224 protein-coding genes and 3 tRNA genes (1 of these 227 only partly in view) are annotated in these 223,977 nt (G+C 63.4%); 91 read left to right on the plus strand and 136 right to left on the minus strand.

The window, feature by feature from the left end; translation table 11 throughout:
- The first annotated feature begins 783 nt into the window (after window positions 1-783).
- Window positions 784-2,754 (plus strand): M23 family metallopeptidase, encoded by a 1,971-nt coding sequence (locus LB568_RS13690; RefSeq protein ID WP_224730409.1) that lies wholly within the window; start codon window positions 784-786, stop codon window positions 2,752-2,754.
- 11 nt (window positions 2,755-2,765) lie between these two features.
- Here LB568_RS13690 and LB568_RS13695 read toward each other — a convergent pair whose 3' ends face one another.
- A complete protein-coding gene (locus LB568_RS13695; protein ID WP_224730410.1) occupies window positions 2,766-4,343 on the minus strand; it encodes an MFS transporter in 1,578 nt (525 codons plus the stop codon).
- A gap of 154 nt (window positions 4,344-4,497) precedes the next feature.
- Here LB568_RS13695 and LB568_RS13700 point away from each other — a divergent pair, with 154 nt between their 5' ends.
- Window positions 4,498-5,130, plus strand: a complete 633-nt coding sequence (locus tag LB568_RS13700) for a TMEM175 family protein (protein WP_224730411.1) — start codon at window positions 4,498-4,500, stop codon at window positions 5,128-5,130.
- Here the strand turns inward: LB568_RS13700 and LB568_RS13705 are convergent.
- The 8 genes from LB568_RS13705 to LB568_RS13740 form a co-directional block, all read right to left on the minus strand.
- The gene (locus LB568_RS13705) at window positions 5,104-6,621 is read right to left on the minus strand and encodes a L,D-transpeptidase family protein (RefSeq protein ID WP_013892876.1); all 1,518 of its coding nucleotides are present in this window, start codon (window positions 6,619-6,621) and stop codon (window positions 5,104-5,106) included. The two genes, LB568_RS13700 and LB568_RS13705, sit on opposite strands and share 27 nt — an antisense overlap.
- Before the next feature lie 207 nt (window positions 6,622-6,828).
- On the minus strand, window positions 6,829-7,194 hold the full coding sequence (locus tag LB568_RS13710) for an MmcQ/YjbR family DNA-binding protein (RefSeq protein WP_013892875.1): 366 nt from the start codon (window positions 7,192-7,194) through the stop codon (window positions 6,829-6,831).
- Between the two features lie 69 nt (window positions 7,195-7,263).
- Entirely contained in the window at window positions 7,264-9,870 is a 2,607-nt protein-coding gene (gene clpB / locus LB568_RS13715; RefSeq protein WP_013892874.1) for an ATP-dependent chaperone ClpB, read from the minus strand.
- Window positions 9,871-10,090: 220 nt separating this feature from the next.
- Window positions 10,091-11,044: a DUF4167 domain-containing protein gene (locus LB568_RS13720; protein ID WP_013892873.1), complete on the minus strand. Its 954-nt coding sequence runs from the start codon at window positions 11,042-11,044 to the stop codon at window positions 10,091-10,093.
- A 302-nt stretch (window positions 11,045-11,346) separates the two neighbouring features.
- Entirely contained in the window at window positions 11,347-12,225 is an 879-nt protein-coding gene (gene prmC, locus LB568_RS13725; protein ID WP_013892872.1) for a peptide chain release factor N(5)-glutamine methyltransferase, read from the minus strand.
- Complete coding sequence (gene prfA / locus LB568_RS13730) at window positions 12,218-13,297, minus strand: peptide chain release factor 1 (RefSeq protein ID WP_013892871.1); 1,080 nt, start codon at window positions 13,295-13,297, stop codon at window positions 12,218-12,220. Before prfA ends, prmC begins: the two co-directional genes overlap by 8 nt.
- A gap of 10 nt (window positions 13,298-13,307) precedes the next feature.
- Window positions 13,308-15,578, minus strand: coding sequence for a phosphoenolpyruvate--protein phosphotransferase (gene ptsP / locus LB568_RS13735; protein ID WP_013892870.1), 2,271 nt, complete (start codon window positions 15,576-15,578; stop codon window positions 13,308-13,310).
- A gap of 81 nt (window positions 15,579-15,659) precedes the next feature.
- Window positions 15,660-16,913 (minus strand): aspartate kinase, encoded by a 1,254-nt coding sequence (locus tag LB568_RS13740; protein ID WP_013892869.1) that lies wholly within the window; start codon window positions 16,911-16,913, stop codon window positions 15,660-15,662.
- Between the two features lie 259 nt (window positions 16,914-17,172).
- Between LB568_RS13740 and LB568_RS13745 the strand changes: the two genes are divergently transcribed.
- A complete protein-coding gene (locus LB568_RS13745; RefSeq protein ID WP_013892868.1) occupies window positions 17,173-19,011 on the plus strand; it encodes a CHASE3 domain-containing protein in 1,839 nt (612 codons plus the stop codon).
- A 26-nt stretch (window positions 19,012-19,037) separates the two neighbouring features.
- Here the strand turns inward: LB568_RS13745 and LB568_RS13750 are convergent, their stop codons facing one another.
- A complete protein-coding gene (locus LB568_RS13750) occupies window positions 19,038-19,607 on the minus strand; it encodes a putative glycolipid-binding domain-containing protein (protein ID WP_013892867.1) in 570 nt (189 codons plus the stop codon).
- A gap of 289 nt (window positions 19,608-19,896) precedes the next feature.
- On the opposite strand from LB568_RS13750, the gene ubiG reads away from it, so the two are divergent.
- A complete protein-coding gene (ubiG, locus tag LB568_RS13755; protein ID WP_013892866.1) occupies window positions 19,897-20,646 on the plus strand; it encodes a bifunctional 2-polyprenyl-6-hydroxyphenol methylase/3-demethylubiquinol 3-O-methyltransferase UbiG in 750 nt (249 codons plus the stop codon).
- A gap of 79 nt (window positions 20,647-20,725) precedes the next feature.
- Here ubiG and LB568_RS13760 read toward each other — a convergent pair whose 3' ends face one another.
- Window positions 20,726-21,616 (minus strand): DMT family transporter, encoded by an 891-nt coding sequence (locus LB568_RS13760; protein WP_224730413.1) that lies wholly within the window; start codon window positions 21,614-21,616, stop codon window positions 20,726-20,728.
- Window positions 21,617-21,712: 96 nt separating this feature from the next.
- On the opposite strand from LB568_RS13760, the gene LB568_RS13765 reads away from it, so the two are divergent.
- A complete protein-coding gene (locus LB568_RS13765; protein ID WP_013892864.1) occupies window positions 21,713-22,198 on the plus strand; it encodes a MarR family winged helix-turn-helix transcriptional regulator in 486 nt (161 codons plus the stop codon).
- A 4-nt stretch (window positions 22,199-22,202) separates the two neighbouring features.
- Here LB568_RS13765 and LB568_RS13770 read toward each other — a convergent pair whose 3' ends face one another.
- Genes LB568_RS13770 through LB568_RS13785 form a run of 4 tightly spaced genes read right to left on the minus strand, consistent with a single transcriptional unit; the run spans window position 22,203 to window position 24,617 of the window.
- Complete coding sequence (locus tag LB568_RS13770; RefSeq protein ID WP_013892863.1) at window positions 22,203-22,628, minus strand: DUF1178 family protein; 426 nt, start codon at window positions 22,626-22,628, stop codon at window positions 22,203-22,205.
- Entirely contained in the window at window positions 22,625-23,491 is an 867-nt protein-coding gene (locus tag LB568_RS13775) for a carbon-nitrogen hydrolase family protein (protein WP_224730414.1), read from the minus strand. Before LB568_RS13775 ends, LB568_RS13770 begins: the two co-directional genes overlap by 4 nt.
- A 10-nt stretch (window positions 23,492-23,501) precedes the next feature.
- A complete protein-coding gene (gene grxC, locus LB568_RS13780; RefSeq protein ID WP_013892861.1) occupies window positions 23,502-23,771 on the minus strand; it encodes a glutaredoxin 3 in 270 nt (89 codons plus the stop codon).
- A gap of 45 nt (window positions 23,772-23,816) precedes the next feature.
- Complete coding sequence (locus tag LB568_RS13785; protein WP_224730415.1) at window positions 23,817-24,617, minus strand: ComF family protein; 801 nt, start codon at window positions 24,615-24,617, stop codon at window positions 23,817-23,819.
- A 65-nt stretch (window positions 24,618-24,682) separates the two neighbouring features.
- On the opposite strand from LB568_RS13785, the gene LB568_RS13790 reads away from it, so the two are divergent.
- A complete protein-coding gene (locus LB568_RS13790) occupies window positions 24,683-25,555 on the plus strand; it encodes a methyltransferase domain-containing protein (protein ID WP_224730416.1) in 873 nt (290 codons plus the stop codon).
- 54 nt (window positions 25,556-25,609) lie between these two features.
- On the opposite strand, the gene LB568_RS13795 is transcribed toward LB568_RS13790, so the two are convergent.
- From LB568_RS13795 to argJ, 5 genes are all read right to left on the minus strand, one after another.
- Complete coding sequence (locus LB568_RS13795) at window positions 25,610-25,789, minus strand: Flp family type IVb pilin (protein ID WP_013892858.1); 180 nt, start codon at window positions 25,787-25,789, stop codon at window positions 25,610-25,612.
- Between the two features lie 110 nt (window positions 25,790-25,899).
- Window positions 25,900-26,217 (minus strand): hypothetical protein, encoded by a 318-nt coding sequence (locus tag LB568_RS13800; RefSeq protein WP_224730417.1) that lies wholly within the window; start codon window positions 26,215-26,217, stop codon window positions 25,900-25,902.
- Between the two features lie 153 nt (window positions 26,218-26,370).
- Window positions 26,371-26,793, minus strand: coding sequence for a (deoxy)nucleoside triphosphate pyrophosphohydrolase (locus tag LB568_RS13805; RefSeq protein ID WP_013892856.1), 423 nt, complete (start codon window positions 26,791-26,793; stop codon window positions 26,371-26,373).
- A gap of 28 nt (window positions 26,794-26,821) precedes the next feature.
- A complete protein-coding gene (locus LB568_RS13810; protein WP_031250572.1) occupies window positions 26,822-27,574 on the minus strand; it encodes a GNAT family N-acetyltransferase in 753 nt (250 codons plus the stop codon).
- A gap of 29 nt (window positions 27,575-27,603) precedes the next feature.
- Window positions 27,604-28,845 carry a bifunctional glutamate N-acetyltransferase/amino-acid acetyltransferase ArgJ gene (argJ, locus tag LB568_RS13815; protein WP_224730418.1) on the minus strand — a complete coding sequence of 414 codons (1,242 nt, stop codon included), beginning with the start codon at window positions 28,843-28,845 and terminating at the stop codon, window positions 27,604-27,606.
- Window positions 28,846-29,013: 168 nt separating this feature from the next.
- On the opposite strand from argJ, the gene LB568_RS13820 reads away from it, so the two are divergent.
- Window positions 29,014-30,243 (plus strand): caspase family protein, encoded by a 1,230-nt coding sequence (locus LB568_RS13820; protein WP_224730419.1) that lies wholly within the window; start codon window positions 29,014-29,016, stop codon window positions 30,241-30,243.
- Between the two features lie 113 nt (window positions 30,244-30,356).
- A complete protein-coding gene (locus LB568_RS13825; protein WP_224730420.1) occupies window positions 30,357-30,956 on the plus strand; it encodes a TetR/AcrR family transcriptional regulator in 600 nt (199 codons plus the stop codon).
- 65 nt (window positions 30,957-31,021) lie between these two features.
- On the opposite strand, the gene LB568_RS13830 is transcribed toward LB568_RS13825, so the two are convergent.
- On the minus strand, window positions 31,022-31,951 hold the full coding sequence (locus LB568_RS13830; protein WP_224730421.1) for a peptidylprolyl isomerase: 930 nt from the start codon (window positions 31,949-31,951) through the stop codon (window positions 31,022-31,024).
- A 262-nt stretch (window positions 31,952-32,213) separates the two neighbouring features.
- Between LB568_RS13830 and secA the strand changes: the two genes are divergently transcribed.
- The 3 genes from secA to LB568_RS13845 all read left to right on the plus strand — a co-directional run bounded on the left by secA (window position 32,214) and on the right by LB568_RS13845 (window position 37,926).
- Entirely contained in the window at window positions 32,214-34,946 is a 2,733-nt protein-coding gene (gene secA / locus LB568_RS13835; RefSeq protein ID WP_224730422.1) for a preprotein translocase subunit SecA, read from the plus strand.
- Window positions 34,947-35,245: 299 nt separating this feature from the next.
- Entirely contained in the window at window positions 35,246-36,646 is a 1,401-nt protein-coding gene (locus LB568_RS13840; protein ID WP_224730423.1) for a lipopolysaccharide biosynthesis protein, read from the plus strand.
- The gene (locus LB568_RS13845; RefSeq protein ID WP_224730424.1) at window positions 36,646-37,926 is read left to right on the plus strand and encodes a GNAT family N-acetyltransferase; all 1,281 of its coding nucleotides are present in this window, start codon (window positions 36,646-36,648) and stop codon (window positions 37,924-37,926) included. The genes LB568_RS13840 and LB568_RS13845 overlap by 1 nt, the downstream gene beginning before the upstream one ends.
- 97 nt (window positions 37,927-38,023) lie before the next feature.
- Here LB568_RS13845 and LB568_RS13850 read toward each other — a convergent pair.
- Window positions 38,024-38,108, minus strand: a tRNA-Leu gene (locus LB568_RS13850).
- A 268-nt stretch (window positions 38,109-38,376) separates the two neighbouring features.
- Here LB568_RS13850 and LB568_RS13855 point away from each other — a divergent pair.
- On the plus strand, window positions 38,377-38,961 hold the full coding sequence (locus tag LB568_RS13855) for a YqaA family protein (protein WP_013892847.1): 585 nt from the start codon (window positions 38,377-38,379) through the stop codon (window positions 38,959-38,961).
- Window positions 38,962-39,048: 87 nt separating this feature from the next.
- Window positions 39,049-39,567 carry a disulfide bond formation protein B gene (locus tag LB568_RS13860; protein WP_224730425.1) on the plus strand — a complete coding sequence of 173 codons (519 nt, stop codon included), beginning with the start codon at window positions 39,049-39,051 and terminating at the stop codon, window positions 39,565-39,567.
- Between the two features lie 357 nt (window positions 39,568-39,924).
- On the opposite strand, the gene ppx is transcribed toward LB568_RS13860, so the two are convergent.
- Both ppx and LB568_RS13870 read right to left on the minus strand, forming a co-directional pair.
- Entirely contained in the window at window positions 39,925-41,460 is a 1,536-nt protein-coding gene (ppx, locus tag LB568_RS13865) for an exopolyphosphatase (RefSeq protein WP_013896201.1), read from the minus strand.
- Window positions 41,460-43,661, minus strand: coding sequence for an RNA degradosome polyphosphate kinase (locus LB568_RS13870; RefSeq protein ID WP_023766425.1), 2,202 nt, complete (start codon window positions 43,659-43,661; stop codon window positions 41,460-41,462). The genes ppx and LB568_RS13870 overlap by 1 nt, the downstream gene beginning before the upstream one ends.
- A 144-nt stretch (window positions 43,662-43,805) precedes the next feature.
- On the opposite strand from LB568_RS13870, the gene LB568_RS13875 reads away from it, so the two are divergent.
- Window positions 43,806-44,051: a zinc-finger domain-containing protein gene (locus tag LB568_RS13875; RefSeq protein ID WP_013896203.1), complete on the plus strand. Its 246-nt coding sequence runs from the start codon at window positions 43,806-43,808 to the stop codon at window positions 44,049-44,051.
- A gap of 19 nt (window positions 44,052-44,070) precedes the next feature.
- On the plus strand, window positions 44,071-45,309 hold the full coding sequence (locus tag LB568_RS13880) for an FAD-dependent monooxygenase (protein WP_140571695.1): 1,239 nt from the start codon (window positions 44,071-44,073) through the stop codon (window positions 45,307-45,309).
- A gap of 240 nt (window positions 45,310-45,549) precedes the next feature.
- Here LB568_RS13880 and LB568_RS13885 read toward each other — a convergent pair whose 3' ends face one another.
- From LB568_RS13885 to LB568_RS13915, 7 genes are all read right to left on the minus strand, one after another.
- Entirely contained in the window at window positions 45,550-46,215 is a 666-nt protein-coding gene (locus tag LB568_RS13885; RefSeq protein WP_140571697.1) for a TIGR02117 family protein, read from the minus strand.
- Between the two features lie 112 nt (window positions 46,216-46,327).
- The gene (locus LB568_RS13890) at window positions 46,328-47,077 is read right to left on the minus strand and encodes an amino acid ABC transporter ATP-binding protein (RefSeq protein ID WP_031240865.1); all 750 of its coding nucleotides are present in this window, start codon (window positions 47,075-47,077) and stop codon (window positions 46,328-46,330) included.
- Between the two features lie 78 nt (window positions 47,078-47,155).
- Window positions 47,156-48,313, minus strand: coding sequence for an amino acid ABC transporter permease (locus LB568_RS13895; protein WP_013896206.1), 1,158 nt, complete (start codon window positions 48,311-48,313; stop codon window positions 47,156-47,158).
- Window positions 48,314-48,317: 4 nt separating this feature from the next.
- The gene (locus LB568_RS13900) at window positions 48,318-49,505 is read right to left on the minus strand and encodes an amino acid ABC transporter permease (protein ID WP_224730426.1); all 1,188 of its coding nucleotides are present in this window, start codon (window positions 49,503-49,505) and stop codon (window positions 48,318-48,320) included.
- A gap of 63 nt (window positions 49,506-49,568) precedes the next feature.
- Window positions 49,569-50,597 carry an amino acid ABC transporter substrate-binding protein gene (locus tag LB568_RS13905; RefSeq protein ID WP_023766421.1) on the minus strand — a complete coding sequence of 343 codons (1,029 nt, stop codon included), beginning with the start codon at window positions 50,595-50,597 and terminating at the stop codon, window positions 49,569-49,571.
- 433 nt (window positions 50,598-51,030) lie between these two features.
- Window positions 51,031-51,930: a DUF2182 domain-containing protein gene (locus LB568_RS13910; RefSeq protein WP_224730427.1), complete on the minus strand. Its 900-nt coding sequence runs from the start codon at window positions 51,928-51,930 to the stop codon at window positions 51,031-51,033.
- A 7-nt stretch (window positions 51,931-51,937) separates the two neighbouring features.
- Window positions 51,938-52,573, minus strand: a complete 636-nt coding sequence (locus tag LB568_RS13915) for a DUF1326 domain-containing protein (RefSeq protein ID WP_224730428.1) — start codon at window positions 52,571-52,573, stop codon at window positions 51,938-51,940.
- A 298-nt stretch (window positions 52,574-52,871) separates the two neighbouring features.
- On the opposite strand from LB568_RS13915, the gene LB568_RS13920 reads away from it, so the two are divergent.
- The 6 genes from LB568_RS13920 to LB568_RS13945 all read left to right on the plus strand — a co-directional run bounded on the left by LB568_RS13920 (window position 52,872) and on the right by LB568_RS13945 (window position 57,978).
- Window positions 52,872-54,050: a cystathionine beta-lyase gene (locus LB568_RS13920; RefSeq protein WP_224730429.1), complete on the plus strand. Its 1,179-nt coding sequence runs from the start codon at window positions 52,872-52,874 to the stop codon at window positions 54,048-54,050.
- A gap of 243 nt (window positions 54,051-54,293) precedes the next feature.
- Complete coding sequence (locus LB568_RS13925) at window positions 54,294-55,373, plus strand: HPP family protein (protein WP_224730430.1); 1,080 nt, start codon at window positions 54,294-54,296, stop codon at window positions 55,371-55,373.
- 105 nt (window positions 55,374-55,478) lie between these two features.
- Entirely contained in the window at window positions 55,479-56,162 is a 684-nt protein-coding gene (locus LB568_RS13930) for an RNA polymerase sigma factor (protein ID WP_224730431.1), read from the plus strand.
- Between the two features lie 106 nt (window positions 56,163-56,268).
- The gene (locus tag LB568_RS13935) at window positions 56,269-56,793 is read left to right on the plus strand and encodes a DUF4142 domain-containing protein (RefSeq protein ID WP_013896214.1); all 525 of its coding nucleotides are present in this window, start codon (window positions 56,269-56,271) and stop codon (window positions 56,791-56,793) included.
- Window positions 56,790-57,113, plus strand: a complete 324-nt coding sequence (locus tag LB568_RS13940) for a cupredoxin family copper-binding protein (RefSeq protein ID WP_013896215.1) — start codon at window positions 56,790-56,792, stop codon at window positions 57,111-57,113. Before LB568_RS13935 ends, LB568_RS13940 begins: the two co-directional genes overlap by 4 nt.
- Before the next feature lie 307 nt (window positions 57,114-57,420).
- Window positions 57,421-57,978 (plus strand): hypothetical protein, encoded by a 558-nt coding sequence (locus tag LB568_RS13945; RefSeq protein WP_224730432.1) that lies wholly within the window; start codon window positions 57,421-57,423, stop codon window positions 57,976-57,978.
- Here the strand turns inward: LB568_RS13945 and LB568_RS13950 are convergent.
- The 8 genes from LB568_RS13950 to LB568_RS13985 form a co-directional block, all read right to left on the minus strand.
- Window positions 57,916-58,785: a tetratricopeptide repeat protein gene (locus LB568_RS13950; protein ID WP_224730433.1), complete on the minus strand. Its 870-nt coding sequence runs from the start codon at window positions 58,783-58,785 to the stop codon at window positions 57,916-57,918. The genes LB568_RS13945 and LB568_RS13950 overlap by 63 nt on opposite strands.
- Window positions 58,786-58,802: 17 nt before the next feature.
- Window positions 58,803-60,029, minus strand: coding sequence for an anion transporter (locus LB568_RS13955; RefSeq protein WP_224730434.1), 1,227 nt, complete (start codon window positions 60,027-60,029; stop codon window positions 58,803-58,805).
- A gap of 69 nt (window positions 60,030-60,098) precedes the next feature.
- Window positions 60,099-61,061 (minus strand): glycosyltransferase family 4 protein, encoded by a 963-nt coding sequence (locus LB568_RS13960; RefSeq protein ID WP_224730435.1) that lies wholly within the window; start codon window positions 61,059-61,061, stop codon window positions 60,099-60,101.
- A 100-nt stretch (window positions 61,062-61,161) separates the two neighbouring features.
- Window positions 61,162-61,944, minus strand: a complete 783-nt coding sequence (locus LB568_RS13965; protein WP_224730436.1) for a GGDEF domain-containing protein — start codon at window positions 61,942-61,944, stop codon at window positions 61,162-61,164.
- Between the two features lie 183 nt (window positions 61,945-62,127).
- Complete coding sequence (locus tag LB568_RS13970; RefSeq protein ID WP_013896221.1) at window positions 62,128-62,349, minus strand: hypothetical protein; 222 nt, start codon at window positions 62,347-62,349, stop codon at window positions 62,128-62,130.
- Window positions 62,350-63,188: 839 nt separating this feature from the next.
- Window positions 63,189-63,599 carry a cbb3-type cytochrome c oxidase subunit I gene (locus tag LB568_RS13975; RefSeq protein ID WP_224730437.1) on the minus strand — a complete coding sequence of 137 codons (411 nt, stop codon included), beginning with the start codon at window positions 63,597-63,599 and terminating at the stop codon, window positions 63,189-63,191.
- Window positions 63,600-63,767: 168 nt separating this feature from the next.
- Window positions 63,768-63,844 (minus strand) — tRNA-Arg (locus LB568_RS13980).
- A gap of 56 nt (window positions 63,845-63,900) precedes the next feature.
- Window positions 63,901-64,206, minus strand: coding sequence for an ETC complex I subunit (locus LB568_RS13985; protein WP_013896224.1), 306 nt, complete (start codon window positions 64,204-64,206; stop codon window positions 63,901-63,903).
- 141 nt (window positions 64,207-64,347) lie between these two features.
- Between LB568_RS13985 and LB568_RS13990 the strand changes: the two genes are divergently transcribed.
- Window positions 64,348-64,424: transfer RNA gene (locus LB568_RS13990), tRNA-Pro, on the plus strand.
- A 338-nt stretch (window positions 64,425-64,762) separates the two neighbouring features.
- Here the strand turns inward: LB568_RS13990 and hdaA are convergent.
- The 3 genes from hdaA to LB568_RS14005 are packed head-to-tail and all read right to left on the minus strand — an operon-like array spanning window position 64,763 to window position 67,206.
- Window positions 64,763-65,467: a DnaA regulatory inactivator HdaA gene (gene hdaA, locus LB568_RS13995; RefSeq protein ID WP_224730438.1), complete on the minus strand. Its 705-nt coding sequence runs from the start codon at window positions 65,465-65,467 to the stop codon at window positions 64,763-64,765.
- Window position 65,468: 1 nt separating this feature from the next.
- Entirely contained in the window at window positions 65,469-66,677 is a 1,209-nt protein-coding gene (locus LB568_RS14000; protein WP_224730439.1) for an AI-2E family transporter, read from the minus strand.
- A complete protein-coding gene (locus LB568_RS14005) occupies window positions 66,649-67,206 on the minus strand; it encodes a CDP-alcohol phosphatidyltransferase family protein (RefSeq protein WP_224730440.1) in 558 nt (185 codons plus the stop codon). Before LB568_RS14005 ends, LB568_RS14000 begins: the two co-directional genes overlap by 29 nt.
- A 205-nt stretch (window positions 67,207-67,411) precedes the next feature.
- Between LB568_RS14005 and purM the strand changes: the two genes are divergently transcribed.
- The 6 genes from purM (at window position 67,412) to LB568_RS14035 (ending at window position 70,708) form a co-directional block, all read left to right on the plus strand.
- Window positions 67,412-68,506 carry a phosphoribosylformylglycinamidine cyclo-ligase gene (gene purM / locus LB568_RS14010; protein ID WP_140571729.1) on the plus strand — a complete coding sequence of 365 codons (1,095 nt, stop codon included), beginning with the start codon at window positions 67,412-67,414 and terminating at the stop codon, window positions 68,504-68,506.
- Window positions 68,503-69,216: a phosphoribosylglycinamide formyltransferase gene (purN, locus tag LB568_RS14015; RefSeq protein WP_140780072.1), complete on the plus strand. Its 714-nt coding sequence runs from the start codon at window positions 68,503-68,505 to the stop codon at window positions 69,214-69,216. The genes purM and purN overlap by 4 nt, the downstream gene beginning before the upstream one ends.
- Before the next feature lie 54 nt (window positions 69,217-69,270).
- Window positions 69,271-69,546 (plus strand): type II toxin-antitoxin system ParD family antitoxin, encoded by a 276-nt coding sequence (locus LB568_RS14020; RefSeq protein WP_013896230.1) that lies wholly within the window; start codon window positions 69,271-69,273, stop codon window positions 69,544-69,546.
- Between the two features lie 4 nt (window positions 69,547-69,550).
- Window positions 69,551-69,844 carry a type II toxin-antitoxin system RelE/ParE family toxin gene (locus tag LB568_RS14025; RefSeq protein WP_140571733.1) on the plus strand — a complete coding sequence of 98 codons (294 nt, stop codon included), beginning with the start codon at window positions 69,551-69,553 and terminating at the stop codon, window positions 69,842-69,844.
- A gap of 10 nt (window positions 69,845-69,854) precedes the next feature.
- Window positions 69,855-70,079, plus strand: coding sequence for a hypothetical protein (locus tag LB568_RS14030; RefSeq protein WP_224730441.1), 225 nt, complete (start codon window positions 69,855-69,857; stop codon window positions 70,077-70,079).
- 116 nt (window positions 70,080-70,195) lie between these two features.
- On the plus strand, window positions 70,196-70,708 hold the full coding sequence (locus LB568_RS14035) for a SixA phosphatase family protein (RefSeq protein WP_013896232.1): 513 nt from the start codon (window positions 70,196-70,198) through the stop codon (window positions 70,706-70,708).
- A gap of 54 nt (window positions 70,709-70,762) precedes the next feature.
- Here LB568_RS14035 and LB568_RS14040 read toward each other — a convergent pair whose 3' ends face one another.
- The 3 genes from LB568_RS14040 to LB568_RS14050 form a co-directional block, all read right to left on the minus strand.
- Window positions 70,763-71,002: a DUF680 domain-containing protein gene (locus LB568_RS14040; protein ID WP_140780073.1), complete on the minus strand. Its 240-nt coding sequence runs from the start codon at window positions 71,000-71,002 to the stop codon at window positions 70,763-70,765.
- Between the two features lie 326 nt (window positions 71,003-71,328).
- Window positions 71,329-71,556 carry a DUF680 domain-containing protein gene (locus LB568_RS14045; RefSeq protein WP_013896234.1) on the minus strand — a complete coding sequence of 76 codons (228 nt, stop codon included), beginning with the start codon at window positions 71,554-71,556 and terminating at the stop codon, window positions 71,329-71,331.
- A 51-nt stretch (window positions 71,557-71,607) separates the two neighbouring features.
- On the minus strand, window positions 71,608-71,814 hold the full coding sequence (locus LB568_RS14050; RefSeq protein WP_013896235.1) for a DUF680 domain-containing protein: 207 nt from the start codon (window positions 71,812-71,814) through the stop codon (window positions 71,608-71,610).
- Between the two features lie 499 nt (window positions 71,815-72,313).
- Between LB568_RS14050 and LB568_RS14055 the strand changes: the two genes are divergently transcribed.
- Complete coding sequence (locus LB568_RS14055; RefSeq protein WP_140780074.1) at window positions 72,314-72,991, plus strand: response regulator; 678 nt, start codon at window positions 72,314-72,316, stop codon at window positions 72,989-72,991.
- A gap of 13 nt (window positions 72,992-73,004) precedes the next feature.
- On the plus strand, window positions 73,005-74,357 hold the full coding sequence (locus tag LB568_RS14060; RefSeq protein WP_140780075.1) for a sensor histidine kinase: 1,353 nt from the start codon (window positions 73,005-73,007) through the stop codon (window positions 74,355-74,357).
- Between the two features lie 28 nt (window positions 74,358-74,385).
- Here LB568_RS14060 and LB568_RS14065 read toward each other — a convergent pair whose 3' ends face one another.
- The 10 genes from LB568_RS14065 to LB568_RS14110 all read right to left on the minus strand — a co-directional run bounded on the left by LB568_RS14065 (window position 74,386) and on the right by LB568_RS14110 (window position 85,071).
- Window positions 74,386-75,264 (minus strand): ABC transporter permease, encoded by an 879-nt coding sequence (locus LB568_RS14065; protein ID WP_013532454.1) that lies wholly within the window; start codon window positions 75,262-75,264, stop codon window positions 74,386-74,388.
- Window positions 75,265-75,277: 13 nt separating this feature from the next.
- Window positions 75,278-76,132, minus strand: a complete 855-nt coding sequence (locus LB568_RS14070; protein WP_013896238.1) for an ABC transporter ATP-binding protein — start codon at window positions 76,130-76,132, stop codon at window positions 75,278-75,280.
- Between the two features lie 142 nt (window positions 76,133-76,274).
- On the minus strand, window positions 76,275-77,261 hold the full coding sequence (locus LB568_RS14075; protein ID WP_263497019.1) for an ABC transporter substrate-binding protein: 987 nt from the start codon (window positions 77,259-77,261) through the stop codon (window positions 76,275-76,277).
- Between the two features lie 203 nt (window positions 77,262-77,464).
- A complete protein-coding gene (gene dapB / locus LB568_RS14080; protein ID WP_224730443.1) occupies window positions 77,465-78,244 on the minus strand; it encodes a 4-hydroxy-tetrahydrodipicolinate reductase in 780 nt (259 codons plus the stop codon).
- A gap of 8 nt (window positions 78,245-78,252) precedes the next feature.
- Window positions 78,253-80,346 (minus strand): ATP-dependent helicase, encoded by a 2,094-nt coding sequence (locus LB568_RS14085; protein ID WP_224730444.1) that lies wholly within the window; start codon window positions 80,344-80,346, stop codon window positions 78,253-78,255.
- Between the two features lie 131 nt (window positions 80,347-80,477).
- Window positions 80,478-80,651, minus strand: a complete 174-nt coding sequence (locus LB568_RS14090) for a hypothetical protein (protein ID WP_224730445.1) — start codon at window positions 80,649-80,651, stop codon at window positions 80,478-80,480.
- Between the two features lie 312 nt (window positions 80,652-80,963).
- Complete coding sequence (locus LB568_RS14095; protein WP_224730446.1) at window positions 80,964-81,137, minus strand: hypothetical protein; 174 nt, start codon at window positions 81,135-81,137, stop codon at window positions 80,964-80,966.
- A gap of 313 nt (window positions 81,138-81,450) precedes the next feature.
- Complete coding sequence (locus LB568_RS14100) at window positions 81,451-82,611, minus strand: M20 aminoacylase family protein (protein ID WP_224730447.1); 1,161 nt, start codon at window positions 82,609-82,611, stop codon at window positions 81,451-81,453.
- On the minus strand, window positions 82,604-83,848 hold the full coding sequence (locus LB568_RS14105) for a Zn-dependent hydrolase (RefSeq protein WP_224730448.1): 1,245 nt from the start codon (window positions 83,846-83,848) through the stop codon (window positions 82,604-82,606). The genes LB568_RS14100 and LB568_RS14105 overlap by 8 nt, the downstream gene beginning before the upstream one ends.
- Window positions 83,845-85,071, minus strand: a complete 1,227-nt coding sequence (locus LB568_RS14110; RefSeq protein WP_224730449.1) for a diaminopropionate ammonia-lyase — start codon at window positions 85,069-85,071, stop codon at window positions 83,845-83,847. Before LB568_RS14110 ends, LB568_RS14105 begins: the two co-directional genes overlap by 4 nt.
- 103 nt (window positions 85,072-85,174) lie before the next feature.
- Here LB568_RS14110 and LB568_RS14115 point away from each other — a divergent pair, with 103 nt between their 5' ends.
- Both LB568_RS14115 and LB568_RS14120 read left to right on the plus strand, forming a co-directional pair.
- Entirely contained in the window at window positions 85,175-85,648 is a 474-nt protein-coding gene (locus LB568_RS14115) for an Lrp/AsnC family transcriptional regulator (RefSeq protein WP_224685081.1), read from the plus strand.
- Between the two features lie 80 nt (window positions 85,649-85,728).
- Window positions 85,729-86,871 carry a flavin-containing monooxygenase gene (locus LB568_RS14120; RefSeq protein ID WP_224730450.1) on the plus strand — a complete coding sequence of 381 codons (1,143 nt, stop codon included), beginning with the start codon at window positions 85,729-85,731 and terminating at the stop codon, window positions 86,869-86,871.
- Window positions 86,872-86,904: 33 nt separating this feature from the next.
- Here the strand turns inward: LB568_RS14120 and LB568_RS14125 are convergent, their stop codons facing one another.
- From LB568_RS14125 to LB568_RS14150, 6 genes are all read right to left on the minus strand, one after another.
- Entirely contained in the window at window positions 86,905-89,013 is a 2,109-nt protein-coding gene (locus tag LB568_RS14125; RefSeq protein ID WP_224730451.1) for a molybdopterin-dependent oxidoreductase, read from the minus strand.
- Between the two features lie 83 nt (window positions 89,014-89,096).
- Entirely contained in the window at window positions 89,097-90,974 is a 1,878-nt protein-coding gene (locus LB568_RS14130; RefSeq protein WP_224730452.1) for an ABC-F family ATP-binding cassette domain-containing protein, read from the minus strand.
- A gap of 139 nt (window positions 90,975-91,113) precedes the next feature.
- Window positions 91,114-91,566 (minus strand): MucR family transcriptional regulator, encoded by a 453-nt coding sequence (locus LB568_RS14135; protein WP_013896252.1) that lies wholly within the window; start codon window positions 91,564-91,566, stop codon window positions 91,114-91,116.
- A gap of 160 nt (window positions 91,567-91,726) precedes the next feature.
- Window positions 91,727-91,930 carry a hypothetical protein gene (locus tag LB568_RS14140; RefSeq protein ID WP_013896253.1) on the minus strand — a complete coding sequence of 68 codons (204 nt, stop codon included), beginning with the start codon at window positions 91,928-91,930 and terminating at the stop codon, window positions 91,727-91,729.
- A complete protein-coding gene (locus tag LB568_RS14145) occupies window positions 91,923-92,849 on the minus strand; it encodes a DMT family transporter (protein ID WP_224730453.1) in 927 nt (308 codons plus the stop codon). Before LB568_RS14145 ends, LB568_RS14140 begins: the two co-directional genes overlap by 8 nt.
- 45 nt (window positions 92,850-92,894) lie before the next feature.
- On the minus strand, window positions 92,895-93,728 hold the full coding sequence (locus LB568_RS14150) for a hypothetical protein (RefSeq protein ID WP_013896255.1): 834 nt from the start codon (window positions 93,726-93,728) through the stop codon (window positions 92,895-92,897).
- A 110-nt stretch (window positions 93,729-93,838) separates the two neighbouring features.
- Between LB568_RS14150 and LB568_RS14155 the strand changes: the two genes are divergently transcribed.
- Window positions 93,839-94,798, plus strand: coding sequence for a LysR substrate-binding domain-containing protein (locus LB568_RS14155; protein WP_224730454.1), 960 nt, complete (start codon window positions 93,839-93,841; stop codon window positions 94,796-94,798).
- Between the two features lie 225 nt (window positions 94,799-95,023).
- Here LB568_RS14155 and LB568_RS14160 read toward each other — a convergent pair whose 3' ends face one another.
- A complete protein-coding gene (locus LB568_RS14160; RefSeq protein WP_224730455.1) occupies window positions 95,024-95,536 on the minus strand; it encodes a DinB family protein in 513 nt (170 codons plus the stop codon).
- Window positions 95,537-95,603: 67 nt separating this feature from the next.
- Here LB568_RS14160 and LB568_RS14165 point away from each other — a divergent pair, with 67 nt between their 5' ends.
- A complete protein-coding gene (locus LB568_RS14165; RefSeq protein ID WP_224730456.1) occupies window positions 95,604-96,296 on the plus strand; it encodes a glutathione S-transferase family protein in 693 nt (230 codons plus the stop codon).
- Between the two features lie 79 nt (window positions 96,297-96,375).
- On the opposite strand, the gene LB568_RS14170 is transcribed toward LB568_RS14165, so the two are convergent.
- Entirely contained in the window at window positions 96,376-96,633 is a 258-nt protein-coding gene (locus tag LB568_RS14170) for a DUF2934 domain-containing protein (RefSeq protein WP_224730457.1), read from the minus strand.
- A gap of 389 nt (window positions 96,634-97,022) precedes the next feature.
- On the opposite strand from LB568_RS14170, the gene ndk reads away from it, so the two are divergent.
- The gene (ndk, locus tag LB568_RS14175; protein WP_008875017.1) at window positions 97,023-97,445 is read left to right on the plus strand and encodes a nucleoside-diphosphate kinase; all 423 of its coding nucleotides are present in this window, start codon (window positions 97,023-97,025) and stop codon (window positions 97,443-97,445) included.
- 197 nt (window positions 97,446-97,642) lie between these two features.
- Here ndk and LB568_RS14180 read toward each other — a convergent pair whose 3' ends face one another.
- From LB568_RS14180 to LB568_RS14205, 6 genes are all read right to left on the minus strand, one after another.
- Window positions 97,643-98,407 (minus strand): YbaY family lipoprotein, encoded by a 765-nt coding sequence (locus LB568_RS14180; protein ID WP_224730458.1) that lies wholly within the window; start codon window positions 98,405-98,407, stop codon window positions 97,643-97,645.
- 72 nt (window positions 98,408-98,479) lie between these two features.
- The gene (locus LB568_RS14185) at window positions 98,480-98,956 is read right to left on the minus strand and encodes a molybdenum cofactor biosynthesis protein MoaE (RefSeq protein ID WP_013896261.1); all 477 of its coding nucleotides are present in this window, start codon (window positions 98,954-98,956) and stop codon (window positions 98,480-98,482) included.
- A gap of 3 nt (window positions 98,957-98,959) precedes the next feature.
- Window positions 98,960-99,211 (minus strand): molybdopterin converting factor subunit 1, encoded by a 252-nt coding sequence (gene moaD, locus LB568_RS14190; RefSeq protein ID WP_013896262.1) that lies wholly within the window; start codon window positions 99,209-99,211, stop codon window positions 98,960-98,962.
- A 1-nt stretch (window position 99,212) separates the two neighbouring features.
- Window positions 99,213-99,809, minus strand: coding sequence for a CDP-diacylglycerol--glycerol-3-phosphate 3-phosphatidyltransferase (gene pgsA / locus LB568_RS14195; RefSeq protein WP_013896263.1), 597 nt, complete (start codon window positions 99,807-99,809; stop codon window positions 99,213-99,215).
- Between the two features lie 96 nt (window positions 99,810-99,905).
- A complete protein-coding gene (uvrC, locus tag LB568_RS14200) occupies window positions 99,906-101,960 on the minus strand; it encodes an excinuclease ABC subunit UvrC (RefSeq protein ID WP_224730459.1) in 2,055 nt (684 codons plus the stop codon).
- On the minus strand, window positions 101,957-102,718 hold the full coding sequence (locus LB568_RS14205; protein WP_140571791.1) for an SDR family oxidoreductase: 762 nt from the start codon (window positions 102,716-102,718) through the stop codon (window positions 101,957-101,959). The genes uvrC and LB568_RS14205 overlap by 4 nt, the downstream gene beginning before the upstream one ends.
- 412 nt (window positions 102,719-103,130) lie before the next feature.
- Between LB568_RS14205 and LB568_RS14210 the strand changes: the two genes are divergently transcribed.
- From LB568_RS14210 to LB568_RS14235, 6 genes are all read left to right on the plus strand, one after another.
- On the plus strand, window positions 103,131-103,787 hold the full coding sequence (locus LB568_RS14210; protein ID WP_140571793.1) for an outer membrane protein: 657 nt from the start codon (window positions 103,131-103,133) through the stop codon (window positions 103,785-103,787).
- Window positions 103,788-104,048: 261 nt separating this feature from the next.
- The gene (locus LB568_RS14215; protein WP_224730460.1) at window positions 104,049-104,981 is read left to right on the plus strand and encodes a sugar ABC transporter substrate-binding protein; all 933 of its coding nucleotides are present in this window, start codon (window positions 104,049-104,051) and stop codon (window positions 104,979-104,981) included.
- A gap of 54 nt (window positions 104,982-105,035) precedes the next feature.
- Window positions 105,036-106,097: an ABC transporter permease gene (locus LB568_RS14220; protein WP_224730461.1), complete on the plus strand. Its 1,062-nt coding sequence runs from the start codon at window positions 105,036-105,038 to the stop codon at window positions 106,095-106,097.
- A gap of 2 nt (window positions 106,098-106,099) precedes the next feature.
- The gene (locus LB568_RS14225; protein WP_224730462.1) at window positions 106,100-106,888 is read left to right on the plus strand and encodes an ATP-binding cassette domain-containing protein; all 789 of its coding nucleotides are present in this window, start codon (window positions 106,100-106,102) and stop codon (window positions 106,886-106,888) included.
- Complete coding sequence (locus LB568_RS14230) at window positions 106,885-107,844, plus strand: cyclase family protein (RefSeq protein ID WP_224730463.1); 960 nt, start codon at window positions 106,885-106,887, stop codon at window positions 107,842-107,844. Before LB568_RS14225 ends, LB568_RS14230 begins: the two co-directional genes overlap by 4 nt.
- A 16-nt stretch (window positions 107,845-107,860) precedes the next feature.
- On the plus strand, window positions 107,861-109,369 hold the full coding sequence (locus tag LB568_RS14235) for an amidase (RefSeq protein WP_224730464.1): 1,509 nt from the start codon (window positions 107,861-107,863) through the stop codon (window positions 109,367-109,369).
- Between the two features lie 19 nt (window positions 109,370-109,388).
- Here LB568_RS14235 and LB568_RS14240 read toward each other — a convergent pair whose 3' ends face one another.
- The 3 genes from LB568_RS14240 to LB568_RS14250 all read right to left on the minus strand — a co-directional run bounded on the left by LB568_RS14240 (window position 109,389) and on the right by LB568_RS14250 (window position 112,302).
- On the minus strand, window positions 109,389-110,657 hold the full coding sequence (locus LB568_RS14240) for an ROK family protein (protein ID WP_224730465.1): 1,269 nt from the start codon (window positions 110,655-110,657) through the stop codon (window positions 109,389-109,391).
- A 170-nt stretch (window positions 110,658-110,827) separates the two neighbouring features.
- Entirely contained in the window at window positions 110,828-111,424 is a 597-nt protein-coding gene (locus tag LB568_RS14245; RefSeq protein WP_224730466.1) for a glutathione S-transferase, read from the minus strand.
- 419 nt (window positions 111,425-111,843) lie between these two features.
- The gene (locus tag LB568_RS14250; RefSeq protein WP_013896268.1) at window positions 111,844-112,302 is read right to left on the minus strand and encodes a hypothetical protein; all 459 of its coding nucleotides are present in this window, start codon (window positions 112,300-112,302) and stop codon (window positions 111,844-111,846) included.
- A gap of 589 nt (window positions 112,303-112,891) precedes the next feature.
- On the opposite strand from LB568_RS14250, the gene LB568_RS14255 reads away from it, so the two are divergent.
- Entirely contained in the window at window positions 112,892-113,230 is a 339-nt protein-coding gene (locus LB568_RS14255) for a transcriptional regulator (protein WP_224730467.1), read from the plus strand.
- A 79-nt stretch (window positions 113,231-113,309) separates the two neighbouring features.
- Here the strand turns inward: LB568_RS14255 and LB568_RS14260 are convergent, their stop codons facing one another.
- The 6 genes from LB568_RS14260 to LB568_RS14285 form a co-directional block, all read right to left on the minus strand.
- Entirely contained in the window at window positions 113,310-114,146 is an 837-nt protein-coding gene (locus LB568_RS14260; RefSeq protein ID WP_224730468.1) for a DMT family transporter, read from the minus strand.
- Window positions 114,143-114,724 carry a TetR/AcrR family transcriptional regulator gene (locus LB568_RS14265; RefSeq protein WP_013896273.1) on the minus strand — a complete coding sequence of 194 codons (582 nt, stop codon included), beginning with the start codon at window positions 114,722-114,724 and terminating at the stop codon, window positions 114,143-114,145. Before LB568_RS14265 ends, LB568_RS14260 begins: the two co-directional genes overlap by 4 nt.
- A 137-nt stretch (window positions 114,725-114,861) precedes the next feature.
- A complete protein-coding gene (locus LB568_RS14270; RefSeq protein WP_013896274.1) occupies window positions 114,862-115,317 on the minus strand; it encodes a hypothetical protein in 456 nt (151 codons plus the stop codon).
- 97 nt (window positions 115,318-115,414) lie between these two features.
- Entirely contained in the window at window positions 115,415-116,263 is an 849-nt protein-coding gene (locus LB568_RS14275; RefSeq protein WP_224730469.1) for a 23S rRNA (adenine(2030)-N(6))-methyltransferase RlmJ, read from the minus strand.
- Window positions 116,260-116,871, minus strand: coding sequence for a hypothetical protein (locus LB568_RS14280; protein ID WP_224730470.1), 612 nt, complete (start codon window positions 116,869-116,871; stop codon window positions 116,260-116,262). The genes LB568_RS14275 and LB568_RS14280 overlap by 4 nt, the downstream gene beginning before the upstream one ends.
- Window positions 116,872-117,567: a TetR/AcrR family transcriptional regulator gene (locus tag LB568_RS14285; protein ID WP_224730471.1), complete on the minus strand. Its 696-nt coding sequence runs from the start codon at window positions 117,565-117,567 to the stop codon at window positions 116,872-116,874. It abuts the gene before it with no gap.
- A gap of 86 nt (window positions 117,568-117,653) precedes the next feature.
- Between LB568_RS14285 and LB568_RS14290 the strand changes: the two genes are divergently transcribed.
- From LB568_RS14290 to galE, 3 genes are all read left to right on the plus strand, one after another.
- A complete protein-coding gene (locus LB568_RS14290; RefSeq protein WP_140571807.1) occupies window positions 117,654-118,124 on the plus strand; it encodes a carboxymuconolactone decarboxylase family protein in 471 nt (156 codons plus the stop codon).
- A gap of 833 nt (window positions 118,125-118,957) precedes the next feature.
- Window positions 118,958-119,995 (plus strand): UDP-glucuronic acid decarboxylase family protein, encoded by a 1,038-nt coding sequence (locus LB568_RS14295; RefSeq protein ID WP_224730472.1) that lies wholly within the window; start codon window positions 118,958-118,960, stop codon window positions 119,993-119,995.
- A complete protein-coding gene (gene galE, locus LB568_RS14300; protein WP_224730473.1) occupies window positions 119,992-121,020 on the plus strand; it encodes a UDP-glucose 4-epimerase GalE in 1,029 nt (342 codons plus the stop codon). The genes LB568_RS14295 and galE overlap by 4 nt, the downstream gene beginning before the upstream one ends.
- Before the next feature lies 1 nt (window position 121,021).
- On the opposite strand, the gene LB568_RS14305 is transcribed toward galE, so the two are convergent.
- From LB568_RS14305 to LB568_RS14320, 4 genes are all read right to left on the minus strand, one after another.
- Window positions 121,022-121,435 carry a hypothetical protein gene (locus LB568_RS14305; RefSeq protein WP_224730474.1) on the minus strand — a complete coding sequence of 138 codons (414 nt, stop codon included), beginning with the start codon at window positions 121,433-121,435 and terminating at the stop codon, window positions 121,022-121,024.
- Between the two features lie 287 nt (window positions 121,436-121,722).
- Window positions 121,723-122,322 (minus strand): DUF995 domain-containing protein, encoded by a 600-nt coding sequence (locus LB568_RS14310; RefSeq protein ID WP_140571813.1) that lies wholly within the window; start codon window positions 122,320-122,322, stop codon window positions 121,723-121,725.
- Window positions 122,323-122,719: 397 nt separating this feature from the next.
- Window positions 122,720-123,040 (minus strand): hypothetical protein, encoded by a 321-nt coding sequence (locus LB568_RS14315; protein ID WP_224730475.1) that lies wholly within the window; start codon window positions 123,038-123,040, stop codon window positions 122,720-122,722.
- 385 nt (window positions 123,041-123,425) lie between these two features.
- Window positions 123,426-125,306 carry a glycosyltransferase family 2 protein gene (locus LB568_RS14320; protein ID WP_224730476.1) on the minus strand — a complete coding sequence of 627 codons (1,881 nt, stop codon included), beginning with the start codon at window positions 125,304-125,306 and terminating at the stop codon, window positions 123,426-123,428.
- Window positions 125,307-125,925: 619 nt separating this feature from the next.
- Between LB568_RS14320 and LB568_RS14325 the strand changes: the two genes are divergently transcribed.
- The gene (locus LB568_RS14325) at window positions 125,926-126,849 is read left to right on the plus strand and encodes a glycoside hydrolase family 26 protein (protein ID WP_412033908.1); all 924 of its coding nucleotides are present in this window, start codon (window positions 125,926-125,928) and stop codon (window positions 126,847-126,849) included.
- A gap of 70 nt (window positions 126,850-126,919) precedes the next feature.
- Entirely contained in the window at window positions 126,920-127,438 is a 519-nt protein-coding gene (locus LB568_RS14330) for a DUF995 domain-containing protein (protein ID WP_224730477.1), read from the plus strand.
- Between the two features lie 28 nt (window positions 127,439-127,466).
- Here the strand turns inward: LB568_RS14330 and LB568_RS14335 are convergent, their stop codons facing one another.
- Both LB568_RS14335 and LB568_RS14340 read right to left on the minus strand, forming a co-directional pair.
- Window positions 127,467-127,916: a DNA polymerase III subunit chi gene (locus tag LB568_RS14335; RefSeq protein ID WP_224730478.1), complete on the minus strand. Its 450-nt coding sequence runs from the start codon at window positions 127,914-127,916 to the stop codon at window positions 127,467-127,469.
- Between the two features lie 9 nt (window positions 127,917-127,925).
- Complete coding sequence (locus tag LB568_RS14340; protein WP_224730479.1) at window positions 127,926-129,437, minus strand: leucyl aminopeptidase; 1,512 nt, start codon at window positions 129,435-129,437, stop codon at window positions 127,926-127,928.
- Window positions 129,438-129,801: 364 nt separating this feature from the next.
- On the opposite strand from LB568_RS14340, the gene lptF reads away from it, so the two are divergent.
- From lptF to LB568_RS14375, 7 genes are all read left to right on the plus strand, one after another.
- Complete coding sequence (gene lptF / locus LB568_RS14345) at window positions 129,802-131,004, plus strand: LPS export ABC transporter permease LptF (RefSeq protein ID WP_224730480.1); 1,203 nt, start codon at window positions 129,802-129,804, stop codon at window positions 131,002-131,004.
- Complete coding sequence (gene lptG, locus LB568_RS14350) at window positions 131,001-132,086, plus strand: LPS export ABC transporter permease LptG (RefSeq protein ID WP_031250372.1); 1,086 nt, start codon at window positions 131,001-131,003, stop codon at window positions 132,084-132,086. The genes lptF and lptG overlap by 4 nt, the downstream gene beginning before the upstream one ends.
- Window positions 132,086-134,524 (plus strand): LPS-assembly protein LptD, encoded by a 2,439-nt coding sequence (locus LB568_RS14355; protein WP_181176719.1) that lies wholly within the window; start codon window positions 132,086-132,088, stop codon window positions 134,522-134,524. Before lptG ends, LB568_RS14355 begins: the two co-directional genes overlap by 1 nt.
- Window positions 134,525-134,613: 89 nt before the next feature.
- Window positions 134,614-135,546: a SurA N-terminal domain-containing protein gene (locus LB568_RS14360; protein ID WP_224730481.1), complete on the plus strand. Its 933-nt coding sequence runs from the start codon at window positions 134,614-134,616 to the stop codon at window positions 135,544-135,546.
- A 31-nt stretch (window positions 135,547-135,577) separates the two neighbouring features.
- Window positions 135,578-136,606: a 4-hydroxythreonine-4-phosphate dehydrogenase PdxA gene (gene pdxA / locus LB568_RS14365; protein ID WP_224730527.1), complete on the plus strand. Its 1,029-nt coding sequence runs from the start codon at window positions 135,578-135,580 to the stop codon at window positions 136,604-136,606.
- 25 nt (window positions 136,607-136,631) lie between these two features.
- Window positions 136,632-137,456, plus strand: coding sequence for a 16S rRNA (adenine(1518)-N(6)/adenine(1519)-N(6))-dimethyltransferase RsmA (gene rsmA, locus LB568_RS14370; protein ID WP_224730482.1), 825 nt, complete (start codon window positions 136,632-136,634; stop codon window positions 137,454-137,456).
- A 168-nt stretch (window positions 137,457-137,624) separates the two neighbouring features.
- Window positions 137,625-137,918 (plus strand): DUF1330 domain-containing protein, encoded by a 294-nt coding sequence (locus LB568_RS14375; RefSeq protein ID WP_140571835.1) that lies wholly within the window; start codon window positions 137,625-137,627, stop codon window positions 137,916-137,918.
- A gap of 6 nt (window positions 137,919-137,924) precedes the next feature.
- Here LB568_RS14375 and gmk read toward each other — a convergent pair whose 3' ends face one another.
- The 9 genes from gmk to fabD all read right to left on the minus strand — a co-directional run bounded on the left by gmk (window position 137,925) and on the right by fabD (window position 144,976).
- On the minus strand, window positions 137,925-138,581 hold the full coding sequence (gene gmk, locus LB568_RS14380) for a guanylate kinase (protein WP_049802478.1): 657 nt from the start codon (window positions 138,579-138,581) through the stop codon (window positions 137,925-137,927).
- Between the two features lie 21 nt (window positions 138,582-138,602).
- Window positions 138,603-139,493: a YicC/YloC family endoribonuclease gene (locus LB568_RS14385; RefSeq protein WP_224730483.1), complete on the minus strand. Its 891-nt coding sequence runs from the start codon at window positions 139,491-139,493 to the stop codon at window positions 138,603-138,605.
- 148 nt (window positions 139,494-139,641) lie between these two features.
- Window positions 139,642-140,886: an endolytic transglycosylase MltG gene (gene mltG / locus LB568_RS14390; protein WP_140571839.1), complete on the minus strand. Its 1,245-nt coding sequence runs from the start codon at window positions 140,884-140,886 to the stop codon at window positions 139,642-139,644.
- Between the two features lie 102 nt (window positions 140,887-140,988).
- Entirely contained in the window at window positions 140,989-142,251 is a 1,263-nt protein-coding gene (fabF, locus tag LB568_RS14395; RefSeq protein WP_013896299.1) for a beta-ketoacyl-ACP synthase II, read from the minus strand.
- Between the two features lie 34 nt (window positions 142,252-142,285).
- Entirely contained in the window at window positions 142,286-142,522 is a 237-nt protein-coding gene (locus tag LB568_RS14400) for an acyl carrier protein (protein WP_006203723.1), read from the minus strand.
- A 211-nt stretch (window positions 142,523-142,733) separates the two neighbouring features.
- Window positions 142,734-143,471 (minus strand): 3-oxoacyl-[acyl-carrier-protein] reductase, encoded by a 738-nt coding sequence (gene fabG, locus LB568_RS14405; protein ID WP_023779657.1) that lies wholly within the window; start codon window positions 143,469-143,471, stop codon window positions 142,734-142,736.
- Window positions 143,472-143,502: 31 nt separating this feature from the next.
- The gene (locus LB568_RS14410) at window positions 143,503-143,769 is read right to left on the minus strand and encodes a type II toxin-antitoxin system RelE family toxin (RefSeq protein ID WP_013896301.1); all 267 of its coding nucleotides are present in this window, start codon (window positions 143,767-143,769) and stop codon (window positions 143,503-143,505) included.
- Complete coding sequence (locus LB568_RS14415) at window positions 143,753-143,974, minus strand: ribbon-helix-helix protein, CopG family (RefSeq protein WP_013896302.1); 222 nt, start codon at window positions 143,972-143,974, stop codon at window positions 143,753-143,755. The genes LB568_RS14410 and LB568_RS14415 overlap by 17 nt, the downstream gene beginning before the upstream one ends.
- Window positions 143,975-144,037: 63 nt before the next feature.
- The gene (gene fabD, locus LB568_RS14420) at window positions 144,038-144,976 is read right to left on the minus strand and encodes an ACP S-malonyltransferase (RefSeq protein ID WP_224730484.1); all 939 of its coding nucleotides are present in this window, start codon (window positions 144,974-144,976) and stop codon (window positions 144,038-144,040) included.
- Window positions 144,977-145,229: 253 nt separating this feature from the next.
- On the opposite strand from fabD, the gene LB568_RS14425 reads away from it, so the two are divergent.
- The 14 genes from LB568_RS14425 to LB568_RS14490 all read left to right on the plus strand — a co-directional run bounded on the left by LB568_RS14425 (window position 145,230) and on the right by LB568_RS14490 (window position 159,799).
- Window positions 145,230-147,182: an LTA synthase family protein gene (locus tag LB568_RS14425; RefSeq protein WP_013896304.1), complete on the plus strand. Its 1,953-nt coding sequence runs from the start codon at window positions 145,230-145,232 to the stop codon at window positions 147,180-147,182.
- A gap of 487 nt (window positions 147,183-147,669) precedes the next feature.
- A complete protein-coding gene (gene rpsF / locus LB568_RS14430; protein ID WP_013896305.1) occupies window positions 147,670-148,161 on the plus strand; it encodes a 30S ribosomal protein S6 in 492 nt (163 codons plus the stop codon).
- A complete protein-coding gene (rpsR, locus tag LB568_RS14435) occupies window positions 148,161-148,409 on the plus strand; it encodes a 30S ribosomal protein S18 (protein WP_006203718.1) in 249 nt (82 codons plus the stop codon). Before rpsF ends, rpsR begins: the two co-directional genes overlap by 1 nt.
- Before the next feature lie 263 nt (window positions 148,410-148,672).
- Window positions 148,673-149,257: a 50S ribosomal protein L9 gene (gene rplI / locus LB568_RS14440; protein ID WP_013896306.1), complete on the plus strand. Its 585-nt coding sequence runs from the start codon at window positions 148,673-148,675 to the stop codon at window positions 149,255-149,257.
- A 263-nt stretch (window positions 149,258-149,520) separates the two neighbouring features.
- Window positions 149,521-150,813, plus strand: a complete 1,293-nt coding sequence (locus LB568_RS14445) for an SAM-dependent methyltransferase (RefSeq protein ID WP_013896307.1) — start codon at window positions 149,521-149,523, stop codon at window positions 150,811-150,813.
- Between the two features lie 93 nt (window positions 150,814-150,906).
- The gene (locus tag LB568_RS14450; protein ID WP_013896308.1) at window positions 150,907-151,230 is read left to right on the plus strand and encodes a YnfA family protein; all 324 of its coding nucleotides are present in this window, start codon (window positions 150,907-150,909) and stop codon (window positions 151,228-151,230) included.
- Window positions 151,231-151,232: 2 nt separating this feature from the next.
- The gene (locus LB568_RS14455) at window positions 151,233-152,210 is read left to right on the plus strand and encodes a small ribosomal subunit Rsm22 family protein (protein ID WP_224730485.1); all 978 of its coding nucleotides are present in this window, start codon (window positions 151,233-151,235) and stop codon (window positions 152,208-152,210) included.
- 221 nt (window positions 152,211-152,431) lie between these two features.
- On the plus strand, window positions 152,432-153,922 hold the full coding sequence (locus LB568_RS14460) for a replicative DNA helicase (RefSeq protein ID WP_013896310.1): 1,491 nt from the start codon (window positions 152,432-152,434) through the stop codon (window positions 153,920-153,922).
- Between the two features lie 239 nt (window positions 153,923-154,161).
- The gene (radA, locus tag LB568_RS14465; protein WP_224730486.1) at window positions 154,162-155,565 is read left to right on the plus strand and encodes a DNA repair protein RadA; all 1,404 of its coding nucleotides are present in this window, start codon (window positions 154,162-154,164) and stop codon (window positions 155,563-155,565) included.
- A gap of 47 nt (window positions 155,566-155,612) precedes the next feature.
- Window positions 155,613-156,275 (plus strand): CvpA family protein, encoded by a 663-nt coding sequence (locus tag LB568_RS14470; RefSeq protein WP_140571847.1) that lies wholly within the window; start codon window positions 155,613-155,615, stop codon window positions 156,273-156,275.
- A gap of 104 nt (window positions 156,276-156,379) precedes the next feature.
- The gene (purF, locus tag LB568_RS14475; protein ID WP_023779649.1) at window positions 156,380-157,849 is read left to right on the plus strand and encodes an amidophosphoribosyltransferase; all 1,470 of its coding nucleotides are present in this window, start codon (window positions 156,380-156,382) and stop codon (window positions 157,847-157,849) included.
- A gap of 62 nt (window positions 157,850-157,911) precedes the next feature.
- On the plus strand, window positions 157,912-158,652 hold the full coding sequence (locus tag LB568_RS14480) for an SDR family NAD(P)-dependent oxidoreductase (protein ID WP_224730487.1): 741 nt from the start codon (window positions 157,912-157,914) through the stop codon (window positions 158,650-158,652).
- A 123-nt stretch (window positions 158,653-158,775) separates the two neighbouring features.
- Window positions 158,776-159,414 carry a hypothetical protein gene (locus LB568_RS14485; RefSeq protein WP_224730488.1) on the plus strand — a complete coding sequence of 213 codons (639 nt, stop codon included), beginning with the start codon at window positions 158,776-158,778 and terminating at the stop codon, window positions 159,412-159,414.
- Between the two features lie 166 nt (window positions 159,415-159,580).
- Window positions 159,581-159,799 (plus strand): hypothetical protein, encoded by a 219-nt coding sequence (locus tag LB568_RS14490; RefSeq protein ID WP_013896316.1) that lies wholly within the window; start codon window positions 159,581-159,583, stop codon window positions 159,797-159,799.
- 158 nt (window positions 159,800-159,957) lie between these two features.
- On the opposite strand, the gene LB568_RS14495 is transcribed toward LB568_RS14490, so the two are convergent.
- A complete protein-coding gene (locus LB568_RS14495; RefSeq protein WP_013896317.1) occupies window positions 159,958-160,464 on the minus strand; it encodes an OsmC family protein in 507 nt (168 codons plus the stop codon).
- 174 nt (window positions 160,465-160,638) lie between these two features.
- Here LB568_RS14495 and LB568_RS14500 point away from each other — a divergent pair, with 174 nt between their 5' ends.
- From LB568_RS14500 to LB568_RS14510, 3 genes are all read left to right on the plus strand, one after another.
- Window positions 160,639-162,147, plus strand: a complete 1,509-nt coding sequence (locus tag LB568_RS14500; RefSeq protein ID WP_224730489.1) for a S10 family peptidase — start codon at window positions 160,639-160,641, stop codon at window positions 162,145-162,147.
- 150 nt (window positions 162,148-162,297) lie between these two features.
- A complete protein-coding gene (locus LB568_RS14505) occupies window positions 162,298-163,185 on the plus strand; it encodes a DMT family transporter (protein ID WP_013896319.1) in 888 nt (295 codons plus the stop codon).
- Window positions 163,186-163,239: 54 nt separating this feature from the next.
- Window positions 163,240-164,148 (plus strand): DMT family transporter, encoded by a 909-nt coding sequence (locus tag LB568_RS14510; protein ID WP_013896320.1) that lies wholly within the window; start codon window positions 163,240-163,242, stop codon window positions 164,146-164,148.
- A 201-nt stretch (window positions 164,149-164,349) separates the two neighbouring features.
- Here LB568_RS14510 and LB568_RS14515 read toward each other — a convergent pair whose 3' ends face one another.
- Window positions 164,350-165,213 (minus strand): LysR substrate-binding domain-containing protein, encoded by an 864-nt coding sequence (locus LB568_RS14515; RefSeq protein ID WP_013896321.1) that lies wholly within the window; start codon window positions 165,211-165,213, stop codon window positions 164,350-164,352.
- Between the two features lie 112 nt (window positions 165,214-165,325).
- On the opposite strand from LB568_RS14515, the gene LB568_RS14520 reads away from it, so the two are divergent.
- The 4 genes from LB568_RS14520 to LB568_RS14535 all read left to right on the plus strand — a co-directional run bounded on the left by LB568_RS14520 (window position 165,326) and on the right by LB568_RS14535 (window position 169,771).
- Complete coding sequence (locus LB568_RS14520) at window positions 165,326-165,733, plus strand: tautomerase family protein (RefSeq protein ID WP_013896322.1); 408 nt, start codon at window positions 165,326-165,328, stop codon at window positions 165,731-165,733.
- Between the two features lie 138 nt (window positions 165,734-165,871).
- A complete protein-coding gene (locus LB568_RS14525; protein WP_013896323.1) occupies window positions 165,872-168,094 on the plus strand; it encodes an AMP-binding protein in 2,223 nt (740 codons plus the stop codon).
- A 176-nt stretch (window positions 168,095-168,270) separates the two neighbouring features.
- The gene (locus tag LB568_RS14530; protein WP_013896324.1) at window positions 168,271-169,068 is read left to right on the plus strand and encodes an SDR family oxidoreductase; all 798 of its coding nucleotides are present in this window, start codon (window positions 168,271-168,273) and stop codon (window positions 169,066-169,068) included.
- A gap of 109 nt (window positions 169,069-169,177) precedes the next feature.
- Window positions 169,178-169,771: a TetR/AcrR family transcriptional regulator gene (locus LB568_RS14535; RefSeq protein ID WP_013896325.1), complete on the plus strand. Its 594-nt coding sequence runs from the start codon at window positions 169,178-169,180 to the stop codon at window positions 169,769-169,771.
- Here LB568_RS14535 and LB568_RS14540 read toward each other — a convergent pair.
- The 3 genes from LB568_RS14540 to LB568_RS14550 form a co-directional block, all read right to left on the minus strand.
- Window positions 169,768-170,586 carry a CDP-alcohol phosphatidyltransferase family protein gene (locus LB568_RS14540; protein ID WP_013896326.1) on the minus strand — a complete coding sequence of 273 codons (819 nt, stop codon included), beginning with the start codon at window positions 170,584-170,586 and terminating at the stop codon, window positions 169,768-169,770. The genes LB568_RS14535 and LB568_RS14540 overlap by 4 nt on opposite strands.
- Before the next feature lie 3 nt (window positions 170,587-170,589).
- Window positions 170,590-171,288 (minus strand): phosphatidylserine decarboxylase, encoded by a 699-nt coding sequence (locus tag LB568_RS14545; RefSeq protein WP_013896327.1) that lies wholly within the window; start codon window positions 171,286-171,288, stop codon window positions 170,590-170,592.
- 287 nt (window positions 171,289-171,575) lie between these two features.
- Window positions 171,576-172,841 carry a DUF4375 domain-containing protein gene (locus LB568_RS14550; RefSeq protein WP_013896328.1) on the minus strand — a complete coding sequence of 422 codons (1,266 nt, stop codon included), beginning with the start codon at window positions 172,839-172,841 and terminating at the stop codon, window positions 171,576-171,578.
- A 178-nt stretch (window positions 172,842-173,019) separates the two neighbouring features.
- Between LB568_RS14550 and LB568_RS14555 the strand changes: the two genes are divergently transcribed.
- Complete coding sequence (locus tag LB568_RS14555) at window positions 173,020-173,886, plus strand: SMP-30/gluconolactonase/LRE family protein (RefSeq protein WP_013896329.1); 867 nt, start codon at window positions 173,020-173,022, stop codon at window positions 173,884-173,886.
- On the opposite strand, the gene LB568_RS14560 is transcribed toward LB568_RS14555, so the two are convergent.
- The 4 genes from LB568_RS14560 to LB568_RS14575 form a co-directional block, all read right to left on the minus strand.
- On the minus strand, window positions 173,883-174,230 hold the full coding sequence (locus tag LB568_RS14560) for a hypothetical protein (RefSeq protein ID WP_013896330.1): 348 nt from the start codon (window positions 174,228-174,230) through the stop codon (window positions 173,883-173,885). The two genes, LB568_RS14555 and LB568_RS14560, sit on opposite strands and share 4 nt — an antisense overlap.
- Window positions 174,231-174,482: 252 nt before the next feature.
- Window positions 174,483-176,366 (minus strand): ABCB family ABC transporter ATP-binding protein/permease, encoded by a 1,884-nt coding sequence (locus tag LB568_RS14565; RefSeq protein ID WP_013896331.1) that lies wholly within the window; start codon window positions 176,364-176,366, stop codon window positions 174,483-174,485.
- A gap of 25 nt (window positions 176,367-176,391) precedes the next feature.
- Window positions 176,392-176,739: an ArsR/SmtB family transcription factor gene (locus LB568_RS14570; RefSeq protein WP_013896332.1), complete on the minus strand. Its 348-nt coding sequence runs from the start codon at window positions 176,737-176,739 to the stop codon at window positions 176,392-176,394.
- A 67-nt stretch (window positions 176,740-176,806) separates the two neighbouring features.
- Complete coding sequence (locus LB568_RS14575) at window positions 176,807-177,739, minus strand: LysR family transcriptional regulator (RefSeq protein WP_013896333.1); 933 nt, start codon at window positions 177,737-177,739, stop codon at window positions 176,807-176,809.
- A gap of 93 nt (window positions 177,740-177,832) precedes the next feature.
- Between LB568_RS14575 and LB568_RS14580 the strand changes: the two genes are divergently transcribed.
- Window positions 177,833-178,630 (plus strand): NAD(P)H-dependent oxidoreductase, encoded by a 798-nt coding sequence (locus LB568_RS14580; RefSeq protein WP_224730490.1) that lies wholly within the window; start codon window positions 177,833-177,835, stop codon window positions 178,628-178,630.
- 13 nt (window positions 178,631-178,643) lie between these two features.
- Here LB568_RS14580 and LB568_RS14585 read toward each other — a convergent pair whose 3' ends face one another.
- Window positions 178,644-180,107 (minus strand): LysM peptidoglycan-binding domain-containing protein, encoded by a 1,464-nt coding sequence (locus LB568_RS14585; protein WP_224730491.1) that lies wholly within the window; start codon window positions 180,105-180,107, stop codon window positions 178,644-178,646.
- 158 nt (window positions 180,108-180,265) lie between these two features.
- On the opposite strand from LB568_RS14585, the gene LB568_RS14590 reads away from it, so the two are divergent.
- On the plus strand, window positions 180,266-180,877 hold the full coding sequence (locus LB568_RS14590) for a TIGR00730 family Rossman fold protein (protein WP_224730492.1): 612 nt from the start codon (window positions 180,266-180,268) through the stop codon (window positions 180,875-180,877).
- Window positions 180,878-180,982: 105 nt separating this feature from the next.
- Here LB568_RS14590 and LB568_RS14595 read toward each other — a convergent pair whose 3' ends face one another.
- On the minus strand, window positions 180,983-181,879 hold the full coding sequence (locus LB568_RS14595) for a LysR substrate-binding domain-containing protein (RefSeq protein ID WP_224730493.1): 897 nt from the start codon (window positions 181,877-181,879) through the stop codon (window positions 180,983-180,985).
- A gap of 112 nt (window positions 181,880-181,991) precedes the next feature.
- Between LB568_RS14595 and LB568_RS14600 the strand changes: the two genes are divergently transcribed.
- Window positions 181,992-182,282 (plus strand): muconolactone Delta-isomerase family protein, encoded by a 291-nt coding sequence (locus LB568_RS14600; RefSeq protein ID WP_224730494.1) that lies wholly within the window; start codon window positions 181,992-181,994, stop codon window positions 182,280-182,282.
- Between the two features lie 181 nt (window positions 182,283-182,463).
- Window positions 182,464-183,459 carry a transporter gene (locus tag LB568_RS14605; RefSeq protein WP_224730495.1) on the plus strand — a complete coding sequence of 332 codons (996 nt, stop codon included), beginning with the start codon at window positions 182,464-182,466 and terminating at the stop codon, window positions 183,457-183,459.
- A gap of 15 nt (window positions 183,460-183,474) precedes the next feature.
- On the opposite strand, the gene LB568_RS14610 is transcribed toward LB568_RS14605, so the two are convergent.
- The 9 genes from LB568_RS14610 to cysS form a co-directional block, all read right to left on the minus strand.
- Entirely contained in the window at window positions 183,475-184,161 is a 687-nt protein-coding gene (locus tag LB568_RS14610; protein WP_224730496.1) for a glutathione S-transferase family protein, read from the minus strand.
- 9 nt (window positions 184,162-184,170) lie between these two features.
- Window positions 184,171-185,088, minus strand: coding sequence for an EamA family transporter RarD (gene rarD, locus LB568_RS14615; RefSeq protein WP_224730497.1), 918 nt, complete (start codon window positions 185,086-185,088; stop codon window positions 184,171-184,173).
- Between the two features lie 83 nt (window positions 185,089-185,171).
- Complete coding sequence (gene cimA / locus LB568_RS14620; protein WP_224730498.1) at window positions 185,172-186,788, minus strand: citramalate synthase; 1,617 nt, start codon at window positions 186,786-186,788, stop codon at window positions 185,172-185,174.
- Window positions 186,789-186,985: 197 nt separating this feature from the next.
- Window positions 186,986-187,939, minus strand: a complete 954-nt coding sequence (gene pip, locus LB568_RS14625; protein WP_224730499.1) for a prolyl aminopeptidase — start codon at window positions 187,937-187,939, stop codon at window positions 186,986-186,988.
- Complete coding sequence (locus tag LB568_RS14630; protein WP_013896344.1) at window positions 187,936-188,412, minus strand: GFA family protein; 477 nt, start codon at window positions 188,410-188,412, stop codon at window positions 187,936-187,938. The genes pip and LB568_RS14630 overlap by 4 nt, the downstream gene beginning before the upstream one ends.
- Complete coding sequence (locus LB568_RS14635; RefSeq protein ID WP_140576355.1) at window positions 188,409-188,900, minus strand: GFA family protein; 492 nt, start codon at window positions 188,898-188,900, stop codon at window positions 188,409-188,411. The genes LB568_RS14630 and LB568_RS14635 overlap by 4 nt, the downstream gene beginning before the upstream one ends.
- A 6-nt stretch (window positions 188,901-188,906) precedes the next feature.
- On the minus strand, window positions 188,907-189,293 hold the full coding sequence (locus tag LB568_RS14640; protein ID WP_224730500.1) for a VOC family protein: 387 nt from the start codon (window positions 189,291-189,293) through the stop codon (window positions 188,907-188,909).
- Window positions 189,290-189,697, minus strand: coding sequence for an endonuclease domain-containing protein (locus LB568_RS14645; RefSeq protein ID WP_140576353.1), 408 nt, complete (start codon window positions 189,695-189,697; stop codon window positions 189,290-189,292). The genes LB568_RS14640 and LB568_RS14645 overlap by 4 nt, the downstream gene beginning before the upstream one ends.
- 121 nt (window positions 189,698-189,818) lie before the next feature.
- A complete protein-coding gene (gene cysS, locus LB568_RS14650) occupies window positions 189,819-191,267 on the minus strand; it encodes a cysteine--tRNA ligase (protein WP_140576352.1) in 1,449 nt (482 codons plus the stop codon).
- 416 nt (window positions 191,268-191,683) lie between these two features.
- Here cysS and LB568_RS14655 point away from each other — a divergent pair, with 416 nt between their 5' ends.
- Complete coding sequence (locus LB568_RS14655; protein ID WP_013896350.1) at window positions 191,684-191,839, plus strand: hypothetical protein; 156 nt, start codon at window positions 191,684-191,686, stop codon at window positions 191,837-191,839.
- A gap of 79 nt (window positions 191,840-191,918) precedes the next feature.
- On the opposite strand, the gene LB568_RS14660 is transcribed toward LB568_RS14655, so the two are convergent.
- Complete coding sequence (locus LB568_RS14660) at window positions 191,919-192,680, minus strand: SOS response-associated peptidase (RefSeq protein ID WP_140576350.1); 762 nt, start codon at window positions 192,678-192,680, stop codon at window positions 191,919-191,921.
- A 124-nt stretch (window positions 192,681-192,804) separates the two neighbouring features.
- On the opposite strand from LB568_RS14660, the gene LB568_RS14665 reads away from it, so the two are divergent.
- The 4 genes from LB568_RS14665 to LB568_RS14680 all read left to right on the plus strand — a co-directional run bounded on the left by LB568_RS14665 (window position 192,805) and on the right by LB568_RS14680 (window position 195,202).
- Window positions 192,805-193,239, plus strand: coding sequence for an NUDIX hydrolase (locus tag LB568_RS14665; RefSeq protein ID WP_140576348.1), 435 nt, complete (start codon window positions 192,805-192,807; stop codon window positions 193,237-193,239).
- Window positions 193,240-193,301: 62 nt separating this feature from the next.
- Window positions 193,302-193,679 carry a TIGR02301 family protein gene (locus LB568_RS14670; RefSeq protein ID WP_140576347.1) on the plus strand — a complete coding sequence of 126 codons (378 nt, stop codon included), beginning with the start codon at window positions 193,302-193,304 and terminating at the stop codon, window positions 193,677-193,679.
- Between the two features lie 409 nt (window positions 193,680-194,088).
- Window positions 194,089-194,346 carry a hypothetical protein gene (locus tag LB568_RS14675; protein ID WP_008874920.1) on the plus strand — a complete coding sequence of 86 codons (258 nt, stop codon included), beginning with the start codon at window positions 194,089-194,091 and terminating at the stop codon, window positions 194,344-194,346.
- Between the two features lie 70 nt (window positions 194,347-194,416).
- Complete coding sequence (locus LB568_RS14680) at window positions 194,417-195,202, plus strand: hypothetical protein (protein ID WP_181176890.1); 786 nt, start codon at window positions 194,417-194,419, stop codon at window positions 195,200-195,202.
- An 86-nt stretch (window positions 195,203-195,288) separates the two neighbouring features.
- On the opposite strand, the gene LB568_RS14685 is transcribed toward LB568_RS14680, so the two are convergent.
- The gene (locus tag LB568_RS14685; RefSeq protein ID WP_181176889.1) at window positions 195,289-196,620 is read right to left on the minus strand and encodes a dihydroorotase; all 1,332 of its coding nucleotides are present in this window, start codon (window positions 196,618-196,620) and stop codon (window positions 195,289-195,291) included.
- A gap of 75 nt (window positions 196,621-196,695) precedes the next feature.
- Here LB568_RS14685 and LB568_RS14690 point away from each other — a divergent pair, with 75 nt between their 5' ends.
- The 3 genes from LB568_RS14690 (at window position 196,696) to LB568_RS14700 (ending at window position 200,398) form a co-directional block, all read left to right on the plus strand.
- Window positions 196,696-197,556, plus strand: coding sequence for a YgfZ/GcvT domain-containing protein (locus tag LB568_RS14690; protein WP_224730501.1), 861 nt, complete (start codon window positions 196,696-196,698; stop codon window positions 197,554-197,556).
- Window positions 197,556-198,191, plus strand: coding sequence for a YfbR-like 5'-deoxynucleotidase (locus tag LB568_RS14695; protein ID WP_224730502.1), 636 nt, complete (start codon window positions 197,556-197,558; stop codon window positions 198,189-198,191). The genes LB568_RS14690 and LB568_RS14695 overlap by 1 nt, the downstream gene beginning before the upstream one ends.
- A 65-nt stretch (window positions 198,192-198,256) precedes the next feature.
- Complete coding sequence (locus LB568_RS14700; protein ID WP_224730503.1) at window positions 198,257-200,398, plus strand: putative bifunctional diguanylate cyclase/phosphodiesterase; 2,142 nt, start codon at window positions 198,257-198,259, stop codon at window positions 200,396-200,398.
- Window positions 200,399-200,408: 10 nt separating this feature from the next.
- On the opposite strand, the gene LB568_RS14705 is transcribed toward LB568_RS14700, so the two are convergent.
- On the minus strand, window positions 200,409-201,299 hold the full coding sequence (locus LB568_RS14705; RefSeq protein ID WP_140576342.1) for a fatty acid desaturase family protein: 891 nt from the start codon (window positions 201,297-201,299) through the stop codon (window positions 200,409-200,411).
- Between the two features lie 112 nt (window positions 201,300-201,411).
- Here LB568_RS14705 and LB568_RS14710 point away from each other — a divergent pair, with 112 nt between their 5' ends.
- Window positions 201,412-202,329 (plus strand): LysR substrate-binding domain-containing protein, encoded by a 918-nt coding sequence (locus LB568_RS14710; RefSeq protein ID WP_224730504.1) that lies wholly within the window; start codon window positions 201,412-201,414, stop codon window positions 202,327-202,329.
- A gap of 20 nt (window positions 202,330-202,349) precedes the next feature.
- Here the strand turns inward: LB568_RS14710 and LB568_RS14715 are convergent, their stop codons facing one another.
- The 11 genes from LB568_RS14715 to LB568_RS14765 form a co-directional block, all read right to left on the minus strand.
- Complete coding sequence (locus LB568_RS14715) at window positions 202,350-202,622, minus strand: DUF3303 domain-containing protein (protein WP_224730505.1); 273 nt, start codon at window positions 202,620-202,622, stop codon at window positions 202,350-202,352.
- Window positions 202,623-202,640: 18 nt separating this feature from the next.
- Complete coding sequence (locus LB568_RS14720) at window positions 202,641-204,104, minus strand: RimK family alpha-L-glutamate ligase (RefSeq protein ID WP_013896362.1); 1,464 nt, start codon at window positions 204,102-204,104, stop codon at window positions 202,641-202,643.
- Window positions 204,104-205,201, minus strand: coding sequence for a GNAT family N-acetyltransferase/peptidase C39 family protein (locus tag LB568_RS14725; protein WP_224730529.1), 1,098 nt, complete (start codon window positions 205,199-205,201; stop codon window positions 204,104-204,106). The genes LB568_RS14720 and LB568_RS14725 overlap by 1 nt, the downstream gene beginning before the upstream one ends.
- A 205-nt stretch (window positions 205,202-205,406) precedes the next feature.
- Window positions 205,407-206,198: an anti-sigma factor family protein gene (locus LB568_RS14730; protein WP_224730506.1), complete on the minus strand. Its 792-nt coding sequence runs from the start codon at window positions 206,196-206,198 to the stop codon at window positions 205,407-205,409.
- Window positions 206,195-206,713 carry an RNA polymerase sigma factor gene (locus LB568_RS14735; RefSeq protein ID WP_013896365.1) on the minus strand — a complete coding sequence of 173 codons (519 nt, stop codon included), beginning with the start codon at window positions 206,711-206,713 and terminating at the stop codon, window positions 206,195-206,197. The genes LB568_RS14730 and LB568_RS14735 overlap by 4 nt, the downstream gene beginning before the upstream one ends.
- Window positions 206,714-206,874: 161 nt before the next feature.
- A complete protein-coding gene (locus LB568_RS14740; protein ID WP_224730507.1) occupies window positions 206,875-207,291 on the minus strand; it encodes a type II toxin-antitoxin system VapC family toxin in 417 nt (138 codons plus the stop codon).
- Window positions 207,291-207,533 (minus strand): type II toxin-antitoxin system VapB family antitoxin, encoded by a 243-nt coding sequence (locus LB568_RS14745; RefSeq protein ID WP_224730508.1) that lies wholly within the window; start codon window positions 207,531-207,533, stop codon window positions 207,291-207,293. The genes LB568_RS14740 and LB568_RS14745 overlap by 1 nt, the downstream gene beginning before the upstream one ends.
- A 47-nt stretch (window positions 207,534-207,580) precedes the next feature.
- Window positions 207,581-210,331 (minus strand): DUF2339 domain-containing protein, encoded by a 2,751-nt coding sequence (locus LB568_RS14750; protein WP_224730509.1) that lies wholly within the window; start codon window positions 210,329-210,331, stop codon window positions 207,581-207,583.
- A 94-nt stretch (window positions 210,332-210,425) separates the two neighbouring features.
- Window positions 210,426-210,944, minus strand: a complete 519-nt coding sequence (locus LB568_RS14755) for a PaaI family thioesterase (protein ID WP_013896369.1) — start codon at window positions 210,942-210,944, stop codon at window positions 210,426-210,428.
- Window positions 210,941-211,717: a DNA repair protein RecO gene (gene recO / locus LB568_RS14760; RefSeq protein WP_224730510.1), complete on the minus strand. Its 777-nt coding sequence runs from the start codon at window positions 211,715-211,717 to the stop codon at window positions 210,941-210,943. Before recO ends, LB568_RS14755 begins: the two co-directional genes overlap by 4 nt.
- A 131-nt stretch (window positions 211,718-211,848) precedes the next feature.
- Entirely contained in the window at window positions 211,849-212,991 is a 1,143-nt protein-coding gene (locus LB568_RS14765) for a porin (protein ID WP_013896371.1), read from the minus strand.
- Window positions 212,992-213,735: 744 nt separating this feature from the next.
- Here LB568_RS14765 and LB568_RS14770 point away from each other — a divergent pair.
- Both LB568_RS14770 and LB568_RS14775 read left to right on the plus strand, forming a co-directional pair.
- Complete coding sequence (locus LB568_RS14770) at window positions 213,736-214,539, plus strand: CPBP family intramembrane glutamic endopeptidase (RefSeq protein ID WP_013896372.1); 804 nt, start codon at window positions 213,736-213,738, stop codon at window positions 214,537-214,539.
- 127 nt (window positions 214,540-214,666) lie between these two features.
- The gene (locus LB568_RS14775) at window positions 214,667-216,172 is read left to right on the plus strand and encodes a winged helix-turn-helix domain-containing tetratricopeptide repeat protein (RefSeq protein WP_224730511.1); all 1,506 of its coding nucleotides are present in this window, start codon (window positions 214,667-214,669) and stop codon (window positions 216,170-216,172) included.
- Between the two features lie 74 nt (window positions 216,173-216,246).
- Here LB568_RS14775 and era read toward each other — a convergent pair whose 3' ends face one another.
- The 9 genes from era to rpoZ all read right to left on the minus strand — a co-directional run.
- Complete coding sequence (gene era, locus LB568_RS14780) at window positions 216,247-217,179, minus strand: GTPase Era (RefSeq protein WP_140576328.1); 933 nt, start codon at window positions 217,177-217,179, stop codon at window positions 216,247-216,249.
- Window positions 217,164-217,877, minus strand: a complete 714-nt coding sequence (gene rnc / locus LB568_RS14785; protein ID WP_140576327.1) for a ribonuclease III — start codon at window positions 217,875-217,877, stop codon at window positions 217,164-217,166. The genes era and rnc overlap by 16 nt, the downstream gene beginning before the upstream one ends.
- A 2-nt stretch (window positions 217,878-217,879) precedes the next feature.
- The gene (gene lepB / locus LB568_RS14790; RefSeq protein ID WP_140576325.1) at window positions 217,880-218,629 is read right to left on the minus strand and encodes a signal peptidase I; all 750 of its coding nucleotides are present in this window, start codon (window positions 218,627-218,629) and stop codon (window positions 217,880-217,882) included.
- A gap of 78 nt (window positions 218,630-218,707) precedes the next feature.
- Window positions 218,708-219,121, minus strand: a complete 414-nt coding sequence (gene acpS / locus LB568_RS14795) for a holo-ACP synthase (protein ID WP_224730512.1) — start codon at window positions 219,119-219,121, stop codon at window positions 218,708-218,710.
- On the minus strand, window positions 219,118-219,717 hold the full coding sequence (locus LB568_RS14800; protein WP_013896378.1) for a DUF2062 domain-containing protein: 600 nt from the start codon (window positions 219,715-219,717) through the stop codon (window positions 219,118-219,120). The genes acpS and LB568_RS14800 overlap by 4 nt, the downstream gene beginning before the upstream one ends.
- Window positions 219,718-219,981: 264 nt before the next feature.
- Complete coding sequence (locus LB568_RS14805) at window positions 219,982-220,362, minus strand: VOC family protein (protein WP_412033909.1); 381 nt, start codon at window positions 220,360-220,362, stop codon at window positions 219,982-219,984.
- Between the two features lie 127 nt (window positions 220,363-220,489).
- Window positions 220,490-221,068, minus strand: a complete 579-nt coding sequence (pyrE, locus tag LB568_RS14810) for an orotate phosphoribosyltransferase (RefSeq protein WP_224730514.1) — start codon at window positions 221,066-221,068, stop codon at window positions 220,490-220,492.
- Between the two features lie 147 nt (window positions 221,069-221,215).
- Window positions 221,216-223,444, minus strand: coding sequence for a RelA/SpoT family protein (locus tag LB568_RS14815; protein ID WP_013896381.1), 2,229 nt, complete (start codon window positions 223,442-223,444; stop codon window positions 221,216-221,218).
- Between the two features lie 133 nt (window positions 223,445-223,577).
- Window positions 223,578-223,977 carry the 3' portion of a DNA-directed RNA polymerase subunit omega gene (gene rpoZ / locus LB568_RS14820; RefSeq protein ID WP_013896382.1) on the minus strand. It continues 2 nt past the right edge of the window, so only the last 400 of its 402 coding nucleotides appear in the window; only part of the start codon is in view: it crosses the right edge, with 1 base visible at window position 223,977; its stop codon occupies window positions 223,578-223,580.

A 223,977-nucleotide genomic window follows, 5' to 3' on the forward strand; every position in this document is an offset into this window, starting at 1 on the left:
ACTTTGATTTGGCTTTATTTGGTCACGCATGAATCGACGAGAACATTCACACCTAGATACTTGCGTATCTTGGTAGATTCTATTCTCACGAAACGTGATCCGCCAAAGTCTCGTTCGAACCAATTACCCCTGGCGGAGTAAGAGGTTCAGCAGGACTCTGCCGCCCACGTTTCTCTTTCTTCATTATTCAATTTTCAAAGAACAGACACCACTTCACGCAGTGTCGTGACCCGCTTCGCTTTTGGCTCCGGGGCCGTCCGAGTGTCGCTTACGCGGCTCTCTTGAATTTCGCAAAGGGCAGGCTTAGAAGCAAACTTCTTCGTCGCCAGCGGCGAGCCGCCCTCGTTGGTGAGGCGTATATAGTCGCCACCCAATCAAACTGTCAACACACCATTCGAAAGTTTTTGAACTTTTTGCGACAGAAATTTCGGGCGCGCTTTGTGGATAGCCGGCTGCCCCAAGGGAACTGGGGACAACACAAGGAGGCGGCCACGAAGGAGCCCTATTGCCGCCGCATTGGCGTTCGACACCAGGGGCCAACAAAGAGGCCATGGCACAGCCGTGCACAGGCCCCTTTCAAGAGCCTCGCAATCGAGCGGGCGATGAGCCTTATAGAGAAGGCGCGCCGTCCTCTTTGCGGAGCGCTCCATAAGAGAGAAGTGCGCGTGGGGAATTCGACCGGGGCCTGAGGCTTCGTTGACTTAACCTGCCATGACAGGCAAATGTCATGGCCACAACAAAAGCGACAAGCCGTTCCGCCCGGGGAAGAAGCAGCCTTTCTGGATGCCAGACACGGAAGATGTCATAGCCGAACTCGGCAATGAGCCGCCGCTTATCGCGGACGGTCGCAGCGGCCCGCCCGATCGGCGCGAGGTTTCTGCGCGCTGGCTGTCGGGAACATTCCTGACCGGCGTGACCTCGAGCGTGTTGATGGGGGTGGCGCTGTTCGCCGCCCTTGACGGACGCCAGCAACTGGCGACGCCACCCGAGATCGCCGAGCTGATCGGCCTGGCCAGCAATGGTGATTCCGGCGAGGTGGCCAAGACGACCAGGCTGGTGGCGCCCCGTCAGATCGCCAAGGCCAAGGACCGCCGCCGCATGGAAGTGTCGATGGTCACCAAGGTCGGCGACCGCGATGTCATCCACACCATGCCGTTCGTGCAGATCAAGATGGCGCTCGCCGCCGGTCACACCACCAGCCGGGCCTACCCGCCCTTCGACCCGATGCAGGTGTTCGGCGATGACGGCGACGATACATCGGCGCAGCCGGCGACGGCGTCAGCCGCAGCCGGCCAGATCTATGGCGCCAAGGTCGAAAGCGAGATGAGCCTGAAAACCGTCGATTTCCCGATCGAGACGGCTTCCTTCGACGAAAAGAGCGACCTGTCCGCCGATGAGGTGGAAAAGGTGGTGCGCGAAGCCGGCACCGACCTCAGCGACGGCGCCGTGCAAGTCGCTTCACTCCACTATGTCGACCCGCAGCGATTCGGCGAAGCCTTTGCCGAAAGCATGGCCGGTTCCTATGACGTGAAGATCGTGCCGGAAAACGTCTCGGTGGCGCCGCGCGCCAATGTCGACGACCAGGCGCCGGCTTTCGCCGAGGAAATCATCCCCTTCACCAAGGATACCGATCTTACCGAGGCCTTCGCCGATTCGGGCTATACCGGCGAAGACGCCACCGGCATGGCCGAAGCAATCGCCAAGCTCTTGAACGCCCCGGCACTCAAGGCGGGAACGGTGCTGCGTGTCGGTCTCGAGGTTCGTGGCGATGCCGCCAAGGTCGTGCGCACCAGCGTCTACGACAAGACCACGCATATCGTCACCATCGCGCTCGACGACCGCGGCCAGTATGTGCCTGCGCAGGAGCCGGATCCGAATCCCGAATTGTTGACTGCGTTCGACGATTCGTCGGCGCCAGTGGTGGTGCGTGGCAATCTGCCCAATGTCTATGACGGCATCTACCGCACCGCTTATTCCTACGGCATGTCAAAGAAGATGACCCAGCGGCTGATCAAGCTGCTGGCGTCTGGCGTCGACTTCCAGTCGCGACTCAATCCGTCGGATCGCCTCGAAGTGCTGTTCTCGCAGCCAGACGGGGACGACCAGACTTCCGACGATTCGGAGCTCCTCTATGTCTCGGCGACATTTGGCGGCACGACGCGCAACTTCTATCGCTTCCAGATGCAAGACGGCAGCACCGATTATTTCGACCAGGATGGATCGAGCGCCGAGCAGTTTCTGCTGCGCAACCCACTGCCCAACGGCAGGTTCACCTCCGGCTTTGGTGCACGCAAGCATCCTATTCTGGGCTATGTCCGCATGCACACAGGCACCGATTGGGCAGCTCCCATCGGATCGCCGATCATTGCCGCCGGCAACGGCGTGGTCGAGAAAGCGGGCTGGGCCGGTGGCTATGGCAAGCAGATCATCCTGCGCCATGCCAACGGGTACGAAACCTCTTATAATCACCAGAGCGCCTTCGCCAAAGGCATCGCGCCTGGCGTTCGTGTCCGGCAAGGCCAGGTCATCGGCTACCTCGGTCAGACCGGCCTCTCCACCGGTCCACACCTCCACTACGAACTGATCGTCAATGGCACCAAGGTTGATTCGATGCGCGTCCGACTGCCGGTCGGCAAGGTGCTGAAAGGCGACGATCTCGTCGCCTTCAAACGCGAGCGCGAGCGCATCGACGATCTCCTGAAGCAGGAAGACGGCAATTCGCTGAAGGTCGCCAGCGCCAAGATCGAGGGCTGAGCCTTCGCGTTTCAGTCCTGCCGGGTTTTGGCTTGCGGCGACGTTTTGGCTTGCCGCGACCCGGGCAATGGCTCACCGGAAATGGTCATCCAGGCAATCACTGCCGAAAGCAGGCATAGCAGCGCCGTCACCAAGGAGACGGCGGCAAACGCCGCATCGCTGGCCGCGAGCCTTGCCGCATCGAGTGCCGGCGCAAGTCCTGGCGGCGCCGGTTCGCCGAAGCCAGGCACGCCGGGCGCTGCACTCCCGTCCAGCGCGTTGGCGTAGACCCAGGCGGCCAGCGACCCCATCGCCGCCACGGCGATCAGGCCGCCGATGCGCGAGACGGCATTGTTGATGCCGGAGGCGGCGCCCGTATCCTTGTCTTCCACCGCTGTCATGATCGCGGTCGACAAAGGTGAGACGACCAGCGCCATGCCAAGCCCCATCAGCGCCATCAGCGGAAATATTCCCGCCCAGAATTGATGGAAGCCGGCATGGGCGAGCAAGGCAAGCCCGGCGAAGGCGACCGCCACGATCAGGCTGCCGCTGGCGATCGGGAAACGCGGTCCGATCCGGTCCGACAATTGGCCGACCGGTCCCGACAGAAGCGCGATCGATGCCGACAGCGGCAGGAAGATGAAGCCGACTTCGGCCGTGCTCAACCGCCAGCCGGCGATCAGCAACATGGGTAGGTAGAAAAGATTGGCCGACAGCGCGAAATAGAGGAAGAAGGTCGCCACATTGGCGCCGGCGAAAGCGCCGATGCGAAACAGGCTGAGGTCGATCATCGGCTCGCGCTGCCGCTGCTCGAACAGGATGAAGACGACCAGCAGCACGGCACCGGCGGCAATGCTAGGCCCAGCCATATGGCCCTCGCCGCTGGAGCTCATCGATGTCAGTCCATAAGCGAGCGCGCCGAAGGCCAATGTCGCGAGCGCGCCGCCACCAAGATCGAGGCTGCGCTTCTCCGTCGGTGCATCGGCCGGGATCTTGACGAGCAGCAGATAGATCGAGATCAGGCCGAGCGGCAGGTTGACGGCGAAGATCGCCCGCCAGATGCCGTCGCCGAAAGCAGAAAGCACCAGGCCGCCGAGCACGGGACCAAGCGCGGTGGTCAAGGCCGAGGCCGCCGCCCAGATGCCGATCGCTCGGCCGCGCTCCTTTTTCGGGTAGGCCTTGGCGATGATGGCGAGGCTGCCGGGCACCATGATCGCGGCACCGATGCCCTGGAGGGCGCGAAACGCGATTAGCACGACAGCGTTCGGCGCCAGCGCACAGGCGAGCGATGTGGCGACGAAAAGCGCAATGCCGGCCACGAAGGCGCGGCGCAGCCCGAACCGATCGCCGGCGGCACCCCCGGCAAGGATCAGCGCCGACAGCGTCAGCGCATAGGCATTGGAAATCCACTGCGCCTCGGCGAGGCTGGCGCCGAGATCGACGCGGATCGCCGGCATGGCGATGGCCAGGATCGAGCCATCGATGAATCCGAGCGCCGAAGCAAGGATCGCTGCGATCAACACGTACCGCCGCTGCGATTGCGGACAGAAGGTTCCGTTGGTGACCGGGCTGGTCAGCGGGACGGCGGCTGCTTTGCTTGGTGAATGCATGGAACCCTGCTTAGACCGCCATTGTGTTTGCAACAACCGGCCAGCACCTTGCTGTCCTTGAAACCAGCCAGTTGGCCAGGATGACGCCCTATCCGGATGCAAACGGCCGCAGTCATGCTAGGTTCCGGCGCGAGCAACAGGCGGGGAGAAATCGATGAAGCGCCCACTTGAGGCATCGGCGGAGGGACGTGGCCGCATCGTCGGCATCACCGACGGCGTGTTCGCCATCGCGCTGACCCTGATCGTGCTCGAGATCAGGGTGCCGGCGCATGAGGCTGTTCATTCCGAGCACGATCTGCTTGCCGCCATCGTGGCACTGGCGCCACGCTTTCTGACCTACGCCCTGAGTTTCCTGACGCTGACCATCTTCTGGTTCGGCCAGCAGGCGCAACATGGGCTGATCGCCAAATCCGACCGGCGGCTCGCCACGCTGAACCTCTGCTTTCTCGCCTTCATCGCCCTGCTGCCGTTCTCGACCGACCTTCTGGCCGACTTCCTCGAATTCAGGACCGCGGTTCTTGTCTATTGGCTCAATCTGCTGATGCTCGGCGTCACGCTGTTCGCCAGCTGGCGCTACGCCGAGAAGAACGGTTTTGTGGCCGAAGATGTCGACGCGCAAACGAAACGCACGGTCTATCTGCGCATCGTCAAGGCACAGATTCTATGGGCGATCGGCGCCGCACTTTGCCTGGTCACCCCACTGCTCAGCGTCGGCTTCATTCTGGTGGTGCAGCTGATCTATGCCGCCGCGCTGCGCGGCTCATTGCTGCGCAAAGTCATCGGCTGAAGGTCCGCCGACGAACTCCACGGTGACGCCTGGCGACACCAGCTTGGCGAGCTCGCGCGCGTCCCAGTTGGTCAGGCGCACGCAGCCATGGCTTTCGGTCTTGCCTATCTTCGACGGCTCCGGCGTGCCATGGATACCGTAGGTCGGCTTGTCCAGCGCGATCCACACCGAACCAACCGGACCGTTGGGCCCAGGCGGGATGGTCAGGATCTTGTCGTTCTGGCCCTGCTTGAAATTGATGTTGGGGTTGTAGGTGTAGTTCGGGTCTAGCGCGATGCGCGACACCGTGTGGATGCCGGTGGGCGACGGCGTGTCGGCCGAGCCGATGGTCGCGGGATAGGCTGCGACCAGCTTGCCGCCCGCATCGTAGGCGTAGACTTCCTTCTTGCCCTTGTCGGCGACAATGCGGGCAACCGGCGTCGAGACCAGCTTGCCGAAATTGGCAACCTTGATGATCGTCCCGGGGCGATTGAAGTCGAGACCCTTGTTGATCGACTTCAGATAGTTCTCGTCCATGTGGAAACGCTCCGCCAGCGCTTCGGGCACCGACGTGTAGCCCATGCGGTCGAGCTGCGCCTTCTGGCTGTAGTCTTCCGGGATCGAGGCGACGTAGGGGCCGGCCGCATCCTCTGGCGTGATCGTGTAGTTGGCAAAGGCGTCGCCGCCCGATTGCGCAAGAGCGGCCTGGATGCCGACCGCATCGGTCGACTTCAAATTGCTGCCGCTGATCTCGTTGTATGCGGCGAGCGCCTTGTCGACGTTCGAGCCGAAGCGCCCGTCGATGACGCCAGGCGAAGCACCGCCGCGGTCGAGCAGCACCTGCAGGGCGGCGACATCCTGGCGCGCTCCCAGCGACAGCGATGGGTCGACCGCTGTGTTGCCGTCAGCCTTCGGCGGCAGCGCCGCCTGATCGGCGGGCGCGTCCTGATCCTCGGGCGCTGCCGGCTGGAGAGGATCTATCGAGGCTTCATCGAGCGGCTGGCGCTTGATGGTATGCGGCTTTGCCGGCTGCGGCGCGTCGGGGTAATTGTTGTCGTAGCTGCCGTCGTCCTGTGGCGCCGGCGGATAGGTTTCCACCGAATTGCCGCCGTCATATTCGTCCGCCGGCGGCGGGATGACCCGGCCTTCCTCTTCCAACTGCCTGCGGCGAAAGCGTGCCATGTCTTCCGGATCGTCGAGATAGTAGCGGTCATCGTCCGCCGGGCCGCGGCCCAGCTCGCGCAGCCGCATCTCGCGGCGCAGCGCGCGCCGGTCGAGCCGTGTCTGCGGTGGCTGGATGGCGATGACCTTGCCGGTATCGGCATCGACGATGACGCGATTGCCCCTGGCGTCGTAGTAGATATCGAGATTGCCGTCCTGCGCGACAAGGATGCCGCCTGGATCGGCGGCACGGGCAACCCTTGGTGCATCGTCCTGCGTCGGCGCGGCAAACGCGCCGGAAGACACAAGCCCGGCGGCGAGCGCCGAAAGGGCAAAGATCGTGCGGAACATGGTGGCCAAACTCTCCGGTCCGTAAATTGCCGCCGCCCGGCATTATTCTTTTAGAATGCCACATCGTGCCTTCCGAAAATCGAAACGATTTTCGGGGCCGATGCGGTAAGCGAACCCCTTCGCCAGCAAACCAGTTAACCCACCGTATGATTCCAACATGAACCGGGCATGAAGATGGCGGTTTTTCGGCCTCTCGCTGGATATTAGCTAGCTTGCGCCAAGCCCCAGTTGCTTGCGCGCCTGCTTCGTCAGCTTCAGGGCGACCAGACGATGGCTCTCGCGCAGATAGTCCTTCAGCGCTGCATCATCCACGCTCTGGCTTGTCTGACGCTGGATCCATTTCATGCCGCGCGATGCGAGATAGGGCGCGGGCCGACAGCCAGGCTGTTCCTTGAGCACGTCATAGGCAATGTCGGAGCATTTGAAGGTGACGAAGAGTTGCTTTCCTTCGTCCCAGCCGCCGATTGCGAAGACCTTGGTCCCGACCTTCCAGACATGGGCGCCGCCCCACTGGACGACATGGTTTGTCGCCGGCAGCGAGGCGCAGAAGCTGTTGTAGTCGTCCAGCGTCATCCGGGCCTCGCTGTTTGTAGGATGCCTATAAGAAAATGCCGCGCATCCGACCGGATGCGCGGCATTGGATCAGGCCGCCGCCTCGGCCGCGACAATCGTCGGTTTCGAGCGGAAATTCAACCGGTCGGATCCCGCCGTCACCTTGACGGTCGAACCGTCGAGAATCTCGCCGAGCAGGATCTTCTCCGCCAACGGATCCTGCAGGTCCTTCTGCATCACCCGCTTCAACGGCCGCGCACCATAGGCCGGATCGTAACCCTTGGCCGCCAGCCATTCGATTGCCTCGTGATCCAGCGCCAGCGTGATCTTGCGATCGACAAGCAGGCTCTCCAGCCGCTTGAGCTGGATTTCGACGATGCGATCCATGTCTTTGCGGCGCAACCGGTGGAACAGGATCACCTCGTCGACGCGATTGAGGAACTCCGGCCGGAACGATGCCCTGACGACGCCCATCACCTCGTCGCGTACCGCGTCGACATCCTGGTCCTCGCCGAGATTGACGAGATATTCGGCGCCGAGGTTCGACGTCATGATGATCAGCGTGTTGCGGAAATCGACGGTACGACCCTGGCCATCGGTCAGGCGGCCGTCATCGAGAACCTGCAGCAAGACGTTGAAGACATCCGGATGCGCCTTCTCGATCTCGTCGAACAGCACGACCTGATAGGGCCGGCGCCGCACGGCTTCGGTCAGCGCACCGCCCTCCTCATAGCCGACATAGCCGGGAGGCGCGCCGATCAGCCGGGCGACCGAGTGCTTTTCCATGAACTCCGACATGTCGATGCGCACCATGGCGCTGTCGTCGTCGAACAGGAAGCTGGCGAGCGCCTTGGTCAGTTCGGTCTTGCCGACACCCGTCGGCCCGAGGAAGATGAATGAGCCGATCGGCCGGTTCGGATCCTGCAGGCCGGCACGGGCCCGACGCACGGCTTTCGAAACAGCCTGCACCGCCTCGCCCTGGCCGACAACACGCTTGCCGATCTCGTCTTCCATGCGCAACAGCTTGTCGCGCTCGCCCTGCAGCATCTTGTCGACCGGAATGCCGGTCCAGCGCGAGACGATGTGAGCAACGTGATCGGGGTTGACCACCTCTTCGACCATCCCCGCCTTGCCGTCCTGGGCTTCGGCCTCCTTCAGCTTCTTTTCCAGCTCCGGGATCTTGCCATAGGCAAGCTCGCCGGCGCGCTGGAATTCACCCTTGCGCTGGGCAATGGCCAGATCGTTGCGCGCCTCGTCGAGCTGCTTCTTCAGGTCGGCGGCGAGGCCAAGCTTCTGCTTCTCGGCCTGCCACTTGGCGGTGATCTCGGTCGATTCCTCCTCGAGGCCGACCAGCTCCTTTTCCAGGCGGGCGAGCCGGTCTTTCGAGGCATCGTCCGTCTCGACCTTCAGTGCCTCGCGCTCGATCTTGAGCTGCATGATGCGGCGATCGATTTCGTCCAGCGCCTCGGGCTTCGAATCGACCTGCATCCTGAGCCGCGACGCGGCTTCATCGACAAGGTCGATCGCCTTGTCGGGCAGGAAACGGTCGGCGATATAGCGGTTGGACAGCGTCGCCGCCGCCACCAGCGCCGAGTCCGAGATGCGCACCTTGTGGTGCTGCTCGTACTTCTCCTTCAGGCCGCGCAGGATCGAGACGGTGTCCTCCACCGTCGGCTCGTCGACGAAGACCGGCTGGAAGCGGCGGGCAAGGGCCGGATCCTTCTCGACATGCTTGCGGTATTCATCGAGCGTGGTCGCGCCGACGCAGTGCAGTTCGCCGCGCGCCAGCGCCGGCTTCAGAAGGTTCGACGCATCCATGGCGCCGTCCGCCTTGCCGGCGCCGACCAGCGTGTGCATCTCGTCGATGAACAGGATGATGCTGCCGTTGGCCGAGGTGACTTCTGAAAGCACGGCCTTCAGCCGCTCCTCGAACTCGCCGCGATACTTGGCGCCGGCAATCAGCGCGCCCATGTCGAGCGCCATCAGCTGCTTGTCCTTCAGCGATTCCGGCACGTCGCCATTGACGATGCGCAGCGCCAGGCCTTCGGCGATCGCGGTCTTGCCGACGCCCGGCTCGCCGATCAGCACCGGGTTGTTCTTGGTGCGGCGCGACAGCACCTGGATGGTGCGGCGGATCTCGTCGTCACGACCAATCACGGGGTCCAGCTTGCCGGCGCGGGCATCCGCCGTCAGGTCGCGCGCGTATTTCTTCAGCGCGTCATAGCCCTGTTCGGCACTCGCCGAATCGGCGGTGCGGCCCTTGCGGACATCGTTGATGACCTGGTTCAGCGCCTGCGCGGTGACGCCGGCCTTGGCCAGGATGTCGGCGGTCTTGGCCGATTTCTCCATGGTGAGCGCCTGCAGCAGCCGCTCGACGGTGACGAAGCTGTCACCGGCCTTCTTGGCCAGTTCCTCGGCGGTCGAGAACACCTTGGCCAGAGGCTGCGCCAGATAGAGCTGGCCGTTGCCGCCTTCCACCTTGGGCATCGCCTCGAGCGCCGTCTCGACGCCGAGCTTGACGTCGCGGACATTGCCGCCGGCGCGCTCGATCAGCGACGCGGCCAGGCCTTCGTCGTCGTCGACGAGGACTTTCAGGATATGTTCGGGGGTGAATTGCTGGTGATTGCGTGAGAGCGCCATGGTCTGCGCGGACTGGATGAAGCCGCGCACGCGCTCGGAATATTTCTCAAGGTTCATATCTGTCTCCTTCCGTCACCGGCCCGCTTTGCGGCACCGGATCAGATTACGGTGACGGACCCGCCCATTCGAGCCGGATCCAGTTCAGCCGAGATATGGTGCATAGGCTATGCCGTCTCAAGACGCCTTGATATCGGTCAATGCATAATATTCCACGTCAGCCCAAACGAAAACGGCGGAGATTTCTCTCCGCCGTTCAACGTCTTGAAATACTGTCCGATCAGTTGTCGATGTCGGTGGTGGCCGGCTCGGCATTGCCGCTGTCGGCGGGGGCCGTGGTCATCTCACCCGTATCGGCGTTGCCGCCACCGGCGTCGACCTGGTCGGCATTGGCGCGAGGACGGCGCGGACGCCGCGGGCGGCGGGCGGCACCGCTCTCGGCGGCTGCCTCGTTGAGTTCGGCCTGGGCCGCCAGACCGGCGGGCGAAAAATTCTCGAATGACGGAGCCGGCTCGGCTGCGGCAACGCTCTCGGCCGGCGACGTGGCTTCTTCCGCCTGGACCGGGGCCTCGTTGCGCTGCTGCTGGCCGCCTTGCTCTGCGGAAGCATAATCGCGCTGGCCGTTCTGGCCATAGCCGCCAGTGGGGCGGCGATCACGGTGGCGTCCGCCATTGTCGCGGCCGCCATTGTTGCGCCCGCTATTATCACGGCCGCCATCACGATTATCGCGGCCGCTTTCCCGGTTCAGCGCCACCTCGGCTGGCATGCCTTCGATCACCGGCTGCGGCCCGGCGCCATGGTTGATCACCGGAACTTGCGGTTCGGAACCAACGTTGCCGCCGTTTCCTGCCCCATTGCCGGACCCGGCATTGTCGAACTCGTCGCGATCCTCGTCGCCGTCATCATCGAAATCGTCGCGATTCTGCTGGACGTTCTGGATCGGCATCTGCGCCTGGGCGGCGGCAATGATGCGATTGTAATGTTCTGCGTGCTGGAGATAGTTCTCCGCCATGACTCGGTCGCCGGAGCTTTGCGCGTCACGTGCCAGGGTGGCGTATTTTTCGGCGATCTGCTGAGCCGATCCACGAATCTTTACGTCCGGACCGTTGCTCTCGTAATTGCGCGTCAGGGGATTCGGCCCCTTGCGGTTGTTGTTGTTGTTATTGTTATTGCCGCCGCCGCCGCCATTGTTGTTGCGACCGCGCATGCGCCTGTTCTGCTGTTGTGGCCTCATTCGACTCTCTTCATTTTGAAATTTTTGAAAACTCGTAACGAACGGTGGCGCTCATGCAGCCAGCCGTTCGGTTTCTTCACCGGCGTTCGCCCGCATCAATTGCGTTGGCGCCACGTGCCATCCTGTTCCGGTTACATCACTTGCCGGACGATTCCCGCACGAAGCTTGGGCGTCGTTTGCGCAAGAAGGCAGCTATTTCCAAGGAAACCGAATCGCTAAGAGCACTGCCTGCTTCGTCTCATCCGGTTAAGCCGACCCTAGCCGCATTCCCCGGCATTGCCAAGCGCTTTTTTCGCACTGCGTCAAGGCTTTCCCCGTTGAAAGACAAGAACCCTGTCGTTTCCACCAAGGTCGCGGAAAGCACCGACCAGTCCATAACCCGCAGACCTGAATATATCCGTAACTTCGTCCTGCTGCGTGCGGCCGATCTCGACCGCAACCCTGCCTTCGGCTTCCAGAAACCTTGCCGCCTCGGCGGCGATGATCCTGTAGGGGTTCAGCCCATCCACGCCGCCATCGAGGGCTAGGCGCGGGTCGAAATCGCGGACTTCGTCCTGCAGATTTCCAATGTCTTGGGAAGGTATATAGGGAGGGTTTGCGGCAATTACATGGTATCGGCCTGAAACTTTTTCGAACCAGTCCGACTGCAGCGCCGTGAACCGGCCGCCGAGCCCGAGTTGCCCGGCATTGCCGGTCGCCGTCGCCAGCGCACCGGGGGCGATATCGACGCCGGTGGCGGTCGCGGCCGGCTCGGCGCTGAGCAACGCCAGGGCGATGGCGCCCGTCCCTGTGCCGAGATCGAGGATGCGGCATGCGCCCTCGCGCGCCGCGATTGCCTTGACGAAGGGCAAGATCGCCTCGACCAGCGTTTCGGTGTCCGGCCGCGGCTCCAGCGTTTCCGGCGACAGCGACAGCCGCAAACCGTAGAATTCCCGATAGCCGAGGATGCGATGCACCGGTTCGCCGCCGGCCCGTCGTCTCAAGGCGGCGTCGATCGTCTCGATGGCGCGCCCGTGAACCTTGAACTCCGGATCGGCAATCGCTTGGGTGCGCGTGGTACCGGAAAAGTGTTCGACGATCAGCCTGGCATCGAGCGTCGGATCATCGACAGCTGCGGCCACGAGCCGAGCCCGCGCTTCCCGCAACAGCGGCCCCAGCGCCTCTGGCAGGCTGTCAGCCATCAAGGCCGATATCGGCGAGCAGCTTCGACTGGTGATCGGCGATCAGCGCGTCGATGACTTCGTCGAGCTCGCCCATCATCACCCGGTCGAGCTTGTAGAGCGTCAGGTTGATGCGATGGTCGGTGACGCGGCCCTGCGGGAAATTGTAGGTGCGGATGCGCTCCGAACGGTCGCCGGAGCCGACCTGCGACTTGCGTGCCTCCGAGCGTTCCTCGTCCGCCTTGCTGCGCTCCATGTCGTAGAGCCGGGCGCGCAGGATCTGCATGGCCTTCGCCCGATTCTGATGCTGCGACTTTTCCGCCTGCACCACCATGATGCCGGTCGGCAAATGGGTGATGCGGACCGCCGAATCGGTGGTGTTGACGTGCTGGCCGCCGGAGCCCGAGGCCCGCATCGTGTCGATGCGGATATCTTCGGCGCGGATGTCGATATCGACCTCTTCGGCTTCCGGCAGCACGGCGACGGTGGCGGCGGACGTGTGGATGCGGCCGCTGGCCTCGGTCGCCGGCACGCGCTGCACGCGATGCACGCCGGATTCGAATTTCAAATGGGCAAAGACGCCCCTGCCGGAAATGGTGGCGATGATTTCCTTGAAGCCGCCGGCATCGCCGTCGCTGGCCGACACCGTCTCGAAACGCCAGCCATGTTCGGCGGCATAGCGCTCGTACATGCGAAACAGGTCGCCGGCGAAAAGGGCGGCCTCATCGCCGCCGGTGCCGGCACGGATTTCGAGGATGGCGTTCTTGTCGTCGGCGGCGTCCCTGGGCAGCAGCAGGAGCTGGATATCCTTCTGCAGCGCCTCGATGCGCTCCTCGACACCGGGCAGATCCGCCTCGGCCAGCGCCCGCATCTCGGCATCGGTGCCCTTGTCGGCGAGCATCGCCTCAAGATCGGCCTGCTCATGCTCGGCCGAGCGCAGCGCCCGAACCTTGGCCACCATCTCCTGCAGCTCTGCATATTCCGATGCCATCTTCACATAGGCATCCGGCGCCGGCCCAGCCGACATCTGCGCTTCGAGCATCTCGAAACGCTTGACGACTTGATCCATACGATCGCGTGGCAGGTTGACCATGATGAGGCTGCTACAATGGGATCGAGCGGTCGTCGGCAAAGGCCTGCAGCAGCGCCCGCATGGGCAACCCCTGCGCCGGCGCCATCAGATTGTCGTCGAAGAACGCCTTCAATTCCTCCAGCGGCAGCTCCGTCAGCATCGCCTTGACCGGGCCGATCGAGGCCGGCGACATCGAGATCGAACGGAAACCGAGGCCGATCAGCGCCATTGCTGAAATGGGTTTTCCGGCGAGTTCGCCGCACAGCGTCACTGGCGTGTGATTGCGTATACCGGCATCGGCGATCTGCTTGAGCACGCGCAGGAACGGCGCCGACAGCGTGTCGAAGCGGTTGGCCAGCTGCGTGTTGCCGCGGTCGACCGCCATGACGAACTGGAACAGGTCATTCGACCCGACCGATACGAAGTCGACGGCCTTCATCAATTCGTCGAGCTGGAACAGCAGCGAGGGCACTTCCAGCATGGCGCCAAGCTTGAGGCTGGTCGGCAGATGATGAGCGAAGCGCGACAGATGCCGCACCTCGCGGTCGATGATCTCGCGCGCCTGGGCGATCTCGCCGAGCTCGGTCACCATCGGCAGCATCAGCTTGAGCTCGCGCCCGCCGCTGGCCTTCAGCAGGGCGCGGATCTGGGTGCGCAACAGTCCGGGACGGTCGAGCGTCAGGCGGATCGCTCGCCAGCCGAGCGCTGGGTTCTCTTCCTGGATGGCGCCCTTGAAGTAGGGCAGCACCTTGTCGCCGCCGATATCGATGGTGCGGAAGGTGACCGGCTTGCCGCGTGCCGCCTCGAGCACGTCGCGGTAAAGTTTCTCCTGGGCCTCGGCACGGGGAAAGGTCGAGGCGACCATGAACTGCAATTCGGTGCGGAACAGGCCGATGCCGGCCGCGCCGGCCTCGGCCAGTTGCGGCAGGTCGACCGCCAGCCCGGCATTCATCAAGAGATCGACCTGGACGCCGTCCTTGGTCGTCGACGGCTTCTTGCGCAGCTCGCGATAGACCTCTTGCCGGCGCGCCCTGAAACGCACCTTTTCGGCATAGGCGGCTTCGAGATCGGACTGCGGCCGCAGATGGATCGCGCCTTCCTCGCCGTCGACGATGATGGCATCGCCGTTTTCCGCCATGGAGACGGCGCCCTTCATCTGGCCGGCGACCGGAATGCCCATGGCGCGCGCGACGATGACGACATGACTGGTGGCCGCGCCATCCTCGAGCACCAGCCCGCGCAATTTGTCGCGGGGATAGTCGAGCAGCTCGGCCGCGCCCATCGAACGGGCGACGATGATGGCATCCTTCGGCAGCGAGGCGGCGACATCCTCCGGCCCACGCCCCATAAGCTGGCGCAGCAGCCGGTTGGCGAGATCGTCGAAATCGCTCATCCGCTCGCGCAGATAGGGATCGGTCATGTGCAGCATGCGCGCACGCATGTCGCTCTGCACCTTTTCGACCGCCGCCTCGGCCGTCAGGCCGTTGCGGATCGCCTCTTCCAGCCGGCGCACCCAGCCGCGGTCATTGGCGAACATGCGGTAGGCTTCCAGCACCTGGCGATGCTCGCCCTCGAAGGCGACGTCGCGGCGTTCCAGCATGTCGTCGATCGACAGCCGCAGCGACCCGAGCGAGGCTTCGAGCCGCCGGACCTCCTCCTCGCTGTCTTCGTTGAACAGATTGGTGACGACGATCCGCGGCTCGTGCAGCACGACGTGGCCAAGTCCGACGCCATCGTTGAACGACAGGCCGGTGAAGCTGACCGGGCGGCGCAAATCGAGTTCGAGGCCAGGCCGGGTCAGCCGCGCCAGATCGCCGGTGGCGATCATCTCGGCGATGACCATCGCGGTGGTTTCCAGCGCCTCGACCTCGTCGTCGCGGTAGTGGCGCATGGTCTTGTTCTGGACGACCAGGACACCCAGCGTGCGCCCTGCCCGCAGCACCGGCACGCCGAGGAAGGAATTGTAGATCTCCTCGCCGGTCTCCGGCAGGTAGGCGAAGGCCGGGTGTTCCTGTGCGTTGGACAGGTTGAGCGGCCGCGCGCTCGCCGCGATCGTGCCGACCAGGCCTTGTCCCAGCCTGAGCTGCGCCAGGTGGACGGCGTTCGGGTTCAGGCCTTCGGTGGCGTAGAGTTCGAGCACCGAATCGGCGCGCAGCACATAAAGCGAGCACACTTCGGCGACCATGTTGGAGGCGATGTCGCGCACGATCCGGTCAAGCCGCTCCTGCGGCTCCAGCGGCTCCTGCATGAGCTCGCGGAGCCGTTTGAGCAAAACGCGCGGGCCACTGGCCTGATCACGCATCGCGGCTTGTTCTCCAATGGGCTTCTTGCCGGCGCAGTTTCCGCCGCGGCCGGCACTCACGCAACAACTGATTCAGTCTTGCTACTGCTTATCGAGACCGTAGACGGAATGCAAAGTACGAACCGCGAGTTCAGTGTATGGACCGTCGATCAGTATCGAAATCTTGATCTCGGAGGTCGTGATCGCGCGGATATTGATCGAACGGTCGGCCAGCGCCTTGAACGCGGTGGCGGCGACGCCGGCATGGCTTCTCATGCCGATGCCGATGACCGAAACTTTCGACATGCCGGCTTCAGACTGCACGACGTCGTAGCCGACCTCGGCTTTCAGCCGGTCGAGCACGGCAAGCGCCTTGTCGAGGTCGCCCGACGGCACGGTAAAGGTCATGTCGGTGAACTTGCCGTCCTCGGAGATGTTCTGGACGATCATGTCGACATTGATGTTGGCCTCGGCCAGCGGCCCGAAGATGCCGGCGGCGACGCCTGGCCGGTCGCCGACGCGGCGCAGCGAAATCTGGGCCTCGTCCTTGGCGTAGGCAATTCCGGTGACGACCTGCTGTTCCACGATCTCTTCCTCGTCGCAAATGAGCGTTCCCGGAGGATTGAGCAAATCCCCCATTCCGGGCGCATCGGGATCGTCGAAGGACGACCGCACGAAGGTACGCACCCTGTGCACCATGGCAAGCTCGACCGAACGCACCTGCAGAACCTTGGCGCCGAGCGAAGCCATTTCAAGCATTTCCTCGAACGAAATCTTGGCCAGCCGCCGCGCCTTCGGCTCGATGCGCGGATCGGTGGTGTAAACCCCGTCGACGTCGGTGTAGATGTCGCAGCGGTCGGCCTTGACCGCTGCAGCGATGGCCACCGCACTGGTGTCGGAGCCGCCACGGCCGAGCGTGGCGATGCGATTGTCGGGCCCAATGCCCTGGAATCCGGCGATCACCGCCACCTGGCCTTCGCCGAAGCGCTTGACCAGGAAGGCCCCGTCGATGTCGAGGATACGCGCCGCGCCATGCGCATTGTCGGTCTTGATCGGGATCTGCCAGCCCTGCCAGGAGCGCGCATGCACGCCCATGTTCTGCAAGGTGATCGCCAGCAGGCCCGCAGTGACCTGCTCACCCGAGGCGACGACCGCGTCATATTCGCGTGCGTCATGCATCGGCGAGGCTTCGCGCGTCCACTGCACCAATTCATTGGTCTTGCCGGCCATCGCCGAGACCACGACAGCCACCTCATGGCCGGCATCGACCTCGCGTTTGACGTGACGCGCCACATTGCGGATACGGGCGATGTCGGCGACGGAGGTTCCGCCGAATTTCATCACGATACGCGCCATGGAAGCGAAATGCCTTTGACTGAAGCCGGCCTGGGAGCCGAAAGCGGGAGAAAGCGCCCGGCTGACGCTGGCCGCTGAATGCGCGGCCTCCTTAACCAAATGATGACGGTTTCGCAAGACTGGCGACAGGCTGGCGGCCGATCGCAGCGTTCAAGAAGGCGGCATATTGCCTTCCAAGCTTGCGCCGCTTACCAAATATTGCCCACGAGAAATTCCTTTTGGTTCGGCAAAATAGATGATTGCCCGTCTTCGGCGTGCCATGCGATGGCAGTCGGTACCACTCGTCACCGGCTTCGCTGTATTGGCGATGATCGTCGGCACCCGTGCCGTGCTCGTCGAAAACCAACGAGCCAATCGCGCCGCCGCTCGCGAGACAATCGAGTATCAGGAATTGCTGTCGGGGTTGCTTTCGATGGCGCAGGACGCCGAGAGCGGCCAGCGCGGCTATCTCTTGACCGGTGAGAAATCCTATCTCGAACCTTACCGGAAGGCCGTCGATGCCATTCCGGGACAGCTCTCCCGCATCGACGCCATGACGGCTTCGGACGACCAAATCGTCCAGCAGATCAATCATATCAAGGACGCGCTTTCGCAAAAGCAGGCTGAACAGGCCCGGACGATTGCCCTCTATGACAAGGGCGATGCCGCCGCAGCGCTGCAACTGGTCCGCAGCGGCCAGGGCAAGGCCGCCATGGACGAAATCCGCGCCAGCATGGATACGATCCGCCGCATCAGCGCCGCCGATATCGCCGCACGCGACGAACACACGGACCGGGTTGAAGCCTGGCTGCGCATCGGCTCGCTGGCGGCCCTGCTGGCGATCTTCGTGCTCGGCGTCTACACCATCCGTGAATCCCGCCGCCGCTTCCGCGACGTTGTGGTCGGCCAGGAAGAGCTGATGCGCAAGAACATCGAACTCGGCAACGAAATCCAGACACGTGAAAAAGCCGAGTCCCAGATACGCCAGATGCAGAAGATGGAGGCGGTCGGCCAACTGACAGGCGGTATCGCTCACGATTTCAACAACATGCTTGCGGTGATCATCAGCGCCATGAACCTTGCCCAGCGCAAGCTGAAGCGCGGCGAGCACGACTTGGAAAAGCTCATCGAGGCCGCGACCGACGCGGCCAGCCGCGCCGCCAAGCTGACCTCGCGGCTGCTTGCCTTCTCGCGCCAGCAGCCGCTGGCGCCTCAAATTGTCGACGCCAACAGGCTGGTGACCGGCATGTCGGACCTTCTGCGTCGTGCTCTGGGTGAAGGCATCGTCATCGAAACGGTGCTGGCGGGCGGCCTGTGGAAAACCCATGCGGATCCAAGCCAGATCGAGAACGCGATCCTCAACCTGGCCGTCAATGCCCGTGACGCGATGAGCGAAGACGGCAAGCTGACCATCGAGACCGCCAACAGCCATCTCGACGACGGCTACGCCGCCACCCATGCCGACGTGATCCCCGGCCAGTATGTGATGATCGCCGTCAGCGATACCGGCGAGGGCATGTCGGCGGATGTGATGGCGAGGGCATTCGAGCCTTTTTTCACGACCAAGCCGGTCAACAAGGGCACGGGACTTGGGCTGAGCCAGGTGTTCGGCTTCGTCAAGCAATCGGGGGGCCACGTCAAGATCTACTCCGAACGGGACCAGGGCACGACGGTCAGGATCTACCTGCCGCGCTTTTTCGGACCGGAGGAGCCGGCAATACCGGCCGAGCGCGGCGACAGCACCGCCAAGGTCACCGAGACGATCCTCGTGGTCGAGGATGATGCCCAAGTGCGGGCGGCCACGACGGACGCCATGCGCGAACTCGGCTATGAGGTCATCGACGTTGGAAGCGGTCAGGAGGCGCTTGAGAAGCTGGCCGCCACACCTGGCATTGCCCTTCTCTTCACCGACATCGTCATGCCGGTGATGAACGGCCGCAAGCTCGCTGAGGAGGCGGTGGCGCGCCAACCCGGCCTGAAAGTCATCTTCACCACTGGTTTCACCAGGAATGCCGTCGTCCACAACGGCGTGCTCGACCATGACGTGAACTTCTTGGCCAAGCCGTTCACCATCGAGCAACTGGCCGCGAAGCTGCGCGAGGTGCTGGACACGAAATAATGCAGGTTGGCCGCCAGAACTCCGCCTCAGTCCGAGACAGCCACGCCTGTCCATAAGCCGGGATAGTCGACGACGAAGCCAAGCGGCGAAACATCGAGGACCTCCTCGTAACCGAACATCGGCGCCGCGTAGGCATAGCGGGTCTCGTCAAGGCGACGGTAGCTCTGTTCGAGGCGTACCAGTTCCAGCGCAGGGAAGGTCAGGTAGGCAGCCGGAGCGGGCGTCGCCTCGCCGATGCCGAGAGCGAACCGGCGGATCGCCACCAGGTTCGACGCCGGCGTGAAACCGAGATCGATATCGACGAGGCCGGTAGCAGCGTGCTGCGGTTCGCCGTTCAGCATCCACCGACCGTCGGAATCGCGTTCGATCTCATAGTGCAGGCTCCGCACGCCGAGAACGCCCTCGACCCGTGCTGAACGCGTGCGCCAGCTGGCATCGCAAATCGCCTCATAGGCAAGGCAGCATGGCGTGCCGTCCTGGACGAAAATGGCCTGTCCCTTGAGACGGAACCCGTCGTCGGTGCGCGAAAGCAGGCAAGCGTCGTGTCCTTCCACATCCAGCCGGCGCCAAAGGATCGAAGCCATCTTCCGTGTCATCGTCGTCTCCTCTATTCAAAGCCTATCCTCTCTTCGCCCGCCAGGCCGATTGCGTTTCGCCCCAATGCCCGGCAGGTGACATGTCCTGACAAGGCGGGTCCCGACAGGGCGGGTTGCTCTGCCAGTGGAGGAAAAATGCTGCCTTGACATTCGCGGCCTCACGCCCGACTTCCTAACGCATGACCCCGAAATCGAGATCGATTTCGGGGTCATGCGCAGATTCAAAGTGCTACAGCGTCCTTTGCGCGTCCAGGGACGTGCGGCGCTGCAGTGCCGAGGAGACCAACCGATGCCCGAGCCCCGACGATCGACGATCGATGCCGGAGAGGTGGAACGTTTTTCCGCCCTTGCCGCGGAGTGGTGGAACCCGAACGGCAAGTTTCGTCCGTTGCACAAATTCAATCCGGTCCGGCTTTCCTACATCCGCGACCAGATAGCGGTGCGCTTCGGCCGTGACCCGCGCGCGGCGCGGCCTTTCGAAGGCCTGCGCATCCTCGATATCGGCTGCGGCGGCGGCCTCCTGTGCGAGCCGATGGCCCGGCTTGGCGCCGAGGTGGTGGGCGCCGACGCTTCGGCGACCAACATCGAAGTGGCGAAGCTGCACGCGGCCGAGGCCAATGTGAGCGTCGACTATCGCGCCACGACCGCCGAGGACCTTGCCGACGCCGGCGAGACATTCGACGTCATCCTCAACATGGAAGTGGTCGAGCATGTCGCCGACATCGACCTGTTCGTCGCCAAATGCGGGCAGATGGTCCGCCCCGGCGGCATCATGTTCGTGGCCACCATCAACCGCACGCTGAAGGCGCTGGGTCTCGCCATCATCGGCGCCGAATATGTTCTGCGCTGGCTGCCGCGCGGCACCCACCAGTTCGGCAAGCTGGTGCGCCCGGAAGAGCTGGAAAAGGCACTCGGCGGCGCCGGCCTGACCGTCATCGATCGCACCGGCGTCACCTACAATCCGCTTGCCGATCGCTGGTCACGGTCGAAGGACATGGACGTCAACTACATGGTGCTGGCCGAAAAAGGATCGGTCTGACCAACCACACTCCCTGGAGAAATGACCGACATCCAAGGCCGGAGCCCGGCGGCGGAGGCGCCGACTAGATCCAGAATCGCTACGCCTTCTGGCCCTGCGCCCTGGTGGTGATGACGACGCCAATGGTGATGATGACCGCACCGGCCCAGGTCAGCAGCCGATAGTGCTCGCCAAGAAAAATCGTGCCCGCAAACAGCCCGACGGCGGCCGCCACATAGCCGATCTGGCTGAGATAGACCGGGCCGCCGACCGCCTGCAGCCGGAAGAAGAAGGCGAACATCGCCGACGCCGACGCAACCTGCCCGACGACGACCAGCGGCACGCCGCCAAGCGGCGCGAAAGCCCCGACGCCGAACAACGCAAGTATGCCGGCGAGCAGCAGCGTCGCCGCTGCCAGATGGCTGCCGACGGCCAGTTCGATCGGTCCGGTATCCTGCGGCCAGTCGACGGTGCGGTAGATGTTGCCGGCGGCAAGGCTGACCGGGATCAGCAGGCCCATCACCACCCAGAACAGATCGGCAGGCTGGCCGGCCTCGCCGCGTGTCACCGCCACCATGACGGCACCGACGAAGCCGACGGCGATGCCGATGATGCCGAGAAGGTTGGGGCGCCGGACGCGCAGCAGGATCGAAAACACCAGCGTGATGACGGGCGACAGCGTGAACATGATGCCGGTGTAGCCGGCCCCCAGATGCGGTATGGCCGAGAACATCAAGAGATTGGGGACGGCGTAGGATACCGCCGCGGTGACGAAGAAATAGCGCAGTTTGTGGGGGGTGAGCCGAATGCGCTGGCCGCGTGCCAAGAGCGCGCACAGCAGCAGGATGCCGGCGCCGAACGAGATGACGAAGGCCCAGACCATGGCCAGCACCCCGGCTGTTGTGGCAAGCTTGCCGAAAGGCAGCGTCAGGCCGAGCAAGCCACCGGTGACGATGAGCAGGCCGAGCGCCGAATCCCAGAGAAATTTCATTTGATCGAGCCCTGTCGTGCGGCCCTTGGCCGGCATTGAATCTTGAGGTAAGATAATGCAAAGATTCTTAACGTCAAGATATATAGTGGTGAGACAGTGGACAGGGCAGCGCGAGCGATCGAGCAGTGGAAGCGGGAGCGGCCGGACCTGGATGTCTCGCCGATGGGCGTGCTCGGACGGCTGAACGAGGCATCGTCCCTGATTGCCCGCGATCGCCTCGCGCCGCTGTTTGCCCGTTACGGTTTACAGTCCGGGGAGTTCGATGTGCTGGCGACGCTGCGCCGCTCCGGATCACCCTACGCGCTGACGCCGACCGCGCTCTACGAAGCGACGATGGTGACGTCGGGCGCCATGACCAACCGGCTCGACCGTCTGGAAACATCCGGATTGATCTCGCGCGGACCGCACCCCAACGACCGGCGCGGCATTGTGGTGCGGTTGACCGAAAAGGGCCTTGCGCTCATCGACGAGGCTGTTACCGCGCACGTCGGCAACGAACACGAGATCCTCGCGGGCCTGACGCAGGCCGAACGGGAAACGCTCTCGCGCCTGCTTGGGAAATTGATCGGCAGTATAGGCTAACCGCTCAGTTGCGGTCGTCCGGGAACACCGGGATCGGCATGAAGTCGACGCCGTCCTCGGCGAGGCTCTTGGCCTCGTCCAGCGTCGCCTCGCCATAGATGCCCCGCGCATCGGTTTCGCCGAAGTGGATTTTTCGGGCTTCCTCGGCGAACTTGTCGCCGACATAGTCGGCATTCTCGCGCACCTTCTCGGCCATCGCCTTCAACTGCGCCAGAGCCTGCTTCTGCGCCTCGCCCATGGCGAGCGCTATGGTTTCCTGCTTGCGGGCCGTGGAAACGGCGGGCGCCATCAAGGCCTTCTGCACCTTGTGCGAGCCGCAGCTCGGGCAATCGACAAAGCCGCGCTTCTTCTGGGTGTCGAAATCGTCATTGCTGCGAAACCAGCCCTCGAACTCGTGCTCGTTCTCGCAGATCAGGGAAAAGCGGATCAAGAGGCAGCACCCCTGAGAAGCGGCGCCTCCGCTGAACCGGCATTGACGGCGAAATCCCGCGCATTTTTCAGGTTGGGGATCTTCTTGCGCGCGGCGAGCGACTGCGCCGGGTCGATCTCGGCGACGATCACACCGGGCTCGTCATGCGCGGCCTCGGCGATGATGCGGCCCCACGGATCGACGATCAGCGAATGCCCAAAAGTCTCGCGGCCATCCTCATGCAGGCCGCCTTGCGCGGCGGCAACGACATAGGCGCCATTCTCGATGGCGCGGGCTCTCAGCAGCACATGCCAGTGCGCCTCGCCCGTCTGGCGGGTGAAGGCGGCGGGTACGGTCAAAACATCCGCGCCGGCCATGGCTTCGGCGCGGAACAGTTGCGGGAAACGCAGATCATAGCAGACCGCGAAGCCAAGCCTGGCGCCCGCGATCTCGGTCACGACGGCCTCGGTGCCCGGTTCGTAGGCGGCGGATTCGCGCCAGCTCTCGCCATTGTCGAGATCGACGTCGAACATGTGGATCTTGTCGTAGGTGGCGAGCGTGGCGCCGTCGGGTCCGAACAGCAGCGCCCGGTTGGCGAGCTTGCCGTCGGCACGCAGGATCGCGGTCGAGCCTATATGCAGGAAGACGCCGAGTTCGCGCGCCAGCCTGCGCGCGGTCGCGACAACGATGTCCTTGTCGTCGGAGGTGAAGGAAGCGGCGCGCGCTTGCTTGTCGCGGATCAGCGCTCCGGTCATTTCCGGTGTCTGGATGTAGGTCGCGCCTTGCGCCGCCGCCTCGCGCACCAGTCGTTCGACATCGACCGCATTGCGCTCGGGGCTCTCGCCTGAACGCATCTGGATCGCAGCAGCCTTGAAAACACCCATCGTCACACCCTCAAATCGTCGCGCCGTTGGCGAGCAGCCTGTCCAGCCGGCCTTCGGCCTCCAGTTCATGGAGGTCGTCGCAGCCGCCGACATGCGTATCGCCGATGAAAATCTGCGGAAAGGTCGTGCGACCATGAGCACGCGAAATCATCTCCTGCCGCAGTTCCGGCGAAAACGAGGCATCGTGCTCGGTATAGGCGACACCCTTGCGCTCCAGCAGCCGCTTGGCTGCCGTGCAGTAGCCGCACATCATGCGCGTATAGATCGTAACATCGGCCATGACGAATTCCGTAGTCTCTTCCAAGCTCATACGTCCATTGCCGACTTATATAGTCGCGGACTCGTCCGCCCGAAAGTCCCCCGGCAATACACGGGCAAACGTCAACACGTCGACTGCGGCAGCACCTCCCTTTTTCAGCGCCTTGGTGGCGGAACGCACGGTGGCGCCGGTGGTGTAGACATCGTCGACCAGAAGCACCCTGCGGCCGGCAATCTCGATCTCGGCTTCCGCCGGCACCCGGAAAGCGGCGCGCACATTGTCCTCGCGTTCCTGCCGCTCCAGCCCGACCTGCTGCCGGGTGAGCTTGACACGCCGCATCGCCGAAGGTGCGAAAGACAGGCCGCTGAGCTCGCAAACCCCGCGCGCCAGTTCCGCCGACTGGTTGAACCGCCGCCTGAAGAAACGCCGCCAATGCAGCGGCACCGGCACCACCACATCGGCCTCGGCGATGAGATCGGCGCCGGCGCGCACCATCCAGCGCGCCATCCATGGCGCGAGGTCGGTGCGATCCTGATATTTCAGCCCCTGCACCATCTGGCGGGCAACGCCGGAATAGGCAACGGCCGCCCGCGCCCGGTCGAAGGGCGGCGGATCGGCGATCGCCTCGGCCGACAGAAAGCCCTCGCCCATGTGGTGCGTGAACGGCGTGCCCATCACCGGACACCAGGGCCGTTCCAGAAGCCGCAGCTTCGGCCAGCAGGCGCCGCACAGCACGCCGGGCTGCGAGACATGCCGGCGGCAGCCGGCGCAAACCGGCGGAAACAGGATGCGCGCCGGCCAGCCGAGGGCCGATCGGGCCAGGCTTCCGATCTCGATGGACTTGATCTTGGACCTCGGATCGGCCACGTGGTTGGTTCTCCGTACCGGCTATACCAGGTATATCAGGGCGCGGACAAACAAGGATCCGCCCGTTGCAGCCGATAATGGATACCTCTCTGTGGCTGGCGCACAAGCGGCGCGCGCTTGACGCTCCGGTTGACGGTGCCGATTTCCTCATGAACCGCACCGCCGAGGATCTTGCCGACCGGCTGGGTGCCGTCGAACGCAGGTTCGGCAAGGCCGCGGTGCTGTTTTGCCAGACGCCAGCCGCGGCCAACGTCCTGGCCGCGAGCGGCAAGGTGACGGAGATCGTCCGCGTCGAGACGGACGCGGCTTTCCTGGACGGTGCCGCAGGCATGATCGCACCGCTGGAAACCGTGCCGTTCGAGCCGGAAAGCCTCGATCTGGCGGTGTCGCTTCTGTCGCTGCAGGCGATGAACGACATTCCAGGCATGCTGATCCAGATCCGCCGCGCGCTGCGGCCGGACGGGCTTTTCCTCGGCGCCTTCGCGGGCGCCGGGACGCTCGGCGAATTGCGCGAAAGCCTGCTTGCAGCCGAGACCGAGCTTTACGGCGGCGCCAGCCCGCGCGTCATCCCGTTCACCGACGTGCGCGATGCTGGCGCGCTTTTGCAGCGGGCCGGTCTCGCCCTGCCGGTCGCCGATGTCGAAACCGTGACGGTGCGCTATGCCAACCTGTTTACGCTGATGGCCGACCTGCGCGCCATGGGCGAAACCAGCGCGCTTGCCGACCGGAGCCGGCGGCCGGGTTCACGCAAGCTGTTCGCGCGTGCCGCGGAAATCTATGCCGAGCGGTTTTCCGACCCTGATGGCCGGATAAGGGCGAGCTTCTCGATCGTCTGGATGTCCGGCTGGGCGCCCGATGCGTCGCAGCAAAAACCGCTGAAGCCTGGTTCGGCAAAGGTCTCGCTGAAGACTGTGCTGGAGGGGCCTGAAAAGCATTGAGCTGTACGCGGACAAGCCAGGATCAATGCGCGCCAAGGTCAATGCGCGCCAAGATCAATGCGCGAAAGCGTTGGCAAGCCTGCTGCCGTTGTCGCTGAACAGCCAGGTGATCGAGTTGAAGACTTGGCTGATGCCGCCAATGATGGTCAGCGACAGCACGCAGACAATCAAGGCGTATTCGACGGCAGTGGCGCCGGTCTCATCCGTCAGAAAACGCAGCAGCACTGTTTTCATCGCCTCGATCCCCGTTGCCGGAACCCTACCGCCGATCTGTTAAGAAAGGTTAACGGCAAAGGCTTAACGGGCGGTGAAATCACCGCCCTCTGGAAAATCTCTTAACCATATCAGCAGTCGCCGCTGCTCCTGCCGTCGGACTGGATGATGCAGACTGAACCTGGCTGAGCCTGCAGCACGCTGCGACGCACCGTATAGATGCTGCGATGACTGACCGAACCCGTGGCCGCCATGTCGAGACCACCGGAAAAATCGTCACGAACCGATTGCGAGCGCGTCCGGCTGTCGAGGAAAGGTGTCGCGATCAGCGCCAGTGCCACCGCGGCCGAGCCGAACAGCAGGGTGATGCGCAGCACCCCCATGCCGGCGTCGGCGACACGAAAGCTGCGGTCGGGCCGGATCGAGTCCCAATCCCTGTCTAGGCTCATGCTGTCGCTCCCCAGCGAATCGGCGGCACGGCCGCGACAACACGGCCATGCATCAATTTTTCATGATGAGATAAATCTTCCATTAACGCTGGCTGATACGACCCGATACCGTGGATCCGGCTCGGCCACCGGCGGCAGGTGGTTTTGCCCCGCTCACAGGAGATCGATGAGGAACGGGATCAGCGGAGCATCGGCCGGAGGCATCGGATAGTCGCGCATCTGCTTGGGCCGCACCCATTTCAGCGCCTGCCCTTCCCTGGGCTGGGCAATGCCGCGGAAACGGCGGCAGATGAACAGCGGCATCAGAAGATGGAAGTCGTCATAGGAATGGCTGGCGAAGGTGAGTGGTGCCAGACATGGGATCTCGGTCTCGATGCCGATCTCCTCCTGCAGTTCGCGGATGAGGCATTGTTCCGGCGTCTCGCCGGGCTCGACCTTGCCGCCGGGGAATTCCCACAGGCCGGCAAGCTGCTTGCCTGGCGGTCGCTGCGCCAGCAGCACGCGGCCGTCGGCATCGACCAGCGCGCAGGCCGCGACCAGCAGCAGGCGCTTGCCCGTACTTGCTAGATCATTCATGTATTCACCAGCTCATTCATGCCCGACGTCACTCATGACCGGGCGGCCGGCGGTAGTGGTAGCGATAGACTTCCTCGAAGCCGAGCGAATGGTAGAGCGCCAGCGCCGGCACGTTGCCGGCCTCGACCTGCAGCCAGGCCTCCCGCGCGCCGCGCAGCCGTGCCCATTTCAGCGCCGACAGGATCAGGTTGCGGCCATGGCCCTTGTTGCGCGCCGACCTGTCGGTCGCCACCTCGAACAGCCCGGCAAGATCGCCGTCATGCACGCAGATCAGCGTCGCCAGCGGTTCTGCGCCGTCTTCGAGCGCGAACAGCCCGGCTTCGGGCTGGATGGCGCCGATGATCTCCGACAGGCCGGGCCGCAACGAAACATCCGAGCCGCTGACCTTGAGCGAGGCGCCGATGAAGCGGCTGATGTCCTTGAGCGGTATCTGGTCCATAGCGGTGTCGAGCTGGGCGGCCGCCAGCGGCAGCCGCATGACCAGGGATTCGTCGAACCGGTTCCAGCCCTCCTTGTCGAGATGACTGGCCAGATCAGGCCCCGACAGCGGCGACATGCGGAAGGTCAGCGGCCGGCCATAGGCGTCGAAACGGCGGCTGGCGCGGCCGATGCGGTCGGCCATGTGCTGCGTGTCGCCGGGATCGAGCGGATTGACCGAATTCAGGCGCTTGGCCGGATGGCCGGCGGTCAGCCGCACCACCCAGGTGCCGTCATAATGGACCGCGGCCGCCGGCCAGGCGCGAAAGCCGGCCGCCTCGTAGCGGCGCACGGTTGCGAGCATGCTTGCCGGATGGCGCGAAACCAAGGCGATCAGCTCCTGTAATCGCCGTTGATGGCGACATATTCCTTGGTGAGATCGCAGGTCCACACCGTCGCCTTGCCGCGGCCGATGCCGATATCGGCGCGGATGCGGATGTCGTCGCGCTTCATGTAAGCCGAAGTCTTCTCTTCCGAATAGGCCGCATCGCGTTCGCCCTCATGCGCCAGCCGGTTGTCGCCGAACCAGATCGACAGCCTGTCGCGATCGGCTGGCTCGCCGGCCTTGCCGACGGCCATGACGACGCGGCCCCAATTGGCGTCCTCGCCGGCAACCGCCGTCTTGACCAGCGGCGAATTGGCGATCGACAGTGCGATGCGCTTGGCCGAGCGGGCCGATTTCGCGCCGGTGACGGTGACCTCGACCTGCTTGCGGGCGCCCTCGCCGTCACGCACCACCTGCAGCGCCAGCGACTTCAGCACCTTGCCGAGCGCCCGGCGGAACGCGCCGAGACGGGCATCCCTGGGATCGGTGATTTCAGGCGCGCCGCGTTGGGCGGCCTTGCCGGTGGCAAAGATCAGCAGCGTGTCGCTGGTCGAGGTGTCGCTGTCGACGGTGACGGCGTTGAAGGTCTTGGCGGTGCCGCGCGACAAAAGATCCTGCAGCACGGGAGCCGCTATCGGCGCATCGGTGGCGACGAAGGACAGCATCGTCGCCATGTCCGGCGCGATCATGCCGGCGCCCTTGGAAATGCCGTTGATGGTGACATCGATGTCGCCGAGCTTGACGGTCTGCGTCGCCACTTTCGGATAGGTGTCCGTGGTCATGATGGCCTTGGCCGCCTCGGTCCACAGATCCGGCTTGCCGTTGCTGACCAGGCCGGCCAGCAGATGGCTGAATTTCGTGGTGTCGAGCGGTTCGCCGATGACACCGGTCGACGCCAGGAAGACCTCTCCCGCCGTGCAGCCGGCCGCCTTGGCCGCCGCCTCCCCCGTCAGCGTGGTGGACTCGCGGCCCTTCTTGCCGGTGAAGGCATTGGCGTTGCCGGAATTGACGACCAGCACCCGGGCCTTGCCGGCGCCAAGGTTCTGCCGGCAGAAATCGACCGGCGCCGAGGGGCACTTCGACTTCGTGAACACGCCCGCGACCGTGGTGCCCGCGTCGAAGACCATGGCCAGGAGGTCGGTGCGGTTCTTGTACTTTATCCCCGCTTCGGCGGTGGCGATGCGCACGCCTTCGATAACAGGCATCTTGGGGTATTTCTTCGGCGCGAGCGGCGAAATCGTCGTGGACATGGGGACCTCGGGCGGGAAAATCGCAAGGGGAAGGCCGGTTTGCCCGATACGGAGCCCCTGCGCAAGGGCGTTTTCGCCGCGTCTGCCGGGCGCGAAACCACCGCGGATCAAGCTTGCGTTTCAAATCTGTTGGCATCGCCGGGGACTGTGGCGCTATCATCGCTTCCCATGGGCAGGCTTGCGATCCTCGCTTGGGCGTTTCTGGGACTTTTGCTGCTGAGCGCCGACGCTGAGCCGCAACGGCGCGTCGCGCTCGTCATCGGCAACGGCACCTATGCCGAAGCCGGCACGCTCGCCAATCCGGTGAACGACGCACTCGATATCGCCGATAAGCTGCGCTCGATCGGCTTCGAGGTCATCGAAGGCAACGATCTCGGCAAGCGCGAGCTCGAACGCAAGATCGGCGAGTTCTCGGATGCCCTGCAGGGCGCCGGCGCCGGGCTTTTCTACTATGCCGGCCATGGCCTGCAGGTCGACGGCCGCAATTACGTGGTGCCGGTCGACGCCAGGCTCGACATGCCGGTGAAGCTCCAGCTCGAAGCGGTGCCGATCGACGAAGTCCTCGACATCATGGAACAGCAGACCAAGGTCAGCCTGGTGTTTCTCGATGCCTGCCGCAACAATCCGTTTGCCCGCAGCCTGAGCCGCAGCGCCACAACCCGCTCGGCGACCGCGCTGGCAGGGCTGGCGCAATTCGATTCGACGCGCGGCTCCTTCATCGCCTTCTCGACGGCGCCGGGTGCGGTCGCCATGGACGGTACCGGGCGCAACTCGCCCTTCGCCGCCGCCTTGCTGCGGCACATCGCCGAGCCCGGCCAGAGCATCAACGACATGATGATCGCGGTGCGCCGCGACGTGGTCTCGCAAACGCGCGAGGCCCAGCGACCATGGGAACAGGGTTCGCTGCTCGAACGCTTCGAGTTCGTGCCGGGCGGCGGGCCGGTGCTGTCGCCCAAGGTGGCGGCGGCGCCCGCGCCAGCCCCGCAGGTCGCTGCACTCGAGCGCTCCGTGGGCGACGACAAAGCCTCGATCGAAAAATTCCTGCGCCAGGATTATCTGGCGCCGGACACCAGGGCGATGGCCGACACCGTCCGGCGGCTCTACGGTTCGTCCGCCTCCATTTTCGGCACACGCTACGACGCCGCCGCCATCCTCAAGATGAAGGCCGACTGGTTTGCGCAATGGGCTTCGTGGTCGCTTGGCCTGGAACCCGGCAGCCTGGAGATCACGCCGCATGGGGAGGATCGCGCCGATGCCGCTTTCGCCATGCGCTACGACTATGTGCCCAAGGACAAGTCGGCGGCACGGCTGACCGGCAAGGCGCGCGTCACGCTCGGGCTGGTCAAGGCCGAGGACGGGTGGCGCATCGAGTCGGAAACCTCTCAAGCGGTGCAATGAACGGCGGGACGATCGCCCTGCGGCTTCGCCTGATTCGTTGAAAAACGGGCCGTTTCGTTTCATCGCCGGCTCACCTATGATTGCCGGCGAAACTGTTGGCGAGGACGACGGGAATGGCCGAGGACGCGGATCCGGCACGCAAATCGATTGGCGCCAGGCGCAATCCCGACAGCGCCGAAGCCATCCTGGAAGCAGCCGAAGCCGTGCTGGTCGAGGCCGGCTATGCCGGTTTCTCGATCGAAGCCGTGGCGCGCCGCGCCCGTGCCGGCAAGCCGACCATCTACCGCTGGTGGCCGAGCAAGGCGGCATTGCTGCTCGAAGTCTACCAGCGCCAGAAACGCGTCGATGTGCCCGATACCGGAAAACTGGAGGAGGATCTTGTCGGCTTCCTGGAGAACCTCTTCGCCCATTGGCGCCAGACATCGTCGGGCAGCGTGTTCAGGTCGCTGATCGCCGAGGCGCAGACGGACGAAACCGCGGCGACAGCCCTTGCCGGCTATGCCAGCGGACGCCGCGCCCATACCGCGCAGATCATCGAGCGCGCCAAGGCCAGGGCGGAGGTCGCGGCCGATATCGATCCGGGCGTGGTCGCCGACCTCGTCGCTTCCTATGCCTGGCGGCATCTCCTGACCAACCAGCTCGATGAGCCCGAGGCGACGATACGCAAGGTGGTCCACTATCTCCTGCAAGGCATAGCGGCATCAGGCAGATAGCGGCGGCTAAAAAAAGGGCGCGGCAACCCTTGGCTGCCGCGCCCCTTTGAAAACCTCGTTCAGGCTTACTTGCCGGCTTCCATCGTATCGACGGCCTGCTTCAGCTTGGCATCGGGGATCTCGACCTTGGCTCCGGCGCGCAGTGACTTGACCAAGGCGAAATACTTGTCGCGGATGACCGCCTGCTTGGCCTGGTCCTTGACGTCGTCGAAGGCCGGCGGCTGCTTGGTGCGCTTGTCCTCGAGCTTGATGACGTGCCAGCCGAACTGCGACTGCACCGGCTGTTCGGTGTATTTGCCGACCTCGAGCGCGAAGGCAGCCTTGTCGAATTCCGGCACCATCTGGCCAGGTCCGAACCAGCCGAGGTCGCCGCCGCTGGTCTTGCCCGAGGGATCGCTGGTGTGCTCGTTGGCGAGCTTCTGGAAGTCGGCGCCGCCATCGAGCTGCTTGATGATCGCCTCGGCCTCTTCCTTCGTCTTCACGAGGATGTGACGGGCATGCACCTCGTTGACCGGCGGTGTGTTGGCGATCTCCTGGTCGTAGCGGGCGCGGACTTCGGCATCGGTGACCTTGGCAACGACGCCCTTCTCGACCATCTCGCCATGCAGCGCGCGCTGCTGCAGGAAGGCCATGCGGCGCTGGAAGTCGGGATCCTTGTCGAGACCGGTGGTGACGGCCTGGGCGGCCATGACGCGGATCTCGATGGCCGCCGAAAGTGCCGCGGCGCGGCGCTGTTCGGGCGGCAGCTGCGCGAACTGCTGCGACAGCTCGCCTTCGGCAAGCATGAGGTCGGCTTCGGTCAAGGGCTGGCCGTTGACGGTGGCGACCACGGCATTCGGGTCGACCGGCGCCGCCGCGGGTGCTGGAGCCGCCGCATCGGCCGGCGCGGGAGCCGGAGCGGTCTCCTGCGCCATCAGCGGCGACAGGCTAAGAGCCGACAGCCCGAAAGCCAGACCAAGGCTGGCAAGCGACGCACGGCGGAACAACAAGGACATAAGGATGACTCCGGTGGAGGATTGTAAGGAGGGACGGCTTCCAGATCAGCCAGATTGTGGCGGAATTTGGCGCGACCGGCAGGGCCAGCGCGGCGTTGACATCAGTTGAGCCCCCTCTTATCTGTCCAACGACTTGGCGTCCAGAACCGTTTTCCGGGCGCTTTTTGTGTTTGCCCGCATTCAAGCGGTGCGTTCACGCGGATTTGATGGGGCCGGCCGGCGCCTGTCTCAAGATTGAGAATTCTATCGAAAGGACCATTGGATGGTCAGTCTCGGCGGTCTCGCCCGTAAGGTTTTCGGTTCCTCCAACGACCGTCGGGTCAAATCGACCCGGCCCCGCGTCGAGGCGATCAACGCCATGGAAAACGAGATGCGGGCTCTTTCCGACGCCGAGCTTGCCGGCCGCACGGCAAAGTTCCGCCAGGATATCGCCAATGGCGCCAGCCTTGACGACCTTCTGGTCCCGGCCTTCGCCACCGCCCGCGAAGCGGCGCGCCGCGTGCTCGGCATGCGCCCCTTCGACGTCCAGCTGATCGGCGGCATGGTGCTGCACAATGGCGGCATCGCCGAGATGCGCACCGGCGAGGGCAAGACGCTGGTCGCTACGCTGCCGGTCTACCTCAACGCACTCGCCGGCAACGGCGTCCATGTCGTCACCGTCAACGACTATCTCGCGACCCGCGACTCCGAATGGATGGGCCGGGTCTACAAATTCCTCGGCCTCTCGGTCGGCGTCATCGTCCACGGCCTGTCGGACGAAGAGCGCCGCGTCGCCTACGCGTCCGACGTCACCTACGCCACCAACAACGAACTCGGCTTCGACTATCTGCGCGACAACATGAAATACGAGCGCGCCCAGATGGTGCAGCGCGGTCACAATTACGCGATCGTCGACGAAGTCGATTCGATCCTGGTCGACGAGGCGCGCACGCCGCTGATCATTTCCGGTCCGCTCGAGGACCGTTCGGAAATGTACAACACCATCGACACCTTCATCATCCAGCTGCAGCCGCAGGATTATGAGATCGACGAGAAGCAGAAGACCTCGATTTTCACCGAGGAAGGCACCGAGAAGCTGGAGAACCTGCTGCGCGACGCCGACCTTTTGAAGGGCGAGTCGCTCTACGACGTCGAGAACGTCGCCATCGTCCACCACGTCAACAACGCGCTGAAGGCGCACCGCCTGTTCCAGCGTGACAAGGACTACATCGTGCGCAACGGCGAGATCGTCATCATCGACGAGTTCACCGGCCGCATGATGCCCGGCCGCCGCTATTCGGAAGGCCTGCACCAGGCGCTGGAAGCCAAGGAGCATGTGGCGATCCAGCCGGAGAACCAGACGCTGGCCTCAGTCACCTTCCAGAACTACTTCCGCCTCTACAAGAAGCTTTCCGGCATGACCGGCACGGCGCTGACCGAGGCCGAGGAATTCGGCAACATCTACGGCCTCGAAGTCACCGAGATCCCGACCAATTTGCCGGTCATCCGCATAGACGAGGACGACGAGGTCTACCGAACGGTCGAGGAGAAGTACAAGGCGATCGTCAAGGAGATCCGCGAAGCCAGCGCCAAGGGCCAGCCGACGCTGGTCGGCACGACCTCGATCGAGAAGTCCGAGCAGCTGGCCGAGCGCCTGCGCAAGGAAGGCTTCAAGGACTTCGAGGTGCTGAACGCCCGCCACCACGAGCGCGAGGCGGCCATCGTTGCCCAGGCTGGCAAGCCCGGCGCCATCACCATCGCCACCAACATGGCCGGCCGCGGCACCGACATCAAGCTCGGCGGCAATGCCGAGATGCGCATCGCCGAGGAACTGGGCGACATGCCTGAAGGCCCCGAGCGCGAGGCGCGGGAAAAAGAGATTAATGCCGACGTCGAGCGGCTGAAGGAGAAGGCGCTGGCCGCCGGCGGCCTCTACGTACTGGCCACCGAACGCCATGAATCGCGCCGCATCGACAACCAGCTTCGTGGCCGCTCAGGCCGCCAGGGCGACCCTGGCCGCTCGAAATTCTTCCTGTCGCTGCAGGACGACCTGATGCGTATCTTCGGCTCCGAGCGCATGGACGGCATGCTGCAGAAGCTCGGCCTCAAGGAAGACGAGGCGATCATCCATCCCTGGATCAACAAGGCGCTGGAAAAGGCGCAGAAGAAGGTCGAGGCGCGCAACTTCGACATCCGCAAGAACTTGTTGAAATATGACGACGTCTCCAACGACCAGCGCAAGGTCGTGTTCGAGCAGCGCATCGAACTGATGGACGGCGAAGGCCTGTCGGAAACCATCGGCGAGATGCGCGAGGGCGTCATCGAAGAGATCGTCGCCAAGGCCATCCCCGAAAACGCCTATGCCGAGCAATGGGATGTCGCCGGCCTGAAGGCCGAGGTCGCCGAATTCCTCAATCTCGACCTGCCGATCGAGGACTGGGCCAAGGAAGAAGGCATCGCCGAGGACGACATCCGCGAGCGCATCACCCAGGCCGCCGAGGCCGCCGCCAAGGAACGCGCCGAACGCTTCGGCCCGGAGGTGATGACCTATGTCGAGCGTTCGGTGGTGCTGCAGACGCTCGACCATCTGTGGCGCGAGCACATCGTCAACCTCGACCACCTTCGCTCCGTCGTCGGCTTCCGCGGCTACGCCCAGCGCGATCCGCTGCAGGAGTACAAGAGCGAGGCCTTCGAGCTGTTCCAGGCGATGCTGGGCAATCTGCGCCAGGCCGTCACCGCGCAGCTGATGCGCGTCGAACTGGTCCGCCAGGCCGCCGAAGCGCCGCCTCCGGAAGCCCCCGACATGTTCGGCAGCCATATCGACGGCACCACCGGCGAGAATGATTTCGGCGACGGCGAGACCGCCCTCCTGGTGCGCCAGGAGCAAAACGCCATCGTCGCCCCCGAGGACCGTGATCCGAACAACCAGGCCACCTGGGGCAAGGTCGGCCGCAACGAAGCCTGCCCCTGCGGCTCGGGGAAGAAGTACAAGCATTGTCATGGAGCGTTTGCGTAAGGGCCGCGCTCTTCCTTCTCCCCGTGAACGGGGAGAAGGTGCCCGAAGGGCGGATGAGGGGCGGCGCTGACCTCTGCGATTGTCAGACGCAGTCCCCGCGAAGCCATTTCGTCCGGGATAGTTTCCCTCGCCCTGCCCGCATCAGCCCGATGCTGCGAAAGCTGGCGCTGCCCATCCGCCTGCCGGCACCTTCTCCCCGTATAGGGACGGGGCGAAGGAAGCTCCCCGCCCACGTTTTCTTAATGTGTCTCCGCTACACCCAACCCTGAAAAAGAGGCGGAAAACGGAGAAAATTCGGGGTGCGCTTTTCCGCGGCCACGACTGCCGGGCGGTTCTTGCCGCAGCGCTTGGCGCTGCGCATGGGGCCGTTGCTCGACCGCATCGACGCCGTGCTGTTCACCGCCGACGAGCGCGGCGAGGCCGGCCGCATGTCGGTCATCGCCTTCTCCATCCGCATCGTCAGCGCCGTCATCGCCTTCGTCAGCCAGGTGCTGATGGCGCGCTGGATGGGCTCGTTCGAATACGGCATCTTCGTCCTCGTCTGGGTGACGATGGTCATCGTCGGCAATCTCGCCTGCCTCGGCTTCCACACCTCGGTCATCCGCTTCATCCCCGAATACCGCGAGCGCGGCCTGATGGATGAGCTGCGCGGCATCGTCGTGGCCAGCCGCCTGTTCGTGCTGATCGCGTCCACCATCATCGCCGGGCTCGGCGCGCTGGGCGTCTGGTTGGCCGCACCATGGATCGAGAACTACTACGTGATACCGTTCGTCCTGGGCGTCATCTGCCTGCCGATGATCGCGCTGTCGGACCTGCTGCAAGGGCTGGCGCGGGCCAATTCATGGGCGCTGTTCGCCTTGTCGCCGACCTACCTGATACGCCCCGTGCTGATCCTGCTGTTCATGGCGCTGATGCTTTTCGCCGGCTACGCACCCGACGCCAAGACAGCGATATTCGCCTCCATCGCCGCCACCTATGTCACCACGCTCGCGCAACTCATCGGCGTCACCCAGCGCATGGAGCGGAAGATCCCCGCTGGACCGATGAAGGTGCATTTCGCGCAATGGTTCGTCGTCTCGCTGCCGATCTTCCTGGTCGAAAGCTTCTTCTTCCTGCTCACCAACGCCGATGTGCTGATGGTCGGCGCCTATATGGATCCCAACGACGTCGCCGTCTATTTCGCCACGGTCAAGACGCTGGCGCTGGTGCATTTCGTCTATTTCGCGGTCAAGGCCGGCGTCGCCCAGCGCTACGCGCAGTTCACCCATGGCGAGCCGGAAAAGCTTGCAGCCTTCGCCCGCGAGACGGTGTCGTGGACCTTCTGGCCGTCGCTTTTGATGGCGCTGCTGGTGCTGGCGCTGGGCGAACCGATGCTGGTGCTGTTCGGCCCCGAATTCACATCGGGCTATCCGCTGTTGTTCCTGCTCGTCTTCGGCGTGGTGGCGCGCGCCGCCGTCGGCCCATGCGAGAGCCTGCTCACCATGAGCGGCAACCAGAACATCTGTGCCGCCGTCTATGCCATGACATTGGCCTTCAACATCGGCCTCAACGTCGTGCTCATCCCGCTCTTCGGTCTGTGGGGCGCGGCGATGGCCACCGCCTTCGCCATGATCTTCGAGGCCGGCGCGCTGTCTTTCACGGTCTGGCGCAAGCTCGGCATCGTCATGGCGATCTTCGTGCCAGTCCAAGGAGCCGCGTGATGGCCGCTGCCCCCCTGCTCGAGGAAACCAGCGGCGGTACGGCCGGCGCCATGGTGTCCGGCCTTGCCGGGCTGGCGCGCGACGCCGACCCTGCCCATATCGAAATCCTCGCCAACAACCGGCCCGAGCGCAAGCTCGCCATCTATCCGGCATCGGCCGGCTTCGACCTGGTCGAGGAGCTGGATTATCTCTGCGCCCGCACGATCGAGCCGAACGTCTTCTTCAACCCGCGCTTCCTGGCTCCGGCCATGCCCCGGCTGGAGGATCGCGAGGTGCGGCTGGCGGTGATCCGCGACGGCGACGAATACCGCAACCGGCTGCGCCTCCTGGTGCCGTTCTCGGTGGAACGCCCGGTGGTGCCGCTCGGCGTGCCTGTGATGCGCACATGGTCGAGCCCGTTCGGTCCGCTCGGCACGCCGCTGATCGACCGCGACGATCCGGTCGGCGTGGTCGAGGATTTCTTCGCGATGCTGTCGCGCCCGCACCTGAAACTGCCGAAGGTCTTCGTCCTGCCCGACATCAGGCTCGACGGTCCGGTGGCGAGCCTGCTCGGCACCGTGGCCGAGACGCGCGGCCTGATGCTGGTCACAACCGGCCAGACCCAGCGCCCCGCGCTGGAGAGCGAACTCGACGGCGACGACTATCTGAAGGCCTCGCTGCGCGCCCACCATTACCGCGAATTCCGCCGCCTGAAGCGGCGCCTCGGCGACCTCGGCAAGCTGGAGCATGTGGTGGCGCGCGGCCCCGAAGAGATCCGCCACGCCATCGAAAGCTTCCTGACGCTGGAAGCGTCCGGCTGGAAGGGCCGCGAGCGCACCGCCATGGCGATCGACCGCTTCCGCGCCGCCTTCGCGCGCGAGGCCGTGCATCGGCTCGCCGAACAGGACATGTGCCGCATCCATTCGCTGACGCTCGACGGCCGCACCATCGCCTGCCTGATCGTCTTCGTCGAAGCCGGCGTCGCCTACACCTGGAAGACGGCCTATGACGAGACGTTGGCCGCCTATTCGCCGGGCACGCTGTTGATGATCGAAGTGACGAAGCAGCACCTCGACGATCCCAACATCATGATGACCGATTCCTGCGCCGTGCCGGACCATCCGGTGATGAGCCGGTTGTGGACCGAGCGCAAGCCGATCGGCACGCTGGTGATCGGGCTGACGCCGGACGCCGACCGCCTGGCACGCCAGGCCGCCTCACAGCTGCATCTCTACCGTGAAACCCGCAACATGGCCCGCCTGCTGCGCAACCGCATGAAGAGCCTGCTGCGGCGTCGGTGATCCTCCTTCGCCAAGGCTACGGAGGACACTCTCCCGTCCATCGAGCTCCGAAGCTCCAAGAGGGTGGCTTGCCACCCAAAGCTCAAAGAGCGAAGGGTGGTGCCCCTAGCCGGGATCGAACCAGCACTCCTTGCGGAACTCGATTTTGAGTCGAGCGCGTCTACCAATTCCGCCATAGGGGCTCAGGCCGGACGGCCTGGATGGGCGCGGACTATACGGTCGGAGGCCTGTTCGTCAACTGGCCAAATCTCGGGATCGCCTGGATGCGACCAAACTGCGCCTTCCGATTTCGTGGGTGTGCTGCCATTGTGCAGCGCGGAAAATCTTTCTAGACAGGCGGCGTGTCAAAGCGATGCCCATCTGAACACGGATGGATGCCCTGCGCTTTGGGTCCTTGTTCTGTCCCGAAACCGATACGCACCTTGCGGGCGACATGCATTAGGAGTGCCGATGCTTCGTGGACTGTACGAATGGACCTTGTCCCTGGCGGCCCGCAAATCCGCCGAATGGTGGCTGGCCTTCATCGCTTTCGTCGAAAGTTCGGTGTTCTTCATCCCGGCGGACGTACTGTTCCTGCCCATGGCGTTGGCGCGGCCGGAACGCGCCTATCGCTATGCGCTGACCGCCACTGCCGCGTCCGTGCTGGGCGGCATCGCCGGCTGGCTGATCGGCTACTATGCCTACGACACGATAGCACGGCCGATCCTGGAGCACTTCGGCGGCATTGCCACGTTCGAGAAGTGGCAGTCGTCCGGGTACGGGCTGATGCTCGTGCTGCTCGTCACGTCCGGTGTTGCGCACCTGCCGCCGATCAAGGTGGTCACCATTCTGGCCGGGGCGCTTCACATCAATCTTGTGGTCTTCATCGTCTCGGCCATCTTGGCGCGAGGCGCTCGTTTCCTGCTGCTTGCCTGGCTGCTGCGCCGCTATGGCGAGCCGATCAGGGAGTTCATCGAGAAGCGCCTGGGATTGATCGTTGGCGCCGGCGCGGCTGCCCTGATTTTGCTCTATATATTGGTCAAATACGCGTTCTGATCCATGTCGCCCAAAACTGTGTAGTGGCTTTGGGACAACGGCACGGACAAGGAAATAGCCGGACGAATTCAGCGGACGAAAGACCCAATGACAGCCATCATGAATGCCGATACCGGACGCCAGCGGACGCGAACCGCCCTGTTTCTCGCCGTCGCCATGGCCGCCACCGTCGGCTCGGCACTCTGCTTCCAGTATATCGGCGGCTACATCCCCTGCCATCTCTGCCTGGAGCAGCGCACCCCCTACTATATCGGCGTGCCGTTGATGGTTCTGGCGGTGATTGCATCGATGCTGCGCGCACCCGCATGGCTGACGCGCGGCCTGCTGGGCATCGGCGGCCTGCTGATGCTCTACGGCCTCTATCTCGGCGTCTACCACTCCGGCGTCGAATGGCAGTGGTGGGCGGGCCCGACCGATTGCACGGCGGGCGCCGGGCCGGTCGACACCGGTGGCAAGGGCGTGCTCGACGCGCTCGACAAATTCGTGCCGCCCTCCTGCGACAAGGCCGCGCTGCGCATCCTGGGCCTGTCGCTGGCCGGCTGGAACGCCATCGCCAGCCTTGTCCTAGCAGCCGTCGCCTTCCGCGGCGCACTTTCCCGCGACTGAGCCTATTCGCGTGAGTGGCACGACGCAGAGTTAGAACGAAAATTCAGCAGGCTGAATTGCATGGCGTGGCTTTCGACGCCGAGCCAGGTCGACCCCCACTCCGTCTCGGCTTCGCCGAGCCACCTCTCCCCCGATCGACGGGGTAGAGGAAGGGCGCGAGCCTATTGCCGCCAACGCTTTTCCAACGAGGCTCCCTTCCTTTCCCTCCGGAGGGGGGAAAGGTGGCGTTGCGAAGCAGCGACGGATTGGGGGAAGCCGGTCATCAAACGCGAAGCCGCTGGCAAGTGGCGCGATTGAGTTGACATAATATCCGAATATCCGCGTGGGTCAGATAAATCACGCTCCGGCAGGCCGTGTTCATTTCACCGACATGCTCGGGCCGCCCTCGACGGCCAGCACCAGCCGGCGGTTGGTTATCCTTGCCAGTTGCGCTAGGCGCCCGGCCGGCCGTTCGCCATAGAGGTCGGCCAGGGATGCCGGCAACACCAATGCCAGCACGCCGTTGGCGCGCTGCTCCCACTTTAGCCTGGGCATGATGCCGGGCATCGAGGCCGTCAGCAGATAGACGACGCGCATCATCGCCGCCAGAACCCGGGCACGTTCCAGATAGCGCGGCGTCGCCAGCGCCTTGATTTCGGGCGCGATGGATTCGTTGAAGATGCCATCGTGGCGATAAGCGTTGGCCAAGGCCAGGAAGGCACGGCCGGGATGGTCCACGCCGAAGAAGGAGGCGTGCGCGATGATGTTGAGCGATTGCCTGCCGCGATACTCCGGATGGGCGCGCCAGCCTATATCGGCCAGCAATGCGGCGGCGTGGCGGTAGCGCGCCTCGTCCTCCGTCTCATCGATGCCGAAGGCGGCAAAGGATTTTGCCGTCCAGTCGACCAGTTCATGCGAATGGGTGAGCGAGCGCGAGCGCAAGCGGGCGAGTTCCTCGGATGCCGAAATCAACGGATCGGCCTTCTGCTCGGCCTCGTCGAGCAGCGAATAGAGAAAGCCTTCGCGCACACCGAGCGCCGAGACGATGATCTTCGACGGCTGCATGGCCGCCATGATCTCCTGCAGGACGATAGAGCCGTAAGGCAGCAGCGAGCGGCGATTTTTCGATACGCCTTCAATGCCCTTGATCTTCTCGATCTCGGCTTTTGCCACCTGCTTGAGAAAGGCCGTCGCGCTCTCGGCGGATATCTCGTAGTGGTGCATGACGCCAAGCGGGTAGTTGGTCATCTCCATGTGCAGCCGGGCGAGGTTTCGCCAGGTGCCGCCGACGGCGTAGAAGGGCCGGCCCTGCCCGCCCTTCAACAGCTTGGCCCGCGCCAGTTCGTCGCGCGCGATCTTCTGCGCCTGGGTAAGCGAGTTCTTGGCCATGTCCTGCAGGCGCAGGCCACCCAGCGGCAGCGTTATGCCATCGCCGATCGCCTCGCCATTGACGTCGACCAGTTCGAGGCTGCCGCCGCCGAGATCGCCGGCGATGCCGTTGGCCGGGTGGAAGCCGGAAATGACACCGAGCGCCGAATAATAGGCCTCCTGGCGACCGCTGATGACACGAATCTCGGTCTTCAGCACCTCTTCGGCGCGGTGGATGAAATCGGGACCATTGATCGCCTCGCGGGCGGCGGCGGTGGCCAAGACATACATGTGCTCGGCGCCGGCCTGGTCGGAGAGCGCACGGAAGCGGCGGAACTCCTCCATCGAGCGCGTCACCGCCTCGGGATCGAGTTTGCCGGTCGAAACGATGCCGCGGCCAAGGCCGGCCAGCATCTTTTCGTTGAACAGCATGGTCGGCGAACGCGCCAGTCCCTCATAGACGACAAGGCGGATCGAATTCGACCCGATGTCGATGATGGACAGCGGTCGGCGGTCCTGCAGCCGGCCCTGGGAATCAGACAGCATCAGCCGGACGCTGCGGCGTTCTTCTTGCGGCGCTTGAACTGCGCGATGCGCTTGGGCGCGTGCGACTTCAGCGCGTCACCCCGTCCCGACAGGCTCGGATTGGTCATGAAATATTCCTGCGCGTTGAACGGTTCCTCGCCCTCCTCCAGCACGACGCGCCGGGAGGTTCCATCAGCCAATACGTCGAAACTTTGCTGATTGTCCATGATGTTGCCGAGCATGATCTGGCCAAGGACCTGTTCATGCACAGTTGGATTGGTGATCGGCACCATGGTCTCGACGCGGCGGTCGAGATTGCGCGGCATGAGATCGGCCGAGGAGATGTAGACGATCGCTTCGTCCGAGGGCAGGCCATGGCCATTGCCGAAGCAATAGATGCGGCTGTGCTCGAGAAACCGGCCGACGATCGACTTCACCCGGATGTTTTCCGAAAGCCCCGGAACCTGAGGCCTGAGGCAACAGATACCGCGCACGACGAGGTCGATCTCGACGCCGGCGCGGCTGGCATCATAGAGCGCATCGATGATGATCGGGTCGACAAGCGCGTTCATCTTCATCCAGATGCGAGCCGGCTTTCCTTCCAGCGCATGGGCGACTTCGGCGGAAATGTGCTTCAGAATGCGGCTTCTCAGCGTGAAGGGCGAGATCGCCAGCCGCATTTCGTCGGTCGGCTCAGCGTAGCCGGTGATGAAATTGAACAGCTGGGCGACGTCGCGGGCGATCGTCGGATCGGTGGTGAAGAAGGACAGGTCAGTATAGATGCGCGCGGTGACCGGATGGTAGTTGCCGGTGCCCAGATGCACGTAGTTGCGCAGTTTGCCGTCTTCGCGGCGCACCACCAGCGACATCTTGGCGTGGGTCTTGAGTTCGAGGAAACCGAACACGACCTGCACGCCGGCGCGCTCCAGATCGCGCGCCCAGCGGATGTTGGCTTCCTCGTCGAAACGGGCCTTGAGCTCGACAAGCGCGGTCACCGACTTGCCGGCCTCGGCCGCATCGACCAGCGCGCGCACGATCGGGCTGTCGTTGGAGGTGCGGTAAAGCGTCTGCTTGATCGCCACCACCTCGGGGTCGGCCATGGCCTGGCGCAGGAACTGCACCACGACGTCGAAGGATTCATAGGGGTGGTGGACGATGATGTCCTTCTCGCGGATGGCGGCGAAACAGTCGCCGCCATGCTCGCGGATGCGCTCGGGAAAGCGCGGATTGTAGGGCGTGAACTTCAAATCGTCGCGGGCGACCGCCACGATCTCGGAGATCTGGCTGAGCGCCAACGGGCCGGTGAGCACGCTGATACGGCTCGACGAGACGCCAAGCTCGCCGGCGACGAAGTCGCGCAATTCGCTGGGCATCAGCTTGTCGAATTCGATGCGGATCACCGAACCGCGGCGGCGGCGCTTCAGCGCCGTCTCGAACAGGCGCACGAGGTCTTCCGATTCCTCCTCGACCTCGATGTCGCTGTCGCGGATGATGCGGAATGTGCCGGAACCCTTGACCTCATAGCCGGGGAACAGCTTGCCGATGTAGAGGCCGACCGCCTCTTCCAGCGGGATGAAGCGGACATGGTGCTTGCGGTCCGGAAGACGGATGAAGCGCTTCAGCGCCACCGGCAGGCGCAAGAGCGCGCTCATCTCCTCGCCATTCTTGCGATGGCGAAGCTGCAGCGCCATCGAGAAACCGAGATTGGGAATGAACGGGAATGGATGCGCCGGGTCGATCGACAACGGGGTCAGCACCGGAAATACCTGGTCCTGAAAATGCTCTTCCAGCCAGGCCTTCTCATCCTTGGTCAGCGCATCCCGCGTAATGGTCTCGATGCCTTCCTTGTTGAGCAGCACGGTCAGCGCCGATAGACTCTTCTGCTGGTCTTCCTGCAGCCGCTCGACCTCGCGCAGCAGCTGTTCGAGCTGCTGTTCGGGCGTGCGGCCGTCAGGGCTCTTCAAGACGATGCCCTCGCGCACCTGGCCGGCGAGGCCGGCGACGCGGACCATGAAGAACTCGTCGAGATTGGCGGCCGAGATCGACAGGAAGCGGACGCGCTCCAGAAGCGGATGATTGGTGTTCAGCGATTCCTCGAGCACGCGGCGATTGAACTGCAGCCAGGAAAACTCGCGATTGACGAAACGGTCTGGATTGCCGCCCTCCGGGCTCGCCGCCTCGACATTGATGAATTCGCTCTGCACCGGCTTCAGTTCGTTCATTGTTCCTGCTCTTCCCACCAGCTCGGCCGGTTAACCGGCTTAACTTATCCTCTGACAGGCTTTTGCGACAGTTTGATTTCATCGATCTTGCAAAGAGACCTGTTATGATCCAGATGCATGCGAGACTGCGTTAAGGAGACGACGATGGCAGGCGGTTCCATTCCCCATTTCCAGAACGATGCGGGCTTTCCGGCAATCGACATCGGTGTCAAGGAATTCATGTGCACGGGCGCCAACCCGCCTTTCGACCATCCGCATGTGTTTCTCGACATGGGCGATGACAATGAGAAGGTCTGCCCCTATTGCTCGACGCTCTACCGCTATTCGCCGAAGCTGAAGGCGACGGAAACGCTGCCGGCGGGCTGCCTTTACATCGACCAGGCCGCCTGATCCTTCCGCGACGGACCTGATGGATGACAAGCGCTCCCGGCAAGTCGTCATCGCCGGAGCGGGCGTTGCCGGGCTGACCGCGGCGCTTGCCTTCGCCGAACGCGGCTATCCCGTGCAGGTGTTCGAACAGGCGCAGCGGCTGGAGGCCGTGGGCGCCGGCATCCAGCTTTCCCCCAACGCGACACGCATCCTGCGCCAACTCGGCACGCTCGACCGGCTGCTGCCGGCGGCGGTGCGGCCCGAGGCGGTGGTGCTGAAGGACGCAAGGACGTTGCGCGAACTGGCGCGTGTACCACTCGGGCAAGCCGCCGAAGAACGCTGGGGGGCGCCTTATCTCGTCGCCCACAGAGCCGATCTGCAGAGCGCGCTGACCGCACACGTTGCCGAAAACCCGAATATTCATCTGGTCAAGGGTACGCGCGTCAGCGGCGCTGCCACAGGCGATCATGGTGTGACGGCGACACTGGAGACGGACGGCAAGACTGTCCAGTCACAGGGCTTCCTTCTGGTCGGCGCCGACGGCGTGTGGTCATCCGTGCGCGCGGTTGTCGATCGAGCTCGGGGGGGATCGTCAAGAAGCCGTTTTTCCGGCGAACTGGCCTGGCGCACGACTGTTGCCGCCGACAGCGGCGCCGGGCAAGCCTTTGCCGCGATTGGGGCGGCTGATTGCGTCACGACTTTTCTGCATCCGGGATTCCACATGGTCGCCTATCCCGTCAGCAAGGGCGATGCCTTCAACCTTGTCGCCTTCACCAAAGGCGAGCGCATTGCCGAGGGCTGGTCGGGCCATGCCGATCCCGTCATCCTTGCCAATGCTATGAGCGGCACGGCGGCAGCCCTTGCAAGGCTGGTGGAAATGGCCGGCCCGTGGCTGACCTGGCCGCTCCATACGGTCGACCAGAAGCAGCACTGGACGACACCAACCGGCATCGCCCTGATTGGTGACGCCGCACATGCGATGACCCCATTCGCGGCACAAGGGGCCGCCATGGCCATCGAAGATGCCGCAACGCTTGCCGGGGTAATTGCCGACTTCCCGGCCGATCCGAAGCAGGGCCTGGCGATCTGGGAAAATCTCAGGCGACCGCGCGTCGAGAAGGTGATCCGGCGCGGCGCGCTCAACCGGCTGGCCTGGCATGCCTGGGGTCCAGTGGCATTGGCTCGCAACCTGGTGCTGGCGACGCGGCCAGCGGAAAAGCTCGCGGCGGATCTGGACTGGCTCTACGGGTGGGAGCAACCGAAGATTATCAGGCGGTAGGACATCGAGACAATAAAGAAACCGATGGGCTGGCGGGGACAGCGCCCCCTCTGTCCTGCCGGACATCTCCCCCACGAGGGGGGAGATTGGCAGCTTTGGCGCCGGCGTCCTTTTGCAAACGTTGGAGATTAGCGAAAGCCGGAGCGAGATCCGATCTCCCCCCTCGTGGGGGAGATGTCCGGCAGGACAGAGGGGGGGCGCGAAGGAACGCGACGTTTGCCAATTCGCGAAATGCGCACACTAATTGTACAAGCTCAACGACCACCCAAGCGAAGCCGGCAGCGGGTTCCACCAGCCGGTGCGCAGGCCTGCGGTGCGCAGCGCCGCCGCCGTCCAGGTGTTGCAGCCGACCAGCGCGTTGAAATGGCCGTTCGCCTCGTAGAAGCGGTCGAACCTGGAATAGGCCGCATTCTCGATGACGATTGGGCCGCCGGCCCCTTGCTGAAAGCTGGCTGCGATAAAATCAAGCAAGGCCGCAAAACGGTCCTCGCCGATGTCGAAGCTGGCGACATCGGGATGCGGTTCAACGATATCGCCGGTGACATCGACATGCACGACCGAGGCGTCGATGGTCAGTGCTTTCATTACCGGAATGGCCTTCAGTTGCGACCAGGTCGGCGTTTCCAGATAGAAGGCGCGGCCACCCCAGCCAAAGACGATATAGCGCACCTCGGGACTGTCGGCCGGGATGCCAGCCTCGACCAGGAAACGAAAGCGCTGGCGCACGGCATCGTCCACCGGAATGGCGATGTCGGTGTGGATCGGGTTCTTCAGCACCAATATGTGCCGTGTGCCCTCGCCCGCCGCGGCGGCCGGCCACAGCGGCCGCGGCAACAGCGTGCCGAGCGTCGCGGCGAGCGCGGCCGCTATCAACAGCAGACCCAGAAAACGGCCGAGTTTTCTCATGAGGCAGCGACTTTGCGGCTCAGCCGCGTTCCAATGCAAGCGATCCGCTCGCTCAAATGCAAGGAAGCCCGGCCGTGGTGCGGCCGGGCTTCCTGAACTGGCGTCGGAGCGCTCAGTGCAGGATCTGCGACAGGAACAGTTTCGTGCGCTCGTGGCGCGGGTGGTCGAAGAACTCGGCCGGCGTGTTCTGCTCGACGATCTGGCCCTGGTCCATGAAGATCACCCGGTTGGCGACCTTGCGGGCAAAGCCCATTTCGTGGGTGACGCACAGCATGGTCATGCCCTCCTCGGCCAGGCCAACCATGGTCTCCAGCACTTCCTTGATCATTTCCGGATCGAGCGCCGAGGTCGGCTCATCGAACAGCATGATGCGCGGGTTCATGCATAGCGAGCGGGCGATCGCCACGCGCTGCTGCTGCCCGCCGGAAAGCTGGCCGGGATATTTGTTGGCCTGTTCCGGGATCTTCACGCGCTTGAGGAAGTGCATGGCGATTTCCTCGGCCTGCTTCTTCGGCGTCTTGCGCACCCAGATCGGCGCCAGCGTGCAATTTTCCAGGATGGTCAGATGCGGGAACAGGTTGAAGTGCTGGAACACCATGCCGACCTCGCGGCGCACCTCGTCGATCTTCTTCAGATCGTTGGTCAACTCTTTGCCGTCGACGATGATCTTGCCCTTCTGGTGCTCTTCCAGCCGGTTGATGCAGCGGATCATCGTCGATTTGCCGGAGCCGGACGGGCCGCAGATGACGATGCGCTCGCCGCGCATCACCTTCAAATTGATGTCCTTCAGAACATGGAACTCGCCATACCATTTGTGCATGGCGATGATGTCGATGGCGACATCGGTGGTGGAGATATGCATCTTGGCGGCGTTGACCTTGATCTCTTCCGCGCTGACGGCATTTTCGGTGGCCATGACGGGGTCCCCTTGCTTTTTTGTTTAGCGTTTGTGGCCGGTGTCGAGCCGGCGTTCAGTGTACATTGAATAGCGCGACATGCCGAAGCAGAACAGCCAGAACACGAAGGCTGCGAAGACGAGACCGGATTTCGCGGTCTGCGCCGTCGCCCAATTGGCGTCGGAAAAGTTCTGCTTGACGATGCCGAGCAGGTCGAACATCGAGATGATGAGGACCAGGCTGGTGTCCTTGAACATGCCGATGAAGGTGTTGACGATGCCGGGAATGACCAGCTTCAGCGCCTGCGGCAACACGATCAGGCTCATCTTCTGCCAGTAGCCGAGGCCGAGCGAATCGGCGCCTTCATACTGGCCCTTCGGGATCGCCTGCAGCCCGCCACGCACCACCTCGGCCATATAGGCGGCTGCAAACAGCGACACGCCGATCAGCGCCCGCAAATACTTGTCGAAGGTGACGCCGGCCGGCAGGAACAGCGGCAGCATGACGGAGACGAAGAACAGGACGGTGATCAGCGGGATGCCGCGCACGGCCTCGATGAAGATGACGCACAGCATCTTGACGATCGGCATCTTGGAGCGCCGGCCGAGCGCGAGCACTGTGCCCAGCGGCAGCGACACGGCGATGCCGACGAAGGAGAGGCTGAGCGTGATCAGCAGCCCGCCCCAGCGCGAGGTTTCGACATGCGGCAGACCGAACATGCCGCCGACCAGCAGGAAGAAGGAAACGATCGGCAGCACCAGGAAAAGCAGGATGGCGTTCAACCCCTTGCGCGGCACGCGCGGGATCAGCATCGGTATCAGCAGCGCCGCGAACAGGATGGCGACCACGATCGGCCGCCAGCGCTCCTCGACCGGATAGGTGCCGAACATGAACTGGCCGAACTTGGCGTTGACGAAGGCCCAGCAGGCGCCGCTCCAGCCATCCGGCTGAATGCCGCCTTGCGCCACGGTCGCGCAGACGGTGCGATCCGGCCCGGTCCACACGGCATTGATGAACGCCCAGCCGATGACCTGCGGCAGCACCCAGGCGACGATGATGATGCCGAGGATGGTCAGGATGGTGTCGCCGACCGTGCCGACCAGGTTCTTGCGCACCCAGGCCATCGGACCGCTGACGCTTGCCGGCGCCGGCTGCGCCAGAGCCATTTCGGTACGCACCCAGGACATGTCGTGTTCCTGCATGGTCCTACCTCTCCACCAGCGCCATTCTGGCGTTGACCACGTTCATGACGGCCGATGTCACCAGGCTGAGGATGAGATAGGCGATCATCATGATCAGCACGCCTTCGACCGCCTGGCCGGTCTGGTTGAGCACCGTGCCGGCGGTCGCCGTCAGGTCGGGATAGCCGATGGCGATGGCCAGCGAGGAGTTCTTGGTCAGGTTCAGATACTGGCTGGTCAGCGGCGGAATGACGATGCGCATGGCTTGCGGCACCACAACCAGCCGCAGGATCGATCCGGACCGCAAGCCAAGGGCTGCGGCGGCTTCGGTCTGGCCCTTGCTGACGCCCCTGATGCCGGCCCGCACGATCTCGGCGATGAAGGCCGCCGTGTAGCAGGACAGCGCCAGATAGAGCGACAGGAACTCAGGCTTGACCTGAAAGCCGCCGGTCAGGTTGAAGGTCGACTGTTTCGGAAGATCGAAGCTCAGCGGAAAGCCGCTCAGCACATAAGCGAGCAGCGGCAGCCCGACGATCAGCGCCACGGAAGTCCACAAAACAGGAAATTGCTGGCCTGTCGCCATCTGCCGCTGACGCGCCTTGCGGGCGACGAACCACGCCATGGCGATGCCGACGACGAGCGCGACCAGGATCAGCCAGGAGCCGTCGCCCCAGACCGGGCGCGGAAAGTAGAAGCCGCGCTGGTTGAGGAAGGAGCCGAAGGGCAGGTTGTAGCTGTCACGCGGCGGCGGCAGCACGGCCAGCACGCCCGAATACCAGAAGAAGATGACCAGCAGCGGCGGAATGTTGCGGAAGATCTCGACGTAGACGGTGCAGATCTTCTGGATCAGCCAGTTCTTCGACAAACGGCCGATGCCGATGACGAAGCCGATGATGGTGGCGGTGATGATGCCGGCGACGGCAACGATGATGGTATTGATCAGGCCGACGACGATGGCGCGGCCATAGGTCGAGTCCGACGTATAGGCGATCGGCGTGTCCGAGATGTCGAAACCGGCGCGTCCCCTGAGGAAGCCGAAACCGGAGGCGATGTGCAGGCGCTGCAGATTGTCGATGACGTTCTGCACGATCCACCAGACAGAGCCGAACAGCACGATGACGACCAGCGTCTGGAAGAAGAGACTGCGGACTTTCGGATCATTGACGAACGAAGCCCGGCTTGGCTCCTCGCGAAGGATTTCCTGCGATGCCATGCGACCATCCCCTGGAAAGAGAAACCGGGAGGCAGACGATCTGCCTCCCGGATCACATTTCGGTCAGCGGATCGGCGGAGCGTATTGCAGGCCGCCCTTGGTCCACAACGCGTTGATGCCACGGGCGATCTTGAGCGGGCTGCCCGAGCCGACATTGCGGTCGAACATTTCGCCGTAATTGCCGACGGCCTTGACGATGTTGACGACCCAATCGTTGGAGACACCGAGATCGGTGCCGATCTTGGTGTCGGCTTCCTGGCCGAGCACGCGCTTGATCTCCGGACTGGCGGAATTCTTCATCTCATCGACATTGGCCTTGGTGATGCCGAGTTCCTCGGCGTCGAGCAGCGCGAAATAAGTCCACTTGACGATGTGGTACCACTGGTCGTCGCCCTGGCGCACCGCCGGTCCGAGCGGCTCCTTGGAGATGATCTCGGGCAGCACGACGTGATCCGCCGGCGAGCCGAGGGTCAGGCGGATGCCGTAGAGACCCGACTGGTCGGTGGTGTAGACGTCGCAGCGGCCGGCGTCATAGGCGGCATTGACCTCTTCGAGCTTCTCGAAGACGACCGGGTTGTACTCCATCTTGTTCGCCTTGAAGTAGTCGGCGAGGTTGAGCTCGGTGGTGGTGCCGCTCTGCACGCAGACGGCGGCGCCCGAAAGCTGGAGGGCCGAGTTGACGCCCGGCAGCTTCTTGGCATTGATCATGAAGCCCTGGCCGTCATAGTAGGTGACGCCGATGAAGTTCAGGCCAAGTGCCGTGTCGCGGTTGATGGTCCAGGTGGTGTTGCGCGACAGGATGTCGACTTCGCCGGACTGCAGGGCGGTGAAGCGCTCCTTGGCGCTGAGCGGCGTGAACTTGACCTTGGTGCCGTCACCGAAGACGGCGGCTGCGACAGCGCGGCAGAAATCCGCATCGATGCCCTGCCAGTCACCCTTGTCGTCCGGCGCCGAGAAGCCGGCGAGGCCTGTCGAGACGCCGCACTGGATGAAGCCTTTCGCCTTGACCGTATCGAGCGTGGTAGCCGATGCGGCCGACGCCATCAATCCAAGCGCAGCGGCGCCAAGAATGCCGATAGCAATGTGTTTCATGACCCACAGACCCTTTTCTGTTTTCAGGCAAAACCTGATCTTTTTTCCCGTGTGAACGCAGCTCCCATTCCGGCCCATTCCCGGAACCCCGCATCGTAAACCGACGCGCTGCCTCCCATTCACGGACAGCATCGAAGGCGATAATTCCCGTGAGGTCAAGGGAAATGACTGATTTCCAACGTGTTTGAAAATCGATTGCCCCGAATGCCTGAATTGCGGACAAGAGCGCCCGCGATTTAGTCATGAGCGCAAATAAAGTCGGCATGATCAGCTTTACGTAAAGTGAGGTTCCCGGTCGGAATCCGTCCTTGCCCGTTACTCCGCGTTACTGGCGTCCCGCCGCGATCGACTGACATCATCTGTCTCCGGACAGACACGATCCGTCTCGGAGCAGACACGGCCGCGGCGTTCGCGGGCGAGGATGCGAAGCTGTTCAGGATGCCCCGACGATGAACCAGACGCCGATTGCGGCCATCAGCACGCCCGTAATGCGCGGCACCAATTGCCCGGTGGGGATGATCTTCTCAAGCAGGACGAGCGCGGCGATGCCGGCGATCCACAGCACGTTCATGACGCCGCCGACGAACAGCAGGGCCATCAGCGCCCAGCAGCAGCCGAGGCAATAGGCGCCGTGTTCGATACCGAGCCGAAGCGCGCCGAACGGAGCGGAACGGAACCCGCCATGGCTGCCCAGGAACGCGATCGGCGCCTGGCATTGCCGCAGGCAGACGCCCTTCATCGGCGTCCATTGATAAAGGCCGGCCCCGATCAGGACGAGACCGCCGAGGATCGCGCTGTCGGTCGCCATCGAAGGGCTGAGCAAGGCAAGGCCGGCGAGCAGCCATTGCGCGACGGTCGCCACCAGGCTGAAGACGACCCAGACCGCGAGATAACCGGCAAAGAACCATCCCGTCGAGGCAATGGGCCGGCCGTCGGTCCTCGCCTTGCGGCCGACACCGGCATAGAGCAGCAGCATCGGCGCCACCGAAGGCGTCATCATGCCGACCATCATCACCGTCCACATCGTGAAGATGAAAGCGAAATCGGCCGCTGCCCAGGCCCGGAAAACGGGCGCCGCGGTGGCGCCCATGTCCGTGCTGGTCATGTCCATGCTGGTCATGTTCATGCTGGTCATGTTCATGCCGGCCATGTTCGACATGTCCATTTCGGCCATGCCGCCGTCGGCGCCGGCCGGAGCAGGCGAACCCGGCATGGCCATGTGAGCGGCGAGCCACAGCACATAGGCCCAGGCGAGCATCGCGATCACGACGAGCGCGGCCGTCACGACCGCGCGGTCGCGCCGCAGCACCGCCTCGAGGGCCGTGTCGCTCATGGTCGGCTCAATGCACGACGCCGCTTTGCGTGAGATGCAGATTGGCAAAGTGGCTGTGGGAATCGGCCAATTCGAACGCGATCGGACCGGTCGCATGGGTCCAGCCGCGCCCGATTTCGGCGAGTGCGTATTCGAAGCCGCGCGGAAGGTCTATGCGCGCCCGATGGTCGGCGCCGGTGATGGGATTCTTGATCGGCTCGCCATGGCCCTCGGTGATGCCAGGCACGTGCAGATGGCCTGTCCTTGCATCGACGTCGACCTTGAAGTCGATGGCGGCGAAGATCGGGTCATGCAACGTTTCCAGCGTGGTCGAGAAAACCTGGAATATGGTCGCGCCGGGCTCGGTGTCCTCGCCGCCGAGAATGCGAAGCAGGGCTACGCGCTGCGCCTCGCTCGCCCGTTCGTCGATGACCACCGCGGCCTCGCCGCCGCCTTCATGAATCGCGCCAGGCCAACGAAACACACCCGCAAAGCGCAGGCCATCGAGCCTGGTATCGCCATGATAACCGCTTTCGACTTCCATGCCGACCACAGCCTGGCAGAAACCATATGTCGGCAAGGCGTTGAATTGGCATGGGCAGCCATAGGCGCAGTTGCAATTGACGAATTCACGCGCCTTTAACATCCACTTGACGTTGGGCATAACGATCCCTCCCATTGTTGTTCGGCGGGAGCGAGAAGCGGTGATGCGGATGCCCAATTTGCCAGTGCGTTAGCCGCTGCCGGGATTGAACATCCGGTAAGATTGGCCCGCCTATTTGTATTAGACACCCATCATATACCTTTTGCAGCGGCTTACAATATCCGGCGGCCAGATCGCACCCGGCAAAGCTGTCCTCGAATTGGCATATCCGAAGTCCGTCCCGTGGCGGCGGCTGGCTGTTGCACGGCCCATGGCGCCGCACTATGGCTAGCGCCTTGTCAAGACGAGGCGACCAAGAATGGTGAATGACGGCAGCGGACCGGGCAAGGTGGGCATCAACACGCGGCTTGCCCATTCGGGCAACAACCCGCACGACTATTTTGGCTTCGTCAATCCGCCGGTGGTGCATGCCTCGACCGTGCTGTTTCCCAATGCCGCCGCGATGGCGGCGCGCAGCCAGAAATACACTTACGGCACGCGCGGCACGCCGACGACGGACGCCCTTGCCCACGCCATCGACGCGCTGGAAGGCTCGGCCGGCACGATCGTGGTGCCGTCGGGGCTTGCGGCGGTGACCGTACCGCTGCTCGCCTTCGTATCGGCCGGCGATCACCTGCTGATCGTCGATTCCGTCTACCACCCGACCCGCAATTTCGCCGACACGATGCTGAAGCGGCTGGGAGTCGAGGTCGAGTATTACTATCCCCATATCGGCGCGGGCATCGCCGCCCTGATCAAGCCCAACACCAAGGTGGTGTTCACGGAATCGCCGGCCTCCAACACGTTCGAGGTGCAGGACATTCCGGCCATCGCCACCGCCGCGCATGCGGCCGGCGCGATCGTGATGATGGACAACACCTGGGCGACGCCGCTCTACTTCCGTCCGCTCGACCATGGCGTCGACATCTCCATCCATGCGGCGACGAAATATCCGGCCGGTCATTCCGATGTGCTGCTCGGCACGGTCTCGGCCAATGAGCGTTGCTGGAAGCAGCTCTATGAGAGCTTTTGCACGCTTGGCTGCTGTGCTGGACCCGACGATGTCTACCAAGTGCTGCGCGGCCTGCGCACCATGGGCGTGCGGCTGGAGCATCATCAGCGCAGCGCGCTCGCCATCGCGTCGTGGCTCGAGGGCCAGCCGGGCGTGGCGCGCGTTCTCCACCCTGCCCTCCCCAGCCACCCTGATCATGGCCTGTGGAAGCGCGACTTCTGCGGTTCCAGCGGCATCTTCTCCATCGTGCTTGCCGGCGGCGGCCAGAAACAGCAGCACGCCTTCCTCGACGCGTTGCGGATCTTTGGGCTCGGCTATTCCTGGGGCGGCTACGAGAGCCTCGCCGTGCCGGTCTGGCTCGGCGATCGCGTCGTTGCAAAAGCTGCCTATGAAGGCCCGTTGATCCGCCTGCAGATCGGCCTCGAGGATGTCGACGATCTGAAGGCGGATATCCAGCGTGGTCTGGCCGCCGCGGCTGCCGCCTGACCGCGCGTACGGGCCGGCTGCCGAGCAGAATCAGCAAACGACCGCAAGGCATTGACGCTGATGACAAAGCGCGAGCCGCTCGCAGCATCCCAGCGCCGTGTGGCACGCAATATTATTCTCCCGGGCCGCGGCTTTCCGGATTTGTTTGACTTTCAAATCCGTGGGTTCGGCTTCATTGCGTGCTGCACGGCATTTTAGCCAATCCATTCGTCACCAAGCCGATCCCTCCACCACAAAGTTGCCATGGCCTTTCGTCTTTTTGTTCCCATCCTCGCCGGCGCGACGCTGCGTGAACGTCTGTTGGCGTGCATCGGAGCGACGATCGGCATCGCTCTGACCGGCGCGATCAGCGGACTGGCGATGGGCGGCGGCCCGCATGTGGCCCTGCTGGTGGCGCCGATGGGCGCCTCCGCCGTGCTTCTCTTCGCCGTGCCCGCGAGCCCTCTGGCGCAGCCCTGGTCGATCATCGGCGGCAATTCCATATCCGCGCTGGTGGGCGTGACAGTCATGCATTTCGTCCATGATCCGATATTTGCATCCGGCCTCGCGGTGGCGCTCGCCATCGCGGCGATGTCGTTCACGCGCTGCCTGCATCCGCCGGGTGGTGCCGCGGCGTTGACGGCGGTGCTCGGCGGGCCGGCCGTCGTCAGCGCGGGCTTCCTGTTTCCCTTCGTGCCGGTGGCGCTGAATTCGATCATCCTGGTCACGCTCGGCTACCTCTTCCACAGGCTGGCACGGCGCAACTATCCGCATGTCGCCGTGCCCGCCGCCAACAGCCACGGCACCGCCGATCCGCCTGCGGGGCAGCGCGTCGGCTTCCGGCCCGAGGATGTCGATGCGGCGCTGACCACACTCGACGAAACCTTCGACATCGACCGCGACGACCTTGAACGGCTGTTGAGACAAGTCGAACTGCAGGCGATGGTGCGGTCGCACCGGACGCTGCTTTGCCAGGACATCATGTCGCGTGACGTGGTTTCAGTGCCCGAGCAAGCCACGGTCGACGAGGCGCGCCAGCAGCTGCTCGATCACAACATCCGCACCTTGCCGGTGGTCGACGCCGAAGCAAGGCTGGTCGGCGCCGTCGGCCTGCGCGAGCTGACGAAGGCCGTCGATATGGTGAAGGGTGTGATGTCCAGGGCCGGCACCGCCTCGCCCAATACGCCGGCGATGAGCCTGCTTCCCGTGCTGACCGACGGCCGCAGCCACGCCGTGGTCATCGTCGACGGCGAGCGGCACATTCTCGGCCTTATCACGCAGACCGACCTTCTGGCGGCGGCAGCGCGCGTGCAGACGGCAGACAAGGGATTGGCGGCGGCCTAAAAAAGCGAAGTCGGATCGCCGAAATCCGGGAACCTTTTTGCGGCAGGCGCATCCAACGTGCAGTCAAGTGTCTGTTCGGGCCTTTGTTCGGGAGATCCGGTCGCGATGAGCAAGCTCGCAATGCCCGCCACACCCGCAGTGGCCCAAAACCCTTCAGGCGACATGCTGCTCGTGCAGCAAGCGCTGGCGCGCGAGGCGGACGCCTTCCGCGCCATCATCAAGACGCACAACCAGCGGCTCTTCCGCATCGCGCGCGGCGTGGTGCGCAACGACGCCGAGGCCGAGGACATCGTCCAGGAGGCTTATGTACACGCTTTCGCCAGCCTGGCGGCATTCCGCGGCGAGTCCTCGCTCGCCACCTGGCTGTCGCGCATCGTCATCAACGAAGCGCTGGGCCGCCTGCGCAAGAGGCGTCGCATTGTGGCGATGCCTGAAAATCCGGAAGCGCGGATCATCCGCTTTCCGCTCAATCCCAGCGACGATCCGGAGCGGACGATGGCGCAGCGGCAGATTCTCGCACTTGTCGAACGGGCTACCGACAGCCTGCCCGACATCTACCGCATGGTCTTCGTCGCCCGCGTCATCGAGGGCCTGAGCATGGAGGAGACCGCCGACCTGCTCGGTCTGCGGCCGGAGACGGTCAAGACGAGGCTGCACCGGGCGCGTGCCCTGTTGCGCAAGGCGCTGGACGACGAGATCGGCCCTGTGCTGCTCGACGCCTTCCCCTTCGCCGGCCGGCGCTGCGAGCGGCTGACCCAGGCGGTGATGGGAAGGCTGGGCTTCGAATGATCCTGTCCTGATTTTCCGGGAACGTTTCTCCAGCTTCCGCATCCAATCAGCGTCAACTGAAAAATGTGAGCCCGGCGCCTCCTCGCGACCGGGCAAGGAGGATGCCATGTTCACCCGATACACCGCCGCCCTTGCCGCCTTGCTTCTCGTCGGCGCCGCCCCGTTCGCACAGGCCGCCGACAAGCCGACCGACCCGCAGATCGCTCATATCGCCTATACGGCCGGCGTCCTCGACATCGAGGCCGCCAAGCAAGCGATCAAGAAATCGAAGAACAAGGAGGTTCTCGATTTCGCCAAGGACATGGAGCGCGACCACGAAGCGGTAAACAAGCAGGCGCTCGACCTGGTCAAGAAGCTCAAGGTGAAGCCCGAAGACAACGCCACCAGCCAGGCGCTGACGAAGGCGGCGAAAGAGGAGCGCGCCAAGCTCGCCAAGCTGAAAGGCGCGGCCTTCGACAAGGCTTATGTCGACAACGAGGTCGCCTACCACAAGCAGGTCAACGGCGCGCTCGAAACCCTGCTCATTCCCTCGGCCAGCAATGCCGAGTTGAAGGGCCTGCTGGAGACTGGCCTGAAGATCTTTCAAGGCCATGAGCAGCATGCCGAACACGTCGCCGGCATGCTGAAATGAAAGCGGGAGCTTCAAATCGCTTGCCATGGCTGGCCACGCTGGCGCTGGTCCTTGCGGCGGCGCCGGCGGCGGGTGCGACCATCCAGGTCACCATCGACAAGCTGGTCTTTTCGCCTGATGCCGTCGAGGCGAAGGTCGGCGACACGATCGAGTGGGTGAACAAGGACGTGATCGCCCACACAGCCACAGTGAAGGGCGGCTGGGAGGTGATGATCCAGCCACGGAAATCAGCAAGCCTGACATTGAAGGCGGCGGGAACGCTCGACTATTTCTGCCGCTTCCATCCCAACATGAAGGGCCATCTCGACGTATCGCCCTAATCTCTGGCCCGGTTGAGCTGCGGCGAGGTACTGCCGCGTTGCAGCTCAACCGAGCCGCCGAACATTGTTCGGGCTAGATGCAGGAACAAGGACTGACTGGCTTGGAGCGTGGCTGCCAACCATGATATCGCAACGCCAGGAGGCGGCGATGCGTGTCATTTTCCGATGTGATCCAATGTTGGCCGAACATTTGCCGCGCCCAATGCCGGCGCGAGGCGCTCTGCCGAATTGGCTGCGCGCTATGCCTGCCACCGCATATTCGGCAATCCATGGCCGCGACATTCGTACGCTCAAGCAGTGCCCGCCGGTGGTCGACGCGATGACCTACGGCTTCATGGTCTTACTGCCTTGCGACGTCGTTGCCGACAAGGGGGCGTTTTCCTGGAATTGGAAGATCCCGGATCCGGTTACCAAGAACCACCCCAGAGCTCCGCTGAGTTTCCACACGCCGGGTCAGCTCGCCGGCAGCCCGTTTGCAAACCCAGGCCAGGCCGCCCTCAAATTCAACAGCTTCTGGACCATTGAAGTCGAGGATGGCTGGTCGCTGTTCGCGACTCATCCGGTCAATCGCGACGATCTGCCCTTCAGGCTGGTGACGGGTCTGGTGGATTGCGACCGGTTCAGCGATGGCGGCATCAATTTCCCGGCGGTCTGGACGGAGCCCGAATTCTCTGGCGTGCTCCCGAAAGGAACCCCTATCGCGCAATGCTTTGCGGTTCCGCGGGCCGCGCCGCAGCTCGAATACGAGGTGTTCGACGAGAAACGCCAAGCCGCCTATACGCAGACGGTCGCCGATGTCCTGTCAACGCCCGGTGTCTACCGCAAACGGTTTCGCGCCAGGCGGGGGCGCTCCACCAGCGAGTGAGCGACGCAGCGCCTCCTCATCGAGCCACAACCGGCCGCTTGGCGCCGACGTAAGTGCCATGGCGATCACTCCAAAGGTAGATGGGCTCAAACCATAGGCCAATGAATAGGCTGCCATGGCCCCGTCGAGATCGCCGATTTCCTGCAGGACGACGCCCAGATTGACAGCAGCCTCCGGTGCGTCCGGGCTCATCTCGAGTACCCGTCGATAGGCCTGTGCGGCGCTGCCAAACTTGCGCAAGTCCTGACGCACCAGCCCGAGATCGAACCAGGCAGTTGAATGCCCGCCGCTTGCTACGGCGCGTTCAAGCAGAGCTTCCGCCTCCAGAGACGCACCGCGTTCCCACGCCAGGCGCCCGAGGCGAGCCGCTGCCTCCTCGGATTTCGGATCCTGTTGCAAGACAAGTGTCCAAGACACGCCCGCCGCCGAACTATCACCTGCCTGATCCAGGGTGCGTGCCCGCTCGACGAGTATTTCCGCATGCGACGAGAGCCTTGCAGCGCGCTCCAATTGCCGCAGCGCCGCTTCAAACCGGCCTTCGGCCCGGGCAATCCTGCACGCCAGCATCAAGGCCGGCACATTGTCCGGGCGAGCGGCAAGACTGGCTTCGATGCGTGCACGAGCCTCGGGCAGGTCTGCCTTCGCAAACAATACAGCCGCCAGGAGATGGCAAAGCGCCGGATCTCCCGGGTGCTGCGTCAGGCCCAATTCACACAGCCCCAGCGCCTGGTCGTGATTGCCGGAATTGAACGCAGCCACAGCCCGCCGGATCAGATTGCCGATGTCGCCTTGACCTTTGCTGGTCACTCGATTGAAGCTCCCCTCTAAAACCCAAACGCCAGCCAAGCGGTGCCGGCGACGAGCGTGATCAGCGTCAGCGGCAAGCCGACCTTGAAGAAGGCACCGAACGACAACGGGTTGCCGGTGATCCGCGCGTGCTCGGCAACGATCAGGTTGGCGACCGAGCCGAGCAAAGTGAAATTGCCGGCGAGCGTCGAACTCATGGCGACGACCAGCCAGGCACGCTGCGGATTCTCCAGGCCCGGTATGAACGGCCTCAGCGCCAGCACGGCCGGAACATTGCTCATGATGTTGGAGAGCACCGCGGTGAAGCCGGACAGCCGCCAGACGTCGTCCAGGCCGAGATCCTTGGCCGAGGCGATGATGTCGGGTGTCAGCAGCGTCTTTTCGGCGCCGGCAACCACGACGAACAGTCCGGCGAACATGAACAGCAGCGGCCCGTCGATTTCGCGGTAGATGCGTTCAGGCTTGATGGCGCGGGTGAGCAGGAGAATGGCGCCGCCGACCAGCGCCGCCTTGGCCACGGGAACGCCGGCGAAGAAGGCGATCGCCAGCCCGATGCATACGATCACCGCCTTCAGCACTTGCCCGCGATGCATGCGGCCGCGCGAGACATGCGGCGTCAATTCGGCGGTACGGGTGAATTCGGCCCGGTAGACGATGCGCACGATGACGATGACCGCGACGAGGCCGAACAGCGCGACCGGCGCCAGCGCCGCCGAAAAGGCCGGATAGGAAATGCCCGATAGCGCGCCGATGACCATGTTTTGCGGATTACCGGTGATGGTGGCGACGCTGCCGCAGTTCGATGCCGTGGCGGTGGCGATCAGATAAGGGACCGGGTTGCGGTTGATGACGCGGGTGACGTGGACGACGATCGGCGCCATGACCAGGCAGATGGCGTCGTTGACCAGGAAGGCCGACAGCACGCCGGTTAGAAGCGTCACCATCACCAGGAGCATGAACGGTGCGTGCGCGTGCTCGATGGCGATGGCGCCAAGGCCGCGAAAGGCGCCCGATACCTTCAGATGAGCCACCACGATCATCATGCCGAGCAGAAGCGTGATGGTGTCGAAATTGATGGCCCGATAGGCATCCTCCATGCTGAGGGCGCCAATGGCGATCATCGCGGCGCCGCCAAGCAGTGCGATCCCCGCGCGGTCGAGACGCAGGCCAGGGATGCGGCCGATAGCGACGCCGGCATAGGTGAGGACCAGGATCAGCAGTGCCGCGGCGCCCATCAATGTCATCGGTGGAAGTCCTGCTCGATCTGTTGGCGGGCCGGAGGGAGCCTGGAAAGGCCAGATGGCGTGGTGCCGCTAACGCCGGTAGAAATCAAGCTGTTGCCGCAATGCCTGCGGTGAAAACAGCTGTTCGACGGTCTGCCTCGCCTTCTTGCCCACGGTTACTCGCCGCGACGGATCGGCCTTGAGCTCGGCCAGGATGCCGGCCGCCTGCTGCGTGGTTTCGAACAGAAAGCCGTTTTCGCCATGCCTGATGTGGTCGGCATAGCCGCCATGCACATGACAGACCACGGGCAAACCGCAAGCCATCGCCTCGAACACGACGCGGCCGAACGTCTCCACATGCGAACCGGTGCGGTAGTAGAACACGTCGAGCGTCGGCAGGAACTGTTCGGCGGCAAATTGGCCCTGCGGCAGGAGTTCGAGCAGCGGATGCGGCGCGAGCCTGTCCCTGAGCGGCATGCCGCCTTGAATCCGCACCGCGACGCCATCGGCCAGCAATGCCTCGTAAAGCGCCGCATCGTCGGCGTGATGCTTGTCCGCCGTGTCGCGGCTCAGCCGGCCGACCGTCAACGGGCCGTCCGGCCTTCCCTGCCGTGGCGCGAAACGGTCGATATCGATCGGCGACGGATGAACGACGCCCTCGACCCGCAGCAGGCGCTTTTGAAAGTCGGATATCAACACCAGTTCGGCGTCTGGCCAGCCAAGCAGGCGCGGCATGCGCGTCGTCAGCGCGATGATCTTCGGGTGAAAGGTGTTGAAGACATAGATCAGCCGGCGCGGCCTCGGGATCAGGTAAGGCCACAGCTTGTTGCGCCAATGCGCGCCGAGGAAGACATAGGCGCCACCGTCCGGCACGTTGCGCGTTGCCGGCGAGACGGGGCGAATCGGGAATTGGCGCATCAGCTCGTCTGACACGCGCGAGGAGGTTGCCCACAGCCGCACCGGCACATCGGCGCTCAACAGGCGGTACAGGTCCAGGGTTTCGCGTTCACTGCCGCCAAACGGGTTCTGAAAACCGTTGAACAAATGGATCATGATCGCTGCGCTTACCTGGCCTTGCCCGGAGGAAGCACAGCGGTGAGAGAGCGTCAAGGAAGCCGCCCGCGTCAGGCCCCAGCCACTTGCAAGGCGGTGGTCAATGCATGGTGGCGGCGCTGGGTTCCGGGGCGGCCTGTGCCGGATCGAAGCTGACCTGATCGCGGCCATTCGATTTGGCGGCATAGAGCCGTCTGTCGGCGGCGGAGAATATCGCCTCGTAGGTGGTCGGCCCGTTGAAGCTCGTGCCGCCAATGCTGACGGAAAGCGGACAGGAGCGGCCACCGGGCGAAAAGTCCATCTCGCTGATGCGCCGGCGGATGCTTTCGGCAACCAGCCAGGATTGCGAGGGATCGACACCAGGTAGAAACACGCCGAACTCCTCGCCGCCAATCCGGCCGACGATATCGCTGCCGCGCAACTGTGCCTTGATCGTCTGCGCTATCAGCTTGAGCGCCTGGTCGCCGCAGTCATGGCCGAGGCGGTCGTTGATCGACTTGAAGTGGTCGGCGTCGATGATCAGCAGCGCGCCGGAACGGGTCGGCTCCTGTTTGCGGGTCTGCTCGAGATAGGCTTCGACCAGCATCGAGAAGGCGCCTCGGTTCAACACCGCCGTCAGGCTGTCCGTCGCCGCGATGACGCTGAGATCGCGCTGGGCTATGGCCAGCTGCCGGATCTTCCACATGAGAAAAAACAGGAACGAGCCGCCCAGCACCAGGGGAAGCATCAGGTCGGTCAGCTGCGCGCGCCAGACGGCCTCCGGCGAAAGATAGGGGAAATTGAACGAATCGACGAAAAACGCCACGGCGATAAAGAACGCCGTTCCGGCGGCAGTGACGGCGACCACCCTGCCCCAGCTGGTCGGCGACAGGTCGAGCTTCATCCCGTTTTACTCCGTTAGCCGTCTCTACTATGACGTGCCAACGCAAACAAAATGATAAGATGTTCGTTTCAATTCGAGATCGATTGGCGGGAGCCGGAGCACGCTTGCCTCAATGGGCGGCAGTGCTCCGGCGACTGAAGCGAATTCACCGAATTTCGCGTGGATGAGGGGAGATCCTGAATGTCAGCGGTTGGGTGAAGGCCCACCCGCCTCGACAACGAAGGATGCCGCGATCAGGTCGTCGGCATCCAGTCGCAGCGAACCGTCGCCCGCCCCCATGATGGCGGCGACCTTGTGAAAGGTCCTCATCTCATGATCGGAAATTTCGGCATCCTGCATTCTGGCCTTGAGTTCGGCGATACGCCGCCCCAAAGCAGGGGACGTTCCAATTTCACGTTTCGACATGGCCTGCTTCTCCTCCCCCAACCCGCACCTATTTTGCCCCGCCCGATTCGCTGGTCCTCACATTGCCTTTTTATCAGGCACCGCGAATACAAGGCCCCGAACGCGCGGTGTGTGCTAAGGTTCCAAGCCCGAAAGATCACGAAATAATTCCGGGACGATGATGCTGAGCGGCCAGAAGCCGACGGCACGCGCGCTCATCTTGTCGCACTTTTGTCTGCTCGGATTGCGAACTCGCCGGACTGCGGTCCCGCACCCAAAATGGGCGGGCGCCCCGCCAAGGGCCCGCCCAGCGGACAATCAAGTCCGCCGCATAGCTCGCTTCCTCACAGGAAACCTTACTCGTGGTGCTGCACGATATAGCTCGTGCTGACGGCGTCGCTCCCAATGCCTCGGGTCACCACAACCGTCGTATATCCGGTAGGCAGCGAGCCGGTGACGGTCTGGTCGACAAGACGGCATCGGCCGACTATTTCTCCGCCAGGCGCGGCCGCCAGCCTGTCGGCCAATGAGGCACGGCATTCCTCAAGCGAGGCATAGCGAGTCTCAGGTGCCCAATTGACAGGTTTGCAGACGGACGCTTGGCCGGGGCTGCACGAAAGCAAAACCATCACCGCTGCAGTTGCTGGATCCATTCCCGAGGGCTCCCATGTCGGACGAGCCTAAACGCGGGTCGGAAATCTTTGTTTCGCAGCCACTAAAATATTGTGCCGCCGGTGGTGGTCCTCCTCAAACCCTTGGTGCCAATAGGGTTCTGGCGCAGCTCGAGCGGGCCGATCGCCGGTCCCAAAGCGTCGGCAGCTTGCTGGTGGGCTTATCTCGCTGACATCAATTCCGCCAATTCAGCGTGCGGCTGGCGACAGCTCAGATGCCAAACGCACGCTCGCGCCTGAGAAGACCACGAAGGCAAACACCAGCACGGCAGCGGCCACGATCAGCGAGCCGGCGGCGACGACCGGCTCAATCGCCGTATAGCCGCCGTGTAGCATCAGATACAGGGCTGGCAGCATGATTACCAAGCCGATCGTATAGAGGCCGTAGTGGATCATTGCGATCTTTCGAGCTGCCTTTGCGGGATTGAGGGCGTAGTAGCCGCCGAATATCGCGCTTGTGACCCATCCGAGCAGATTGATATGTGCATGGGCCGGAAAAGCACCGTGGTCGCCCGAGATCGCCATCTGCAAACCGGCGCCTATTCCCAAAATGAGCCACACGACGGCGGTCTTGAAGAAAAGATCTGAAACTCTAGGCATGACACTCCTCCCAAAATGCCGATTTCAAAGCACTTCGATATTAGGTCTTCCTAAAATGAAAACGCAATCAAAATCAAAACCGTCCACAGGACCCTCTCGGGCCGAGTGTTACCCATGTCTTCGGTATAAACCGTAACCCATGTGTCCGGGCCCTACACCTGAAAAGATTGGCGATCCCGACAGGATTCGAACCTGTGACCATCGGCTTAGAAGGCCGGTGCTCTATCCAGCTGAGCTACGGGACCGCTGGCCGACCCGGGGGCCGGTAGATATTGCCTCTGGCGCCCGTTTGGGCGCGCGTTCAATGCGTCCAGGGCGTCCTGCGGTCATAACGGAAATTCTCCGCATAGGAAATCTGGCGGCGCTTGGCCTCTTTCGGCTCCTCGACGCGGAAGGCAAGGCCTTCCTTTTCGGCATAGGCCACTGCTTCTTCCCGCGTGTCGAAGGTGAGCCTGATCTGGCTTCTCATGTCTCCGGACGTGGTATAGCCCATCAGCGGGTCGATCTTCTTGCGCATCTCGGGGTCGAACTCCAGCACCCAATAACCGGTCTTGGCCTTGCCGGACTGCATCGCGGTTTTGGCTGGGCTGAAAATGCGCGCGGACATGGCCACCTCATTGTTGTGCAAGGCGGTATCGCCCGCCCTTGGCCCGTCATTACTGCGCAATGCGCACGGCGGCAAGGTTTTTGCACTTGCAGGTTTTTGCACTTGCCATCCAACGCCGAAATGAATAGGCAACAGACCGTTCGGAGTGTAGCGCAGGCTGGTAGCGCATCTGGTTTGGGACCAGAGGGTCGGGAGTTCGAATCTCTCCACTCCGACCATCCTTCTCAAAAACGCGATATCGATAGCCACTGGCATGGCCGCCTTGTGGCTCGCCGACCATGGGCCTGTCGATCTCTGGGCCTGTCGATCTTTTTGGGTCTGTCGATCTTTTAGGCCCGTCGATCCTGGGCCTTTCGACAGGCAAGCTCGCCGGGCGAGAACCCCCGCGCCATCCCCCGGCGAGCCTACAACCTGATTTGGAACGCAATCAGGACCGGGGTCAGCCGGCAAACTCTCGGAGCAAGACTGATGCCAGCCTTGTTTTCCCAAAATGGAACACCGGCAGGTAGCACGGAGAGCCGCCATGCCGGCAGGCTCTATCCGAACATCGAGGCCGTCAGATCTCGAACTCGCCCTGTCCTTCGTCCATCACGCTGACGGTTTCGGCGGCGAGCGCCCTGGTGATCGGCATCTTGCGCTCGAGCGCGATGCGATCCAGCCGCTCCACCACACGCATCGCCGTCGCCAGCGAGCGTTCGATACGCCGCACCAGATACTGCACGACATGCGGCTCGACCTCGACCTGGCGGTCGGCGAACAATTTGGTGATGACACCCGCCAGCAGAAGGTCGTCGGGCTCGTGGATCTCGACTGTCGCCGCCGCCTTCAGCCGCGAGGCAAGATCGGGCAATGACACACCCCAGGCGGCCGGAAAGCGCCGCGCCGTCAACAACAGCGTCGAGCCAGCGCCACGCACGGCATTGATCAGGTGGAACAGGCCTTGTTCGTCGACCGCTCCGGCGTCGACGTCGTCGATCAGCGCCGGGTGGGCGCCAAGATTGGCGATGCTGTCGCCGATGCGCCCCGCGTCGACGACCACCGCGTTGGCGTGCGCGCGCCAGATGGCGGCGAGATGCGTCTTGCCGGATCCGGCGGGACCCGCCAGCACCACCACCGGCGAGGGCCAGTCGGGCCAGCGGTCGACCAGCGCCGCCGCCTGGCTGTTGGTGCCGGAGACGACGAGCTCGTCACGCGAATAGCCGGTGCCGTGGCCGAGATCGAGCGGCAGTTGGCGCGGCGGATCGGTGCGCTGGGCAGTCACGTCAGCGACGCGGCTGCGTGCGGCCGCCGCCGCCGCGATCGGCGGGCAGCGGCGGCACGGGCGCTTTCGCGTGGCCCTTGTAGAGCGGCGATTCGAGATAGCGGGCGATGGCAAAGCGCACCAGCACGGCGACGGCCGCCGAAGCCGGCACGGCGATCAGCAGGCCCACGAAACCGAACAGCGCGCCGAAGGCAAACAGCGCGAACATCAGCCATACCGGATGCAGGCCGACGCTTTTGCCGACCAGCCGGGGCTGCAGGATGTTGCCTTCGATGAACTGGCCGATGAAGAACACCACGGCGACGGCGACGATCATGGTCCAGTCCGGCCAGAACTGGACGAAGGCAACGCCGACGGCCAGCACCAGGCCGGTCAGCGAACCGACATAGGGAATGAAGGAGATCAGCCCGGCGAAGAGGCCGATGAGGATGGCGAAATTCAACCCGGTCAGCGTCAGGCCGGTGGCATACATGGCGCCAAGCACCAGGCAGAGCGTGCCCTGGCCGCGCACGAAGCCGGCGGTGGCGGTGTTGATGTCGCGCGCGATGGCGCGCACGGTGGCGACGTTGTCGCGCGGCACCCAACTGTCGATGACCGCGACCATGCGGTCCCAGTCGAGCAGCATGTAGAACGCAACCACCGGCGTCACCACGAACAGGCTGACCACCGAGACCAGCGCCATGCCGGAACTCCACAGCGAGGTGAAGACGGTGGTGATCAGGCCAAAGCCGGATGTCAGCAGCGAATTCAGGCCGTCGCGCAAGCCGTTGGCGTTGACGCCGAATTTCTCTTCCAGCCATTTCGGATCGAACGACGTGATCAGGCTCTGCAGCCGGGTCAGGTACTCCGGCAGTTTGCCGGCGAAGTCGGCCATCTGCGTCGCCAGCACCGGTATCAGAATGACGAAGGCCAGCACCAGCACGATAAGGAAGGTGATGAGGATGACCACCGTCGCCATGAAGCGCGACAGGCCGAGCCGTTGCAGCCGGTCGGCGACCGGATCGAGGAAATAGGCAAGCACCATGCCGGCGACGAAGGGCAGCAGTATGTCGCTGAAGACATAGAGGAACAGCGCAAGCACGGCCAATCCGGCCAGCCAGAAGAAGATCTGCCGGCGGAACGCCAGAGACGCAGTTTCGCCTGCCGCCGCAGCCTCAGCGGCCGCTTCGATGGATCCTTGGTCAGGTGTCCGGTTTGGAGCTTTCGCCATAGCCGCTCATATGCCTCAGCCAAGCCACGAGATAGGCCGCGGCCGAAGCCACGGTCAAGACCCCGGACAGCAATATGAGGGCCGGCCGCAAAGGGTCGAGTCGCACGGCAAGAGCCAGCTCGCCCAGCACAACCGCCGCCAGGACGATCTGGACGGCGGTGTTGGCCTTCGAGACGAACAGCGGCTTCATCTCGACCGGCTGGGCCATGACGGAAGACAACAGAACCGCGCAAACGATCAGCGCATCGCGCGCCACCATGGTGACGACCAGCCATAGCGGCAACTGTCCTATGAAGCCCATGACGATGAACACCGAAACCAAAAGCAGCTTGTCGGCAATCGGATCGAGATAGGCGCCGAGCCTGGACCACTGGTTGAAACGGCGGGCGATGAAGCCGTCGACACCGTCGGAGACGCCGGCGACGACGAACCCGACGAAGGCCCAGTCCCAGCGCTCCTGCAGCATCGCCAGCACCACGGCGGGCACCAGGAGAAGCCGCAGGATGGTGATCAGGTTGGGGATCGTCAAATGCGTGCCTGCCAGTTTGCTTGCTGATAGATGATGGAGACGAAAGCCGGGTGCAAGGGAGAAGCCGCCAATCCCCTTTGCCGCGCGGACTGGCCGGTTGGGGTCCGCTGTCCACGATTTTGTCACTTTGAACCGCCCCTCCGCCGCCGTTATCCTTGCCCCCCGAAACCATTCATGCGAAGAGCCCGCAAACAGGGAAATTGCGATGAGCAAGCGCGAAACGGGCCAGGACAAAACGGGCAAGCGCAGGAACGGGCTCACTTATGCCGAGGCCGGTGTCGATATCGATGCCGGCAATCTGATGGTCGAGAAGATCAAGCCGCTGGTGCGCGCGACGCGCCGGCCGGGCGCCGATGGCGAGATCGGCGGGTTCGGCGGCCTGTTCGACCTCAAGGCGGCGGGCTTCACCGATCCGGTGCTGGTCGCGGCCAATGACGGCGTCGGAACCAAGCTCAAGATCGCCATCGAAGCCGGCAAACACGACACGATCGGCATCGACCTCGTCGCCATGTGCGTCAACGACATCGTCGTGCAAGGTGCCGAGCCGCTGTTCTTCCTCGACTATTTCGCCACCGGCAAGCTCGATCCCGACCAGGGTGCGGCGATCGTCGGCGGCATCGCCCTGGGCTGCCGCCAGGCCGGCTGCGCGCTGATCGGCGGCGAGACGGCAGAAATGCCCGGCATGTACCACGGCAACGACTACGACCTTGCCGGCTTTGCGGTGGGCGCGGCCGAACGCGGTCAGCTGCTGCCGACCGACGATATCGTCGAAGGTGACGTGCTGTTGGGTCTGGCCTCCTCGGGCCTGCATTCGAACGGCTTTTCGCTGGTGCGCCGCATCGTCGGTGTCAGCGGCCTCGCCTGGAGCGATCCGGCGCCATTCAACGACGAGGTGACGCTGGCCGAGGCACTGCTCGAACCGACCCGCATCTACGTCAAGTCGATCCTCAAGGCGATCCGCAACACGCATGGCATCAAGGCGCTGGCCCACATCACCGGCGGCGGCTTCCCGGAAAACATCCCGCGCGTGCTGCCCAAGGATTTTTCGGCCGAACTCGACCTCGAGGCGATCGACGTGCCCGCGGTATTCTCCTGGCTGGCCAAGACCGGCGGCGTGGCGCCGGAAGAGATGATGCGCACCTTCAATTGCGGCATCGGCATGATCCTGGCGGTCGCCTCCGGCCAGGCGGCGCAGGTCGCCGCCGTGCTGCAGGAAGCCGGCGAGACGGTGACGCCGATCGGCCGCATCGTGCCGCGCCGCGACGCCGGCGTCATCTATCGGGGCTCGATCGGCCTATGAATATGCAGAAAAAACGCACCGTCGTCCTGATCTCGGGACGTGGATCGAACATGACCGCGCTGATCGCGGCTGCCAGCGACCCGGCCTTTCCGGCCGAGATCGTCGGCGTCATCTCCGACAAGGCGGATGCCGCCGGCCTCGGCATCGCCAAGGCACGCGGCATCGCCACGCGGGTCATTTCGCGTACCGACCACGGCAGCAAGCAGGCGCATGACGCCGCGATAGACGCCGCACTCACGGCCTTCCACGCCGATATCGTGGCGCTGGCCGGCTATATGCGCATCCTCACTCCCGGCTTCGTGCAGAAATGGCAGGGCCGCATGATCAACATCCACCCTGCCCTGCTGCCCGCCTTCAAGGGGCTTGATACGCATGCGCGCGCACTTGCCGCCGGCATACGCATCCACGGCTGCACGGTGCATTTCGTCACGACCGAAATGGATGACGGCCCGATCATCGCGCAGGCGGCCGTGCCGGTGATGGTCGGCGACAATGCCGACACGCTGGCCGCCCGGGTGCTGAAGGCCGAGCACCGGCTCTATGCGCTGGCGCTGGGGCTGGTCGCCGAAGGCAAGGCGCGCATGGAGGCCGGCCGCACCGTGCTTGCCCATTTTGCCGACGATGCCGACAACGGCACGTCGGTGGTGATGGCGCCCGACCCGCTGCGCGAAGAAGCCGATCTGGAGCACCTGGCGCGCATTACGCCTTGAGCCTTGAGCCTGGTAGCAAATATTGCTACCCTTCTGGTTGAAGGAGACAGTTCAATGGCGACAGTCGAGAAAGTCAGCGTGGCGCTTTCGCCGGAGTTGCTTGAGATGGTCAAGGGCGCCGTCGACAGCGGGCGCTACGGATCGGCAAGCGAGGTGATCCGCGAGGCGCTGCGCGAGTGGCGGTTACGCCAGCCGTTGCGCGAGGCCGAGGCGGAGCGGTTGCGCAAAGCCTGGATCGAGGGGTTGGAAAGCGGTCCATTCGCTCCTTTCGACATCGAAGACATAAAACAGAAGGCCCGCAGCCGGCTCGTCGACGCTATCAAGAAATAGCTTCATGGTGAGCATGCCGATCATCCGCAGCCCGGCGGCAGAAGGAGACCTTGTCGATATCTGGCTTGCCATCGCCAATGACAGTCCACGTGCAGCCGATCACTTTCTTGATGCTATCGCGGAACGTATCCTGCAGCTTGCTGCCTTCCCCGAATCCGGACCACGTAGACCCGACATCGGCGCCGACGCGCGAGCGCTGACAATCGGCAACTATCTCATCCTCTATCGCCTCGCGGAGGGATGGATCGAGATCGTGCGTATCGTGCATGGTGCGCGCGATGTTTCGACGCTGTTTTAGGATCGAAGCCGTGGACGTCTTCGACAGTGCAATCCGAAGAAAAGGCGATTTCGCCGGTATTTTTGAATATGACGAGACCGATGGGGCACAAAACGCTAGAGCCTATTTTTATCTGAGCGAGATCAAGGGCCAGGCAGTTGGACCGATCATTGGCACAATTATATTCGCTCAGGCGCGTGGGCGATCACCGAGGCAGATGTCGCCGTTAGGAGGGATCGTGACGAGCAACGTGTAGGTCTGTTCATCTTCGGCACTTTGTCAGCGGCCTTTGATGCAACCACGGGCACGAAGTATGGTGGCGGATATGGCAAGGATTTCAATGCCGACATTCCCTAGTCCTGACCAATACCGATGAGACAGCTGCTTGTCCTGCGCCACGCTAAGTCGAGTCGGGATGATCCCAAGCTTGCCGATTTCGACCGGCCGCTCGCCGAGCGCGGGTTGAAGACGGCGCCGCTGATCGGGCGCGAGCTTGCGGCGCGCGACTGGGTTCCGGATCTGGCGCTGGTGTCGCCGGCGCTGCGCACACGCGACACCTGGCGGCTGGTGGCGGCGGAGTTGCCCATGCATCCTCGATCCGTGTTTGCCGAGGCGCTCTATGACGCTTCGGCGGCGGATATTCTGAGCCAGATTCGCCTGGCCGATCCGTCGAACGGTTGCCTGCTGGTGGTCGGCCACAATCCGGGCCTGGAGGATCTGGCGAAACAGCTTGCCGGTTCAGGATCGGAAGCGAAAGCGCGCAAGCGGCTCGAGGAAAAGTTCCCGACGGCAGCCCTTGCGCGCTTGGTCTTCGAGGGCGACTGGTCCGGCCTGTCGTCCGCGCGGCTGACGCATTTCCTGCGGCCGAGGGATCTGAGCCAGTAGGCTGATGTTGGCAGGAACGGCGGGGCGAACCCGCCGCATATCTGCCCACGGACATCAGTTCCCCCAGATGCCCTGGCCGGGTTCGGGCCATTCCTTGGCGGGTTTCATGTTGGTGTCGGCTGCCTTGTGCCCGGCCATGTCCGTGTCCTTGACCGCGCCGGTGGCGGCATGGTCGACGCCGGCAACCGAGGCGACCGGCTGGTTGGCACCATCGGAGCCATAGTGGTCACTGCCGGCAAAGGCAGCGCCGGTCATAACTAAGACGGCGGCGGTAGCGAGAGCGATCCTATTCATTTCAATCTCCTGTTTCATCCGTTGGGCGGCGTCTGGGAGGACGGTTCCGCTAGAGCATGATGCCGAAAAGTGTGACGCGGCTTTCGGACGCCATCATGCTCTATCTCTTTGATTTAGAGGCGAATTCAGATTTCAGGTCATTCGACTTGAAATCATCCGGCTCTATGGACAAGACCCGAGGCCGCCAGGTTTTATTCCTGGAGATGGAAGCTTTTTTCTAGACCGACGGCCCAAGACGGTGCCCGTCAGTGTGCGCCATGGCACAAAAAAACAAGAGCGGCGGGCCAAGCCCACCGCTCTTTGTCGTCATGCAGGGTTTGAAGCTGTTAGCGGCCCCAGATGCCCTGGCCCGACTCGGCAGGAACCTTCGCATTGGCGTCGGCCTGCGTCTTGTCGATCTTCAGGATCGAACCGGTGCGGAGCGTGTCGACGTTGGAAGTCGACTGGTTGGCGACCGGCTGGTTGGCATTGTTGGAGCCATAATTGTCGCTGCCGGCGAAAGCGGTGCCCGTGGCGACGAGGATGGCGGCGGCTGTAAGAGCGATCTTGGTCATTTTATTTACTCCTGATTTGAAGATTGGTTGCGATCGGTTCGGGAAACGCGATTAGTGGTTGCCGAAGAGGTTGTGATCGGCGCCCTGCGGAGCCGGGGCCTGGACGGTTCCGTTCGACTTCGAGATCGAAGCGGTAACGGAATGGTCGACAGTGGCGGCGGGCTGATTGGCGTTGGCCGAGCCATAATTGTCGCTGCCGGCAAAGGCCGTGCCCGTGGCAACGAGGATGGCGGCGGCGGTAAGAGCGATCTTGGTCATTTTGGTTACTCCAGTTTGCTAGTCCTGTCCGTCTAGTGGCGTGCCCTTGGGAGGAATTTCGCGTCGCTCGGACCACCCCGAAGTAGGGAGTGCCTTTTTGGATTTCCAGTCGGGCCGGTCTTACAGTTTTTCGTTATATTATGGACAATGCATATTGCACCGCAGCAAATGCGACATGACTTCTTCAATATTTTCAGCATCTTAAGTTTTCGCCTTCGACGAAAGCGACACCAGTTCGCGATCTATTGTTCACCGTTTACGATACAATCTGTCAATCAGAACCGAACCGTTCGGTTCGATTTAATGCTGAAATGGACGCCGAAATGGATGGATCGAGCCTGCGAAAAATCTTTCGCCGCCGGCCACCTGCCCGCATTTGCCTTGCGTCGAGATCGAGACTATCGCTCATTTCAGGTCTGATTGTCGGATGCGGCGGCCGTTCGAGCCCAGGGCAGCCCGCCGCGACCGAGAAGAGACGGATGCAGGAACAGCAACAGACATGCGATTGCTGCTTGTCGAGGACAACCACGAACTGGCGGACTGGCTGGGCAAGACCCTGCGCCAGGCGCATTATGTCGTCGACATCGTGCATGACGGCGAGGATGTCGAGCATGCGCTGGCGGCCGGCGACCACGCACTCATCATCCTCGACCTTGCGCTGCCGCGCATGGGCGGAATGGAGGTGCTGCGCATGCTGCGGGCGCGCGGCAACCGTGTGCCGGTGATCGTGCTCACAGCCAATGCCAGCCTCGACGGCCGCGTTAAAGGCCTCAACGAAGGCGCGGACGACTACCTGGCCAAGCCTTTCCAGATCGAGGAACTCGAAGCGCGTATCCGCGTGCAGTTGCGCCGCGCCAATGACCGCACCGCGCCGATGATCACCTGCGGTGACCTCGTCTTCGACACCAACACAAGGCTGTTTTCGCTCGCGGGCGAAACGCTGGCGCTGACACCGCGCGAACACGCAGTGCTGGAACAATTGATCGTCAAGGCCGGGCGCACCGTGAGCAAGGCGGCATTGTCGGCCGCGATCTACGATTTCGAGACCGACGCCGATCCCAGCGCCATCGAGATCTACGTGCACCGCGTGCGCAAGAAGCTCGAAGGGACGCGGGTCCAGATCGCCACACTGCGTGGCCTCGGCTACCTCTTGCGCCAAGACGATTTGGCGCCGTGACGATCCTGGCGCCATGAGGATCAACAGCCTCCGCCTGCAATTGCTGGCATGGGTGGTGCTGCCGCTTGCCGGGCTCGCGACCATCAACCTGTGGACCAGCCAGCGCAACGCACTGGCGACCGCGGACCTGGTCACCGACCGGATGCTGGTCGGCTCGGCGCGGGCGATTGCCGAGCAGGTCGCCATGGTCGACGGCGTGCTCGATGCCACGGTGCCCCCGGCCGCGATCGAGATGTTCGACACCGGCGACCGCGACAGCGTCTACTATCGCGTCGAGACAGCCGGCGGGCGGCTGCTGACCGGATATCCCGATCTGCCCGAAGCGACGCAGCATGCCAGTGTCGAGGCCGCCTATCGCGATCACCAGCTGCGGCTCATGACCCTTGGCCATGCGGTGATCGGCGCCGGCAATGACTCGCCGATATCGGTCACCGTGGGCGTCACCCTTGCCGGCCATGACGCCATGGTCAAACGGCTTTGGTTCAGCGCCTTTGCCCAGCAACTGGCGCTGGTGGCGATTGCCGGCGTGTTCGTGCTGCTCGGCTTGCGTCGCGGCCTGGCGCCGTTGATCCGGCTGCGCGATGCGGTACGCTCGCCAAACCGCAGCGACCTTGACCCCGTCGAAGTGCCCGGTGCGCAAAGCGAGATCCGCCCGCTGATCGACGCCCTCAACGCCTACATGGAGCGCGTGCGGGCGCAGATGGCGGCGCAACGCCGCTTCATCGCCAATGCGGCGCACCAGCTGCGCACGCCTCTGGCGCTGCTCTCCACACAGGCAAGCTATGCGCTTCGCGAAAGTGCCGCCGATGCCCGCCACGAGGCGCTGGTGGCGCTGCAGGCGAGTTCCGGCAAACTGGCGCGGCTGGCCGAACAGCTCCTGACCCTGTCACGCGCCGAGCCAGGCAGCCGGCGGCCGCGCGCCGACCGCGTCGACCTGGCCGAAGCCGCCCGCCACGTGCTGGAAACGCAGGCCCCGACAGTGATCGCCCGCAACATCGATCTCGGCCTCGAGGAGGCCGGTCCCGTGCCGGTCACCGGCGACGGCACCATGCTGCGCGAGATGATCGTCAACCTTGTCGACAACGCGCTGCGCTACTCCCCGGTCGGGGGGCGTGTCACGGTCAGCCTGGCGGCCCTCGATGGCGAGGCCGTGCTGACCGTCGCCGACAACGGACCCGGCATCCCGGCGGACGAGCGCGAGCATGTGTTCGAACGCTTCTATCGCGTCGCCGGTTCGAGCGAGCAAGGCAGCGGGCTCGGGCTGGCGATCGTGCGCGAGGTGGTCGAGAACGCCGGCGGCCGCGTCACCCTCGGGGATGGTGCGGCCGGCGGTCTGGTGGTCGAGGTCAGGCTGCCCTTGGCCTGACTGGTCAGGCTGCCCCTTGTCTGACCGATCACGTTCCCTGCTCGTTGAACGGCGCCGGCCGCCATTTCACGACGTAGTTCTCGAAGCGGGTGATGATGAACTCCACCACCAGCGCCATGACAGCCAGGATGATCATCGCGGCGAACACGCCATTGGCGTTGAAGGCGCCCTGCGCGGTCGAGATCAGCAGGCCCATGCCTTGCTTGGCGCCGAGGAACTCGCCGACCACCGCGCCGACCAGCGCGAAGCCGAAGCTGACATGCAGGCTGGCGAGGATCCAGCTCATCGCCGAAGGAATGATGACGGTGCGGGTGATCTGGAACGGCGAGGCGCCAAGGATCTGGGCATTGGCGATCATTGCCCTGTCGGCCTCGCGCACGCCCTGGAAGGCGTTGGCGAAAACAACGAAGAACACCATCACCACGGCAAGCGCCACTTTGGACGCCATGCCGAGGCCGAGCGCGATGATGAACACCGAGCCGAGCACGACGCGCGGCACCGAATTGGCGATCTTGATGTAGATCGAAAAGACATCCGCCAACAGCCGATTGCGGCCAAGGATGATGCCGGCGGCGATGCCGCCAAGGGCACCGATGACAAAGCCGAGGAAGGTTTCCTCCAGCGTCACGTAGATCTGCAGCCAGAGCGGGCCTTGCGAGGTGCCTTCGGTGATCCACGACCAGATCTGCTGCCAGATGCCAGAAGGGCTGGCGAAGAAGAACGGGTCGATGATGTTGTAGTCGGCGCCGAGTTCCCACAGGCCAAGGAAGACGACCAGGATCGCCAGGCGCAAGGAGATGACAAGCGCGTGGCGGCGGCGCAGCCTTGCCCTCGCCCGGGCTTCGGCAACGGCGATGGAAGCATCGCGGACGGCGGCCTGATTGGCGGTCGGAGAGATTGCGGTCATGCTGTTTCTCCTTTCAATGTCCGGTCTGCAAGGTCCGGCTCTGGCCGAGCTGCACTTCCTCGCGCAGATCGTTCCAGATCACCTTGGCGATCTCGACGAAGTTCGGGTCGTAGCGGATGTCGGCCATGACGCGCGGGCGCGGCAGGTCGATGCGGTAGACGCTCTTGACCGTGCCCGGCCCAGCGGTGAGCACATAGACCTTGTCGGCCAGCGCCACCGCCTCCTCGAGGTCGTGGGTGACGAAGACGACCGAGGATTTCTGCTCCGACCACAGACCTAGCAACTCGTCCTGCATGGCGGTGCGCGTCTGCATGTCGAGCGCGCTGAACGGCTCGTCCATCAAAAGGATCTTGGGCTGGTTGATGAAGGTCTGCGCCAGCGCGACGCGCTTGCGCATGCCGCCCGAAAGCTGGTGCGGATAGTGCTTCTCGAAGCGGCCGAGGCCGACGCGGGCGATCCAGTCGCGGGCGCGGTCGTAGGCCTGCGCCTTCGGCGTGCCGCGATAAAGTGGACCGGCGGCGACATTGTCGATGACACTGCGCCAGGGAAACAGCGCATCCGCCTGGAAGACAAAGCCGATGTCCCGGCTGATATCGGTGACCGGCGTGCCCATGACACGGACATTGCCGGTCGTCGGCCGCAGCAGGCCGGTGACCAGATTGAGCGTCGTCGACTTGCCGCAGCCGGTCGGCCCGACGACGCAGGCGAACTCGCCGCGCGCCACGGTCATCGTGAAATCGCGGATCGCCGTCATCATGTGCCCGTCGGGCGTGACGAAACGCAAGGTCACATCATCGATGGCGATCGCGGCGTCGGCTTGTGGCGCGGCCTGAGACAACTTCTCGGCCGCCATCGGTTGCACTTGCATGGCGCACTCCTGTCGCAATGGGGCAAGGGAGCCCGCGGCAGTGCCACGGATCTCCAGGTGTTCGGGAGGCCGCGCCGCTGCCTTCTTGATTCAAGCAGCCGGCGCAAACCCTTGTTATTCAACGAGTGGCAGGCTGGTGCCGCTATTTGGCGGCGTCGACGAATTCCGTCGTATAGGTCTTCGACAGGTCGATCTGCTTGCCTTGCAGGCTCTTCGAGAATGTCGAGAGAACCTTGAGCACGGTCGGCGGGCCATCGGCCGGCATGCGGCCATCCGGCGTGAACATCGCCTTGCCACCGGCCAGCCCCTGCACGTAGAGGTCGCGGTTGCCGGCATAATAATCCTTCGGCATCTTGTCGGCGATCTCTTCGGCCGAATGCGTGGCGATGAATTTCATCGTCTTGACGAAGGCGTTGGCGAGCTTCTGCGCCTCGTCCTTGTGGCCTTCCAGCCAGGAGGACTGGACATAAAAAGACGCTGCCGGATAGTCGCCGCCCAGCGCTTCCTTGGTCTTTTCGGGCGTGCGCATGTCGACCAGGATGCTTGCCTCGCCGGTCTTGAGCAGTTTGGCGATGGTCGGCTCGGTGGTCATGCCGGCCTGGATCTGGTCCTGCTTGACGGCGGCGATGAAGGTGTTGCCGGCGCCGACCGGCAGCAGCGTGTAGTCGCCGGGCTTCAGGCCGCCGCGCACGGCAAGATACTGGGTCAGGAAATCGGTCGAGGAGCCGAGACCGGTGACGCCGAGCGTGGCGCCCTTGAAGTCGGCGGGCGACTTGATCTCGGGGTGCTTGGCGGAGACCAGCTCCACCTCGCCAGGCGCCTGGCTGAACTGGACGATCGACTGGATGTATTTGCCCTTCGATTGCAGGTCGACGGTGTGATCGTAGAAGCCGACAACGCCCTGGACGGCACCGGCCAGCAGTTCATTTTCGGCCTCGACCCCGGCGCGCGAATTGAGCAGTTCGACATCGAGCCCCTGGTCCTTGAAGTAGCCGAGCTGCTGGGTGAGCACGGCAGGCAGATAGATCTGCTTTTCCATGCCGCCGACGATGATGGTGATCTTGTCGGCAGCAGAAGCCACCGTGGCGCTTGTGGCTGCAACAGCAAGGGTTAGCGCCGCTGTGCGCAGGGCGCACTTCGAGATGAAACCGGTCACGAAACTTCCTCCACTTGGGCGGCGCGCCATCCCGGCTGCGCCGCATTCCTCCTTACCGGCCGCTCCCGCACCGGTCACACGGCGAACGCCGCAATGACTTCATGGCACGCCTAAGCTTTCAGCTGGCTTTCAGTCGTTTTAGCCGCCGTTGAAATGGAATCCGTTGTGGCTGCCGGTCACGGAGCGCCGAAACCGAGAACGTCGCGCATGTCGTACTCGCCGGGGTGGCGCCCCGCCACCCAGAGCGCGGCGGCGATGGCGCCACGGGCGAACATAATGCGGTCGCCGGCCGCATGCGACAGGGTGACGGTTTCGCCCTCAGTGCAGAAGCTGACACCGTGCTCGCCGACGATGCTGCCGCCACGCACCACCGCGAAGCCGATCTCGCCTGCGGGCCGCGCGCCGGTGACGCCATCGCGAACACGCCGCGCCACCGCGTCGAGTTCGACCTTGCGGCCGCCGGCCAAGGCTTGGCCAAGCATCAAGGCGGTGCCCGACGGCGCGTCGATCTTGTGTCGGTGATGCGCCTCGAAGACCTCGGCGTCCCAGTCTTCGGGATCGAGCGCTGTCGCCGCCTGTTCGACCAATCCGACCAGCATGTTCAGCCCCAGCGAAAAGCTGCCGGAGCGCACGATGGCGATGATCTTTGCTGCCTCGGCGATGTCGGCGAGTTCAGTCGCATCGAAACCGGTCGATCCGATGACCAGGGCCGGCCCGCCGCGGGCAGCGCAAAACCTTGCCAGGTCAGCCGAGGCCGCCGGCATCGTGAAGTCGATGACCACATCGGCCGCGGCAAGCGCCTCCTCGCGGCTGACCAGCCCATCGCCGACAGCGCCGGGCCGATGGAACCGCGCAGCGAGCGCCAGCCGTGGATCGACCCGCACGGCGTCCGTCATCTGGCGGCCCATGCGGCCGAGCGCGCCGGCGATGGCGATCCTGATCGGCGGCTGCGGCATGGCCTCGGCTATTTCCACATGCCGCGCATGCGCGCGCCGATGTCGACCCGCACGTCCGGCCGGGGCGCCCTGCCCTGCGCGGCCTGCGCGCTTGGCCACGACATCTGTTCGAACGCGGCGAGGATCGAGGCCGGGATGAAACGGGTGCGCGAGGCATAGAGATGGCGGTCGCCGCGCGCCGCCTGGCCGTGGGGGAAGAAGCGCTGCGGCATGACCAGGTTGAGGTTGTCCTTGGCCCGTGTCATCGCGACGTAGAGCAGCCGGCGCTCCTCCTCGATGTCCTCCTTGGTGCCGACGCCGAGATCGGCCGGGATGCAGCCATCGACGGTGTTGAGCACAAAGACATTTTTCCACTCCTGGCCCTTGGCCGAGTGGATGGTCGACAGGATCAGATAATCCTCGTCCCGATGCGGCGGCCCGGCCTGGTCACTGGTCGCGTCCGGCGGGTCGAGCGTCAGCTCGGTCAGGAACCGTTCGCGCGAGGCATAACCCGATCCGATCTGCTCGAGTTGCAAAAGGTCGGCGCGGCGCGTGATCGCATCCTCATGGATGCGCTCCAGATGCGGCTCGTACCACAGCCTGACCTGTTCGAGATCGGCAGGCCATCTGGCGCCGGCCCGCAGGCCCGAATAGAGCGCGACGAAGCTTGGCCAGTCGTCCGCCGCGCGCTGCGGCGGGCGCCATCCGGCCAGGCCCATCGCCTCGTCCAGCGCAGATGTCATCGTCTCGACGACCTGCGCGGCGGCCGAAGGGCCAATCCCCGGCAAAAGCTGCAGCACCCGAAAGCCGGCAACGCGGTCGCGCGGGTTTTCGGCGAAGCGCAGCACCGCCAGCACATCCTTGACATGGGCGGCATCGAGGAACTTCAAACCGCCGAACTTGACGAAGGGAATGTTGCGCCGCGTCAGCTCGATCTCGAGCGGCCCGCTGTGGTGCGAGGCGCGAAACAGCACCGCCTGGGATTTCAGCGCGGTGCCGGCCTCGCGCTCGGCCAGGATGGTATCGCAGACGAAATTCGCCTGCTCGACCTCGTCGCGGACGCTCACCAGTCTCGGCTTGCCCGTGGATTTGCGCTCCGACCACAGGTTCTTGGTGAAGCGTTCCGAGGCCTCGCCGATCACCGCGTTGGCGGCGGCGAGGATGGTTTCGGTCGAGCGGTAGTTGCGCTCCAGCATCACCACATCGGCGGCTTGCGCGAACTGCTTGGGGAAATCGAGAATGTTGCGCACCTCGGCGGCGCGGAACGAATAGATCGACTGCGCATCGTCGCCGACCACCGTCAGCCCGGCACCGTCGGGCTTCAGCGCCATCAGGATCGAAGCCTGCAGCCGGTTTGTGTCCTGGTATTCATCGACGAGCACATGGTCGAAACGCCCGCCCAGATGCGCGGCGATTTCAGGCTCTGCCGCCATCTGCGCCCAATAGAGCAGCAGATCGTCATAATCGAGCACGTTCTGCGCTTGCTTGGCCTCGACGTAACCGGCGAACAGCTGCTTCAGCTGTTCGGCCCAGCCGGCGCACCAGGGAAAGGCGGAACCCAATATTTCGCCCAGCGGCGCCTGCGCGTTGACGGCGCGCGAATAGATGGCGAGGCAGGTGCCCTTGGTCGGAAAGCGCGCCTCCGTCTTCGAGAGGCCGAGTTCATGCCGGACCAGATTCATCAGGTCGGCGGAATCCTCGCGATCATGGATGGTGAAGGCCGGATCGAGGCCGATCTCCAACGCATAGTCGCGCAGCAGCCGGGCGCCCATGCCATGAAAGGTGCCGGCCCAAGTCAACGCATCCGTGATCACCGCCGCGTCGCGGCCGAGCACCTCGCCGGCGATGCGCTCGACGCGTCTCGCCATTTCGGACGCGGCGCGCCGCGAAAAGGTCATCAGCAGGATGCGGCGCGGGTCGGCGCCCTTGACGATCAGGTGCGCGACGCGATGCGCCAACGTGTTGGTCTTGCCCGAGCCGGCGCCGGCAATGACCAGCAAAGGCCCCGCGATCTTGCCGTCGCCATGCTCGACGGCCTGGCGCTGGGCGTCGTTCAACCGCGCAAGGTAGGCGGGCGGGACGGTCGATTCCACAAAGGTCGAATCATGGGCGGCGAGGTTCATCGCCCATCAAGCATCGTTTCCGCTTTGTTCGCAACACAGAAGCGGCGCGATAGGGGACGACCGCTTTGGAGACTATCGCTTGGGGGACTATCGCTTGGGGGACTATCGCTTGGGGGACTATCGCTTGGGGACTACCGTTTGGGATCGACACCCATCGCCGCCGATTGACGGCGCAGAGCCTCGCGGTCGCTTCTTGGCGCCGGCAGCAACAGCGGGTCGAAATTGTTGGGCACCTCATCGATCATCTTGCGAGCGAGCCGGTATGCGAGAAGGGCAAAGGTGGCTGCCAGAAGCAAACGGACCATGGATCGGTTCTCCCGTGATCGGGATCAACCAAAGGAACGGCGTTTTGTTCCCTCACGCGAAATTCGCAACCAAACCGACATCACCTCGTTTTGAGACAGGAGGCGATAGCGATGAAAAAGCTAAGATTGGGCCTCGTCCTGGTGGCATTGGCTGTTTCGGCCTGCGACAACAAATTGCCGCCAACGACGGCTCCCGGCGCTGAACAAAGCCTCGCCAGCAACCCGTCGTAAACACGGGCACTGTCGGCAAGTGATCCAATGCTCCTGGGCTCCGTGCAACAGGTTCTGGGCTCCTTGCAATAGGTCGGATGTTCAAGGCATCGCCGAGATGCATTCCTCGAGCCGCTCGAGGCGGAACTTGGCATTGCGCAGTTCGTGCCCGGCTTCGTGCCGTTGCTGACGGCTTGGGGAGGCTGACGCCGCGGTCAGGTTCCGTTCGAGCTCGGCGATACGCGCACGCACCTGCCGCGCTTCGTCCTGACGCAACGCCTTTATCCAGTTCCGCCCGCGCATCTGTCTTCCCGCAAGTCCCCAAAGACCCGCCGCCTTATGCCAGCAAGACCCTAACTTCCTGGAAGTGCGAATATTCCAAATTTAATGAGTGCTAATTTAGCAAGGCGGCGCCACGGAGAAGAAGGCCGGCGCCGCTTGGGAGGAGAAAGGCGCCGGCCAAGCGGATAAGAGGTCCGCCGCAAGGAAGAGGCTAGCTGAGTCTTGCCGCTGCGTCATGCAGGATCGAGGATTTTGGCTCTTTCCGGGCGTTTTCCCCCGCAAAACGAACCAAACGAGTCCTCGCCCTTCAAACCGCAAGCCGTCGCCTGGCGATGGCGACATGGAAGTTGGCACCGAACAGCAACCCCTCATCATTGAAGTCATAGCTGGAGTTATGGAGTGGCGCCGAGGCCTCGCCATTGCCGAGGAAGACGAAACAGCCCGGCACGTGGTCGAGGAAGCGGGCAAAATCCTCCGAGGCTGTCATCGGCTCACCCGCCACCGCGATGTTGCCGGGTTCGAAGACGTCCCTGGCGGCGGCGAAAGCCGCGTCGACCAGTTCGGCATCGTTGCACAGCGGCACGAATTCGCGGCTGTAGTTCACTTCGGCGGTGACGTTGTAAGCGGCGGCGGTGCCTTCGGCGATTATACGCATCTGGCGTTCGATCCCGGCGCTGACCTCGGGGCGGAAGCTGCGTGCGTCGCCAAGGATGCGGGCCAGGCCGGGCAGCGCATTGCGGGTGCCGTCGGTGATCAGTTCGGTCACCGAAACCACCGATATGTCGGCCGGGCTCAGCCTGCGCGAGACGATGGTCTGCAGATTGGTGACCAGCGCGCAGGCAGCGACTAGCGTTTCGTTGCCCGAATGCGGCCGCGCCGCGTGGCCGCCGCGCCCGCTCAGCACGATCTCGAAGATGTCCTCGGCCGACATGATCGGGCCGGCGCGGGTCTCGAAATGCCCGATGGGCAGGCCGGGCATGTTGTGCAGCCCAAAGATCTCGTCGAAGGGGAAACGCCGCATCAGGCCATCATCGAGCATGGCCAGCGCGCCCCTGCCCCATTCCTCCGCCGGCTGGAAGATGAAGCGCACGGTGCCGTCGAAACCACCCTCCGTTGCCAGCCGCTTTGCCGCGCCGAGCAGCATGGCGGTGTGGCCATCATGGCCGCAGGCATGCATGAGTCCGGGATTGCCGGACCGGTACGAGGCGGTCGATTGCTCGGCGATGCGCAGCGCATCCATGTCGGCCCTCAGCGCGATGGCGCGGTTGCCGCTGCCGCGCTTCAGCGTGCCGACGACACCAGTGCCGCCGACGCCCTCGGTGACATTGTCCAGGCCGAATTCGCGCAGCTTGGCGGCGACGAAGGCCGCTGTGCGTTTCTCCTCGAAGCCGAATTCGGGATGCGCGTGCAGGTCACGCCGCCACCCGGTCATTTCCCGCTGCAGCGTTTCGGAATCGAGTTCAGCCATTCCCGCGCTCCCCCATCCCCGCAAGGTCCGCGACCACATCAAGCAGGATGTTGGCGCCGGCGACAAGCTCGGCATCTTCGGTGTGCTCGCGCGGACTGTGGCTGATGCCGCCGGCGCTCGGCACGAAGATCATCGCCGCCGGCGCGATGCGCGCGATCATCTGCGCGTCATGGCCGGCACCCGAGGTCATGCGCCTCGAGACGAGCTCGCGCTTGCTGGCGGCGGCCTCGATCAGTTCGACGACCCGGCCGTCGAAAATGACAGGCTCGAAGCGCGCCAGCCCCTCGACCGTCACGGTGATGCCCTCGTTGGCGAGCCGTTCCAGAAAGGCGGCCAGCGCCGCCTCCTCCGCCTGCAAATGCTGTTCGTCGGGATCGCGCAGGTCTACTGTGAAGACGGCGCGCGATGGAATGACATTGATGGCGTTCGGCTCGAAGCGCATCGTGCCGACAGTGGCAACGGTTGGCGAATTGGAAGCCGCTGCCCGGTCATGCAGGAAAGTGACCACGCGTGCAGCCGCATATCCGGCATCGCAGCGCATCGACATCGGCGTGGTGCCGGCGTGGTTGGCGACGCCGTCGATGGTGATGCGCTGCCAGGAGATGCCTTGCAGGGTTTCCACCGCACCGATGGGGATGCCCTCGCGCTCCAGGACCGGCCCTTGTTCGATATGCAGCTCGACATAGATGTGCGGCTTGAGAAAGCCAGGTTCGCGGTCGCCCGCATAGCCGATGCGGGCGAGTTCCTCGCCGAGCGTGCCGCCATCGGTCCCGACAGCGGCGAGTGCCGCCTCGACATCGACGCCGCCGGCATAGACCAGCGATCCCATCATGTCGGGAGAGAAGCGCACACCTTCCTCGTTGGTGAAGGCAGCGACGGCGAGCGGGCGCGATGGCGAAAGGCCTGATGACTTCAGCGTCTCGATCACCTCCAGTCCGGCAAGCACGCCGTAGCAGCCGTCATAGATGCCGGCGTCGATGACCGTGTCGATGTGCGAGCCGATGAGCACCGGCGCCTGCCCGTTATTATCCGCGTCTTGCCAGATGCCGAAGATGTTGCCGATGCGGTCGATAGCGATATTGAGCCCGGCCTGCCGCAGCCAGCCGACGAAGAGGTCGCGGCCGAGCCTGTCGGTTTCGGAAGCGGCCAGCCGGATCAGCCTGCCCTCCGCGTCGCGGCCAACAGCGCCGAGTTCACGGATGCGGCCAAGCAGGCGCTGTGCGTCGATCGCGATCATGACATTGCCTCGACGGAAAGCTTGGCCCCGACAGCAAGCTTGCCGGCCAGCACCTCGGCGGGGCTCATGCCGACGAGCGCGGCATAACGGCTTGGGTCGGTGGCGCCTTCGGTGTTGATCACCAGCACGCGGGATTTGCCGTCAAGCCCGAGTTCGGTCTTTGTTTCGGCGACTGCTCGGATCAGCCCGGCAAGGCCGACGCCGCCGCTCTCGCCGGCGACGATCACGGGGTCGCTACCGGCTGGTCGCGCCAGCCGCCGCATCACCGCGACGGCGTCATCCTCGTCCACGGTCATGAAGGCGTCCGCAACTCGCGCCAGCACGCGCCAGGCGACTGACGAGGCCTCGTAGCATTCAAGCATGGCCATCACCGTCGGCTCGTCATGCGGCACCTTGACCACGCGCCCTGCCCGGGCAGCTGCGACAACGCAGGCGGCACGGGCCGGCTCGACGACAATGAAGGTCGGCCTGGCATTGCCGAGCACGATGGCTAGATGGCCGGCAACCGCGGCGGCAACGCCGCCGACGCCTGCCTGGACGAAGACGTGGGTCGGCGGTTCGGGGAGCTGGCGCAACGCCTCGCGCACGATCGCGGTATAGCCTTGCATCACCAGGCCGGGAATACGCTCATAGCCCGGCCACGACGTATCCGACACCACGGTCCAGCCCTTCCCGGCGGCGACCTCTGCGGCTTGCCTGACCGAATCGTCATAATTGCCCTCGACACGAACCATCCGGGCACCATAGCGGGCTATTGCGGCGATCCGCTCATCGCTGACGCCGGCATGGACAAAGATCACGGCCTTGGCCCCGGCAAGCTCGGCACCTTGCGCAACGGAGCGGCCGTGATTGCCGTCGGTGGCGCAAGCGACCGTCATCGTCGCGGCAACCGAGCGGACATCTGGCCAGTCGAGATCACCGATATCGACGGGGCGGCCAAGCCGCTTTCCAGCCTCCTCCAGCACAAGGCGGAAGACCGCATAGGCGCCGCCCAGCGCCTTGAAGCTGCCAAGGCCGAGACGAAAGCCCTCGTCCTTGACATGCAGCGCAGCGAGGCCGAGTTCGCCCGCCAGCGCCGGCAACGCGTGCAGCGGCGTCATCCTGTGATTGTCGCGATGGGCAAGAAAGCGCTCGACCGTGTCCGCCCCGGCAATCCCGAGGGTCTCGGCATCGGCCGCATCAAGCGGCTGGCGATGCAGGTCATTGCGGTTGGGCAGGAACACTGGCGGCCTCCTTGGCGATCGGCGAGAATATATTGCAAGATCAGCGCAAAAAGCGCTGTATTTGGGCCCCTGAAATGCAAGTTTGTTTCGCTGGACATCGCCATTGCCTCAGTCGCCGCTCGACAGTTTCGATCTCGCCATCCTTGCCATCCTGCAGCGGGACAACACCACGCCGCAGCGGCTGATCGGCGAAGCGGTGAACCTGTCGGCGCCGGCGGTGCAGCGCCGCATCAAGCGCATGGAGCAGGCCGGCGTCATCGCGGGCAATGTCGCCGTGGTCGAACCCGCGGCCGTCGGCCAGCCCATAACCATCTTCGTCGAGGTGGAGCTGGAGAGCGAGCGCACGGAACTGATCGACGCGGCCAAGCGGCAATTCTCGGCGGCGCCCGAAGTGCAACAATGCTACTATGTCACCGGCGAGGCCGACTTCATTCTCGTCATCACCGTGGCCGACATGGGCGCCTATGAGGCGCTGACGCGAAAACTGTTTTTCGGCAGCAACAATGTCAGAAAATTCCGCACCTTCGTCGCCATGGACCGCGTCAAGGTCGGGCTGACGGTGCTGCTGCCGGATTGAGCTTGGCGGCGGCAAGTTCAGCCCGGCCGCGCCATGCTTTTGACATTCTCCCGGACGCGAATTGAGTGATGGAGGCACGCTTGGACGATACCACCCCAGTTGCGATCATCGGCGCCGGGCCTGCGGGCCTGGCTGTTGCCGCTTGTCTGAGGCAGGCCGGCGTCGACTTCATCATCATCGAAAAAGAGCAGCAGGCCGCACCCGCCTGGCGGCGCCATTACGAACGCGTCCACCTGCACACCACCAAGCGCTATTCGTCCCTGCCCTTCGTGCCCTTTCCAAAGCACTATCCGCGCTATGTGCCGCGCGATCTCTTCGTCGACTATCTCGATGCCTACGCGCAACGCTTCGAACTGCGGCCGCGATTTGGAGAAACGGTGAAAGCGATCGCCCGGGACGGTCGTGGCTGGCGGGTCGAAGCGACATCCGGTCCGTTGCGCGCCAAGCATGTGGTGATCGCGTCAGGTTACAATGCCGAGCCCTTGCTTCCCGGATTTGCAGGCATCGACACCTTCATGGGCAAGACGCTGCACAGCGCCGACTATCGCAATGCCACGCCTTTTGCCGGTCAGTCGGTGCTGGTCATCGGCATGGGCAACACCGGCGCCGAGATTGCGCTCGATCTGGCCGAAAACAGCGCAAAACCGACGATTTCGGTACGCGGCGGCGTTCATATCGTGCCGCGCGAACTGTTCGGCGTGCCGATCCAGATTGTCGGCATGGCGGCGCGGCTGGGGCCGCAACGCTTCAACGACGCTCTCTTCCCCATCATCCTCGACCTGGTGCTGGGCAGGCTGGAAAAATACGGGCTCAGACGGCCGGGACAGGGATTGCTGGAACAGATCGCGATTGCATCGCGCATTCCGGTGATCGACGTGGGCACCCTCCGCAAGATCCGCGAAGGCGCGATCAAGGTTGCGCCCGATATCGCCGAGATCTCGGAACGCGGCGCCCGTTTTGCCGACGGCAAAATCGGCGAATTCGACGCGATCATCTTCGCCACCGGTTACAGGCCGGGCTATGCCAAATTCCTCGACCCCGGCATCCAGCCGGACCGCAGTGGCGTCACCGCGCAAGCTTCGGACCTCGGCCTGTACCTTGTCGGTTTCCACAACGCCGTGACCGGCTTGCTGCGCGAAATCGGGATCGAAGCCCAGGCGATCGCCGACGACATCTGGCACCGGCTGAACAGGAAAAAGGCGGCCGAGATCCTGCCGGTGTGATTGGGCGCGAGTGGAGCGAAGCTCCGTTTGGCCTCAACTTGCCTTGTGCAACCAGACCTTGTTGTCATGGAAGGCAGCGCCGCCGTAGGGCGCGGGCGCATCGGCGCCGGTCAGCACATTGATGCCCTCGCCGCGTTCATGCGCGCTGTTCGGCCAGATGCCTTCGGCGATGACCACGCCGCGCTTGATGCCGTCGAACAGCTTGGCGTGCAGCACCACCTCGCCACGCTGGTTGCCGATCTCGACACGGTCGCCGTCGGCCAGACCATGCGCGGCGGCATCATCGGGATGGAGAAGCAGCTCCGGGCGGCCCTCCTTGGCCTTCGACACCGGCGTTTCGGAGAATGTCGAGTTGAGGAAATTGCGGGCCGGCGAGGTCGCCAGCCGGAACGGATGCGCCTCGTCGACCACCTCGATCAGGTCGACATGGTCGGGAAATTCCGGCAACCGGTCCACCGGGCCGAAGAGGCCCATGCTCTTCGGCGGCCGGTTGGGGGCCGCCTGCCCGGTCCAGTCGGCGCGGAAGCGGAATTTTCCATCCGCATGGCCAAACCCCTTGATGAAATGCGCGGCCTCGAAATCCGGCTGCAGGTCGACCCACTTGTCTTCCTTCAGGCTGTCGAAGCTGCCCAGCCCGCGCTTGCCCAAGATGATGTCGATATGCTGCTGTTCGGTCAGGCCAAAGCCCGGGCGATCGGAGACCCCCAGGCGCACGGCCAATTGTTCGATGACGAAATGGTTGGTGAGCGGGCCTTCCGGCGGCTCGATCAGCTTCGGGCCGAGCGTGATGTGCTGGTTGCCGCCGCCCTTGTAGAGATCGTCATGTTCGAGGAACATCGTTGCCGGCAGCACGACGTCGGCAAGCTTGGCCGTGTCGGTCATGAACTGCTCGTGCACGCAAGTGAACAGGTCGTCGCGCAGAAAGCCCTGCTTCACCAGCCGCTGCTCGGGCGCGACATTCACTGGATTGGTGTTCTGGATCAACATGGCCGTCACCGGCGGCCCGCCATAGAGCGCATCGCTGGCACCGGTCAGCACCGGGCCGATGCGCGAATGGTCGAGATGGCGGATCGAGGGATCGCGCATCCTGGTGCCTTCCAGCACCTCCTGATTGAGCTTGAGGATACCCGAATTCGAGTGAAAGGCGCCGCCGCCCTCATACTGCCAGCTACCGGTGACCGCGGCGATGCAGGACGCGGCATGCATGTTGACGGCGCCATTGCGCTGGCGGGCAAAGCCGTAGCCGAGGCGGAAATAGGTCTTCTTGATGGTGCCGACGAGGCGGGCAAAGGCCTCGATCTCGCCAATGGTCAAGCCCGTGATGCCAGCCGCCCATTCCGGCGTGCGTGTCTCGAGATGCGCTTCGAGCCCCTTCGGGTCGTCGGTGTATTTTTCGAGGTAGGCGCGGTCGGCCATGCCTTCCCTGAACAGCACATGCATGACCGCGCAAGCCAGCGCGCCATCGGTGCCGGGCTTGAGCACAAGACCCATGTCGGCCTGCTTCATCGTCGCGTTTTCATAGACGTCGACGACGACGATCTTCGCGCCGCGTTCCTTGCGCGCCTTGATGGCGTGGGTCATCACATTGACCTGCGTGACCACGGCATTGGTGCCCCAGATCACCACGCAATCGGACTTCGCCATCTCGCGCGGATCCGGTCCACGCAAGGCGCCCGCCCCCATCATCCAGCCGGTCCAGGCGAGATTGGTGCAGATCGACCCGAAGAAGCCGGAATACTTTTTCGCGTGCCGCAGCCGGTCGATGCCGTCACGCTGCACCAGACCCATCGTGCCGGCATAGAAATAGGGCCAGACCGTCTCCGAGCCGTATCTTGCCTCGGCCGCGATGAATTTTTCGGCGACGAGGTCGAGCGCTGCCTCCCAGCTCGCTTCCTTCCATGAGCCATCGCCCTTGGCGCCGGCGCGGATAAGCGGCTTCAGCAAACGGTCGGGATGATGGACACGGTCGGCATAGCGCGCGACCTTGGCGCAGACGACGCCCGCCGTGTAGGTATTGGCCTTGGCGCCGTGGACGCGGCCGATGCGGTTGCCGTCGAGCAGTTCGACCTCGAGCGCGCAGGTCGATGGGCAATCATGCGGACAGGCCGAATGGCCGATGCGGAGCTTCGCGTGCTGGTTCATGGGGTTTGTCTAGCGGGTTTTGGCGTCGGCGTGTAGGGCCAGATGACTAGCCAATCTCCCCCACAAGGGGGGAGATTACGCACTCACTCCGCGGTGCCTTCCTCGTACTCCGCCGACATGGTCAGCCATTTTTCCTCATGGCCGGCCAGCGTCTGGGCGAGTTGCGAGCGTTCCTTGGCCAGCCGCGTCGCGGTAGACGGGTCCTTTTCGTAGATCGCCGGGTTGGCCAGTTCGTCCTCGATGCCGTCGATGCGCTTGCGGATGCGGTCCATCAGCGCCTCGGTGGCGCGGATTTCCTTGGCCAGCGGTTCGAAGGCGGCGCGACGCGCGGCCGCGTCGCGGCGGCGGTCGGCTTTCGACGCCTTGTCGGCCTCGCGCTTGCCGCGGCGGTCGCCGGACACGCCAGTGACCAGCGTCTTGTAGTCCTCCAAATCGCCATCATACGGGTTGACCGCGCCGTCCTTGACCAGCCACAGCCGATCGGCGGTCGCTTCCAGGAGATGGCGGTCGTGCGAGATCAGGATTACGGCGCCGGGAAATTCGTTGAGCGCATGGATCAGCGACTCGCGGCTGTCGATGTCGAGGTGGTTGGTCGGCTCGTCGAGGATGAACAGGTTCGGGCCCTCGAAGGCCGACAGGCCCATCAACAAACGCGCCTTCTCGCCGCCTGACAGGTCCTTGGCGGGGGTGTTCATCTTCTCGGTGGTGAGGCCGAACTGGGCAACGCGGCCGCGCACCTTGGATTCCGGCGCTTCCGGCATCAATCGGCGGACATGCTCATAGGCGTTTTCCTCCGGACGCAGATCGTCGAGCTGGTGCTGGGCGAAGATCGCCACTTTCAGCCCAGGCGCCACCGTCATCGTGCCGCTCTGCTGCTTGAGCCGCCCGGATAGAAGCTTGGCGAAGGTCGACTTGCCGTTGCCGTTGGCGCCGAGCAGCGCGATGCGGTCGTCGGCGTCGATGCGCAGCGTCATCTTCTTCAGGATCGGCTGGCCCTCGGTGTAGCCGACATTGACGTTGTTCAAGGCAACGATCGGCGAGGCCACCGTCTTCACCGGTTCGGGAAAAGAGAACGGCCGCACTGAATCGTTCACGATCGCCGCGATCGGCTTCATCTTCTCCAGCGCCTTGATGCGCGACTGCGCCTGCCTGGCCTTCGAGGCCTTGGCGCGGAAGCGTTCGACGAAGGATTCCATATGCTTGCGGGCGGCTTCCTGCTTGACGCGGCCCTTCTCCTGCAATTCCTTCTGCTCGGTATACTGGCGCTCGAACTGGTCGTAGCCGCCACGCCAGAAGGTCAGCTTCTTCTGGTCGAGATGGACGATCGAGTTGACGGCACGGTTGAGCAGGTCGCGATCATGCGAGATCAGAAGCACGGTGTGGGGGTATTTCGACACGTAGTTTTCCAGCCACAACGTGCCTTCGAGGTCGAGATAGTTGGTCGGCTCGTCGAGCAGCAGCAGATCCGGTTCCGAAAACAGCACGGCGGCAAGCGCCACGCGCATGCGCCAGCCGCCGGAGAAGGACGAGGCCGGCCGGCGCTGCGCCACATCGTCGAAGCCGAGGCCGGCCAGGATTGTCGCGGCGCGGGACTCGGCCGAATGCGCGTCGATGTCGGCCAGCCGCATGTGGATGTCGGCGATGCGGTGCGGATCGGTGGCGGTCTTTTCTTCTTCGAGCAGCGCCGTGCGTTCGAGGTCGGCCTTGAGCACGATCTCGATCAGCGGTTCCTCGGTGCCAGGCGCTTCCTGCGCCACCTGGCCGATGCGCGTGTTCTTCGGCAGGCTGATCGAGCCGGTCTCGGAGGGAAAATCGCCGGTGATGGTCTTGAACAGCGTCGTCTTGCCGGTGCCGTTGCGGCCGACAAGGCCGGCTTTGGTTCCGGCCGGCAGGGTCAGGGAGGCATGGTCGAGAAGCAGGCGCCCCGCCATGCGCAGCGAGAGGTCATTGATGATAAGCATGGCCGCGCTTTTGCACGGGAGATCAGTGCTTCGCAAGGCCTTGCGGACCAGTTGGTCGCGCAAGGCCTCAAAACGGTACCCGCAAGTGGCCCGTCAGTATCGCAGATCGGCGGCTTTCGTGCCGGCCGAGCCACCGCCCTCAGGCAGTGGCCTTGCCGCGCTTTGCCGTCTTGGCCACCGCGGCCGGCGCCACGGCCGGCTTACGGCCAAGCCCCGTCGACTTCGCCAACGCCGAACGGGTCGCCGAGTAATTCGGGGCGACCATTGGATAGTCCGGCGGCAGGCTCCACTTGGCCCGATAGTCGTCCGGGCTCAAGCCATAGTCTGTCCTGAGGTGTCGCTTGAGCGACTTGAATTTCTTTCCATCCTCCAGGCAGACGATGTAGTCGGGAAATACCGACTTTTTCGGATTTACGGCAGGAACCAGGCTCGGACTTTCAACGACAGCCGCACCGGCCAGCTTTCGAACCGAGGCGCTGACGCTGGCAATCAGGTCAGGCAGGCCGGAAGCTGGAAGTGGATTGTTGCCAACATAGGCCGAGACAATATCGGCCGTGAGCTCGATAACGGTCTTATCCTCGATATTTGACAATGCTTTCACCTTATTTGCGACAAAACCATCTACCCCAGTGAAGACTTTTGTCTATGTATCCTTCTAACCGCGCCCCCAACGGACTACCAAGCCCCAAAACGAATCAAGACTTGCCACCAACTATCTTTATGGAAAATGGGCGCCGCGCAAATTAGAAAATCTAATACTTGGTAGCGACAGACTTGGCTGTCCGGCTGTCGGCCAATATCTCAAGAATACGCTTCCAACGGGCACAACGCCCAAAATCCTTCTGTTCAATCGCCTTTTCGGCCTTCATCGCCGCGTATAAGGGCGCCTCGGCGCCGAATTCCTTAAGCAGCCAATGCGCTTCCCGCCTGGCGAGGCGCTCGTTTTCATCAAACATAGTTTTCCGCCTCCGAGCGTTCCAGGCCGACCGCGACACAACTGCCGATGACAAGGACGGCTCCGGCAACGGCCGTCATCGTCAGTCGTTCGCCGGACAGGGTCAGCAGCAGCGTCGAAGCAATCGGCGTGAGATAGGCGACGACAGCAACCTTGCCGCTGCCTTCGAGTTTCAGGGCGCGCGACCAGAAATAGTAGCCCAGCCCCATCGGGCCGGCGCCGAGATAGAGCCCGAGAGCAAGGTCAGTGCCGGTGGGCAAGGCAACGCCATCGCGCGCGCACCACGCAAGCGTCAGGGCGACGCCGATCAGCGACGACGGCAGCAAAAGGCGATCCGGCGAGGTGGCGACCCGTCCCACCATCACCGAATAGAATGCCATGCACAGCGCGGACCCGAATGCCGCGCAATAGCCGACGAGATCGCCCTGGAACCAGGTTCGGTCGCGCCCGCCTGAAATCACCAGCGCGACACCTATGAAGCCAAGGGTCGCGGCGAGGCCCAACAGCGCGGGACGCCGCGGGTTTTCGAAGAGGATCACCGCGGCGGCGACCATCAAAGGCCAGGTGTAGGCTACGAGGTTGGCCTCGATCACCGGCATCGAAGCGAAGGCGATGTATTGCAGCACCATGGTGCCGACCAGGCCGATGAAACCGACCGCGAGCGGAAGCAGCGCGGCCCTCGCGCCGACCGGCGGAGCGCTCTCCCGGCTCATGAACCGGATCAGGGCAAAGACCAGTGCGGCTCCCGCGAATTGCAGGAACTGCACCTGCGACACCGAGTGGTTCGCCAGCAGGGATTTGCCGACAAGGGCATTGGTGGACCACAAAGCCACCGCGCCGGCGGCAAAGACCAGCGCGGATATCGAGCCTGATCCATGCGGAAAGAACCGGTATGGGGCGCTATCTCCGTGCTTGACCATGATCTCGTCCGAGAACCGGTTCCCACTTTCCGGGATCAAGGTTGTCTACCATGATTCCCTGGCTCCGCCCGGTACCGATGCCTCGGCGGGAGCCGGTGCCGGATGCTCCGCCTCGAACCGGCGATAGGCCGGCAGTTGGTTCGTCCAGACATCCTCGGCCAGTTCGTTGACCCATTCGCGGTCTTGGTCGTTGTCGGCGGCGAGATAGAACATGCGGTTGTCGTCGACATAGGGCTTGGCCACCGAGCGCTGGTTGAGCACCAGCGTCACGCGCTCGCCGAATTGGATCGGCGCCGTGCGATGCAGGACGCCCAGAAACTGCCCGAGCGTGGCGTAGTTCATCTTGTGATCGATACGCATGATGCGGTTGCGCGGGATCTCGTGGCCGGATTCGAGGATGGCGCGGCCGGTTTCCGAGTCGTCGCAATAGATTTCGAGATGGCCGCCAACCAATGGATTGCTGATCGACAGCGGGATGAGCTCGGTGACCGGGACGCCGTCGCAATGCCAGTCCACGGCGCCATCCCTGGGATTCATGAAGGTGACGGTCGAGCCGACGATCGACAGCGGATAGGGCTCAAGCTTGGTGCCCATCATGTCGGACAGACGCTCCAGCCGCACCTTGTCGTGCAAAAGCTCCTTGATCTCCGGAATATAACGGTCGGCGCCGGTGATGAAGGTCAGATCGAGGTGCTTGTGCACGGCATGGCTGGCCTTGAGTTTGAGCGCCGCCTCCTCGATCGCCGCAAGCAGTGCCGGGTCATAGCCGTGCAGATATTGCGCGACGCCGAAGCTCGACACTTTCCAGGCGGTTTCGTGGCCGATGATGGCCTCTCGACTCATCGCATAACGCAGTTCGGGGATCGTATGGGCGTTCATTCTACTTCTCCAGGATGGGGGCAACACTTGGTAAATAGTCGATTAATTCACCCACCCCTGTAAAATTAGGAATGCTGGTGCTAGTGTAAGCCCAGCTTAAGGTCGAAACCGTGCGTCTGCTCAGTCAGGTCAACCTAAATTCGCTCAAGATCGTGGAGAGTGCTGCGAGGCACGGGAACTTCACGCGCGCCGGCGAAGAACAGTTTATCACCGCCTCGGCGGTCAGCCAGCGCGTCAAAAGCCTGGAGGATCAACTCCGCTTCAAGATTTTCCAGCGCGGCGGCAATGCGGTGTCACTGACGCCCGAAGGCGAAACCTATGTCTCGCGCGTTCGCGAAGCGCTGGAGCGTATCGTCGCCGCCAGCATGGAAGCGACCGGGCAGTCACAGGAGCATGTGCTGAAGATATCGGTGCTGCCGACCTTTGCCGCACGCTGGCTGTTTCCGCGCCTGCCGCTGTTCCAGCGTCAACACCCCGATATCGTGATGCGGGTTTCGACCTCCTACGCGACACATGAGTTCGCGGCGTCGGATTTCGATCTCGAAATCCGCTATGGCGACGGCCACTTTCACGGGCTGCAGTCGGATCTGCTGTTCCGGGAGGACCTGACTCCCGTCTGCAGCCGCAAGCTGTTCCATGAGGTTCTCGGCAACAGGCCGCGGTCGAAGGTGACGCCGGATGACCTCAAGCACTTCACGCTTCTGCATTCCGACACCTGCACCCAGAACTGGCAATCCTGGCTTGGTTTCGCGGGTGCCAGCTTCGTGCTCAGCGAGACCAAGGGCATCTATTTCGATTCCTGCATGATGTCTTACGAGGCGGCCAATGCCGGAATGGGTTTTGCCGTCGCCAACCGCGCCTATATGGCCAGCGACATCCGCGCCGCGAGGCTGATCGCTCCCTTTGCCGTGCATCATCCGAACACGGCCGGCTGGTATTTTGTTTCCCCCCACAAGAGCCTCGCCACACGCAGGGTGCTGCTGTTCAAACAATGGGTGATGGCGGAAGCGGCTCTGACGCAGAGCCAGTTGGACAGCGAAGTCAGCGACTTGGCTTTTGAGAGCGCCTGAAATTCGGACCAGCTTGTACTATTCCCGATGACCGCCGGCCAGAAATTGAGGAGCATCGGTTAGGACGTCCAATCCAGGCAACCCGCGCTGGTCGGTGAAATTGTCGAGCTCAAGCCCCTTGAGCCGGAGCATTCCGAGTGGCCTGACGTGAAGGCCATGCTGCAGCAAAAAATGCGACGATAGCTGGCCGCTCGCCTTCGAATCCAGAACGAAACGATCTGGACATCAGGCGAAGGCCCTGCCCTCCTCGGTGCGCTGGAACTGCGTCAGATCGAGCGATACGGAAGGGCGGCCCAGGACCGTCAGGATCATATGCGCCTGGCCCCGGTGATGGGTCTGGTGGTTGAAGACATGATCCAGCGCCGGCGCCAGGCGCTGCGAAACGGTGCGCATGTCCGATACGGTCATGTAGGTGAAGCGGCCCGACAGCGCCTTGTCACTCAAGCCGCCAACCCAGTCGACGATCCGCCGGTCTTCCGCCTCGCGCGCCGCCCGAAGGCCGGGCAAGGCCCGGTGAAGGATGACGTCGAGTGCCGTCGGAGCGTCGCCTTCGCCGGTGAAGCGCTTCATCCAGATGCGATCGGCGGCGAGCAGGTGGTTGAGCGTACCCATCAGCGAGCGGAAGAAGGCGCCGACATCGCGATTGAATTCTTCCTCGTCGAGATCGGCGGCGGCATCGTAGATGCGGCCATTGGCCCATTGATTGTATGCCGCAAACATCATGAAGTGTTGTTTCATCGTTTCTCCCGCCGGGCCTGTTTCGGGTATCGGGAGCGATACCTAGACCGCGAGGGAGCCGACGCCAATGACCATTCTGCTTTATGATCTCGTCGGGCATGATGAGAAGCGTCCGTTCAGCCCGCATTGCTGGAAGGCTACGATGGCGCTTGCCCACAAGGGGCTCGATATCTCGACCGCGCCGACGCGCTTTCTCGAGGTGCCCGCTGTCGAAGGCGGTGTCTCAAAGACCGTGCCGGTGATCCGCGACGGCAACAAGATCGTCGCCGATTCCTTCGCCATCGCGCTCTATCTCGATGAGGCCTACCCGGATCGGCCGACGCTGTTTGGCGGCGAAGGCGGCAAGGCGATGGCTCGCTTCATCGAGCGCTGGTCGCAACTGACCATCCACCCCTATGTCACCACCGCGGCGATTGTGGACCTCCATGGCATGCAGGACGAGGAGAACGCCGCGTATTTCCGCCGGAGCCGGGAACAACGCTTCGGCAAGCGGCTGGAGGATGTCGTCGCCGCACGCGACGCCGGGCTGGCAGCCTTCCGGGCGGCCCTGGAGCCGCTGCGCTCGATGTTGAGCTACCAGCCGTTCATCGGCGGCGCCTCGCCGCTGTTTGCCGACTATATCGTCTTTGGCGCGCTGCAATGGGCGCGCGTGGCTTCGCCCTATCGATTGCTCGAAAGCAGCGACGTGGTGGCGCAGTGGTTCGACCGCTGCCTCGACCTGCATGGCGGGCTGGGACGAAAGGTTGAAGCCGCGGCGTGACGCCCTGATTTGCCGGCGATGAACAATCACCCGCCCGCGAAAAAACCGCCGGCGATGACACCGCAGGCGATGACCAGGCCTACTTGGCCGTCGCCTTTTTTGGCTTGCTGGGTTTCTTGGCCGCCTTCGCCTCCTTGGGCGCGGCTTTTGCCTTATCGGCGCCAGCAGCCTTCTTGGCCGGCTTCCTGGCGACGGACGACGTCCCCGCGGCATCCTCGGCGTCCACGTCGGCTGCCGCTTGGTGCCAGTGGCGTTCGTCCTGACCGGCCGGTTGCCCTTCCTGCTGCCAGATCTGATGTGCCCGGTTGCGAATGCGTTCCTGACGATCGTCTGCCATGGTCATATTGTCTCCATGCGGGCCGACTTCAGCGCGGCGCCGACACGCGACTATAGCAAGCAAAGCGTTGCTGTGCAGCCATCCGATGTCATCCAGCGCCGCACGTTCGCGGTACCGGCCTGACGTAGAAACACCACTGGACCTTTCGATCCTCTCGAAGGCGGACCGGGCTTTCACCGTTCGTCACTCGGAAAGCCAGGCAATTGGCTTTCCGTCCGCATCGCGGACCGAGCCACCCCTTCGCTGGCGCTCCGGGCGTTCGTCACTCGGAAAGCCAAGCAATTGGCTTTCCGTCCGCTTCGCGGACCGTTCCTCACCCCTTGGCAATGGGCCGGGCGGCTTGTATAGAGCCCGCCACTCTCAATTCCATTCTCAGACAAGGACGACCCATGGCGCTCGAACGCACCTTTTCCATGATCAAGCCGGACGCAACCCGGCGCAACCTCACCGGCGCCATCACCAAGATGCTGGAAGATGCCGGCCTTCGCGTCATCGCCTCGCGCCGTGTGTGGATGAGCCGCCGCGAGGCGGAAGGTTTTTACGCCGTCCACAAGGACCGCCCGTTCTTCGGCGAACTGGTCGAGTTCATGTCGTCGGCACCGACGATCGTCCAGGTGCTGGAAGGCGAGAACGCCATCGCCAAGAACCGCGAAGTGATGGGCGCCACCAACCCGGCCAATGCCGCCGAAGGCACCATCCGCAAGGTGCATGCGCTGTCGATCGGCGAAAATTCGGTGCACGGCTCCGATGCGCCCGAAACCGCCGCGCAGGAAATCAAGTACTGGTTCTCCGACACCGAGATCGTCGGCTGAGCCGACACCGCCACATCCAATGCGAAGAGGCCGGCGTTTCGCCGGCCTTTTTCGTTGGATCCCCGATCCGGTTTCGTGCCCAACGACGTGACCCTGGCGGAGCTTGCCCTGGAAATGCTGTTTCCAGCCGACGACCAGACCATCGAGATCGTCAAGGCCGTGGTCGAGGAAACGGCCGCGAGGTGACCGCCCGGAAATCAGCTCGCGGCGCTGAAGCGCAGGATTTCGCGGCCGTCCTTGTCTGATATGGTGAGCTTGCCGGCTTCGACATTGCATGACGCCGCCTTGGCCAGCGCATCGAATAGCGCCTTTTCCTCGGCCATCACCTCCGGCGCACAGGCCTTGAAGGTCGAGCCGATGCTGCTGATCGCGATCGCCTGGCCGTCGACCTTCGCAGTGGCAAAATAGCTGTTGCAGGGGCCGCTTCCGCCTGCCTTGCCGGCCTCGCTGACCCGGAAGGTTGCTTGCGGCGCGGTAATGGCGCCGATGCCATCGACATAATCGACAACCCAGAGCTGGCCGAAGACGGAAGCTTTGGGTTCGGTGCGCTGCGTGACCATCTTGAGCAGGATGGTTTGCGGCGCGTCGGTCAGCGGATCGAGCTGATGGCGCACATCGGAGATGAACATCAGCCTGTCGTCGACGGTGATCCGGGCCTGCAGCGCATAGGTCATTCGCGGCTGGATGACGGCGGGATCGAATTTGATCTCGAAACTGATCGGCACCTGGCCGGCTGGCTTGATCTTCTGCTCGCCGATGATCCTGGCAGGCGCGTCGGCCAACGAGACATCGGCAAGCTGGACGGAGAGCACGGCATTGGGCGGCAAGGCGATGCGCTCGCGATAGATCACCTCGCCCCTCACCGCCTTCTCGGCGGCCACGGACAGCTCCGGCACCGCCAGGATGCCGACCACCAGAGGCACGAAACCGAAGACGAAGAATTCCGCGAGCCTGCCCAGCATGACCATCTCCCTTGCCCATGACTTCCGCCAATTGGCCAAAGGAATGCGGTCAATACATGACTGCCGGGGGATTTATTCCTGCGACTTCCAGCGTCCCGCCGCCCGGGTATCGGTTTCCTTGGCCTCGACCCAGCCGCCCTCGGAACCATCGGCGCGGTGCTCCTTCTTCCAGAAGGGTGCGCGCGACTTGAGATAGTCCATGAGGAAGTCGGCCGCCTCGAACGCGGCCTGGCGATGCGCCGACGCGGCCACCACCAGCACGATGTTCTCTCCCGGCGCGATCTTGCCATGGCGGTGAATGACGGTGAGGCCTTGCAGCGGCCAGCGTTCGGCAGCCTCGGCCGCGATACGGCCGATTTCGGCCTCCGCCATGCCGGGATAATGCTCGAGCTCAAGCGCCGAGAGCGCACCTTGCTCGTCGCGGCAGAGACCGGAGAAGGTGACCACGGCGCCAATGTCGGCGCGGCCTTGTGTCAATGCGGCGATCTCGGCGGCAACGTCGAAATCCTGGCGCTGAATGCGCACCGTCGGCAACACGGCGGCCGACATGTGTCAGCCCCCGGTCATCGGCGGGAACAGCGCGATCTCGCGCGCGCCGGATATCTTCTCGCGGTGATCGACATGTTCCTGGTTGATGGCAACGCGGATCACGTCGGGAAACTGCAGCGCCTGCTCGTAGCCCTCGCCGCGCGACTGCAGCCAGCGCAAGAGGTCGGCGACAGTGTCGATGCCGTCGGGCAATTCGACGTCTTCCTCCGATGTGCCGATCCGCTCGCGGACCCAGGCGAAATAGATGAGCCGCATCTCACTCGTCCATGATGTGTTTGAGGCCGGCACGGAAATAATCATAGCCGGTGTAAAGCGTTACGAGTGCCGCGATCCATAGCAGCACCAGGCCGGTCTGCGTGGTCAGCGGGAAGATCTTGTCGCCGGCCGGCCCCGCCAGCAGGAAGGCAATGGCGACCATCTGGATGGTGGTCTTCCATTTGGCAAGCTGCGTCACCGGCACCGAGACCTTGAGTGCCGCCAGATATTCGCGCAGGCCCGAAACCAGGATCTCGCGGCACAGGATGATGATCGCCGCCCACAGCGACCAGCCGGCGATACCGGCATGGCGGTCGGTGTCGGCCGCCAAGAGCAGGAGACAGGTGGCGACCAGCAGTTTGTCGGCGATCGGATCGAGCATCTTGCCGATGTTGGAGGTCTGCTGCCAGGCGCGTGCGAAATAGCCGTCGAAGTAATCGGTGATGGAGGCCAGCAGGAATATGACCAGCGCCGACCAGCGGGCGAAGTCGCTCGACTTCAGATGCCCCTCGAGAAAAAAGCACAGCACGACCAGCGGCACCGCGATGATGCGGGCATAGGTGAGCATGTTGGGCAGGTTGAATGCGCGCTGGGCCATGTCTGGGAGACTCTTTCTGCCTGCGTACTCAAATCAGAAGCGAATGTAGGGGGTCAACAGGCCAGATTCGACTGGCCAGATGAAAGTGCCGAATTTTCAGCTTTCATGGAAGTGATTGTAGACCAGTTTCGCCACCTGTTCGGAAATACCGTCGACCTTCCTCAGATCCTCGATGGCGGCACGGCTGACCGCCTTGGCGGTGCCGAAATGCAAAAGCAGAGCGCGCTTGCGGCCCGGGCCGATGCCACTGATCTCGTCGAGGGGGCTCTTGACCATTTCCTTCTTGCGGCGGGCCCGGTGCGAACCGATGGCGAAGCGGTGGACCTCGTCGCGCAGGCGCTGGACGAAGTAGAGCACGGGGTCGCGCACGGGCAGCGAAAACGAGTCCCTGCCCTTGACGAAGAAGCGCTCGCGCCCGGCATCGCGGTCCTGGCCCTTGGCGATGCCGATGGCCACGACGCGGTCCTCGATGCCGAGATCCGAGAGAATCTTGCGCACCGCCGTCATCTGGCCGTGGCCGCCATCGATCAGGATGACGTCGGGCCATGCCGGGAAGCTGCCGGAGATATCGTCTTCGTCAGCCGCTTCCGTAACCTCATCCGGTTTGACATCGCCATGTTCCTTGAGCAACCGCGAAAACCGCCGCTCCATCACTTCGCGCATCATGCCGAAATCGTCACCCGGCGTGATCTCGGTCGAGCGGATGTTGAATTTCCGGTACTGGTTTTTCACAAAGCCTTCCGGCCCAGCGACAACCATGGCGCCAACGGCATTCGTGCCCATGATATGCGAGTTGTCGTAGACCTCGATGCGCACGGGTGGCTTGGCCAGGCCGAATGTCTCGGCGAAACCGGCAAGCAGCCGGCCTTGCGTCGAGGTTTCGGCCAACCGGCGGCCAAGCGCCTCGCGCGCATTCTGCAAGGCATTGTCGGTCAGGTCCTTCTTCTCGCCGCGCTGCGGCACCGAGATCGCCACCTTGCGGCTGGCCCGGGTGGACAGCGCCTCCGCCAACAGTTCCTGGTCCTCGACAGTCTGCGACAGAAGAATGGCACGCGGCGTCGGCTTGTCGTCATAGAACTGCGCCAGGAAGGAGCCCAGCACTTCCGATCCTTCCAGCGCCGGATCGGCCTTCGGGAAATAGGCGCGGTTGCCCCAGTTCTGGCCGGTGCGGAAGAAGAACACCTGGATGCAGACCTGGCCGCCCTCCTGGTGGATGGCGAAGACATCCGCCTCGTCGACTGTCGCCGGGTTGATGCCCTGATGGCTCTGCACGTGCGACAGCGCGGCCAGCCGGTCGCGGTAGATGGCGGCGCGCTCGAAATCGAGATCCTCCGAGGCCTGCTGCATGGCGGCCGAAATCTCGGTCTTCACCTTCTGGCTGCGGCCGGAGAGAAAATCCTTCGCCTCCTCGACCAGTTCGGCATAGCCCTCATGCGAGATCTCTCCCGTGCACGGACCGGCGCAGCGCTTGATCTGGTAGAGCAGGCAGGGCCGCGTCCGGTTCTCGTAAAAGGAGTTGGTGCAACTGCGCAGCAGGAAAGCGCGCTGCAGCGAATTGATGGTGCGGCCGACAGCGCCGGCCGAGGCAAAAGGCCCGAAATAGTCGCCTTTGCGCGAGCGTGCGCCGCGATGCTTGTAGATGCCAGGCGAGATATGGTCGCCGGTCAGGAGAATATAGGGGAACGACTTGTCGTCGCGCATCAGCACGTTGAATCGCGGCCGCAAGCGCTTGATAAGATTGGCTTCGAGCAGCAGCGCCTCGATCTCGGTGCGGGTGACGACGAACTCCATCGTCGACGTTTCGCGCACCATGCGGCCGATGCGGTTGGTGTGGAACCTGCCTTGCGCGTAGTTGGTGACGCGCTTCTTCAGGCTGCGCGCCTTGCCGACATAGAGCACGTCGCCGGCGGCGTTCATCATGCGATAAACGCCTGGCGCATTGGGCAACCGCTTGACCAGCGTCTGGATCACCTCGGCGCCGACCATGCCTTCGGCGTCGCCGGCATGCGGCGTCCAGTCGATCGCCGTGAAGGCGACATCCGGGCCGGCGGGTTCGACGATCTCCTCGAGCGCTTCATCCTCGATGTCGATTTCGGGAGGAAGATCTTCGGCGCCGCCGCGCGCCTTGTTCTTGTGATCCAAAGGACTCATTCCGCCATGCCTGTCACATCGGGCGTCTGCCACGCAAGGTGCTGGCCGCCATCGAGCGCGATCATCTGGCCGGTGACCGAGCGCGCCTCCCAGAGATAGCGTATTGTGGCGCCGAATTCCGGCAATTCCGGGCCGCGCTTCAGGATCAGGCCGGCGACCTGCGCATCGAAATCGGAATCATCCTGGCGCAGGTTCTTCAGCGTTGGGCCCGGACCGATCGCGTTGACACGGATGCGGGGCCCGAGCGCCTGCGCCAGCATCTGGGTCTGGGTCCATAGTGCCGACTTCGACAGCGCATAGGAAAAATAGCGCGGCGTCGGCCGCCAGACACGCTGATCGATGATGTTGACGATCAGCCCCTCCTGTCCTTCCGGCAAGGAGCGGGCGAAATTCTGCGCCAACAGCGCCGGGGTTTTCACGTGAATGGCAAAGTGCCGGTCCCAGGCCTGCCAGTCGAAATCCTCAACCGAATCGTCGACGAAGAGCGACGCGTTGTTGACCAGCAGCGAGATGGGGCCAAGCGCTGCTTCCGCCTGGCCGACGAGGTCGCTGACGGCGTCCATGTCGGTCAAGTCCGCCGCGACCACGGCGGCGCGGCCGCCAGACCGGTTGATCCCCGCGGCCAGCGCGTCCGCCTCGTCGTGCGAGCGGTTGGAGTGGATGGCGACTGCAAAACCATGGCCGGCGAGATCTTCGACGATCGCCTTGCCGATCCGTTTCGCCCCGCCGGTCACCAGCGCCGCGGTGGCTTTGCTCATCTTCTGTCAATCCTCAATTTCGGCACGAATAACGGCGCCGGCGAAATATGGCCTGCCATCCGTTAAACGGCATTTGCACCTGGGGCAGCATTGTGGCGAAACCGCCCGGCGGGTATTCCGACTCGCCGTGTTCCGAGGCCGGCAGCACTCCAATATAGGACGCTGGACTCCTTGCACCAAGCGGTGTGCAGCGCAACATGACCGGGCTGCTGACATTTCGCTGTTGCGAAGATGCAACGTCAAGGTTCTGCCTCATTCGTGCCGGGGAATGACCCAAGTTCAGGTTCGGTTCAGCCGCATTTTGACACGACATTTGGAACCGACGAACGCCAGATCCGTTTCACCCCCCGGACGGGTTGATGGCGATCGTGAGAAACAAGCCTGTGTCCTGTGGCTTAAGGAGTAAAGAACAATGCAAGCCAATCTCAAATTCGCACGGCCGCTGGCCGTTGCGCTCGGGCTCTTCGCCCTCGGCGGAACTGCCTATGCCGCAGACGTCGTCCAGGAAGAGCCGCCGGCACCCGCCCCGGTTGCCGAACTGCCCGTCGCATCCTGGGCCGGCCCTTATGCCGGTATCAACCTCGGCTATGGCTTCAGCGGCCGTACCAAGGAAAAGGATCTCGGCTTTGAAACCGACACCAAGGGTTTCGTCGGCAGCGTCTTCGGCGGCTATCAGTGGCAGCAGGAGAACTTCGTGTACGGCGGTGAAGCCGAACTCGGCTACAACGGCGTCAAGGGTGACGACAATGGCGTCCACTCCAAGGGCGGCTTCGAAGGCTCGCTGCGTGCCCGTCTCGGCTACGCCGTGACCCCGGAAATCCTGCTCTACGGCACCGGCGGTCTCGCCGGCAGAAGCCTGAAGGTTGAGGACAGCGTCATTCCCGCCAGCGACACTGCCACCATGCTCGGCTGGACCGCTGGTCTCGGCACCGACATCAAGCTGACCGACAATGTCTTCGGCCGTGTCGAGTACCGCTACACCGACTTCGGCAGCAAGAGCTTCGATGGCATCGGCAAGGTGAAGGCCACCGACAACCGGGTGACCTTCGGCCTCGGTATGAAGTTCTAAGTCGTTCAAGCCACGACACGAAAAAGCCGGGCCTCGCCCGGCTTTTTTATTGCCTACGCTGCGCCGCGCTTCCCCTTTGCAGGAAAGGGAAAGGTCCAAAATAGCCGTTGCACCCTTTATCAGCTTGTGCCTATAGTTAGTACGTGGCTCGCACGAACAAACAGGAACACCTGTGGCGCCTAGCACCAGGCCCTGACGATCAGGGTTGATGCACGGTCGGATTGTGAGCCGGAACACTCGGTAAAAAAGGGGATTTGCAACGTGAACCGCTTTCAAAAACTCTCGACCGCGGCGCTCGTCGCGGCGTCTTTCGCGCCGGCGGCACATGCCGCGGATGACAAGCTGACGATCGGCATCGTCACCTTCTCGACCTCCGACGTCGACACCAACCAGATGGTCGACACCATGACCAAGGAAGCCCAATCCAAGGGCTGGACGGTCGAGGCGGTCAATGCCAATGGCGACCCGTCGCAGGCGATCACCTCGATCAAGCAACTGGCGGTCAAGAAGGTGAGTGCCATCATCGTCACCGTGTTCGATTCGACCGGCCTCGCCGCAGGGCTGCAGGCGGCGGCCGATGCGAATATCCCAGTGCTTTCCGCTGGTGGAGGCATGGCCGACGGCATCGCGCTTTCGGCCAGCACGGGCGCGGCACCGCCGCTGCTCGACCTGATGCTCAAGGATCTCGGCAATACCGGCACCGTGCTCGACCTCACCTACCACCCCGGTATTCCGTGCCGCGAACGGGCCGACGCCTTCGATGCGACCGTCAAGGCCAATCCGGGGCTGAAAGCGACGTCGCACGAAATCAGCATTCCGGGCGCCGCCGAATCCTCGCAGGCCGCGACCAGCGCCTGGCTTGCCGCCAATGCCAATGCCAAGGGCCCGTACGCGATCTTCAATTGCTATGACGACAACGCCATGGGTGCGATCGCGGCGCTGAAGCAGAATGGGCGCAGCGATGTGAAGGTCTATTCGTTCAACGCCACCGCACCCGCGGTCCAGGCGGTGAAGGACGGGACGATGACCGCAACGCTCGGCGTCGATCTGACCTCCGCCGGCAAGATGCTGGTCGACCAGATCCCAGATATCCTTTCGGCCGGCGACAAGTGGCAGCCGAAATCCTTCGTGCCGGGCTATACGCTCGTCACCAAGGACAATGTCGACCAGTTCATGAAGGACAATCCGCAGTAAGTCCTGCAGATTGGAGGTCCGGCCGGGCAGACCCGGCCGGATCCGATTTCCATCATGAACAGAGCCGTCATGTCCACTGACCATCCACTGCCCGAACCCCCCGCTCCGGCGGAGGGCGCCTTGCCGGTCACGCAGGCCGGATATCTCCCGCCCGCCGCGCGCGACCGGCAAGCGCTTCTGATGCGCCTGCTCGGCACGTATGGCACCATCATCGTGCTGGCCGCGATGCTCATGACCTTCTCGATCCTGCAGCCGGGCACCTTCGCGACCCTCGGCAATTTTCGCAACATCATCAACGACATGGCGATCGGCACCATCGTCGCGGCCGGGCTCACCGTGCCACTCGTCGCCGGCGATTTCGACCTCAGCATCGGCTATGTCGCGAGCTTTTGCGGACTGCTCGCCGTCGGGCTGCTGAGCAGCGGACTGGCAATTCCGCTCGCCATCCTGCTCGTCATCGGCCTCGGCACGATCATCGGCATCGTCAACGGCATCGTCGTTTCCAAAATCGGCGTGAATGCGTTCATCGCCACGCTCGGCACCGGCACCATCGTCGTCGGGCTGAACTACGCTTATTCCGGCGGCATTCCGCTGCAGCTCACCCAGTCGCGCGAATTCACCGGCATCGCCATCGGCCGCGTTGCCGGGGTGCCGCATCTCGTCATCATCATGGTCGTGGTGCTGGCGGTTCTGTGGGTGATCCTCAACCGCACGGTGCAGGGCCAGCACATCAAGGCCATCGGCGTCAGTCCCGAATCGGCGCGCCGTGCCGGCGTCGCCGTCGACCGCAGCCGCATCGTCGCCTTCGCCATCGCCAGCACATGCGCGGCAATAGGCGGCGTGCTGATGGCCTCCAATCTCGGCTCCGGCCAGGTGACGGCGGGCGACAGTTTCATGCTGACCTCGTTCTCCGCCGCCTTCCTCGGCTCTGCGGCCCTGCGGGAAGGCCAGTTCCATATCCTGGGCACCCTGATCGGCGTGCTGACGGTCGCCGTCGGCAACAATGGCCTGGCCATGATCGGCGCGCCGATCTTCACCCAGTTCCTGTTCACCGGCACGCTGCTCGTCGTTGCCGTGGCGCTCGGCGGTATCGGCCGCCGCTTCGGGAGGGGCTAGCCATGGCGTGCGAAACGCTGCTCAGCCTGCGCCGCATCTGCCGGAGTTTTGGCGGCATCCAGGCGCTCGACCACGTTTCACTCGATATCGCCAAGGGCGACATCATCGGCCTGGTCGGTGACAACGGCGCCGGCAAATCGACGCTGATCAAGATCCTGGCCGGCGCGCACGACCCGACATCCGGCGACGTGATCCTCGACGGACGGCCGCAAAAGCTGTCGCCGCCGGCCGAGGCGCAACGCCTTGGCATCGAGACGGTCTACCAGGACCTGTCGCTGATCGGCACCTTCACCGCGGCCGAGAATTTCTTCCTCGGCCGCGAACTCGCGATAGGCCGCGGCCCGGCGCTGCTGCGCTGGATCCGCCAGCGATCGATGGGCGACACCGCGATCAAGGGCCTCGATGAATTGCACATCGATATTCCCGGCGTGCGCTCAAAGACGGTCGAGCGTATGTCCGGCGGCCAGCGCCAGCTGGTGGCGATCGCGCGCGGCGCCTTCTGGGGCCACAAGCTGCTGCTGCTCGACGAACCGACGGCAGCGCTCGGCGTGCGCGAATCGCGCGAGGTGCTCGACCTGATCAAGCGGCTGACCGCCAAGGGGCTGACCATCGTCATGGTCACCCACAATCTCGATCACCTCTGGCAGGTCTGCAACCGCGTGGTGGTGATGCGCAGGGGCCGCAAGGCTGCCGACCTTTCGAGTTCCGCCACCAACATGGAAGAGGTCGTCGCCTACATAACCGGCGCCAAAGAGGCGATGCCGGCCGCGGCCATGGAGGCCGGCGCATGAATGCGACCGACACAATGACGCTGCGCCGGCTGCTCGCCGACGCGCCCAAGCGGTGGGGCCGCTGGGGCGCCGATGATGAAATCGGCGCGCTCAACTATCTCACCGCCGAAGAGGTCAAGCGCGGGCTGGCAACGGTGCGGCAAGGCCGCACCTTCACGCTCGGGGTGCCGATCGCAACCCATGAGGGCGACGCGGTGTTTCCCGGGCGCTGGCCGGCCAGGCGCTTCGTGGTCGCCGACAAGGCCGGATTCGAGAACGGCCATTGGCATCCCCTGCCCGGCGGGCTCGAATTCGCCGACGACTACGTCACCGGCTTCGCGCAGGCGGGCACGCATTGCGACGCGCTCGGACATATGTGGTTCGACGACACGCTTTGGAATGGCTTTCCCGCATCGAGCACCAATGGCGGTATGACCAAGGCCGGCATCATGCCGATTGCCGAGCGTGGCATCGTCGGCTGCGGCGTCTTGCTCGACATTGCCCGCTTTCGCGGCAAGCCGGCGCTCGGTCGCGCCGAGACCTTCACCCACCACGATTTGATGGACTGCGCGCGGGCGCAAGGGGTCGAGATCCTGCCGCGCAGCATTCTCCTTATTCGCACCGGCTGGGTCGGCGCGCTGGCGGCGGGGCTTCAGACCGTGGGCGAAAGCTATTGGGAGCCCGGCCTCACCTTCAGCATGGATCTCGTGCGCTGGTTCGAGGCCATGCAGGTTCCCTGCCTGGTCACTGACACGCTGGCCAACGAAACCACCTACGAGCCCGAGACCGGACTGATGTTGGTGCTGCATGCGGCACTGATGCGCAATCTCGGGGTGGTGTTCACCGAGATGGCCGCGCTCGACGCGCTCGCGGCCGATTGCGCGGCGGACCAGCGCTACGAAGGTTTCTACTGCGCCAGTCCGGCCAAGGTGAGCAAGGGCACGGGCGGCTCGGCAAATCCGGTTTTCATCAAATAGACGGGAATGGCTTTCAATGACTTCTGCGGACAACGAACTCTGCTTCCTGCCAGCCACCGAACTGGCCGAGCGCATCCGGCGGCGCGACCTGTCGCCGGTCGAAGTCACCGAGGCTTACCTGCGCCGCATCGAAGCGCGAAACCCGGTCATCAACGCCTACACTCTGGTGCTGGGCGACGAGGCGATGGATGCAGCGCGCATTGCCGAGAAGGAGGTCATGGCCGGTCATGCGCTCGGCCCGCTGCATGGCGTGCCGGTCGGCATCAAGGACCTGGACGACGTCGCCGGCGTGCCGACGTCGATGGCATCACGCGCCGTACACAACCGCGTGCCGCAGACCAGCGCCGTGGCTATCGAGCGCCTGCTCGACGCCGGCGCCATCGTGCTCGGCAAGACCAACACGCCGGAGTTCGGCCACAAGGGCATCACCGACAATCCGCGCTTCGGGCCGACCAGCACGCCCTTTGCGATCGGCTACAATTCCGGCGGCTCGTCGGGCGGCAGCGCCGCGGCGGTGGCCGACGGCATGGCGGCGCTGGCGCAAGGCACCGACGGCGGCGGTTCGGTGCGCATCCCCGCCTCGTTCAGCGGTTGCGTCGGCTTCAAGCCTTCCTTCGGCCGCATCCCTTCGGTGACGCGTCCGGACGGGTTCCTGTGGGGGCATCCGCTGGTCCATATCGGCCCGCTGGCCCGCACCGTTGCCGATGCGGCGCTGATGACCAGCATCATGGCCGGGCCGCATAGCCGCGACCCGCTCAGCCTGCCGAACGATGGCGTCGACTATGTCGGCGCCGCCAGCCGGCCACCGCGGAAACTGCGCGTCGCCTACAGTCCGCGCCTCGGCAATTTTCCGGTCGACGGCCAGGTCGCGAGCGTGATCGCCGATGCAGTCGAAACGATGCGGCAGCATGGCATCGCGGTGGATGAGGTCGAGCTCGATTTCAAGGCCGACCATAAAGAGTTGGCCGCACTTTGGGTGCGCACGATCTCGATCCACTATGCGGCGATCGCCGTCTATTGGAAACAGGAAGGCATCGACCTAATGGGCGAGCATGCCGGCGTGCTTACCCCGCAATTCCTCGCCATGCTGAAGGACGCGCACAAAGTGTCCGCCGTCGAGCACGCGCTCGACGATCTCCTGCGCACCGGCGTCCATGACGGGCTCGAGGACGTGTTTGCGAGCCACGACTTGATCGTCTCGCCGACATTGGCCATTCCACCCGTGAAGAACGGCACCGATGGCAACACGATCGGACCGACCTCCATCAATGGCGAGGCGGTCGATCCGCTGATCGGCTGGTGCATGACCTACCCGATCAACTACACCGGCCATCCGGCGATCTCGGTTCCGGCCGGACTGACGGCACAGGGCCTGCCCGTCGGCATGCAGATCATCGGACGACGCCACGCCGACGAGAGCGTGCTCAATATGGCCGCGCGCTTCGAGCGCATGCGGCCCTGGTTCCAGAGTTATTCGGGGGCTGAAGAGATAGGCGCCCCCGTCCCTTCTCCCCTTCGAGGGTAAAGGGAACGACGGCGCACCTCTAAATCGGCAGCTGCAGCAGCTCGGAGATGACGAGCCCCGCCGCGCCCAGGAGCGCTGCGCCGTCGCCGGCGTCGCCGGCGATGAACTCGATCGCGCCGCCCGGCCGTGAGGGAACCATGGAGCGAACATGGTCGGCGATCGCCGTGAGCAGGCGCTCGCCGCCGAGCACGACATCGCCATGCAGGATGAAGGTGTTGGGCGCCACTGTCTGCTGCAGATTGGCGATGCCTACGGCAACGTTGCGGGCGTAGCGATCGAGCAATTCGGGCGCGCCCGGCAACCGGCGCGTCGCCATGTCGACAAGACGGGCCGAATCGATCAGCTCGGGCTCGGGCAGAGCCGCAAGCCCTGCCTCCCGCCGGAGCCAGCTCAGCGTGGCGATGGTGTCCCAGCAGCCGCGCCGGCCGCAGCGACAGAGTTCGCCGTCGAGCTGCACGAAAGTGTGGCCGAGCTCGCCCCCTGCCCCTGACGTACCGCGGTGGAGATGGCCGTCGAAATAGAGCGCGCCGCCCAGCACCTCGCCGGTGTAGACGACCGCGAACTGTCTCACGCCGCGACCGGCGCCAAACCAGCGGTCGCCGACCAGCAAGGCGCGCGGGTGATGGTCGAGCTTGACCGGCAGGCCAAAGCGATGACCGAGATCGTCAGCCAACGGATAGCGGTCGAGCGAAGGCGCGAGATTGACGGTGATGATCGAGCCGCGATCGGTGTCGACCATGCCGCCAACGGCGACACCGATGCCAAAGGGCGTACGCCGCGCCTTGGCCAGCGTGTCGCCGACGCATTCAGCGATCGTCTCGACAATCGGTGCGACCTGCCCTCTGCCGTCGGGCAGCGTCATCTTGCGCTCCGATTCGATCTTGCCGTCGAGCGTGGCCACGCAGGCATGCACGGCATCCGGCATCAAAAGCACGCCGCAGATGGGGCGAGCCTTCGGCGAGAACCACAAAGGCCGCGCAGGCTTGCCGCCACCTGGATTGGCGGGCATCGGATCGCTTTCAACCAGCACCTGGTCGTCGATCAGCGGCTGCACGATGCCGGAAATGGTCGTGCGGTTGACGCCGGCCAGGCGCGCCAGTTCGGCACGGCTGGTGGGACCGAGATCGAACAGCGCCTGCAGCACACGGCCGCGATTGGTCGAGCCGACCATCGAGGACGACAGCAGCGCCTTGCGCGGCCGTGCCACGCGTTCCGCGCCGGCTTCACCCGGCGCTGTGAACAGGGTGCCGCGCACGCCATTCGGGCTGCTGTCGTTGGTGTCGGTCATCGCAGGGTTTTCACACGGATAGTCCTGGAAATCGTTGTAGCCCAGGAGCTTGCCGGTTTCGAGAACTTTGTGCGAGAAGGCAACAAACCGGTTGCAAGGTCGGCGTGCCTGTGAAGCTGCCAATCTCCCCCTTGTGGTCCCGCAAGGGGGGAGATTGGCTCGTCATCGCGTCAGCCCGGAACCGCGGGCTTCAGTTCCGGGAATTTTTCGTCGAAGCGCGCCGCCCAGCGGGTGAGCCGGCCACGGCCCTTTTCCCATTTCCCGGCAAAGCGCAAGGAGAGATAGCCAAGGCAGGCCCGCAACGCCATCTGCCCGGCGGTGATCTTCTTCGGCAGTTTGGGCGGGTTGGCATTGAGCTGATCGAGAGCAGCCGTGATCTTCGCCCACTGGCGATCGAGCCAGGGCTGATAGACCATCTCCTCGGGCCGGGTGCGGCGCTCATAGACCATCGACAGCGCGCAGTCGCAAATGCCGTCGGCCAATGCCTCCAGCACCTCGGCCTCCAACCGCTTGTCGGGATTGCGCGGGAACAGCGCGTTCTTCGAAATCCGGTTGAGATGCTGGGTGATGGCGCGGCTGTCGTGGATAGAACGGCCATCGTCGAGCACCAGCACCGGAATCTTGCCAAGCGGATTGGCGCCGATCAGGCCGGCCGGCCGGTCCTCGGTCTTGACCGGAACCTGCTCGATTGCGATCCCGGCATAGGCTGCGGCCATCCTTACCTTGGAGCTGTAAGGAGAGGTGGATGCGTAGAGCAGTTTCGGCATGATCGATTTCCTGTTTGCAGACGTCCACTGTCGGCTGACAGGTTCTTGCGATCAACCGCCAGAGCGCGAAAAAATAGCAGCCAGGAATCGGTTGCGGTTCCTGCCCCAAGCATCTCGACAAGCTACGGATTGGTAGGCTGGGAAACGCAGGTGGACGCCGACGGCAGGCTGATGGGACTCATATCTGCGTTCGCGTCTCATAGGTCCCGGGCATTGCATCGGGACCCTCCGCCAAGCGCGGCAAGGAGACAATCAGGCAGGCGAGCGAGGCAGCCAACCGGCGCCTCGCTTTGCTTGCCCTCTGCCCTTCCCCGACGTTCAGCCAACCGGGCTGAAGCCGTTGCCGAGATAGTTCAATCCAGAGCGTCAGAGCGTCCTTGCCGAGTCCCGAAGGACGCGCGACGCCCCAACGGCCCGGTCTACTTCTTGGCCGGAGCCTTCGCCTTCGCAGGCGCTGCCTTGGCCTTCGGCGCGGCTTTCTTCACCGCGGGCTTGGTCGAGGCTGCCGCAGCTTTCATAGCGGGCTTTGCCGCGGCCTTGGCCACAGGCTTCTTCGCCGGTGCCGCCTTCTTGGCCGCGGGTTTTGCCGCTGCCTTGGCCGCGGGTTTTGCCGCCGCCTTGGCCACAGGCTTCTTCGCCGGTGCTGCCTTGGCTGCCGGCTTTGCCGCTGCCTTGGCCGGCGCTGCCTTCTTCACTGCCGGTTTCGCCGCAGCCTTGGCCACGGGCTTCTTCGCCGGCGCCTTCGCCGCGGGCTTTGCCGCCGCCTTCGCAGGCGCTGCTTTCTTCACTGCCGTTGCGGCCTTCGCCGCGACTGCTTTTGCGGGTGCTTTCTTTGCCGGTGCCTTGGATGCCGGCGCTTTAGATGACTGCTTAGCCATGTCATGCCCCTTCACGTTATGCCGATGGCCGTGAATGACCCCGGCGCGCAATGCATATCTGACTCGCGGCTCGCTAGCCAGCGAAGCAATGGTATGATTTCGTCAGCTTAAAGTTTGGTTGAGATCGACACACGATCTCACTCGTCATGGCAAAAATTCGCCGCTGATCTTCAGACATCGCCAGCAATTTGACATCGGCATTCTTCGCACGCACAGAGACCGGTCGTGGCGTGAAGCTTCGAAGATCAACAACCCGCCTCGCGCATCGATCGTCAGCCGCGAAGATCAAGAGCCGCTGCTTCGTCGATACAATCATCTTTGGTGGTTGCACGATCTACGCGGACCGTGAGAGCAATGCGACGACCGATCTGTCCATCACCTTGTCAAGCTTGATTCCATCGCCTCACCTTTTGGTCAATTGACAGACTACTCTGCATGACAGAGTATTCTATGAAAAACAGAAGGCTGTTTCGATGCGGATCGCAGAAGAGGAAACGACGCTGTCGCTGTGGGGAAACGCGGAGATGACGCTCCATGGCGACGGCATCGCCGTCGATGACCCGCGGCCTTGTCACGCCGGAGCCAATTCATGAGCGCCGACGAGGTCATCCATCAAAGCACGCGGCTCAGGATCATGGCCATCCTGCACACGCTGGACAGGCGCGAAGCGCTTGAATTCACCCGATTAAAGGACATGGTCGAAGCCACGCACGGCAATCTCGGCGCGCACATCGAGACTCTTGCAAGGGCCGGCTACGTCGATGTCGAAAAGCTGTTCGTCGAGCGGCGGCCACAAACGCGGGTCTGGGCAACAACGGTCGGGCGGCGCGCCTTTCGCAGTCATGCCGCCTGGCTTCGGGCCATCCTCGACGAAGCGGAACCGGCGGCGGATCGCCCTCAGCGCAGAACGCGGCGGCGCTCGTCGTAGGTCATAGGCGATCGGTCGCGGCCGGCAAACGAGCCGCAGGCGCGGCCGCCGCCCGGTTCGACCGGCACGTCCATTGTCGTCATGGCTGGTAGCCGAGGCAGATGGCGCCGATCGCGACGATGGCGCAAGCGCCGATCCGTCGTGGCGTCAGCGTCTCGCCGAGAAAGAAGCGTCCGATGAAGGCGGCGAAGACGACGCTGGTTTCGCGGATCGCGGTGATGGGCCCGGCCGGCCCGAGCGCGAAGGCGGCGACCACCACGCCATAGGCCAGAAGCGCGAACAAGCCGCCGCCCAGCGCCTTCCAGGTTTCCGGCGCGCGCGGGTCGACGGTGAGCCGGCCACGGCAGGCGACAAATGTCGCCGGCAGCAACGCACCGTAGATCAGCAAGACCCAGGCGGTGTAGGCGCCGGCATTTCCCGCCGTGCGAACGCCGATGGCATCGACCGTTGCATAGGCGGCGATGATCGCTCCCGTTGCCAGCGCATAGAGGATCGATGTCGTGGCCGCCCTGCCTCGCCCGAGCGAAAGACCCATGATGCCGCCACCGACCAGGGCAACGCCTATGGTCTGCGGCATGGTGAGCTGCTGGTTGGCCAGCAGAAATCCGCCGAGCGTGACGAGCAGCGGCACGCTGCCGCGAACGATGGGATAGACCTGCCCGAGTTCGCCATATCTGTAGGCGGCCACCAGAAACGCGCTGTAGCCGACCTGAAGGCCGGCCGAGAGCCCGACATATGGCCAGGCTGATGTGGCCGGAAAGCCGCTGAGGAGCGCGTAGGGGATGGCGAGCGCCGTGCTGGAGAAGCTCATGACGGTGACGGTCCACAACCTGTCGGTTCCGGTTCGCAGGAAAGCGTTCCAGGTTGCGTGCAGGATCGCGGCGAAGAGCGCGAGCCCGACGACCAGCGGGCTCATTGCGGCCTGCGCGAGGCGGCGATGATGCCCAGGGCGGCCTTGCGGGCGTCGCGGATGACGGTATCCGCCTGCCCCATCTGCGCCATCAGCGTCGCACCTTCGATCAGCATCAAAAGTGTCGCCGCCACGCTCTCGGCGCGGCCAGGCGGCATCGCATCCGACAGGATCGCCTGCATGCGTTGCCTCAAGCCGTTCTTCTGCCTGGCGACCGCCTTGAACACCGGGTGCCCGGGATCGCCAAACTCGGCCAGCGCATGCGCGAACAGGCAGCCGTGGAAATCCGGGCTGCGGAACCATCGCCCATGCCAGTCGAAGATCCTGGCGATTTTCTGCTCCGGCGTGATGCCCTCCAGGGCAAGCCGGTCGAGCTGGCGATCAAACCGCCTGGCGCGATAGTCGAGCACCTCGACGATCAGTTCGTCCTTGCTGGGGAAATGGCGATACATCGTCATCTTGGCCACGTCGGCCTCGGCGATGATTCGGTCGATACCGGTGGCATGGAAGCCGGCGCGCTTGAACAGCGCGTAGGCCGTTTCGACGACATGCTGACGTTTGTCGGAAGCTGGCGATGATGTCATGGTGCCTACCAAGTGGTGAGACAGGTCTGTCTCATCCTTATGCGATGGATCGCATTGGCTGTCAACACGGCACGCGAAAGCGCCCGCGGCCGATCAGGCTGCGAGCGCGAAAAGGGATCGCGAAAGGAAGGCTGCGTTCAGCGCAGGACGCGGCAGCGGCCGTTGTAGACCATCCAGCGGTCGAAGCCCGAAACGCAGAATTCGACATTGTCGCCTATCGAAGCGAAGCCCTGCCCTTCCTCGATCAGGTACCAGATGGTCCGGTCACGGCCGTCAGAGAGACTGACGGTGGCGCCGCAATAGCGGCGGCCGATCGGCCAGGTGTCGTTGGCGGGCAGATAGCGGTGCTGGTGGATGCGCCGGAAATCGGTGATCTGCACATCCGGCAGGTGCGGCACGTGATGCACCTGGTAGGAGAAGCGGTGGGTGATCTTGTTCAGCACCCAAGGCTCGCCGCAGACGCCGCCATCGTCGTCGGGATAGACGCCGACAAGGTCGGCCGCCTGCACAGCCTGGGTGACACCGAGGGGTGCGGCGAGCGAAGTGCAGAGCGAAATCAGGGCAGCAAATGCGGATTTGGCGAAGCGAGTCATGACAGCCTCTCAAGGTCGATTGCGCGCACTGTGCGGATTCGCTTGGCGTCGGTCAAGCGGTTGCCGAAACAATGGTTTCCCGGTTCGAAACCTCGACCTATTCCGCGGCCAGCCACTCCAGCGTCCAGTGCGCCGGCTTTGCCACGGCGAGCAATTTGTGGAGTGCCGGCAGCACGGTTCGCAATTCGGCTTCCAGCGTGAAGGGCGGATTGACCACCACCATGCCGCTGCCGTCGAGACTAGGTTCCGATGAGGCCGGCCTGATCTCGAATTCTATGTCGAGGATTTTCGGGATGCCGGATTGCTTCAGCGCTTTCCTGAAGGCGATGATCGCCTTGCGGTCCTTGATCGGGTACCACAGCGCGTAGATGCCGCCAGGCCAGCGCTTGTGCGCCCTTATGAGCCCGTCGACGAGGCGGGCGAACTCGCCCTCTTCCTCGAATGGCGGATCGATGAGCACCAGGCCGCGCTTTTCCTTCGGCGGCACATGCGCCCCGAGCGCCAGCCAACCATCGAGTTCCATCACCCTCACCTGGAAATCGCCGGCGAATTCCGCCTTCAGCCTTGCGGCGTCCTTGGGGTGGAGTTCGATCGCCGACAGCCGGTCCTGCTTACGCAGGAGATTGCGTGCGAGCAGCGGCGAGCCTGGATATTTCTTTACACCGCCTTCGGGATTGAGCGACCGCACCGTCTCCAGGTAGGGCTCCAGCAACGCCGCCGCCCTGGCGTCGAACGAGACGTCGATCAGCCGGCCGATGCCGCCCTTCCACTCGCCGGTCTTCTGCGCTTCGACTGACGACAGATCGTAACGGCCAATGCCGGCATGGGTGTCGACGACGCGAAACGCCTTGTCCTTCTGCTTGAGGTATTCGAGCAGGCGCGTCAGCACGACATGCTTGACGACGTCGGCAAAATTTCCGGCGTGATAGGCGTGACGGTAGTTCACGTGGCCCCCCTGCCCCAGCGCGGCGGTGGCGGTTGCGAGTTCGGATTGTCCGGCCGGCCGCCGCCGGAACGCAAGGACAGCAGGAGGCCGATCAAGCCGACCGCCATCAGGGAGAAGCCGACCGGCCGCGCACGGCTGTCGGTTTCACCGACACCGGAGCGCAAGATCAGGTCGACCGCCCGCATCGGTATGTCCTCGGCATCGCCCGGGCCGACGGTGAAGAGGTAGGAACCGGTGCTGACCGCCGGGATCAGTCCGGCCTCGTCGCGAAAGATCTTGTCGGGCAGTTGCGGACTGGCCTGGCGCGGGTTGTCCACGTGGTTGAACTGCAGCGTCGAGGCGAGCACGGTGCGGCCGTTGGTGGCCGCGGTCAGCGTCAGCACAGTACGCTGCTGCGAAACGATGCTTTCGGCCCTCGCGGTGAGGTCGACAAGCACCCGCACCGGTGCATCGCTGCTCTTCAGCGGCACGGTCTGCGGCCTGAAGCGGCCCTGCTCATAGACCCGCCAGGTGCCGATCTCGCGGCCGGAGAAATTGGTCATCGCCCAGGGATAGATGACGCTGACGCCGGCGCCGGCCAGCAGGATCAGGACAAACAGAAAGCGCATTCAGACAGTCATCTTGCAATCACCCTTGCCGGACGATCGGCTTGCGCTGACACCCTCGCGCAGGCGTTCCATCTCGTCCAGCAGCATGTCAAGGCCGATCTCGAATGTCTTGTCGAAACCAGCGGTGCCGAAATAAGCTCCAGCTCTCATGACGCTGGGAAAATCCTTCGCCAGTCGCTCCTCGCTCACGGTGGTGACGGCCGACGGTCCCTTGGCATAGCCGGCAGTTTCGTCGAGGATCGCGCCCGACAGGTAGTAGCTCGCGGTGCGGAACAGCCGGGCGCTGAGTTCCGGGCCGAAACCGCCTGCCTCGAACAGGCCGATGACGCCGTTCAACATGGCAAGGCACGGCGGCGAATTCATCCGATAGACGACAAGGAACGGCGCGAAGGCCGGATGCTCCGTCGCGATGCGACGAAACTCCTGCATCACGAGACGAATGCTCTCGCGCCACGGCATGCTGCCGTCGGGAATTGCCATCGTGCTGACCTGTCGATCGACAAGCGCCTCATAGAGATGCGCTTGCGAAGGGAAGTGATGATAGATGCTCATCGCCTCGCAGCCGAGGGCGGCCGCGAGCTTGCGCATCGAAAAGCCGGAAAGCCCCTCCCGCTCGATCACTTCGAAGGCCGCGTCCTCGATCATCTCGCGGGACAGCCGCCCGCGCGCTCGCTTTTTTTTGATCGATGAGTCCATGGCGTCGCTTGACAACTTACACTGTAAGGTTCATCTTCCGCGTCACCTTACATCGTAAGGCTAACGAAGACCAGAGGAGAAAAACCATGTCTGCCTATCGCAGTCTTTCATCCGTGCATTCTTCCATCCGCCGTGCGTCCCTGCTCGCCGCTTCGGTCTGCATCCTCTCGCTCGCCACGGCGCCCGTGCACGCCGACGACTATGATGCGACAATCAAGGACATCCAGTCGACCGTGGGCGGCGTGCCCAGCTTCGTGAAGCAGTTTCCGAAATCCGGTCTGCCCGGTGCCTGGGCCGAGGTCAAGGCCATCGAGCTCAGCGACAAGACGGCGCTGCCGCCAAAGGTCAAGTCGCTGATCTCACTGGCGGTGGCGGCGCAGATTCCGTGCACCTACTGCATATGGTCGGACACGCAGGACGCCAAGCGCGCCGGCGCCACCGAAGAAGAGATCCAGGAAGCGGTGGCGATGTCCGCGCTGACCCGCCACTGGAGCACCATCTTCAATGGCATGCAGATCGATTTCGACACGTTCAAGAAGGAAATGGGCGGGCAATAGCCGCCGGCAGGAAGGAAATGGGCGAGCAATAGCCGCCGGCAAGAAGGAAATGGGCGGGCAATAGCCGCTGGCAGGAAGGAAATGGGCGGCCCTGGCATATTCAAACCGAATGGACACTGCTTCCGGGGGCCGATCCGGGACCTGATCGACCAGCGGTTGATGCGCCCTTCTGTTCATCAATGTCCCCGGGGGCGACGAAGCTGAATACAGGCCGTCGCCCGTCGCGGGTATCCGCGACCGGCTCGAGCGGGTCCGCGCAGCAATCTCGCTACGCTCTGAAGATTGACATTTGCCCGACCCGTTTCCATGCAGGTACATTTCCTGGGTTGCACCCAAACCGCCCCACTGGGCAATCCTCTGCAAAGCCTTGATGGCGTCTCGAAAACGGCCTGTCGCATCCGACGAAAATTCCGGACTATCGAGCCAATGCGTTGAATCACAAAGGGATCTATCTGGGCACCCTTGCGGCAAACCCGAAGTCGACACCGGCGTCATGATTAACCATTCGAAAATGAAGATGATTAAGGAATTGCTAATTTAGTTGACTGCGGCCTCCACAGGTATATTTTTGGTGTGTTGGGATGTGCAATTTGGGCGAGCAATCGACGATGATGGCATCAGGCCTGTGATCGCGATTTCGGGGCGCATGGAGTGCTGAGCGGCAGACTATAAGCCGTCGCGGCATCGGCCTTGCAAACTCAGAGAACAATAGGCGCACATCAGTGATGGCGGCTCCGCGGACGCGGAAAGTTTTGTCTCGTTCTTAAGGACGTGGGCGGGCGATGCTTTGTCCTGGCCAGGGTGGTAGCGTGTGCGTTGCGTGAGAGGAAAGCATGAGCAAGGTCATCAAGGTTCTGAAACTTGGTTCCCGGAACGATCAACGCGGTGCCAACCATAGAAGTCGCGCCCTGGTCGCGGGAGGCGCGGGGTTCCTGGGCTCGCATCTGTGCGAACGTCTTTTGCAGGACGGATATGAAGTCGTCGCACTGGATAATTTCCACACCGGGAAGAAACACAACCTCAACGCTCTTCTGCGCGATCCCAAATTCACCTGCATCGAGCACGACATCGTCAATGCACTGCCTTTGGATCTTCGGGTCGACGAGATCTACAACCTTGCCTGCCCCGCCTCGCCGCCGCACTATCAGGCGGATCCAATCCATACCTTCAAGACAAGCGTGCTCGGTTCGCTGAACCTGCTGGAGCTCGCGCGTCGGAACAACGCCAAGATATTCCAGGCCTCGACATCCGAGGTCTATGGCGACCCCCTCGTGCACCCCCAGCCAGAAGGCTATTTCGGCAACGTGAACACGCACGGACCGCGCTCCTGCTACGATGAAGGCAAGCGCTCGGCCGAAACGCTGTTCTTCGACTATTCGAGGACATATGGCCTCGATGTCCGTGTCGCCCGCATCTTCAACACCTACGGTCGGCGCATGCAGCCCGATGACGGGCGCGTCGTCTCGAACTTCATCGTCCAGGCGTTGCGCGGCGAAGACCTTACCGTCTACGGCAGCGGCCTGCAGACACGCTCCTTCTGCTATGCCGACGACCTGATCGAGGGCTTTGTCCGGCTGATGAACGCACCGCGCGCGCCCGCCCACCCGGTCAACCTCGGCAACCCCGGCGAATTCACCATCATGGAACTGGCGACGCTGGTCGTCGCCTATACCAATTCCAGTTCGAAGATCGTGCATCGACCACTGCCTATCGACGACCCCCGGCAGCGCAGGCCGGACATTTCCTTTGCCAGGGACAATCTCGGCTGGCAGCCGCGGATCAGCCTGAGCCAGGGGCTGGCGCATACCGTCGAATATTTTGACACATTGCTCTACGGAAGCCGGCTGACGAAAGAAGCAGCCGTTTCATGAGCCGTCCGCCAATCCTGGTGACAGGTGGGGCGGGCTTCATCGGCAGCCACACCTGCAAGCTGCTGGCCGCGGCCGGCTATCTGCCCGTGGCTTTCGACAATCTGTGCCGGGGCAACGAGAAATCCGTCCTCTGGGGTCCGCTTGTCGTCGGCGATATCCGGGACCGCGATGCGCTGCAGGCGGCGATCGCCGCGCACCGGCCGACGGCCATCATCCATTTCGCGGCATTGGCCTATGTCGGCGAGTCCGTTCAGGAGCCGGCCGACTATTATTCGACCAATGTGATGGGCACCATCGCCGTGCTCAATGCCGCACGCGCGAATTCAATCGAAAACATCATCTTCTCCAGCAGCTGTGCAACCTACGGCGTGCCCGAAGCATTGCCCGTTCGCGAGAGTTCGTCGCAAAATCCGATCAGCCCCTATGGGCGCACCAAGCTGATGGGTGAGCAGATCATTGGCGACTATGCGTCAGCCTACGGAATGAAATTCGCGATCCTGCGCTATTTCAACGCCTGCGGCGCCGATCCCGACGGCGAACTTGGCGAATGGCATTCACCCGAAACGCATCTGGTTCCCAGGGTACTGATGGCCGCATCGGGCATCATCGACGAGATCGAGGTTTTCGGCACCGACTACAACACGTCGGACGGTACGTGCGTGCGCGACTATATCCACGTCAGCGATCTGGCCCGCGCTCATCTGAAAGCGCTCGAATATCTCGAGAGAGGTGGGCAAAGCCTGGCGGTGAACCTCGGCACCGGGCGAGGCGTATCCATCAAGGAGATTGTCCAGACCGTCAGCCGCGTGACGTCAAGACCGGTTCCGGCCGTCTTCAGGGCCCGGCGCCCCGGTGATCCGGCGGAACTCTATGCAGATCCGGGCAATGCACGCGAGCATCTTGGCTTCGTGCCCGAGCTTTCCGATATCGATACCATTGTCAGGACGGCGGCGCCATTCTTCGGACTGGAGACGAAACCCATGGCGCTACCGGCCGAGGCGCCAGCGTTCGCCATCGCCCGATAGATTAGAGATAGCGGGGATGGCAACTTGCGAGTTGGCCAAATCCGCTGGGGCTGCAGATGTAAGGCGAACTGCCTGGGAATGCACCGTCATCGCCCGGATTGAAAGAGACCTTCACAGGCCCTGGCGTGTGAACTTTCATCTGTGGCGGTGATGTAAAAGCGTAGGCATTTTCCGTCGTCCGTATCGCACTCGTCGTCAGGAGCGGAGGATCAATTCTAAACGAATGAACCGTGGACATGGCGTAGACCGGCTTGACCGCGGAATTCCCTCGAACCGAGTGGACCACAGGCTTGATGAAGACCGCATCGGTTTTGGTCGCATCCAGATCCTGACAACCCGAAACCATCGCCACGGCCGCAACAACACACAAATTGTATTTGCCTGGACGAAATGCGCCCATTGCGGAACGGTCCATCACGTATCCCCTCCTATCAAAGCCGACGGCGGGCACGACATTCCATGCTTTCGTCGCTTCACGCCGCATGAGTAGCCACTCGCCACTTACAATCACGCAGAAACATTAGACGACGCTTATTAAACAGACCGTGCAGCAGGCCAGCGTCTCGCTCTTCTTTAGAATTGAATGCAATTAATCGGAGATCGGCGCGCCGGTGACTCCGGCCGTCCTGAAGTCTTACGATAGGTGATTCGCAAGCTCCTTGACAGGCTCAAGGCACCACCGGCTCGATGGCTGAACGCGACCTAATTCTTGGAATCAATCAGCTTGCGGGTCTCTTCGAACTGTGCGCTCTTGGTGTCGCCAACTTCGAATTTCCGGTATTCGTCGGAAGGATCCTCGGGGGTTCGCTTGAACCCATACCATTCCCCATCGGGATCCTTGCGCTGCTCGATGGCCCCGCCCTTGATGCGATGGCTGTAGCAGGTGCGCTGCTGCTTGCCCTTATAGCTCTTGGACCGCCAGGCGAGGTCCATGCACATCTTGCCGTTGTTCATGACCAACCACTTGCCCTCGGCGACGGAGGCTGAATCCTGCCCCGACGTCCAGGCCCGGAGGGGTCGATCGGCCTTTCCGAAATAGGCCGCTCCGTCTTTCCATATCCATGTATGGTCGGCGTAGAGAAGCTGCAATTCAAAGGCTGTCGGAACGGTGACGGTTGCTTCCTCAGGCTTAGAGGTCTTCTCGTTAGCCGCATGAGCGGCTCCCGAAAATGCCAACTGGCCGCAAATGACCAGCAGAGGCGCAAGCCTGGCGCACCTGGCAGACCAGCTGCGTTCCCGATCTCTATTTGTGCGTGGCCGAGGCAATCCGGTGGAAGTCGTCAGCACAATCAGCGATCTCATGTCGTCTCACATCTTGATCCAGCGCGGCAGCAACCCGATGCAGCAACCCGATCATGACCGGGAACGCGCCACAACGGAGCGCTTTCCCATCGAGGCATCGCCAGGTTCCGGGCAGCGCTGTCAGTACCTTGGCATGCGAGCATTAGCAGTCGGGCGAAGGCCGATGTCAACCTGGCGCGCCATAGCCAGGTGCTTCGGGCCGCAGGCGCGCCACAGGCCGCGTAAACGCGTGCTGGCTCGAGACTTCGACGTCAAGCCAAAGAGGGGCGGCGAAAGAGGGTTCGAAGGCAGTCGTCGATTGATATCAGCGCTGTGTAAATCCGGGCGCGACGGGTGGCTGGCATGGCTTGCTCCGCCCCCTCCCCGCACCCGGATTCCAGCCCCCGCTGAACTTTTGCTAACGGGCGCGGCAAGCCGCGCGCTGGCCAAATCCGCTCGGGCCGCAGATCCAGGGCGAATGGCCGAGGAATGGACCACCCAGCCTATAGGAAACCTTCATCGGCGCAGGCGTGACGATCCTGGCCCGCTGCGGCCGCACGAAGACGGCGTAGGCCGTCTCGGTCGTGCGCGTCACGCTGCTCGTCTGCATGAGGGACTTGCGATGGAACACGCCAACCCGCTTCTTGCCGACGTAGTGGATTTTCTTGGCCGGCGCATGCACCGCAGGCTTACCGGCGGCAAGCTTACCGGCGAGCGAGCCGGTCGTGGTCACGTCCATGCTCTGGCAACCGGAGACCATCGACATCAATGCAACGGCGGCTATAGACCAGGCATTTTTTCTGCCTTTTACAGCCAAACCCCTCATGAACTTGTTCATCGTCTATCCCCTGCCGAAAAACGCAAGTTGATTGGACGCGGAGATATTTTTCTTTGGTGTCTTCCGCGCCGCGTGACCAGCCAATCGCCGTTCACATCATGAACGTATATTAGGGGATACTTATTAAAATTCGCGCAAACGGCGTGGTGAATGCCACCTTCCGGCGCTCGATCGGATATTGTTAAAATTTGATCTTATTTTTACGTCCGCGGCTGATGCTCGCCGTCCGACAATGGAGGCCGTCAACCAAGGCGAACGCAGCTCTTTGCGCGGATGCCTCCGGGCGTCAGCGTCGGGTTTCCCAACCTGGATCAAAGTAGAATTTTCGGGTCCCGATATTGCCCTGGCCAGCACCGGAAACCACATAGGCGATGCGTACGATGCGCAAGCCGACCGCGCCTTGCTGCAGCCCGTAGACGCCCTCCATGCCACGGTCGTAGAGACTCATAGCCGGCACGATGAGCGCCAGCATGGCGAGCGACGCCTGCAAGGCGACTCTCGCGGCATTGGCGCGCAGCGGAACCTTGTTCTCGATGACATGTCTCACGACGATGACCGCCACCAGAAGCCCATAGAGGAAGGCATTCAACGCGGCGAACCAGTAGAACCCGGTGGCGTCGAAGGGGTGCTCCACAAGCAACACCGGCAGCGCCGCACCGATCGCCAGCATCACGTAGGGCGCGAACGCACGAACTGGCAGAAGGTGCTTGGGGCCGCTACCCTTGGGCGTGACACGGAAATCGACGAACGATTTGGTCAGATAGTCGCGCAGCGACGATAGCGTGCCGGCCAGCACCCAGGGCCAGCGCGCGAAGAACAGAAACAGCGTCCCTTCCCAACTGATCGTCTTGGCCGTGACCGGCCGCGACACGCCAAAAACCTTCAGCATCACTACCAAGCCGACCAGGGCGACCGCATTCGGCAGGTAGTAGAAGAGGAAGTCGAGATACATGACATTGGCGAAATTGCGCCCGGTAAACAGCGCATATATCGGCATGACGTACATCAGCAACGCAAAGACGGCGAATAGAGGATACCAGAGCTGGCAAAAAAGAAACTGGAACTTCAACCGCGGCGACAGCTTGGCCAAATATGCAGGCGAATACTCGAGCAGGATCGTCATCAGACTCCGCGACCATTGGAATTCCTGGGTGATAAGATCGGCAAAAGTCTGAGGCCCATCGCCATGCGCGATGGCATCCAAGGCGTGCACGCCGCGCCATCCGGCCGCGTTGATCAGCATCGAGGTGGAATGATCCTCTGCCAGTTCCGGACCAAGACCGCCCGCCTCCTTCAGCGCCTTGGTTCGCACGGCATAGTGCGAGCCGATGCAAAGCGGCGCCCCGCCGCCGGTATGGCCGGACTGCAAGGGTCCATGGAACATCCCTTCCGGAAACAGCCGGCCACGCGCAGACCAGCTTTCGGCGGCATTGTTGTCGCAAATGCTGGGCGCCGAGACATAGCCGACTGCGGGATCGGCGAAGGGATAGAGGATTTCCCTGAGATAGGTCGGCGTCGGCACATGATCGGCATCCAACTGAGCGACGAAATCATAACGCTCATAACCATAGTGGTCGTAGAAGAACGCCAGATTGCCTTCCTTGCAGCGGGTGCGGCGCGGCCATGTCTTGCGGTGATAGTCTTCCCTTCCGCGCCGTGTCGAGATCAGTACACCGTGGGCATCGCACCATCGAACCGTCTCCTCCGAGGGGTCCTCGTCCGCCAGCCAGGTCTCATGCGGATAATCCTGCACAAGCATCGCTTGCAGCGTGCGCGCCACCACGGAGAAGGGTTCAGACGGAGCCTTGGTCACCACCATGGCGACGCGCGAACGCGTCGGGATACTGTAAAGCTTGGACGGTTTCCTAGACGCGTGAACATTGAGCAGGAAGTACATCGGCATCAAGGTCAGCCAGGCCAGCACGAGTGTTGCAAAGGTGAATGGCCCGATATGTTCGATATGCTCCGGCTTCAACCACCAGATCCAGAAAAAGCCGAGGGTGACGAACCAGAAAGCTAAGCCGAACCGTAGAATCCGCTGATGGGTAGCTGACAGGACGGGCACGAGAAAAGGAGCCTTCCCTGCCGCCTTGGCCAGAGCCGCTCCAGGCCTTTGTTTCGACCTAGTCCTACCGCTGATGGTTCCTACGTCCGCGGAAACACTCATACACGCACCGCCGCCACTTCGAACGTCAGCCGACCGACGGCCAACAACTCAAAACCCGGCTACAGAATCCGCTTGAGCTGCTTTAGAGTCAACTAAATTAAGAACTCGTTAACTATTATTCTTGAGAACTGGTTAACCTAACGCGTTGAATCGCAGGACGAATTCCACATGCTTGCTGGTCACCAGGCCAGTTCTGACCGGGCGAATAGGGAATTTTTTCGCTGGGGGATTCACGAAGGGGGATCAGACCCCCACCAGACCGTAGCGCTCCAAGAGCAGCGTTAACCATGTTGCGAATGTCATGGTTAAGCAACCGTTAATTGCACTTGACTCTTGGCCCCGACCGGCCCTTAATTTAGCAAGGGATGATATATATCGGGATGTTGACGCGAATTTGTGAGTATCGCGGCGAAGTCTCTTGTAGCTCCTTTGTGTCGGTGCCTCGAGAGACAATTTTGGGTGGGTTCCGTGCGACGTTCGCACGCCACCAATCGCTCCGAAATCCCACAGATTCCCCCAACTGAGCCGATCGGTTTTGGGCAGTCGTGTCGATCACGCATCGACGCGCAGTGGCGACGCTTTGATTTCCGCGGGAAGTTGAGGCGATGGGAGAACAAATATGAAAAACTATACGGCAAGTGCACTTGCAATTGCCCTGGCGTTGGGTGGGAGCATGACATTCCCGACCATCGGAAGCGCTGGCTCCACGGCTGGGACGGATCCCGTCCAGACCAACAGTGCGGCTTCAGCGTTCGGATCCTATGATCCCTACGGCGACTTCACCGCCGACAAGAGCGCCAGCATCGAGGAACTGTTCTTGCCTTGGGAAGACGTCGACCTGGCGAGCCTGCCCTTGGCCGACGCCTATGCGCTTCAGCGAGGCCGGTCGCTCTTGATCACCATCGAGCCGTGGACCTGGTCGAAGGACTGGCGCATCACCCCGAACGAACTGCGCGACGGCATATTGAGCGGCAGATATGACGCCAACATGCAGGCAATCTGCGATCTCGTGGGAGGCATGAAGAGCCCCGTGACCATTCGCTGGGCGCAGGAAATGGAGGACAAGAACGGTCGCTTCACCTGGGCCAACTGGGCGCCCAAGGACTGGATATCCGCTTACAAGCGCGAGGTCGATATCTGCCGCAAAGCCGCCCCTGCCGCCAAATACATGTGGTCACCCAAAGGCGACGAGGGTTTGGAAAAATATTACCCCGGCGACGACTATGTCGACGTCATAGGCTTGTCGGTGTTCGGTCTGCAGAAAAAGGACAATGACGAGACCGGTCGTGACCGGACGTTCGCCGAGACATTGAAGCCCGGCTATGATCGCGTCGCGGGTTTCAACAAGCCGATCGAGGTGGCTGAGCTCGGCTATGTCGGGAAGCAGGGATACGTTTCGCAATGGGAGACCGATTCCCGCAAGTCCTACTCGGAATTTCCGGCCCTGACCTCGGTCGTCTACTTCAATCAGAAGGAAGTGTGGCCGTGGCTGGGGGGCTACGGGCTGCCTGATTGGAGGGTTACCCAGCATGTCCTGCCCTAGGTTTCCTAGGCTGCTGGTCCGGGTGTAGGCGTAAAAAGTGGGCGTGGCGTAAAATGGTTGGGGTAGGGTCGTGAAACGAGTACTGGGGAATTGTATCGGAACGGCGTTTGCCTGTTCAATCGTATTTCTTGCTTTCCAGCTTCCGGCAATGGCCAAGACAGCGGTGCAAATCGCCGACCTGGCCAAGAAGGCCGAGGCGGTGCCTGACGAAGGCATTTATCAAATGTACCAGAACCGTTCATGGCTCTGGGGTCGAAACGGCACAGGGTATTTTGCCGTGCAGCGGCGTCAGTTCAGCGCCTGGACTTCGGACAAGGGCAAGCTGGGCTATGGTGACGGCATCTGGTTCATTCCCGGGGGAGGCAAGCTTTGCTTTCGCGCAAAATGGCATGGCGCCGGAGGCGACGCTAACGCGCTTTCCTGTTTCGAACATCGCCAGTCCGGCAGAATCCTCTACCAGCGCCGGGTTCCGGATGGAGAATGGTATGTCTTCAGGAGCTCGCATCGCAACCTGGCGGACGAGTTCTTGAAATTGAAACACGGCGACTACGTCACCCGGAAAGAAAACCGGATCAAAGCAAAGCAGTAGGCAGCGCCATTCGCGAAAAGCCGCAGGGCTAAGCCTTGCGCTCCCAGCGCCGGTCCGGCGTCTGCTGCCAATAGGTCACGGCGTGGCCCGCGTCCTTCATCGTCTTCCAATGCGCCCGGGCCGCATCGACCTGGGCGGCGTCATGGCCGTCGAACAGGAACACGGCACGCTCGTAACCGCTGAGGTCGGGCGGCGCCGCGCCATCGACCAGGAACCTTATTTTGGCTTCGTTGGGATTGCCGTCGCCGGTGGTCAACAGGATAGGCTGTTCGCCGGGATAGGCCTCGCGATCGGTCGCGTGCGCCAGGAACGAATCGTCCCGGAAGGTCCACAGGTGCTGGTCTAGCGCGTCGCGCCGCTCCTCGGTGCCGGTCTGCACCACGGCGCGCCAGCCGCGATCGACGCTGCGCTCGAGCAGACCCGGCAGCGCATCCTCCAGCGTCGATTCGGTCAGATGGTAGAACAGCACTTCGGCCATGGATCGAGGTCAGCTCTCGTAATGATCGCGCACCAGCCGGTCGAGCAGGCGCACGCCGAAGCCCGAACCCCACGACTGGTTGATCTCGTTCGACGGCGAGCCCATCGCCGTGCCGGCGATGTCCAGATGCGCCCAGGGCGTGTCCTTGACGAAGCGCTGCAGGAACTGCGCGGCGATGATCGCGCCGCCGTAGCGGCCGCCTATGTTCTTCATGTCGGCGTTCTTGGAATCGATCAGCTTGTCGTATTCGGCGCCAAGCGGCATGCGCCACAGCCGCTCCTGCGTCGACTGGCCCGCGGCCGTCAGCCTTTGCGCCAACTCGTCATTGTTGGAGAACAGGCCGGCGTAATGCACGCCGAGCGCGACCATGATGGCGCCGGTCAGCGTCGCCAGATTGACCATGAATTTCGGCTGGAAGCGGTCGTTGCAGTACCACAGCGCGTCGGCCAGCACGAGGCGCCCTTCCGCGTCGGTGTTGAGCACCTCGATGGTCTGCCCCGACATGGACGTGACAATGTCGCCGGGGCGCTGGGCATGGCCGTCGACGGCGTTTTCCACGAGGCCGATGATGCCGACGACATTGGCCTTCGCCTTGCGGGCGGCCAGCGCATGCATCAGGCCGGTGACCGCCGCGGCACCGCCCATGTCGCCCTTCATGTCTTCCATGCCCGATGCGGGCTTGATCGAATTGCCGCCGGTGTCGAAGGTGACACCCTTGCCGACGAAGGCGACAGGGCTGTCCTTGGGCTTGCCGCCGTTCCACTGCATGACGGCCATGCGGGCGCCGCGAGGCGAGCCTTGCGCGACGCCGAGCAGCGAGCCCATGCCGAGCTTCTTCATCTCCTTCTCGGCCAGGATCTCGACCTTGACACCGAGTGCCTCGAGTTCCTTGGCGCGGGCGGCGAACTCGACCGGTCCCAGCACGTTTGCCGGCTCGTTGACCAGGTCGCGCGCCAGAAGCACGCCGTCGATCACCGCCTCGGCATCCGCGAAGGCCTTCTTGGCGCCTGCCGGGTCGGCGGTGTGGATGGTGACCTTGGCTGGCTTCCTGGGATCGGCCTTTGCGTCATCCTTGTCCTTCCTGGTCTTGTACTTGTCGAACGAATAGCTGCGCAGGAGAATGCCCGCCGCGAGGCTGGCGGCATCCTTGCCATCGGGCGAGGCGCCGGCCAGGTCGAGCACCACGGCCACATCGGTTGCCTTGCGCAGCGACGCCGCAATGGTGCCGCCGAGTTTCAGCCAGGCATATTCGTCGAGCCCCGACGCCTTGCCGGCGCCGATCGCGACCAACCTGTCGAGCGAGGATCCCTCCGGCGCCAGAATTTCGACGACGCCGGCGAACTTGCCGGTGAACTCGGCCACCGGGAAAGCGCGCTCCAGCGTCTTGCCGGGATCGTAAGCCCTGGCCGCCTCGGTCAAGCCGCCGTCATCCGCCGACAGCACGAGGACGGTGCCCTTCCTGCTCGCCGCCGTCTGGGGCGCGGCGAATTTTGCAAAGGCGATCGACGGTCTCGGGTTCATCATGTCCTGCTTTCGGGGAGTGTTTGACTGTGCGCGAAGCGGTTTGAAGCAATCCGCGACATTTGGTCGTTTTCCGGCATTTGGCAAGACTTTGCCAAAATGGCTACCCATATGACACATGGAATCGATGGCGATTCGTCGCGGCACGGCCCCGCTTCATGCCGCAACCTGTTGTTAACCATCGATGTTCGCCCTTTCTTATCCATTGCCGCCGACACTCCGGTCCACAGCGGCACGCGACGTGGGACGGGAACCGGATCGCCTGCCTGATCGAGCCCATCGGAGCCAGTTGTGCGGTCGTCGCCGGACAGCTACCCTTAGTTTGGTGGCATGATGCCGTTCGAGAAAACCGAGTAAAACCTTCATGACGGTCGTTGAACGCTACATCATGCGCCGCGCTTTCGTGGTCTTCATGGCGGCGCTGGTCTGGACGCTGGCCATCGTGTGGACGACGCAGGTGCTGGCCAAGATCGATCTGGTCACCGACAGCGGCCAGTCCGCCCTGACCTTCTTCGAGGTCGCATCCCTCATCCTTCCCTCGATCATCCCGATCGTCGTGCCTTTCGCGCTGGTGGTAGCGGTCGCCCAGACACTCAGCGTCATGAATTCGGATTCGGAGCTCGCGGTCGTCAACGCCTCGGGCGCCTCGCGGTGGACGATCGTGCGGCCGATCATGCTTCTGGCGCTGGCCGCAAGCGTCTTTTCCTTTGCGGTGGACAACGGCATCGACCCCTATGCGCGGCAGAAAAACCGCGCCCTGGTGGCGGAGTCGCGCTCCGACCTGTTGTCGCTGATCATCCAGGAAGGCACCTTCCGAAAGATCGAGGACGGGCTGTTCCTGCAGATCGGCGAGCGGCTCCCCGACAATAAACTGGGTGGCATCTTCGTCGCCGATTCGCGCGAGGAAGGCGTCAATCTCGTCTATTATGCCAAGACCGGCAGCATCATCGAACGCGGCGGCGAAAAGGTGCTGATGATGAATGACGGCGTCATTCATCGCAAAACGCTGACCGGTGACCTCAGTGTCATCCGGTTCACCTCCTATGCCTTTGACATGTCGGCCTTCATGTCGGCGGCCAATCAAGTAACGCTGCTGCCGAAGGACCAGACCACCCAATACCTGCTCAATCCCAGCGCCAACGACAAGAACTATCAGCAAAATCCACAGGAGTACCGGGCCGAGATCGACCAGCGGTTTTCAGAGTGGACCTATTCCATGGTCTTCGCATTGATCGCACTGGCGGTCGCGGGCGACGCGCGCTCGCACCGGGAGGCGCGCGTCAATCCGCTGATCACGGCCATTGCAATATCGCTGTTCGTGCGCTGGCTGGGCTTCTTTGCCGCGAGCAAGGCCGATGAGATCCCGCAATACGGCTATATGGTCTATGGCGTGCCCATCGTGGCCTCGGCGGTGGCGATCTGGTTCATCGTCTCCAACCGGACCATGGAATTGCCGGTGGCCTGGGCGGATTGGATGACAAATCTGGCCAACCGCATCGGTGACGGCTGGAATTCCCTCAAACTGCGTTTGTCCAGGCGCGACACTTCAGGTCAGAGGGTCGGCTGATGGGCTGGACGCTGGGCCGATATTTCTTCTTCCGCTACGTGGCGATCACGATCTGGTTCTTCCTCGGCCTGCTGGCGCTGGTGTTCCTGATCGATTTCACCGAGCTGTCCGGCCGTACCACCGGCTTGCCCGGCTTCACCTATGGGACGGCGATGGCCATTTCAGGCCTCCGGATGCCGATGATCATGCTGCAGACGGTGCCATTCGTCGGCCTGTTCTCGGCGATGGCGACGCTGGTATCGCTCAACCGGCGCTACGAGCTGGTCATCGCGCGTTCGGCCGGCGTCTCCGCCTGGCAATTCCTTTTGCCGTGCTGCATCGGAGCACTGCTGTTCGGCGTCGTATCGGTCGGGATCATCAACCCGCTCGCCGCGCACGCCTTCTCCTTGTCCGAACAGATCGAGACCCAGTTGCGCTCCGGAAAATCGAACACGGTTTCGGCCGACGCGGCGCCCTGGATTCGCCAGAAAACCAGTTCCGGCGACACCATCATCGGCGCGCGGGCTATCCTCAACCAGGGCTTGGAGATGTCCGACGCCGTCTTTTTCATCCTCGACCAGCAAGGCAATATCGCCGAGCGCAAGGATGCGGTGCGCGCTTACCTTCGGGACGGTTATTGGGAATTGCAGGACGTCAAGACCTTCAGGAACGGCGTCATCCAGTCTGCGGCGAACGATCGCGTGCCGACCAATCTGAAGCCGGAATTCGTGCAGGAGCGGCTGGCGCGCCCGGAAACCATTCCTTTCTACGACCTGCCCGGAAAAATCGAGGTTGCCCGTTCCTTCGGCCTCAAGGCAAATGCCTTTGCCATGCAGTTTGATTCGCTGGTGGCGTTGCCGTTCCTCCTCGTCGCCATGACGCTGATTGCTGCAACAGTTTCAATGCGATTTGCGAGGATGGGACAATCGGCGACGATGATTCTGGGTGGCGTCGTTGCCGGCTTTCTGCTTTATGTCGTTTCGGTGCTGGTGAAGGCATTCGGCGTGGCGGGATTCGTGCCGACTGCCGTAGCCGCCTGGGTGCCGGTCGTGGTAGCTATGTTCTTCGGGGTGACTTTCCTGCTATACAAGGAAGACGGCTAGTGAGGGAAGCGGTTTTGCCCAGCAGCAGGCAGGCCCATTTGGCGCGCCTTTATGCGGCGAGCGCTTTGGCATGCTTGTTTGCCTGCGCCGTCCCGCTGCCTGCGGTCGCGCAGGAGGTCGGTGACGTTGCGGCCAAGGTTCCGTCCGGCTCGCAGATGCTGCTGGCCGCCGACACGCTGGTTTACAACAACGACAACCAGACCGTGACCGCCGTCGGCGGCGTGCAGATTGATTATGGCGGCAACCGCCTGGTTGCCCAGAAAGTCGTATACGACCGCAACACCAAGCGGATGGTCGCCAGCGGCAATGTCGAAGTCATCAACAGCGACGGCACCAAGATCAATTCGGATCATATCGACATAACCGACGATTTCGCCGACGGTTTCGTCAACGCGCTGCGCGTCGAGACCATCGACAAGGCCTATTTCGCCGCCGAAAGCGCCGAACGCATGGGCGGCGTGCTGACCACGTTCCACAATGGCGTCTACACCGCCTGCGAGCCGTGCGAGGACAAGCCCAACAAAGCGCCGACCTGGCGCGTGAAGGCCAGGAAGATCATCTGGAACGGCGAGAAGAAAACGGTTCGCTTCGAGAACGCGAATTTCGAGTTCTTTGGCTTCCCGCTCGCCTACCTGCCGGCGTTCGAGATTGCCGACCCGACGGTCAAGCGCAAGAGCGGCTTCCTGATCCCCAGCATCAGCTACAACAGCCACCTGGGCTACAGCGTCAAGGTTCCCTATTATTTCGCACTGTCGCCGACCTATGACCTGACGGTGTCGGGAAGCGGCTACACCAAGCAGGGCTTCCTCGGAGAGGCCGAGTGGCGCCAGCGTTTTAACAACGGCGAATACAGTTTGAAGATCGCCGGGATCCAGCAGCAGAACCCCGACGCTTTCATTGATACCACCGCCTTCCCCTCTACCGGTGGCCACAACATCGATTCGGGCGCGGCGGGCGATCCGAACAAGTTCCGCGGCATGATGGGCACGCAGGGCAAGTTCGCCATCAACGAACGCTGGAATTTCGGCTGGGACGTTCTGCTGCAGACCGACAAGGACTTCTCCAGCACCTACAACATCGACAAGTACAATGCCGCCGTCCACCAGTCGACGGTTTACCTGACGGGTCTCAACGGCCGCAATTATTTCGACGTGCGCGCCATGCACTTCGATGTCCAGGAGAACACGCCCAACAACTATATCTCCGCGCGAAGCGACCAGCAGCCCTGGGTGCTGCCGTCGTTCGACTATACAAACATCCCCGACGTCGCGGTCGCCGGCGGCCAGTTGTCCCTCAATGTCAACGCGCGGGTCCTCCGTCGCGATGAACTCGATCAGACTTACTTCACGCCTTACGTGCCCGGCTCGGGTACCCAGCGCGTGCGCGGCATTGAAGGTGAATCCGGCCGCCTGACCGCCGAGGCCGAGTGGAAACGGTCATTCGTCACCGATGACGGGCTGGTGCTGACCCCGTTGCTGGCGCTGCAGGGCGACGTCGACTACCTCAACGCTTCGTCGGCTTCGCTCGCCGCCGTCAACCAGATGGCGACGAATTTGGGCGAGCAGGACGACATGCGCTCGTCATTTGCCCGTTACATGGCAACCGCCGGGTTGGAGATGCGCTGGCCGCTGCTGTTTTCGATGGCCAGCGGGTCCAGCCATGTCATCGAACCGATGGCACAGGTCTTTGTGCGTCCGAACGAACAGTATGTCGGCGGCCTCGCCATTCCGAACGAAGACGCCCAGAGCATGGTGTTCGATGCGACCACCCTGTTCGAACGCGACAAGTTCTCCGGCTACGATCGTGTGGAAGGCGGCACGCGCGCCAATGTCGGCTTCCGCTATTCCGGCTCCTATATGAACGGCTGGGGCACCAACGCCATTTTCGGCCAGTCCTATCAGATTGGCGGCGAGAACTCCTTCGCGGCGCCGGATCTGGTCAATGTCGGCGCCTATTCGGGTCTTCAGGACACCAAGTCCGACTATGTCGGCCTGTTTGGCATCAACAGCCCCAACGGGTTCGCGGCCTCGGTCAGCGGTCGCTTCGACGAACAGACCTTCGAGATCCGCCGTGCCGAGTTCAAGGCCGCCTATTCGGGGCTGCCGGTATCGCTGAGCGCCAAATATGCCTTCATCCAGGCTCAGCCGCTCTATGGCTTCACCACCGACCGTCATGAAGTCACGCTGGGTGCCTCGACGCATCTTGCCGAGAACTGGCGCGTCTTCGGTACAGGCACCTACGACCTGCAGGAAAGCCTGCTAGTCAAGGATGGGGTGGGCTTTGCCTATAATGATTCCTGCTTCACCTATCTGATGACGTACTCGCAGTCGCGCGACCTGAACACCAGGGAGGTGACGCAGAGCATCGGCTTCAACCTGTCGTTCCGTACGCTCGGCGACTTCGGCTCGTCGACCAACGCCATCGACACCATCCAGTAGTCGGCGACATCGTTTCGCCGCATAGGGCTGGCACGGATTCGCGCATCCGGATGAGGACGAAATTGGGCGGAGCCGGGGATGAAATTGGGATGCCAAGGATGAGGAAATACCTCTTTTCAGCAGGGTTTGCGCTGCTTGTGGCGGCGACATCCGTGTCGATGACCGTCATGATGCCGCCGGCTTTCGCCAGTGAGATCAAATACGTCGTCAACAACGTACCGATCACCACTGGTGATATCGCGCATCGTGCCGCCTTCCTCAAACTGCAGCGCAAGAAGGGCGATGCAGCCCAGGAAATGATCGACCAGACGCTGCGCCTCGCGGAAGCCAGACGGCTTGGTATCCGCATCAGCGACGCCCAAGTCGAAGCGGCCTATCAGCGCTTTGCAACCAGCAACAAGATGCAACTCAGCCAGCTTAACGGCGTCATGGAAAAATCCGGCGTCGGCAAGGACCACTTCAAGGAGTTCATCCGCGCCCAGATGGCCTGGAACCAGGCCTTGGGCGCGCGCTATCGTTCCGGCGAGGGCGGCAGCGTGACCGAGCAGGATGCGGTCAGGCGCATGCTCGACAAGGGTGGCGCCAAGCCAAGCGCCACCGAATACATGCTGCAGCAGGTCATCTTCGTCGTGCCGGCGTCCGAGCGCAGCGCCACGCTGGCCAAGCGCAAGCGCGAGGCCGACGCCATGCGCGCCCGTTTCAACGGCTGCACCACGACGCGCGAGTTCGCCAAGGGCTTGATCGACGTCACCGTTCGCGACCTGGGCCGGGTGCTGGCGCCGCAATTGCCGCCGGACTGGGCCGAGCAGATCAAGGCGACCAAGGTCGGCGGCGCCACCGTCACGCGTGAGACCGAGCGCGGCGTCGAGTTCATCGGCATCTGCTCATCGCGTGAAGTGTCCGACGACAAGACCGCCCAGATGGTGTTCCAGAGCGAAGGCTCCAGCGACAAGAATGCCGACGAGCTCAGCAAGAAATATGTCGAAGAGTTGAAGGCGAAAGCCCACATCGTCAAGCGCTAACGTGGGTGGCGCTGACGTGAATGGCGCTGACCTGGACGATGCGGTGACCGCGCTGGCGTTGAGCGCCGGCGATCCATCCGGCATCGGCCCCGAAATCGCCATCGCCGCCTTCATGGCGCGTGAAGCTCTTGGCGTGCCTGCCTTCTATCTGCTTGCCGATCCGGCACTGATCGCCTCGCGGGCAGGCCAGCTCGGCCTGTCGGTGCCGATCATCGAGACAACGCCCGCGCAATCGGCACGGGCATTCGCCCAGGCCCTGCCGATCGTTCCGCTGACGGCGCGCTGCGTCGACAGTCCGGGCCGGCCGGATCCGGCCAATGCAGCCGCCACCGTCGAGGCCATCGATCGCGCTGTCGCTGCCTGCCTTGCCGGTGACGCCGCCGCCGTCGTCACGTGCCCCATCGCCAAGAAGCCGCTCTACGACGCCGGATTCCGCTTTCCCGGCCATACCGAATATCTGGCGCATCTGGCGGCCCGGCACACCGGCGTCGAGGCGCTGCCGGTGATGATGCTGGCGGGCCCTGACCTGCGCACGGTTCCCGTCACCATCCACATCGCCCTGGCCGAGGTGCCGAAGGCCCTGACCACCGAGTTGATCGTAGCCACCGCACACATTACCGCCGCCGATCTCGCCAGCCGGTTCGGCATCGCCAGGCCGAGGCTCGCCATCGCGGGCCTCAACCCGCATGCCGGCGAAGGCGGCTCCATGGGCCTGGAGGACGAGCGTATCGTGCGCCCGGCCGTCGACATCCTGCGTGCCGAGGGCATCGACGCTTTCGGTCCCCTGCCGGCCGACACATTGTTTCATCCCCGGGCGCGGGCGGGCTACGACGTAGCGCTGTGCATGTATCACGACCAGGCTCTGATCCCGGCCAAGGCATTGGCCTTCGACGAGGCGGTCAACGTCACGCTCGGCCTGCCCTTCATCCGAACCTCGCCCGACCATGGCACCGCCTTCGACATCGCCGGCAAGGGCATTGCGCGCCCCGACAGCCTGATCGCTGCGTTGAAGCTGGCCAGGAAGCTGGCTGACACCGACGCAAGGGCCGCGGCCGCATGAACACTCCCCCTTCTGGCTTTCCGGCATGAGCATCGACGGGTTGCCGCCGCTGCGCGACGTCATCGAGCGCCATGAGCTGCAGGCGAAAAAGGCGCTCGGCCAGAATTTCCTGCTCGACCTCAATCTAACCAGCAAGGTCGCGCGTGCCGCGGGCGACCTGACAAACACCACGATAATCGAGGTTGGGCCGGGCCCCGGCGGCCTGACAAGGGCGCTGCTTTTCAACGGCGCCCGACGGGTCATTGCCATCGAGCGCGACGAACGCTGCCTGGCGGCGTTGGCCGAGGTTTCGGAACATTATCCGGGCCGGCTGGAGATTATTGCCGGCGACGCGCTGAAAACGGACTTTGCCGCGCTCGCCGCCGGCGCGCCGACGAAGATCGTGGCCAACCTGCCCTACAACATAGGCACCGAGTTGCTGATCCGCTGGCTGACGGTCACGGACTGGCCGCCCTTCTATGCCTCGATGACGCTGATGTTCCAGCGTGAGGTGGCCCAGCGCATCGTCGCCGCGCCCGGCAGCGATGCCTATGGCAGGCTTGGCGTGCTGGCCGGCTGGCGTACCCAGGCCAGGATCGCCTTCGACGTACCGCCCCAGGCATTCACGCCGCCGCCCAAGGTCACCTCGTCGGTGGTGCATCTGGAGCCGCGCGCGACACCCCTGCCCGCCGACGTGAAAAAACTCGGCCGCGTCACGGAAGCCGCTTTCGGCCAACGCCGGAAGATGTTGCGGCAGAGCGTGAAAGGCCTCGGCGGCGAGGCCCTGCTCGAGCGCGCAGGCATCGATCCGACCCGCCGTGCCGAAACGCTCAGCGTCGAGGAGTTCGTGCGGCTGACCAATTTGGTATAGAGCAATTCCAGGAAAAATGTGACACGGTTTTCCGTCCGGAATTGCGTAAAAACAAAGAGATAGAGCGGTTCGCCGTTTCCGTGAAACGGTGAAATGCTCTAGCACCGGCAGCCCTGGAAACGCCTCGCTCACGGCATAGATAATCTGGCAAACATGCTGGAGAACCAAATGCCCGCCTACATCATTTCCGATGTCACCATCCGCGACGAAGAGGCGATCGAGATCTATCGGACCCGTGCCGCTGCCTCCATCGCACAGCACGGCGGGCGCTATCTGGTGCGTGGCGGCCAGGTGGAGGCGCTGGAAGGCAAGTGGCATCCCGGGCCGCTGATCGTCGTCGAATTTCCTGACATGGAACGGGCCAGGCGTTGGTACGCTTCCGCTGAGTATGCCGCTGCACTGGACGTGCGCGACGCTGCGCTCAGCCGCAATCTGATCCTGGTCGACGGCATGGCATCCTGAAACCGGTCAGCCGGTCTTTTCGTCCAACAGGCCAGAGACGAAATCGAACAGACCAGGCCGGCGATCGCGCCTTAGCCGCTCGGCCACGACGATGCCGCGCACTTCGGCGAAGGCACGGTCGAGGTCGTCATTGACGATGACGAAATCATATTCCTTCCAGTGCTCGATCTCGTTGCGGGCGTTCTTGAGCCGCGTCTCGATCACCGCTTCCTGGTCCTCGGCGCGGCGCTTCAGGCGCGCTTTCAGTTCCTTCATCGACGGCGGCAGGATGAAGATCGAGACGATATCGGCGCGCATCTTCTCCTTGAGCTGCTGGGCGCCTTGCCAGTCGATGTCGAAGAGCATGTCGCGGCCTTGCGCCAGCGCCAGTTCGGCGGGTTCGCGCGGTGTCGCATAGCAGTTGCCATGCACCTCGGCCCACTCGAGCAGCGCATCGGAATCGCGCAAACGTTCGAAGTCGCGCATCGTGCGGAAATGGTAGTGAACACCCTCGATCTCGCTGCCGCGACGCGGCCTGGTGGTGACCGAGACCGACAGTTCGAGGCTGGAGTCGCTTTCCAGAAGGTTGCGCGCGATGGTCGACTTGCCGGCGCCGGATGGCGACGACAGGACGAGCATCAGCCCCCGGCGACGAATGCGGGAGCCCAAATCCCTGGCAACCATCGGTTCCTTGGCAACCATCGGCTACTCCAGATTCTGGACCTGTTCACGAAACTGGTCGACCACGGCCTTCAGTTCCAGCCCGATCGCGGTGACGGCTGCGGCGTTCGACTTCGAACACAGCGTATTCGATTCGCGGTTAAATTCCTGTGCCAGAAAATCGAGCTTGCGGCCGACGGCGCCGCCGCCCTCGATCAGCGCCCGGCCAGACGCGACATGCGTTTTCAACCGGTCGATCTCTTCGCGAATGTCGGCCTTGGTGGCAAGAAACGCCGCTTCCATGTGCAGCCGGCTCGCGTCCAGGTTGGCGGACGGGTCCATCAGCAGCCTGACCTGCTCGGCGATGCGTTCACGGATCGCCGCCGCATCGCGCGACGGGTCCGCCTCGGCGAGCAGCGTCAAGGCCTCGATGGCGTCGATATGGCCGGACAAAAGCAGCGCCAGTGCAGCACCCTCGCCGTGCCGCGCCTGTTCGAGCCCTTTCAGCGCCACGTCTAGCGCCGCCATGATGGCCGCATCGAGCGCGGAGCGCGCCTCTTCGGTTTCGATAGTTTCGGGAATGTCGAGCACGCCACGCAGCGAAAGCAGGCCGTCGGCCGTCGCGGGAGCAACGCCAAATTGTTCCTGCAGCCGCTTGGCGAGCCCCGCCAGATCTTTCAGGAACGCCTCGTTGACGACCGGCTGCGCCTGCGCGCCGGCGGCACGGCCGATGGTCAGCGTCGCCTGGAAATTGCCACGGGCGAAACGCTTCTGCAGCGTTTGCCTGACCGCCGGCTCCAGCCGCTCGAATCCTTGCGGCAGCCGCAGCCGCACCTCGACGCTCTTGCCGTTGACGGACTTGACCTCCCAAGCGACCGAGGTCCCTTCATGCTCGGCGACGGCACGGGCAAATCCGGTCATGCTCTGCAAATTCATGTCGCCTACACACCCATGGCGCATCGCCCCGAAACCATCCCGGACAGGGCAGATGCTGCTTAAAAACGATCACGCCGCGGGACGTCGAAATCGGACGCGTGGCGTTGCTTCAAATGTCAGGGCTGTCGCCCTTCCAGCCTTCTTCGTCTTACTGGGCGGCACCCGCATCGCCGCCGGCGTCGCCACTGTCGCCGTCGCTGCCGTCAGCAGGTTTGTCGGCACTGCCGCTGGCCCCGGCGGCTGCGGCGGCCTTGGCCGCTTCATCGGCCTGCTTCTTCTGCAACGCACGATAGCGGGCGACGTTTTCATTGTGCTCGTCCAGCGTCGCGGCAAAAACGTGACCGCCCGTGCCATCGGCAACGAAATAGAGATCGTCGGTCTTCGATGGATTGGCCACGGCCTCAAGTGCCGCACGCCCCGGATTGGCGATGGGCGTCGGCGGCAGGCCGCTGATCAGATAGGTGTTGTAAGGCGTCTGCTTCTGTATGTCGGACTGGTAGATCGGCCGGTCCACCGGCTTGCCCTTGCCGCCGAACAGACCATAGATGATGGTTGGATCGGATTGCAGGCGCATGCCCTTGGCCAGCCGGTTCAGGAAGACCGCAGCCACCCGTGAACGCTCGTCACCCTTGCCGGTTTCCTTCTCGACGATCGAGGCCAGGGTGACGAACTCGTCGACGTTCGACAGCGGCAGGTCCGGCGCGCGCCGCTGCCATACCTCGTCGACCAGCTTCTTCTGATCGCCCAGCAACTTGTCGATCATCTGCTGGCGCGTCGCGCCGCGCGTGAAACGCAGCGTGTCGGTGGCCAGGCTGCCCTCGGGTGGCGTCTTGGCCGGCATGTCGCCGCTCAAGGCGGGCTCGCCGGCGATACGCTGCAGAGCCTGCTCGACAGTCAACCCTTCCGGAATCGTCAGTGAGTACATCACCGACTTGCCGCTCTTCAAAAGCTCCATGATGTCGCGCATGGATGCCCTGGGCTTGACCTCGTATTCACCGGCCTTGAGCGCGGAATCGTTGCCGAAGGCACGCACGCCAAGCCGGAAGATACGGGCGTCGCTGATCAGTCCGCGGCGCTCGAGCTGGTCAGCGATATCCTGGACGCCGGTGTTCGGCTTGACCAGGAAAGTGTCGCCATTGGCCGAGGGGCCGGGTTCGGTGAATTCCTGCTTGCCGAAGTAGACCGCCACGCCCGCCGCCAGCACCATCAGCATCACCGAGGAGATGACGAAGTTCATGAACACGACGACCTGGCTGCGAGAAGCGCGCGAGCGCTTCGGCGGCGGCGTTCCGGCTTCAGGCCGCAAGGCTTCGCTGGCTGTCTTCGGCACGATCGGCCCAGTGCTCGCTGGACGTTGCCCGAATTCTCCGTTGCCTGCCGGATTTGTGTTCATTTCGCCCTACCGTTTGATCTCTCAACGAATCCCCTGCGGCAGAGTAGGGGCGAATATGGCAAAATTGACGACACGTCAAAGCACCGCCCGGTAACCGGACGATCAGCCATTGTAGCGCTGGAACACAAGCGATGCGTTGGTGCCGCCGAAGCCAAAGGAATTGGACAGCGCCACGTCGATCTGGCGGGAGCGAGGCTTGTTCGGCACCAGGTCGATCGCGGTTTCGCGTTCGGGGTTGTCGAGGTTGATGGTCGCAGGCGCGACATTGTCCCTGATCGCGAGGATCGAGAAGATCGCTTCGGCGGCGCCCGCCGCCCCCAGGAGATGGCCGATCGACGATTTGGTCGACGACATCGAAATCTTGGACGCGGCATTGCCGACAAGCCGCTCGACGGCGCCGAGCTCGATCGTGTCGGCCATGGTCGAGGTGCCATGGGCGTTGATGTAGTCGACATCGGCAGGCGTCAGCTTGGCTCGGTTCAGGGCCGCCGTCATGCAACGGAAGGCGCCGTCACCGTCCTCGGCGGGCGCGGTGATGTGATGGGCATCGCCGGTCAGGCCATAGCCGGTAACCTCGGCGTAGATCTTGGCGCCGCGCGCCTTGGCGTGCTCCAGCTCCTCCAGCACGACGACGCCGGCGCCCTCGCCCATGACGAAGCCGTCACGGTCGCGGTCGTAGGGGCGCGATGCAGTCTGTGGCGTATCATTGTGCTCGGTCGACAGCGCCCGGCATGCGGCGAAGCCGGCGATCGACAGCCGCGTCACCGGCGCTTCGGCACCGCCGGCGACCATGACGTCTGCATCGCCCCACATGATCAGCCGGGCAGCATCGCCAATGGCGTGCGCGCCGGTCGAGCAGGCGGTGACGACGGCATGGTTCGGGCCCTTCAGCCCGTGCCGGATCGAAACCTGGCCGGAGACGAGATTGATGATCTGGCCGGGGATGAAGAAAGGGCTGATGCGGCGCGGACCGCGCTCCTTGAGGATCATCGCGTTCTCGGCGATGCCCTCAATACCACCGATGCCGGAACCGATCAGAACGCCGGTGGCGCACTGCTCTTCATGGGTTTTGGGTTCCCAGCCGGAATCCTTCAGCGCCTCGTCGGCGGCGGCAATCCCGTACAGGATGAAGTCGCCGATCTTGCGCAATTCCTTCGGCTCGAGCACGGCCTCAGGATTGAAGGTAGCATTGCTGCCGTCGCCACGCGGAACGACGTGGGCGATCTTGCAGGCAAGATCCTCCACCTCGAACTCGGTGATGCGCTTGGCGGCGCTGCGGCCGGTCAGAAGTTCCTTCCAGCTGTGCTCGAAGCCCATGCCGAACGGCGACAACAACCCAAGGCCCGTGACGACGACACGCCTCATCGCAGGTCCTCCCCGGTGGTAACTGCGGAAAGCGTCAGGCCGAAGCCTTGTCGATGTACTTCACCGCATCGCCGACGGTCAGGATGGTCTCGGCCGCGTCGTCGGGAATCTCGACGCCGAATTCTTCTTCGAACGCCATGACGAGTTCGACCGTGTCGAGGCTGTCGGCGCCCAGATCGTCGATGAAGCTCGCCTGCTCCGTCACTTTGTCGGCATCGACGCCAAGGTGTTCGATGACGATCTTCTTGACGCGCTCTGCGGTGTCACTCATTTGGGCATCCTCGTCTTTTGTTTGTCTGTCTTCGTTAGCGGGCAGAATGCCGCTAATCAAGCTGAAAGATGGTCCTGCCGGAAACGCAACGGCCACGGACCGGTTTTTGCCCGAACCGCCGGGTTGCGGGCCGCATTACACGAAAAATAGCTGAGGTCCAAGGCGAAATGGTCTCTTTTCACAACCCGGCAGCGTTGCCGCCGGGCCTGGTTCAGATCATCGCCATGCCGCCATTGACGTGGACGGTCTGGCCGGTGACGTAAGCTGCTTCGTTGGAGGCGAGATAGGCGACCGCGGATGCGACTTCAACGCTGGTGCCCATGCGGCGCGTCGGAATGGCGGCCATGATCGCCTCTTTCTGCTTGTCGTTGAGCTTGTCGGTCATTGCCGATTCGATGAAGCCGGGGGCCACACAGTTGACGGTGATGTTGCGGGTGGCGATCTCCTGCGCCAGCGACTTCGAGAAGCCGATCATGCCGGCCTTGGAGGCGCAGTAATTGGTCTGGCCGGGATTGCCGGTCACGCCGACCACCGAGGTGATGTTGATGATGCGGCCATGGCGCCGGCGCATCATCGGATGGGTGAGTTCGCGGGTGAGCCGGAAAACGGCGGTCAGATTGACCTCGAGCACGCTGTCCCAATCGGCGTCCGACATGCGCACGAACAGGCCGTCCTTGGTGATGCCGGCATTGTTGACCAGGATGTCGACACCTTCCAGATCGGCTTCCGCCTTCTGGCCGAGCGCCTTGACCTCGTCGCGGTTCGACAGATTGGCCGGAAACAACTTGACCCGGTCGCCAAGTTCGTTGGCCAGCGTCTCCAGCTTCTCGATGCGCGTGCCATGCAGGCCGACAATGGCGCCCTGCGCATGCAGCACCCTGGCGATTGCCTCGCCGATGCCTCCCGATGCCCCGGTAACGAGCGCCTTGCGGCCGGTCAATTCGAACATGTCTTGTCCTCTTCTTAAATGGGGCGGGCGATTATCTGTAGATGTCACCACGGTGGCCGATGGTTACCACCAGAACGACCAGCCGGCTGTCCTGCACATCGCAGATAATGCGATAATCCCCAACCCGGTATCTCCAAAAAGTCGCCAAAGGGCCCTTCAGCGCCTTGCCGGCTTCACGTGGATTGTCGAGCACCGCGATACGGTTTTCAATGAAGTCCCGGATGCGATGCCGCGTTTTTGGATCCAGCTTTTCAACGAATTTGCGCGCTGAACGGGCGTATTCAAGCGTCCAGGCCACGCCAGAAGTCCTCGCCCTTCATGACATCCTCTTCGCCACGCCTGATCCGCTCCAGAACTTCAGCGGCGAGGTAATAGTCTTCCATTTCCTCGATACCGCGCTCGATGAGTTCGCGCAGATAGTAAGCCTTGCTGCGGCCGGTCCTGGCCGCCAGGAAATCCAGGCGCTCCTCGATCTCGGGAGCCAGTCTTATAGAGGTCGGCATGGCAATCCTCATGAATACATGTATTCATGTATTCATGTACAGCCGCGCAGGGGAGAATTCAAGTCAGAGCGCCGCTAGCGCCGCCTCGACGTCAACCGCCGCACCGACCGACGCGGTAGCGATGTCGCGGTTGATGCGCCGCGCCAGCCCCGACAGCACCTTGCCGGCGCCGATCTCATAAAGCGCGGTGACGCCGTTGGCGCCGAACCATTCGACCGTCTCGCGCCAGCGCACGCGGGCGACCACCTGCTCGACCAGGCGCCGCGAAATCTCGTCCGGGTCGCTCGTCGGGGTGACTGTGACGTTCGAGACGATCGGAACCACCGGTGCGGCCTTGGCCACTTCGGCGAGCGCGTCGCGCATGATCTCCGCGGCCGGCGTCATCAGCGCCGAATGGAAAGGTGCCGAGACCTGCAGCATCAGCGCCCGCTTGGCGCCCTTTTCGGTGCAAAGCCTAGCGGCCAGTTCGACTGCGGCCTTGACGCCGGAGATGACCAATTGGCCGCCGCCATTGTCGTTAGCGACCTGGCAGACAGACCCTTTGGCCGCTTCAGCGCAGGCAGCTTCGACATCCGCCTGCTCCAGTCCGATGATCGCTGCCATGGCGCCCTCGCCGGGAGGTACCGCCGCCTGCATGGCGTTGCCGCGAATGCGCAGCAGCCGCGCGGCATCGCCAACGGAAACGAAGCCCGCGGCGGCCAGAGCCGAATATTCGCCCAGCGAATGGCCGGCGACATAGGCGACCTTGTCCTTCAGCGAGAACCCGCGCGATTCCAGCGCCCTGATGGCCGCCAGCGATACCGCCATCAGCGCCGGCTGTGCGTTGGCCGTCAGCGTCAGGGCCTCTTCGGGACCTTCCCAGATCAGCTTCGACAGGTTTTCGCCGAGCGCGTCATCGACTTCCTGGAAGACCCTGCGCGCCTCGGGAAAGCTATCGGCGAAATCCTTGCCCATGCCGACAGCCTGGCTTCCTTGTCCCGGAAAGGTGAATGCGACGGCCATGCGAAGGCTCCCAAGGGCTGGTTTTGCTTGCCTGATAGGCGGGTTTTTCTTGCCTGTGACGCAAGGCAGGCCGCCAAGTCAAGCCCAGTTCGCCCCTGCCGGGCGGCTTCGTCAACCGCCGAGTGCCTGTTCCCAAAGGCTTTTTGGCGATCACTCCTGATGAAAACCGCTCACGAATCGTTTGCTGGCTCTTCTTATTTCCGCCACAGGCGCTAGCTTTGCGTGACAATTATATGACAATCGAGTGACGTGTTTGTCGCTGGGTGGGGAAGTTGAAGTGACAAAGAGTTCGAAACGTAGCGGTAAAGCCGTGCCGCAATTCCTGGAAGACGATCCGTCCACCGGCTACCTGCCGGGCCGGAGATGGCCGGTTGTCCGTTACGGGCTGATCAGCCTGGCGATCGCGGCCATCCTGGTGTTCGCCATCGAACTGATCGTGCGCGGTGATTTCGCCGGCACCGTCTCCTTCTTCCTGCAACCGCTCAAGCCGGGCTGGACCACGATCGTCGTGTTCGCGCTGATCCTGATCGGCCTCGACGCCGTGCTCGGCCGCAGCCACCAGAGCCTGATGATCGTGGCTCCGCTGACCCTGTCCCTGGCCTTTGTCGGCCATCAGAAGTCGCATTATCTCGGCGATCCGCTCTATCCGACGGATTTCCTCTACGCCCGCCAGATCGTCGCCCTGCTGCCATTGCTGGTGCGCGACCGGCCAATGACCGCGCTCGCCATGGTCGTCGGCATCGTCGCCGGCCTGTCGCTGCTCGTCTATGGCTGGCGGCTGTGGCGCCGCAAGGTCCTCGCACTCAGCCGCAAGGGCCGCCTCGCCCGGCTGACGCTGGCGGTTCCGCTGCTCGCCTTCTTTGTCTCGATCATGGACTACGCCACCTTCTCGTGGACCAGGGACCGGCTGCAGATCATCCCGATCATGTGGGACCAGAAGGAAAACTACGCCTCCAACGGCTTTGCGCTCGCTTTCGCGCTCAACGTGCCGATGGCGCATGTCTCGGCGCCGGCCGGCTATTCCGACAAGGCGATCGCCGCGATCGAGAGGCCAGCGGTGACAGCCTCCGTGCCCGCCGAGAAACCGGACATCATCGTCGTCATGAGCGAATCGTTCTGGGATCCGACCAAGCTGCCAGGGGTCACCATTACGCCGGACCCCATTCCCAATGTGCGGGCGTTGCGCTCGGGCTATATGTTCTCGCCCGAATTCGGCGGCATGACCGCCAATATCGAGTTCGAAGCGCTGACCGGCTTCTCGAACGCCTTCCTGCCGGCCGGCAGCATCCCCTACCAGCAATATGTGCGCACCCCGACGCCGTCGATGGCAACCTTCCTGAAGAGCGAGGGTTATCAGGCGCGTGCCATACATCCAGGCACCAACTGGTTCTGGAACCGCGGCGCGGTGTACGCCGATTTCGGCTTCAACGACTTCAAGTCGGAAGAGACGCTGCCGCCGATGGAAAAGCGCGGACCGCTGGCATCGGATGCGGCGATGACCGACGAGATCATCCGCGAAGCCGACGCCAGCGAGCAGCCGGTGTTCTTCTTCGCGGTCAGCCTGCAGAACCATGGTCCCTACGAGCCGAACCGCTACTACAACCCGACCCACAAGGTGCAGGCGCCGATCAGCCAGTGGGCGCGTGAATCGCTGCTGAGCTATGCGGAGGGATCCGCGGATGCCGATCGCGGTCTCGAGCGCCTCGTCGAATGGGCAAAGAAGCGCTCCCGTCCCACGGTGATCGCCTTCTTCGGCGACCATCTGCCGCCGCTGGGCCCGGTTTACGTCGAAACCGGCTTCCTCAAGGACAATGTCGCGCCGCGCAAGGAGGCGTCACCGCAGGATGCCCTTCAGCATCACGAGACGCCGCTGGTCATCTGGTCGAACCGCACCGGTCCGGCCGAGGACCTGGGTGCGGTCAGCCCCGCCTTCCTGCCCTATCATATCCTGAAGACGGCCGGCATCACCCATCCCTACTACACCGGCTTCCTGGGCGAGATGCGCGAACGCTACCGCGTCGTCGACCGCAACCTGTTGCTGACGCCGGCCGGGGAAGCCACGCCCGACTGGGCGCGGCAGAAGGACATCGACCCGGCGATCCGCGACTTCCGCCTGCTGCAATATGACATGATGTTCGGCAAGCGGCACGCGGCGCCGGACTTCTTCCCCGAAACGGTCGACAAGGTCGTAGCCCACATGAGTTGAGCCTGCAGTCCCTCTGAGGGGATCGAACACTCAATTCGTTAGTTGCAGCTTCGAGAACTTGTTGGCGATCTGCTCTTGAGAAGCATCTCATCCCCGGAAATGCTTGCCGCTGCGGGGAAATCGCAAAGTCTTGCGGTTGTCGCCATTTGACCTTCCCCTGCGACATCGCCCCCCTTGCGACATCGCCCCCTTTGCGACACAGGGCCCCTGCGACATCGCGAACGCCACCCGCCCTTGCCTTCCCTGCGGATTGCTATATAGACGCCCGCAATCTGCCGGTCCTAGCTGGGGGCTGAACGGAGGGCCGGAGGTTTTCTCAAAAACCTTCGCGTGAAGCCAGAAGTGCTTCCGCCTCCCGTGTCTCCGCTCTCGACCGTCTCGTCATGCTCCTTTCTTCCCCGCCCCTCAAGGGATCCGGGTCAGAGAAGTTGCAGAGGCTTTTGCCGCCGGGAACCGGGAGAGAAACGAAGAAAGGCACGAAGACATAATGGCTCTTTACGAACATGTGTTTCTTGCCCGGCAGGACCTCTCGCAGCAGCAGGTCGATGCGCTTGTCGAACAGTACAAGGGCGTCATCGCAGCAAATGGCGGGTCCGTCGGCCGGGTCGAGAACTGGGGACTGAAGTCCCTCACCTACCGGGTCAACAAGAACCGGAAGGCATACTACACGCTGATGGACCTCACCTGCCCGCCGGCAGCGCTCAACGAGATGGAGCGCCAGATGGGCCTGTCCGAGGACGTGCTGCGCTTCCTGACCATTAAGGTCGAGGCGCATGAGGAAGGCCCCTCGGCGATGATGCAGAAGCGCGAAGAGCGCTCGGAGCGCGGTGGCTTCGGCGACCGCGACCGTGGTGACCGTGGCCCGCGTTCGTTCGGCGACCGCGATCGCGGCGACCGTCCGCCGCGCAGCTTCGGCGATGCCGGTGGCGAGCGTGGTCCGCGCCGTCCGCGCGAAGGCTTTGAAGGGGGTGCAGAATAATGGTCGACATCAACCAGATCCCGACCCGGCGCCCGTTCCATCGTCGCCGCAAGACCTGCCCGTTCTCCGGCGCCAACGCGCCCAAAATCGACTACAAGGACGTGCGTCTGCTGCAGCGCTACATTTCCGAGCGCGGCAAGATCGTGCCGTCGCGCATCACCGCGGTCAGCCAGAAGAAGCAGCGTGAGCTCGCCAAGGCGATCAAGCGCGCCCGCTTCCTCGGCCTGCTGCCTTACGTGGTTCGCTAAATTTCTCCGAGCGGGCGGCTTTGTCGCCCGCTTTTTCTCCACGGCGACGGGCGCCGCTGGAGTGTCTTGACGATGCATGTCGTTGTCCCAAAGCCGGGAACCCACTTTTGGGCGACATGCAGGAAATCCCGGGTTGAGGCCAAAGCCTCTAACTGCCGACAGGCAGGACAGCGACACCGGCGGCAACGCCCTTTGCTTCCTGACCTGTTCCCAAGAATTGGCATCGATCCCGAGATCGACGCCCAACTGAAAGGAACAAAACCATGGAAGTCATTCTTCTCGAACGCGTTTCCCGACTCGGCCAGATGGGTGATACCGTCAAGGTCAAGGACGGCTTTGCCCGCAATTTCCTCTTGCCGCAGGGCAAGGCGCTGCGCGCCAACGAGGCCAACAAGAAGAAGTTCGAAGGCCAGCGTGCCCAGCTCGAGGCCCGCAACCTCGAGCGTAAGTCGGAAGCCGCCCAGGTTGCCGAAAAGCTCGACGGCAAGAGCTTCATCGCCGTCCGCTCGGCCGGCGAGACCGGTCAGCTCTATGGTTCGGTGTCGACGCGCGACATCGCCGACCTGCTGACGGCGGAAGGTTTCACGGTCAACCGCAACCAGATCCAGCTCAACCAGCCGATCAAGACCATCGGTGTCACCAATGTGGCGATCGCGCTGCACCCGGAAGTCGAAGTCACGATCACGCTCAACATCGCCCGCACGGCCGACGAAGCCGAACGCCAGGCCAAGGGCGAGACGCTGACCACCGCCGAAGCCATTTATGGCGACGACATCAACGACAACGCCCGGCCGGAAAACTTCTTCGATCCGAACGCCGAGTTCGAAGGCGGCGAAGACAACGCCTGATCTCACCCTCGCAAGGGATTGGAGCTAAGCTCCGATCACATTGCCGTTATCCGTCCTTTGTGGACCAACGCCCGGGCCTCTCGCCCGGGCTTTTTTGTGCCAAAAGGAACTTTCCGGGTCCCCATATATTGTTGCAGACTAGATCGTCGCGCGTCCTTTGGACGCGCAAAGGACGTGTGGAATTAGAGTTCGGCGCATGATCCAGTCCGAAAGTCGATTGCGGTTTTCGGGCCATGCGTAAGGCACCCTGGGGACATTAGGTCATGAATATTCTCTTGAAGCGCGTTCTCGATCGCCTGGTTCGCACCGGCAGTCTCAAAGTGACCGGACCGAAGGGCACGACATTCGTGTTCGGCGACGGCAGCGGCGAGCCGGTGCACCTGCACATCAAGACCCGACATGCCGAACGCGCCATCACGTTCGATCCGATGCTGGCGGTGCCTGAATCCTACATGGATGGCGAACTCGACATTCTCGACGGCGGCGTGCTCGGTGTGATGCGAATTGCCTTCCAGAACATGGGCAGCGGCGGCATCGACGCGACCTGGTCGAAAGCCATCGAGGGCCTGCGCCACGCCTTCCGCCGCCTGCAGCAGATCAACACCGCCTCGCGCTCGCGCCGCAACGTGCAGCGGCACTATGATCTGTCAGGCGATCTCTACCGGCTCTTCCTCGACGAGGACATGCAGTATTCCTGCGCCTATTTCGAACAGCCGGACATGACGCTGGACGAGGCGCAGGCCGCCAAGAAGCGCCACATCGCCGCCAAGCTCAGGCTGAAGGCCGGCCAGACGGTGCTCGACATCGGCTCCGGCTGGGGCGGGCTTGGGCTCTATCTCGCCAAGGCTTTCGACGTCGACGTGCAGGGCGTGACGCTGTCGACCGAACAGCATGGCGTGGCCACCGACCGGGCGCACGCGCAGGGGCTGGAAAACCACGTCCATTTCGAGCTGAAGGATTACCGCGAGCTCAACGAGCGTTTCGACCGCATCGTTTCGGTCGGCATGTTCGAACATGTCGGCGTCAACCACTACCGCACCTTCTTCGACAAGTCCGCGACACTGTTGAAGCCCGATGGCGTCATGCTGCTGCACACGATCGGCCGTTCCGGTGTGCCGTGGGCGACCAGCGCCTTCATCCGCAAGTACATTTTCCCGGGCGGCTACATCCCGGCAATGTCGGAGGTGCTGCCGGCGATCGAGAAATCCGGCCTCGTGGTCACCGACGTCGAGATCCTGCGGCTCCACTATGCCGATACGCTGAAGCACTGGGGCCAGCGCTTCGCCGCCAACCGCGACAAGGCCAAGGCGATCTACGACGAACGCTTCTGCCGCATGTGGGAATTCTATCTGGCCGCCTCGGAAGCCGCCTTCCGCTGGCAGGACCTGGTCATCTTCCAGTTCCAGATCACCAAGAAGAACGACACGCTGCCGATGACCCGCGACTATATGGCCAAATGCGAAAAGGCGCTGGAAATGCGCGACCTGGGCCGCCGCGAGGCGGCTCCCGTCGAGAAGCCCGCCAAGCCTGCCCGTCGCCGCAAGGTGGCGGAATAGAAACGGGAACGTTCGTACGCTTTCGCTGTTGGCGCTTGCCTTCGCACGCCCCTGCCCTGAAAAAGGCCTCGTGATCGTCGCGAGGCCTTTTTCATGAGCTATCTCCTTTATGTTGCCGCGGCCCTGGCCGAGATCGCCGGCTGCTTTTCGGTATGGGCATGGTGGCGGCTGGAAAGGTCGCCGCTCTGGCTGGCGCCGGGCTTCGTCTCGCTTGTCCTGTTCGCCTGGCTCCTGGCACTGGTCGATATCAATGCGGCGGGCCGTGCCTATGCCGCCTATGGCGGCATCTACATCACGGCGTCGCTCGCCTGGCTGTGGCTGGTGGAAGGCGTGCGGCCCGACCGCTGGGATCTTGCCGGCGCGGTCCTCTGCATGGCCGGAGCCTCGGTCATCCTGCTCGCACCGCGCGGAGCCTGACCATGGAATTGCCAGTGCCACTTCGCCAAGGGGTCGAGCGCCTGCTTGAAAACGTTCCGCTCGCGACCCTGAAGCAAGCGGCGAAAACGCTTTCCGACCGCTACCGTGCCGAGTTGCGCGACGGCCGCCTGCACATGGCGCAGGATTTGGCCGTGCACGCTTATCTCGCGACGCGGCTGCCAGCGACCTATGCCGCGGTCCGCGCCAGTCTTGGTGTGCTGAATGAAGCCCGGCCGGATTTCACCCCGAAAAGCCTGCTCGATATCGGAGCCGGGCCTGGTACGGTGCTTTGGGCCACGATGGACCTCTGGCCCGACCTCGAACAGGCGGTGCTCCTCGAAGCCAGTGCGGCGGCACGCAAGGTCGGCGAGACGCTCGCCGCCGGCGCAGTCGCTGCCCGGACCCAATGGCTGGCCGGCGACGCCACCATCGACCTCGCCGATCTCGAGCCGGCCGAGCTGGTGACGTGTACCTATGTGCTGGACGAGATCATTCCGGCATCCCTGCCGAAGCTTGTCGACCGGCTTTGGCATCTCACGGCCGACACGCTGCTCGTCGTCGAGCCGGGCACGCCTGCCGGCTGGCAGCGAATCCTGGCGGTGCGCGCGCGGTTGATCGCGGCCGGCGCGCATCTGCTGGCGCCTTGTCCGCATGAGGCGCCTTGCCCGCTCGCCCCGCCCGACTGGTGCCACTTTTCCCGCCGCGTCGCCCGCTCGCGCTTGCACCGGCTGGCCAAGGAGGCGGAAGTGCCGTGGGAAGACGAGAAGTTCATTTTTGTCGCCGCCTCGCGCCAACCGGCCGCCGCGCGTGCCGCGCGGGTGATCGCACCGCCAAAGTCCGGCTCAGGCAAGGTTCTGCTCAAGCTTTGCGGAACGGACGGCAGCGCCGGCGAAAAATTGCTGACCAAACGCGACGGTGATCTGTTCAAGGCGGCACGGCGCCTGGACTGGGGCGATACGCTGGACGAAGGAAGCGCCTGATCGCCAAGATTGTTCTTGATCTGTTCCAACGACTCGGGTAGGGACTTGCGCCTTTCCGAGTCAATCGGAATCGGGGCTTGGAAGCACTCTCCTGTGGACGGTTCGCCGAGCCTGTGAACAACGGGCATCAAGGCTGGTTGGTCATGCGATGATGCAGAAAGGTCAGCATCGATTCGTCTCGTTCTGATATCGAGAAGCCGGGGATCGACATCGGGGATATCATGGCAGAGGCAGCACGAAAATTCGGCGTGGCGGAGCAACCGCTCTATCGCGAATCGCCCAACAACATCGAGGCCGAGCAGGCGTTGCTTGGTGCGATCCTCGTCAACAACGATGCCTTCTATCGTGTCTCCGACTTCCTGAAGTCCGGCCATTTCTACGAACCCCTGCACCGCAAGATCTTCGATGTCGCGGCCGAGCTCATCCGCATGGGCAAGGTGGCGACGCCGATCACCTTGAAGACCTTCCTGCCGGCCGACGAGAAGGTCGGCGACATGACGGTGGCGCAATATGTCGTGCGGCTGGCGGTCGAGGCCGTCACCGTCGTCAACGCCACCGACTATGGCCGCGCCATCTACGATCTGGCGACGCGCCGGGCGTTGATCACCGTCGGCGAGGACATGGTCAACATCGCCTATGACGCGCCGGTCGACATGTCGCCATCCGAGCAGATCGAGGATGCCGAGCGCCGCCTTTTCGAACTGGCCGAAACCGGACGCTACGATGGCGGCTTCGAGAGCTTCACCGACGCCGTCAAGACCGCGGTCGACATGGCCAACGCCGCCTATATGCGCGACGGCCATCTGTCGGGCCTTGCCACCGGCATGCGCGATCTCGATCGCCGCATGGGCGGCCTGCAGGCGTCCGATCTGATCATCATCGCCGGCCGTCCAGGCATGGGCAAGACGTCGCTCGCCACCAACATCGCCTTCAACATCGCCGAGATGTATGAGCCGGCGCAGCAGGCCGATGGCTCATTCAAGGCGGCCAATGGCGGCGTCGTCGGCTTCTTCTCGCTCGAAATGTCGTCAGAACAGCTCGCCACCCGCATCATTTCCGAACAGACGGAAATCTCTTCCTCGAAGATCCGCCGTGGTGAAATCACCGAAATGGACTTCGAGAAGCTGGTCGCCTGTTCGCAGACCATGCAGAAGATCCCGCTGTTCATCGACCAGACCGGTGGTATCTCGATTGCCCAGCTCTCGGCCCGTGCCCGGCGGCTGAAACGCCAGCGCGGCCTCGACCTGATCGTCATCGACTATATCCAGCTGATGCAAGGTTCGAGCGCCAAGTCTTCGCAGAACCGCGTGCAGGAAATCACCGAGATCACCACCGGCCTGAAGGCACTGGCCAAGGAACTGGCCGTGCCGATCATCGCGCTGTCGCAGCTCTCGCGCCAGGTCGAAAGCCGTGACGACAAGCGCCCGCAACTTTCCGACTTGCGTGAATCCGGTTCGATCGAGCAGGACGCCGACGTCGTGATTTTCGTCTATCGCGAGGAGTATTACCTCAAGAACCGCGAGCCGAAGCTCGGCACGGAGGAATACGTCAAGTGGGAAAACGAGATGAACGAGATGCGCGGCAAGGCCGAGGTGATCGTGGCCAAGCAGCGCCACGGCCCGACAGGCTCTGTCACCCTTGCGTTCCACGGTGAGTTCACCCGCTTCTCCGATCTGGCTGAGGAACATCATATCGCGGAGAGGTTCGAGTGACCTCTTGAGACAGGCCTCGTTCCGTCCCGCCCCCCTCTGTCCTGCCGGACATCTCCCCCTCAAGGGGGGAGATTGGATGTCACGCAGGCTTTCGCCAATTACCAACCTAGAAAGACGGGCGGCAGGATCGAAGTTGCTGATCTCCCCCCTTGAGGGGGAGATGTCCGGCAGGACAGAGGGGGGCGCTGTCCCGCCGGCCTGTCTATGGTTTGCACTTTCTACCGACCCGGCGCGGCTCCATGGCTAAATCGCGCGTTCAGTTCATCTGCCAGAATTGCGGGTCGGTGCATCAGCGCTGGGCCGGCAAATGCGATGCCTGCGGCGAGTGGAACACGCTGGTCGAGGAAGGCACCTCCGGCGGCATCGGCTCCGGCCCGGCCAACACGCGCAATGCCCGCAAGGGCCGCGCGGTGGTGCTGACGACACTGTCGGGCGACATAGAGGACGCGCCACGCATCGTCTCTGGCATCGGCGAGCTCGACCGCGCCACCGGCGGCGGTTTCGTGCGCGGCTCAGCCTTGCTGGTCGGCGGCGATCCCGGCATCGGCAAATCGACGCTGCTTACCCAGGCTGCCGCGGCCCTCGCGTCCCGGGGCCACCGCATCGTCTATGTCTCGGGCGAGGAAGCCGTCGCCCAGATCAGGCTGCGCGCGCAGCGATTGGGTGTTGCCGACACTGCGGTGGAGTTGGCCGCCGAAACCAATGTCGAGGACATTCTCGCCACGATCGCTGACGGCAAGCGGCCGGATCTGGTCATTCTCGATTCGATCCAGACACTATGGACCGATCTTGCCGATTCCGCGCCTGGCACCGTTACCCAGGTGCGCGCTTCCGCCCAGGCGATGATCCGCTATGCGAAATCCACAGGTGCGGCGATCGTCCTTGTCGGCCATGTCACCAAGGAAGGCCAGATCGCCGGCCCGCGCGTCGTCGAGCACATGGTCGATGGCGTGCTCTATTTCGAGGGCGAAGGCGGCCACCACTACCGCATCCTGCGCACGGTGAAGAACCGCTTTGGACCGACCGACGAGATCGGCGTCTTCGAAATGTCGGACAAGGGCTTGCGCGAGGTCGCCAACCCGTCGGAGCTGTTCTTGGGCGAACGGCATGTGAAATCCCCGGGGGCTGCCGTTTTCGCCGGCATGGAAGGCACCAGGCCCGTCCTTGTCGAAATCCAGGCGCTTGTCGCGCCCTCCTCGCTCGGCACGCCGCGTCGGGCGGTGGTTGGCTGGGACGGCGCGCGGCTGTCGATGATCCTGGCGGTGCTGGAAGCCCATTGCGGCGTTCGCTTCGGCACCCACGATGTCTATCTCAACGTCGCCGGCGGCTACCGCATCAGCGAGCCGGCCGCCGATCTCGCGGTCGCCGCCGCACTGGTTTCCTCACTCACCGGTCTTGCCCTTCCCGCGGATTGCGTCTATTTCGGCGAAATCAGCCTTTCGGGCGCGGTGAGGCCGGTTGCGCATGCGCAGCAGCGCCTCAAGGAAGCCGAAAAGCTGGGTTTTGGTAGCGCGGTTCTGCCCTTGGGCAGCGAGGAACTTGCAGGGGGGATCGGGGCCGGCGCTTTCCAGCCCACCGAGCTTGCCGACCTCGTGGCACGCATAGCCGGCTCACGCCGAAGCCGTGTGGACGACGAAGAATAACGCGGCTCGTCGAGCCGTGAAAAAGAGATCGGAGTGGGGCGAAAGACATGCCGATTACGCTGCTTGACGGAATTCTCGTCGGCTTCACCCTGGTCTCGGCGATGCTCGCCATGGTTCGCGGCTTTTCGCGCGAGGTCCTTTCGGTCGTATCGTGGGCGGCGGCCGCGGCGGCGGCTTTCTTCTTCTACAAGCCGGTCCTGCCCTATCTGAAGCCCTACATAGACAACGAGAAGATCGCCATGGCGGCCTCCGCCGGCGTCGTCTTCATCATCGCGCTGATCGTCGTTTCGGTCATCACCATGAAGCTCGCCGACTGGATCATCGATTCGCGGATCGGCGCGCTCGACCGCACGCTCGGTTTCCTCTACGGCGCCGCGCGCGGCATACTGGTCGTCGCTGTCGCCTTGTTGTTCTTCAACTGGCTGGCCGGCGCCAAGGCACCGGCCTGGGTGACGGAAGCCAAGTCGCGGCCGCTGCTGGAGCAGATCGGCGCCAAGCTCGAGAGCCTGCTGCCGGAGGATCCGGAAAACGCCATCCTCAAGAAGCTGAATCCGAATCAGCCGGCCGCCGAGACGCCGGCAGCACCGGATGCACCTGCGGCGGACGCGCCTGCCGGCGGCGACGACGCCAATGCGCCAGCGCCCGACGACAACGACGCCGCTCCTGCCGACAACACGGCCAAGCCGGCACCGGCAGCGCCTGCAAACTGACGCCCGAAAGAGGCGTCAGGACCAACGATGGTGTGAACGACTGCACGGCGCGCGTTGCTTTCGACGCGAACCCGCTCTATATGGCGATTTTAGCGGAGCTTAAGATGGCAGACGCAGACGACGTGCTTTCCGCCGAGGCCGACGACCATTTCCATGACGAGTGCGGTGTGTTCGGCATTTTCGGCCGGCAGGACGCAGCGGCCATCGTCACGCTCGGCCTGCATGCGCTGCAGCACCGCGGCCAGGAAGCGGCCGGCATCGTTTCCTACGACGGCACCCAGTTCCATGTCGAACGCCATGTCGGCCTGATCGGCGACACTTTCACCAAACAGCGCGTCATCGACAGCCTGCAAGGCAACCGCGCCATCGGCCATACGCGCTACGCCACAACCGGCGGCGCCGGGATGCGCAACATCCAGCCCTTCTTTGCCGAACTCGCCGATGGCGGCTTCGCCGTCGCCCACAACGGCAATTTGACCAACGCTATGACCGTGCAGCGCGCGCTGCAGAAACAGGGCGCGATCTTCTCCTCCACCTCCGACACCGAAACGCTCCTGCACCTGGTCGCGACCAGCAAGGAGCGCGACCTCAACTCGCGCTTCATCGATGCGGTGCGGCAAGTCGAGGGCGCCTTTTCGCTGGTGGCGATGACCGCCAAGAAGATGATCGGCTGCCGCGACCCGCTCGGCATCAGGCCATTGGTGCTCGGCGATCTCGACGGTGCCTGGATCCTGGCCTCCGAGACCTGCGCGCTCGACATTATCGGCGCGCGTTTCGTGCGCGACCTGAAGCCGGGCGAGATGGTCGTCGTCACCTCCAAGGGCATCGAAAGCCTGTTCCCGTTCGAGCCGCAGAAGACCCGCTTCTGCATCTTCGAATATGTCTATTTCGCTCGGCCGGATTCCTCGGTCGAAGGCCGCAACGTCTATGAGGTGCGCAAGCGCATCGGCGCCGAACTGGCGCAGGAAAATCCGGTTGACGCCGACATCGTCGTGCCGGTGCCGGATTCGGGCACGCCGGCGGCGATCGGCTTCAGCCAGGCGGCCGGCATCCCGTTCGAGCTCGGTATCATCCGCAACCACTATGTCGGCCGCACCTTCATCCAGCCCGGCGATTCGATCCGCCACATGGGCGTCAAGCTGAAGCACAACGCCAACCGCCGCATGATCGAGGGCAAGCGCGTCGTGCTGGTGGACGACAGCATCGTGCGTGGCACCACCAGTCAGAAGATCGTGCAGATGGTGCGCGATGCCGGCGCCAAGGAAGTGCACATGCGCATCGCCTCGCCGCCGACCAGCGCCTCCTGCTTCTACGGTGTCGACACGCCGGAGAAGTCGAAGCTCCTGGCATCGCGCATGTCGGTGGAGGAGATGGCCGAATTCATCCGCGTCGATTCGCTCGGCTTCCTCTCGATCGACGGGCTCTACCGCGCCGTCGGCGAGGCCAGCCGCGACAACGACCAGCCGCAATTCTGCGACGCCTGCTTCACCGGCCAGTATCCGACCCGCCTGCTCGACTTCGAAGGCCACGACAATGTGCGCACGCTGTCGCTGCTGGCGAACAGCGGGGCATAGGGATTGCCAGGCCGTCATTTGCCTTCGGGGGCGTCTCGCACCTACCTCACGGAAATTCTCGCATGACCCTCGACCTCTCCGGCCGCGTCGCGGTCGTCACCGGCGCCTCGCGCGGCATTGGTTATTTCATCGCCAAGGAATTGGCCGCCGCCGGCGCGCATGTGATCGCGGTCGCGCGCACCGTCGGCGGGCTTGAAGAACTCGACGACCAGATCAAGGCGGCCGGCGGCCAGGCGACGCTGGTGCCGCTCGACCTCGCCGACATGGCCGGCATCGACCGGTTGGGCGGCGCCATTCACGAGCGCTGGGGCAAGCTCGACATTCTGGTCGCCAATGCCGGCGTGCTCGGTGTCATCTCGCCGATCGGCCATGTCGAGGCCAAGACCTTCGAGAAGGTGATGACCATCAATGTCACCTCGACCTGGCGGCTGATCCGCTCGGTCGACCCGTTGCTGCGGCTTTCGGATGCCGGCCGCGCGATTTTGCTTTCCTCCAACGCCGCGCATTCGGCACGCGCCTTCTGGGCGCCCTACGCAGCGTCGAAGGCAGCGGTGGAGACCATGATGCGTTCCTGGGCGCATGAGACGCAAAGCCTGCCGCTGCGCGTCAACGCCGCCGACCCCGGCGCCACCCGCACCGCCATGCGCGCGCAGGCCGTGCCCGGCGAGGATCCGGCAACGCTGCCGCATCCCTCGGAGATCGCCAAGCGCATCGTGCCGCTGGCAAGCCCAGACCTGAAAGAGACCGGGCTGATCTTCCAGGCCAAGCACAACCGCTTCGTCGCCTACAGGCAGCCGGAATAAATTTACACCTCTTTCGACGGCTCCCAGAACCGCTGCCCGCATTCAGGTGGCCTATCTCAGGGATTAAAAAGGCCTCCGGCTACGTTCTTCGAACGTAGGATATTCGAAAACCGGAGGACCGACATGCGCAGACTTCTTCTTCTCGTTGCCGCCACCGCGGCCGCCCTCGCCGCGACTGCCGGCACAGCCCTGTCACAAGATGCCAAGATGAGTTTCTTCGTCACCAGCGCCGGCTCCGGCAAGGGCGGCGATCTCGGCGGCCTGAAGGGCGCCGACGCACATTGCGCTTCGCTGGCGCAAGCGGCCGGTGTCGCCGGCAAGACCTGGCACGCCTATCTCTCGACCAGCACCGAGGACGCGCGCGACCGCATCGGCAAGGGTCCCTGGTTCAACGCCAAGGGCGAGAAGATCGCCGACGATGTCGCCTCGCTGCACAGCGACGCCAACGGCATCACCAAGCAGACCGCGCTCACCGAGAAGGGTGAGACCGTCAATGGCCGTGGCGACACGCCGAACCGTCACGACATGCTGACCGGCTCCAAGCCCGACGGCACCAAGATCGCCGACCAGACCTGTGGCGACTGGACGATGAGCGGCGCCGAAGGGGCTGCCATGATGGGCCACCACGACCGCGCCGGGCTCGACGATTCGGCAGCGGCAAAGTCCTGGAATTCCTCGCATGCCTCGCGCGGCGGCTGCGGTCAGGAGGCGCTGAAGGGCACTGGCGGCGACGGCCTATTCTACTGTTTTGCAACCGACTGAAGCGGTAGCCCCGAGAACCGGAGCAGAGCCGGCCTTGTCATCACGCGGCTGTGATCTCCAGCGTAAAGGCTGCTCCGTGGTCATGCTTTCGTCATTTCCACGGAGTTGTTAGGATCGTAGAGATTCCCGCAACAAGCGCCCCGCTGGGCAGAATAAGGAAATCCCCATGGCTACAACCGCAGCGTTGGTCTGGTATCTTGTAATCGCCGGCCCGCAGGGCGGCATGGTCGTGCTGCCCAGCACCTTCGACAAGCGCGAGCAGTGCACCGCCGCCATCACCGAATACCAGAAGCAGCCGACACCGCAGGGCTGGTCGGTGCAATGCGTGCCAAGCGCCTCGCCCTTCACCGACGAGGGCGATGCCGAAGAGCCGTCCGCGCAGTGATGAGCGTAATCCCCTTGAGGGGGAGATGGCCGGCAGGCCAGAGGGGGTCGCCGCGCGTGGAGCGCTGACCTCCTCTGCCGGCAAAGGGGCGTCGCGTCAGGATGTTCCGATCCCCCTATGTCGCCTTCGGCGACATTTCCCCCTCAAGCGGGAGATCATCAGCGCCGTGCGCTCACCGTCAGCTCAGGTTTCTGATTGATGGTCTGAAACACCACGCAATAGCGCTCGGTCAGTTTCAGCAGCGAATCGATACGCTCCTGCGGCTCGTCGGTGTCGAGAGCGAAATTGAGCCGGATGGCACGGAAGCCGACCGGCGCATCCTTGGCGACACCGAGCGTGCCGCGAAAATCAAGGTCGCCTTCGGCCTCAACCGCGGCAGCCCCAAGCTTGAACTCAAGCGCCGTCGCGACGGCCTTCAACGTCACGCCGGCGCAGGCCACCAACGCCTCGAGCAGCATGTCGCCGGAGCAGAGGTCCAGGCCTGAGCCGCCGGTTGCCGGGTGCAATCCGGCAATCGCAAGGGCCCTCCCCGTCTCCACCTTGCAGGCCACCGACTGGTCGTCGATCGACCCTCTTGCCTTCAACGTGATCAGCGCCTGCGAAGCGTCGTCGCGATAGGCCTGCTTCAGCGGGGCCTGCATGGCCTTCAGTTCCGTGGCGTCCATTTTGTTGCCCTTTCCCGACTGCTTGTTTCGTGCCGTGAATAATGGTCCGAAATCGGGGACTTGTCACAACCCGCGGCAAAAATCTCGAATTGGCAAAACCGAGCCACCCATCATGCCCTTTGACTTCGATCGCCGCGGCCATACCTATGCGGGAGTCGTTCTCGCGGAGACATCATGTCGCTCAAGCTGAAACTGATCGCCCTGCTGATGCTTGCCGCCTTCACGCAGCCTGTCCTGGCTGATACGGCGGAGCGTCCGGCGCCCTCGGGCGGCGTGCTGTCCCTGCTGCCGTCGCCGCAGACCACCAAGCATTCCATCACCCTCGCCGGGCGCAAGCTGGACTATCAGGCAAGGGCCGGCACCTTGCCGCTGCTTTCCGGCAAGGGGGTCACAGCGGAGATATTCTATGTCGCCTATACGCTGGAGCCACCGGCAAACGCGGCCAAGGACCCGCAGCGGCCGATCACCTTCGTGTTCAATGGCGGCCCTGGAGCAGCGTCCGCCTTCCTGCATATCGGCGCGCTTGGTCCGCGCGTGATCGCCACGGGAACCGGTGGCGAATTCCTGCCCCCGCCGCAAAGGCTCATCGACAATCAGGACAGCTGGCTCGACATGACCGACCTTGTCTTCGTCGATCCGGTCGGAACTGGATACAGCCGCGAGGCACCGGGCCAGGACACGCACGACTTCTGGGGAGTCAAACAGGATGCCAGCTCGATAGGCGCCTTCATCCGGCTCTATCTCGCGCAGAACGGCCGCACCGGTTCGCCGCTGTTCCTCGCCGGGGAAAGCTATGGCGGCTTCCGTGCGGCGCTTCTGGCCAGGACATTGCAAGAGGATATCGGCATCAGTCCGAACGGCATCGTGCTGATCTCGCCGGCGCTGGAGTTCACACTGGTGCGGCCCGACGAATTCCAGCCGTTGCATTGGGCGCTCGAACTGCCTTCGCTGGCGGCCGTGCGCCTGCGCACCGAAGGCGTCAGCGGCGATGCACTGCGGGAAAAGCTGGCCGAAGTCGAACACTATGCGCTGGGCGATTACCTGACGGCGCTCGCCAGCGGGCTGGAGCAAGGCGGGCGACTGGCGAGCCAGCGCGTGGCCGACATCACCGGCCTGCCGCTCGACCTCGTGCGGCGCAACTCCGCCCGCATCCCGACCGACCTGTTCGCAAGAGAGTTCGCCCGCGCCAGCGGCAAGGTGCTCAGCCCATACGACGCCATGATCGGCACCGCCGACATCGCGCCCGAAAGCGCACGCGTCGTCGGTCCGGATCCAGTGCTCGACCGCAGCGTGCCGGCTTTGACCTCGGCTTTCGTCGGCTACGCCCGCAACGAACTGAATTTCCGCACCGATGTCAGCTATCGCCTGCTCAATGACGAAATCAGCCATAGTTGGGATTACGGGACGAGCGCCTCACGGCAAGGCTATGCCGGGGTGATGGACGACCTGCAGCGAGCACGCTCGCTGAACCCTGCACTCGGCGTCGTGATCGTCAACGGCTACACCGATCTGGTTACGCCTTATCTCGCCTCGCGCTACCTGGTGAATCAAGTCCCGTCGCTTGCCAATACCAAGCCCATCCATCTCGATGTTGTCGAGGGTGGGCATATGATGTATTTCAGCCCCGACGGTCGACGCGCTCTGAAAGAGGCCGCCTCGGAACTCTACCAGGCAACGCAGTAGGCTTCGCGGCAACGCGCGCGATCGACCCCTGCCCCAACGCAAGCTCAGGGCTGGCGTAGCGCTGCGCCGACTTTCGCCCGTATAGCTTGGAGCGGGGCCTGACCTTCCAGGCCGCTCGCATCGCTTCCTGCAACACTGGTCCCGCACCTTATGGCCGATGTCGCCATTCTCGAAACTCGTGAAAGGGTTCTCGCCGGGATCCTTTTGACCGGTGCTGCCTATCTCCTGTTTTCGACGCAGGATGCCTCGATCAAGCTCTTGGTCACCGGCATGACCGTCTGGCAAATCATGTTCTTCCGCAGCATCACCATTCTCGGTGCCTGCGCGGCAATCGGCGGACGAGCGCTGTTTGCCGACACGGTGCGCTCGCCGATCGTGCGGCCGATGCTGGTGCGCAGCGCCTTCACGCTTGCCGCCTGGCTCTGTTACTACAACGCCGCGCGCAGCCTGCAGCTCGCCGAACTGACCACCGTATATTACGCGGCCCCGATCATCGTCACCGTGCTTTCGGTGTTCCTGCTCGGCGAAAAGGTGCCGATGCTGCGCTGGCTGGCGGTCCTGATCGGCTTCGCCGGCGTCTTTATCGCCTGTGATCCTACCCATCTCGGCCTGTCCGTGCCGGTGCTGCTGGTGCTGACAGCCGCCTTCCTGTGGGGCATTGCCATCGTGCTGCTGCGCAAGACCGCGCTTGCCGAACGCTCGATGATCCAGCTTCTCCTCAACAATTTCTATTTCCTGCTGTTTTCGGCGGTGCCGGCGCTGTTGTGGTGGCACACGCCGGACCTGCCCCAGCTGCTGCTTCTCGCCAGCGTCGGGGCGCTCGGCGGCCTGGCGCAATACCTCCTCTTCGAGGGCATGAAGCGCACGCCGGCCTCGATCCTCGCGCCGCTCGAATACACCTCGCTGTTGTGGGCGTTCGCGCTCGGCTTCGCGATCTGGGGCGACGTGCCGCGCCGTGAAGTCTTCCTGGGTGCCGCCCTCATCGTCGCCGCCGGGCTGCTGATCGTCGGCGGCGAGCATTTTCGCAAGCGGCTGTGATGGGCATCACTGCTGACGCTACGATGTCAGGAGGGAGCGGCGTAGGCTGGCGGCATGACTGATGTGACAGCCACCACCGACACTGTCGCCGAGCGCACGCTTGGCATCGTTCTCGTGTCATGCTCGGCGGCGGTCTTTGCGCTGACTGGCGTGCTGACAAAATCGATCCATGCAGATCCGCTGACCATCATCTGCTGGCGCGGCTTTGTCGGTTCGATCCTGATCAGCCTCTATGTGCTGTGGCGGCGACACCGCTCCGGCGGGCGCGAGAGCCTGCGATTGGGCTGGCGCGGCTGGCTGCTGGCGGTGGAAGGCGCGCTGGCCAGCATCGCCTTCATCTCGGCGTTCAAATTCACTTTCGTCGCCAATGTCACCGTCATCTACGCCACCGCACCTTTCGCCACCGCGCTGCTGGCCTGGGTTCTGACGCGTGAACCCTTCCGCATGCAGACGATGCTCGCCGCTGCCGTGTCGCTCTGCGGCGTGGCGATCATGGTCTGGTCCAGCTTCGGCACCGGCAACCTGTTCGGCGACGGACTGGCGCTGCTGATGACCATCGGCAGCGGCCTCTACATGATCATGGTGCGTGCCTTCCGCGACACACCGGTGGTCTGGGCCGGCGCGGTATCGGCCTTCCTGTTGTTCGTGCTCGGCTGGTTCGTCACCGATCCGCTGGCGGTCTCGCCAAGGGATGCCGTCCTGCTCGTCACCTTCGGCGCTTCCTTCGCGCTGTCGTCGATCCTGTGGACGGAAGGCGCACGGCTCATCCCGGCGGCCGAATCCGGGCTGCTCGGCTCGGCCGAAGTGCCGTTCGCGATCCTGTTTGCCTTCCTGTTCCTGGGCGAAATCGCGCCGGCAGCCAGCCTGGTCGGCGGCGCCATCGTACTCTGCGCGGTGTTTGCCCATGCCGGCCGCGACTGGCTGGCGGCCCGCGGGCAACGGACAGCGTCAAATATTTCTTAAAAAATTTTCGAAGTCATGGAACCATCATCGGGTTCAGGCATTATTGGTGCGACGGGCCACCCCCCAAGTCCCCCCAAACCCCTCGGCCCGTCTTACTCCAAGCCGACCGCAAGGTCGGCTTTTTCTTTTGCAAAATGGGCCCGACCGCAAGGTCTGCTTTCTCTTTGCGTTTAGGCAACGCCAAGGCCAACACGTCCGTGTTCAGCCAAAGGCTCCAGACAGCGCCAGGTTGCCGCGGAGCAGTGCCGCCAGATCGTTCGCTGGGCCATCGGCGCCGGCGCGCAGCCGGATCGCGAACTCAGCCATCGGAACCTGCGGCAGGCCAAGCTCGCGCGGTGCCTCGACAATGCCGGAATGGGCAAAGCGCGCGGTTCGCAACGTCAGCGCGACGCCGGCATTCACCGCGGTGCGCAGGCCGGCAAGGCTGGCACTGCCGGCGGCGATGCGATAGCGCCGGCCAGCTGCATCGAGCGCCGCAAGTGCGGCCTCGCGGAAGCCGCAATAGGGATCGAGCAGCGCCAGCGGCAGTTCCTCCTGGCGCGAGGCCAGTCCTTTTTGCGAGCATAGCCATATCATAGGCTCGCGCAGCACGCCGACCTCGTCCGCCAACGCTGACTGTCGCATGACGATCGCCAGATCGAGGCTGCCGGCCTGCAGCGCCTGCGCCAGTTCGGCGGAGCGGCCGACCCGCAACTCGATCCTGACGCGCGGATGGCTGGTAGCGAAGGCGCGCAGCAGCTCCGGCAGGCCGCTGTCGGCGAAGTCCTGCGTGGTGCCTATGGCGACGCGCCCGGCGGCGCGCGCGCCCTTCAACGCCAGCCACGCCTCACGATGCACGGCAAGGATGCGCCTGGCGTGGCCGACGAGATCCTCTCCGGCCAGCGTCAGGCCACGTCCCCGCCCCTGCGGCGTCAGAAGCGGCTCCCCGACGATCTCCTCCAGCCGCTGCATCTGTGCGGTCACCGCCGAAGGCGAGCGGCCGACGCTGGAAGCCGCCTGCGCCAGCGAGCCGCCGTCGGCGAAAGCGAGGAAGGTTCTGAGCAGATCGGGATCGAGCGTTTCCATAATTCGATTTTATCGAATCTTCAATCAAAAACAATTCGATTTTTTTGATCCGACAATAGTGGCATGGTGTTGTCAACGGCGATCGGACGCCGCTCAAACCAGGAGAAGAAAAATGCCTATCATCAATGTCAGCGTCACCGGCAAGCCCGACGCCGCCCTGTCAGCCAGGATTGCCGGGGAGGTGACCGAAATCACAGCCACGCGATTGCGCAAGGATCCGACGATCACCGCCGTTGCCGTGTCCTATATCGATCCGAAGCATTGGTTCGCCGGCGGCAAGTCGCTGGCCGAGCATGGAACCAGCACGTTCTGGCTCGACATCAAGGTGGTCGACGGCACCAATACCAAGGTCGAGCTGGAAGCCTATCTCAAGGCAATCTTCGATGCCTTCGGCGGCCTGCTGGGCGGCATACATGAAGAAAGCTATGGCTTCGTGCATGAGGTGCCGGCGGCCGCCTATGGCTATGGCGGCAAGACGCAGGAGTTCCGATTCATCAGCGGACGGTTGAAGGCGGCTTGAGGGGCGCCTTTCCTTCTTCCCCTGTGGGAGAAGGAAGACCGTCCTCATCCGCATTGACCTTGCTCCCACATCGTCTACGCTCTGCCCGACGCGGCCGCAAAAGAGCCGCGATGATAAAGTCGTTGGGAGAGACGCGGCATGATCCTGACACTGGCGCTGCTTGCGGGTCTTGTCGTGGCCTGGCTGCTGATCGGCGTGGTGGAGAAATTCCGCCTCGGCCTGCGCTTCGCCCAGGCGCTGCTCTATGTGCCGTTCAAGCTCGCCTATCGGGTCAGCGACAACCGCATCAGGATCGCGCGCAAAGCGCAGGTACCGGTCATCTACGTCATCTCGCACCAGTCGCGCTTCGAACCGGCGCTGATGCTGTCGCTGCTGCCTGACGACACGCTGCATATCCTCGACGAGGTCTCGGCGCGCTCGCCCTGGCTCGAACCCTGGCGCGAGCTTGGCCGCACCATCGCCTTCAACGCCGAACATGTCTTCGTCAGCCGCCGGCTGGTGCGCGTGCTGAAGGGCAAGGGGCGGCTCGCCGTCTATCTGCCGGATGCGGTCGAGCCCGACGTCAAGACGTTTCGGCTGTTTCGCGCCGTCACCCGCATCGCCATGCAGGCCGACGCCCGCATCGTGCCGATCTTCGTCGCCGGCGCGCGCAGCCTGCCGGTGTCGCTGACGCCGGCGGACAACGCGCCACGGCATTGGTTTCCGCAGCTGTCGATCAGCGTCCTGGAGCCGATGACCATCGCCGAACTGGTGGCGCGCAACCCCGACCAGGCCTCGAACACCAATGCCCTGTTCGACCGTGTCGCCGAGGCTCGGCTTTTCGGCAGCAACCTCGATCGCGGACTGTTCTTGGCCATGCGCGATGCTTCGGATCGGGTCGGCGCCTCGCATCCCATCATCGAGGATGTCATCTCGGGCGCGCTGAGCTACCGCAAGATGTTCATCGGCGCGCGAGTGCTGGGCAGGCGCTTCGAGGCGATCACCGCGCCGGGCGAGGCGGTAGGCGTGATGCTGCCCAACGCCAATGGCGTCGTGCTGTCCTTCGTCGGGCTTCTGTCGGCCAGCCGCGTAGCAGCGATGATCAATTATACGGCCGGACCGGCGAGCGTCACCGCGGCGGTGCGCACGGCGGTGATCCGCACCGTCATCTCATCACGCGCCTTTGTCGAAAAAGCAGACCTAGCCGACATTGTCGTGGCCGTCGAAAAGGGCGGCGCCAGGCTGCTGTGGCTGGAAGATCTGCGGACCAGCGTCACCGCGCTGGACAAGCTCGCCGCCGCCCTGCTGTGGCGCTGGCCTCTGCAGCGGCAGGAAGCGGCCAAGCCGGGCGTGATCCTGTTCACTTCGGGTTCCGAAGGCACGCCGAAGGCGGTTGTTCTGTCACAGAGGAACCTTCATGCCAACGCCATGCAGGCCGAGGCGCGCATCACCATCTCGCCGGCCGACATCCTGCTCAACGTGCTGCCGGTGTTCCATTCCTTCGGCCTGACGGGCGGCACCATATTGCCGCTGGTCACCGGGGTAAAACTGTTCCTCTACCCCTCGCCGCTGCACTACAAGATCATCCCCGAGGTCGCGCGCAAGGTGAAGCCAACGGTCATGTTCGGTACCGACACGTTCCTCGCCAACTATGCGCGCACCGCCAAGGACGGCGATTTTTCCAGCCTGCGCTTCGTCGTTGCCGGCGCCGAGGCGGTCAAGCCGGAAACCCGTCGCGTCTATCGCCAGCGCTTCCAGGCCGAGATCATCGAAGGTTTCGGGCTGACCGAAGCCGCGCCCGTGGTTGCCGTCAACACCGCGATCCACGGCCGCGACGGCACGGTCGGCAGGCTGCTGCCGGCGATGCGCATGAAGCTGGAGCCGATCGAAGGCATCACCGACGCCGGTCAGTTGTGGCTCGATGGGCCAAACCTGATGATGGGCTACATGACCGCGGACCGGCCCGGCGAGTTGCAACCGCTGACCGGCTGGCACGACACCGGCGATATCGTCGCCGTCGACCGCGAAGGCTTCATCAGCATTCGCGGCCGCGCCAAACGTTTCGCCAAGATCGCCGGCGAGATGGTGTCGCTGGGCGCGGTCGAGATGCTGGTGCAGTCGCTGTGGCCGGAAGAACGCCACGCGGCGGTAGCGGTGCCGGACAAGCGGCGCGGCGAGCGCATCGTTCTGGTCACCACCGCCGGCGATGCCAATCCCGACGAATTGCGCAAGTTCGGCAAGCAGGCGGGTGCGGCCGAATTGATGGTGCCGAACGACATCGTCAAGGTCGAGGAAATCCCCGTGCTGGGGTCGGGCAAGACGGACTACGTCTCGACCCGCAAGCTGGCGATCGACAGGCTGGGGCTCGGCGTCGCGGCCTGACCCTACCCGTATCCCCTATCCAGGCCGGGCCAATCTGTGCGCCCATGCCGCGCGTGATCTCCCTAGACAAATTGCCGGTGAGTGAGTATTCACTTCCTTCAAGTTCGAAGCTTCGGTGGTCTCGCATTCCATGGCACCCGCTTCGGGCACTGTTTGGCACAGCGAAGAGATCTCGAATGTCAAAAATCCTTGTCACCGGCGGAACTGGGCATCTCGGCCGCGACCTCGTGCCGGCGCTGACCGGGGCTGGCCACGCTGTCAGGCTGCTTGCCCGGAAAGCCGGGCAGCACAGTTTCGTGGAATGGGCCCCAGGCGATCTCGCGACCGGAGATGGCATCGATGAAGCGCTGCGCGGCGTCGATACGGTCATCCACGCCGCGACGCTCTCGCCGATCGCCAGGCGCGGCATGAGGCTGGTCGATTTCTTTTCGAGCCCTTCCAGCGTCGATGTCGACGGCACGCGCCACCTGCTCGCCGCCGCGGAGCGCAGCGGCGTCTCGCACTTCATCTTCGTGTCCATCGTCGGCCTCGAATTCAGCACCCTGCCCTATTCCCGCGTGAAACTGGCGGGCGAACGGCTGGTGCGGAAGTCGTCGGTCCCATGGTCGGTCATCGCGGCCACGCCGTTCTATTACCTTCTGGCGCAAATGCTCGGTGGGCTGAAATGGCTGCCGGTCTGGCCGCTGCCGACCTCGCCGTCGAATCCGGTGGATACACGCGACGTGGCCAAATATCTGGCCGAGGCCGTCACCGACGGCAAATGCGGCGTACGCCCGGCAATCGGCGGTCCGGATACGATGCCTTTCTCGGATTTCGCGCGGCAATACCGCGACGCGCTTGGGCTGAGGCGTCTCGTCCTGCCGTTGCCGATCGGCCGCAAGATGAGCCTCAAAATGGGTTTGGTCGAAACCGCCGAACGGCTTGGCGAAAGAAACTGGAAGGCGTGGCTTTGCGAACAAGGCGGGCGCCAGTGACCGGTCAGCGGCGCTGCACGCAGCGGCGCGGGTCATTTCAGATTGTCCGTCGGATGTTGATGTCCGATCGCCAATCCCCGTCATCGTGCCCACGGAGCCAGGAGCAGCCATGAAGCCGCCATCGACCGGACGCCAGCGTATCCTGCGCGAGGCTATCCGCCTGTTCGCCGAGCGCGGCTACGACCGGACGAGCGTTCCCGAGATTCAGGAGGCGGCGGGCCTGTCGCGCGGCTCCGGCGCGCTCTACAAGCATTTTTCCTCAAAAGAGGATCTGCTTGCCACCGCGATCGAACAGTTTGTCGGCACCGCACGGGAAGGCCGGGCCGAACTTGGCGGGACGACACTTTCCGTCGACGAGGGTTCGCGGCGGCTAGTGGAAAGCATGCTTGAAAAACTCGGCGCCAATCGTGACGTGCTCAGGATCCTGTGGCGGGATCTGGAGCATTTTCCCGAACTGAAAGCCGCGGCGCGTGGCGAGATCATGCAAAGCACTTACCTTGCCGTCGCCGAATGGCTGCGGGAGCGTCAGCGCCAGGGCGAACTGCGCCCGCATGACAGCGAGGCCGTCGCCGCCGTGATCGTCGGCAGCGTCGCCATGTTCCGGGTCTTCGAAGCGATCTGGGGCGAGCGTGCGATCGACGTCAGCGACGAACGCTTTGCGTCGGCCTGGAGTGATCTGTTGCTCAGGGGCTTGAGACCTTAGCCTATGTCCGAGGGCGGCACCTTCTCGCCTTCCAGCTTGGCGCGCTTGGAATAGGCGCTCACGGAAAACGGCAGGAAGATCAGGTAGCCGGCGACCGACGCGGTCAGCGTGTACCAGGGATAGGTCATCAGCAAGAGAACGTAGAGCACGACCGCCAGGATGACCGGCAGCACCCTGTCGCCGGGGATCTTGATGCTCTTGCCGGAATAGACCGGCAGCCGGCTGACCAGGAGGAAGGCAACCAGCACGGTGAAGCCGGTGGCGATGAAGGCAGCCGGGCGGCTTGGCTCCAGCCCGAGCCGCAGGAAATAGAGATAGAGCGGCAGCATCACCAGCACGGCACCAGCCGGCGCCGGCACGCCGACGAAATATTCGGACTGCCATATCGGGCGGTCGGCCTTCTCGTCGTCGAGCACGTTGAAGCGGGCGAGCCTGAGCCCGCAGGCGATGGCGAACAGCAATGCCGCGATCCAGCCCGGCGAGCCGGCGCGGTCGAGCAGGAAGGCATAGAGCACCAAGGCCGGGGCGACGCCGAAATTGACGATATCGGCCAGCGAATCCATCTGCGCGCCGAATTTGGAGGTCGCCTTCAGCATCCGCGCCAGGCGGCCGTCAATGCCGTCGAGGAAGGCTGCCAGCAACACCATCACCACCGCCGGTTCGAAGCGGCCTTCGAAGCCGAAGCGGATGCCGGACAGGCCGGCGCAGATGGCAAGCACGGTGACGAGGTTTGGCAGCACCATGCGCATCGGGATCTCGCGGATGCGCGGACCGCCGCTCGCATGGGCCTCGAACTTCTTATATTGCGTGCCCACGGCTCAGGAAATCCGCACGAGAGGCGTACCGGCGACGCCACCGAATTCGGCCAGCACGGTTTCACCGCCGACCGCGGTCTGGCCGACGGCAACGCGCGGCGTCGCGGTCAAGGGCAGGAAGACGTCGACGCGCGAGCCGAAGCGGATCAGGCCGAAACGCTCGCCGATGCCGATCGAGCCGCCCGCCTCAGCCCAACAGACGATGCGGCGCGCCACCAGACCTGCGATCTGGACGGCGGCGATCGTGCCGTTGGGGCTTTCGATGACCAGGCCGTTGCGCTCGTTCTCGGTGCTGGCCTTGTCGAGCTCGGCGTTGAGGAATTTTCCAGGCCGATGTTCGATCTTGACGATACGGCCGCGTACCGGGGCGCGGTTCACATGGCAGGAAAAGACATTCATGAACACCGAGATGCGGGTCATCTCGACATTGCCGAGGCCAAGCTCGCGTGGCGGCACGGCCGGCCCGACCGCCGAGACGATGCCGTCGGCGGGGCTCACCACAAGGCGGTCGTCAATCGGGGTGACGCGCTCGGGGTCGCGGAAGAAATAGACGCACCAGGCGGTCAGGATCAGGCCGATCCAGAACAGGATCGAGGAGAAATAGCCAAGGAAAAGCGTCGCCGCGCCAAAGGCCGCGATAAAGGGATAGCCTTCGCGATGGATCGGTACGAACGCGTTCTTGACCGTATCGACAAGGCTCATCGGGTGTAAACGGGCTCCGTTTCAGGTCCGGCCTCAATAGCCGAAAGCCCCCCTCGCCGCAACGCAACAATCGGCGGCGCGGGCGAACGGGCAAGGGCCCGCTGTATCCGGATGGCCGGACACTCTGTCTTTCGTGAGCCGCGACCGGCTTGCATGCCCATGCCATTGCCGTCAGAATTCCGGCCCACGTGGCACCAACGTCCATCTCCATGCAAACTTCTTCCCGAGCGAAATGCAGTGATCGCAGGGGCTAGGATGACGTTCCAGCCCGATCTAACTCGAACAGTTTATTCGCCAGCTGCGGCGCTCAGGTCGAAGTGTTCCTCAAGCTCATTTCGATAAGCTTCCACCAGACTTTGCTCATTGCCACCGCGTAACATCACGCCACGGTCTGGGTACGACTGGAAGAGAAACGCGTGACCACCTGCCATCACCACCCAATTCACCACCGGCCCTCCTTCGTTCTGCACGACAGAATTCGCCGACACGACTGCGTCAGTTGGATCGAATCCAGCCTTCCGCAGCAAAAGATCGACGGCTACTGGCGCATGATATTCCTCGGCCAGTTCGATTACCTTTGCTATCGTTTGCGCATCGGCTTGACCGAGCTTGCGACCGACGCGAGGCGCACCAGCAGCGAGTATATTTTCACCCGGTTGCGCAATTGGCCGAACTTCCGGAGCGATATATCCATAGACAGCCGCATGGGTGTCGGTGGAGACGCAAAGGCGAAGCTCCTCTGCGTTGGTGCGCAGTTGAAAAGCTAATTGGGTCTCGCCCTCGACATCCAACATCCTCGCCACGCCAAGCGATAGTTTGACCTCGGGCGGTAGCGCATTGGCGCACGCGAGGCCGACTCCGACATCGCGCGTGCGAAACATCTGACCGACCAGTTCGCTGACCGATCGATGGAGAAGCCGGGATTCGCGCAGAGGATTGGCCATTGCCAACTGGAGGATAGCTTCATCGCAATCATCGTCGTCGACAATCTGCAGATCGGGCCATGATGCGATCCAGAGCGCCAATAGATCGATTATCGGAGAAGCCTCATCGGCGCCGTAGAAAGCATCATCAAGCGTGTCGAGAAAATCGTCGCGCCCGCCCTCGAAGCCGGTCTCTTCCGAGGCTTCGTCAGGGTGTTCGGAGACCCAGACGGACATCTCTTCCAGAGTCGCCAATTGCCCCTTCGCGCCAATAGCAATGAGGCCGGCACGAGCGTTGGCGACCATCACATCGAACTCACGGTCGGCATTGTGGATGAATTGACTATGACCGCCGTTATTCACCTCGGCGGAATATTGATCGGCATGGGAGACGTGCATCGCCTTTGGGTCGATTTCAAAATGGCGGTAGAGCCCTTTAAAAACCATAGCGTGAATGAATTTTTCGACTGCCAGGACGAGTTGAAAAGGCTTCTCAACGGCTTTGTCCACGGTTGAACGAGGCACGATTACCAACAGCCCGGCTTTCGATGCCTGTCCTACGGCAGGAAGTGGGATTCCCGACGGCTTCTCGGAATTCTTCTTTGGTCTTCGCGAAAAAAAACCGAACATCCAAATACTTCCCTAAACTCTAATAGCGAACAATATCACCAGGTCAGAAAGATAAAAGGGCTCAAGATTGATCTGCCGCACTTGCATAGGAAGATTTGTGCCGAAATTCCTGACTGCGGTGTCGGCACCCCATCGGCTCGACCGTCCTTGGTAGGATAACCGGCAAGGAGTCCCTTACATGCAGCAGTCACCTGCCCCCCAAGCGCATCTCATCACTGCCGGCCTCGCTTTCGGCGAGTCGCCGCGCTGGCATGACGGACGGCTGTGGCTTTGCAACTGGGGCACCGGCGAGATCATCGCCGTCGATGCCGAAGGCAACCGCGAGATCATGTTCACGGTGCCGGCCGTCCTGCCCTACTCCATCGATTGGCTGCCGGATGGTCGTCTGCTCGTCGTCTCGGGCCGGGAAGGCTTGCTGCTGCGGCAGGAAGCCGATGGCAGGCTCGTCACCCATGCCGATCTGCGCGGCCTCTCGAAAAGTCCGTGGAACGAAATCGTCGTCGATGGGCTCGGCAATATCTATGTCAATGGCGGCGGACCGGCGCCGGCTCCCGGCGAACATTTCGGCCCGGGCACGATCGTGCTGGTCACGCCGCAAGGTTCGGTCCGGCAAGTGGCGGAGAATATCGCCTTTGCCAACGGCATGGTGGTGACCCTGGACAACAAGACGCTGATCATTGCCGAATCCCACGCAAGCCGGCTGACCGCTTTCGACATCGCCGCCGACGGTACCTTATCCAACCGACGCGTCTGGGCCGAACTCGACGGTTACCCCGACGGCATCTGCCTCGATGCCGAAGGGGCGGTCTGGTACGCGGATGTTCCCAACAAGCATTGCGTGCGGGTGCGCGAAGGCGGTGAGGTCTTGCAGACCGTCACCATCGATCGCGGTTGCTTTGCTTGCATGCTGGGCGGCGCGGCCAGGCGAACCCTGTTCATCGTCGCCGCGGAATGGCGCGGCTTCGAGCACATGGTCAGCGAGGCCCGGACCGGCCAGGTACTCAGCGTCGAGGCGCCGGCACCTGGCGCCGGCTGGCCCGGCTAGAGCCCCGGAATTCGCTGATAGTTGGCGATGTCGGCTCGCACCCCAAGCCGGGCGATGGTCTCCTGCGGATTAAAAGCGATGCGCTCTTGCGCGGCCTTGACGATCGGCACGACCTTGTCGACAGCCGCCTGGCTTTCCCATTCGACGATCGTCACCAGGTTGAACTCGCCCGGCCCCGAAAATTGCTCGAGCAGGAAATCCTGCACGAAACCCTGCTGCCGGCGCAGCAATTCGTGCGTGGTCCTGACCTTGGTGAGAATCTCGTCGCGGGCGGCGGCCGGCACGACGAACTTGTCCACCCTGAACACGCTGCCACCGTTAACAGTCTGATTTATGTCTTTCATCTCGATTGTTCCGTTCCTGGATCATGGTGTTTGCGGGCTCTGGGGAACGGCGTACAATCTCAACTTAAGTTGAGGTCAAGCGGTGTTTTTGAAATCTTTTCCTACTCCCCTTGCGGGAGAAGGTGGATCGGCGCGCAGCGCCGAGACGGATGAGGGGTGCGCGACGGAGTGAGGCGTTGGTGTTCCCTGGAACACCCCTCATCCGACCTCGCTTCGCGAGGCCACCTTCCCCCACAAGGGGGAAGGAAAAACCTACGACACCTCCGACGTCCGCCGGCGAACGATAACACCAAATTCGTCGCTCTCGCGGGCGCGACGCAGGCGTTCCTCGGCCTCGGTCGCTTCGCGTTGGCGATCCCACATCGAGGCATAAAGGCCATGCTGGCGCATCAGCTCGATGTGGGTGCCGCGCTCGGCGATCTGGCCATCCTTGAGCACGATGATCTCGTCGGCCGAAATCACCGTCGACAGGCGGTGGGCGATGACGATCGTGGTGCGGCCCTTGCTGACCAGGTCGAGCGCGGCCTGGATCTCCTGCTCGGTGTGGCTGTCCAGCGCCGAGGTCGCTTCGTCGAGCATCAGGATCGGCGGCGCCTTGAGGATGGTGCGGGCGATCGCGACGCGCTGCTTCTCGCCACCGGAGAGCTTCAGCCCGCGCTCGCCGACCATCGACTTGTAGCCATCGGGCAGTTTTTCGATGAACGGCCCGATCTGGGCAAGTTCGGCGGCCTTGCGCACCTCCTCCTCGCTCGCGCCGACGCGGCCGTAGCGGATGTTGTAGGCGATGGTGTCGTTGAACAGCACCGTGTCCTGCGGCACCATGCCGAGCACCGCCCGCAGGCTCTCCTGGGTGACATCCCTGATGTCCTGGCCGTCGATCAGCACCTGGCCGCCCTGCACGTCATAGAAGCGGAACAGGAGCCGCGAGATGGTCGACTTGCCCGCACCCGACGGCCCGACGATGGCAATCGTCTTGCCGGCCGGCACGTCGAAGCTGACACCCTTCAGGATCTTGCGGTTCGGGTCATAGGAGAAATGCACGTCGCGGAACTCGACCTTGCCGGCGCTGACGACCAGAGGCTTTGCATCGGGCTTGTCAACGATCTCCTGCGGCACGTCGAGGAGGTCGAACATGTGCTCGATGTCGGTGAGGCCCTGGCGGATTTCGCGGTAGATGAAACCGATGAAGTTGAGCGGCACGGAGAGCTGCACCAGCATGGCGTTGATGAAGACGAAATCGCCGACCGTTTGCGTATGAGCCTGGACCTCCAGCGCCGACATGCACATCACGACGACCGTGCCGAGACCGAAGATGGCGCCCTGGCCGAAATTCAGCCAGCCGAGCGAGGTCCAGGTCTTGGTGGCGGCGATCTCGTAGCGCGCCATCGAGCGGTCGAAGCGCTCGGCCTCCATGGCCTCATTGGTGAAATATTTGACCGTTTCGAAATTCAGCAGCGAGTCGATCGCCTTGGTATTGGCGTCGGTGTCGCTGTCGTTCATGTCGCGGCGGATCGAGATGCGCCAGTCGCTGGCCTTGACCGTGAACCAGACATAGACACAGACGGTGACTGCCACCACGGCCACATATTTCCAGCCATAGGTGAAGCCGAATATGCCGGCGGTCAGCGCGAATTCGAGAATGGTCGGCGCCGTATTCAGCATGATGAAGCGCACGATCGTCTCGATGCCCTTGGTGCCGCGCTCGATGATGCGCGACAAGCCGCCGGTGCGGCGCTCCAGGTGAAAGCGCAGCGACAGCTGGTGCATGTGCACGAAGGTGCGGAAAGCAAGCTGGCGCACCGCATGTTGTCCAACGCGGGCAAACAGCGCGTCGCGCAGCTGGTTGAAGCCGAGCTGAACGAGCCTCAGCACATTATAGGCGATGACCAGCATCACCGGGGCAAGCAGGAAGGAAGGCAGCGGCGGCGGCGTTTTGAAGCCGCCAGCCAGCGCATCGGTCGCCCATTTGAAGAAGTAGGGGCCGGCGACCAGCGTCACCTTGGCGACGACCAGCAGCAGTGTCGCCCAGGTCACCCTCGCCCTGAGGTCAGCCCGGTCGGCCGGCCACATATAGGGCCACAAATTGCGCAATGTCGTCAGGGTCGAGGTGTCGGCGGAGACAGTTTTTTCGGCCAATTTTCTTGCCTTTTGGGTGAGAGGGTCAGCGGCCGGAGCAGCAGGAATCGACGAGTGCGCCCAGCGACGCCGATATTTCGGCGAGCGCCGCGCGATCGACCGCGTAGCGCGAGCGTTGGCGGTCAGGCTCGAACCGGACCAGGCCAGCCTCCACCAGTATTTTCAGGTGCTGGGACACGGTCGACTGCGCCAGGTCGAAACGATCGACGACCTCGCGGCAGCAGCAGGAATTGCTGGCCGAGAGGTATTTTATGATTTCGATCCGCGCCGGATGCGACAACGCCGCAAATCGCGCCGCGACAGCGCGACTGTCGGAGATGCAGTTGGGTAGAGCGACGGTGGCGCGGCCTGGTTCAAAGGCGGATTCTGTCATCGTTCATCGGCGATAGACGATGGAGGGCACCGCCGCAAGCTACTCTTCCGGGCAGATCAGACAGCGGCTAGTTCTGTGAGACGGATTTCTCGATCCCTGGAATCTCGGCAATCCGTTCAGCCAGAAACTCGACCAGCAAGCGGACCCTGGCGACGCCCGCGCGTTCTGGGACAATCAACATGTTGAGTGGAACGGACGTCAGCGAATAATCCGTCAGGATCGTCTCCAGCGAGCCCGCGTCCAGAAGATCGTCCACAAGCCATCGATGCGCAGGCGCGATGCCCCGAGCGGCAACCAAGGCCTGCCGCGCGGCAAGTCCATGATCGATCCGCAGTCGCCCCGCGAAAGGCACCATGTGGCGCTCGCCGCCGGCGCCCTGCAAAACAAGTGTTTCGCTGCCCGCCACGTTCGACATCCGGATGCCCTCATGTCGAGACAGATCCGAAGGGACAGAAGGCCTTCCCCGCGCCGCCAGATAGGCCGGAGACGCCACGAGCAGACGCCGTGACTGGCCGAGCGCCCTCAGCTTCAACGAACTGTCGGTGAGCGGCCCCAGGCGGAGCGCGATATCGATGCCCTCGCGGACGAGGTCCACCCGCTCGTCCGTGAGGCTGAGATCAATCCCGATGTCGGCGTGACGGTCCTGAAAAGCGAAGATGAGGCGGCTGACGTGCAAGACACCGAAAGCCGCCGTACAACTTATCCGGATCGTACCGGCGGGCGCGCCGCGCGTGCTCCGGGCCTCATCGCTGGCCTGTTCGACAAGGCGCAGGATTTGAACGCTGTTGGCGTAATAGCGGCTGCCTTCAGCGGTCATCGTGACACGCCGGGTCGTTCTGCTGAGCAAAGGCACGCCAACAGCTTCTTCGAGTTCCCGCACGTGCCGCGTGATCGTCGACTGCCCGACGCCAAGCTCGCGCGCAACGGCCGACAGGCTGCCACGCTCGGCGACGCGAACGAAGGTGCGCATCCGCTCGAATGTGACGTCTGACTTATCCATTATTCGGCACAATGTTATTCATTGCCTACATATAGTGGATCACATCGCTGCTGGCTATCTTCACGTCAGTCCCCTCAATATTGGATCTGACCCATGAAAGTTCTGCTTGTCTTTGCCCACCCCGAACCACGTTCGCTCAACGGCGTCCTTCGCGATGTCGCCATAAAGGAACTAGAGGCTCAAGGACATGAGGTGCGCGTGTCGGACCTATACGCCGATGGCTGGAAATCCGCGGTCGATCGCGCCGACTTCCCCTTGCTCGAACCTGACGCGCGGTTGATACCCGTCGCGGCCTCCAAGAAGGCGTTCGAAGCCAACGCCCTAACCGACGATGTAAAGGCCGAGATCGAGAAACTCCTGTGGGCCGATACCTTGATCCTCCAGTTCCCGCTTTGGTGGTTCGCCATGCCGGCGATCCTCAAGGGCTGGGTCGATCGTGTGTTCGCCTACGGATTCGCCTATGGCGTTGGCGAGCATAGCGACCGGCGTTGGGGCGATCGTTACGGCGAGGGCACCCTCGCCGGGAAACGCGCGATGCTGATCGTGACCGTTGGCGGCTGGGAAGAGCACTACACCGCGCGCGGGATCAACGGGCCTATCGACGACCTGCTGTTTCCGATCAATCACGGGATCCTCTATTACCCTGGATACGACGTGCTTCCGCCGTTCGTGGTCTACAAGGTCGATCGTCTCGGAGAGGACGGCTTCGAGCCCGTGGCTGAACGCCTGCGTGACAGGATGCGGACGCTGGCGACGACGCCGCTGATCCCATATCGTCGGCAAAATGGCGGAGATTATCTCATCCCGAGCATGAATCTCCGCCCTGAGCTGGGCGATCCGAGTGCAGCCGGTTTCGCGCTTCACTCCGGCCGCGCAGGCGATGCCGGCTGATCGATGCGGGCTTCTACTGCGTCTTGGTCGGCGTCGTCGTCGCCTGCTCGCCCATTGCCTTGAGGTCGGCGGCTTCGCCTTCCTTCGACTTTTCCGGAACCTTGAACACCTGCCCCGGCCAGATGCGGTCGGGATTCCTGATCTGGTCCTGGTTGGCGAGATAGATGGTCGAATAGCGCACCCCATGGCCGTATACGCGCCGCGAAATCCGCCACAGCGTGTCGTTGCGGCGGATGATGACGGCGCTGTCGGCGTGTTCGAGCTTGGGTGCCACGACCTCGGGCACCTCGCCCGGCGTGGCTGGCGCCGCGACAGCCGGAGCCTCGGTGGCGGGCGTCGCTGGTGCCGACTCAGCCGGAGCGGCGGCAACGGCTGGCGCTTCGGCCGCAGGGGCCGGGGCGGCAGGCTTGGTCTCGGCGGGCGCCACAGCGGCAACCGCCTGACCCGGCTCACGCTCGAACGGCACAGCGGCGCGGGCGACCACCTTCACGCCATCGGCATCGAGGCCGTCGACATGGATGGTGTAGCTGCCGACCGGAATGTCGCGGGTCGCCTCGACGAGGAAATGACCGTCGCGCGATGTCTGGGCATCGCCGAGCAGGATGTCGTTGGCGTAGGCGCGCACCTTGCGACCCGGATCGGCAAGGCCGGCGACAAAGATCTTGCTGCCATCGATCTCGACGGCCTCGACGACGATCTTGGGCTCAGCCGCGGCTGCGGCGGGCGGTGTTGCCGGCGCCGGTGCAGCCTCGACGACGGCTGGCGCCGGAGCAACAGCCGCCGGCGCTTCAGCGGCCGGAGCCGGCGCTGGTGCAGCCGGAGTGGCAGCCTGATCGCCGGTGGCCGGCGCGGCCGGTTTGGTCTCGGGCGCGGGGACTGTCAGCAGTTCGGCCGGCTTGCCCGGCTCCTCGACCATCGCCAGCACCTGGCCGGTCACATCCTTGGGAACCGAAACGACGGCGGTCTGCACCGAGGCTGTCACCACGGTGCCGGCCGTCGAACGCAGGGCGATCGTATAGTCGCCCGGCTTCAGCGGATCGTCGAGCACGATGACAAAGGCTCCATCAGGACCCGCCACCGTCGAACCAAGCACGGTGGTGCCGTTCAGGATCTCGACCTTCGAATTGGGCGCCGCATTGCCGGCAACCACGATCGAACCGTTGCCCTCGACGCGCACGACGTCGAATGTCGGCGCGATCGGACCTGCCGCCGCGGGCGCTGCCGGCGCCGGTGCATCCGCTGCCGGAGCCGTCGCCTGCGGTGCCGCGGCGGGAGCGGCCGGTACCGCCGGTGCCGGCAGTCGCCCTTCCGTGCCGGGATCCGCCGGTTTCGCCTCGGGCGGCGTCAAGGCCGCTACCTGCGCCGGTGGCGTTGGATGAAGATACGGGTCGAGCGCACCCGATACATAGGCGGTTCCCGCAGCCGCGACGGTCCCACCCGCCGCGAACAGGAACGCCTTCAGTGGATTAATTGCCATATTTCCCTACCCCTTAGCCACCTAATGCCGGTCTAGCGTGTTTTCCCAATGCCGACAAGAAAAACGGGCCGACAAGAAAAAGGGGCCGACAAGAAAAAGCCCGGCCTTGTTGCCTTGGGGCTTGACCCCGCTTTCAGACCCAATCACCAATCACCGGCATGAACACGATTCGATCCGTTTGCGTCTATTGCGGCTCGTCTCCGGGCCGTGATGAAACCTATGTCAAGGCCGGTCACCTGCTCGGGCGCTCGCTTGCACGCTCCGGCCTCAGGCTGGTTTATGGCGGCGGCACCAAAGGTATCATGGGCGCCGTCGCCGAAGGCGCGCTCAAGGCCGGCGGCAAGGTAACGGGCATCATTCCGCGCTTCCTGATCAACAGGGAAGCGACCGAAACCGCGCTTGACCGGCTCGACGAGCTGGTAATCACCGACAATATGCACGAGCGCAAACATAAGATGTTCGAGAAATCCGACGCCTTTGTGGCGCTGCCGGGCGGTATCGGTACGGTCGAGGAGATCGTCGAAGTCATGACCTGGGCGCAACTCGGCCATCATCGCAAGCCGATCGTCTTCGGCAATGTCGGTGGCTTCTGGGATCCGATGCTGGCGTTGCTTGATCATATGGCGGCGGAAGGCTTCATTCACACCGCGCAAAGGGTCAAGCCGCTGGTCGTCAACGATCCCGAGGCCATCGTCGCCGCCATCATGGTGGCAGGCACCTCCGTCGACGCCCCGACCGAGGGCGTGCAGTCGGTGATCGATAAGATGTGAGATTAGGGGAGTAAGGGAATAGGCAGTAGGGAATAGAGAAAGATACTGCCTACTGCCTACTGCCTACTGCCTACTGCCTACTGCCTACTGCCTACTGCCTACTGCCTACTGCTGCCTACTGCTGCCTACTGCCTTCCTCAAATCCCCAATCATCGCCCGCCGGTCATGCCGCCGCCAGGCCAGATGGATCGACACCGTGCGTTCGAACCATGGCAAATCGCGGAACGCGATCCGCGGCGGTGCGGCGGCACGCAGGCTGGATTGAACCGTCGCCAGGCCGAGGCCGGCGCTGACCAGGCCGAGCGAGGTCAGTGGATCGGCTGTTTCATAGGCGATGTCGGGCAGAAAGCCGGCCTTTGCACAGGCGGCGAGGAACTGGCCGCGATTGGTGTCGTCGGGCTGGCGCACCACGGTGATCCAGGTGCGGCCGTCGAGATGCCGCGGCCCGATGTCGGCTAGCGCGACAAGTGGATCATCCTCGGGGATAGCCAGCACCAGCGGCTCGCGCCGCACCAGCATACTGTCGATGTCCGGATCGTCGGCCGGGGCCGGAGCGTAGACGAAGCCGAGATCGAGCACGCGCTGCCGCAAATCGTCGAACTGCGCGGCCGTGCGCCGACTCCTGAGCTGAAGATGGAAATCCGGCCGCTCGCGGCGGAATTGCCTGAGCATCTCGGCGACCAGCCCGGCATGCACCGCGCCCTCGACATAGCCGATGGCGAGACGACCGATCGCGCCGCTGGCGAGGTTGCGGCCGAATTCCTCCACACGCCGCGCATCGGCGAGCAGCGCGCGGGCCTCGGTGAGGAAAGCGCGGCCCTCGGCATTGAGATGGACGCGCTGCCTTGCCCGTTCGAACAGAGCGACGCCCAGTTGCGCCTCGAGCTGCATGATCTGCCGGCTGAGCGGCGATTGTGAAATATGCAGGATTTCGGCGGCGCGGCCGACATTGCCGGTTTCCGCAACGGTGACGAAATATCTGATCTGGCGCAGGTCGAACAATTTTTCTTCGAAGCTCCAAGTCCTGACGGGTCTCAACTTTAGCCTAATCAGTCTTGGACAGTCTGACCAGCCAAAAGCGATACTCGGCCATCCCAACCCAGAGGAGACCGACATGCAGTTCTTTGCCCTTCTTACGCGCAACACCGCCAAGTTCAGTGACGCGGACTTCGCACCGCTTTTGCCCGGCGAGGCCGAGCAGCGGCGCACGCTCTACGCCGAAGGCGCGGTGCGCCAGGTCTGGAACCGCGGCGACATTCCCGGCAGCGGCATGATGTTCGAGGCGACCGACGACGCCGAAGTGCGCGGCCATCTCGCCACTCTGCCATTGGTCAAGGCCGGCATGATGGACGTCGCGGCGATCGTTCCGCTCAACCCCTATCCCGGGTTCGGGCCGAAGCGCTGAACCGTCGCAATTGCAATGCGGTGACGGCGAAAGGCGCCGTCACCGCATTGCCGCCTGCTCGACACTCTGTGATCGGCTGTCAAGAAACCGTCACACGGAACCGGGTTCGTGCGTGCTAGAAATCGCGGCCAGGTGCCGCTGCACGGCGCCGCCTTGCAACTCGTATCTGGCACAGCGCCCTATGGACACCGCCCTCCCCGAAGGCACCGACCTGTCGCCCTATCTGCCCGACGAGCACGGGCTGTTCTTCATCTATCATTTCACCGCCAGTGGCCTGCGCACCAAGGATCCTGCGCAAGCGCAGTGGACTTGGCGCAGCTATCAAATCACCGACCTGCACGCCCGCCAGGAGATCGGCGCCGAAAAGGCGCTGCCGGCGCCGGCCCGCGATGCCTTCCTCGCGCCCAGCCATGGCTGCCATATCGACTACGAGGACAACTGGCTCTTTGGCGATTTGCCTGATCTCAGGCACGATTTTTCGGAGGCGCGCGGGCTCGTCCATTTCCGCTTTGCCTTCAACGACACGATGCTGATCGGCGCCCGCAAGCAGCCGCTGGAGTCGGTCGACGCGGTCCGAAAGGCGGTGGAGAACGGATCGCGGAAATTCCGCTCGCCGGCGGAGCTGATCGAGGCGGTCATGGGTCAGTCGCTCGACGGCATGGCGACAGAGCTCGGCAAGCTCGGCGACACGCTTGACGGCATCGAGGACCGTGTGGTGCGCGACGCATGGCACAATGAGCGCCAGGCGCTGGTCGAGGCGCGCCGGCAGCTGGTGGTGATCCATCGGCAGATGGCGACGCTGACCAATCTGTTCCGGCATCTCGACCATTCGCATCGCGACGAGCTGCCCGACCTGATCAACGACATGGCGGCCAGGCTCTCGCACCGAGCCTTCACGCTCTACAATGACGGCGAGCAGTTGCAGGCGCGCACGAGGCTGCTGCAGGACGAGCTGATGGCCAAGCTGACCATGCAGTCGAACCAGTTGCTCTATGTTCTCTCCGTCATGACGGCGGTGCTGCTGCCGATGACCATCATCTCCGGCCTGTTCGGCATGAATGTCGGCGGGCTGCCGCTGGTCGATACGCCAATAGGCTTCTGGGTGGTGACGGCGGTGTCGGTGGTTATCGCGGCGGCCACCTATCTGTTCGTCAGGCGGCTTGGCCGGGGATTGTAACGGCAGCCCGCGGTTTCACGCCAAGGCGCGAAGATCCTCGATGATCGTGCCGGCGGCACGGACTTCCGCTTCGTGGTCGGGCTCGCGCCAGGTCTCCGCGAGGCCCGCGGCGTACCATTCGCGCATCGCCGGCAGCGCCAGCAACTGCGCCGAATAGGCGGACGCCGCGCCCTCGAAAGAGAGCCCGTAGGACTGCGCCCTGAACGCCACCGGGGCGAAAAAGGCATCGGCGGCGGTGAAATGCGCGCCGGCGAGAAACGGCCCTCCGAAACGGGCAAGGCCATCGTTCCAGAGACCGCCGAGGCGGAAGAGATCCTGCTTCAACGCATCGGACATCGGAAACGGTTCGACGCGCACGCCGCAACTCATCGGGCATGCGCCGCGCAAAGCTGTGAAACTCGAATGCATTTCGGCGGCGGCCGAACGCGCCCAGGCACGCGCCTTGGCCTCGACAGGCCAGACACCGTGATGCCGCTCGGCCAGATATTCGACAATGGCAAGCGAATCCCAGACCGCCCAGCCATCGTCGGTCAGGCAAGGCACCCGCCCGTTCGGCGAGAACGATCGGTAAAGGCTCCAGCTCGATCCGGTCGGAAACGGCATCAGCCGCTCCTCGAACGGAATGTCCAGTTCTCGCATCAGGATCCATGGCCGCAGCGACCATGAGGAATAGTTCTTGTTGGCGATGTGCAGCAGGTACATCGAAACTCCCTATCGGGCGGAGGCCTTGCGTGCCGATGTCAGCATCGACCAGGAATAGATCGCCAGTGCCGTCCAGATCAGCGCGAAGGCGAGCGCCTGGATGGTGCCGAACGGTTCATCGAAGATCAGCACGGCGATCAGGAACACCATGGTCGGCGCGATGTACTGCATGATGCCGATGGTAGAGAGCCGCAACAGCTTGGCGCCGAAGGCAAACAGCAACAGCGGCACCGATGTGACCGGGCCGCAGCCGATCAGCAACGCCGTATCGGTGCTGTTGCTGGACACGATGTGATCCTGTCCGGTCGCGATCAGGTAGACGATGTAGCCAAGCGCCGGCACGGACAGCAAAAGCACTTCCAGCAGAAAACCCTGGCTTGGCCCGATCGGCAGCGTCTTGCGGAAGAAGCCGTAGGCGGCGAAGGAAAACGCCAGCGCCAGCGACACCCAGGGCAGCTTGCCGCCCTCGATCGTCAGCACCGCCACGGCGACCGCCGCAAGCACAACCGCCGCGATCTGCAAGCGGTCGAGCCGTTCGCCGAGCAGCAGCGCGCCGACGACCACACTAACCAGCGGATTGATGTAATAGCCAAGCGCGGTCTCGACGGTGCGGTCGACGGCGATCGCCCAGACATAGATGCCCCAGTTGACCGAGATCAGCGCCGCCGTCAGCGCGGCCATGGAAATGGTGCGCGGCGAGCGCAATGCCGCCTTGAAGTCCGCCGTGCGGCCGGCCCAGATGAGAACCGCAGCGGCGATCGGCACCGACCAGACGATGCGGTGCGCAATCACCTCGGCCAGCGGCAGATGCGCCACCGCCTTCATGTAAAACGGCAGCAACCCCCACAAGAGGTAAGCACCCAGCGCCAGCAGGAAGCCGCGCCGGGCTTTCGAATCCGCGTCGAGTGTAATTACTTCAGTGGCCATGGGCCAACGCTATGGCGCAGTCACCTCTGCAAGACCATCGCAAAGTTCTGATGGATCAATGGACTTTCGCTGATGGTTCAAACTTACTCGGCCGCAACAAGGCCCGCCATCTCACGGTTCTTCATCAGTTTGTAGACGATCGAATCCATCAGCGCCTGGAAGGACGCGTCGATGATGTTTTCGGAAACCCCGACGGTCCACCAGCGCGCGCCGGTGCCGTCATGCGATTCGATCAGAACCCGGGTGATGGCCTCGGTGCCGCCATTGAGGATACGCACCTTGAAATCGGCGAGTTCCAGATCGACGATCTCGCTTTGGTACTTGCCCAGATCCTTGCGCAGGGCGATGTCGAGCGCGTTGACCGGGCCATGCCCTTCGGCCACCGACATCTTCTCTTCGCCGTCGACCAGCACTTTCACGATGGCTTCGGACACCGTCTTCAACTGGCCGTTGGCGTCGAAACGCCGCTCGACCATACAGCGAAACGAGGTGACGTTGAAGAACTCCGGCAGGCCATGCAGCATCTTGCGGGCCAGCAGCTCGAAGGAGGCGTCGGCGCCCTCATAGGCATAGCCTTCGGCCTCGCGCTCCTTGACCACGGCAATCAGTGCGTCGAGCCGGTGATCGTCCCTGGGCACCTCGATGCCGCGCCGCTTCAGCTCGGCGAGAAAATTGGCCTTGCCGCCCTGGTCGGAAATCATGACGCGGCGACGGTTGCCGACCGTTTCCGGCGGCACGTGCTCATAGGTCGCCGGCTCCTTGGCCAGCGCCGAAGCGTGGATGCCGGCCTTGGTGGCGAAGGCCGAGGCGCCGACATAGGGCGCCTGCGCTTCCGGCGCACGGTTCAAGAGTTCGTCGAAGGCGCGCGAGAGCCTGGAGATGCCGGTCAGCGCTTCCGCTGAAATGCCAGTCTCGAAGCGATCGGCAAAAGCCGGCTTCAGCGCCAGCGTCGGCACGATCGAGATCAGATTGGCGTTGCCGCAGCGCTCGCCGATGCCGTTCAGCGTGCCCTGGATCTGGCGCACGCCTGCCTGGACGGCGGCAAGGGAATTCGCCACGGCCTGGCCGGTATCGTCATGGGCATGGATGCCGAGATGGTCGCCTGGAATGCCGGAAGCGATCACCTTCTCGACGATGGCGCGCACTTCCGATGGCTGCGTGCCGCCATTGGTGTCGCACAACACCACCCAGCGCGCGCCGGCGTCGTACGCCGTCCTTGCGCAGGCCAGCGCATAGTCCGGATTGGCCTTGAAGCCGTCGAAGAAGTGCTCGCAATCGACCATCGCCTCCTTGCCCGAAGCGACAGCCGCTTCAACCGACGCTTTGATCGACTCGAGATTCTCCTCGTTGGTGCAGCCAAGCGCGACACGGACATGGTAATCCCAGCTCTTGGCGACGAAGCAGATGGCGTCCGACTTCGATTGCACAAGGGCGGCAAGGCCGGGATCGTTGGAGGCCGAGACGCCTGCCCGCTTGGTCATGCCGAAGGCGACAAATTTGGCCTTCGCGGTGCGTTTCTGCTGAAAGAATGCGGTGTCGGTCGGATTGGCGCCGGGATAGCCGCCCTCGACATAGTCGATGCCGAATTCGTCGAGCAGCCTTGCGATGGCGATCTTGTCCTCGACCGAAAAGTCGATGCCCGGCGTCTGCTGGCCATCGCGTAGTGTGGTGTCGAAGAGATAGAGGCGTTGCTTTTTCATGATGGCAAGGTGCTTGAGCACCCCCCTCTGGCCTGCCGGCCATCTCCCCCGCAAAGGGGGAGATCGGCAGCTTTGATGACAGCGCTGGTCCTGCAACGTCGACGATTGGCGAAAGCGAAGGCGACATCCAATCTCCCCCCTTGCGGAGGAGATGTCCGGCAGGACAGAGGGGGGTGTGAAGGATCGCCGTGCATCGACTATACCTTCCCCGCAAACCGGTCGGTCGCCCGGATCAACTGGTCCAGTATGCCCGGCTCCGAATAGGCATGGCCGGCGCCCTCGATCAGGTGGAAATCCGCCTTTGGCCAGGCCTTGTGCAGCGCCCAGGCGTAGCGCGCCGGACACGGCATGTCGTAGCGGCCATGGACGATGGTGCCGGGAATGTCCTTGAGCCTGTGCGCGTCGCGCAGAAGCTGCCCCTCCTCCAGCCAGCCGGCATGGACGAAATAATGGTTCTCGATACGGGCGAAGGCGACGGCGTAGTCGTCCTCGCCAAATGGCCCGCTGGTCTCCGGCTCTGGCAGCAGCGTGATCGTCTCGCCCTCCCACAGGCTCCAGGCGCGGGCGGCCTCGATCTGCGCCTTGCGATCCGTGCCGACCAGCCGCTTGCGATAAGCCGCCATCATATCGCCGCGCTCGGCTTCGGGGATCGGCGCCAGGAAACGTTCCCACTTGTCGGGAAACATCTCGGAGACGCCGAACTGGTAGTACCATTCGAGTTCGGCCCGCGTCAGCGTATAGATGCCGCGCACCACCAGTTCGCTGACGCGATCGGGGTGGGTCTCGGCATAGGCGAGCGCCAGCGTCGAGCCCCAGGAGCCGCCGAACACCAGCCATTTGTCGAAGCCGGCCATCTCGCGCAGGCGCTCGATGTCGGCGACGAGATGCCAGGTCGTGTTGGCCTCCAGCGAGGCGTTCGGCGTTGATTTTCCGCAGCCGCGCTGGTCGAACAGGACGACGTCGTAGAGTTTCGGGTCGAACAGCCGCCGGTGCTTCGGCGAAATGGTGCCGCCCGGCCCGCCGTGCAGGAACACGGCCGGCTTGGCGCCCTTGGTGCCGGAACGCTCCCAGTAGACCTGATGACCGTCGCCGACATCGAGCATGCCTGAGTCGAACGGTTCGATTTCCGGATAGAGGGTGCGCAAGCTCATAGTTTCAGGCCCTGTTGCGGCCAGTTGGCCGTTTCGTGATCGGGATGCTGGAAGGAGATGATCTGCTCCTGCCTTGTGTAGAAGTCTGGATCCTGGTGGATGGGCTGATCGAAGATCGTCTCCACCCAGGGCAGCCGCGCGGCGTAATTGACCTGGATCTGCGGCGCCAGATCCGAGCGGTCGTCGAAGGCGCCAATGGCAATTTCGAGACCGCCGGGCTGGCGGTAGGTCAGCGGTGTGCCGCAACGAGCGCAGAAGCCGCGATCGATATTTACCGACGACTGGAAATAGCTCGGTTCCTCATGAGTCCATTCGACGCCGTCCTTTGGCACCGTCACCAAGGCGCCGAAGAAGGAGCCGAACTGCTTCTGGCACATGCGGCAGTGGCAGATGGACGGGCGCCCGAGCGCGCCCTTGATGCGGAAGCGCACGGCGCCACATTGGCAGCCGCCGGTTCGAACCTGATCGGTCATGACTTTTCCTTTGGCGGCCACTGTTCCGTATCGTGGTCCGGGTGCTGATATGAGACGAGATCGGCGAGATACGGAGCCGATGATATATCGGCCATCGTCTCCTCGCCCGGCAGTTTCGGGATGGCGTCCACATAGGGCAGTTTTGCCTCGGTGCCCCACTGGATCGACGGCACGATCTCCGCCGGATTGTCGAACGCACCGATGGCGAGACCGACACCATCAGGCGCGGTAAAGGTCAGCGGCGTCCCGCAATTGGCGCAAAACCCTCGATCGACATGGCTGGACGAGCGGAAATATTTCGGCTCGCCGCGCGTCCAGTCGAGCTTGGCGCCGCGCACGGATACCAACGGTGCGTAGAACGAGCCGAACGCCTTCTGGCACATGCGGCAGTGGCAGACCGAGGCATCGCCAAGCGCGCCCTCGACGCGGAAGCGCACCGCGCCGCACTGGCAGCCGCCTGTGTAGACCGGCCGGTTGTCGAGGCTCATCGCTGCTCACTCCGGGTCATGGCAGACGGCCTCGACATTGTTGCCGTCGGGATCGAAGACGAAGGCGCCGTAGTAGTTCGGATGATAGTGGGGGCGCAGGCCAGGTCCGCCATTGTCCTTGCCGCCAGCGGCAAGGGCCGCCGCATGGAAGGCATCGACCTCGGCACGGCTGCGCGCGGTGAAGGCAACGTGCTGGTGGTCTCTCGGCTTGTTCTTGCCGGTACTCAACCAGAACACCGGCCGGTCGCGGCCATAGCCGCCGACCTTGGCGCCGCCGGTGTATTCCAGCGGCACCATATAGAGCAACGACGCACCAAGCGGCGCCATCGCCTTGTCGTAGAAAGCCTTCGAAACATCGAAATCGGCAACGGTGATGCCGAGATGGTCGATCATGAAACAGCCTCCCTTGCTGGTTCGCCCGCCGGCCTCGCGGCATTGCCAAAGCCGGCCTCGATGACAATGTGCTGACAGACATTGTCGATACCGCGAATGACGTCGTCGTTCCAGAAGCGCAGGACGGTCCAGCCGCTGGCTTTCAAATAGGCGCTTCGCGCCTCGTCATGCCGCAGATGTTCGGCATCTGCATGCTGGCTGCCATCGACCTCGACGATGAGGCGACAGGCCGAGCAAGCGAAATCGACAATGTAAGGGCCGATCGGCACTTGCAGGCGAAAGCTCATTCCAATCAGTCGGTGGGTGCGCAATTCGTTCCAAAGCTTCAGCTCAGCATCGGTCATGACGCGCCGCATGGATTTCGCATTCTTGCGCTGTCGTGGCGGAACGAGGTCGTGCCCCATCAATCACCTTTACGCTGAAGATTGGCGAAATCGCCGATGATAGGCAATCTCCCCCCTTGCGGGGGGAGATCGGCTGTCGCCAGCGCCTCCGCCAACCTTGCAAAGGCGCTTGGCGCCGCCCTCACCGCTTCACCTCCCACGTCGTCACACGTTCGCCGGTGACCGGATCCTTGCCGTCCTTCAGCTGTACACCTTGCGCCAAAAGGTCGTCGCGGATGCGGTCGGCTTCGGCCCAGTTCTTGGCGGCGATCAATTCCAGGCGCCTGGCGATCGACCTCGCGACCTCGGCCTCGTCGACCCTGGCCGCGCCGATGTCGAAGCCGAGGAAGAGAAGTGCGGCCTTGAGCGAAGCGGCGGCGGCGTTCTCGCCATGGCCTTCGACTTCGCTGGCCTCGCCGGCAAGCTGGGTCAATTGCTGGAAGGCAGCGTAAGTGGCCAGGTCGTCGGAAAGGGCTTCCACGACCTTAGCCGGCAATTGTCCCGCCGTCGGCGCCAGATCGGCCGCGCGTTTCCATTTGCGCAACGTGTTCTCCGCCTCCTCCAGCTTGCGCATCGAAAAGTCGATCGGCTCGCGGTAGTGCGTCATCAGCATCGCCAGCCGTAGAACCTCGCCCGGCCAGTTGCGGCCGCCGAAGGTCTCGGTCTCCAGCAGTTCGTGGATCGAGTAGAAATTGCCGAGGCTCTTCGACATCTTCTGCCCTTCGACCTGCAGGAAGCCGTTGTGCATCCAGACATTGGCCATGACATCGGTGCCGTGGGCGCAGCGCGACTGGGCGATCTCGTTCTCATGGTGCGGGAAGATCAGGTCGAGGCCGCCGCCATGGATATCGAAGACTTCGCCGAGATAGGCCGCCGACATCGCCGAGCATTCGATGTGCCAGCCAGGCCTGCCCCTGCCCCACGGGCTCCGCCAGCCCGGCTCTTCAGGCGACGACAGTTTCCACAGCACGAAATCGCCAGGGTTCTTCTTGTGCGCGTCGACGGCGATGCGGGCGCCGGCCTGCTGCTCATCGAGATTGCGCTTCGACAATTGCCCATAGTCGGGCATCGACGCCGTGTCGAACAGAACTTCGCCTGCAGCGACATAGGCATGGCCGCGTTCGATCAGGCTTTGAATCAAGCTGATCATATCGGCCTTGCCGTCGGCGCGGGGCTCGACGAATTCGGTGGCGCGCGGTTCGACGGTCGGCTCCAGGCAGCCAAGCGTGGCGACATCGCTGTGGAACTGGTCGGCGGTCTTTTCGGTCACCCGCCGGATAGCTTCGTTGAGCGACAGCTTTCCGGCTGATATCTCGTCGCCGAAATCGCGCAACGCGCGCGCGTTGATCTTGTCGTCGACATCCGTGATGTTGCGCACATACGTGACATGCGTTTCGCCGTATACATGGCGCAGCAAGCGAAACAGCACATCGAAAACGATCACCGGTCTGGCATTGCCGATATGGGCGAAATCGTAGACGGTCGGGCCGCAGACATACATGCGCACATTCAGCGCATCGATCGGCGTGAAGTCCGCCTTCGTCCGCGTCAGCGTGTTGTAGAGGCGCAGGCCCTTAGATGCGTCAGACATTCAATGCCTTCCCGGTTCAGAACTTTTGTCTGGATGGAGCCAGCCCCGCGCCGAGGCGCAAATCAGGCTCCAGCCTGCTGGCCGGGGCGTTTGTCCAATCTAGGGGAAGATGAGGCGAAAACGTCCGGACCAGCGCGAGGCTAGCCAATAATGCAAATGCCACAAATGGCGAAAGACGTTTTCATGGGCGGCTTTATCGCCTTGGCCAGTGTTGCCGTCAAGTCGCTGATCCCAGGAAAAACGTCATAAAGACGGTGAAGCGCGTCGCTCGATCACGCGGAATCAGGCAGTGAAACATTTTATTAAACATGTCGGCACAGTCATGAAACATTCGCCGGCTAGATCACCAAGCGTCACGATTTGGTCGGAATCAACCATCAAACGCAGACACGAAGACGTTACCAGGGAAGAGAAAGATGCCTCGAAGCAAGCAAGACGCCAACCGCGCCAAGCAACCGGCGCTGGCCAGCCACTATCGCGCAATCGGTCCGGCCGCGATCGTCGCAGCCCTTCTTCACACCGCTAAGAAGAAGAAGCCTGCGCAGAAGATCGTATCGCCCCGCGCGGCCTGAAGCGGTACGCGTCCGCCGCAACCGCCGGCGGTCGGGGCGCAAACAGGTGCCTTGAAAATGAAGCCCTCGACGGGCTTGGCTAGAACAGCGTCATCTGACCGTCGTCCGCGCCAGGCTTCTGGCGCCTGACCTTCTCGGGTTCCGGTCCGATCTCGCCCCTCTCCTGAATTTCCGGTCCGGTGTTGGCGACCTTGTTGACGAGGTCGGAAACGGGGATCGCTTCGAAGAAATCAAGCCGCGCCGGCCGCAGCAGGTCGGCGACATCGCGCGGCTCGAGCGTGCGGCAATCCAGCCAGCGGGCGAAATCCCCGGGATCGACGACCACGGGCATCCGGTCGTGGATATGGGCGATGTCGCCATTGGCATTGACGGTCAGGATCGCGCCCGTATCCATTTCCGAGCCGCCCGGCTCGGCATAGGTTTCGATCAGGCCGGCAAAGGCCACCAACCCGCCATGCCGGGGCCGTATCCAGTAAGGTTGCCCCTTCTTGCCGCCCGTTTGCCGCCACTCGTAGAAGCCGGATGCCGGCACCAGAGCGCGGCGATGGCGCATGGCCGCCTTGAACGAGGCCTTCTCGATCGCGCCTTCCGAGCGGGCGTTGAACAGCAGCGGGAACTCCCTGGTGTCCTTAACCCAGGTGGGAATGAGGCCCCAGCGCACCAGCATCGACTGGCGGTCCGGCAGGTTGGAGCCTGGCGCCCGTGGCGCCCCGGAGATCGCCATCAGCACTGGCTGCGTCGGTGCGATGTTGTAGCGCGCCGGAAATTCCTCCAGCTCAGCCAGGCCCAGAAAGGCGGCGGTCTGGTCCGGCGTGGCGGTCAAGGCAAAGCGTCCGCACATGATCGATCGTGCCTCTCGAATGGTTGCGCAAGAAAGTGGCGATGGAACAGCCGCACTGCAACCGCTAAAGCTGTGCGGCACTGGCCGTCCACAGCGGACTGCGGCGATCGAACGGTTGGGAGCCATGAACGAACAACGAAAGATACTGCCGGCAGTCTCGGTCGCGGTGGTGCGTGGTGACACCGTGCTCTTGGTCAAGCGCGCAAGGCCGCCTTCGCAAGGGCTCTACGCCTTTCCGGGCGGCAAGGTCGAGGCCGGCGAGACACTGGAGGATGCCGCGAAGCGTGAGTTGCTGGAAGAAACCGGGTTGCACGCCGCCGGTTTTCGCCCGCTTCGGGAAATCCATATCGACGGCAGGGATGAGAGCCATCCGGTCGACTACCGCCTCACGGTTTTCGGCGCTGCCTATGCCGGCGGCGAAGCGGTGGCCAGCGACGACGCCGAGACCGCCGCGTTCTATACGCTCGGCGAGATGGCGGCGTTGCCGCTCGCCGGTTCGGTGTTCGCGGTGGCACAAGATCTGCTGGGGCGACCCCACGGTTCCCCTGCAAGCCGCTGAAATCCGCAACCGTCCCGCTGGAAACGCCTTGCAGGCGACAAATTGTTTGGCCAGATAGACTTATGAGCCGCACCTCCCTTCTCGTCGTTTTGTGCCTCGCCGCCAGCACGGCCGTGGCGGCGCGACCGGCATCGAGCGCGGAGGCGCCGTTCGAGCCTGGATTGATGCGGCTGGCCGAGGTTTTGGGATCGCTGCATTTCCTGCGCAATCTGTGTGGCGAGAAGGGCGACCAGTGGCGCGTCGAGATGGAAAAACTGCTCGATTCGGAAAATCCGGATGCCGAACGGCGCGCCCGCTTCATTGCCAGCTTCAACCGCGGCTACCGCTCTTTCGGCGGTACCTATACGCAATGCACCGCATCAGCCACCGAAGCCATCAGCCGTTACATGAAGGAAGGCGAGACGCTGACGCGTGACATCGCCTCGCGCTACGGCAACTAGGGCAATTCCAGGAAAAGTGTGACGCGGTTTTCCGGGGACAACGGGGAAGCTCTCCAGGCGTCCATCAACAGATATCCGGGCAGCTGAGAGCGGCGGCGGGCATATCCGGCTTGTGCCAGCCAGTGTCTTGATGCAATCCTGATGTTGCACTTCTGCAACAACGTTAATCAAACGTTAGCGCACAAATGTGGAATTAACTCAAACTGAAGGTTTTCACCCCGCAGGCCGGCCTAATCGGCTAAGTTTGATCCGAGTTGAATGCAACTTCGCCAGGCGCAGTCGCCCCTTTGTAAAGCGCGATCAAAAAAATGTCGTATTTACAAATACTTACTTAGGGCTGCGTGTAAAACGGAACAGATCAAGCCTGATTCACACGGATGGATCGCCGCTTGAAAGGGTGGACATCGCTATGGAACATGGTGTCAACGACATCGACGCGCTGGTCAGGGAAGAAAAGCGCCTGACGGCGGTGGAGAGCCACAGCGAAGCTTGGGCGGAAGGCCTTTCGGCCGGCATCGAGCCCGAGATCATTGCCGAGGCGGCGCTTGAGACCGCATTCGGTGAAATGTTGCGCGCCAATGGCGAGACATCGGCCCTTGCCCTGCTCGACCGCATGCGCGAGAAGGTGATTGCTGGCGCCTTCGAACCCGAGCGGCTGCGGCACTGAACCGATATCAGGTTCTTTGACCATCAAGTGTCGTTCGGGCATCATGCCCGGAAGCAGGGAGATACGGGCAGTGAATTTTCCGATGTCAGGCAAGCCGAAGGGCTTGGTCCTTTACATCCGTATCGCTGCTTGCTGTGCTGCGTTTACACTGGTGGCTTGTCTTGAGAGCAGCCCTGCCCATGCGTTGAGCCAGATCCAGCGCGAAGAGCTTCCCTCCACTGTCACGCCGCCGACGGATAGCGACAGTTCGGCGCCCGGAAGTACAGTCCCGATGCCGGATCCCGTGGGAACGCCTTCGACCAGCCAGCCGGCTGCTCCGGACGCGGCGGAACCCGACAGCCCATCGGATGGCAGCAGCAACAGGCCGCGTGTCGACCCCGAAGCGCCCCTGCCGGAGGTGGTGTACGACCTCGCCAAGCTGCCCGAGCCCGTGCGGCGCATGCACGACCTGATTATCGAGGCTTGCAGGACCGGCGACATCGAAAAGCTCAGGCCATTGATCGGCAAGGGCGACAGCATGACCCAGCTGTCGCTGACCGACATCGACGGCGACGCCATCGCCTTCCTCAAGGGGCTCTCCGGCGACCCGGACGGCCAGGAAATCCTGGCCATTCTGGAAGAAGTGCTCAGCGCCGGCTATGTCCATGTCGATGCCGGAACACCGCAGGAACTCTATGTCTGGCCGTATTTCTTCGCGCTGCCGCTCGACAAGCTCGACGCCAAGCAGCGGGTCGAGTTGTTCAAGATCGTCACCGCCGGCGATTTCGACGACATGAAGCAGTTCGGCGCCTACATCTTCTACCGCGTCGGCATCACGCCCGCCGGGCAGTGGACCTTCTTCGTTGCCGGGGACTGAGCGGGCCCACCCTCCCCAGGGAACGGTCGCCATGGAACAGCCGGGCAGGTATGGCGCCGCCACTAACCGGGCCCTTCGGTCCGAGCCTATGCCGGCAGCGCCTCGGAAAACTCGACGGGCCTGCCCTGGCTTGGCGTCACGATTTCGCCTTCCCACATGATGCGGCGACCGCGAATGACGGTGCCGACCGGCCAGCCGGTGACCTGCTTGCCGTCATAGGGTGTCCAGCCGGCCTTCGAACCGGCCTGCGCGTTGGTGATGGTTTCACGCCGCTTCATGTCGACGATGGTGAAGTCAGCGTCATAGCCGGCGGCGATGCGGCCTTTTCCAGCCATGCCGAAGATACGCTGCGGGCCGTGGCTGGACAGGTCGACGAAGCGCTGCAGCGTCAGCCGGCCGGCATTGACGTGGTCGAGCATGACCGGCACCAGCGTCTGTACGCCAGTCATGCCCGAGGGCGAAGCTGGATAGGTTTTTGCCTTCTCGGCCAGTGTGTGGGGCGCGTGGTCGGAGCCGAGCACGTCGACGATGCTTTGCGCGATGCCGTGCCAGACGCCGTCGCGGTGGCGCGCGGCCCGCACGGGCGGGTTCATCTGGATCAGCGTGCCGAGCCGCGCATAGTCGTCGGCGCTCAGCGTCAGATGGTGCGGCGTCGCCTCGCAGGTCGCGACATCCTTGTGCCGTTCGAGGAACAGGATCTCCTCGGCGGTCGAAATGTGCAGGACATGGATGCGGGCGCGAACGCTGCGCGCAACGTGCACCAGCCGCTCGGTGCAGCGCAAGGCGGCGATCTCGTCACGCCAGACCGGATGCGATGACGGGTCGCCCTCGATGCGTTCGCTAAGGCGCTCACGCAGCCGGAACTCATCCTCCGAGTGAAAGGCCGCACGGCGGCGGGTATTTCGCAGGATCGAGGCGACGCCTTCATCATCCTCGACCAGCAGATCGCCGGTTGACGATCCCATGAAGACCTTTATGCCCGCCGCACCGGGCAACCGCTCAAGTTCGCCAACATCCTTGGCATTCTCGCGTGTACCACCGACCCAGAACGCAAAATCGCAATGCATGCGGCCACCGCCGCGCCGAACCTTGTCGGCAAGCGCTGCCTCGCTGGTGGTCAACGGATTGGTGTTGGGCATCTCGAATACGGCTGTGACGCCGCCGAGCACCGCTGCCCGCGAGCCGGTTTCCAGATCTTCCTTGTGCTCCAGTCCGGGCTCGCGAAAATGCACCTGGCTGTCGACGACGCCCGGCAGGATGTGCAGGCCACGGCAGTCGATCGTTTCGCCGGCCGAGGCTTGGCCGAGATCGCCTATCGCGGCGATGCGCCCGCCCTTGACGCCGATGTCGCGCAGCCCCTCGCCGTCATGGTTGACCACAGTGCCGCCTGTCAGGATGAGGTCATAGGTCATGGTCATGCTCTCTTGCGGGGGGAGTGCCAGCGGCTTACGTAATGGCCATCCGTTTTGCAAGATCAGGCTTTCATTCGCCCCATGCCCTTTACCCTGCTGAAAGACCGCGCGCTGATTTCCGTCTCGGGCCCGGATGCCGAGCACTTCCTGCAGAACATCCTTACCACCGACCTCGATGTGCTGGGTGAAAGCGAAGCAAAACCGGGCGCGCTGTTGACGCCGCAAGGCAAGATCCTGTTCGACTTCCTGATCTCGCGTGCCGGTGAAAACGCCCTTCGGCTCGAATGCCGTGCCGATATCTCGGACGATTTCGTTCGCCAGCTGATGCTCTACAAGCTTCGCGCCAAGGTCGAGATTGCCAAGCGGGAACAGGCACTTGTCTCTGTTGCATGGGGAAAAGAGTCAATCGCCTTACAAAGTGATTCAACCGCAGTCGCCGACAGGCGCTTTGGTGGCGAGAGCGTCACACGCTCCTATGCCGGCGCTGCGCAAGCCGACGATGGCGCCGCATGGCAGGCCTTCCGCATCGCCCACGGCATTGCCGAAAGCGGGGCCGACTATGCGCTCGGCGATGCTTTCCCGCACGACGTGCTGCTCGACGAGACAGGCGGCGTCGGCTTCAGGAAGGGCTGCTATGTCGGCCAGGAAGTCGTCTCGCGCATGCAGCATCGCGGCACGGCCAGGCGGCGCGTGCTGATCGTCCGGTCCGAGCTTCCCCTGCCCGCCGCGGGCACCGAACTGACCGTCGAGGGACGGCCGGTCGGCGCGCTCGGCTCAAGTGCTGGCACAACCGGGCTTGCCATCGCGCGCATCGACAGGGTCAAGGCGGCGCTGGACGCCGGCCAGCCGATCCTAGCGGGCGACGTACCGGTGACGCTGACCATCCCCGCCTGGGCCAAATTCAGTTTCCCGCAGGAAACCGTCAGCGCGGAGGAAGCCTGATGGCGGCGGACCGCATCGGCGCGCCGCCACGCGCCTGGCAGCGCATGCTGTCCGGCCGCCGGCTTGACCTGCTCGACCCATCGCCGCTCGACATCGAGGTTTCGGACATTGCCCATGGGCTCGCCCGCGTTGCCCGCTGGAACGGCCAGACCAGCGGCGAGCATGCCTTTTCGGTTGCCCAGCATTCGCTGCTGGTAGAGGCGCTGTTCAACGAACTGATGCCCACGGCTTCGGCCGACGACCGGCTGGCGGCGCTGCTGCACGATGCGCCTGAATATGTCATCGGCGACATGATCTCGCCGTTCAAGTCGGTGATGGGCGGCAGCTACAAGGACTGCGAATTGCGCTTGCAGCGCGCCATCCATCTGCGCTTCTCGCTGCCCCCCGACTTGGCCGCGGGGTTGCGCAAGGAAATCAAGCGCGCCGACCAGATCGCCGCCTATTTCGAGGCAACGCTGCTCGCCGGCTTTTCGACCGCCGAGGCAACGGAGTTCTTCGGCCGCCCGCGCGGTTTTTCCGCCGAGCGTTTCGATTTCGCACCGCGTTCGGTGACCTGGGCACAGAATGCCTTCCTGAAGCGGTTTTCGGCGATCGAAAAATCGCGGCATCAGGCCCCGGCACCCGCGATAGGGTAGAAAACGCTAAATTAACCGGAAGCGTCAACAGTGTGATGTTCGATCACGCACCGCAGGCGCGCCCCATGCCCGTCGTGGACGTCAAGGATGGTTCGATCGTCCCGGAACGGGCGGCCGAAGGCATGGAACGCTCACGCCGCATGGAAGACGAACTGCGCGAACAGAACGAACGCTTTTCGGCTGCTGTCGAGAACATGTCGCATGGGCTTTGCATGTTCGACGCCGACGAGCGCATGATCATCTGCAACGGCAACTATATCGACATCTTCTGCCTCGACGCCAAGGTGGTGCGGCCCGGCATCTCTTTCATCGACATCCTGCGGCACAGCGTCGACATCGGCATCGCCTCGCAAAGCGCCAACGAGCTCTACGCCATCCGCAAGCCCTATATCGACCAGGCAAAACCCTCGACCTACGAGGAGGCGCTGGCGGACGGCCGCATCATCCGCATCTCGCACCGTCCGCTGGCCTCGGGCGGCTGGGTCTCGATCTACGAGGACATCACCGAACAGCGGCGCGCCGAGCAGGATCTGAAGGAACAGCATCGCCGCTTCGACGCAGCACTCGCCAATATGTCGCAAGGCCTGCTGATGTACGACGCCGACGGCAAGATGATCGTGCGCAACGAGCGTTTTCTGGAGCTTTTCAAGGTCAAGGCAGCGGATTTCCCGCTTGGAACGACGCATCGCGACGCACTCGAACGCTTGCTGGAACTCGGCATCTATACGCAGATCGACGTCGACAGCGAAGTTGCCAAGACCGAAGCCTGCCGGCGCGCGGGAAAAATCCATTCGGCCTATCGGCATCTTGCCGACGGCAGGACGATCCTGGTCACACGCCGGCCGATGAGCGGCGGCGGCTGGGTGGCGACTTTCGACGACGTCACCGAGCGCCGCCGCACCGAAGAGCGCATGACCCATCTTGCGCATCACGACACGCTGACCGGGCTGCCCAACCGCTCGATGTTTCGCGAACGGCTCGACTTTGCGCTGGAGGACGCGGCCGCGACGCCCTTGGCGGTTTTCTCGCTCGATCTCGACCGCTTCAAGGCGATCAACGACACCTGGGGGCACCCGGCCGGCGATTGGCTGCTGAAATGCGTCGCCGAGAGGCTGCAGCGTTGCCTGCGCAATGAAACAGACATCGTCGCGCGCTTCGGCGGTGACGAGTTCGTCGTCATGCAGTCCAATTTCAAGGGCATTGCCAATGCCGAGAAAATGGCGAAGCGCATCGTCGAGGCGATTTCAAAACCGTTCCGCGACGAGAACCGGGACATGCACGTCGGCATCAGCCTGGGCATCGCCGTTTTCCCCGACGACGGCAGGGACGCCGATGCGCTGTTGAAGAACGCCGATACGGCGCTCTATCGGGCGAAGAGCGAAGGACGAAACCTTTATCGCTTCTTCGAACCCGAAATGGACGCCATGGTGCAGACCCGCCGGGCGCTTGAAGTCGACCTAGAGACAGCGTTGCCGCGTCAGGAATTGGATCTCGATTTCCAGCCCATCATGAACATCGCCTCCGGCGAGATCACCGGCGCCGAGGCCTTGATGCGCTGGCATTCCCCGGCGCGAGGGACGGTCGCGCCGGACCAATTCATTCCGGTCGCCGAGGACACCGGACTGATCGTGCCGCTCGGCGAGTGGGCACTGAGGAAGGCCTGCGCGGCGGCGGCCGGCTGGCCGCCGGGTTTGCGTATCGCGGTCAACGTCTCGGCCGTGCAGCTCAGAAGCGACGGGTTTGCCCGCAGCGTCATCTCGGCACTGGCTTTTTCTGGGGTGTCGGCCGGCCAGTTGGAACTGGAAATCACTGAAACCGTGCTGATGGACGAGAGCAAAGCCGTCCTGAAGGCGCTGCGGCAGTTGCGCAACCTCGGCATCCGCATCGCGCTGGACGATTTCGGCACCGGCTATTCCTCGCTCGGCTACCTCAGGCGATTCCCGGTCGACAAGATCAAGATCGACCGTTCATTCATCCGCGACCTCGGCAATCGCGACACGGCGGCGATCGTTCGCACCATTATCGGGCTGGGTACGGAGCTTGGCATCGTCGTCACGGCCGAGGGCGTCGAGACGGAGGTGCAACTCGACATGCTGCGCGACAATGGTTGCACGGAGGCGCAGGGTTATCTGATCGGCGTGCCGTCGAAGGCGGCGGACATCCAGCGCCTGTTGAAGTCGCGTGCACCTCGCAGCCAGGCGGGCTGAGACAGGCCGCTCAACGCAGTGTCTCAATGTATTTCTCATGGAAGCTGACATAGCCCGGCTCGACCACCTTGAGATGCCGCTCGATCAGCGCATGAAACCGCGGCAGCTGATGAAACGGCACGCCGGGATAGGCATGATGCTCGGCGTGGAACGGCATATTCCAGGCGAGCTTGCGGACAAGCCAGTTGGTCAGTGTCGTCCTGGTGTTCTCCAGCATGTTGGCGACGAACGGACAGCGACCGTGCTCGGCCAGCAAGTAGAGGCGCAGGAATGGCTGTCCGAGCAAAGCGGGAATGATCCAAACATAGAGAAGCACGGGGAGCCGGAAATAGACGGCGAGCAGAATGACCACGGCATAGATGGCAATCATCAAGCGCGCTTCGGTCCGTACCTTGGGGCGGCCCTTCGGCGGTACATAGCTGTCCTGGCTGCGCCCAATGGCATTGGCATGGAGCGTCTTGAAATGGCCCCACCACACCGGGATGCCGGAAACGTGCACGAGGTACTGCCGCAGCGTCTCCGGTTTCGGGGACGCCAGTTCCGGGTCGCTGTCCGGATCCTGGGTGAAGCGGTGATGGGCGAAATGGAAGTAGCGGAACCAGTCGGCCGGCAGCGCGATCGCCAGGCTGCAAACCCGCGCCACCGCATCGTTCAGCCTTTGCGTCTCAAACGCCGTGCGATGAACCGTCTCATGAAGGAGCGTGAACAGGAACACGATCAGGATGCCTTGCGGCAGCATCAGCAGCGGCCAGAATGGCACCTTGGCCGCAATCAGCGCTCCAATGACCATGATCGCGCCCCAATGGGCGCCGAGCTGAACGAGACCCGCGACATCGGACTTGGCGGTCAGACGATTGCGCTCTTCCGGGGTCAATGACGCGATGATGTCGCGATGGTCCATCGGCTTCGATCCTGGCTGGGATTTGATGACATCCATTGTAGCCGATGAAAAAACTTTCCAAAAACGACGATTTCTGTGATTTAGATAAGGTTAGCTTACCTATCTGGTGATCATGGTTACATCCCCATCGCTGAAAGGACTGCAGGCGTTCGAGGCCGCGGCGCGCACAGGCAGCTTTGCCGCGGCGGCGGAAGAGCTTTCGGTTTCGCCTGCCGCGGTCAGCCAGCTCGTCCGCTCGGTCGAAGAACAGATGGACCGCAAGCTGTTCCATCGCGTCAACCGCCGCGTCGTCCTCACCGAGGCGGGCGTGGAAATGCTGCCACGGCTGACCATGGCTTTCCAGGAAATCGGCAGCGTCGCGCGCGAACTGGGCGGCGACGTCTTCCGCCCGCGCCTGGTGGTGTCGGTCCCGCCATCCATGGCCATGGGTTGGCTTTCGCAGCGCCTGGCCGGCTTCGTCGCAAGCCATGGCGCTGCCGATATTTCGCTCCGGGGCGATGACGATCCGGTGCCGTTCGATCGCGAGCTGATCGATATCAGGCTGTCGTACGGGCCGCATTATCGCGAGCACCCGACCGAGGACATCGTCCGGGACGCGGTTTATCCCGTTTGCGCGCCAAAGCTTGCCAGCATGGTCAAGGCAGATGGCGGACCGCTCGCCGGGCTGCCGCTGATCCACACGGACTGGGGGCCGACCGGCGCGTCTTTTCCGTCCTGGGGCAACTGGTTCGACGCGGCCGGCATCCAGCCCGGCCGGGCAGCGCAGCGCGGCCTCTCGGCCAACTCGTCACGCGGGGCGCTCGACCTTGCCATTTCGGGGTTGGGCGTGGCGCTGGCGCAAGGGGTCTATTGTGCCGAGGCTCTGGAGGACGGCAGGCTGGTCCGGCCCGCCGCCAGGGCGATCGCGCTGCGCCAGCCCTATTGCCTGACGATCCCGGAAAGAAGCGGCCGGCGCGACGTCGTGGCGGCGTTCCGCGATTGGCTGATCCGTGAATGCCAGCGCGCAGTGGGTTCGCCCGCATTCCGTTGACACAGCAGGCGGCTGGACGGTCAAAGGTGCCCGCTCAATGCTTGCGTCATATCCTTGCTGGTTGCCACGGGAACGATCTCGAATTCGACCAGATCCGCCCATTCGACGACCCAACGCTGCAGCAGCGTGACGTCATCGGCTTCGACCAGCAGGAAGCAGCGGCTCATATCAGCCGCGATCCAGCTGTGGTGAACGACAAGCTCATCCGGCTTCAGGCGACCACGGTCGCGGAAACGGCGGTAGATCTCCTTGCGATCGCAGCCGGTAAAGTCCTCGATCACGATGAACAGCATCTTTTTCCCTCGGTTTGATTACCGCCCCGGCCTGTCCAGCCGCTCAAGGAACCACTGCGTCAGCCGCACCCAGACCTCGTCCTTCTCGCCGGAATCCTCCCAGCCATGGTCGAGGTTGGGATTGTCGTTGACCTCGATGACGAAGACCCCGTCCTTGGTCTCCTTGAGGTCGACGCCGTAGAGGCCGTCGCCGATGCAGCGCGCCGCTTTGACCGCGGTCTCGACGACATGGGGCGGCGTCTCCTTCAGCGTGAAGGTCTTGATGCCACCCTGGTCGGGCTTGCCATTGGCCTTGTGGTTGACGATCTGCCAGTGCTTCTTGGCCATCAGATAATGGACCGCAAACAATGGCTGCCCACCGAGCACGCCGACACGCCAGTCATACTCGGTCGGGATGAATTTCTGCGCGATCAGAAGATCGGAATCCTCCAGCCACTCGGTCGCAAGCCGCGTCAGCTCCTCCAGGTTGGCGCATTTCTTGACGCCGCGCGAAAAGGAGGAATCCGGGATCTTCAGAACCAACGGAAAGCCCAGCGTCTGCGCGGCGAGTTCGAGGTCCGAGGTACCGGCGATCATCACCGTGGGAGGCACCGGCACCTTGTTGTAGGCCATCAACTCGTTGAGATAGACCTTGTTGGTGCAGCGGATCATCGACAGCGGATCGTCAATGACCGGCATGCCCTCCTGCTGGGCGCGGCGGGCGAAACGATAGGTGTGGTTGGAAATCGAGGTGGTCTCGCGGATGAACAGCGCATCGTAGTTGGCGAGCTTGGCGAGATCCTTCCTGGTGATGGGCTCGATTTCGACCCCCATCTTTTCGGCTATCTTGGCCCAGTAGCGCAGCGACGAGATTTCCGACGGCGGCAGTTCCTCATGCGGATCGACAAGCGTGGCGAAGGTGTAGCGCGCCGGCGTGCGGCCCTTGGTGTCGCGCCATTCGCGGTTGGTGTAGGTTTCCAGGCACTGGATGAAGCTTTTTTCCTCGTCCTCGGTCATCCGTGCCAAGGGGTGGAAGCCGATCTTGCGGATCGAGGCCCATTCGGCGCTGTCCTTGATGTGGACCTCGAGCGCCGGTGCCCGGAACCAGTCGAACAACAGCTTGGCGAAGCGGTCCCACACTTTCGACGGCCCGATGCCGAAGAAGATGCACACCTTCGCCGGAAAGGCGCCGCCGAGGTCCTTGCGGCATTTGTTGAGCGCCAATTCCAATTCCGGTAGCGCATGTTCGTAGAGCTTGCGCTCGGACAGGTCGATCATCGTCTCGACGGTCGGGATGACCTTGTGGCCGCGCGAGCCCGCCAGCAGCGAGGCATAGTAGCCGCGGCTCTGGTAACCGTAGTTGTTCGACAGGTTGATGACCTTCGGCCGCTGGCCGCGAAACAGCGAGGGATGCGCGAGATACTCGCGATTGGTGATGATCTTGTGCGGTGTCGCCACCTGGTCGAGATCGCTCTGCCTGCCGGTAAGAATGACCCAGGTCATTATCTCTTTCCCAAAGTGATGGCGGCACGCAGTCCGTCACGGCCGAACTGCGCCATGTTCATGAAGATGCCGTAAGGCACGGGAATGTTGGCGGCATCAAGGATGGTTTCCTGCCTTTCATCCTCGACCCAGGGATCGTGGATCAGGATATGGTCGCCATCGTCGCCGATGGCCAGTACCCAGTGAGGCACCTTCTTGCCGAACATCAGGAAGCCGCTGATCAGCACCAGCACCAACTTCCCTCCAGCGATCGCGGTTCTGATATCATCGATGGTGAACGGACGGTAATTCACCGGGATGCCGTAAAGTTCCGCGCGGCGGCGAAAGTCGACCTGAGCCAGCTCCATCACCCGGCGCTTGTCCTCGCTGCGCACCGACTGCAGGAACAGCGCGCCGTAGAAGGAAACGAAAATCTCCGCCGCAAGTCCGCTTTCGTACCCCGAGACCGCCAGGCCGAACGGCTCGCAGCCGCCAGGTCCAGACATCATGAAGACGGTCGTCGCCTCGCGCCAGAGGCGGATTTCCATCACCGGGTCCGGCACGAAGCCTCGGTCGAAATTGGCCATGGCCATCATCAGGCAGCATGGACCGCAGGTGAACTCGCAGGTCTGCTGATAGAACGGCACCTTGGTGGCGACCGGGAGATCGCCGCGCAGTGTCTTTTCATAACGAAGCGCCGTCTCGCCGTCGGAGTAGTAGCCCGGCTCGCGGCCGATCTTGCGATAGCCGGCCTGTTCGTAGATGCGGATGGCCCGGCCGTTGTCCTCGCGCACTTCGAGGCGCAGCATCATGCGGTCGTGCTCGAAGGCTGCCTCCTCGGCCGCCGACAGCAGCTGGCGGCCGACACCGAGTCCCCCGAAAAACGGGCCGACAGCTATGGAATAGAGCCGCGCGACCCCACTGCCCTTGCGAAACAGCACGATCGAATAACCGGCGACGCGGCCATCGATTTCGGCGACCAGCGTCTCGGCGGTCTCACGCTCGATGAACTGGCGAAAGGAGCGGCGGGAGATGCGATCGCTCGAGAACACAGCTTTCTCGATGGCGGCGAGATCATCGACGTCGGACGCGCGGGCCGTGCGGATCTCGGCAGGCATGCGGCTTGAGGAAACCTCGATTGCGTTGCGGAAACGGCCCCGGTCAAAAGCGTCGCGAACACCGGCCGAAGCGCCGGTATTCATCAAGCGCTATCGCTCCTTGATTAGGGCCGAATTGTGACAGTTTCCGTGGCGGCAGGGAAGCCGGCAAGCTTTGCGCAAGATCGCCGTTGAAGCCTGCCCGTGGCGGAAGATCACAGCCCGCTCAGCTCGCGAGACCAGCCAGAAGCTGGCCATAGGCATTTTTGGCCACGACCGCCAATTGCTCGCGCGGCAGCGAGCCGACGACGGCGCAGCCATAGCCCTTGTCCAGCCAATAGACGGCCTGCGGCCCGTCCTGCGCCGCAGCATAGGTGCCCTTGGCGTTCTCCGTCGATTCCGCGGTGACGAAGAGCGATATGCGCTCACCCTTGTCGTCCTCGTAGAGCAGCATCGCGGCCTTGCTTTCGCCGGCCGGCAGCAGCCGGCCGCCGATCAGTTGAAAACCGTTGGCGGTCAGGTCCGGGGCGACCAACCTCAAGCCGACCCGATTGGACAGCCAGGTCTGCAAATGATCCTTGTCGCTGGCAGGCACTTCCACGGCATGCCGCTTCTCGGCGGCGAAGATGACATGGGCGGCGATCGCCTGTTCGGCGAGCCTGTCTTCAGCCGGATCCTCCTGCCCGACGCCGTCGATGCCGGCAAAGTAGCCGCCAAATCCGCCCGCGGCCAGAAGCACGGCCGCAGCAGCGGCAAGCCACCAGCGCGAGCGTGGCGCGGCGACCCTGAGCGGCGCCTCGCCGAGCACCACCTTGCGCAAACGCAGGGGTACAGCCTCATCCAGCACGCCGCCAAAGGCGGCGCGCAATGCCTCCCGGTCGGCGGTGAAGCGGACGCTCCTGGCCTTCATCTCGGGATTGGCTTCGAGCCAGGCATCGTAGGCGGCACGCTCGTCGGCCGGCAGCTCGCCGTCGAGCGCCATGTGGATGTCACGTTCGGAAAAATCGCGGCGGATCATTTCTCGACGATCCTTATCGTGCGGCGGCGCGCCGTATCATCCAGCAACCCACGCAATTCCTCACGCCCACGCGCGATGCGTGACATCAGCGTGCCGGCGGGCACGCCCAGAATGTTGGCGGCTTCGGCATAGGAAAAGCCCTCGATCGCGACCATGACAAGCGCGGCGCGGCGATCGGGGCTGATCGCCTGCAAAGCATTGATGATTTCGCGTGAGGCGATGCCCTCCAACTGTTCGGCCGGCTGGGCAACCGCCTCGCCCGCTTCCAGCGGCAGCATCGCCGCCTCGCCTCGGCGGTTCACCTTGCGCATCTGGTCGATGAACAAATGATGCATGATCGTAAACAGCCACCTCCTGGGGCTCTCTCCCGTCTGCCAGTTCTCGAGCCGCAGCAGTGCGCGTTCGAGGCAGTCCTGGACGAGGTCGTCGGCAGAATCGCGGTCGCGCAAAAGCGAGCGTGCGTAGCGGCGCAGGCGCGGTATTTCGCCAAGGATTGCTGCCTTCTTTTCGTCCATGACCGCTGGTTCTGAGGTCGCCTTTGTTGATCTCGATTGAACGCGCCTTCCCGGCGCGGCGCAAGCGGCCAGCGCGAAGCGGTCCGCCGCCCCGGTCACCCAAGCAATGAGATAACGACGTGATCGGCTAAATTATTCCCGGCAATCAACAAGAAGCCGAATTATCCCAAATCGGTAAACGGGAAATCATTGCCCTTGTAGAGCAGCGGAATATTGAGACTTTTGGCACAAGCGTAGGCGAAACAGTCGCCGAAATTCAGTTGGGCCAGATGGCCGACAGCCTTGCCATAGCGCGCACTTGCATCAATGGCCTGGGAGCCAATGTCATCGCCGATGACCACATTTTCCGCGCCAATTTCCTCAATGAAACGATCGATCAGATCGCGAGCCCTGAGAAGGGCTTCAGCATCCGGCCTGTGGGAGCCCGCGGCTGCGCGCGCCACTGCCTGCGTCGCCTCGAAACGCACCAGCGCAGATACGTAGAGCGGGCCGGCAAAACCGGAAAGCCGCTTGACCAGTTCCTCCCACCCAGGTTCCCAGTTGAGAATTCCGACGATCACCGATGCGTCGACGAACATCAGTCTTCCCACATCTCGTCGGTGAATTTCTTCATGTCGAAATCGGGGGTGGGCAGGCCGAGCTTCCTGGCCTCGGCTTGTAGTCTCGCAATCCGATCGCGAAGCGGCACCGTGGCGCGATTGCGCTCAAGTTCGTGTACCAACGCGATCCGAACCGCCTCCGTTTTGCTCGGGGCGTTGGTCTCGCGCTGCAATTTGGTTGCCAGCGCATCCACCTCATCGTCACGGATGTAGAGCGGCATGGAATATCCTCCGATGGATATTCATATATTCTACGTTGCATATTCCTTCAAGATGCTACGCTTCCCTCCTTCGCCGCCCGCGTCAAAAGCCGCTGGTAGAATAGCCCGATGCCGATCAGCACGGCACCGAGCCCGATAAAGGACAGCGCCCTGAGCACGCCCTCCAGTTCGGACATGTCGAAGAGGAAGACCTTCAGCACTGCGACAGCGATCAGCCCGGCGGAGGCAATGCGCAGCACCTGCGACTTCAGCCAGACGCCGGCGGTGAGCAGCGCCACGCCGATGACCAGCCAGAGCGCCGAATAGGTGTAGGTTTCCAATTGGCCAAGCCCGCTCCACAGGCCGATGAACTCGCCCTTGAACAGGCGCCTCACCGAAAGCGTGGCATAGGCAAAGGCAAGCAGCGCCGCCACCAGCGCCAACATCTGCGCATACCATTTCGGCCGCTTGTCCCTGGCGTAAAGCGCCAGCCCGCCGGCGGCGACCGCCGGCAGGAGATAGGCGAGGAACAACAGGTTGAACACCGGGATCCCGCCTGTCGATTCGTCCGTGAGCAGCGGATTCAGCACCACGAAATGCCTGACAACGATGAAGGCGACCGAGACCACACCGGCGGCCATCGAACCATAGCGCAGCACCGAACTTGGCGAACGCACGTCGATGGCGACCAGGATGGCGCCGGCGCCGATCGCGATCAGCGTGTAGATCGCCTGTTCGGCGAGCGTCATGGCACCCGTGTCGATGACGCCGCCATGCATGGCGTGACGCACCAGCATGGCAACGGTTAGCAGCGCAAACAGCGCCGCCGCCGCTTCCATGGCAAGGCGCGGCCGGCCATCGGTGGTGCGGGCGAGTTGCCAGGCAGCAAAACCGAAGGCCAGCGCCGGTATGCCATAGCCCGGCAGCAGCCAGTTGAACACCGGCGTCGTGGAGAGGAATTCAGCGCCGACGATTGTCGGATCGAAGGCGACGCGGCCGAGCACCGCGATCACGGCGCCGACAGAAATCCAGCCGAGCGCCGGATAAGAACGCCAGCGTGTCGCCAGCGCCGGTATGATGGCCGCGGCACCCAGCAATATAGTGGTCCAGCCTGAGCCGAAAGCCATGTGCAGCATCAGGAGGCCGGCGATTGCCGCGCCGCCGAGGGCAAATGATACGGCCATTCCGCCCTTGAGCGGCGGCGCTTCGGCCCTTGCGATCCACTCGCCGCCGGCGGCGAAAATCACCACCAGCAGTGCCGCGATGGCGGCGTAAACAAAGTCGCGGTCGAGATTGCCGAAGGTGAACCAGAGCGCCAGCAGAATGACCAGCGGCACGACGACGGCCCATGCCGCCCAGGAGGCGGACCGCGGCCAGGTGGAGGCCGCGAACTTCCGGGCTGCCCAGAGACCGGCGCCAATGAAGACCAGGCCCAGCGCGATGCCGATGCGCCATGTCAGCGCGTTGGAGATTGCAAGCGGCAGTCCATCGACACCAAGAGCGCCGCCCGAAAAATCGGAAGCGATCGAGGTCGGCGGGATGATGCCGAGATAGATCAGCACCGTCGCCAGCCCGGCCGCGAAAAGCAGGGGCAGCGCCAGCGGTCGATAGACCGCGACGGCCACCATCACGGCGAGCAGCACTGCCGCCGGCAACACATCGCCGGCGGCGGCGAGGACCGGGTCGACCGACAGGCCCAGCGCCGAGAATGCGACGAACAGCCCAGGCACGATCGACGGCCAGTCGAAAGCCCTGGCCGGTCCAGTCTCGTCGCCACGGCGGCCGAGCCAGACAAACGCGAGCACGGCGAGCGTGACCGCATTGATGAACAGGATGGCGGAGAGGTTCGCCCCCGGTGCGTCGGTCATGTAGAGGATGGTCCAGATGCCGGTGCCGAAAAAGGCCGCCGCCATCAGCAGCTTCCAATCGCGCATACGGGCGATGACGCCGGTGGCGGCAAGCACGATGGCCAGATAGCCGAACAGCGCCCAGGGATTGGGCGCCTGCGAGGCGATCAGCACCGGCGTCACCATGGCGCCGACAAGACCGATGCCCGCCAGCGCCTGGCCGTGGACGAGAGCGGCCGCGATGGTCGCCACGCCGATGGCGCCGAGCAACGTGAAGGCGAGCGCCGGCCCGATGAAACCGTAAATGCCATGGGCGGCGTAGACGGTGCCGAACAGGATGAAGGCACCCGCCGCTGTCAGGATTGCCGGAATGTAGGCGCCCGCGGCGCCTTGCACGGGCATCTTGAAGCCGGTGCGGCGGATGAACTCGCCGCCCGCGACCAGCACCAGCCCGAGCACCGCGGCCATGGTGAGCCGCACGCCGGGACCGAAAATGCCGGCCTCGATGGTGTAGCGGATCAGGAACAACCCGCCCAGCGCCAGCGCGATCCCGCCCACCCAGACCGCCCAGCGGGTGCCGAGCGCCGTTTCGACATCGGATTGGCGGGCGGCTTTCGGCGTTGTGGCAGGCTCGGTGGGCTCCGTTGCCTTCGGCTCGCCCGCGGTCCATGGCCCGGACATGATCTCGCCGGACGGAGCTTCCGCTTCTGCAGCGGGCATCGGTGCGGCGGTCGGCTCGCTCACTGCTGCTGGAGCTAGATCGGCCGCTGCCGCCGGTATCGGCGCCGCGTCCTCCTTGCCATCGGTGGCCGCCAGTTCGGACGGCTTGACCGCTGATGGCACGGCGCCTGAAAGCACAAGGCCGCGCAACGCACCGAGTTCGCGCTCGATCAGGCCGATGCGGCCTTGCTGGCGCGAAATGATGACGAACAAGGCGATGATGGCGACAAGGCCGATCAGGCTCTCAAACATGGCGGTTCCCCCAAACCAGGCCAGTTTTCACTGACGTTTCGTCTCACTGACATTCAAATACGGCGGCTAGGCGGCAACTGGACGGCTGGAAAACTCAACGTGCCGCCAGATTGGCGGCTGGAAATATGGAACATGTCTCGGTGCCGAAAGCCAGCAGCTTGCCGCCGGCATCCTTCAGCGTCGCTTCCGAAACGGCAAGCGTACGGCCTTTGTGGACCACCTTGCCTTCGCAGACCACCTCGCCGGTCCTGGGCGTGATCGGCCGTGTCAGATTGACCTTGAATTCCGCGGTCGTATAGGCCTCGCCCTTTTCGAGCAGTGTCTGCACGGCGCAGGCCAAAGCCGAATCGAGAAGCGTCGCCGCCCAGCCGCCATGCACGCTGCCCAGCGGATTGAGGTGACGCTCGCCCGGCATGCCGTGAAAAACAGCGCGCCCTTCCGAGACTTCGGTGAGGGTGAAATTCAGCTGAAATGAGATCGGCGGCGCCGGATATTTGCCATCGACGATGCGCTGCAGCAATTCCAGGCCGGTATATTCCAGGATGTCGGCGTGCGGGATCGTGCCCAAGCCGAGCGGCGAGACGCGGCCCGGATAGAGTTCAACCTCGCTCATGTGATGATTTCTCTGGCGGCATTCTCTCCGGCAATGGTCTTGCGCGCTGCATGATGCTTGCGCAGTGCGGCAAGAAAGCCGGCGCGGGCATCCGGCTGCTCGATGGCGCGCGGCTCATAGACGTGGCGGGTGAAGAAGAAGCCGGTGAGCCGGAAGGCGTCCTCGACAGCTCCGGGATCCGCGCGCAGGCCGGAACCGCGCTGCAGAAAGGCCGGCAGCGCCAGCATCTTGTCGCGCCACGGCAAGCCTGCTTCACGCGACACCGCGCGCCCCGACTTCGGCGAGACATAGGCGAGGTCCTGTTGCGTGCCGGTGGCGGCGCAGCGGCTTAGATCGAGGCCGAAGCCGAGTTCATCGAGGATCAGAAGCTCGAAGCGTGCCACCAGTTCGCCGGCGGCATCGGCGTCGTCGAGATGGACGATCATCACCGAAAGCGCTTCGTAAAGGCCGCCATGGGCGTCGCGCTCCGGCAGCAGACGCAGATGCGCCGCCATGGTCTGCAGCCCGTAGACGGCGATGGCGCTGTCCATCAGCCGCGCGGCGTTCATCTCGATCGGCTCGGCCTGGAAGGTGCCGAGATGCTCGTCAAGACGTGCCCGCCACAAGAGATCGACGCGATTGCCTGGCTGCAGGACAGGCTGCTGTTTGCGCGAACGGCCGCCGCGAACGAGACCGAGATGGCGGCCATGCGTGCGCGTCATCACCTCGAGAATGGCGCTGGTTTCGCCATGCTTGCGGGTGCCGAGAATGATTCCCTCGTCGCGCCATTCCATTTCTAGAGCTTTTCACCGATCGGGTGGCGAAATCAAGGTATGGGCTTGCGCTGGGACCGACTCTTGCAACAGCACATAAAAAACCGCCCGCAGCAAATGCTGCGGACGGCCTGGTAAGGTCAGTCGATCGATTAGAAATTGCGCTGGAAGCGGACGATACCGCCAACGCTGTCCTTCTTGTCGGCCTTGGACCAGTTGCCGTAGAGGGAGGGATTGCCGTAATTGCCGTAGTGATCCCAGTCGACTTCGGTCGTGACCGTGAAGCCCGGGACGATGGTGTAGGCGACGTTTGCGGCAAGAGCGTAGTTCTTGTCGTCGTCAGCCGAAGCCTGGACGTTGAACGCGGTCTTCTCGTTGAACTTGTAGGTGCCGCCACCCCAGACAGCCCAGTTGCCACCCCAGGGCTTGTATTGGGTGCGGCCGCTTGGAGCCCAGACGTCGCTGTTGTCTGTCGTGCCGTAGCCGCCCATGACGAACAGCGACAGTTCCTTGGTGACGTTGACGTCCAAACGAACCTTGCCGGCCACTTCCTCGTAGTTGCTGTCATAGGCGACGACGCCGGTGATCGCACCCCAATCGGCCTTGTACTTCAAGCCGCCGACGACGTGCGGAACATAGCTGTCGATCGTGTTGACGCCAGTGCCTTCTTCGAGCGAGATCACACCCGTGAAGCCGCTGCCAGCGTCGAAGTAGTACTGGACAACGTTGGTGTCCTTGATGCCATACGGGATAATCGTGTCCTGGATGACGTTGCCGGCATAACCGATGAACTGGTCGTATGCCGTTTCATCCTTGCCGACGCGCAGGCCACCGAGCTGGATCCAGGCGAAGTTGAGAGTGGTGGTCTTGTTGCCAGCTTGCCAGCCAGTGCCGTCACCTGAATAGTCGCCGGAGGAGTTGCCGAACTGGAAGCGAGTCTCGGTAAAAGTCTTCAACGTGCCGAGCTCGGTTTCCTGGCCGGTATAAGTCCTCAACGTGAAACGCATGTTCTTATAGTAGGTGTCGTGCCTATCGCCGTCCATGTGATCGGCAACGTTATTGACGCCATCCAGCGTACCGGAATCGCCGACGCCCATGTCGTAGCGGAGATAGCCGCCGATGCGCAGGCAGGTCTCGGTGCCCGGGATATAGAAGTAGCCGGCGCCGTAGACGTCGCAGATCTTGACGTATTCGGCCGGTTCCGGCTCTGCAACGACGACAGCGTCCGCGGCGCGCGCGCCGGACACCGCGACCAGTGCCGCGGCTGAGCCGAGAAGAAGGCTCTTGATATTCATTTTCTGACCTCTCCAGTCAAAGTTAAAAATGGCTTCGGATTTGTGGCTGGCGGATATGTTTTCCCGCCTCATCCCCACAACGAAAAAGGCTCGCACCGCGTCCCCTTTTCGCGGCGAACATACCCATCAATCGTCCGCCTTCAATGACGGTTTTGGAAATAACGTCGATTCCGTGAACAGAATAATCCTGTGTTGCACAAATAACACTTGCCATTTTAGCGAATGGCACAATTGGAACAACGTCATATATTCAATATATACACGAATAATTTCCCGGCTAAATAGGTGTATACGCATGGCATCACTACAAAACGCTGGAACTCGCGAGGCCATACCTGTTCCAAATTACAAATACGCAGCTGTTTTTTTGCCCCACGCATCGCCAGGCGACATTCGTCCCTTGGCAACGCCGACGGCCCTGGCATCTGCGGCGATACGGTCGGGAGGCCGTCCGGCAAGACTGTGAGATGGCGCCAATCGGGACGCGGTGCCCGGTAGCAGTCCGTGGCCGGCCTCCACATCGGCTCCGCCCCGGCTGCCGAGCAAAGGCCCAGCCCTTCAGAAATATCGGAAATCTTTCAGAAACTGCTCGGGATTTTTGGCGGCACAAGAAGCAATAAGGGCAGGTCGGCCAGAGCGGTCGATCAACGGCCGGACACATTCGGCTCGTCTCCAGATGCAGGTCGACCGATCGGGCAGCCCGGCGACTTCTCCTGACCAATCTGCCCGTCGAGAGGACCTGACATGATTTCCCTCCTGAGCATGGTGCGAAGGCACCAGCTGACCACCTTCTTTTCACTGGCGCTTGGCCTGACCTGGCTGGGCTTCATCCCGTTCTGGCTGTCGAATGGCGACAGTATTCCCTGGTTTACGTTTGGCCCGATGGCCGCCGGCTTCATCGTCGCCTCTCTTTCCGGAGGTTGGACTTCAGTCAAGGCGATCCTCGCCTCGATGGTAAAGTGGCGGGTGCATCCGACATGGTACCTGGTGGCCTTCGGCCTGCCGTTCGCAACACAGCTGACTTCCATCATGATCAATCCGCTATTTGGCGCCGCAGCACCAGCCTGGGCTAATATTCCGGCGTTTTCCGAGATGGTGCCGATCATCGCGCTCTACGCCATCTTCAGCGGCCCGCTCGGAGAGGAGCCCGGTTGGCGGGGCTTTGCGACATCACGTCTGCTCGCCAGTCATTCGGCGCTGGCCGGCAGCCTGATCCTCGGCGTGATCTGGGCAGTCTGGCACTTTCCGCTTGGGCTGGTCGGCGACCTCAGCCTGTACGGCACGATCAATGTCTTGCTGGCTGCCGTGGTCTTCACATGGCTCTACCAGAATACCGGCAGCGTGCTTCTCGCCTTCATCATGCACTTCACCCACCAGAACAGCGTGCGCTTCCTGGGCCAGGTGTTCACGGGCGGCGACTACGTGCAGCAGCAATGGCTCGGTGTCGGCATTTGGGCAGTCATCGCGGTCATCATCGTCGCCCACTATGGCACGGAAAGTTTCGTGCGCAGGCCAAAGACGCGGTTTGCCGTCGCCGGCACAGTCTAACGCAACGCAATTGTCGCGGCGCCCGAAGCCAGGCGCTGCGTCTTTCTGGCGATGAAAGTGCACTGGCCCTTGACCTAGCCCGCTCGCCGTAGGCCAATGCCGGCATGGCTTCAGGAGCGGGCCTTTGATGGCGGTCTCGGCCACCGGTCAGGTTTTTCAATTCGGCGGTTTTACGCTCGATCTGGGCAAAGGCACGCTCAGCCGTGCCGACCAGCCGGCCTTCCTGCGCCCGAAAGCCTACGCGTTGCTGACCCACCTTGCCTGCCACATCGGCCGCGTGGTGCCGAAATCGGAGCTGATGGATACGGTCTGGCCTGGAGTTTTCGTCACCGAGGATTCGCTGACGCAGTCGGTGCGCGAAATTCGTAAGGTGCTGGGCGAGGAACGGGTGCGGACGGTGTCGAAACGCGGCTACATGTTGGTGCCGGAGACGGAAGCAGTACCCGAATCCGGCGCACAGCCAATCGTGGCGGTGCTGAGATTTCGCAACGACGGCGCGGATCCAGCCAATCAGGAGATTGTCGACGGTTTTGCAGAAGACATCATCAATGGCCTTGCCCGCTTCGGCACGGTGACAGTGCTGGCGCGCAATTCGAGCTTTTCGTTCGCCTCCCATTCGCCCGCCGAGTGGCCAGCCATCCGCTCGCGAATCGGCGCCGATTATCTCGTTGAAGGCTCGGTGCGGCGACAAGCGGAGCGCATCATCGCCGCGGTCAGTCTGATCGATGCCGCCAATTCAGCGCAGCTCTGGGGCGATCGCTACCAGGCCGAGGCTGCCGGGCTGTTCACGATCCAGCAGGACATCGTCGAGCAGATCGTCGGTCGGCTGGTGGTCAAGGTCAGCAATGCCGGACTGACGCGCGCCTCGCGGCGGCCGGTGACCAGCCTCGCCTCCTATGAGTTGGTATTGCGCGGCGTCGCCTTGATGCGCGACCCGGCGCAAAGCGACCTGAAGGCAGCTGCGGCACTGTTCGAGGCGGCGATCTCGAAGGATCCTTCCTATGGCCTCGCCCACACGTATTTGGCGCTGTCCCATGTGCTGAACAGCGAATTCGGACCCACCAGCAGTTCCGTGCTGGCAAAAGCCCGCGATCTTGCGGAAAGGGGTATCGCGCTGTCTCCCGACCAGGCGACGGCGCACCGCATTCAGTCGCTGGTCCGGCTCAGCATGCGCGACCATCAGGCCGCCGAGCATCATTTGCAGATCGCGCTCGAGCTTAATCCTGGCGACGCCGAATGCATCGAGCAGATGGGCCATCTTCTGACGATGCGCGGCCGACCGCTCGAGGCGCTCAGCTGGCTGGCGCGCGCCATCAGGATCGACCCGCTCAATCCTCACTGGTACCAATACGATCGATCGCTGGCGCTCTACATGCTGGGCGAATACCGGCCGGCCGCGGAGGCATTGGAACTTGCGACGCGGCCAACGCCGTGGATCCGCACGCGCCTGGCCGCCTGCTATGCGCAACTCGGCAACATGGAGGCGGCAACACGCCAGGCGGCGTTGATCAATGCCGGTGGCTTCGATTTTTCGCCGGTCGACTATGCGACAACAGTGGTTCCGTTCGAAAACGCCGTCGACGCGGAGCATCTTGTCAATGGCGTATTGCTGGCGCTGGGACGGCGACGTTAGATCCGGTGCCGTTACCTCACAGCTTATATGGCGTGGCGACCAAGCAGCTGACGAGTGCTGTGTCGATTTCGACCTTAATGCGGGAACTCCAGTCCCATCTCGCGGTAGCGCTCGGGATCGTCGCCCCAGTTTTCGCGCACCTTGACGAACAGGAAGAGGTGCACCTTCTGCTCGAGAATGCCCGCGATTTCCATGCGCGCCGCCTGGCCGATGGCGCGGATGGTCTCGCCCTTGTGGCCGAGCACGATCTTCTTCTGACTGTCGCGCTCGACATAGATGGTCTGGTCGATGCGCACCGAGCCGTCCGGCTTCTCTTCCCATTTCTCGGTCTCGATATGGGAGGAATAGGGCAATTCCTGATGCAGCCGCAGATACAGTTTTTCGCGCGTGATCTCGGCTGCGAGCTGGCGCATCGGCAGGTCCGAAATCTGGTCTTCCGGATAGTACCAGGGGCCGGCCGGCAGCGCCTGCGCCAGATAGTCGAGCAGGTCCTTGCAGCCGGAACCGGTCAGCGCCGAGACCATGAAGGTGCGCTTGAACGGCACTTTCTCGTTCGCCGCCGCGGACAGGGCCAGAAGCGTTTCGTGCTTGACCCGGTCGACCTTGTTGAGGATCAGCGCCATCGGCTGGCGCACGTCCTTCAGCCGTTCGAGGATGGCATCGGCATCGCCCCGGATGCCGCGCTCGGCATCGATCAGCAGCAAGACGATGTCGGCGTCCTTGGCACCGCCCCAGGCGGTGGTGACCATTGCCGTGTCGAGCCGCCGCTTGGGCTTGAAGATACCGGGTGTGTCGACGAAGACGATCTGCGCATTGTCGTGCGTGGCGATGCCGCGCACGATGGCACGTGTCGTCTGCACCTTGTGGGTGACGATCGACACCTTGGCGCCGACCAACTGGTTGACGAGCGTCGACTTGCCAGCATTGGGCGCGCCGATCAGCGCGACAAAGCCGGAGTGCGTGGCGGGGGGTTCAGCAGTTTCGATATCGGTCATGCCGCGTTCCATACACCTTCGCGCAGCAGAAGGGCAGCCGCAGCCGCCTGCTCGGCCTCGCGCTTGGAACGGCCGCTGCCGACTGCCGGCTGAAACGTGCCGACCCTGACGCTGACCGTGAACAGCGGGTCGTGGTCCGGCCCCTCGCGGCTGTCGATCTGGTAGGCGGGAACCGCACTCGCCGCCTGATGCGCCCATTCCTGCAATTCGGTCTTGGCGTCGCGGCGCGCCGCGCCCGAAGCCTGCGAACGCGGCAGCCAATATTTGTGGATGAAAGCCCGCGCCGCCTCCAGCCCACCGTCGAGATAGAGCACGGCGATCAGCGATTCCAAGGCGTCGGCGCGCAGATTGACGCGCTTGCGCCCATCGAGCCCGCGTATATCCGATCCGGCGCGGATCAAGTCCGGCAGCCCGATATGTTCAGCAATGTCCGAAAGCGCCTCGGCGTTGACCAGCGCGTTGAGCCGCAGCGACAGCTCGCCTTCCGCCGCATCGGGAAACGCGGCCAGCAGCATGTCGGCGACGACCAGGCCGAGAACGCGGTCGCCGAGAAACTCGAAGCGCTCGTAATCGGTGCCGGCATTGGCGCCACGGGCACTGGCATGGGTGAGCGCGCGCTGCAGGCGCTGGCGGTCGGCAAAGGCATGGCCTGTGCGTTCCACAAGCGCTTCGGCGAGCGCATCGGCGGTCAGGCGTTTTGCCGCTGCCATCCCTAATTGACGAAGTGGAACAGGCGCGACGCGCGCATCAGCGACGGCCATTTCCAGATTTCGAGTGGGCTTGCCTTGCCGGCGATCGAGAAGAAAACGAGATTGGCGCGGCCAACCAGGTTTTCCGCCGGAACATAGCCGACCGTGAAACGACTGTCGGCGGAGTTGTCCCGGTTGTCGCCCATCATGAAATAATGGCCGGGCGGCACGTCGAATTCGCGGGTGTTGTCGCCGATCGAATTCGGCGACAGGTCCAGCGTGTCGTAGCTGACACCATTAGGCAGGGTCTCACGATAGACGTCGATCGGATAATCCTTTTCCGTGACGTCGGGATTATCGATCTGGCCGGTCTTCACACGCGGCACGCCCACGCCATTGATGAACAACTGGCCGTCCTTCATCTGGATCTTGTCGCCGGGCAGGCCGACCACGCGCTTGATATAGTCGACGGAAGGGTCCGGCGGGAACTTGAACACCACGACATCGCCGCGCTTGGGCTCGGAGCCCCAGATGCGGCCCGAAAAGATATCGGGGCCGAAAGGCAGCGAATAGCGCGAGTAGCCGTAGGACCATTTGGTGACGAACAGATAGTCGCCTTCCAGGAGCGTCGGTCGCATCGATCCCGACGGGATCGAAAAGGGCTGGAACAAGAGCGTGCGGATGACCAGGGCGAGCAAAAGCGCCTGGACGACGACGCTGACGGTTTCGCCAAGCCCGCCGGATTTCTTCTGGGATTTTTCAGCCACGCTCATGTCGTCCTCGATTGTGCGTTGGATGGTATAGAGTCTCGGCGCGCGCTGGGCAACGTCAATGCCCGTCGTCAGAGGCAATCAATGTGGCGCTTCTTCGACGGGCAACGCCTCGATGATCACAAAGGCTTGAGCGAGCGGGAAATCATCCGTGATGGTGAGGTGGATCGCCGCGCGATGTCCCTGGGGCAGGATCTTTTCCAGCCGCGCCAGTGCGCCGCCAGTCAGCGCCATCGTCGGCGCCCCGCTGGGCAGGTTGACGACACCCATGTCGCGCCAGAAGACGCCTTGCGCCAGACCCGTTCCCAAGGCCTTGGCGCAAGCCTCCTTGGCGGCGAAACGCTTGGCGTAGGAGGCCGCGCGGGCGCGCCGGTTTTCCGAACGCGCCTGTTCGACCTCGGTGTAGATTCTCCGGATGAAACGCTGGCCGTGGCGCTCCAGCGACTTCTCGATGCGCCTGATATCGATCAGGTCACTGCCGATGCCAATGATCATCGTGCGGCGGAGCCGATGCTTCCCGTGGGGTGGGACGATTGGCCGTGACGGCGTGCGCGCTCGGCAAGGCGCTTGCGACGCTGTTCGCGGAAAGCGTTCATGCCCCAGCGCGTGATGCCGTAGAACAAGAGGCCAAACACCAGTCCGAGCGGCACGGCGCCGATCAGCATGGGTTCCAGCACGGGGTGCCACAGCTTCGCAAACGAAAGCGTATGCATCATGTCGCCCAGTTGCGCAGGCGGACCGTGCCTGGGCAGACGCTCATGCAGGATCAGCTTGCCGGTTTCCCAGGACGCGCCCCACAACAGGGGAAAGGTCAACGGATTGCCGAAGAAAACCGCGCCGAGGGCGGCTGCCACCAGATTGCCGGCGATCAGCCAGCACACGATAGCGGCAATGGCGAAATGGAAGCCCACCGGGAAAAACGATGCAAAGACGCCGGCGGCGACCCCGGCCGCCACAGCGTGCGGCGTGGCCTTCAGCCGCAGGATGCGCTTGGAGAAATACTGGAGCGAGCGTGAAAACGAGCGGCGCGGCCACAGATAGGTACGCACCCGCTCGAGAAGACCATCAGGCTTGCGGCGACGAAAAAGCACTCTTTCCTATTCCCGGTAACGTACAGCTTGCATACCGGCTGCTTCCAGCCCGGCTTCGACCGCCATATCTTGCGCTTTGCGGCCGCCTAAAGGCAATCGCGACTTTGATATAGCCATGCGCACCCCCGACAACAACCGAATGCCATCCGAACTGCGGCCATACAGCCAATAATCCTGGTAAGGTTCGCCTCCTCCAACACCGGACAATCACGGCGAATTTGAGAAGGGGCGTCGGCTTTTTGTCGCAGCCCAATGCTTGCGATCCTACCGCAGGTATTCGCTGACCTCGACAAGGTTGCCGTCGGGGTCGCGGAAATAGACCGACATCATCAGGCCGCGAGCGCCGGTGCGTTCGACCGGCCCCAGCTCCACCACCACATTGTTTGCCTCGAGACTGGCGATGACTTCGCCGAGCGGGCGATCGGTGATCAGGCAGAAATCGCCGGATCCGGCCGTCGGCAACCTAGCCTTCGGTTCGAAAGTGCGATCGATCTCGTGGACATTGATCTTCTGGTTGCCAAAAGCCAGCGCTGTCGGCTGGCCCGGCGTATCGATGCGCTCAAAACCCAGAACGCGCTGATAAAAGGCGCAGGTCGCGTCGAGTGACGCCACCGTCAACACGAAATGATCGATCCCAACGATCATCGCCGATCTGTTTTCATCCATGTCATCCTCTCAAAACCGCCGCACACTTTTGGGCGACATGCACGGTTTGTTTTCATGCATGTCGTCCCTCCCAAAACCGCTGCACACTTTTGGGCGACATGCACTGTCAGATGTTGCGGCTGCCGGGCTTGATTGCCGGTATGGCGGCAAGCTCCGGCGGCAGCCGGTCCGCGGGATAGGCCGGGACCTCGTACTCGGCCAGCGCGATCAGCGGCACACCGACATGGGTCTTGCCGGCCGAACGGTCGATGATGCAGGCGGCGGCGACCACTTCGGCGCCAAGCTCGCGCAGGCAGTCGATGGTTTCGCGGATCGACAGGCCGGTGGTGACGATGTCCTCGACAATGACGACACACGCGCCGCGCGCGATCTCGAAGCGACGCAAGCGGAACTCGCCCCCTTCCCGCTCGACCCAGATCGCCGGCACGCCGAGATGGCGCGAGGTCTCGTAAGCCGGGATCAGGCCACCGATCGCCGGGCCGACGACATAGTCGATCTTGCCCGGCACCGCCGCGCGGATCTTTGTCGCCAGCGCCTTGCACAGCCGCTCGGTCTTGTCGGCGTGCATGAACACGCGCGCCTTCTGCAGGAAAACCGGGCTGCGCAAGCCGGACGTCAAGATGAAATGCCCCTCCAGAACAGCACCCGCCTCGCGGAAAATGCCCAGCACTTCATCGGTGTTCATTGTTCGCTCCAGTGAGTAGTGAGTAGTCAGTAGTCAGTAGTCAGTAGTCAGTAGTGAGTAGTGAGTAGAGGGTAGAGGGTAGAGGGTAGAGGGTAGAGGGTAGAGGGTAGAGGGTAGAGCACCTCCTTCACCATTCACTACTCACTATCACCCATTCACACGCCGTGCATCGCTGACGCTCGAATTGTCCTTGAGCTGCGACAGCAGCCGGTTGAGATGCTTCAGATCCCAGACCTCGAGATCGATCAGCATTTCGGTGAAGTCGGGCGCCGTGCGCACCATCGACAGCGTATGGATGTTGGCGTCGTTGGAAGCAACGACCTGGGCGATGTCGGCGAGCGATCCCGGCGCGTTGATGGCGGTGACCGAGACACGCGCGGGAAACCGCTCCTTGGTGCGTTCGTCAATGTCCCAGCGCACGTCGATCCAGCGCTCGGGCTGGTCGTCGAAGGCCTGCAGCGCCGGCGACTGGATCGGATAGATGGTAATGCCGGTGCCCGGCTGGACGATGCCGACGATGCGGTCGCCAGGCACGGCGCCTTCCGGCGCGAAACGCACCGGTAGATCGCCGCGCACGCCGCGGATCGGAACTGCGCCGTCGCGCGGCTGGTCCTTGTCCTTGCGCGCGGCGCGGCCCGGTATCTGGAACAGCATGCCGGCGGCGTTGCGGATCTTCGACCAACCCTCCTCGCGCTGTTTGGGCGCTGCCGGCGTGACACGCTCGTCCTTGTAGTCGGGGAACACCGCCTTCATGACGTCGGTCGAGGCCAGTTCGCCGCGACCGACCGAGGCCAGGACATCCTCGATGTCCTTGCGTGCCAGCCTGTGCAGCACCGGCTTCAGGCTATCCTTGGTGAAAGTCTTGCCGGCCCGTTCGAAGGCCCGCTCCAGAATGCGCGCGCCAAGGCCCGAATACTGCTTGCGGATGGCATTCTTGGTGGCCCGGCGGATGGCGGCACGCGCCTTGCCGGTGACCACGACCGATTCCCAGGCGGCGGGGGGCACCTGCGCCTTGGAGCGGATGATCTCGACCTCGTCGCCATTCTTCAGTTCCGTCATCAGCGGCATGATGCGGCCGTTGACCTTGGCACCGACGCAAGTGTCGCCGACATCGGTGTGCACCGCGTAGGCGAAATCGATGGGCGTGGCGCCGCGCGGCAACGCAATCAGCATGCCCTTCGGCGTGAAACAGAACACCTGGTCCTGGAACAGCTCCAGCTTGGTGTTTTCGAGGAAATCCTCGGGATTGTCGCCTTCGGCGAGTTGCTCGATGGTGCGCCGCAGCCAGGCATAGGCGTTGGTTTCCTTCGAGATCGCGGGAGCGGCACCGTTCACCTTGCCGCCGGTATCCTTGTAGATGGAATGGGCGGCGACACCGTATTCGGCGATCTTGTTCATCTCGCGGGTGCGGATCTGCAGTTCGACACGCTGGCGCGAAGGGCCGACGATGGTGGTGTGGATCGAGCGGTAGTCGTTCTGCTTCGGCGTCGAAATGTAATCCTTGAAGCGGCCGGGAACCATCGACCATGTGGTGTGGATGGCGCCGAGCGCGCGATAGCAATCCTCGACCGTATCGACGACGACGCGGAAGCCGAAAATGTCGGACAGCTGCTCGAAGGACAGGGCCTTGGCCTCCATCTTGCGGAACACCGACCACGGCTTTTTCTGGCGGCTTTTGACGCCAGCATTGATCGCATGCTTCTCGAACAGCGTAGAGAGCGCCTTTTCAATGTCGGTCAGCACGCCCTTGTTGCGCTCGAATATCTCGGCAAGCCGTGCGGTGACGGCGCGATAGGCTTCCGGATTGATGAAGCGGAAGGCGATCTCCTCCAACTCCTCGCGCATGCCTTGCATGCCCATGCGCCCGGCCAGCGGCGCATAGATGTCCATCGTCTCCTCGGCGATGCGCAGGCGCTTGGCCTCCGGCATATGGTCGAGGGTGCGCATGTTGTGCAGACGGTCGGCGAGCTTGACCAGGAGCACGCGGACATCTTCCGAAATGGCCAGCAGCAGCTTGCGCAGGTTTTCGGCCTGCTCGGCCTTCTTGGAGACGAGGTCCAGCTTCTTGAGCTTGGTCAGGCCCTCGACCAGCTTGCCCATTTCCGGGCCGAACAGATCGTCGATCTCGGCCCGCGTCGCCGTGGTGTCCTCGATGGTGTCATGCAGCAGGGCGACCGCGATGGTCGCCTCGTCCATGTGCATTTCGGTGAGGATCGCCGCGACTTCGAGCGGATGCGAAAAATAGGGATCGCCGGAAGCGCGCTTCTGGTGGCCATGCTTCTGCATGGCATAGACGTAAGCCTTGTTGAGCAATGCCTCGTTGACGTCAGGCTTGTAGCGCTGGACGCGCTCGACAAGCTCATACTGACGCATCATGGGCGGAATCTCTCGGCGATGAAATGAATCATGCGCCGCACTGCTGTACGGCGCATGTCATAGATAACCACGAAACTGCCAGGACGGAAGTGCGGAAGATTATTCCAGCAACCCCCGGAACAGAAGCTCGCTCTTAGTAGTCGTCGCTCTTTTCCGGCGGCACCAAACCCTCGATGCCGGCCAGCAGGTCTTCCTCGGTCATCCGGTCGAACGTGACATTCTCCTCGGCGTCGTCGGTGTCGGCGGCCGCAACGGCACCACCGGTCTGGTCGGCGATCACTTCGCCATCGGCCTCGGGCTCATCGACCTCGACATGCTTCTGCAGCGAGTGGATCAGATCTTCCTTGAGATCGTCGGGCGACAGCGTCTCGTCGGCGATCTCGCGCAAGGCGATGACCGGGTTCTTGTCGTTGTCGCGCGGCACGGTGATCTGCGCGCCCTGGCTGATCTGGCGAGCGCGGTGGCCGGCAAGCAGCACCAGCTCGAAGCGGTTGTCGACCTTGTCGATGCAATCTTCAACGGTTACGCGGGCC

It is taken from the genome of Mesorhizobium sp. B263B2A (assembly GCF_020165775.1).
Lineage (GTDB): Bacteria > Pseudomonadota > Alphaproteobacteria > Rhizobiales > Rhizobiaceae > Mesorhizobium > Mesorhizobium opportunistum.

What these genes read in the sequence shown, in the direction of transcription:
- LB568_RS13860 (WP_224730425.1), top strand. Translation starts at nt 39,049, where the DNA reads ATGACAGCCATCATGAATGCCGATACCGGACGCCAGCGGACGCGAACC.
- LB568_RS14505 (WP_013896319.1), top strand. Translation starts at nt 162,298, where the DNA reads ATGGCCGATGTCGCCATTCTCGAAACTCGTGAAAGGGTTCTCGCCGGG.
- galE (WP_224730473.1), top strand. Translation starts at nt 119,992, where the DNA reads ATGAGCCGTCCGCCAATCCTGGTGACAGGTGGGGCGGGCTTCATCGGC.
- LB568_RS14235 (WP_224730464.1), top strand. Translation starts at nt 107,861, where the DNA reads ATGACTTCTGCGGACAACGAACTCTGCTTCCTGCCAGCCACCGAACTG.
- LB568_RS14140 (WP_013896253.1), bottom strand. Translation starts at nt 91,930, where the DNA reads ATGTTTGATGAAAACGAGCGCCTCGCCAGGCGGGAAGCGCATTGGCTG.
- LB568_RS14805 (WP_412033909.1), bottom strand. Translation starts at nt 220,362, where the DNA reads ATGATCGTTGGGATCGATCATTTCGTGTTGACGGTGGCGTCACTCGAC.
- LB568_RS13890 (WP_031240865.1), bottom strand. Translation starts at nt 47,077, where the DNA reads ATGCATATCTCCACCACCGATGTCGCCATCGACATCATCGCCATGCAC.
- mltG (WP_140571839.1), bottom strand. Translation starts at nt 140,886, where the DNA reads ATGAACACAAATCCGGCAGGCAACGGAGAATTCGGGCAACGTCCAGCG.
- LB568_RS14085 (WP_224730444.1), bottom strand. Translation starts at nt 80,346, where the DNA reads ATGAACCTCGCCGCCCATGATTCGACCTTTGTGGAATCGACCGTCCCG.
- LB568_RS14060 (WP_140780075.1), top strand. Translation starts at nt 73,005, where the DNA reads ATGAGGATCAACAGCCTCCGCCTGCAATTGCTGGCATGGGTGGTGCTG.
- LB568_RS14180 (WP_224730458.1), bottom strand. Translation starts at nt 98,407, where the DNA reads ATGCTGGGCAGGCTCGCGGAATTCTTCGTCTTCGGTTTCGTGCCTCTG.
- LB568_RS13955 (WP_224730434.1), bottom strand. Translation starts at nt 60,029, where the DNA reads ATGACATTGATGGGCGCCGCGGCACTGCTGATCCTGGTCCTCACCTAT.
- LB568_RS13740 (WP_013892869.1), bottom strand. Translation starts at nt 16,913, where the DNA reads ATGGCGCGTATCGTGATGAAATTCGGCGGAACCTCCGTCGCCGACATC.
- LB568_RS14105 (WP_224730448.1), bottom strand. Translation starts at nt 83,848, where the DNA reads ATGATCGCGATCGACGCACAGCGCCTGCTTGGCCGCATCCGTGAACTC.
- radA (WP_224730486.1), top strand. Translation starts at nt 154,162, where the DNA reads ATGGCTAAATCGCGCGTTCAGTTCATCTGCCAGAATTGCGGGTCGGTG.
- LB568_RS14610 (WP_224730496.1), bottom strand. Translation starts at nt 184,161, where the DNA reads ATGTACCTGCTGCACATCGCCAACAAGAACTATTCCTCATGGTCGCTG.
- LB568_RS14160 (WP_224730455.1), bottom strand. Translation starts at nt 95,536, where the DNA reads ATGAAACAACACTTCATGATGTTTGCGGCATACAATCAATGGGCCAAT.
- LB568_RS13970 (WP_013896221.1), bottom strand. Translation starts at nt 62,349, where the DNA reads ATGTCGAAACGTGAAATTGGAACGTCCCCTGCTTTGGGGCGGCGTATC.
- LB568_RS14290 (WP_140571807.1), top strand. Translation starts at nt 117,654, where the DNA reads ATGTCTGCCTATCGCAGTCTTTCATCCGTGCATTCTTCCATCCGCCGT.
- LB568_RS14605 (WP_224730495.1), top strand. Translation starts at nt 182,464, where the DNA reads ATGGACACCGCCCTCCCCGAAGGCACCGACCTGTCGCCCTATCTGCCC.
- LB568_RS14210 (WP_140571793.1), top strand. Translation starts at nt 103,131, where the DNA reads ATGCAAGCCAATCTCAAATTCGCACGGCCGCTGGCCGTTGCGCTCGGG.
- LB568_RS14555 (WP_013896329.1), top strand. Translation starts at nt 173,020, where the DNA reads ATGCAGCAGTCACCTGCCCCCCAAGCGCATCTCATCACTGCCGGCCTC.
- LB568_RS14170 (WP_224730457.1), bottom strand. Translation starts at nt 96,633, where the DNA reads ATGGCAGACGATCGTCAGGAACGCATTCGCAACCGGGCACATCAGATC.
- LB568_RS13940 (WP_013896215.1), top strand. Translation starts at nt 56,790, where the DNA reads ATGAAAGCGGGAGCTTCAAATCGCTTGCCATGGCTGGCCACGCTGGCG.
- rpsR (WP_006203718.1), top strand. Translation starts at nt 148,161, where the DNA reads ATGGTCGACATCAACCAGATCCCGACCCGGCGCCCGTTCCATCGTCGC.
- LB568_RS13800 (WP_224730417.1), bottom strand. Translation starts at nt 26,217, where the DNA reads ATGAGCCTAGACAGGGATTGGGACTCGATCCGGCCCGACCGCAGCTTT.
- grxC (WP_013892861.1), bottom strand. Translation starts at nt 23,771, where the DNA reads ATGGCCGATGTTACGATCTATACGCGCATGATGTGCGGCTACTGCACG.
- LB568_RS14260 (WP_224730468.1), bottom strand. Translation starts at nt 114,146, where the DNA reads ATGAGCCCGCTGGTCGTCGGGCTCGCGCTCTTCGCCGCGATCCTGCAC.
- LB568_RS13830 (WP_224730421.1), bottom strand. Translation starts at nt 31,951, where the DNA reads ATGTCCTTGTTGTTCCGCCGTGCGTCGCTTGCCAGCCTTGGTCTGGCT.
- LB568_RS14675 (WP_008874920.1), top strand. Translation starts at nt 194,089, where the DNA reads ATGGAACATGGTGTCAACGACATCGACGCGCTGGTCAGGGAAGAAAAG.
- LB568_RS14320 (WP_224730476.1), bottom strand. Translation starts at nt 125,306, where the DNA reads ATGAGTGTTTCCGCGGACGTAGGAACCATCAGCGGTAGGACTAGGTCG.
- LB568_RS14765 (WP_013896371.1), bottom strand. Translation starts at nt 212,991, where the DNA reads ATGAATATCAAGAGCCTTCTTCTCGGCTCAGCCGCGGCACTGGTCGCG.
- LB568_RS13920 (WP_224730429.1), top strand. Translation starts at nt 52,872, where the DNA reads ATGGTGAATGACGGCAGCGGACCGGGCAAGGTGGGCATCAACACGCGG.
- rplI (WP_013896306.1), top strand. Translation starts at nt 148,673, where the DNA reads ATGGAAGTCATTCTTCTCGAACGCGTTTCCCGACTCGGCCAGATGGGT.
- LB568_RS14640 (WP_224730500.1), bottom strand. Translation starts at nt 189,293, where the DNA reads ATGATCGACCATCTCGGCATCACCGTTGCCGATTTCGATGTTTCGAAG.
- LB568_RS14450 (WP_013896308.1), top strand. Translation starts at nt 150,907, where the DNA reads ATGAGCTATCTCCTTTATGTTGCCGCGGCCCTGGCCGAGATCGCCGGC.
- LB568_RS14635 (WP_140576355.1), bottom strand. Translation starts at nt 188,900, where the DNA reads ATGAGCCTCGACAACCGGCCGGTCTACACAGGCGGCTGCCAGTGCGGC.
- LB568_RS13695 (WP_224730410.1), bottom strand. Translation starts at nt 4,343, where the DNA reads ATGCATTCACCAAGCAAAGCAGCCGCCGTCCCGCTGACCAGCCCGGTC.
- LB568_RS14485 (WP_224730488.1), top strand. Translation starts at nt 158,776, where the DNA reads ATGCGCAGACTTCTTCTTCTCGTTGCCGCCACCGCGGCCGCCCTCGCC.
- LB568_RS14035 (WP_013896232.1), top strand. Translation starts at nt 70,196, where the DNA reads ATGAGACAGCTGCTTGTCCTGCGCCACGCTAAGTCGAGTCGGGATGAT.
- LB568_RS13885 (WP_140571697.1), bottom strand. Translation starts at nt 46,215, where the DNA reads ATGAGAAAACTCGGCCGTTTTCTGGGTCTGCTGTTGATAGCGGCCGCG.
- fabF (WP_013896299.1), bottom strand. Translation starts at nt 142,251, where the DNA reads ATGAGGCGTGTCGTCGTCACGGGCCTTGGGTTGTTGTCGCCGTTCGGC.
- LB568_RS14560 (WP_013896330.1), bottom strand. Translation starts at nt 174,230, where the DNA reads ATGAAAGACATAAATCAGACTGTTAACGGTGGCAGCGTGTTCAGGGTG.
- acpS (WP_224730512.1), bottom strand. Translation starts at nt 219,121, where the DNA reads ATGATCATTGGCATCGGCAGTGACCTGATCGATATCAGGCGCATCGAG.
- LB568_RS14710 (WP_224730504.1), top strand. Translation starts at nt 201,412, where the DNA reads ATGGTTACATCCCCATCGCTGAAAGGACTGCAGGCGTTCGAGGCCGCG.
- LB568_RS14460 (WP_013896310.1), top strand. Translation starts at nt 152,432, where the DNA reads ATGGCAGAGGCAGCACGAAAATTCGGCGTGGCGGAGCAACCGCTCTAT.
- LB568_RS14185 (WP_013896261.1), bottom strand. Translation starts at nt 98,956, where the DNA reads ATGTCGGCCGCCGTGTTGCCGACGGTGCGCATTCAGCGCCAGGATTTC.
- LB568_RS14580 (WP_224730490.1), top strand. Translation starts at nt 177,833, where the DNA reads ATGAAAGTTCTGCTTGTCTTTGCCCACCCCGAACCACGTTCGCTCAAC.
- rarD (WP_224730497.1), bottom strand. Translation starts at nt 185,088, where the DNA reads ATGGCCACTGAAGTAATTACACTCGACGCGGATTCGAAAGCCCGGCGC.
- LB568_RS14245 (WP_224730466.1), bottom strand. Translation starts at nt 111,424, where the DNA reads ATGCCGAAACTGCTCTACGCATCCACCTCTCCTTACAGCTCCAAGGTA.
- LB568_RS14125 (WP_224730451.1), bottom strand. Translation starts at nt 89,013, where the DNA reads ATGAACCAGCACGCGAAGCTCCGCATCGGCCATTCGGCCTGTCCGCAT.
- LB568_RS14040 (WP_140780073.1), bottom strand. Translation starts at nt 71,002, where the DNA reads ATGAATAGGATCGCTCTCGCTACCGCCGCCGTCTTAGTTATGACCGGC.
- LB568_RS13880 (WP_140571695.1), top strand. Translation starts at nt 44,071, where the DNA reads ATGGATGACAAGCGCTCCCGGCAAGTCGTCATCGCCGGAGCGGGCGTT.
- LB568_RS14515 (WP_013896321.1), bottom strand. Translation starts at nt 165,213, where the DNA reads ATGGAAACGCTCGATCCCGATCTGCTCAGAACCTTCCTCGCTTTCGCC.
- LB568_RS14250 (WP_013896268.1), bottom strand. Translation starts at nt 112,302, where the DNA reads ATGGCTAAGCAGTCATCTAAAGCGCCGGCATCCAAGGCACCGGCAAAG.
- fabD (WP_224730484.1), bottom strand. Translation starts at nt 144,976, where the DNA reads ATGGCCGTCGCATTCACCTTTCCGGGACAAGGAAGCCAGGCTGTCGGC.
- LB568_RS13965 (WP_224730436.1), bottom strand. Translation starts at nt 61,944, where the DNA reads ATGAAGCTCGACCTGTCGCCGACCAGCTGGGGCAGGGTGGTCGCCGTC.
- fabG (WP_023779657.1), bottom strand. Translation starts at nt 143,471, where the DNA reads ATGTTCGAATTGACCGGCCGCAAGGCGCTCGTTACCGGGGCATCGGGA.
- LB568_RS14695 (WP_224730502.1), top strand. Translation starts at nt 197,556, where the DNA reads ATGGCGGCGGACCGCATCGGCGCGCCGCCACGCGCCTGGCAGCGCATG.
- LB568_RS13710 (WP_013892875.1), bottom strand. Translation starts at nt 7,194, where the DNA reads ATGACGCTGGACGACTACAACAGCTTCTGCGCCTCGCTGCCGGCGACA.
- prfA (WP_013892871.1), bottom strand. Translation starts at nt 13,297, where the DNA reads ATGGTCAACCTGCCACGCGATCGTATGGATCAAGTCGTCAAGCGTTTC.
- LB568_RS14455 (WP_224730485.1), top strand. Translation starts at nt 151,233, where the DNA reads ATGGAATTGCCAGTGCCACTTCGCCAAGGGGTCGAGCGCCTGCTTGAA.
- LB568_RS13935 (WP_013896214.1), top strand. Translation starts at nt 56,269, where the DNA reads ATGTTCACCCGATACACCGCCGCCCTTGCCGCCTTGCTTCTCGTCGGC.
- LB568_RS13900 (WP_224730426.1), bottom strand. Translation starts at nt 49,505, where the DNA reads ATGGCATCGCAGGAAATCCTTCGCGAGGAGCCAAGCCGGGCTTCGTTC.
- LB568_RS14310 (WP_140571813.1), bottom strand. Translation starts at nt 122,322, where the DNA reads ATGAGATCGCTGATTGTGCTGACGACTTCCACCGGATTGCCTCGGCCA.
- cysS (WP_140576352.1), bottom strand. Translation starts at nt 191,267, where the DNA reads ATGTCTGACGCATCTAAGGGCCTGCGCCTCTACAACACGCTGACGCGG.
- LB568_RS13960 (WP_224730435.1), bottom strand. Translation starts at nt 61,061, where the DNA reads ATGATCCATTTGTTCAACGGTTTTCAGAACCCGTTTGGCGGCAGTGAA.
- LB568_RS14510 (WP_013896320.1), top strand. Translation starts at nt 163,240, where the DNA reads ATGACTGATGTGACAGCCACCACCGACACTGTCGCCGAGCGCACGCTT.
- LB568_RS14770 (WP_013896372.1), top strand. Translation starts at nt 213,736, where the DNA reads ATGATTTCCCTCCTGAGCATGGTGCGAAGGCACCAGCTGACCACCTTC.
- LB568_RS14525 (WP_013896323.1), top strand. Translation starts at nt 165,872, where the DNA reads ATGATCCTGACACTGGCGCTGCTTGCGGGTCTTGTCGTGGCCTGGCTG.
- LB568_RS13985 (WP_013896224.1), bottom strand. Translation starts at nt 64,206, where the DNA reads ATGTCCGCGCGCATTTTCAGCCCAGCCAAAACCGCGATGCAGTCCGGC.
- uvrC (WP_224730459.1), bottom strand. Translation starts at nt 101,960, where the DNA reads ATGAGTCCTTTGGATCACAAGAACAAGGCGCGCGGCGGCGCCGAAGAT.
- LB568_RS14665 (WP_140576348.1), top strand. Translation starts at nt 192,805, where the DNA reads ATGAACGAACAACGAAAGATACTGCCGGCAGTCTCGGTCGCGGTGGTG.
- LB568_RS14725 (WP_224730529.1), bottom strand. Translation starts at nt 205,201, where the DNA reads ATGCCTGCCGAGATCCGCACGGCCCGCGCGTCCGACGTCGATGATCTC.
- argJ (WP_224730418.1), bottom strand. Translation starts at nt 28,845, where the DNA reads ATGTCCACGACGATTTCGCCGCTCGCGCCGAAGAAATACCCCAAGATG.
- LB568_RS13700 (WP_224730411.1), top strand. Translation starts at nt 4,498, where the DNA reads ATGAAGCGCCCACTTGAGGCATCGGCGGAGGGACGTGGCCGCATCGTC.
- LB568_RS14305 (WP_224730474.1), bottom strand. Translation starts at nt 121,435, where the DNA reads ATGGACCGTTCCGCAATGGGCGCATTTCGTCCAGGCAAATACAATTTG.
- lepB (WP_140576325.1), bottom strand. Translation starts at nt 218,629, where the DNA reads ATGAGCGTGGCTGAAAAATCCCAGAAGAAATCCGGCGGGCTTGGCGAA.
- LB568_RS14240 (WP_224730465.1), bottom strand. Translation starts at nt 110,657, where the DNA reads ATGACCGACACCAACGACAGCAGCCCGAATGGCGTGCGCGGCACCCTG.
- LB568_RS13720 (WP_013892873.1), bottom strand. Translation starts at nt 11,044, where the DNA reads ATGAGGCCACAACAGCAGAACAGGCGCATGCGCGGTCGCAACAACAAT.
- LB568_RS13905 (WP_023766421.1), bottom strand. Translation starts at nt 50,597, where the DNA reads ATGAAACACATTGCTATCGGCATTCTTGGCGCCGCTGCGCTTGGATTG.
- LB568_RS14720 (WP_013896362.1), bottom strand. Translation starts at nt 204,104, where the DNA reads ATGACCTGGGTCATTCTTACCGGCAGGCAGAGCGATCTCGACCAGGTG.
- era (WP_140576328.1), bottom strand. Translation starts at nt 217,179, where the DNA reads ATGGAACGCGGCATGACCGATATCGAAACTGCTGAACCCCCCGCCACG.
- LB568_RS14280 (WP_224730470.1), bottom strand. Translation starts at nt 116,871, where the DNA reads ATGCGCTTTCTGTTTGTCCTGATCCTGCTGGCCGGCGCCGGCGTCAGC.
- LB568_RS14545 (WP_013896327.1), bottom strand. Translation starts at nt 171,288, where the DNA reads ATGAGCCTTGTCGATACGGTCAAGAACGCGTTCGTACCGATCCATCGC.
- LB568_RS13855 (WP_013892847.1), top strand. Translation starts at nt 38,377, where the DNA reads ATGCTTCGTGGACTGTACGAATGGACCTTGTCCCTGGCGGCCCGCAAA.
- LB568_RS14480 (WP_224730487.1), top strand. Translation starts at nt 157,912, where the DNA reads ATGACCCTCGACCTCTCCGGCCGCGTCGCGGTCGTCACCGGCGCCTCG.
- LB568_RS14335 (WP_224730478.1), bottom strand. Translation starts at nt 127,916, where the DNA reads ATGGCCGAAGTGCTGTTCTACCATCTGACCGAATCGACGCTGGAGGAT.
- secA (WP_224730422.1), top strand. Translation starts at nt 32,214, where the DNA reads ATGGTCAGTCTCGGCGGTCTCGCCCGTAAGGTTTTCGGTTCCTCCAAC.
- recO (WP_224730510.1), bottom strand. Translation starts at nt 211,717, where the DNA reads ATGGAATGGCGCGACGAGGGAATCATTCTCGGCACCCGCAAGCATGGC.
- rsmA (WP_224730482.1), top strand. Translation starts at nt 136,632, where the DNA reads ATGAGCATCGACGGGTTGCCGCCGCTGCGCGACGTCATCGAGCGCCAT.
- LB568_RS14000 (WP_224730439.1), bottom strand. Translation starts at nt 66,677, where the DNA reads ATGGCGAAAGCTCCAAACCGGACACCTGACCAAGGATCCATCGAAGCG.
- LB568_RS14700 (WP_224730503.1), top strand. Translation starts at nt 198,257, where the DNA reads ATGCCCGTCGTGGACGTCAAGGATGGTTCGATCGTCCCGGAACGGGCG.
- LB568_RS14020 (WP_013896230.1), top strand. Translation starts at nt 69,271, where the DNA reads ATGGCGACAGTCGAGAAAGTCAGCGTGGCGCTTTCGCCGGAGTTGCTT.
- LB568_RS14645 (WP_140576353.1), bottom strand. Translation starts at nt 189,697, where the DNA reads ATGGGGCACGACCTCGTTCCGCCACGACAGCGCAAGAATGCGAAATCC.
- LB568_RS13925 (WP_224730430.1), top strand. Translation starts at nt 54,294, where the DNA reads ATGGCCTTTCGTCTTTTTGTTCCCATCCTCGCCGGCGCGACGCTGCGT.
- prmC (WP_013892872.1), bottom strand. Translation starts at nt 12,225, where the DNA reads ATGGCTGACAGCCTGCCAGAGGCGCTGGGGCCGCTGTTGCGGGAAGCG.
- LB568_RS14735 (WP_013896365.1), bottom strand. Translation starts at nt 206,713, where the DNA reads ATGGACGAAAAGAAGGCAGCAATCCTTGGCGAAATACCGCGCCTGCGC.
- ppx (WP_013896201.1), bottom strand. Translation starts at nt 41,460, where the DNA reads ATGCTGTCTGATTCCCAGGGCCGGCTGCAGGACCGCCGACCGCTGTCC.
- LB568_RS14500 (WP_224730489.1), top strand. Translation starts at nt 160,639, where the DNA reads ATGTCGCTCAAGCTGAAACTGATCGCCCTGCTGATGCTTGCCGCCTTC.
- LB568_RS14070 (WP_013896238.1), bottom strand. Translation starts at nt 76,132, where the DNA reads ATGCAAGTGCAACCGATGGCGGCCGAGAAGTTGTCTCAGGCCGCGCCA.
- ndk (WP_008875017.1), top strand. Translation starts at nt 97,023, where the DNA reads ATGGCGCTCGAACGCACCTTTTCCATGATCAAGCCGGACGCAACCCGG.
- LB568_RS14055 (WP_140780074.1), top strand. Translation starts at nt 72,314, where the DNA reads ATGCGATTGCTGCTTGTCGAGGACAACCACGAACTGGCGGACTGGCTG.
- LB568_RS14490 (WP_013896316.1), top strand. Translation starts at nt 159,581, where the DNA reads ATGGCTACAACCGCAGCGTTGGTCTGGTATCTTGTAATCGCCGGCCCG.
- LB568_RS14065 (WP_013532454.1), bottom strand. Translation starts at nt 75,264, where the DNA reads ATGACCGCAATCTCTCCGACCGCCAATCAGGCCGCCGTCCGCGATGCT.
- LB568_RS14225 (WP_224730462.1), top strand. Translation starts at nt 106,100, where the DNA reads ATGGCGTGCGAAACGCTGCTCAGCCTGCGCCGCATCTGCCGGAGTTTT.
- rpsF (WP_013896305.1), top strand. Translation starts at nt 147,670, where the DNA reads ATGGCTCTTTACGAACATGTGTTTCTTGCCCGGCAGGACCTCTCGCAG.
- LB568_RS13775 (WP_224730414.1), bottom strand. Translation starts at nt 23,491, where the DNA reads ATGGGTGTTTTCAAGGCTGCTGCGATCCAGATGCGTTCAGGCGAGAGC.
- LB568_RS13845 (WP_224730424.1), top strand. Translation starts at nt 36,646, where the DNA reads ATGGCCGCTGCCCCCCTGCTCGAGGAAACCAGCGGCGGTACGGCCGGC.
- LB568_RS14230 (WP_224730463.1), top strand. Translation starts at nt 106,885, where the DNA reads ATGAATGCGACCGACACAATGACGCTGCGCCGGCTGCTCGCCGACGCG.
- LB568_RS14050 (WP_013896235.1), bottom strand. Translation starts at nt 71,814, where the DNA reads ATGACCAAGATCGCTCTTACCGCCGCCGCCATCCTCGTTGCCACGGGC.
- LB568_RS13760 (WP_224730413.1), bottom strand. Translation starts at nt 21,616, where the DNA reads ATGAAATTTCTCTGGGATTCGGCGCTCGGCCTGCTCATCGTCACCGGT.
- gmk (WP_049802478.1), bottom strand. Translation starts at nt 138,581, where the DNA reads ATGGTTGCCAGGGATTTGGGCTCCCGCATTCGTCGCCGGGGGCTGATG.
- clpB (WP_013892874.1), bottom strand. Translation starts at nt 9,870, where the DNA reads ATGAACCTTGAGAAATATTCCGAGCGCGTGCGCGGCTTCATCCAGTCC.
- LB568_RS14630 (WP_013896344.1), bottom strand. Translation starts at nt 188,412, where the DNA reads ATGACCGATCAGGTTCGAACCGGCGGCTGCCAATGTGGCGCCGTGCGC.
- LB568_RS13870 (WP_023766425.1), bottom strand. Translation starts at nt 43,661, where the DNA reads ATGAACGAACTGAAGCCGGTGCAGAGCGAATTCATCAATGTCGAGGCG.
- LB568_RS14100 (WP_224730447.1), bottom strand. Translation starts at nt 82,611, where the DNA reads ATGGCTGAACTCGATTCCGAAACGCTGCAGCGGGAAATGACCGGGTGG.
- purN (WP_140780072.1), top strand. Translation starts at nt 68,503, where the DNA reads ATGAATATGCAGAAAAAACGCACCGTCGTCCTGATCTCGGGACGTGGA.
- LB568_RS14315 (WP_224730475.1), bottom strand. Translation starts at nt 123,040, where the DNA reads ATGGACGTGACCACGACCGGCTCGCTCGCCGGTAAGCTTGCCGCCGGT.
- LB568_RS14530 (WP_013896324.1), top strand. Translation starts at nt 168,271, where the DNA reads ATGTCAAAAATCCTTGTCACCGGCGGAACTGGGCATCTCGGCCGCGAC.
- LB568_RS13915 (WP_224730428.1), bottom strand. Translation starts at nt 52,573, where the DNA reads ATGCCCAACGTCAAGTGGATGTTAAAGGCGCGTGAATTCGTCAATTGC.
- purM (WP_140571729.1), top strand. Translation starts at nt 67,412, where the DNA reads ATGAGCAAGCGCGAAACGGGCCAGGACAAAACGGGCAAGCGCAGGAAC.
- LB568_RS14590 (WP_224730492.1), top strand. Translation starts at nt 180,266, where the DNA reads ATGAACACGATTCGATCCGTTTGCGTCTATTGCGGCTCGTCTCCGGGC.
- LB568_RS14495 (WP_013896317.1), bottom strand. Translation starts at nt 160,464, where the DNA reads ATGGACGCCACGGAACTGAAGGCCATGCAGGCCCCGCTGAAGCAGGCC.
- LB568_RS14360 (WP_224730481.1), top strand. Translation starts at nt 134,614, where the DNA reads ATGCCAAGGATGAGGAAATACCTCTTTTCAGCAGGGTTTGCGCTGCTT.
- LB568_RS14655 (WP_013896350.1), top strand. Translation starts at nt 191,684, where the DNA reads ATGCCTCGAAGCAAGCAAGACGCCAACCGCGCCAAGCAACCGGCGCTG.
- LB568_RS14415 (WP_013896302.1), bottom strand. Translation starts at nt 143,974, where the DNA reads ATGCCGACCTCTATAAGACTGGCTCCCGAGATCGAGGAGCGCCTGGAT.
- LB568_RS14535 (WP_013896325.1), top strand. Translation starts at nt 169,178, where the DNA reads ATGAAGCCGCCATCGACCGGACGCCAGCGTATCCTGCGCGAGGCTATC.
- LB568_RS14550 (WP_013896328.1), bottom strand. Translation starts at nt 172,841, where the DNA reads ATGTTCGGTTTTTTTTCGCGAAGACCAAAGAAGAATTCCGAGAAGCCG.
- purF (WP_023779649.1), top strand. Translation starts at nt 156,380, where the DNA reads ATGGCAGACGCAGACGACGTGCTTTCCGCCGAGGCCGACGACCATTTC.
- LB568_RS14205 (WP_140571791.1), bottom strand. Translation starts at nt 102,718, where the DNA reads ATGAGCAAAGCCACCGCGGCGCTGGTGACCGGCGGGGCGAAACGGATC.
- LB568_RS14570 (WP_013896332.1), bottom strand. Translation starts at nt 176,739, where the DNA reads ATGACAGAATCCGCCTTTGAACCAGGCCGCGCCACCGTCGCTCTACCC.
- LB568_RS13930 (WP_224730431.1), top strand. Translation starts at nt 55,479, where the DNA reads ATGAGCAAGCTCGCAATGCCCGCCACACCCGCAGTGGCCCAAAACCCT.
- LB568_RS14690 (WP_224730501.1), top strand. Translation starts at nt 196,696, where the DNA reads ATGCCCTTTACCCTGCTGAAAGACCGCGCGCTGATTTCCGTCTCGGGC.
- LB568_RS14470 (WP_140571847.1), top strand. Translation starts at nt 155,613, where the DNA reads ATGCCGATTACGCTGCTTGACGGAATTCTCGTCGGCTTCACCCTGGTC.
- LB568_RS14045 (WP_013896234.1), bottom strand. Translation starts at nt 71,556, where the DNA reads ATGACCAAGATCGCTCTTACAGCCGCCGCCATCCTCGTCGCCACGGGC.
- LB568_RS14600 (WP_224730494.1), top strand. Translation starts at nt 181,992, where the DNA reads ATGCAGTTCTTTGCCCTTCTTACGCGCAACACCGCCAAGTTCAGTGAC.
- LB568_RS14815 (WP_013896381.1), bottom strand. Translation starts at nt 223,444, where the DNA reads ATGATGCGTCAGTATGAGCTTGTCGAGCGCGTCCAGCGCTACAAGCCT.
- LB568_RS14445 (WP_013896307.1), top strand. Translation starts at nt 149,521, where the DNA reads ATGAATATTCTCTTGAAGCGCGTTCTCGATCGCCTGGTTCGCACCGGC.
- LB568_RS13875 (WP_013896203.1), top strand. Translation starts at nt 43,806, where the DNA reads ATGGCAGGCGGTTCCATTCCCCATTTCCAGAACGATGCGGGCTTTCCG.
- LB568_RS14340 (WP_224730479.1), bottom strand. Translation starts at nt 129,437, where the DNA reads ATGAACCCGAGACCGTCGATCGCCTTTGCAAAATTCGCCGCGCCCCAG.
- LB568_RS14520 (WP_013896322.1), top strand. Translation starts at nt 165,326, where the DNA reads ATGCCTATCATCAATGTCAGCGTCACCGGCAAGCCCGACGCCGCCCTG.
- LB568_RS14385 (WP_224730483.1), bottom strand. Translation starts at nt 139,493, where the DNA reads ATGAATTTGCAGAGCATGACCGGATTTGCCCGTGCCGTCGCCGAGCAT.
- LB568_RS14375 (WP_140571835.1), top strand. Translation starts at nt 137,625, where the DNA reads ATGCCCGCCTACATCATTTCCGATGTCACCATCCGCGACGAAGAGGCG.
- LB568_RS14585 (WP_224730491.1), bottom strand. Translation starts at nt 180,107, where the DNA reads ATGGCAATTAATCCACTGAAGGCGTTCCTGTTCGCGGCGGGTGGGACC.
- LB568_RS13745 (WP_013892868.1), top strand. Translation starts at nt 17,173, where the DNA reads ATGCGATGGCAGTCGGTACCACTCGTCACCGGCTTCGCTGTATTGGCG.
- LB568_RS14685 (WP_181176889.1), bottom strand. Translation starts at nt 196,620, where the DNA reads ATGACCATGACCTATGACCTCATCCTGACAGGCGGCACTGTGGTCAAC.
- LB568_RS14220 (WP_224730461.1), top strand. Translation starts at nt 105,036, where the DNA reads ATGAACAGAGCCGTCATGTCCACTGACCATCCACTGCCCGAACCCCCC.
- LB568_RS13820 (WP_224730419.1), top strand. Translation starts at nt 29,014, where the DNA reads ATGGGCAGGCTTGCGATCCTCGCTTGGGCGTTTCTGGGACTTTTGCTG.
- LB568_RS14715 (WP_224730505.1), bottom strand. Translation starts at nt 202,622, where the DNA reads ATGCTGTTCATCGTGATCGAGGACTTTACCGGCTGCGATCGCAAGGAG.
- dapB (WP_224730443.1), bottom strand. Translation starts at nt 78,244, where the DNA reads ATGCCGCAGCCGCCGATCAGGATCGCCATCGCCGGCGCGCTCGGCCGC.
- LB568_RS14150 (WP_013896255.1), bottom strand. Translation starts at nt 93,728, where the DNA reads ATGAACGCCCATACGATCCCCGAACTGCGTTATGCGATGAGTCGAGAG.
- LB568_RS13795 (WP_013892858.1), bottom strand. Translation starts at nt 25,789, where the DNA reads ATGAAAACAGTGCTGCTGCGTTTTCTGACGGATGAGACCGGCGCCACT.
- LB568_RS13705 (WP_013892876.1), bottom strand. Translation starts at nt 6,621, where the DNA reads ATGTTCCGCACGATCTTTGCCCTTTCGGCGCTCGCCGCCGGGCTTGTG.
- LB568_RS14740 (WP_224730507.1), bottom strand. Translation starts at nt 207,291, where the DNA reads ATGTTCGTCGACGCATCGGTGATCGTCGGAATTCTCAACTGGGAACCT.
- LB568_RS14295 (WP_224730472.1), top strand. Translation starts at nt 118,958, where the DNA reads ATGAGCAAGGTCATCAAGGTTCTGAAACTTGGTTCCCGGAACGATCAA.
- LB568_RS13750 (WP_013892867.1), bottom strand. Translation starts at nt 19,607, where the DNA reads ATGACACGGAAGATGGCTTCGATCCTTTGGCGCCGGCTGGATGTGGAA.
- rnc (WP_140576327.1), bottom strand. Translation starts at nt 217,877, where the DNA reads ATGGCAGCGGCAAAACGCCTGACCGCCGATGCGCTCGCCGAAGCGCTT.
- cimA (WP_224730498.1), bottom strand. Translation starts at nt 186,788, where the DNA reads ATGAAAAAGCAACGCCTCTATCTCTTCGACACCACACTACGCGATGGC.
- pyrE (WP_224730514.1), bottom strand. Translation starts at nt 221,068, where the DNA reads ATGAACACCGATGAAGTGCTGGGCATTTTCCGCGAGGCGGGTGCTGTT.
- LB568_RS14265 (WP_013896273.1), bottom strand. Translation starts at nt 114,724, where the DNA reads ATGACATCATCGCCAGCTTCCGACAAACGTCAGCATGTCGTCGAAACG.
- LB568_RS14255 (WP_224730467.1), top strand. Translation starts at nt 112,892, where the DNA reads ATGAGCGCCGACGAGGTCATCCATCAAAGCACGCGGCTCAGGATCATG.
- LB568_RS13810 (WP_031250572.1), bottom strand. Translation starts at nt 27,574, where the DNA reads ATGCTCGCAACCGTGCGCCGCTACGAGGCGGCCGGCTTTCGCGCCTGG.
- LB568_RS14325 (WP_412033908.1), top strand. Translation starts at nt 125,926, where the DNA reads ATGAAAAACTATACGGCAAGTGCACTTGCAATTGCCCTGGCGTTGGGT.
- LB568_RS14730 (WP_224730506.1), bottom strand. Translation starts at nt 206,198, where the DNA reads ATGATCCGCCGCGATTTTTCCGAACGTGACATCCACATGGCGCTCGAC.
- LB568_RS14285 (WP_224730471.1), bottom strand. Translation starts at nt 117,567, where the DNA reads ATGGACTCATCGATCAAAAAAAAGCGAGCGCGCGGGCGGCTGTCCCGC.
- LB568_RS13690 (WP_224730409.1), top strand. Translation starts at nt 784, where the DNA reads ATGCCAGACACGGAAGATGTCATAGCCGAACTCGGCAATGAGCCGCCG.
- LB568_RS14705 (WP_140576342.1), bottom strand. Translation starts at nt 201,299, where the DNA reads ATGGACCATCGCGACATCATCGCGTCATTGACCCCGGAAGAGCGCAAT.
- LB568_RS14400 (WP_006203723.1), bottom strand. Translation starts at nt 142,522, where the DNA reads ATGAGTGACACCGCAGAGCGCGTCAAGAAGATCGTCATCGAACACCTT.
- LB568_RS14270 (WP_013896274.1), bottom strand. Translation starts at nt 115,317, where the DNA reads ATGACTCGCTTCGCCAAATCCGCATTTGCTGCCCTGATTTCGCTCTGC.
- LB568_RS14090 (WP_224730445.1), bottom strand. Translation starts at nt 80,651, where the DNA reads ATGGTCCGTTTGCTTCTGGCAGCCACCTTTGCCCTTCTCGCATACCGG.
- LB568_RS13805 (WP_013892856.1), bottom strand. Translation starts at nt 26,793, where the DNA reads ATGAATGATCTAGCAAGTACGGGCAAGCGCCTGCTGCTGGTCGCGGCC.
- LB568_RS14165 (WP_224730456.1), top strand. Translation starts at nt 95,604, where the DNA reads ATGACCATTCTGCTTTATGATCTCGTCGGGCATGATGAGAAGCGTCCG.
- LB568_RS14750 (WP_224730509.1), bottom strand. Translation starts at nt 210,331, where the DNA reads ATGTTTGAGAGCCTGATCGGCCTTGTCGCCATCATCGCCTTGTTCGTC.
- pgsA (WP_013896263.1), bottom strand. Translation starts at nt 99,809, where the DNA reads ATGGCCCAGCGCGCATTCAACCTGCCCAACATGCTCACCTATGCCCGC.
- LB568_RS14755 (WP_013896369.1), bottom strand. Translation starts at nt 210,944, where the DNA reads ATGAGCGAGGTTGAACTCTATCCGGGCCGCGTCTCGCCGCTCGGCTTG.
- LB568_RS13825 (WP_224730420.1), top strand. Translation starts at nt 30,357, where the DNA reads ATGGCCGAGGACGCGGATCCGGCACGCAAATCGATTGGCGCCAGGCGC.
- ptsP (WP_013892870.1), bottom strand. Translation starts at nt 15,578, where the DNA reads ATGCGTGATCAGGCCAGTGGCCCGCGCGTTTTGCTCAAACGGCTCCGC.
- LB568_RS14145 (WP_224730453.1), bottom strand. Translation starts at nt 92,849, where the DNA reads ATGGTCAAGCACGGAGATAGCGCCCCATACCGGTTCTTTCCGCATGGA.
- ubiG (WP_013892866.1), top strand. Translation starts at nt 19,897, where the DNA reads ATGCCCGAGCCCCGACGATCGACGATCGATGCCGGAGAGGTGGAACGT.
- LB568_RS13975 (WP_224730437.1), bottom strand. Translation starts at nt 63,599, where the DNA reads ATGCCTAGAGTTTCAGATCTTTTCTTCAAGACCGCCGTCGTGTGGCTC.
- LB568_RS14775 (WP_224730511.1), top strand. Translation starts at nt 214,667, where the DNA reads ATGGCGGTCTCGGCCACCGGTCAGGTTTTTCAATTCGGCGGTTTTACG.
- lptF (WP_224730480.1), top strand. Translation starts at nt 129,802, where the DNA reads ATGACGGTCGTTGAACGCTACATCATGCGCCGCGCTTTCGTGGTCTTC.
- LB568_RS14025 (WP_140571733.1), top strand. Translation starts at nt 69,551, where the DNA reads ATGGTGAGCATGCCGATCATCCGCAGCCCGGCGGCAGAAGGAGACCTT.
- LB568_RS14575 (WP_013896333.1), bottom strand. Translation starts at nt 177,739, where the DNA reads ATGGATAAGTCAGACGTCACATTCGAGCGGATGCGCACCTTCGTTCGC.
- LB568_RS14670 (WP_140576347.1), top strand. Translation starts at nt 193,302, where the DNA reads ATGAGCCGCACCTCCCTTCTCGTCGTTTTGTGCCTCGCCGCCAGCACG.
- pip (WP_224730499.1), bottom strand. Translation starts at nt 187,939, where the DNA reads ATGAGCTTGCGCACCCTCTATCCGGAAATCGAACCGTTCGACTCAGGC.
- LB568_RS13895 (WP_013896206.1), bottom strand. Translation starts at nt 48,313, where the DNA reads ATGCAGGAACACGACATGTCCTGGGTGCGTACCGAAATGGCTCTGGCG.
- LB568_RS14660 (WP_140576350.1), bottom strand. Translation starts at nt 192,680, where the DNA reads ATGTGCGGACGCTTTGCCTTGACCGCCACGCCGGACCAGACCGCCGCC.
- LB568_RS14745 (WP_224730508.1), bottom strand. Translation starts at nt 207,533, where the DNA reads ATGCCGCTCTACATCCGTGACGATGAGGTGGATGCGCTGGCAACCAAA.
- LB568_RS13910 (WP_224730427.1), bottom strand. Translation starts at nt 51,930, where the DNA reads ATGAGCGACACGGCCCTCGAGGCGGTGCTGCGGCGCGACCGCGCGGTC.
- LB568_RS14130 (WP_224730452.1), bottom strand. Translation starts at nt 90,974, where the DNA reads ATGCTTATCATCAATGACCTCTCGCTGCGCATGGCGGGGCGCCTGCTT.
- moaD (WP_013896262.1), bottom strand. Translation starts at nt 99,211, where the DNA reads ATGCGGCTCATCTATTTCGCCTGGGTCCGCGAGCGGATCGGCACATCG.